Origin of the sequence: Wenyingzhuangia heitensis, assembly GCF_011762155.1 — a bacterium.
In the GTDB taxonomy this organism is placed as follows: Bacteria; Bacteroidota; Bacteroidia; order Flavobacteriales; family Flavobacteriaceae; genus Wenyingzhuangia; species Wenyingzhuangia heitensis.
On record NZ_JAASQL010000001.1, the window covers coordinates 115344 to 346029 of the forward strand.

Here is a 230686-nt window from a genome sequence, read left to right on the forward strand (position 1 = left end):
TCATATATTTTTGATAAGGTGTATACTTATCTTCATCTTCTGGATTGTCTAATTTTTGTTCTATAAATTTATAATCTGAAATACTAAAATTATTGTTTTTTTTATCAGATGTACTTACTATAGATTCTGCGTAATTAGCCAATTCGGTTCTTACGATTGAATCTCTAACCCAATACACAAATTCTTTATACTCACTGTTTGTTATTTCAGTGTCGTCCATAAAGAATTCCTTAACAGATACAGATCTTGGAGGCACTTCAAATCCTCCCCATCTATTTTCTTCTGTTTTACCCATCGTAAAAGAACCACCAGGTACCAAAACCATTCCGAATGGTTTTTCTGAAAACCATGCAGTTTCAGATTTTGAACCTACAAGCTCTCCACGATCTCCAAAACCTCCACAACCAACTAGTGTGGCTATTACTAAGGAAAAGAACAGTATTTTCTTCATATTATATTGTTATCTCTTTGTGTATAGAATTTGGTAAACTTAGAAAAAAAATCTAAACCTACAATGAAACTCTACACCATATTACACTCCTATTAAACTAAGTTAATTTTCTATTTACATTAAACCATCTTTCTGGTATATTTTGTTCTATCGCTTTTAGATAATCGTCGTAAGAACAAGGCACCAAAACGTGCCTTTTATATCTACTCATCGTAGGAACGTCAACTTGCATCCACCAACGCTGACTCTTATCACTTTGATAAAAAGTAATAACATTTCCTTCAAACGGAACCAAGTATTTTAAATAATTTTCTTTAGAACCATATGGATAATCATTCGTTCTTAGCGAAAACCCTTCTATAAAGTACCAAATCATTTGAGAAATCAACTTACTTGTTTGATTATTGACATCAAATATTTTATTGTACTCATAAATTCCAAAAGAGGTTACTTTATCACTTATTCCTGCATATCTAGACAAAGCACATATCGCATCTCCCTTTAATCCATTTGGGTTTGCATTCCCATTTGCAGGAGCTACACTAGACCTAACAACTCCCATGTCTATGGCAACAATATCGGCATCTCTCATCACAGGTTCTGCAATAGAAATATCATTTAGAGCTCCTACTCTAAACGATTCAAAATTTAAACTTTCTATCAAAGATATTTCTTCTTGAGAATTGTAGTAAGTCTGATATCCTAAATTTGCGTAATTGAACAAATTACAAGGCTCCTCTAAAATAATTTTACTTAAATAGGAATTAGAGTTTAATGTATCCTCTATATCTCCAAAATTAAACTTTGGACTAGCAACTGCTAAATTAACCGTTTGATCTAGTTGATTATACCCTCTATAATTTGCATAAATCAAATCTTGACCTCCTCCTATAATAACAGGAAGTATGTTCTGTTTTACTAAAAAAGCAACTGTTTCCTGAACCGCATAATAGGTATCTGAAACACTATTCCCTTCATTAATACTTCCTAAATCTGCTATAGAAACATTCCAATTCCCTATACAAAGTTTGTATAATTCTTTACGAATTCCATCTGCACCAATAGCTGTTTCATTATTTCCAATAGCATTTCTTCCTTCTCTAACATCAAAAACAGCCAAACCAATGTTTTCTAAATCAGGAAAACCTTGCTCTTTTGTATGTTTGTGTACTTGATGTCCAATCTGATTACTAGAACCCTGATTTTGATCAAAAACATCTTTAGATATTGGAATAAAAAACTCTTGAATCATAGCCTAATTATTTCTTTTTAGCAACCCTTTTTGTTGGTGTTTTTTTAGCGGGTGCCTTTTTAGCTCTTGTCTTTTTCTTAGGAGCATTTTTTTCAATAATATCCTTTACTTCTTCTAACGTTAAAGCAGGTGCATCTATTGTTTTGGCCAACTCAATTTTTGTTTTACCTTTTAAAATATTATGTCTTCCCCAACGAGCTTTTTCTACTCTAATTCCTTCTTCTTCCCAGTTGTGAACAACCTTGTCTATTTCTTTTTGCTTTTTAACCTCAATTAGCTCTACAATATCATCATTTGATAAATTATCAAAATCGTATTTTTTATTTACGTTGATAAACATACCATTCCATTTAATAAAAGGACCAAAACGACCTACTCCTTTTTGAACGGGTAACTCTTCATAATGAGCAATTGGAGCATCTGCTTTAATTTTAGCCTCTATCAATTCTACCGCTCTATCAAAATCTACAGACATAGGATCTTCTCCCCTATCCAAAGAAACATACATAGCCCCGTATTTTATATATGGCCCAAAACGTCCGTTAGAAACCACAGCTTCTTCTCCGTTATATTCTCCTAAATTTTTAGGTAATAAAAACAAATCTAAAACATCTTCTAAAGTAACTGTTCCCAAGTTTTGTTCTTTTAACAAGCTTGCAAACTCTTTCTCCTCATCATCGGGACCACCAATTTGAGCTAAAGGTCCAAACTTACCTAAACGAACCAAAACTGTTTTACCAGATTCTGGATGGGTTCCTAAAATACGTTCTCCGCTTTCTCTTTCTGCATTTTCTGCTACATCTTTTACATTGGTATGAAAACCTTTATAAAAGTCTTTTATCATTCCAATCCATTCTTCATTTCCTTCTGCAATTTCATCAAACTGAGCTTCTACTTTTGCTGTAAAACCATAATCTAAAATTTTATCAAAATGAGCAACTAAAAAGTCATTTACAATATTACCAATATCCGTAGGTACTAATTTTCCTTTATCAGAACCTACTTTTTCTGTTAAGGTTTTAGCTGCTACTTTGTTGTTTTGCAATACAAATTGCTCGTACTCTCTTTCTATTCCTTCAACAGTTCCTTTTTCTACATAACCTCTACGTAAAACAGTAGAAATTGTAGGTGCATATGTTGAGGGTCTACCAATTCCTAACTCTTCTAATTGTTTTACCAAAGAAGCTTCTGTAAAACGATATGGTGCTTTTGTAAAACGTTGTGTAGCGGTAATATATTCATGTTCTAAAACATCACCAACAGTTAAACGTGGTAACATTCCATCTTGTTCTTCATCTTCGTTATCGTTTCCTTCTAAGTAAACTTTTAAGAATCCTTCAAACTTGATCATTTCACCATTTGCAGTGAATATTTTAGCATTTTTATCGTTTTCAATTTTTACATTGGTACGTTCTAATTGAGCATCACTCATTTGTGAGGCCAACGTTCTTTTCCAAATCAAATCGTACAATCTATTTTGATCGTATTCTTGATTGATTTCATGGCGTGTCATATCTGTAGGACGAATCGCCTCATGCGCTTCTTGTGCTCCTTTAGATTTTGTATTGTAATTTCTTGGCTTGCTAAATTCTGCTCCATAAGATGCTGTAATTTCATCTGCTGCTGCTTTTTTAGCTTCTTCAGATAAATTCACACTATCAGTCCTCATGTAAGTAATAATTCCCGCCTCGTACAAACGTTGGGCAACTGTCATGGTTTTAGATACTGAAAAACCTAATTTCCTAGATGCTTCTTGTTGTAATGTTGAAGTTGTAAACGGTGCTGCTGGAGATTTTTTAGCAGGTTTAGTTGTTAAATCTGCAATTTTAAATTGAGCTCCAACACATTCATTTAAAAACTTTTCTGCCTGTGTTCTTTTTTCAAATGCTTTAGAAATGTTTGCTTTAAACTTCTTTCCTTCATCATTATAAAACTCTGCAACTACTTTATAACTTGCCTCGCTTACAAACTCTAAAATACTACGTTCTTTTTCTACTATTAAACGTACTGCTACAGATTGTACTCTACCGGCAGACAGTCCTGCTTTTACTTTTCTCCATAAAACAGGAGACAATTCGTATCCCACAATTCTATCTAACACTCTACGTGCTTGTTGTGCATCTACTAAATTGTAATTAATTTTTCTTGGATTGTCTACTGCTTTTAAAATAGCAGTTTTTGTAATTTCATGAAAAACAATACGTTTTGTATTTTCTTCATTTAATTTTAACTGTTCTTTTAAATGCCATGCAATTGCTTCTCCTTCACGATCCTCATCACTTGCTAACCAAACAATGTCTGCTTTTTTTGCTAAAGATTTTAATTTTCTAACAACTGCTTTTTTATCATCTGACACTAAATAAGTTGGAGAAAAATCACCTTCTACATCAATTCCCAATCCATTTGAAGGTAAATCTGCAATGTGTCCAAAACTAGACTCCACTTGAAAATCCTTTCCTAAAAACTTCTCTATTGTCTTTGCCTTTGCTGGTGACTCTACTATTACAAGATTACTTGCCATACGCTATTTTCTTCCTTTTTTAGAACTCTAATTTGCCACAAAAGTAGGGAGAAAAATTAAAACCCACGTTTATATTCTTTCTTTTACCATTTTCTTAACTATATATATTCTGACATCTTGTCACAAATCGTAATATTTTGTGTAAATTTGCATCCTTAGAAATCTACACAAAATGAGCAGAACTACAACAGAAGAAAAAATTATTGATGCCAATAAACAAGGGCATCCTCTTTCTACTGATCAAAAGGACGGGAACACCAAAAAGCTTTATATAGAAAGTTATGGTTGCCAAATGAATATGAATGATAGTGAGATTGTTGCTTCTATTTTATCGGAAACAGGTTACAATACTACTTTAAATTTAGAAGAGGCTGATTTGGTGATGGTAAACACTTGTTCTATTCGTGAAAAAGCAGAACAAACGATAAGAAAACGTTTGCAAAAATACAATGCCATCAAAAAGATTAACCCAAACATGAAAGTAGGGGTTTTGGGTTGTATGGCAGAACGTTTAAAGTCTAAATTTTTAGAAGAAGAAAAAATTGTAGACTTGGTTGTAGGACCAGATGCTTACAGAGATTTACCCAATTTATTAGAAGAGGTAAATGAGGGTAGGAATGCCGTTAATGTTATTCTATCTAAAGAAGAAACTTATGCTGATGTTTCTCCAGTTCGTTTAAATTCTAACGGAGTTTCTGCTTTTGTAACCATTACTCGTGGTTGCGACAACATGTGTACATTTTGTGTAGTTCCCTTTACAAGAGGTAGAGAACGTAGTAGAGATCCACAAAGTATTATTTCTGAAATTAAAGACTTACAAGCAAAAGGTTATAAAGAAATTACTTTATTAGGACAAAACGTAGATAGCTACTTATGGTATGGTGGTGGTCTTAAAAAAGATTTTGAGAAAGCTAGTGACATTGCGCAAGCTACTGCAGTTGGTTTTGCTGATTTGCTAAAAATGGTCGCAAGTACTTTTCCTGAAATGTGGGTACGTTTTTTCACAAACAATCCTCAGGATATGGATATTAACGTACTACATACCATGGTAAAATATTCTAATATTTGTAGATATTTACATTTACCTGTTCAATCTGGAAGCACAACCGTGTTAGAAAGAATGAACCGTCAGCACACTCGTGAGGAATACATGGAATTGATAGATACTATTAAAACCTTATTACCCGATTGTGCTATTTCTCAGGATATGATTATTGGTTTTTGTGGAGAAACAGAAGAAGAACACAAAGACACTTTATCTTTAATGGAATATGTAAATTACGATTATGGATTTATGTTTTCTTATTCTGAAAGACCTGGAACTTTAGCCGAAAAAAGATTTCCTGATGACGTGCCTGCTGATGTTAAAAAAAGACGTTTACAAGAAGTCATCGATTTGCAAAGAAAAATGAGTCTTGCCAATACTGAAGCCTATCTTGGTAAAACAGTAGTCGCATTAATAGAAGGAAATTCTAAAAAATCTGATCAACATTGGATGGCCAGAAACTCTCAAAACTACGCAATTGTTTTTCCTAAAGGAGAAAATCAAAAGCCAGGAGATTTTGTGAAAATTAAAATTACAGATTGTACCTCTGCTACTTTATTAGGAGAGTTTGTAGAACAAGCATCATAATATTTAATCACATTGCAAAAAACAACTATGGAATCTGTTCAAGTAATTAAACAACGTTTTGGAATTATAGGTAACGATCCTCAATTAAATAGATCTATCGAAAAAGCTTCGCGTGTAGCCCCTACCGACATTTCTGTATTGGTAGTTGGAGAAAGCGGTGTGGGTAAAGAAAGTATTCCTAAAATTATTCACTCTTTATCTCATAGAAAACACAACAATTACATTGCTGTAAACTGTGGAGCTATTCCTGAAGGAACTATTGATAGTGAATTATTTGGTCACGAAAAAGGAGCTTTTACAGGAGCAACCAATGCTCGTAAAGGTTATTTTGAAGTTGCTGATGGTGGAACTATTTTTTTAGATGAAGTTGGAGAATTGCCATTAACCACACAAGTTAGATTGTTACGTGTGTTAGAAAATGGAGAGTTTATCAAAGTAGGATCTTCAGAGGTTCAAAAAACAAACGTAAGAATTGTAGCCGCGACCAATGTAAAAATGATTGAGGCCATTAAAAAAGGAACTTTTAGGGAAGATTTGTACTACCGATTAAGTACCATAGAAATTGAATTACCTCCATTAAGAAACAGAAATGAAGATATTCATTTATTGTTTCGAAAATTTGCATCAGACTTTGCTCAAAAATATAAAATGCCAACAGTTCGTTTAACCGACGAAGCTGTAAATTTATTATCTAGATATCACTTTCCTGGGAATATTCGTCAACTTAGAAACATTGCCGAGCAAGTTTCTATTATAGAAGAAAGTAGAAATATAAATATAGAAACCTTAAAACACTACTTGCCAGATTTAAGCAAATCATCTTTACCTATGATTTTAGATGAACAAAAATCTTTTAGTGGAGAAGAAAAATCTGGTTTGCTAAAAATGATTTACGAATTGCGTTCTGAATTAAATGAACTTAAACAAGTAACCTTAAACATTATGCATGGCGGTAAGGAAAGAGAAAAAGAGGCATACCTAGAAAACTCAATACCCAAAGCGTTGGCTCCATCTATTAACAAAAGTCCAAGTTTACTAGCCTATCAAGAAGATGATTTAGAGGAAACAACAGAAGAAGAAGATGACGAATACTCTTATATTGAAACCATAGAAGAAGACGAAAATCTATCTTTACAAGACAAAGAAATAGAAATGATTAAAAAATCATTAGAACGCAACAGCAACAAACGTAAATTAGCAGCAAAGGAACTAGGCATCTCTGAGCGAACTTTATATCGAAAAATAAAACAGTACAATTTATAACCTATATTTATTTATCAACTTTATATTATGTTAAAAAAAACACTCTTCAAAATTACATCTCTTATTCTATTAACCACTGTTATTAGCTGTGGTATTTATAGTTTTACGGGAGGTGATACTGGAAATGCAAAAACCATTCAGATAGATTTTTTTAACAACAATGCTGAATTGATTGAGCCTAGCTTAAGTCAAGAATTTACTATTAATTTACAAGATTTTTTTATTACACAAACCAACTTAAATTTGGTTAAAAGCGGTGGAGATCTTCATTTTGAAGGAGAAATTTCTAGATATACAATTACTCCTATGTCTGCCAATGCAGATCAAGGAGCTTCTCAAAACAGATTAACAATTGAATTTAATGTTCGTTTTTACAACCGTACTGACGAAACTAAAAACTTTGAAAAAAGATTTAGTCATTTTTATGATTATGATGCCAATGAAATTTTACAAGGAACGCTTTTAGAAACCGCTTTTGAAGAAGTTTTTGAAAGAGTGAATCAAAATATTTTTAACGCTTCTGTAGCCAATTGGTAAATTATGCAAGAATTTAACCAAGCAATAAAAAATAACCAAACAGAATCTCTTAGTCTTCAAAAACTAGAGGGTATTGCTGATGAATTCCCTTATTTCCAATTCGCCAAAACCTTACTTTTAAAAAAATACCATCAACAAAAACATTACAAGTACAACAATAGTTTAAAAAACGTTGCTGCACACACAATTAATAGAGAAGTGCTCTTTGATTATATTACTCATATACATCATACAACTACAACAGTTTCTACCAAACCTATTGTAGAAAAGACTCCTTTAACTAATTTAAAAGAAAAAATCATCCCTCAGATTATTACAGAGGAAACTCCTTTTGAATTTACACATTCCGAAAAACACAGTTTTCACCAATGGTTACAGTTATCTAATACAACTCCCATTGTAAGAGAAGAACCTAAAAAAATAGAAGAAACGGTAAATCCAAAGCTGAATATCATCAACCAATTTATTCAGAACAACCCTAAAATAAGTCCCGTTAAAAAAACAATTCAAACACCAACAACCGCTTTAACACCACCCAATTCAGACATTTCTAATGAGTTAATGACCGAGACTTTAGCAAAGGTATATTTAGCTCAAAAAAAATATGATAATGCCATTCAAGCTTATAAAATTTTAAGTTTGAAATATCCAGAAAAAAGTGGTTTATTTGCAGACCAAATACAAAGAATAAAAAATTTACAAAATACATAAATCATGACATACAATATATTGTTAATCTTAATCATGGTAGTTGCGGTACTACTTATCTTAATTGTTTTAGTTCAAAACCCTAAAGGAGGGGGATTGTCTTCATCTTTAACAGGTGGTTCTGGTAGCTCAATTGGAGGTGTACAAAGCACAAATAATTTTCTAGACAAAGCTACTTGGACTTTAGCCATTTCTTTATTACTGTTAATTCTAGGATCTAGTTTAGTAATCCCTAGAGGAGAAAGTACTAAATCAGAATTACAAGAAACAATTCAACAAAGAGATGTAGTTGCTCCTGCACAAGAAGATGCAACAGACATTGAAGATATTATTAATGACAATACTACAAAAGAAGAAACTACAGAAGAGTAATATTTCTTGTTAACAAACATAAAAAATGTCATCATGTCACCACATGATGACATTTTTGTTTTATAACAATCCTGTTTTTTAATTGGCATACTTTTAGTCCCTAATAAACACAACTAATAACAATTTTAATTAAATAATTATGAGCATAAACATTAAACCATTAGCTGATAGAGTTTTGGTAGAGCCAGCTCCAGCAGAAACAACAACTGCTTCTGGATTAATTATCCCAGATTCAGCAAAAGAAAAACCATTACAAGGAAAAGTAATTGCTGTTGGTAACGGAACCAAAGACAATCCTATTACCGTAAAAGAAGGTGACACCGTTTTGTATGGTAAATATGCTGGTACTGAGTTATCTTTTGAAGGAAACGATTATTTAATCATGAGAGAAAGCGACATTTTCGCAATTATCTAATTAAAAAAACATTTTAAAATGGCAAAGGAAATCACTTTTGATATTGAAGCACGTGACGGATTAAAACGTGGAGTTGATGCATTGGCTAATGCAGTAAAAGTAACTTTAGGTCCTAAAGGACGTAATGTAGTAATAGGAAAAGCATTTGGAGGACCACATATTACTAAAGATGGTGTAACTGTTGCTAAAGAGATTGAATTATCTGATCCTTTAGAAAACATGGGAGCTCAAATGGTAAAAGAAGTAGCTTCTAAAACTAACGACTTAGCAGGAGACGGAACTACTACAGCAACTGTATTGGCACAATCTATTGTACAAGAAGGTTTAAAAAACGTAGCTGCGGGAGCAAATCCTTTAGACTTAAAAAAAGGAATAGACAAAGCAGTAGCTTCTATTGTATCTGGTTTAGCAGAGCAATCTAAAGAAGTCGGTTCTGACTCTAGTCAAATTCAACAAGTTGCAGCCATTTCTGCAAACAACGATAATTCTATTGGAGATCTAATTGCTGAAGCTTTTGGAAAAGTTGGAAAAGAAGGTGTGATTACTGTTGAAGAAGCAAAAGGAACTGAAACGTATGTTGATATTGTTGAAGGAATGCAATTTGACAGAGGTTATTTATCTCCTTATTTTGTGACCAATTCAGAAAAAATGTTAGCTGAATTAGAGAATCCTTATATTTTATTATACGATAAGAAAATTTCTAACTTAAAAGAGTTATTACCAATTTTAGAACCTATTTCTCAAAGCGGAAAACCTCTATTAATTATTGCTGAAGATGTTGATGGTGAAGCCTTAGCTACTTTAGTGATGAACAAATTACGTGGTGCTTTAAAAATTGCAGCTGTAAAAGCTCCTGGTTTTGGAGATAGACGTAAAGCCATGCTAGAAGATATTGCTATTTTAACTGGAGGAACTGTTGTTTCTGAAGAAATGGGATTGACTTTAGAAAACACAACTTTAGACTCTTTAGGTACTGCAGAAAACATTACTATAGATAAAGACAATACTACAATTGTGAATGGTGCTGGTACTTCTGAAGCTATTACTGCTAGAGTAAATCAAATTAAAGCACAAATAGAAACTACTACTTCTGATTACGATAAAGAAAAATTACAAGAACGTTTGGCTAAATTAGCTGGTGGTGTTGCTGTTCTTTATGTAGGTGCTGCTTCTGAAGTAGAAATGAAAGAGAAAAAAGACAGAGTTGATGATGCTTTACATGCAACTAGAGCTGCTGTAGAAGAAGGTATTGTTGCTGGTGGAGGTGTTGCCTTAGTTAGAGCTAAAGCTGCTTTAACTGCTTTGGAAGCTGAAAATGCTGATGAAAAAACAGGTATTGCTATTATAAACAGAGCTATTGAAGAGCCTTTAAGACAAATTGTTAGCAATGCTGGCGGTGAAGGTTCTGTAGTAGTTGCAAAAGTTATTGAAGGTAAAGACGATTATGGTTACAATGCCAAAACTGAAGAATACGTTCAAATGTTTGCTGCAGGTATTATTGACCCTACCAAAGTAACTCGTGTAGCTTTAGAAAATGCTGCTTCTGTTGCTGGTATGATTTTAACAACTGCCTGTACTTTAACAGAAATCCCTGAACAAGCGCAAGCTGTTGGAGGACATGACCACGGACACGGTATGCCTGGAATGATGTAAAAAAATTTCTTACTTAAATACAACAAAAAACCCAACTCATTGAGTTGGGTTTTTTAGTATCTCTAAAAATTATATCCTAATCTTATTTAATTTTAGAATATATCAATTCTAATTGCGGAGCTTTGGTTGTACTGTTTACATCATTTAACATGACCAATCCTTTTGCTGTGGTAGATCTTAAATCTACAAAAGTAGTCTCACCTCTGCTCTCTTTAATCCTTAACTCTGTAACTTCACCACTTGCTAATGCTTCTTTTACTAAATCCGTAATAAAGAATCGTACGTAAGGTTCCGTTTCGTTTTCAGTATCTTCAAATCTAACAATCCCATCTACAAAGCTATAAGTTGTTCCTAAATAAAAATAATCATCAATTGCTGTTGCCGTTCCTTCATCATCTATAGCATAAATAAGTAAAGAACTTAAAACCTTACTATAATCATCAGCATCTTTAAGATAAATTTTTAAAGTAGCTTGGTTAATTAACCAACTCTCTTCTTGAGAAGTCACACTGTGCTCATTTATAAGACTAGAAATATCTACTTTTGCTTGATAACCACTAGCTCCTTGCACATATACCTCATTTGCTATATTCGCACTTACATGATTGTGGTTGTATAAATTGTGTAATGCACCATTTAAACTAAAAGACAATTCTTTTTCGGCATCTTCTTGATCAGCCTCTTGATTAGTGTAGTTAATTTTTAATTTAGCAGCTGTTAAATCTACTGGAAACACTAAACCGTCTCCAGATGTTTTAGTAACCTCTAGTTTTAATCCTTTAAAAAAGGCTCTCATTTCATCGTTTGTGGCAAGTGGATTTTGATCTAACTTAGCTAAAAACTCTGTTGCAAAATCGTATGAGTCCAATGGAATTCTTAAAGTATCGGCTGCTGTATAAGTTTCAGAAAAACTATAACCAGTTAACACTCCTAATTCTGTTAGAGCTCCTAAATCCTCTTTAGTTCCTGCACTATTTTTTCCATTAGAATAATAAGTTCTAGTAGAACCATCGGCATTAAATCTTTCTAAATAAGTTTCAAAAGTTGATACTTTAAAATCAAATACCGTTGCAAAATCACCTAGAGCATTAATCAGCTCTAACTCTTCTGTAGAATCTTCTTTTAACGTAAATGACAAAGGGATTTCCAAAACAGCACTAACATCAATCGTTGTTACGTCTTCTGGAACCTCATTAGTAGTTCTTTTTACAGGGTATGAATCTGCTGTTATTTGACCTACAAAACCCGCATTTACAGCTCCAAAATTACTATTTGTATAATCACCTATTAAGTAAGTTGATAATAAACTAGAAGGAACAAAATCAACCTCAGCAGTTTCAATTTCAGGATTAATACTTATCGTATCTTTTTTAAAATTGCTATTATTAATTAATCCATCAGCAGAGCTGGTAATCTCATTACTACAACTCACAAAAAAAAACATAGTACCTAAAGCTGCTATGTTTTTTAAAGACTTTATGTTAAAAAGTGTCATATATTTTTTATTGATTTAAAACTTTTTCTGAATAAAATTCCAAATAAGCTTCAGCAAAAGTATCTTCTGTTTGGTAATCTAAAAACGGTTTTTCTAAATCGTCTAAATAATCTTCTAGATCATCATTTACAAATCTACTTGCCTTTATAACTCCGTCAGAATTATCAATTGCGCTTTTTAATATATTCGCAAATGTAGACTCCTCTAATACAGCTATCTTAGCTTCAGGAATTTCATCGTAACGAACTTTTTCGGCTAAATTTTCTGATAAAGGACCTTCAAATTCATTATCATAAACGGAAGTTATTATCTTAGTGTTTGCAAATAAAGCATCGTCTTTATAATACTCCTTTAAATACAAAGGCAATAAACATGCCATCCAACCGTGTACGTGTATAATATCTGGTGCCCAGTTTAATTTTTTTACAGTTTCTACAACTCCTTTTGCAAAAAAGATAGCACGTTCATCATTATCAACAAACATTTCATCATTTTCATCGGTAAACGTAGCTTTTCTTTTAAAATACTCTTCGTTATCTATAAAATAAACCTGCATTCTTTCCTTAGGAATAGAGGCTACCTTTATAATCAAAGGCATATCCATATCATTAATAATCAAATTCATCCCAGAAAGTCTAATCACTTCGTGCAACTGGTGTCTTCTTTCGTTTATCACTCCATACCTTGGCATAAAAATTCTTGTCTGTACTCCCTTGTGATGTGCTTTTTTTGCGGCCTCGAAAGACATTTCTGACATTTCAGTTGGTGGTGTATATGGTGTTACCTCACTAGAAACGTATAAAACTCTCTTGTTTTTCATAAATCATTCAATTATTGAATATAATTTTGCAAAAGTACGAAAAAATACCCAATATATAAGGATTTATAGTAAGTTTGCAGTTGCTTAAATGTAATTCTAAGGAATGAAAGTATTCACTGCTAGAGATTTAACTCAATCGCACATTTTAGATCTTAAGAACAAAGGTCTTACTATTGGTTTGGTTCCTACTATGGGAGCATTACACCAAGGTCATTTGGCTCTTGTAAAACAAGCTAAAGAAAATAACGATATTGTGGTGGTTAGCATTTTTGTAAACCCTACACAGTTTAACAATTCTGCAGATTTAGAAAAATACCCTAGAACACTAGAAGACGATTTAGAAAAATTAAAAAGCGTAAATTGTGATTTAGTTTTCACCCCAAATACATCAGAAATGTATTGTAATGATGAAAAAGCTGAGTTATTTAATTTTGAAGGCTTGGACAAAGAAATGGAAGGGAAGTTTAGAGACAATCATTTTAATGGAGTAGGAACTATTGTTAAAAAACTATTCAACATTACAAGCCCTAACAAAGCTTATTTTGGAGAAAAAGATTTTCAACAGTTACAGATTATTAAAAAATTGGTTGAAATAACCAAACAACCTGTTTCTATTATTGGCTGTCCTATTTATAGAGAAGACGACGGTTTGGCAATGAGTTCTAGAAACATGAGACTAAGCAAAGAACACAGACAAAGCGCTCCTTTTATATACAAAACACTTCTTCAAGTTAAGGAATTATCCAAAAAATCTAGTCCGTCAGAAATAGAAAATTTTGTGATTGATAAATTTAACAATCATCACAATTTAGTATTAGAATACTTTTCTGTGGCCAATGAGAATGATTTAAAAACTGCAAATTCTTTTCACAATCTCCACAAGCAAAGAGGCTTTATAGCTGTTTTTGCTGATGAGATTAGATTGATAGACAACATTGCACTTTAAGAATTATCTAACTAGATATAGTTTAAATTCAGATATAAATAATTAATTTTGCAACATGCAAATTGAAGTCGTAAAATCTAAAATACACAGGGTAAAGGTTACTGGAGCCGATTTAAACTATATTGGTAGTATTACTATTGATAAAGCTTTAATGGAAGCCGCTAACATGATTGAAGGTGAAAAAGTATCTATTGTAAACATTAACAATGGAGAGCGTTTAGACACTTACATTATTCCTGGTGAAAAAAACAGTGGAGAAATTACTCTAAATGGACCTGCAGCTAGAAAAGTAGCTCCGGGAGATATTATTATTATTATTTCTTACGGTTTGATGGATTTTGAAGAAGCTAAAAACTTTAGTCCTTCTATTGTTTTTCCTAACGAAGAAACAAATACACTTACCTAATATTGAAAGCTAACACAAAAAAAACATTAAAAACAGTACTCCCTCTTTTATTGGGTGCGTTTTTAATTTGGTTATCACTTTCTAAATTCACCCAAGAAGAATTAAACGAAATAAAAATCTCTTTTTACAATGCCAATTATTGGTGGGTGGGTCTTTCTATATTTTTAGGTTTTTTAAGTCATGTTTGTAGAGCACACCGCTGGAAATACATGTTAAAACCTTTAGGATATCAACCTAAATTTTACAATAATGCCATGGCTGTTTTTGTAGCCTATTTGGTCAATTTAGGAATCCCTAGAGCTGGAGAGTTTAGTAGAGCTGCTACTATTAATCAATATGAAGATGTTCCTTTTGACAAAGCTTTTGGAACCATTGTCGCAGAAAGATTAGCCGATATGGTGGTTTATTTACTCTTAATCATTCTTGCCTTTTTTGCTCAATACGAATTAATTAAAGAATTGATTATTGACAGAATTCCTCCCAACCCTATTCTAATTGGTACTATTGGCTTAGTTTTACTAGGAATCGCTTATGTTATTTTTAATGCCATCAAAAAATCTACAAAACCTTTTTTTATAAAAATAAGAGAATTTGTTACAGGTCTAATAGAAGGTATTAAAACGCTTTTTACCATGGAAAAAAAATGGGCATATATATTCTACACTTTTTTAATATGGTTTTTATACGTACTAATGCTGTATGTGGTTATTTATGCATTTCCAGAAACTAGCCATTTAGGGTTAGATGCTATTTTAATATGTTTTATCATGGGAACATTTAGTTTTGCTACTACCAATGGCGGAATTGGAGCCTATCCTTATGTAATACAACAAGCTTTATTAATATATGCAATTCCAGAAACCATTGGAGCTAGTTTTGGATGGATTGCCTGGACATCTCAAACTATATTAGTCTTGGTTTTAGGAGGTCTTTCTTTTTTATTATTACCTATTTTAAATAAGAGCAGATAAACCACACACAAGTGTTGTTAATTTGCCTACAAGAATTTACATTTATAATTCCTTGCAAATTACATTATGGCCAAAACTAAAACAGCATACTTTTGTCAAAATTGTGGAACCCAACATTCTAAATGGATGGGACAATGTGGTACCTGTAAAGAATGGAACACTATTGTAGAAGAAGTAATTGCCAAAGAAGAAAAAGCCGATTGGAAATTAGAAAACGCTCCCAAAAAAGCCAACTTACCCCTAAAGGTAAAAGATATTCAGGTTCAGAATGAAATACGTTACAACGCGGTTAGTAACGAACTAAACAACGTTTTAGGTGGCGGAATTGTACCGGGTTCTATAATCTTATTAGGTGGAGAACCAGGTATTGGTAAATCTACCTTAATGTTGCAGGTAGCATTAAGCATGAAATACAAAGTGCTGTATGTTTCTGGAGAAGAAAGTCAAACACAAATAAAATTAAGAGCAGAACGCGTACAAAATCTAAACGAAGATTGTTTGATTTTAACCGAAACCAATACTCAAAAAATATTCAAAGCCATACAAATAGAACAGCCAGAAATTTTGGTGATTGATTCTATACAAACCCTACATACAGATTATGTAGAAAGTTCTGCAGGTTCTATTTCTCAAATAAAAGAAACCACTACGGAGCTGATTAAATTTGCCAAAGAAACCAACACTCCTGTTTTGGTAATTGGTCACATTAATAAAGAAGGTAGCATTGCAGGTCCTAAAATTTTAGAACACATGGTAGATGTAGTTTTGCAATTTGAAGGAGACAGAAACCATAGCTACCGAATTTTAAGAGCTTTAAAAAACCGTTTTGGATCTACCCAAGAATTAGGGATTTTTGAAATGCGTAGCGGAGGTTTACGTGAGGTTAAAAACCCATCAGAAATATTAATTTCTAAAAAAGATGGTGATTTAAGCGGAACAGCCATTGCTGCAACTTTAGAAGGAATGCGACCTTTAATGATAGAAGTGCAAGCCTTAGTAAGCACTGCTGTTTATGGAACCCCACAACGTTCTGCCACAGGTTACAACCTAAAACGTTTAAACATGATTTTAGCCGTTTTAGAAAAAAGAGCTGGTTTTAGATTAGGAGCTAAAGATGTTTTTTTAAATATTACAGGAGGTATTGCCGTAGACGATCCTGCCATAGATTTAGCGGTTGTTGTAGCTGTATTATCTAGCAACGAAGATGAACCCATTCCGCAAAATTATTCCTTTGCTGCTGAAGTTGGTTTGGCAGGTGAAATTAGACCCGTAAATCGGGTAGAACAACGCATTAGCGAAGCAGAAAAATTAGGTTTCGAAAAAATATTTGTCTCCAAATTCTGTAAAGTCTCACAAAAAGAAAGCAATATAGAGGTTATTAAAATTTCTACAATTGAAGATTTAGTTGGTTTGTTATTTTAAGAAAAATATTCCTTATTTTTCTTAAAACTTACTTTTCTTATGAAACTCTTAAAACTACTAGCATTTACCTTAGTTTTCTTTTTAAACAATGTACAACTTAGTGCACAGTATTTAGAAGATTGCTCTTGGCACACTATAAAAACCACAGATCAACCTGTGCAAAGACACGAGGCTGCGTTTATAGAAGCCAAAGGAAAATTCTATTTATGCGGAGGACGTGGTATTAGACCCGTTTCTATTTTTAATCCCAAAAATAATGTTTGGACTCAAGGATCTAAACCACCTATAGAACTTCATCATTTTGAAGGAATATCTTACAAAAACAACATATTGGTAGTTGGAGCATTTACAGGTCGCTACCCGCACGAAACTCCTGTTCCAAACGCATATGTTTACAATACCAAAAGAGACAAATGGACTCAAGAATTTGAAATTCCAAAAGACAGAAGACGTGGTTCTGCCATGGTAAAAATACACAAGAACAAATTGTATATGATTTGTGGAATTATAGACGGTCACTGGGATGGACACGTAAATTGGTTTGATGTTTATGATTTTAAAACCAAAAAATGGACAAAATTACCCAATGCTCCTAGAGCAAGAGACCATGCTGCTTCTGTAATTATTGATAACAAACTCTATCTAATTGGAGGAAGAAGAAGTTCTGGGAAAATTAAAAAAGTGTTTCACCTTACTGTTCCAGAAGTAGATGTTTTTGATTTTAAAACAAATACATGGTCTACCCTACAACAACCTGTACCCACACAAAGAGCAGGGTGTATGGCTATAGCCTATGGTAATACAATCCTTTTTGCTGGAGGTGAAAGCATTCATCAAAAAAATGCTCATAGCGAGGTAGAATGTTACGATACCAAAACCAAAGCATGGAGCACTTTAAAACCCTTAAATAGAGGAAGACACGGGTCTCAACTCATTTTATATAAAGATAAAGTTTATACCGCATCTGGTAGTGGAAACCGTGGAGGTAGCCCCGAATTAAAATCTATTGAAGTCTTTAAAATTGAATAACTGTTAAAAATCAATCCTCAAATTGTTTTAAATCAATCTATTAAAAACAAAGCCACTGTACTTTTAGGGTATCATTAATTAAATAAATTCTATGAAAATTTTATTCACCTTTTTAGCCATTTCAATCTCGTCTTTAACCTATGCTCAGGATTGCTGTAATGTTATTGACAGTGAAAGTACCAACATAGTAACTTCTAACGGAAATTGTGTAGTTACCAAAGCAGCAAATGGAGATTGTGATCAAACTCCTCTATTAGTAGTAGCCATGGTAGAGCCAAAACTAAAGCCTTATGAGATTAACATTTTAAACAAAGCTCTTAGAGGTGTAAAATTTAAGACTAATAGTGATGAATTATTACCTAAATCTTACACAAAACTACATGACGTTTCTACTTTACTAAAAACCCATGAAGATTTTATGTTAACAATTAATGGTTATACAGACAACACAGGATCTTCTGAATACAATCATAAATTGTCACACGAAAGAGCCGAGGCTGCAAAACAACATTTGGTAAAAGTTGATGGAATTGATGCCGACAGAATTACAACCAATGGTTATGGTGAAGAAAACCCTATAGCGACCAACAATACTGAAAAAGGAAAAGCTAAAAACAGAAGAGTAGAATTTAAAGTATTTCTTAAAAAATAATACTTCTATTTTATAAATAATATTAAAAATAAGGTCAAGTTTTAAAACTTGACCTTATTTTTTTAATTTACTATCCTAAATAGATGGTTATCTTACTGATTTGTATTATTTTACACATTCTAACCTAAATTTAAATTAACATGAAAACTAAATTACTATTATTAACCGTTTTAATTTCGACAACATCCTTTGCACAATCACTATGTAGCAATGTTGTAGATAGTGCTGGAATTAGCGTAATCACACAGAACAAAGTTTCCGTAAGCACCACGTCTGCTTCGGCAACAATTTGTTTAGATCAAGATGGAGATGGTATTGTAGATGCTGAAGATAAATGCCCAACTGAAGCCGGTACCTTAAACGGATGTCCTGATACTGATAATGACGGAGTTATTGATTCTAAAGACAAATGTCCTAAAATTGCTGGTAAACTTAACGGATGCCCTGATGCTGATAAAGATGGAGTAGCAGATTCTAAAGACAAATGTCCTAAAGTGGCAGGTTCTCTAAATGGATGCCCTGATACTGACAAGGACGGAGTCATAGATTCTAAAGACAAATGTCCTAAAGTAGCTGGTTCTCTAAACGGATGTCCTGATGCTGACAAAGATGGAGTAGCAGATTCTGAAGACGAATGCCCAACAGTGGTAGGTACGAAAGCACACCACGGATGTCCTGAATTAAGTAAAGAAGCAATAGCAACTTTAGGTAAATACGCAAAAACAATTCAGTTTAATACTGGAAAATCTAGTTTTAAACCTGGAGTGAGTACTACTTTAGATAAAATTGCTGAAGTAATGAAAGAATTTGATACTGTAGAGTTTACTGTTGATGGATATACTGATTCTGTGGGAGATGAAACTAAAAATCTTGAATTATCAGAAAAAAGAGCAAAAGCTGTTTTAGACTATTTAGCTACTCATGGAATTAAAGAAAGTAGATTAATATCTAAGGGGCATGGAGAAGAAGATCCTATTGCACCTAACAATACAAGAACAGGTAGAGCTGAAAACAGACGTGTAATAATTACTGCTCAGCACTAATCAATTGCATTTTAAATACTTTATAATAGAGGCAACAAATAATTTGTTGCCTCTATTTTTTTTCTAAAAGCAGTAAACACCGCTTAACTTTTAGTCAATGCTATTTTAATCCCCATAGTCACAAACACCAAACCCGTTAGTTTTCCCAAACGCGTGTTTATTTTAGGATTCTTTTTAAATTTATCAGAAAAAAATGTTGCGAAAAAAATTAAAATCATTGCCCAGACAATTCCAAAAATAGCATAAGTAAACCCCAGTAAAAGAAATGGGACAGGGTTTTCTATTTGATCTTTTTGAACAAATTGAGGAAAAAACGCTAAAAAGAATAATGCAACTTTTGGATTTAATAAATTGGTAACAAATCCTGATAAAAAATCTTTTTTAGTCGTTGTAGGTCCTATATATTCATGAATCAAAGCAATACCCTCTTTTTTTTTCAGCTTAAAAAAACCTAAATAAATTAAATAAAAAGCTCCTAAGTATTTTACAACTGCAAAGGCAACGGCAGACTTGGCTAGTAACACAGACAAACCTAAGGCAGCCAATAACGTATGTACTAATACACCTGTATTCACTCCTAAAGCTCCATAAAACCCAGATTTTTTCCCCAAACCAATTGATTTGTTTAATACAAATATGGTGTCAATCCCTGGAGTAATTACAAACACTAAAGTTGCTATTAAAAAAGTAATAAAATTTTCAATTCCCATAATTCTATTTTTAAAGGTTATTTCTAAATTTCAGGACAAAGGAAAAGCTTTAGTACTCTTTAAAAAATACATATTTTTGATTAACTAATGTGAAAAATGCATTAAACATGACAACTCAACAAATAAAATATTTTTTAACACTTGCCAATGAATTGCACTTTTGGAAAACTTCTGAAAAAGTATCTATATCACAATCGGCTTTAAGCAGGCAAATTCAAGCACTTGAAGATGAAATCGGCATTCAGCTATTTAAGAGAAATAAAAGGAATGTAAAACTAACAGATGCTGGCAAGTTTTTAAAAGAACAATGGACAAATGTTATGAGTGAATTGGATCAAATTCACAGGCAAGCTAAAAAAATTGACGAAGGAAAAACAGGCACCATCTCCATTACCTATCCAGGTTCTATTGCCTTTAGTTTTTTACCCGATTTTTTAGAAATCATCAATACAAAACTCCCAGATCTAAAATTAGAACTAACAGAACCTATAGATGAAAATCATCAAAAGTTACTTTTAAATTACGAAACCGATATTTCTTTTAATAGAGACCCTATAAAGAATAATAGTATCCATTCCTTAAAGTTATATTCAGAACCTGTTTGTCTGGTACTTCCTGAAAGTAAAAAATTACCACATGACATTCGTGAACTGCAAAACGAAAACTTTATAATTTCTGGTTTGCATAGAACTACATCAATAGCTGCACTTTTAAGAACTATTTTTAATGAATATGATTTTGAACCCAAGAGAACAATAGAGTCAGATTTTGGAGGTATGATTTTAAATTTAGTATCTAAAGGCTTAGGGATTTCTATACTACCACTATCCTATAAATTTGCCAATACCAAAAACGTATACTTTGTTCCTTTAGAAGTAGAAACCAACCTTTATGTACATTGGAGAAAAAACGAAGAAAACAAAGTGATTCCCAAGATTATAGATTTTGCAAAAAACCTAAACAATCCTAATTTTTAATTTTATATTTCTATAACAAATATTAAAAAATCATTCAACAACCCAAAACCTACTATTTGCTGTAATCCTTTTTTTAACTGACTTGGTAAATACCCCAACTTCTTTTTAAATGCTACTGTAAAATGTTGTGGATTTTTATATCCAACCTCATAAGAAGCTTGAGAAATGGTATAATTTTCTTTCTGAATAAGCTCTTTGGCTTTTTCTATTCTTAAAGCAGTTATGTATTTAAAAACTGTACTCCCATAAATCTGCTTAAAGCACTTTTTAAACTTAGAGGTATTCATCCCTGCTATTACAGACAAATCTGGAATGGTTAACTCCTTTTTTAAATTTTGTTTGATGTGATTTTCTACCGTAGTTAAATTTACAGTATCAAATTCGCTAATTAATTCATCAACCACCTTGGTTTCCTTATTGGTTAAGGCAATTAACAACAGCTCTGTAATTTTAGCTTCCAAAAAAGCTTTTTTCATGGTTCCTTCAAACACACAATTAGAGATGTCTTTTAAAATTCCTAAAATTTGTTCGTTAATCAAATAACCTTCTTCTAAAAAAACATAAGGAAGCTGTTCTTTTTTAGCCTTTGTTAATTCTGCAGATTTCCCTGTAAAACAATAGCCCATATTATTTTGCAAAAAGGTTTCGGCAAAATAAATCTCTAGAGAATTTACACGACCTGGACTGTAAACATAGCTTGTGTTAGAACTGGGCACGTAGATTAAATTATAAGTTCCTTTTAAAAATTCTATAACATCACCTCTTTTTATATCGGTAGTACAAGTTACATTCCCCTCTAACTGAAAATGTAATTTAAACAAAGGAAAGTCTTGAGACACTTTAAAAACATAGTTTTCTTTTGTTTCTAGCTCATGAGACAACATACATAGTTTATTCAACTGAATATCTTGAAAGACTCCATAAACAGTACGATCGTCCACCATATTATTGTACTCCTCTAGCTTAAAAACCTCCATGTTTTTGTTAAAAACAATGACTCGATCCTCTTCTCCAACGACTTTACTATTTAAAACGATTCTCATTAATTCTTTTTGCGTTATAATAATTTCCATTTGCGTTATCTAGACTAGTTAAACACAAGGTACTTTTGCAAAAGTAATTTATTTTTATCAAATCTAAATAAGAAACTCCTACGGAGATGAAAAAAATCCTATTATTTATACTTTTTGTTAACTGCGTGGCTATTGCACAAAGAAACCACCATAAGCACCATGGTAAACACCAGATATTGGTAGGTACAATTGCTAACAATAACGGTGAGCCTTTAATGGGAGCTACTATTTTAGTAGACGATAACAAATATGCTACCGTAGCGAATGATAAAGGAGAATATTTTATTCACGACATATCAGAAGGAAAACACATTGTACAAGCATCTTATTTAGGTTTTTCTCCAGAAAAAAAAGAAATTTTTGTTAGCAAAGACATAAGATCTCAAAAAATAAATTGCCACTTCTCTTTAAAAGAAAGTTCAGAATCTTTGCAGAAAGTAAACTTAGTAGGTAAAACAAAAAAAACTAAAATTGAAACAGAAGGCTTTGCCGTTAACGTTATAGAAACCAAAGAAGCTAGTTTAAGAAACTTAACAACCAATGAGCTATTGGACAGATCTGTTGGAGTACGAATCAGACAAAATGGAGGACTAGGTTCTAGTGTAGAATACAACCTTAATGGTATGTCTGGAAGTGCTGTTGGAATATTTTTAGATGGTTTAGAAATTTCAACATACGGTCAATCTTTTAACTTAAACAATATACCTACTTCTATGATTGAACGCATAGAAGTGTATAAAGGCGTATTACCATCTCACCTTACAGGTGATTATGCTGGAGGAGCTATCAACGTAGTATTAAAAAAAGATGTATCTCAAAACAGTATTAACCTAGCCTCATCTTATGGATCATTTAACACATCACAATCAGATATTGGAGTAATGCTTCGCGATAAAAATACAGGACTTGCTTTTAGAGGTTCTGCTTTTTATACTTATACAGATAACAGTTATGAAACTTGGGGTGAGTCTACAACATATGTAAACTACCTAGGACAAATTATCAAACCCTATCGAGCTAAACGTTTTAACAATACATACAAAGCATTAGGAGGACGTTTTGAAGTTGGATTTACAGATAAGAAATGGGCAGATCAATTTTTTATAGGATACAATGGTTCTAGCAACTACAGAGAAATACCTCATGGTGTAACCATGGCTGTACCTTATGTGGGTAGATTTAGTGAAGCTGAAGCTCACGTATTATTGCTTAATTATAGTAAAAATGATTTTCTAACCAAAAATCTATCACTTAAAGTTAATGCTGCTAGAAGTTATCGTAGCACCTATTTACAAGATACTATTGGAATTGCCTATAATTGGGACGGTAAACCTAGAGAAATCATTCAAGAAGGAGAAAGAGTAATTCTAGAAACTCTTAATGGTGGACAGCAAGGAGAGAAAACCATTACAAATACCGACAGAAAGATCACAAACATGCGTTCTAACTTAGGTTACATGATAACGGATGGACATAGAGTTTCTTTAAATCATAAGTTCGAAGCAACAGATAGAAATAATGAAGATCTATTAAATTCAACCATTACAGAATACGCTACAACTAGTACAATCTCTCAGAATATAGTTTCTGTGAATTATGAAGCAGAAACTTTTAACAAGAAATTACTGACTAACTTGTTGGGTAAACACACCTATAATCATACAAGTAAAACAGAATACGGAATTGAAACTACAGACGGTATCAACTCAATTGAAAAAACAGATACTACTTCAAGCAACTCTAACTTTGGTTACGGTGCCACATTATCTTATAATGTTATTCCTAATTTATATGTAATAACTTCTACAGAAAAAGCATATGTATCACCTACAGATAACCAATTGTATGGAGCTCCTGAACAAAATATTTTAGAAAACACTCAATTAAAACCTGAATACAATATCAACTACAATTTAGGATTTCGTTTAAAAACATTACAATTTAACAAACATAAGATATCTGTTTATGCGAATCTTTTTTGGCGTAATGGACACGATAAAATTAAACAAGAAGCCGTTGATGCATCACTAATTGAAGAAGAGACAGAAGCCGATATAGAAGTAACTAGATACGTAAATCTTGGGGAAACACAAGCAAAAGGTTATGAAGCAGAAATTACATACATCTATAACAACAGACTAAACACCTCTTTTAATTTCTCAAAATTTAACAATGTATTTAAACAAGAGTTCGATGAAAATGGTAATCCGCACTCTTTATATAATTTTCAAGTACCCAATGAACCTTTTTTTACAATCAATGCAAACATACAGTATAGATTCAACAATCTATTCCAAAAAAAATCCATATTAAACACATATTACACCATGGGTTATGTTGGTGAGTATTACACTGTATGGGGACAACCAGATTGGTCAAAAACTCCTAGTCAATTATCACATGACATAGGATTGAGTTATCGTTTTCCTTCTAAAAAATTAGTAGCAAGCCTAGATGTTAAAAACATATTTAATGCTGAACTCTACGACAACTTCAGAATACAAAAACCTGGTAGAGGAATCTACTTCAAACTAAATTACACAATCAATAAAATTTTATAATTAAATAATTAAAATCATGAAAAAAAATCTATTTAAAATAGGATTATTAAGCATCTTTTTAGCTTTAGGGAGCTGTGATGACGATAATAGCATAACTGAAGATCCTATTGTAGACCCAATTGATGAAACACGTTACATCACCTTAACAGCATCATTCCCAGATGATGATGGAACCGGAGGTAATGGAGGGACTCGTGCATACGGTATTACTGTAGAAAATGCAGAAGATCCTAATTATGTTGTAGACCTTTTAAAATATGAAAATGGAGCATTTGTAGAAGGTATTGGTTTAAAATCTAGCCGTACTGCTCGTGTACAAGCTTCTGCAGATGGTAAATACTTATACAACATACAATATACGGGTACAGAAGGTGGTGTGTTTAACAAATACGAAGTTGGTGAAGGAGGTAACTTTGAAGAAGTTGGTTACGAACTAAACACAGCTGCAATTTTAGGTACTGCCCCTCGTTGGATGAAAGCAGCAGAAGGTACTGGTATTGGTGTTTATGCAAGCTCAAATGACGTAGACTACGAAGAAGAAAATGGAAACTATACATTCTTAAGTGCAGATAGTGAAATAAAAATAGCTGATTTAGACTTAGACCAAACAGCAATTATAAATACCGCTATATTTGATTTTCCTTGGACAGATGAAGAAAGAGCAGCTGGTTACAATGTAGGACGTGTAGATGTACCTATTTTAAACGAAGCAAAAACTAAACTTTTTATTGGGTGTAGAACTAGAAAATATGATGTTACTGCAACTCCTACTTTAGATGAGGATGGTATCCCTGTATGGCCATATGGAGAAATTGATGGTACAAAAACTTTAGTTTTAGATTATCCTTCATTAAAAAACCCTACAGTGATTACTTCTACCAATTCAACAGAAGTAAACAACTCTTACCGTACCATGACACAATATGTAGGTACAGATGGTCATGTATATCAAGCTACAGCTACATCGGGTGCTGATATTTTACGTATTAGTAGTGCTACTAACGACTATGACCAAAGCTACCACTTTGACTTAAACGATGCAATTGGTGTTACTGGAGCGCAAATTAAAGCTTGGAGATATGTTAAGGATGGAATAGGTGTTGTTTTGTATGTGTTTGATGACGAGGTATCAGATATTAGAGGTGGATACCTTGCCTTAATTGATTTAAATAACCCTTCAAATTCTGTTAAACTAGCTACAGATGTTGAGACTGATGCTGATTTAGAAGCTACATTGGGTCAATTCCAATACATTGGTTTGGTTGGGGACAATGCTTATGTTCCATTAACTCCTTCAGGTAAAGAAGGTAATATATATGTTATCAACACTTTAACTAAAGAAATTAGCAAAGGTGCTACGTTAAAAACTATTTCTGGTAGTTACTACTTAGGAGCATACTAAGTCTTAAATATTATTTCATAAAATAATTTTAAGTCCCTTTCTAAATTCAAATTTTAGAAAGGGACTTCCCAATAAAACATCCAAATGAAAAAAATAATCACGCTTTTAATGCTTGCACTTCCTTTGTTAACTTTTGCACAAAGACCGCAAAGACCACAGCAAGGGAATAGCAATATTTTTCACGATCGTTCTTTTTGGCAAACTCAGCCAGATGTAGCAACCGTAAAACAAAAAATTAAAGAAGGAAACGATGCAGTTAAGCAAAACAGAGCAGCTTTTGATGCCCTTACTTTTGCTATTATGGCCAAAGCTCCTGTAGAAACAATTGCTTACATATTATCTTTACCAGGTAACAATGTAAACAAGTCTACACACGATAACAGAAGCTATTTAATGTGGTCTGGATACGCTGGAGATATTGAGGTAATGAAATTATTACTTAGCAAAGGAGCAGATACCAAAGTAGTAGGAAGCCACGGTTTTAACTGGTTTACATTTACAGTAAATGCAGGTCACGAAAACACAGAAATTTACGACTTAATGGCTGCTAACGGAATTGATTTAAAAGAAACCAACCGAGCTGGTGCCAATGCTATTTTATTATTAGCAGCACATAGTAAAGATGGTAAAATTTTAAACTACTTTGAGCAAAAAGGATTAGACATTAAGGCTACAGACAAACAAGGAAACAATTTGTTATTTTATGCTGCACAACGTGGTAATTTAGAGTTGATGAAGAAATACATTGCTAAAGGATTTGACTACAAAAAAACAAATACTGAAGGAGAAAACATGGTGCTTTTTGCAAGTCATGGAGCAAGAGGTTACAGCAACTCTTTAGAAGTATATCAGTATTTTAATTCTTTAGGGTTAGATTTCACCTTAGTGAATAAAAAAGGACAAAACGCATTGCATTACATCGCTAGAGGTACTAAAGATGCTGCTGTGGTAACGTATTTCATCAAAAAAGGAGTTAACCCAGACCAAAAAGATGAAAACGGAAACACTCCATTTTTAAATGCAGTACAAGGAAATAATAAAGTCGTGGTACAACAATTATTACCTAATATAAAAGACATCAACCACAAAAACAAAGAAGGTTTTACAGCTATTACCCTTGCTACACAACGCGTAAACGTAGCTCTTTTTAATACTTTAAAAGAAAAAGGAGCAAATGTAAATGTTGTAGATGCTGATGGAAATAACTTATTCTATCACCTATTTAATGCTTACAACAGAAGAAGCGCTAAAGGATTTGATGCTTTTGCTACGGCTTTAGAAAGTGCAAAGGTTTCTTCTAAAAACGCTTCTAAAAACACAACATTGTTACACGTTGCTATAGAAAAAGGGGAAAGAAAACTAATTCAGAAAGCAATGGAATTAGGAATCGATATCAACCAAAAAAACAGTGATGGTTTAACACCTTTACACATTGCAGCTATGAAAGCAAAAGATGTTAAAATGTTACAAATGTTACTACACAAAGGTGCTGATAAATCTATAAAAACAGATTTTGACGAAAGTGTATACGATTTGGCAAAAGAAAACGAATTGCTGAAAAATGCTGACATTGCCTTTTTAAAATAATTTAATTTAAAATTTTATGAAACTTTTTAAATATACATTCTTAGTAATTTGCCTATCGTTAATGGCATTTACTACTTTGCAAAATGCAGAACCTACAGAAAAATATAAGTGTATGGTTCAGCTAAAAAATTATGAAGGGGAAGGTGCTTATGTGATTGTCTCTATAGTTGATAAGGATGACAACTACATTAAAACCCTACAAATTTTAGGTGATGACGAAAAATGGTACCCAGATTTACCAAAATGGTGGTCGTTTTTTGAAAAAGCAAAACAACCAGAAACAGATGCTATTACCGGAGCAACAATTGCTGGTGGAGAGCGTTCTATTTTTGTACTAAATGTTGCTAAAAGTGATGTAAACAACGGGAACAAATTAAGATTTGAAACTGCTGTAGAACACCAAGATCATCATTTAAAAGATTTAGAGGTTATATTAAACACTAAAAATCTTAAAAACAAATACGAAGGAACAGGATACATTCGTTACGTAAGAATTATCCCTAACTAATTTAGCACATGCTTCACAAAATATGGAGGTACAGTCATTTTTACTTGACTGTATCTTCTTCTTTATTTTTACTATTAGCTGCCATTACGGGGGCTATTTTGGCCTTTAAACCTATACAGAACAAACTGCAACCTTTTAAAGTTGAGCAGACAGAAAATGTAGTATTGGCAGACTTGGTAGACAGTTTAAAAACCAAATATGAAGAAGTTTTAGATCTAGAGGTAGACAAAAACTATTTTGTAAAAGCCAGTGTTTTTAGCATGGAATCGGAATTGGATGGACAGTTTTACATCAATCCTACCAATGGAGCTAAATTGGCCAACATCCCTAAACCCAATGCTTTTTTTGAGTTTATTACCGATTTTCATCGCTCTTTATTTTTAAAAACTCCAGGAAGGTTTTTTGTAGGAATCACTTCCTTTTTATTGTGTTTAATAGCCATCACAGGTTTGCTATTAGCCATTAAAAGACAAGGAGGTTTTATTCTATTTTTCTCTAAAATTATCAACGATAAATCTATACAATACAACCACGTTGCTTTGGGTAGATTGTTGTTAATTCCTATCATCATTATTGCTTTTACGGGAACCTATTTGTCTATGGACAGATTTTCTTTGTTGCCTAAAAATAATACTGAAATCGTGAATGAAAACACCTTAAAAAACCAAATTCCGTTTGCCGAGTTTCCTATTTTTAAAAACACCACACTTAAAGATGTTCAGAAATTAGAATTTCCTTTTTCTACGGATGCAGAAGATTATTTTACCTTAACATTACATGATAAAGAAGTACAAATTCATCAAAAAACAGGAGCTATTGTAAGAACTACTGTTTTTCCTTTTATACAAATTATGTCGGTTTTAAGTTTTAACCTACACACCGGAACAGGAAGTATTCTTTGGTCACTTGTTTTACTAATCAGTTCTTTGGCAATTCTATATTTTATGTACTCAGGAACCGTTATTTCAATACAAAGATTGCGTTCTAAAATAAAGAACAAATTTACTGCCAACCAAGCAAACATTGTTATTTTGATAGGTTCCGAAAATGGAAGCACCAAAAGATTGGCCAAAACGCTGTTACTGTCTTTATTAAAAGCGAATCAAAAAGTGTTTTTAGATGATTTAAACAATTATCAAAACTACCCAAACATAGAGCAGTTAATTGTATTAACTGCCACCTACGGACAAGGAGAACCGCCTAGCAATGCACATTTGTTTTTAGACAAATTGCAACAAACCCAAATAGACCATTCTCTTGATTGTCATGTAATTGGTTTTGGATCTTTTTCTTATCCTAAATTCTGTGAGTTTGCTAAAACTATTTTTAAACAAACCTCAGCACATCAACAAATAAATGTTCCTGCAGAAGCACCCTTGTTAATTCACAATCAGAATTACAAACAATTTAAAAACTGGGCTACAAACTGGTCTCAATCTTTAGGAATTCAATTGGATTTACCGACCGAATTAACAGCTAAAAAAACAAAAGAAACCACCTTTACAGTTATTGACAAAGAAGTGGTAAAAGACAACTATGATGAAACTTTTACGTTGACTTTGGCTTTGCAAAAAAGAAAGCGTTTTTTACCGGGTGATTTGCTAGGAATTATTCCTCCCAACGAATCTTCTGAAAGACTGTATTCTATTGGAAAAAATGCAAAAGGTGATCTATTGCTAAGTATTAAAAAACATACACACGGAGTTTGTTCTAACTACTTGCATCAGCTAGAAACTGGAGCAAAATTTAATGGAACCATTCAGCAAAACAAAGAATTCCATTTGCCTAAAACCAACAAAACCGTCACGTTAATTGCTAACGGAACAGGAATTGCTCCTTTTTTAGGAATGGTACATCAACCAACAAAAGCAAACCTTAGTTTGTATTGGGGAACTAGAACTCACACCTCTTTTGAATTGTATAAAACAAGTATTTTAAAGGCTCAGCAAAAAGGAACTTTACAACAATGCAATATTGCTTTTTCTAAAGAAGTTACGGAATACAATTACGTTCAAAACCTATTGGCTAGAGATGAAAACACCATTGCTAACAACTTAAAAAACGGAGGTTATTTTATGCTTTGTGGATCTTTAAACATGCGTGATGCCGTTTTTATTCAGTTAGAAAAAATTTGTATAAAACACCATTTACCATCTTTTGAAACTTATAAAAACAACGGACAAATTTTAACGGATTGTTATTAACCAACTTTAAATTCCCCTTTCTCAAGATCTCTAAAAGAGTGTTTTTGAAAGAAGGCATCCTTTTCATACAAAAATTAACGTCTATTTACATGCATCCTTAACAACCTGTTTTTCTCTTTTACTACACTAGGATGTTTTTTGTGACTCCAAATTTTATCCCTAGCTGCATTAGAACTTTCCTTTAAATAAACTATTGGCAAAGGATATTCTTTCCCAATATGTACTTCACAAAAAGTTTGTTCCATAACAGACATTTTCCAAGGTTCGTGAATGTAAGCTTCAGGAATATTTTTTAATTCTGGCACCCATTTTTTTATAAACTTTCCTGCTGGATCATGTTCCTCAGAATTTTTAATAGGATTGTAAAGTCTAACCGTATTAATACCTGTTGTACCCGCTTGCATTTGAAACTGTGGATAATGAATTCCAGGTTCGTAATCTAAAAACTGTTTGGCCAAATGGTAGACTCCCTCTCTCCAATCTTGATCTAAATTAAACACCAAAAAAGAGACAACCATGGCACGCATTCTAAAATTAATCCACCCTGTTTGTTCCACTGCTCTCATACAAGCATCAACAATAGGATACCCTGTAGTCCCTGTTCGCCATGCTTTTATATAGGTTTCATTCTTGGTGTATAACAAAGATTCATATCCTTTGTTTACACACATTGTTTCGTAGTTACAAGCTCCCTCAAACTTTTGTATAAAATGACAATGCCAATGCAACCTGGTAAGCATTGCCGAAAAAGTGTTGCTATTCTTAGTGCCATTAGGATGTGTTCCTACATATTGAAAAACTTGTTTGATACTTATATTTCCCCAAGCTAAAAACGGAGATAGTCTACTGCAAGACATTCTGCTCTCTGTAGGTTTGGAAATATGTTTTTGATAGTTAAAACCTCTTTTATTTACAAAAGATTGTAAATACCGCCAAGCATTTTCTTCTCTTGCAGGTTGGTATTGCTTTCGGTATTCTTTTAATTGATTTGCTAGTTTTATAGATAAGTTAAAATGATGATTTGGAATTGTAATTACTCCTTTTGTGTATGTATTTTCAAGAATAGGTTGATGCATTTTTTGATGCCACAACCTATTCCAGTTATCCCTATTCTTAATACCACGGATAACTCCATCCTTTTGAAATTCTTGCCACACAATTCTATTTAATTTGCAAAAATCTACAATGGCTTTGTCTCGCATCCATGTTTTTTGAATACCACTTTCTTGGTAACTAAATAGATGTTCAATTTTGTACTGTGTGTTTAAAAACTGAAATACTTCTATAGCTTCTCCATAAAAGAAATCTACTTTTCTATCAAAGAGTGCTAATCTCTTGTTAAGTGATGCTATAGAATAATACGCAAATTGCAAATGCCTAAGACTAGTATCTGGATATTGAATGAGTAAAGGTTCAAATAAAAAAACAATAATATAAGGCAATTTACTTTGTTCCGCTTTGTACAAAGATGCATGATCTTGCAAACGTAAGTCACGTTTTAACCAAACAATATTAATAGATTTCCTACTCAAATCTTATACAGTTTTTCTAATATTCCTTTTATCAACGCTTGCTAATTTTGTTTCCTGTAATAGCTCTTTGCCTTGTACATTTAAATCTTGTAATTTCAGAACTTCTCTTTTTTAAATGTTTTTGACTAACACCGCTATGCACTCTTTTTCTCCAACGCTTAAAACTGTTTTCTTTTAATGTTGATCTCATCAATTTAATCACCTCTTTTTCTTGCAATCCAAACTGAAATAAAATAGCTTCAAAAGGAGTTCTATCTTCCCAAGCCATTTCTACAATTCTATCCAAAGCTCTTTCTGTAATTTTTTGTATTTCTTTCATGACTCTATTCTTTTTTTTGCCAAACCAAATCTGCACTCAAATAAAAACTTCCTAAAGAACTAAAAGAACATTGATTGGGAGCTATCATAGATAAAAACGTGTCTCCATTGTCTCTTTCATACAAGTGATACGCTTCTCCTACAATAGGTTCAAAATTAAATTTTGCAGTAAAAATTAAATGATTGTACTCATACTCCTTCATCATTTTATCATACTCCTCTTTAATTTCTAGATACCTTGTTTTCATTTTTTGATTTACTTTATGAATACTTTTATTTTTCCAAGCAACAGTATCATTGGGCGTAATAACAGGAGCTCCCACATTGGTTGCATAAGGTTTTAAAGCAGCATCGTACGTTTGATTTTCAGTATTAAAAACAACATTGTCTGGCTTTTTTGCTTTCATATATATTAGCTAATAACTATTTATAATAAAATTAAAAAAAGAAATTCTAGATGCATTAGTATCTGACCGAATGTGCTATTTTAGAATTAATTAAGATAATTTTAAACACAAAAAAGCTCAACTTATTTCTAAGTTGAGCTTTTTTGTGTTTACTCACCTTCTTAGACTAATACGGTGCATAAATAAATGAAACAACAGTAAAATCATATAATTCTATATAAGCAACATACATATATTCATTTTTTGCGCTGTATGGCATATAAATTATATTTTCTCTTCCTGCTCCCCATGGTTGACTAGCAACCATGTTACCATTATAGCTAAAAATATTTATATGACCTGAACTTGAATTGTAATACGCCAGAGTCTCATTACTGATAGGCTCATACATTCCATTTTCTTTTAATTCCCGTATAGTTACATTTATTTTATTATTGTGATAATCTACAATAACATTCGGCATTAACCTTTTTCTAATTATTATTCTTTTCTCAAAGACTAGATTTCTAAACTTAGCTCTAATATACCCTTCGCTTCTTTCAAAAGGATTAATATTAGTAACTACTGTAATACTTCTAGAGTTTGAATTTACAATACTCAAATTACTTGAAGCCTCCCACTCTATTTCTGATGCCTCAAAACAATTTCCAAAGTTATAAGTAGCCTCCCCTATAAAATATTCTGGCCCTGTTATTTCGTAAAGTTCCTCTTCTGCTTCTAATTGATTATAAACATTATCATTTTGAGCTATATCATCAAAAGTTAATTGTTCCGTTAACCAATTTACATTTTCTTCATTTAAAGAAACATGTTGCTCATTATCACTAGGTGCATAGTAAGCATCAAAAGGTATTTTACCAGCACAAGCAAGGTCTTCTCCACTTATATCTTCATCCAAAACTTCACTCTTTTGGTATGCTAAAGCACTTTTAGAGGGAATAAAACAATGGGTCGGATCAATCACATATTTACTTAAACTATGAAATACATAGGACAACGATTTTTTCTCAAAACCAGAATTGGGCGTATTAGATTCATTTGCTAGTACTACTTGCGCATTGAAATACCCTCCTGGAGCAACATCATAACTCCCTTTTCTTGACGGTCTAGATTTATAAGTTACTCTATTAGTCCACCATTTCCACCATAAAAATTTACCTCTAATCCCTCCTTCAAATATTAACGATTCTGATATTCCTGTTTTTTCATTAGTAACATGAAAAAAATTAGCTTTCATTTTATCTGCAACAATATTTGTTAAAAAACTACCTAAAGGACCAATAAAAAAATCTAAACTCGAAAGATGTGTTAAATCATCCTCTATTCCTAGATATTTAGCTTTAGAAACTCCATTTAAGCTTCCTTTTACACTACCGTTGATTAAGGCTACCCTTCTTAAACCTTCTGCTTTTGGAAAACCTAATGCATCTAGTTCATTTTGAAACCTTGTTCTAAAACCAACGGCTCCTCTTACATAAGAACTATTGTTGGTATAATGATTTACCAATAACTGTTTTGGGAAAGGTTTGTCCAGTTGTTCCGTAATAAATTCTTTTGCAGTTTCAACCCCCAAATCGTTAGCAAAATATTGAATTCCTTTTTGTACTCCAATAGGTATATTAGCTCCTTGGTGTGGACTATCAAAACTTACCCATAGTGCTGTTTTATGATCCCATTTTTCTGTATCTCCTGTTTCTGCTAGTTTTTTCTCCATATAAGCCAACGCATAACGAGACACCAAACCTCCCATACTTGGCCCTATAATGGTAAATTTATCTTCTGGTTGCATTCTCTTTTTTAATCTTCGTAACAAAGCAATAAACGTAAAAGCATTTCTTTGCAAATAGTCGCTACCCGCGACTACCTCTACTCCATCTTCTCTTCTTTTGTACCTTGGATGATTTACCAAAATAACATCATAACCTTGTTCTCTGTATTTTTGGACCATATCAACAGTATTATCTGTCTCTGGATTATTATCTGGATCGTAGCTCATTTGTTCATACAAGCTTTTTTCCAAACCATCTCTACCATCTACTTCCACAGATATTTTCCTGGAATCAGCGGCATCATAACCATCAATAATAATCATCGGTTTGTTTAAGATCTTGTCTTTATGAATCAGATCGTAATAAATTTTGTATTCATTTTTTCCTTCGTAGGGTCTACTTTCATCATAACCTTGATACAATAAATCTCCATCCAATACATTGTCCTCTTCACCATGATTTGCCCAAATAGGAATCTCTTCGGTTTCTAAATCTAAACTACCTGCAACCGTATCTGCTCTTTCCCCTGCTGTTGATAACTTCTCTACACTAAGTACTGCATAGGTAATTTTACTGGTGTCATCAGAAAATGTAATGGTAAATTTTAAACACTCAATCCCAGATTCGGAATAAGTAGTATTAAAATACTGTGTGCTCGCAATAAAATTGTCTATTAACGTAAAATTAGCTCCATTAGTAGTTAACAAAAGCTTTTTAATTCGTTTTCCTTGTTGGTACAAACTACAAGCTTCCTCCATTTTAAAAGAAAAACTACTCCCAACTACCTTGTGTACCAAAGGGGATACAATAGTAGTTTGTTTTTTAACAAAAGGGTTGAGTCCTGCTATGTTTCTAAAAACCTCTTCGTTTTCATCAAAAGCAACTTTGGCATTGGCTTCTGTGGTTCCAAAATCTGTCCGATGAAATTCGGTATTTATAAACCCTATGGGTACTATATGTTGATCGTAATTTTTATGATACAAACCTGTTTTTAAAGTTTCTAAACCCACAAAATCGTGATGATACGAAGCTCTATACAATTCTGACCATGCTTGTTTGTAATGTCTATAAGAAGAAGTATCTATTCTAACTCCTTGATTAAACTCTTGTATATTAGCAGCAGGAAAAACTCTATCAATTAGAATATCCGTGTCTATAGCTGTTTTATCTAAATACTGGAACATTCCATCCATTTGAGCGGTGTAATCATTCTCTTCTTGAGCTTGTGTCTTATATACAAACAAGCAAACGAGGATTGTAAAAATAATGTAGGTCTTTTTCATCTTATTTTAGTTTAAAAATTGACATAAGTTTCCCTAGTAAAGCAGTATATTATACTGCTTTACCTAAAAGATTTTTTTTTAGTATGTATTAATTGTTTTTTGTTAATGAGGTTTTAATTAAAAAGTTGTTTTGTCTTTAAACTCTTTTCTCAATCGAATTACATCGATATCGAATCTTCCTTCGGTAATTTCAATTATATCATTTGAGTCATCTCTATTTACGGCTTTAAAAGAAAATGTACCAGAATAAATTCTTTTCTCAGGATCATATTTAATGATTGTTATCGAACCTGAATCTCTATATGTCAGATATATTTTATTTTTTTCTCCCATTTTTCTTATAACTGCATGATGAACCTCCAGTTCAGAAAAATCACCTCTTGGAATACACCCCTCTTCAAAAAGATAAACTCCTTTCTCATTCATATTATATATATATATATATATTTCATCACCTCCACTATCTTTATAGTTTCCTCCTATTAAAGTTAGATTACCTTTACTATCTCCCTCTAAAGAGTTATGTAATAATTCTATTCCGCTAACAGGACTAGTTCCTGGAGTCCAAGAAGCTAGATTGTCCTTCGGCACCAGTAACTCTCCATCTATATAACAACCAAAAGTGTTGGCCCCTGTGGTGGTTATGGGTGGTAATTTTTCGTTTATAATATCTTTGGTACAGGCACATGCCGCTAATAAGAATATTCCTATCAATCCGTTTAAAAATTTTCTTGTTTTCATATTATTTTGTTTTTATTAAAAAGTTGTTTTGTCTTTAAATTCTTGACTTAGTTTATCTACGTCTATATCAAATCTTCCATCATTAATTTCAATAATATCATTGGGGTCATCTCTATTTACGGCCTTAAAAGAAAAAGTTCCTGAATAAATTCTTTTCTCGAAATCGTATTTGGTAATTTTTACTGAGCCTGAATTTTCAAACGAAAAATAAACTTTACTCTTTTCATCTCTCTTTCTTATTGTAGCATGGCTAAAATTAAACTCCGAAAAATTCCCCCTTGGAATGTTACCTTTTCTTAAACTGTATACATCTTTCTTTTCCATTTTATATAGATACTATCACCTCCATCATCGCTAAAATTTCCTGCACTAATTGTTAAACTATCTTCTACTTCACCCTTTTCTAATGTATGATATATTTGAATTCCGCTAATAAGACTAGTTCCTGGAGTCCAAGAAGCTAGATTATCCTTCGGCACCAATAACTATCCATCTATATAACAACCAAAAGTATTGGCTCCTGTGGTGGTTATGAGTGGTAGTTTTTCGTCTATAGTATCTTTGGTGCAGGCACATGCTGCTAGTAAGAATACTCCTATCAATCCGTTTAAAATTTTTCTTGTTTTCATATTAAATATTTAAAATTACCAAACATTAATTGTTAGTCCAATCCCAAGAAAAGGGTTTATTCCGTTATAATTCATTTTTACTTTGACTCCAATTTCAGAAATTTTGGATATTGCCATCAAATATGACACATTAGCATTTAAACCTAAAAATATATTTTTTGTGGGTTTATAATCATAACCCGTTCTACAAAAAACAAGAACCCAACCTTGACAACCTGAACTTACTTTTCTAAATTTTTGTTTCACAGAATACAGCATCGCCCCCCTAAAGACAGCATTATTTTTTGATTCTTTCCAAAAGTTTCTATCTGTTTTACGTAACTAAGTGTTATTGGATACAAATAGTCATTAGGATGTTTATTGCTATCTAAAAAGTTCATTGATTTGTAATCTATAGGAGTATTGTGGTCTTTGTAAGTAATAAAAGAAAATCCTAAAGCAATTCCTTGATTCCCCTTTAGCCAATATAAATTTCCGTCTAAATAGAAGCTTGCTGTTTCTTTAGGTAAATACCCAACTCCTAAGTTGTTTTTAAGCTTTATCTCTTGAGAAAAAATTAATTGAGTGGAAAAAACCATAAAAAACACAATTCTTTTCATAAGTACAAAGATTTTAACTTTACTCCAAACTTATAGGTTTTGCTATGTATGAATGTCCCAATATCTCCAAACCAAAGAATTCCGGACTTATTTACCTACAAAACCTTATCACTATTAATACTCTAAAACAAAAAGCATATTATTTTAGAGTCCTATTTCTTTTAAAATATTGAAAATAAGATTTTTACATACGAGTATTATGTTTTATTTTTTTGATAGGCAACAGGAGTACACCCCACTCGCTTTTTAAAGGTTGCGTAAAAGGTAGATTTGGAATTAAACCCCGCTTCTAGACCAATAGCCAAAACAGTATAATTTTGATATAGAGGATCTAGTAGCATTTTTTTAACCTCTTGAACTCTTAAATCATTGACATAGTCTGAAAAAGATTTTTCAGCACATTTGTTAATTAGCTGAGATAAGGTAGAAGTCCCCATACTTAACTCTTTTGCTAAACTTTCTAAAGAGAGGTTTGCATCTGTAAAACTTTTTTTTTCAAGAACATATTTCTCTACCGTATAGAACTTATCTACATCCTTTTGCGCAACCCTCTGGTATTTATCCATTGATTTTGAAACCTCTATAGATCTGGAACGAATGTTTCGAATTTGTTTTCGTTCTCGCACCAATTTTATTTGACTATATCCTTCGTAGCCCAGCCAATAAATCAATACAGTGGTTACAAGTTTTAATGGATGGTACGCATGCTTAAACTCATAATTATTGAATAAAGTTATCACTAACGCAATCGCCCACAACACATAATTTATGACTCCTAATGTTAGAATTTTTTTTAACCAACCCAAATCATCATAAACCAATACCTTTTGATAAGCTTTATGTTGGCTAACAAATACGTAAAAAGCGTACACAAAACCCGTACACGAAAACATCAAACTTAACAACTCCTCATAAACAGTATATTTTTTAAAAATCCAAGCTAAGCTTTCTACTTGTTCAGACTGATATTGGTGATAAACATAGATCCGAACACCAATTACCATTAAAAACACTAAATAGATACTTTTGGAAAACCAACTCTTAGCATTCCGTATTTCTAAATAATGAGTCAAAAAATCATAAAAGTAGACTCCTATTAAAAAGTGCCACGGATAATAAAAATAATGTATAAATCCATACTCTTTTAACAATGGCTTTACACCCCAAGTCTGAATATTACTTAAAGAAATCATCAAAACAAAAAGAAGTAAATACCGCAAACTTTTCTGTTGTTTCGCGTTTGAAAATAAAATAACAACACAAAATATCAGTCCTTGAAAAGCTCCAAGAACTAAAAAAAAATTAATACCGTTTTCAATAGAAGAATTCATTCAAAGCAATTTCATCTAAAATATAAAAACTTCTTGTTAAACTGATTACCTCTAATTATTAAGTTTATAACACAAAAAAACCGTCACTAATATTAGTAACGGTTTTTTGTGTTATTCTATAATCTTTAATTACACCAAAGGAAATCTTGTCATATCTTCTGGTTGTGCTACACCAATCATTTTTAAGATGGTTGGAGCAACATCACCTAACACACCATCTTTAATTTCTTTAAGATCTTTGTCAACTAAAATCATAGGAACTGGATTGGTGGTATGTGCTGTGTTTGGAGATCCATCAGGATTCATCATTACCTCACAGTTACCGTGATCTGCTATTACTAAGGTAGAATATCCGTTTTCTAAACCAGTTTCAATTACTTCTTTAGCACAAGCATCTACAGCCTCACAAGCTTTTATGGCAGCATCCATCATTCCGGTATGCCCAACCATGTCTCCATTCGCAAAGTTTAAACACACAAAGTCTGCTTCTCCTTTCTTTAAGTCTTCACACAAAGCATCTTTTAACTCAAATGCACTCATTTCTGGTTGCAAATCGTAGGTAGCTACTTTTGGTGAATTACGTAAAATTCTAGATTCTCCCTCAAAAGGTTCTTCTTGTCCACCAGAAAAGAAGAAAGTTACGTGAGGATATTTTTCTGTTTCTGCAATACGAATTTGTTTTTTACCTGCTTTAGATAAAACTTCTCCAATGGTATTTTTAATATTATCGTTGTTGTAAATCACGTTGATTCCCTTAAACGTTTCGTCGTATAAAGTAATAGTTGTGTAATACAAGTCTAATTTTTTAGTATCGTATTCAGGAAAATCGTTTTGAGACAACATATTTGTCAACTCTCTTCCTCTATCCGTTCTATAGTTAAAGAAAAGTACTACATCTCCTTCTTCAATTTTTGCTTTAGGAATTCCATCTGCATTGGTCATAATTACTGGCTTGATAAACTCATCAGTAACATCGTTCGCATAATTTTCTTTTAACGTTGCTACCGCATCTGTAGAAGGTGTCCCTTCTGCTTTTACCACAGCATCGTACGCTAATTTTACACGTTCCCAACGGTTATCTCTATCCATTGCATAGTAACGACCTGTCATAGAAGCTAACTCTCCAGTAGTAGCTGCCATATACTCCTCAATCTCGTTGATAAAATGAGCTCCAGATTTAGGATCTGTGTCTCTACCATCGGTAAACGCATGTAAAAACAAGTTTTCTACTTCATTTTCTTTAGCAACATCTAACAACCCTTTAATATGGTCTATGTGTGCGTGAATTCCACCGTTAGAAACCAATCCCAACAAGTGAACTTTTTTATTGTTTTCTTTTGCGTATTTATAAGTATCAACTAAAACTTTTTCTTGACCTAACGTTTTGTCTCTAACCGCCATGTTAATCTTAGTTAGGTTTTGGTATACAATTCTACCAGCTCCTAAATTCATATGTCCTACTTCAGAATTCCCCATTTGTCCATCTGGCAAACCAACATACTCACCATCGGTACGTAAAGTTGCGTTTGGATATTTGTTGTATAAAGAATCGATGTATGATGTGTTTGCATTAAAAACTGCAGATACTTTTGGATCTTGAGTTACACCCCATCCATCAAGGATCATTAAGATTACTTTTTTGTTCATTTTAGTTGAATTTTAATTCTATCTACAAATATAAGTAGATGAACTTATATAACGAGGTTAAATGACTATTAAACAATGAAAACCTTTTCGGTAATCTGCCTTGATATCTAATTGGATGGTAGTCTCTAAATCCGAGTTTAACACTACATTATTTTATCGTCTTAAACCATCCTAGTCATTATCATAAAATCATTGTTTTACAGAAAAACATATCATTCTTAAATTCTTTTTTGATTTTGATTAAGATTCTCCTAAATTGATGTCCGCAAAAACACCGTTTACCATGAAAATAAAATCATACAAACAATACAAAGACGACTATAAAGAAAGTATTAAAAACCCTGAAGTTTTTTGGGCAAATATTGCCAAAGAATTTACGTGGAGAAAAAAATGGGACAAAGTTGTTGAGGCTGATTTTAGCAAACCCGACGTAAAATGGTTTATTGGAGGAAAACTAAATATTACAGAAAACTGTTTAGATCGTCATTTGGAAAAAAACGGAAACAAAACGGCTATTATTTGGGAACCTAACAATCCCAAAGAAGAATCTAGATACATTACTTACAAGCAATTGTATCACAAAGTATCTGCGTTTGCCAATGTGTTAAAAAACAAAGGAATTTCTAAAGGAGATAGAGTTTGTTTGTACATGCCTATGATCCCAGAACTAGCCATTGCCATGTTGGCTTGTGCTAGAATTGGAGCGGTACACTCTATTGTGTTTGCAGGATTTTCTGCATCTGCATTGGCTAGTAGAATTAACGATTCTGAATGCAAGTTGCTAATTACCGCTAATGAAGTGTATAGAGGAACCAAACCCATCAACCTAAAAGCGGTTTGTGATGAGGCACTAGAAAACACTCCTGGTATAGAAAGCGTAATTGTATACAGAAGAACCGTAGAACCTACCGAAATGAAAGAAGGTAGAGATACGTTTTGGTTTGATGAATTGCAACAAATAGAAGACGATTATTGTCCGGCTGTAGATATGGACAGCGAAGATATGTTGTTTATTTTATATACTTCTGGCTCTACAGGAACTCCTAAAGGAATGGTTCACACTTGCGGTGGTTATATGGTGGGAAGCACCTATACATTCCAAAATGTATTTCAAGCTAAAAAAGACGATGTGTATTGGTGTACAGCAGACATTGGTTGGATTACGGGTCATTCTTACATTATTTATGGACCTTTAGCTAGCGGAGCAACTACGGTGATGTTTGAAGGTGTTCCCTCTTACCCAGATTACGGACGTTTTTGGGAAATTGTAGACAAGTTAAAGGTAACTCACTTTTACACAGCTCCAACAGCTATTAGAGCCTTGGCCAAACAACCTTTGCATTTGATAGAAAAGCACAAGTTGAACAGTTTAAAAGTATTGGGATCTGTAGGAGAACCTATTAACGAAGAGGCTTGGCATTGGTACAATGACAATATTGGAAAAGGAACCTGTCCTATTGTAGATACTTGGTGGCAAACAGAAACGGGAGCAATTATGATATCTGCCATGGCAGGGATTACTCCTTTACGACCTACTTTTGCGACACAACCTTTGCCTGGAGTACAACCTATTCTGCTAGATGAAAACGGAAAAGAAGTTACCGATTCTCCTGCCGAAGGAAGTTTAGCTATTAAAGGAGCTTGGCCAAGTATGGCACGTACTATTTACGGAAATCATCAGCGTTATAAGGAAACCTATTTTTCTGCTTTTCCTGGATATTATTTTTCTGGTGATGGGGCATACCGAGATGCCATGGGGAATTACAGAATTACGGGACGTATGGATGATGTAATTATTGTATCTGGACATAATTTAGGAACGGCTCCAATAGAAAACGTAATTAATGAACATGAAGATATTGTGGAATGTGCCATTGTAGGATTTCCGCATGATATTAAAGGAAATGCCTTGTATGCTTATGTAACCAAATACAATGATGTTACTACAGATGAAGATGTTTTACGCAAAGAAATTAATACACTAATTACCAAAACCATTGGTGCCATTGCTAAGTTGGATAAAATTCAGTTTGTAAGCGGATTACCCAAAACACGTTCTGGAAAAATTATGAGACGTATTCTAAGAAAAATTGCTTCTAACGATGCAGAAAACTTAGGTGATATTTCAACGCTATTAAATCCTGAAGTGGTCGAAGAAATAAAAGAAAATGTGCTTTTGTAAAAAACATTACAAATACAAAAAAGCAGTAACTGATGAGTTACTGCTTTTTTTATCCTAAAATTTTAGCTCTATTTATTTCTCTTTCAACTTCCAAGTTCTTACCCAATCTACACGCATAGTGTTAATGGCATCGTCTAACAATTCTTCTTTCTGAGGCAACCCTCCTACCCAATTAGAATCTTGAGTCCATAAATCCCAAATTAAAAACTGTTCTATAGTAAAGGGTTGTTTGGTGGTTATTTTACCTGATGGTTCTCCATCTAAATAAAATTGTACGTTGTAAGCATCCTTCCACCAAGCCCCCACTACATGGTAAGCTTCGTTCCAAGCAACACCTTTTAACGTGTTTCCTTCTGATAAATTTTTATTACTAGAGTTTCCTTTTGCTCTTTCTGTAACCCCATCTTTTACAATAAAGTATTGAGAATTCATTTGCCAAGGATACTCATCCAATGCAAAACTATTTGTTGGTTCTAAAGTGGGTTTAGAATTGTTTTCTATAATATCAATTTCATCTCTGTTTTCACTATTTCCATTGTTTAGCCAAAAAGTATTAAATGCTGATATATGAGCTGTTTTTATACTACACTCCGTATACATAGGAAATTTAATAGAAGTTTTAGATCGTACTCTAGAAGTTTTAAACCACTGATCTTCACTTTTAGTATCTAACGTTGCTTTGATCCATAGTTTACCATCGGTAACTCCAGAATTACTATTTAACATATTTACAGGAGTTCCTCCATAATTCCAATTTGTTTTGGTCCACTTGTTGGTGTTCCAATAATCAAATTCATCAGACAATGCATCTACTTTTTCCCACTCCATTCCTTCTGGAGTAGTATTGTTAAAAGACACAAATGTTGGATATTTAGCATCTGCCTTGGTCACATCAATTACGTTAGTAGCTTCTTCTTTTGGCTCCTCTTCTTCTATTGATTCGTCTTCTATTACCTCTTCTGAATCTACTGGAGGTACAAAATCTACAGAATCACTTCCGCAACTACCTGCCATTATAAATAAAGAAAACAACATTACTGATGCTCTTTGTAACAATTTAATTTTAAACATAATTCTCTAGTTTTTTGTGCAAGCTAAAATTAGAGTAAAACAAGTTTACTTATAATGACATATGTTGAATTCTACACAACAGAGTCATAGTCTAGAGAATATCTAGTTCTAAAAAACAAAAAAGAGGCTACACATAGTGCAACCTCTTTTATTAAATTTTAGCTATTTACTATAGTAAATCTCTTAATCTTTGTGCAGCACCTTCTGCTGTAATATCACGTTGTGGTGTCCCAAACATTTCGTAACCAACCATAAATTTCTTAACAGTTGCGCTTCTTAACAATGGTGGATAAAAACTCATGTGCCAGTGCCAGTGAGAATTGTCTTGACCATCTGTTGGAGCTTGGTGAATACCACTAGAATATGGGAAAGATGTATTAAATAAAGCATCGTATGCTTTTGTTAACACAGAAATAGCCTCTGCATATAACGTTGCTTCTTCTTCTGTCATATCCAAAATAGAATTTAAATGTCTCTTTGGAGCAATCATTGCCTCAAATGGCCAAACTGCCCAAAAGGGAATCAACACTACAAATGCATCATTTTCATAAATAATTCTATCTCTATCTCCATTTAATTCTTGCGATAAATAATCACCTAACAAACTAGACTTTTTATCAGCAAAGTATGCTTTTTGAGTATTGTCTTTTTTAAATACTTCATTTGGTAAACTAGACTGAGACCAAATTTGTCCGTGTGGATGTGGGTTACTACATCCCATTACAGCTCCTTTGTTTTCAAAAATTTGCACATAATTAATTGCCTCTTTAGAACCAATTTCTTTGTACTCTCTTTGCCAAGTTGTTACTACTTCTGTAATTCCAGGAACATCCATATCGGCTAAACTCTTAGAGTGATCTGGACTAAAACAAATTACTTTACAAATACCCGTTTCACTTTGTGCTTGTAACAAACCATCGTTTACTTCAAAAGAAGGAGAGTCACTTTGTAAAGCGGCAAAATCATTGGTAAAAACGTATGTCCCTTTGTAGTCTGGATTTACATCTCCACTAATTCTTGTATTCGTAGCACATAAATAACAAGACTCATCGTACGAAGGTCTTTTTTCGTTGTTAACCGCTTCGTTCTGACCTTGCCAAGGACGTTTAGATCTGTGTGGAGAAACTAAAACCCATTCTCCTGTTAAAATATTAAACCTCTTGTGTGAGTAATCTTCTAAATTCTTATCCATCTTATTAAATGTTTTTCTTTGTTAAATTAAGTTTGTTCCATCAGACAACGCTACCTCGTAAGGAGAACATTCGTGTCCAAATTGCTTTGTATAAGCCGCTACTGCTGTTTCTTTAAACGCAGCAACTGCTGTCTTTTTAATTAAGTTGATGGTACAACCACCAAAACCACCACCCATCATTCTTGCACCAAGAACATCTGGATTTTCTTTTGCTAAGTCTACTAAAAAGTCTAACTCAACACAACTTACTTTGTATTGATGTTGCAATCCGTTGTGAGAACCGTAAATTAGTTTTCCTAACTCTTCTAAATTTCCTTCCTTCATGGCAACTGCTGCTGCTTGTGCTCTGTTGTTTTCTTGCACAACGTACACTACTTTCTGAAAATCTTCTGCAGACAATTGGTCTTTTACTTTTTCTAGATCTGCTTCGGTAGCATCTCTTAAGGCATCAATCCCTAACAATTCTGCTGTTTTTTCACAAACTGCACGTCTGTCATTATAAGCACTGTCGGACAATTTATGTTTTACGTTGGTGTTGAATAATAATAATTGATAATCTCCAAAATCAATAGTAAAAGGTTCTGCTTGAGCCGTTCTACAGTCTAATAATAACGCACTGTTCTCAATCCCGAACATAGATGCATATTGATCCATAATTCCACATTTTACCCCCACATAATTATGTTCTGCTGCTTGTGAAATTAAAATCATTTCATATTTAGTCAATCCTAAATCAAACAATTCGTTAATTCCAAATACAACACTGTTTTCTAAAGCTGCTGACGATGACATTCCAGCTCCATCAGGAATATTCCCTCCAAAAACAATATCAAAATTACCTACAGTTTTACCTTTCTTTTGAGTTTCTGCAACCACACCTACTACATAAGCATGCCAGCTAGATAAGTTTTCTGTATTTAGGTTATTGGTATCAAATTGATACGTTTCATCCATATCTATAGCAATCGCTGTAGATTGTCCACTTTCACTTTTTTGAATAGCAGCTACAATACCTTTATCAATTGCAGCAGGAAAAACAAAACCAGCGTTGTAATCTGTATGTTCTCCAATAATATTGATACGTCCCGGAGAATAAATAAGCACCGGTTCTGAGGTAAAGCTTTTTGCAAAACTTTCTGAAACTTTTTGAATTAATTTAGTATCCATTTTTTATGAATTTATATATTAATGATTGGCTAACTTTTATGCAAAAGTTAATTTTGGTTTATTTTTTTAGTTGATGGCAATACTCCAGTTTACACTGTGCGATGCTCCTGCTTGCAATTCTTCTAATCCTAATTTGTTGTTAAAACTATCTGATATTCCTGTTACAGGCTCTAATGCAATGGTATTTGCTCTTGGCGGTGTGTACATTTGAAAATAATTTTCTTTGGCAGAAGATTCAATAGTCATTTTGTAACTAGGTGTGTTAAAAACAACAGTTCCGCTATCTAACGCGTAACAATTGTCTAATTGCTGCTCTTTAATTTCAAACGGCATTTCTACTTTTCCCGCTACAACATCACTAGTAATCATTCTATCGTCAAAAGCAACCGTTTTAGAACTTAAAAATTCTAAACTACTTTTTGATAGATCTTTACACACAAAATATGGATGCCATCCTAAAGTAAACGGAAAGCTAGATACATCATTATTTTCTATTTCTATTTCTAACACCAAATTTGCTTCTGTTAGTGTAAACTTTAAAGCAATTGTATATAAATACGGAAATCCAACAGCCTTTTCTCTTTCTACATATTTTAAAGTAACGGTAGCTCCATTTTCAGTAACATCAGAGTTTACAACAGAAAAAGTTTTGTTATAAATTAACCCATGTAGTGCGTTATTTAAGTTTCCTTCATTACAATCTAATTGAAATTCTTGATTGTTATAAGCATACTTTCCGTCTTTAATACGGTTTGCAAACGGAAATAAAACAGACGAAGCATAGGTGTTTTTATATTCTAAAGGACTTAAATCTTCTATAATCGTTTCCGATTTTAAGACCAAGCTCTCTAAGGCACCTCCTCTATTTAAACAAATTTTAGCTTTTGCTGTAGCGCTAGCATTTGCAAGCTCTACGTAGTCTAACCCTTGAGACTGTAATTGATTAACTGTATACAATTTTTTATGTTTTATAGTGATTCTCTTATAATTAAATGATTTGGGTTTTCTATTCGCAACTGTTCTTTATTGTTTAACATTTGTGCTAAACGTTTTCCCATTTCATTAAAATCTGTAGAAATGGTTGTAATTCCTCCTTCTACAATTTCTTTTAACAAAGTGTCGTTGTACGATATAATTCCAATATTTTTAGAAACGATCAAACCTTGTTCTTTTATTTTTTTTACAATTCTTATTAAGTTTCTATCATCAGGAATTACATAGACTTCTCCTTTAGATAGAATTCTATTTTCAATAGAATCTACAACTTCATATTCAATATCAAAATCTTCACAAAAAGATCGATATCCTTTTAACATTCCTTGAGGTTGATTTTTTTTAGAAAAAAGCAATATCATTTTAGAATACTCTTTTATCTTTTCTACTCCTTTTTCTAAATTTTGATAAATATCTTTTTCAAAATTTTGATAAATTCCTGAATACATGTTTAATTCAGGATGCATTTGATCTAGAATATAAACCTTTTCTTTAGGAAGTTTTTCTATAATTTGTTCAGTGTTTTTTAAGTTGGCTGGCATTATTACATAAGAACTGTAATTTCCAATACTATCAAAAATCAACTTACTAAACACCTCATTATTAAAATGATGAAAGTAAATATCTACTTCTGTATTAACCTCTAAATATTTTAATAAAGAATTATACAAGTCTTCTTTAAAAGCATTTAATTCATCAAATAAAACAAATACTTTTTTACCAACCTCTACATGCTCACTTAAAACATAATAGCCTTTTCCCGCTATAGATTGAATAATTCCTCTAGTTTTTAATTCGTTAAGAGCAGTTAATACCGTATCTCTAGATACTTTATTTTCTTTCTGAATTTTACTAATAGACGGAAGCTTATCTCCTTTTCTAAGCACTTTACTTACAATAGCCTCTTCTACAGATGCAATAATCTGCTTGTATTTAGGCACACCTAACTTTCTTTCTACTGGAGTTAATGTCATTTAGCAAATATAAACAAAAACTAGTATGTACTAGTATGGTTTTAAAAATAAATCATAAAAAAAATTCCAACTCATGAGAGTTGGAATTTGTACCTAGGGCGGGAATCGAACCCGCACTTCCGAAGAAACTGGATTTTGAATCCAGCGCGTCTACCAATTCCGCCACCTAGGCATTTAGACTTGGAGGTTGCAAATGTAAAAAAATATCAATGTATTCACACATAGTAAACCAAAAAAATTTCTACTTTTGCAAACAAATTAATCCATTCACAACAATACAAACACAAATGTCTGTTAATCAATTAACTCCAAAAGTTTTTGCATGTTCGCAAAGTACAGAATTAGCAAAAGCAATCGCTAAACATTATGGTACTGAATTAGGTGATTTAACTGTTTCAAGGTTTAGTGACGGTGAATTTCAGCCTATTATTAATGAAACCGTTCGTGGTAGAAGAGTCTTTATCATAGGATCTACTTTTCCAAACTCAGACAATTTAATGGAGCTGTTATTAATTTTAGATGCTTGTAAAAGAGCATCCGCAAAACACGTAACCGCAGTAATTCCTTATTTTGGTTGGGCTCGTCAAGACAGAAAAGATCAACCTCGTGTAGCTATTGGAGCTAAAATGGTTGCCAACTTACTAACTGCTGCAGGTGCCACTCGTGTAATGACTATGGATTTACATGCTGGACAAATTCAAGGTTTCTTTGAAAAACCAGTAGACCACTTATATGGCTCTACAATTTTCTTACCTTATATAGAAAGCTTAAACTTAAGCAACTTAACCATTGCTTCTCCAGACATGGGAGGTTCTAAAAGAGCTTATGCTTATGCTAAGTACTTAAATAGCGATGTAGTTATTTGTTACAAACAAAGAGCAAAAGCCAACGTAATTTCTCACATGGAATTAATTGGTCAAGTAGACGGACAGCATGTTATATTAGTAGATGATATGGCAGATACTGCTGGTACACTTACCAAAGCAGCAGATTTAATGATGGAAAGAGGAGCTTTAAGCGTTAGAGCAATTGTAACACACCCAATATTATCTGGTGATGCTTACGACAAAATTGAAAACTCTAAATTAACAGAATTAATTACTTCAGACACTATTCCATTAAAACAACAGAGTTCTAAAATAAAAGTATTATCTTGCGCTCCCTTATTCGCAGAGGTAATGGATAAAGTTCAGAACTTCAAGTCAATAACGGATAAATTTATCATTTAATATATATTATGAAATCAATTACAATCAAAGGATCTCAAAGAGAAAGCGTAGGTAAGTCAGCGACTAAAGCCTTACGTAATGCTGGACAGGTACCTTGCGTTATATACGGAGGGGACAAAGTTTTACACTTTTCAGCAGAAGAAAAAGCATTTAAAAACTTAGTTTACACACCAAACGTATATACAGCTACGATTGAAGTAAATGGAGAAAAATTTGAAACTATCTTACAAGATATTCAATTCCACCCAATTCACGACCAAATTATTCACGCAGACTTTTACCAGTTACAAGCTGATAAAGAAATCTCTATGAGCGTTCCTGTAAAAGTTGTAGGAAAATCTAAAGGTGTTGCTATGGGAGGTGCTTTACGTAACAACTTACGTAAATTAAAGGTAAAAGCAATTCCTGCTAACTTACCAGACTCTGTTGAAGTAAATGTTACAGAATTACAAATTGGTAACAAATTATACGTTTCTTCTTTAAGAAACGATTCTTACCAAATTTTACATAACGACAACACTGTTGTTGCACAAGTAAGAATGTCTCGTAATGCTGCTAAAGCTGCTGCAGAAACAGAAGAATAGTATTCTTTACTACATAACATTAAAAAGAGCGTTACAATGTAACGCTCTTTTTTTATACTAAATTTTCTTAAGACATTGTATATTTGCGAAAAAGTTGCGATGACATTCTTTTCTAAATGGTTTCAACCCAAACAAATTTCTAACGAAAACCCCATGAAAAAATTCTTAATAGTAGGACTTGGTAATATAGGATCTGACTACGAAAACACCAGACACAACATTGGTTTTAAAATTTTAGAAGAACTAGCCAAACAACAACAAGTTTCTTTTAACACCGACAAACTAGGTGATGTAGCCGTTTTTAAATTTAAAGGAAGAACCTTTATCCTATTAAAACCATCAACTTACATGAATTTAAGCGGGAAATCTGTTAAATACTGGATGGACAAAGAAAAAATACCACAAGAAAACATCTTAGTTATTTCAGACGATTTAAACATTGACTTTGGAACCTTTAGACTAAAAGCCAAAGGAAGTGCAGGCGGACATAATGGACTAAAAGACATTAATGAAAAACTAGGCAACCAAAACTACGCTAGATTCCGGTTTGGAATTAGCGCAATGTTTGGAAAAGGAAAACAAGTAAATTATGTTTTAGGAGAATGGGATAAAGATGAAGAACGTTACTTTCCTGAATTGTTAGACAAAGCTGCCAAACTAATTATCTCTTTTGGAACTGCAGGTATTGGTAACACTATGAATCAATACAACGGAAAACAAGTAGACGATTTATAGCCAAGGCATTTCCCTAAAAAAAGTTTAGGGTCGGGCTTTTACTACTCGCTTTTTTAACCACCAAACTAAGTTTAGTAGTTAAAAAGAGCTCAGACACATCGTTCAATCCCTAATGCAAAAATTATTGATCACTAGCATACCATTCTGCAAAAGAGCTACTTGTTTCCTCTAGCTTTAAAGAATGTAATGCTATATTTTCAGGCAATCTGTTTTTAATTTTTTCAGCAAAATCTATCAGCATCATTTCACTAGTTGGCTGGTAATCTACCAAAATCACATCATGTCCTCTGTCTTTTAATTCTTTTGCCAACTCTATATGCGGTGTGTTTTTATTAAAAACACTTGCATGGTCAAAAACATCTTCAATTTCAGATTTTACAATATTTTTTAAATCTGTAAAATCAATCACCATTCCGTTTTTAACATGGTTATAATCATCAATAGGTGTTCCAATTACCGTTACGTATAGTTTATAACTATGCCCGTGTAAATTACTACACTTACCATCATAACCATATATAGCATGACCTGTTTCAAAACCAAACTTTTTTGTAATCCTTATTTTATTCATTCTATTTATTTTTAAACTGAGCCAATGCTTTTTTAGCTTGGTCTGATAATATTAACTTACCACTAATTGCAGCTCTTTCTTTTAACAATTCCCCCCAATCACTAGTACCTCTCCAAAATGTTTTCTTTATTGCAGCTACTGCATGCGAATTGTAGATAACCAATTGCTGTAAAAATAAATCTACTTGTTTATTTAACTCAGCCAAATCTTTATAAACCTTAGCATACAAACCTACTTGTTGAGCCCACGCTGCAGTTTTCCATTCTGTAGGGTTTAAACTTAATTCTGTAAAATTTGTCAATCCTATTTTTCTAGTTACAGCTGGTTCTATTACAAAAGGACCAATTCCTATGCTTAACTCCGACATTTTAATACTTGCTGTATCTGTTGCTAAAACATAATCACTAGCAGCTGCAATACCAACACCACCTCCTACAGTTTTACCCTGTATAGAAGTAACGATCATTTTACTGCTCTTACGCATTGCATTTATTACATTAGCAAAGCCCATAAAAAAAGCAGTTCCGCTCTCTATGCTTTTCACCTCTAACAACTCATCAAAAGAGGCTCCTGCGCAAAAAGCTTTTTCGCCTACACTTTTTATATGAATTACGCGTACATCTTCATTTTCTTCGCAAAGTAAAATAGCTTTGCTTAATTGTTTTAACTGTTCGCTAGTTAAAGAATTACTCGCTGGATTGTAAAACTCTATAGTTGCTACTTTGTCTATTAAAGTAGTTTTAACGTGTGCTAAATCTATCATATATATTTTTATTGAAGGTTTAATTTTAAAAGCTTAGCAAATTTCATACCCAAAAGTAAGGTTCTTAACAACATCCAAACAAGGAAAGCGATCCAAATTGCAAAAATTTTAAAACCTAACAAATCTAAGATAATCAAAGTAGGAACAAAACCCACAAAGGTTGCTATTAACTGAGTATTTCTTAAAGTTGCCGCTTGAGCCATTCCTTTGTAAACATCATCATAAACAAAAGCAACTGCATTTAAAGGCTGCATGACAAGTACCATCCAGAAAAAATTTTCAAATGTATTGATCACTTCTGTATTTTGTGTAAATACTCTTCCAACAAATGGATACATTATAAAAAATAAAATAGCTAAAAAAACAGAAACTACTAAAGCATACTTTGTAATTGTTCTTACCAACAAAGCCAAATCTTTATAATTATCCTCTCCTTTTAGCTTACCTGCTATAATGGCAGAAACACTTGCATATCCATCAATAAAAAAAGCAAAAAACAACCATATTTGAAATGCAATGGTAAAAGCCGCTATATAATTAGAGCCATACTTTGTAGCGTATGCATTAGACAGCACCAAACTTGTGTTTAGTGCAATGGTTCTAATCAGCATATTTAAACTAATACCTATAGTTCTTTTTAACTCTGGGTGCACCTTCCAAATTATTTTTAATCGGAATCGGGTTTTTACAAACAACAAAACCAACGCAAAAACAAACATAACCAACTGAGCTATTAAACTTGCCCAGGCAGCTCCTTCTACATGCAAAGCAGGAACTAGTCCATCTATACCATATACCAACACAAAATCTAATACAATGTTTAAAATAGCTCCTGTGGCACTAATAACCATAGGCCAAAAAGTGTTTTGCAAACCTCTAAAAATAGAAAAGACAGAAACTATAAATAATAACAACGGAAAACCCATTGCTCTTATCCGATAATAAGAAACAGTATAATTTAAAACCAATCCATCGGCATTGTAAAGTTTAAAAATTTGAATGGTTAAGAAATAGGTAATTAAATAAATAAGAAGCCCCAATATAATATTGATTCCAATCATTTGAGCAGGCAATCCTATAATTTTATCTAATTGTTTTTTACCTAAATATTCTGCCACCAAAGCAGCAATTGCAACTTTACTTTGGGTAAAAATCCATCCTAATGTTGCTATAAAAGAACCTGCAATACCAACAGCTGCTAACGCTTCGGTTGCGTTTACAGAAACGTTTCCTACAATAGCAGTATCTGTTAAAGACAGAATAGGCTCTATAACCCCAGACACAATAGCAGGAACAGCAATACTATTAATATACTTAAAAGAAAATTTATTTTTGCTCATTGATAAATTGAATGGAGTGTGCTACCACCTTTTGTAAATCTAAGGGCATCTCTTTTTCTGTGTAAGGCTGATTATTTCCTAATGCATGGTTCATGTTTTCTATCCTAATTAATGTACTACTTGGATTCCATTTTTTTACATTTTCTGATTCTACCACTTTTACCACAACATCATCTGTACCGTGGACTAATAAATGATTTGCTGTTAGTTTTTTAGCTGCTTGCTGAATATCAAATCGTTCTTTATTATTGATGAAATCTTTGTAAAAAGAAATATAATGTGGCATTTTTTGTTTGGTTCGTGCATTTTTAATAAAACCAACCCCTCTTACTTTCCACCACCAAAGCTTAAATCCTTTAGGAAAACGAGCCTCAAAATCTGACACTCCTGCCCAAGAAATTACATTTTTAATTCTAGGTTCTTCATTTGCTTTTAATGTTACAATCCCTCCACCTCTAGAATGTCCTATTAGCGTAATATTATCTACGTCTATTTCTGTATTTAACTCATCGTGATCTAATACAAAATCGATAACCGATTGTAAATCATCCATTTCTTTGCTAAACGTATTTTGTCCAAAGGCTTTTAAATCTGGAAAGTCTATAGGCTGTGTTACCGTTCCTCCGTTATGAGAAAAACTAAACTTTGTGAAAAAGAAGTTTTGTTTGGCAAATTCTGTAGCCATTAAGTTCCAAGCACCCCAATCTTTGTACCCTTTATAACCATGACAAAAAACAACAATTGCTTTTTTTTGTCCGTTTTTGGTATAATGTAAATCTGTTAAAATTGGTCTTTTATGTTTTCCTTCTACCTGAATATTTTTATGAACCATTATACTTCTTTTTTAAATTTTTTATCTAAATTTTCTAAAAAATTACGTTTGCTATCTAATATCTCATCAATTAAAGCAAACAAACTTTGTTTAAAATCTTGTAAATGTTCTTTTGAAACTTTTTCTTCTTTTTTGTATTTATTTTCAGCAAAGTTCATTGCTAAAAATCCAGATTTAAAGTTTTTAAAAGAATAAATCCCTGTTTGAAGTAGGTTTCTTTCAAGATCAAAGTTTTCTGTTTCTGTATACAACAAGACATAGGTCATTACCTGTAAAATTTTATGATATTTATAATCTGTTGTTGCCAAAGAAACATTTGATAACTTTAAGTCTTTAGCCTCTACTTTTCCTGTTTTATAATCTACAATTCTTCTAACTCCATCAACCTCATCAACTCTATCTATTTTACCTTTTAAAAGTATTTTATGTCCATTGGGAGTGACTAGAATTGCTTTGTATTCACCTTCTAAACTTTTAACCACAATCTCTTTACCCGACTCAACCTCTTGCAATTCTTTATTTAAAAAATTTAACACAAATTGATTGGCAACTTCATTGATTAATTTGTTTTTTCCGGTAGTAGTATCCCCTTCTTTAAAATATTCTTTAAACTTAGAAGACACCATTGTTTTAGCCTCCAATTTCATTTTTTTGAGATCTTCTACTATCAATATTTTATTTAAATACGGCCTGTACAAAAACTCAAGAGAATCATGAACTACTGTTCCTAAAGTATTGTGAGCTACTTCTTCTTCTACCTTATCTGTTTCTCTAATTTTTAAGACAATTTTTCTATAAAATTCTAAAGGATCGTTTACGTATTCTATAATTCTACTTGGTGAAACTCCTTTGTTAAAATAAGCTTGTAATAACTCTATTACTCTAGGTGTTTTTATAACTTCTCTCGCTTTTACTTCAGAAATATGTACAGGAGCTACAATGTTTTTATGAGTTACGTCTTCTTGCTTATCAATTAACAACTGTGTTAAAAAACGACTCATTTCACCTCCACCAAAATCGTTTGGCTTGGTGTTATACATTAAATATATGTTTTGTGCTCTTTGAATTAATCTGTAAAAATGATATGAGAAAATGGCATCTTTTGCCAAATAAGTTGGCATTTTAAAATGTTTTTTAACTTCAAAAGAAATAAATGAACGCTCAGTTTTTCCCGAAGGCAAAACACCTTCGTTTACCGATGTTAAAATTACATTCTTAAAATCTAAACAACGGGTTTCTAACACTCCCATTAACTGCATTCCTTCCAAAGCTTCACCTTTAAAATCTACAGTTTCTAAAGGCAATAATTTTTTAAAAATCTTATAAAGTACCTTAATATTATTAATGTATTTATATTGACTATTTAGGTTTACAATTTCTTGAAACACTTTTCTATACCCTTCTACATACAACAATTCAATTCCTTCTAAAAGAGTATTTAAATAATTGATAAAGTCTAGAACATTTGATAAAAAACCTAATACCGTAGAAAATTCATCAAACAAAGAAACAATTGACTTATTAAAATTATAGACTTTACATAGTTGAACTAAATTTTCTTTAGTAAGAAACACCAAATTGTTTTTGGTAATATGTTCTATGATTTGATTATTAGTGTTTTCTGTAATTTTGGCAACGTAAGGATGTCTAAAAAAAGACAAAATATCTTTGTAATAAAAAGCCTCTTTCCCTAATTTTTGTTTATTTAAATGTGCATCAAACAAAGACTGAAACAAACCTGCTAACGGAATATTACTCAATGCATACCCCATTGTAATGTTTACTTTATTTACATTGCTAGGCAATGAATTTAAGACCACTGGTAAAATAGACTCTTCTGCCAATACAAAAGCGGTTTCTTCTGGATTGATTTGATTTTCTAAAACAGAAGTTGCAGCCTTAATTCCAGTAACACTTATGGGAGTTCCTAAAATTTGAATGTTTTTTTTCTGCTTAAAATGATTGTTTACAAAGTTTTTTCTTCCTTCTTTTTGCAAACACTCCCATTCACTAAAAAACTTTCTAATAAAAAGTCCGGCCTCGTGCTTATTCTCTAAATAATACTCATCTACATCCCAATAAATATGATTGTAATCTATTGCTAAAAAACTTTTAAAAATTTCTTCTTCGGCTTTATTTAATGCATTAAACCCTATAAAATGAAAAGATTTATTTTTATGTACCTCTAAATATTCTTGATGATTTTGATACGCTTGTTTGTAAACCAAACCTTGATATCCAGCTTTTTTTTCTAATAAAGAATCACTTAATTTTTGATAATATATATATAAGTCTTGTATAAAAATCATATAATTTTTTACCGTAGTTGTTTCCTCATCATTTTGGGGAGACCAATCTTTAATATTCTGAATATCTGTTAAATAAGAAAACATTTCTTTTGCATTGACCAAATGCCTATCAATCTCATTAAAATCTTGTATTACAATGGTAGCCCATCCTATAAATCTTTCAAACGTATCTGGCTCTTGGCCTTTATATTCCTGATTATAGACGTTAAAAAATTCAAAAACTAAAGACACTTGATCCATGGTCTCTAAACCAGATATTTCTTTAATAAACTTTTCTATACTTATTATTTTAGGCAAAAAAGAGACCTGTCCTTTCAGTTCTTGCTTAAAACAGTTTTTAATATAAATACCTGCACGTTCACTAGGAACAATACAAATTGTATTTTTTAAATCTTGTTGTTTTGCTATTACAGCTTTTGCTGTTTCTGCTAAAAAAGTATCCATATATAATCAAAAAAAAGCGAGTACATAAAGGAACGGTTTTTTTAAAGAGTATAAAAAATTAGACACTAAAAAAGCCGTTCCAAATTGGAACGGCTTTTCAATATATTTAATCTTTATTATTCTGACTCAATAGCTGTTAAAACAACTCTTCTGTTTATTGCTCTACCTGCTGCAGTTTTGTTACTTGCTATTGGTTTAGTTATACCATAACCAACTGCATGTAATCTTTTACTATCAATTCCGTGAGTACCTAAGTAATCAACAACCGCTTGCGCTCTATCTTGAGATAATTTTAAGTTTTTAGCTTCGTTTCCAGAGCTATCAGAATGTCCTTCAACATCAAACTTAATATTCTTAAATTCTTTCATAACCTCTGCAATTGCATCTAAAGTAGTAGTTACACCAGCTTTAAAGTTTGCTTTACCAGAGTTAAATTGAATTGTTTTAGCGTAAGTACCTAATTGTTTTTTAGCTTCTTCTGTTAATTTTTTAATAGGACATCCGTTGTTATACTTAGGACCTTTAACGTTTGGACATTTATCAACATTATCAGCCAATCCATCGTTATCAGAATCTGGACATCCATTAAATTTACCTGCTAAGTTTGGACACTTATCTTTATCGTCAGCAAATCCATCTCCATCCGCATCAGGACATCCTCCTAATTTACCTGCTTGATTTGGACACTTATCTTTACTGTCTATAACTCCATCTCCATCCGCATCAGGACATCCGTTAGTCGCTGCAGTTCCTGCATATTCAGGACAAGCATCATCTTTATCAGCAATTCCATCACCATCCATATCAGGACACCCTTGTAATTCTTTTTTTCCTACAATATTAGGACACAAATCGTCTTTATCAACAATTCCGTCAGAGTCTGTATCTTTAGCTCCAAATTTTATAACCAAAGAAACTGAGTGTTGAAAATGGTATGCTCCAATATATTGCGCACTTCCAGCCCCATCGGCATCAAATAACGAGCTTGCTTTATAAGCTGATTCAAAGTTTAAACCTACCTTATCGTTAAACCAAGTATTAAAACCTAAACCCGGTGATAATGTGATTGCAGAATCATCTTCTACCCAAGCACCACCAACACTAAATTTTGCATAAGGATCAAACCATCCTGTTTGTCCAAACCATTCGTTTAAATCGTATCTTAAACCAAGATCTAAAGAATAATAATTTTTTTCACTTACATCTCCCGATGGAATCTCATCAATAGAGTTAATTGCTCCAGCAATATCCACCGTAAATCCTTTATTTAAGTATTTAGCTACATACAATCTACTCAATACAGGTAATGCATTTAAATCTGACAAACCTACGTAATCTTTAAGCTGATCAAATGGTTTAGAAATTCCGTATCCAGAAACATCAACCATATTAATACCCACTCCTATTGCCCATGGATTTTTTTCATCTTGAGCAAATAACTTTCCTGATAAAATAAAAATAGCAATAAAAGATACTATTGTAATTTTTTTCATAATAATTTATATTTAGTTTTATACAAATATACAAATTAACATACATCAATTCCAGAACAGCATTAATAATTCGTTAAAAAAGGTAATTTCACATATCAAACAACCTTTTAACCCGCCAAAAAACAATCTGTTAAAAAACACAAAAGATCAACTCTGTACAGAGTTGACCTTTTTAAATCTTACTTTATAAAAAATATATAACTAACTATTCATCAAATCTTAATATAAAAGAAATTGAATGTTGAAAGTGATATCCTGAAGTTACTAAAGAATCATCGTTTCCAAGAGTACTTGTTTTGTATGCAGATTCTACATTTAAACCTACATTATCATTAAACCAAGTATTAAAACCTAATGTAGGCGACAATACAAGTCCTAATGATTCTGAATCTAACCAAGCTCCACCTACAGAAAATTTAACATAAGGATCAAACCAAGCTGTATCTCCAACTAATTCATTCAAATCATAACGAGCACCAAAGTCTACAGAATAATAAGCTAAATCATCATAATCGCCAGAAGGAGTCTTACTTATTGTATTAATTGCTACGGCTCCATCTACAGTAAGCCCTTTATCTATGTACCTAGCCAAAGATATTCTTGATAAAGATGCTAAAGAATTCCAATCACCAACACCAACATAGTCAGTTACCTGATCTCCTATGTTACTTAAACTTGCTGAACTGATATCAACAACGTTAACTCCAAAACCTACTGCCCATTTGTTATCTTCATCTTGAGCATTGGCATTTACTGTAACTAAAGATAGCAACAACAAGAATAATCCTGTTATTTTTAAATTTTTCATATTTATTTGTTTTTAATTTTAACAAATATAAAAAAAAATACATATTTTAAAACACATTACGCATATTCTACACTTTTAAAACTTCCATACTATCATTACAGTAAACTAGATATTTGTTTTTAACCACATACCCAATATTCTTTAAAATGTTCCCATAGTTTTCTATTTGTAATTGATGTTGAGAATTAAAAACACCCGTTTTATAATCTATAATAGTTACCTCTTTAGCATTAAACACAACTCTATCCATTATATTCACCTCGCCGCTTTGTGTTAAAAAAGATCTTTCATTATAAACCTCCATGTTGTTTTTATAATAGATTTTTAATTCTGGATGATGAATTACATTATAAATAATTTCTTTTGCTTTTTTCTCTACTTCAGTAGACAAACCTTGCTGATGAATATAACTATAGGCTACAGGAAGATCTTCTATGGTTATAATTTTTTCAAAAGCTTGATGTATTAAGTTTCCAAACAATCTAGCCTCATCATCTATATCTTGATTTTGAACTACAACTATCTGATTTTCTTTTTTATCTGTACTCATAAAATCTTTTAGCATCCAACTTTCTTCACTTTCTTTGGGTTTTGATATTCTTGTAGCATCTCCAACCTCGTAACTAAACTCCTTTCCTTTGTCTGCCATAAACAGCATAAAGTAGTCTGAATAATTTTTAGTTGTTACAGAAGCACTTTTTTTGGTATCACACAAAATAAAAAGTTGTTCTTCTGCTCTAGTTAAAGCCACATACAATAAGTTAAAGTTATCTAACTGAATGTCTTGATTAACTTGTTGCAAAGCCATATCTCCTTGCTCTCCGTACAAAGTTAGCTTGCTAGACACAGGTATTTGAAAGCTTTCAAAATTTTGAAATAATTCTTTTCCTTGGGTATCATACCATATTTTTTCGTTCTGAATATATTCTGTATCCAAATCAAAAGGAAAAATAACTACAGGAAATTCTAAACCTTTAGATTTGTGAATCGTCATTATTTGTACAGCATTTTTACTTGGAGAAACCTCTACAGTTAATTTTTCTCTTTTTCTATTCCAATAAGCTAAAAAAGATTGTAAACCTCCAGATTCTTTTAACTGAAACTGCAATACTAAATCTAAAAAGGCTTGGCCAAAAACATCCATCACAACTTGTAACTTAAACGCTCTAACTATATACTCTAATCCATCATATAAGGATTGCGAAAAGAATTCAGAAAGTTTAAAGTCCACCCCTAAATAGGCTAATAAATGCTCCGAAGTTTCTGCTTTTATACATGTTTCATAAAATTCATGATCCGAGGTTTGTACTCCTAAATGCTCTTTAAAAAAACTTACTATTTCTATTAACTCCTCTTTATCATCTTTATTTTCTAGCCATCGCATAAAACGAATAAAAAACTGAACTAACTGATTGTTTTTCAACAACAAACTATCTGGAGAAATTACCTCTATTCCTTTAGATACCAAATAATCTGCCACTGCAATACCATTGGCTTTTTTTCTTGTTAAAACACAAATATCTCCTTTGTTAAAACCATTTTCTTCTATTTGTAAAATTTGCTGATGAATCTTTTCTGCATAAAACTCTTGAGCTTCAAACTCTTCTTCTCGTTCAAACACTTCTAATTTTACATATCCTCCTTTTTTATTGTTTACTCCTTGATTTTTTTCTTGATGATAAATATCTTGATACACGGGCTCTTTTAAATAGGAAGAAATAAAAGAAAAAAACTGATTGTTAAAGTTGATAACATTGCTATAACTGCGGTAATTGGTATTTAACGTAAGAATCTCTTTGTCTACAAAAAACTGATTCTCACTTTTGTTAGACAAGTCTACAAACTGAGATGCTTTTCCTCCTCTCCACCTATAAATAGATTGTTTGGCATCTCCAACCAACATCAATCCTCCTTTTTTTTGAGAGAGTGTGTTATGAATTAGGGGAATTAAATTTTGCCATTGTAACTCAGAAGTATCTTGCATTTCATCAATAAAAAAATATTGAAACTTTTCTCCCAAGCGTTCATAAATAAAAGGCACAGGCTCATCTTTAATTTGATTACTAATAAACCTATTAAACTCTGCATTTAATCTAAAATTGTTTTCTTCTTTTAAATTAGAAAACTCTTTATTTATATAACTCAACACTGCTAAAGGCACCAGTGTTTTTAATATTTTTTTAACTAAGAAATATTGACCAAAATGTGCTTGAATTAATTTTTGAGAAATATCAAACAAAGGATACAACTCACCTTTTATTTCATCAATTTTATCTCTATCAGCTAATTTTACAGGATCTTTTGGTTTTGCTTTGGCATAAAAGCTATCTGTATCAAAACACTTCTGAACCGTTTTAATTGCAATCTCTTCTTCTTTTACATTCCACCCTAAAACAAGCTTTTTAAAATAATTAGGAACAGCACTCGATGTAAAAGAGTTATATGTAATATCGTTTTCATCTATTAAACTTAATGCCTGAGTTCCTACTTCCTTAAAAGCTACTTCTGTGTCTTTTAAATAGTTTCGAAGATTTTTTTCTAGTTTTTTAAAGTCCGAAAGATTGGTCTTGATTAGTTTAGAAATTTCTATTTCGTTCTCTTCATTCAATAGTAATTTTGCTACCTCTATTAAGGAGTCACTAATATTCCAAGATTTGTCATCGTTTACCTGATGAATTGCATAATTCACCAAAACATCTGTCAACTCTTTATCCTCTCCTATTTTTGCAATCAACAAGTCTATTGTTTCTTCTAACAAAGGTTCTGCATCCATTTCTACTTCAAAATCTAAAGGCAAACCTAAGTCTAAAGAAAAAGTTCGAATAAGCTTGTGCGTAAAACTATCAATCGTAATAATGTTAAAACTAGCGTAATTGTGAAGTATATTTTTAAGAACTCTTTTAGATTTTTCTTGTATTTCTAAGTCCGACAATCCTGTTTCACTTTTTAAAGCCTCAACAATTTGGTTTTCTTTTGCTACCGAAGCATCTTTTAATGTAGTTAACACACGTTGTTTCATTTCTGCAGCAGCCTTATTGGTAAAGGTGATGGCTAATATTTTCTGAAATTCAAAATCGCCCGATGTAAGCACAATTTTTAAATATTCTTTAACCAATGTAAATGTTTTACCACTACCTGCCGATGCGTTGTATACCTTAAAAAAACTTTCTGAAATCATAGCATAAAAAAAGAGATTGTCTAAAATAAACAATCTCTATCAATTACAGGTCTAATACTTTTAGTCTTTTAAAACCGTATTGGCTATTTTTATTTCTTTAGCAAAAACATCAATATCTACTTTTTTCTGAACCATTTCTACAGCTTTTTTAACCACCTGCTCATGAGTTGGCAATGGAAAACCTAACCCTACTGCTAATTTTTCTAGTAATTTTACAGACAAATCATAAGATTCTTTATCTACCAACAACATATCTGTAAGCTTAAACAAACGCTCTATTCTTTCTTCGTAATTAGACGGAGGATTGATAGGGTATTGCTCAGGTTTTCTGATGATACTCCTATATGCCAAATCACTAATATTTAATTCTTCTTTAACCTTTTTTATCAATTTAATTTCGTCTCTATTTAGCTTTCCGTTAGATTTTGCAATCTTTACAATGTTTGCTAAATGACCTCTATTTTTCTTTTGTGTTCCGCTTAGGAAAATATTTAATATAGACATAATTATTGTTGTTTTATGATGTTGTTTCTTAAAAATAAGTTTTTAAACTCACTTTTACAACTCCAAAAAACATACCACCTTAAAAAAAGCACTAACCTCTAAACAAAAAGAACTTTTGTTTAATCCCCTCTAACTCTGAGTTTTTATTGTCTGATATATAAGAAACAGCCTTAGTAGTAAACTCCAATCCTTTAGCGGTTAAACTAATAATTTCGTTCTCAATTTCAATCATATTATTTTGCATTGCCAGCTTTACTACTTTTTTTGCTCTTTGCTGACTCCAATTTATGTGTTCCTGTAAATGATTGATATTTCTTTCTTTTTCCTCTTCATGATTGGCAATATGCAACATAAAAACCAACATAGCCACCTCTGTTTTTTGTTGTTTGATTTTATACCATTGAGAAAAATAACCTTTACCAGGAGCAAACAGATATACCAAAAAGAAAATAAGTCCTAAAACAGTAGCAATAGTTCCTGCAATAGAAGCATCTATAGCATGTGCCAGCCAATAACCTGTAACGGATGCAAAAACACCAACCAAAGAAGCCCCTAATAATAACTTTTTTAAATTGGTTGTTAACAAATACACACAAGCAGCAGGTACAATCATAAAAGCAACTACTAACACAGCTCCAATAGCATCAAAAGCTCCCACTGTTGTTACCGATGAAATGGTCATTAACCCATAATGAATTCCTATGGGAGTAAAACCTAAAGAGGCTGCCAAGCCAGCATCAAAAGTAGCTACTTTCAACTCTTTGTAAAACAACACTAATAAACATATAGTTACACTTAAAATAGTTCCAATCATCCAAAGTGACTTGGGTCCCATATCTGTTCCGTTATACACCCATCTATCAAAAGGAGCAAAAGCCACTTCTCCTAACAACACTGCATCTACATCTAAATGAACATCTCCCGCGTTTCTAGCAATCAAAATAACACCAACACTAAACAAAGAAGGAAACACCAAACCAATGGCCGTATCTTCTTTTACCAATCCTGTTTTCTGAATGTATTCTACCAATACAACGGTTAACACACCTGTTAAAGTTGCCATTAATATCAACATAGGCGATGCCAAATCTTGTGTCATAAAAAAGCCTATTACAATACCTGGCAAAATAGAATGACTGATAGCATCACTAATCAAAGCCATTTTTCTCAACACCAAAAACACACCTGGCAACGCACAAGCAATGGCTACCAAACTTAAAATAATCTGTATTTCTAACTGTGCACTGGTCATAGTTCTTGACTGTATAAGTTTTTAGCAACCAAAAATCCTTTTTCTGTTAAAGACCAATTGCTTTTGTTTAATAAAATTAAATCTTCGGCCTGCAGCCTTTTTAGACTTTTACGGGTATATCCTTGAAAATTATTTAACATTTGTATTTTATGAGGATGTGAAATATTTTCATGTGTTTTTACAATATCATACATAAAAGACAAGGTCTTCATTAACTTTAAATCGTTCCTGTTTTTCCACAATTTAATCTGCTTAAACAACAAACCTCTAATTGGCGAAAACACAAAAGAAAACACCACAAACAATGTTGCAATAAGGACAATTACCGGTCCTGTAGATAAATTATTAGCACTAGCACTTACTGCAGTTCCTAACACTCCAGACACTGCTCCAAACAAGCCTGCCAACAAAACCATTTTAGCCAAACTATTAGTCCATTGCCTTGCAGCTGCAGCTGGTGCCAATAACATAGCACTCATTAAAACTACACCTACAGTTTGCAATCCCATTACAATAGCAATTACAATAAAAGAAGTAATAAGTGTGTCTATAAATTTTACATTAAAGCCTAATGTTTTGGTATAATCAGCATCAAACAAAACCATTTTAAACTCTTTCCAAAAAAGGAGCACTACTAACAAAGCAATGGTAGCAATGGTAGACATTAACCAAACATCACTTGCTAAAAGTGTAGCCGCTTGTCCAAATAAATATTTTTCTAATCCCGATTGGTTTGCATTGGGCAATTTCTGAATATAGGTAAGTAACAGCATTCCAAAACCAAAAAAAGTAGACAACACAATTCCCAATGCAGTGTCCGATTTTAAATGTGTTTTAGATATAATTCCTTTGATAAAAATAGCCGCTATCAAACCACTTAACAATGCACCTAACAAAAGACCGTTGTTGTTTTTAACACCCAATACCAAAAACACAATGGCAATACCTGGTAACGATGCATGAGAAATCGCATCTCCCAACAAGCTTTGTTTTCTTAACACAGCAAAACTACCTAACATACCGCAAACAGCTCCTAAAACAGCGGTTCCAAGAGTAATAATTTGTAAGGTATAATCTACCATTAATAAATCTAGATATTCTTTTATCATAACTTTCCTTCGGTAATACTTGTCTTGTAGTTTATTCCGTAAGTTTTGGTCAAATTATCATCATTAAAAATTTGAGCTACAGGACCTGTTGCAATTTTTTTAACATTTAAAAAAGTTACCCAATCAAAGTATTCTGGTACAGTTTGCAAATCATGATGCACCACAATTACCGTTTTTCCTGCTTTTCTTAATTCTTTTAAAATCTGAATAATCGCTTTTTCTGTAGTCGCATCTACTCCCTGAAAAGGTTCATCCATAAAATAAATAGCTGCGTTTTGCACCAAGGCTCTGGCTAAGAAAATACGCTGTTGCTGCCCTCCAGACAATTGAGAAATTTGTCGGTTCTGAAAAGGCAACATTCCTACTTTTTCCAAGGCTTCTAAAGCCAATTTTTTCTCTTTTTGCCCTGGTCTCTTTATCCAACCTAAAGAACCATACGTTCCCATCATCACCACATCCAAAGCCGTGGTAGGAAAATCCCAATCTACACTTCCTTTTTGAGGAACATAAGCCACTAAATCTCGTTGTTTTTTATAAGGCTTTCCATATACAGTTACAGATCCTGCCAAAGGTTTTATAATATCTAAAATAGATTTTAACAAAGTCGATTTTCCTGCTCCGTTAGGCCCTACAATAGCCATTAAGACTCCTTCAGGAATTTGCAAATCAATATCCCACAAAACAGGTTTGTAATTATATGCTACCGTTAAATCATCTATAGCAATAGCTATTTTTGGAATTTCATCATCCATAATTATCTTTCTTTTGGGTGTTTCCTTTCAGGTCGTGCTTTCCTTACTCGCTTTTAAAAACTCTCGACTCCGCTCGAGCACCTTTAAAGAGCTCAAACAGGCCAGTCAATCACTAACACAATTTATAAAAGAATTTAATATTCATAGGGGCTTCTCAGTTCTCGACTCTACTGAAACAAATTCAGTATCAACAGCTCGAACACCATTACTAAAATTCTTAACTTCCCCTTACTTCAACGCATCCACAATTGTATTCACGTTGTATTTAAACATTCCTATATATTTTCCTGTTTCTTCTGTTGGGTTTCCTAAAGCATCAGAGAATAACTCTCCTCCTATAATAACTTTTTGTCCCTTAGAATTTACCGATGCTTGCAAAGCCTCTACCGTTCTTTTAGGTACAGAACTTTCTACAAAAATGGCTTTTACTTTATTTTTAATAATATAATCAGAAATGCGTTGTACATCTTTTACCCCTGCTTCTGTAGCTGTAGATAAACCCTGCAGTCCCACAACTTCAAAATCAAACTCTTTTCCAAAGTAAGAAAATGCATCATGTGCTGTTACTAAAATTCTTTTCTCTATTGGCAACTCTGCTATTTTAGCCTCCATTTCATCTTTCAATGCTCTTAATTGCTTTACATAAGCAGTTCCGTTTTTTGTATAGATTGCTGTATTTTCAGGATCCTTTTTTATCAATTCATTCACTAACAACTCAGTAATACTTTTCCAATTATTTATAGAAAACCAAATATGTGGATCATGAGAACTTGCAAAAGCTTCTGAATTGATAATTTGTTCATGACTTAAAAAATCTCCCAAGGCAAGAGTTTGTTTCCCCATCTGATTCATTTTCTCAAAAACATCCACCAACTTTCCTTCTAAATGAAGTCCATTATATATAATTAAATCTGCCTGACTCAATTTAGTTACATCTCCTTCAGATGCTTTGTACAAATGCGGATCTACTCCTGCTCCCATAATTCCTTTTACCTCAATAGCATCTCCTCCTAAAACCTTAACCAAGTCCGTAATCATGGTAGTCGTAGTAACCACAGTAAATTTTTCATTTTCTGTTTTTTGTGCAGGTTTACAGGCCACAAACACAATAAACAATACCAACAGTAAACTTATTTTTTTCATTTTTTTAATCGTTTTGTTTTACATACAAATTGCTAGAAATTTGCTGTGATATAGATACTTTTTGTCCGTTAATTAACAACAACATAGAATTGTCAAAACTCTCCTTATAAAGCACCTGTATTTCTGCCCCCAATTTAATATCTGCATTGTCTAAATACTTTAAAAAAGCACTAGAACTGTCTTTTACTCCAACTATTTTACTTTCTTCTTTTTCTTTTAAAGCAGATAGAACTGTAATGTTTCTTTTGATAAAATTCCCGTCCTTATCTGGAATTGGGTCTCCGTGTGGATCGTACCTAGGAAACTCTAAAAAAGCATCCAATCCATCGGTTAATTTTCTAGACTTTACATGTTCTAACTGTTCTGCAACCTCGTGCACTTCATCCCATTGAAATCCTAAGTGACGTACCAAAAAAACCTCCCACAATCTATGTTTACGGATTACATGCACCGCAATTTCTTTTCCATTAGCAGTTAAAGAAACCCCTTGATATTTTATATAATTAACCAAATCTTTATCCGCCAATTTTTTAACCATGTCAGTAACTGATGATGGCTTGGTTTCTAATTTTTCAGCTATTTTATTAGTACTTACCGCTTTGTTGCTCACAACAAATAAACTATAAATAGCTTTTAGGTAATTTTCTTCTGTTTGTGATAAATCAAATTTCATTATTACAAATATATAAATTAAAACAACACACTGTCTTAAAATTATTTTTAGACAAGTCTAAAAATTTATGTAGGTTTGTAAAAAATAATATTACAAACACTAAAAAATATACAATGAAAACTATATGCTCTATAATTCTACTATTCAGTTTCTGGATTATAAATGCACAGCAATCTTTTTTAAAGGGAAAAGTTGAATCTAATGGAACTCCTGTTCTTGCAAATATTTCTATAAAAGGAATTAACAAAACTGTGGGTACAGATTTAGACGGAAACTATTCTTTACAAACAACTTTAGGAACACATGTTATTACAATAGCTGCAATTGGATACAAAGCTCAAGAAGTAGAATTAACTTTTACAGAAAATAAAATTCAAACAAAAAACTTTAATCTAAAAGAAGATATTTTAGGATTAGAAAAAGTAGTAGTTACCGCTACTAGAGGTTATTTAAACAGAAAAAAAACTCCAGTAATTGTTACTGTTACCGATGCTAAGATTTTAGAAGCTACACAAGCAGTGAGCTTGTCAGAAGGATTGAACTTTCAACCAGGATTACGAATGGAAACCAATTGTCAAAACTGTGGAACCTCCGAAGTAAAAATGAATGGTTTGGGCGGATCTTATTCTCAAATATTAATAGACAGTCGTCCTATTTTTAGTGCTTTAAATAGTGTTTACGGATTGGATCAAATTCCTGCCAACATCATCAAACAAATTGAAGTGGTTCGTGGTGGTGGTTCTGCTTTGTACGGATCAAATGCCATTGCAGGAACTATAAATATCATCACCAAAGACCCATCAGAAAACAGCTTTACTATTGGGAGTAATTTAGCGTTGATTGATGGAACTACTCAAGACAAAACTATCACTTTTAATGGAACCATAATTAACGAAGATTTTGACACTGGAATAGCTTTGTTTGGTATGAAACGTAACCGAGGTAGTTATGATGCCGACAACGATGGATTTACCGAAATTACAGAATTAGAAAACACCTCTTTTGGATTAAAAGCGTTTACTAGACCTACGGACAGAAAGAAAATTACAGCAGAATTTAATGCAAATAACGAGTACCGTAGAGGTGGAAACAATTTAAATGTATTGCCTTTTTTAGCCGATGTTACTGAGCAAATAGAATCTACCGTTGTTTCTGGAGGATTGACTTATGAATATTTAAGCCCAACTTTAAAAGACAATTATTCTGTATACGCATCTACTTCTGTCTCTAACAACAATAATTTCTATGGCGGTTTGGCAGGCAACACTGCTACTGATGAAAACATTAAAGAAAGTATTGAAGGTTTTGGAAACTCTAAAGACATCACTTTTGTAACAGGAACTCAATACGCTCACAAATTCGACCAGTTTTTAAACAACACTGGAACTTTTACAGGTGGAGTAGAATACAAATACAATGATATTGACGACCGTAAAGAAAACCCCGATTTTGAACCTATTTTACAAACCACACATATTTTAGGAATCTACGGTCAACAAGAATGGGTCGTAAATAATAGACTTAGATTTTTAGGAGGATTGAGAGGTGATATTCACAATTTAGCAGATGAATTTGTAGTGTTAAATCCAAGGGTAAATATTCTGTACAGCATCCATAAAAACTTACGATGGAGAACTAGTTACGCCAAAGGTTTTAGAGCTCCACAAATTTACGGAGAAGATGTACATGCAGGTTTGGCTGCAGGTGAAATTAGCAGAATTAGAAATGCTGATGGATTAAAATCGGAAACATCTCATAGCTTTTTAACCTCTTTGGACTGGACAAAAGAACTAGCTCATGGTGATTTTTCTTTGGTTACCGAAATATTTCATACTCAATTAAACAATGCTTTTGCTTTGGAACAAGGAACAGAAATAGCTCCAAATTCTGGAATATTCGAATGGATTAGAAGTAACTCGTCTGGTGCAAAAGTATATGGTGTTAATATAGAAGTAAAATATGCTCCCAACATACAATGGTTATTCCAAGCAGGAGCTACCATACAACGTTCTTTATACAATGATAAGGTGGAATGGTCTGAAGACGAACTAGACCAAGCTACAAGAGAATTTAACAAAACACCCAATGTATATGCCAATTTTGTGGCTACTTATGCTCCAACCAAAACTTTTCAGAACAACTTGTCTGGAGTATTTACAGGACCTATGCATGTGCAACATTTAGCCGGATTTATACCTAATGACAAACTAGAAAAGTCTCCTTCTTTTTTTGAATTGAATTGGAAATCATCGTATCAATTTTATTTAGACAATCATAAGCATACTTATTTTGAAGTTTCTGGCGGAATTCAAAATATATTCCACGCATATCAAAGTGATTTTGACCAAGGAGCAGACAGAGATGTAACTTATATTTACGGACCACAAAGACCAAGAACCTTCTTTTTAGGATTAAAATTTGGGATTTAAAACTCATCTAAAACTAAAAAACAGCGTAATTGTTACGCTGTTTTTTAGTTTTTACTCTTAGTTTCTAGACTTTCTTTAATTACTTTTTCTAATAACTTAGGTTCACTATTTGGGCCAATGGTTAGTAGTTTAGGTCCAGTAATAGGTTCTCCATTAAAGGGCCTTATAAAAACTTCTCCGTCTGGATTTCTTTCAAAATAAGTATACTCTTTTTCTTGTCCAATTATGGTGCATCCTTTTACTCTAAGGATACTTTTAGGTAATTTTTCACAAATTGTGTAAATACAATCCTTGCTAGGTAAACCAGGCAAATCAACAGAACACGAAGACCAATGTGCTTTTAAATGTTCTAATTTTTGAGCTGTATTTTCTGAAGGTGAAAGTTCCGGAAGCAACCTCACATCAATAGCATCCATGGTGATAATATTTGCAAAAGGGTTGATTTTTTTTAGTTCATCAATAACTAAACTTTGTCTGCTTTCTGTTATTTTTTCAAGATGAGTAAGTACAATTAATGAGGATACTTGAATTTGATTTGATTCCAATTCATTATGCTCTCCTCGTTTTTGCCAGTTTTTAACATCCACTACAGAGATTTGAATAGGTGGCAAAAAACGATCATTTAATCCAACCCCTAAAAACTCCATTAAAGAACAAGCATCAGAAGTTCCGTTTGCTTCTATCAAAGTAATTCCATTAACTCGCTCAGGAATACGATTCACATAATCTCTCAATTCATTAATCCCACTGCAACAAATACAGCTCCCCGTAAGTGCTTTAATATGCTTGATATCAACTTGCTTTAAAAACTGCTGTGCATCTAAATGCGCGTTTTCGTAATCATTTAATATGATAAAAGGACTCCATCCATTTTTAGAAAAACTATTGATTAAATATTTTAACAAAGTTGTTTTTCCTGCTCCTAAAAACCCAACAATTGTAATTATAGCTTCCATATTTTTATTTTTTCTTAGGTCTAAAAGGTTTTATCACCTCTTGATTACACTTTATAAAAGGTCCTTCCATAAGATCTATACAATACGGAATTGCAGGAAAAACAGCATCTAAACATTCTCTAATTGATTTTGGTTTTCCGGGTAAATTCAGAATCAAACTACTCCCTCTAAGACCTGCTGTTTGTCTAGACAGAATAGCTGTAGGTACGTATTTTAATGATTCTGCTCTCATTAATTCTCCAAAACCAGGCATCATTCTATCGCACACAGCCTCAGTAGCTTCGGGAGTTACGTCTCTTTTAGCAGGACCTGTACCTCCTGTAGTAATTACCAAACAACAATTTTGATGGTCTACGAGATCTACAATGGTTTCTTCAATTTTATCTTGCTCATCTGGAATTACATGGTAAACTTTTTCCCAAGTAGATTCTAAATATTCTTGTAACGTATCTATAATTGCTTTTCCACTTATGTCCTCATAAACTCCTGCACTTGCTCTATCACTTACCGTAATAATTCCTATTTTGATTGCTGACATCTTTATTTTTAAAATCAAATTACCTGTGGTTGCAATAATACACAAACACACCATCAACTGCAACAAAGATGCAACTAATGATGTGTTTTAAAATTAACTAATCCTATGTCTCATTTTTTTTAATGATGATGTTCTTCCCCACCAAAAGGACTAAATTTTATTCCTACAGAAAGAATAAATCCATCTGTAGGTGCATAAATTTCATTAAAAATAGGATTGCTATGAGTCCCCGAAACTTCACTAGAAAATTTACTTTGTCTTACATCTGTAAAGTTTTCAAAATTCACATAAGGACTTCCCCAAGAAAAATGTCTTTGCAACAAGAAACCAAACAACACATAATCGGTTGTTCTAGTACCATTAGACAAGTTTTGTTTTCCTGTATAATAAGTTTCAAAACCGGCTCGCCAAGTTTCATTTTCATACATAAAAACAGAACCCGAAGAATGTTTTGGAGTTAAACTCTTTTGTGGGTTTCCTGCTAAATAATTCAACGTTGTATTGTTATACGCATAGCTTAAAAACCACTTTAAATCTTTGTACGTAAATTTTATATTACTCTCCGCTCCTCTACTTAACACAAAGCCATTTGCATTTACAAACTGAGAAACATTGTTATTGTCTGTTTCTAGAACCAAAGCATCGTCAATTCCCGTAACATAAAATAATTGGTTCCAAGAGAAACCAATGTTTGGACTTAATTTGGTTTTATAATTTAGATCCCAATTTCCTCCATAAGAAGTTTCTGCATTCACTAAATCATTATCAATTTTTAAAACATTTTTAAAATTAATAGCTGCGGCTTCTTCAGAAAACATATCAGGTAACTTGTATCCTAAACCTCCTCCTAAACGGGTACTAAATTTTCTATTTTTGTTCCACAACAAAGAAACTCTAGGCAATACAAACACTCCGTAATTATAAGAATAATCAGCTCTTAACCCTGTTTCTAAAACAAATTGTTTGCTAAAATCGTGAGTGTTATTTACAAATGTCCCTAAGGTGTTTTTATTTTGGTTTCTATCACCCGAAATACGATCTTCATCAAAAGAGTTTTGATAATAATTAGTCCCTAATACCCAATCATTATTTTGTTGATGAATTTGATAATTTACTTCTGAAAAAACATCTAATTGACTTCCCGAAAAAACAAGATCTGAAGTCGTTAAAACTCTATCATAGTAAGAAACACTTTGTTTGATTGTTAGATTTTCATCCTCATTAAATTGATGTTCAAAAACCGCCTGAGTACTTCCTCTTTTAGACTCATTTATTTCTTTATAAGTATGCATTCCATTAACTCCATTATTTATAACAGATACATCTCCTCCTTTACGCTCATCAAAAGTAGCATTTAAGCCTAGCCAAAACTGAGTAGCTTTATTAGGATAATAAAATATTTTAGGATTAAAAGAAACTGTTCTTGTTTGTGGAAGATTGCTAAAATCATCGTTGTTAGGATCGTATATATTTTGATAATTTCCAGATCCATATAATGTATATCCTATTTTACCTTGTCTATCACTATAAAAAACATTGGCGGTACTACCCCCTACATGTGTTTGTGTTAGCAAAACATCTAAGGTAGCTTCATCTCCTGGAGTTTTAGACACCATATTGACCAAACCTGCAATGGCTCCACCACCATATAAAGTAGATGAACTTCCTTTGATAATTTCAAACTGAGCCAAATCTAAAGGAGGAATTTGCATCAAACTCAATCCGCCAGAAAAACCACCATACATAGGAAAACCATCTTTTAGTAATTGTGTATAACGACCATCTAATCCCTGAATCTTAATAGAAGTGTTTCCACTGCTTAAAGAAGTTTGTTGAATTTGAATTCCGTTACTTTCTCTAAGTACCATAGATATATTAGCTCCGTTCATCATAGCTTTTTCTCCCAATTCTTCTCCTCCAACAAATTCAATTCTTGTAGGTATGTCTTGAACCGTTCTGGTACTTCTTGATGCTTTTATAATAATACTCTCTAGTTCCTCATTACCTGCTTCTAAAACAACATTTACAAACTGTTCTTTACTTGTAATTTTTACTTTTTGCTGATAGGTTTCATATCCTAGAAAAGAGACTTTTAACAAATAATCTCCAACTGGGATAGTATTTAAAACAACTTCTCCATCTACATCTGTAATGTCTACAAAATTTGTTTTTTGTAACAAAACGGTAGCTCCTAAAACAGGTTCTTTATAAACAGCATCTATTACTTTAATTTTAAGCGTACTTTTTTGTGCAAATGCATTTGCACAGAACACAATGCTAAGCATTGCAATCCATATATTTAATTTCATATTTAAATTTTAATAAGTTTACATGTGCTGAAATACATCAGCATTAAGTTTTGAATGTAAACTATACTATTGGGGGCTCCCAAATACTATTAGAATAATAGCTTTTATAAAAAGATTTATACCCAAATACACGGGTAGAAAACAGTTCAATTTCTTTTAGTTCATCAAAAAAAATGACAGAAACCAATTGTACAGATGCTCCACAGCAAAGACAAATACAAAACGCAGAACAGTCATCTTGCGCATCCGAATTGTGAGAATGTGTGTCACCAACCTGCACGTATTTTTCATCTTCAGCATGAGGCTCCTTATCAGCACAAGGATTTAATGCTAACAAACAGATAAAGACCGCTAAAACAAAGGCTATTGCTCTCATACATTTGCAAAAATACATATTCTATTTAGAATAAAATCAAGCAAGGTAAAAAAGTAGTGTTTCGTATTTTTACATTGATAAATTTGTATTTTAGCTACCAATCAAAATAATTAAACACACACAGTCGATATGGCAAAAGAGACCAACGAAAAAGATGCTAAATTAAAAGCATTACAACTTACCTTAGATAAATTAGACAAAACTTATGGTAAAGGTGCTGTAATGAAAATGGGAGATATGGCAGTTCAGGATGTAGAAGTAATTCCTTCTGGATCTTTAGGTGTTGACTTAGCTTTGGGTGTTGGCGGATACCCTAGAGGTCGTATTATTGAAATTTACGGACCTGAATCTTCGGGTAAAACTACATTAACATTACACGCTATTGCAGAAGCACAAAAAGCAGGTGGTATTGCCGCTTTTATTGATGCAGAACATGCTTTTGATCGTTTTTATGCTGAAAATTTAGGAGTTGATATTGACAACTTAATTATTTCGCAACCAGATAACGGAGAACAAGCTTTGGAAATTGCTGAAAACTTGATTCGTTCTGGTGCTATTGATATTGTTGTAATTGACTCGGTAGCTGCCTTAACTCCAAAAAGTGAAATTGAAGGAGAAATGGGAGATTCTAAAATGGGATTACATGCCCGTTTAATGTCTCAGGCTTTGCGTAAATTAACAGGAACCATTAGTAAAACAAAGTGTACTGTAATATTTATTAACCAGTTACGTGAAAAAATTGGAGTAATGTTTGGTAACCCAGAAACAACTACTGGAGGTAACGCTTTAAAATTTTACGCTTCTGTTCGTATTGATATTAGAAGAAGAACACAATTAAAAGATGGTGACCAAGTAATTGGTAACGCAACCAAAGTAAAAGTTGTAAAAAACAAAGTGGCTCCACCTTTCCAACAAGCAGAATTTGACATTATGTATGGTGAAGGTATTTCTAAAGTGGGTGAAATTTTAGATATTGGTGTAAACTACGGAATTATTAAAAAGAGTGGTTCTTGGTTTAGCTACGGAGAAACCAAATTAGGGCAAGGTAGAGATGCTGTAAAAAGCTTAATTAAAGACAATCCTGAATTGGCTGAAGAATTAGAGGCTAAAATTATTGATGCCATTAAGAATCCAGAGGGAGAAGAATAAACCTCTTTTTCTTTATAAAACGTAAAAACCCGATAGTGTTTCTATCGGGTTTTTACGTTTTATAAATTGTCAGATCAAGTGCCCTAAACTTGTTTTAGAACGTATAAAGAAAGACAATTGAAAATGTTATTCTGAATACTAAAGTCTTCCAGAATTTCACTTCTTTTATTTTTTTTAAAAAAAATTAATTCTTTTTGGTTTTGTCTTCTAACTCTAATTTTTCTGCAAAATATTCGCAAAAATCTTTCATTGTTGCTGCCATTTTCTCATCGTTTGTCGCTCGTTCAAACGTATCTGCCATTTGCACTAGTGTTTGATGAAAGAAAACTTTCATTTCGTCTACAGGCATTTTTTTTGTCCACAATGGTAAATACAAAGCCTCTTTTTCTTTAGGGTCCCAAACAGAAATTAACGTTGCCTTAGAAGCATCTTTAGTAATTCCACCATCTGTTGCTGACCAGTGAATAGTTTCTGGAATTTTATTTTCATCCAACCCTATTTCAAACTCTATTTTTGATTTATGTGCTACTGCCATCTTCTTTATTTTTAATAAGGCAAAGGTAAAGAATTTGTTTTCTACAGCATTGTTACCAGACTCATTCTTAAAACATTTTAACCAACTTAGATTTATCAACCACACGGGTAACCTCATAAAAATAATTGGATTGCCATTTTTGAGTTGCCATAGCTTGTTTACTTGTTGGCAAATCCCAAAGAGAATATACTCTAAAAGCCCTTTTTCCTTCTCTTAGCTTAGTCGATATAATTCCTCTTTTTATCAATTCTGATTTTGGGAACATAAAAAAGCCTAATTGTTCTTGATTTTCTACACTTACAAAATAAAAATCAACAGTATCTTCTTCATAAAACGGCTCTATAACTCCCCTAAGATTTCGTTTGTAAAAAGTAACAAACTGCCCAATTTTCTTAGGTGTTTTTTTAGCCGTTCTATATTTAATGATACGACTCTCTAAAGTAAACTGACTCGCCTTGTATTCTTTACTTTCTTTTTCTTCAAAAAAATTGTCAAATTTTAGACCACAAGCATCAAACACCTTTAATTTGATTTTACACAGTAGAACATCCATTATTTTTTTGGTTTAAAACCAGATTGATTTAAAATTGTTTGTGCCTCTAATTCCATTAACTCTTGTGGTGTTTTTTGATGTTTGCTCATATATGCCTTTACAATTTGCAACCCAATGTATTTTCCTATTTGACCAGGAGAATCTTTATCTATAGACATGTAGAATTTAGAAAATGGAGCCACATCAACAAACCGTTGTTTTAACTTAGCATCATTACTATACAATAATTCATTTTTAATAAAATAACTCCACACAGGAGCTTCGTTTTTGGTAGCCCACTCCATTTTTGGATTTGTGTACCCTAACAAATATTTATCCGTTGTATTTGGAACAAACAATTGAGTTAGGTATAGTTTTTTTCCTTCAAAAATAATTTGTCCTAAAAAAGTTCTATCCCTACTAAATTTATATTTGGTTTCTATTAATTTTTTAGCCACATCAATGGCAATATAATCTGGTGTAAATGTTTCTGCCAAATACTCTGGATACCCACCATAAACTTCATGCTCTTTTCCTAAATACATATCTAAAGAAATTAACAATAAGTTGTTTGCATATAAGATTCTATCTTGATACGACACTCCCGTAATGTCTGTTACCACAACAGGTATTGGAAAATTATTATCATAATATTTTATATGCTTAAATAAAGAGATCAATTCTTTTTTTTGCTTTTTAAACGTAGGATATACATGCTTTACTTGCTTGTACAAAAATTGTTGAATGGTGTCTTGTTGTCTCTCCAAAATCAAACTATCAGACATTTGAGAAGGAAACATATAAGGATACTCTTCTTTTACATTAGATAGCTCATTAATACTACTTGTAAAAAAAGCATCGTGAAACATTGCAAATTTAACAGCAACTTTTACCTTGGCTATTTCTTCCTCTTTTTTATCTATTGATGTACAAGCAACTAGAATGCTAATTATAAAAGATAAGCCAATCCACTTTTTCATGCTGATTATATTTTGAGTAAATTTGTGTAACCACAAAATTAAGAAATAAGCAACATGGAAACTCAAAAGATCGCAGAACATATTATTGGCTGGTTAAAAAACTATGCAAATAAAGCAGGAGTTAAAGGATTTGTAGTAGGAGTATCTGGAGGAATAGACTCTGCAGTAACCTCAACTTTATGTGCCAGTACAGGACTACCAACAGTTTGTGTAGAAATGCCTATCCACCAACATCCAGATCAAGTAAACAGAGCTCAAGAACATATCACCCAATTAAAAGCTCGTTTTAACAATGTAAGTGATGAACGTATTGATTTAACAGAAAGTTTTGAAACCTTTAAAAAAGCAGTTCCAACTACAAGTAACCAAGCTATTTTAAACTTAACATTAGCCAATACAAGAGCAAGATTAAGAATGACATCTTTGTACTACATCGCTGGCCTACACAGTAGTTTAGTTGCAGGTACGGGGAATAAAGTAGAAGATTTTGGTGTCGGTTTTTACACAAAATATGGTGATGGTGGTGTAGATGTGAGCCCTATTGCAGATTTGGTTAAAAGCGAAGTTTTTGCTTTAGGAAAATATTTAGAAGTCCCTAGCGCTATACAAACCGCAGCTCCTACCGATGGATTGTTTGGAGATAGCAGAACAGACGAAGATCAATTAGGTGCTAGTTATGACGAATTAGAAATAGCTATGAAAGCACAAGAAGAAGGAAAAACTATAGATGATTTTACCGGTAGAGAAAAAGAAGTTTACGCTATTTACAGCAAGCTAAACAAAGCCAACCAACACAAAATGGAACCAATTCCTGTTTGTGAAATACCTAATAAATGGAAATAATAACTTTTAAAGAAAATCAGCTCTAAAATTGTAAATAGATTTAATATCTTTATCAAATACGGTAATAATTTTTTAATTTAAAAAAAGTAGATGGCAGAAAGTTTCGAAAAAAAAGAACGAGAAAAGAAAAAAGCAAAAAAACGTAAAGAAAAAGCACTCCGTAAGGAACAGCTAAAAGAGTCTGGTGTAAAAACCGCTGAATTCATGTACATGGGACCTGATGGGACATTGACTACAGAAAAGCCAGATCCTTCAATTATTAAAGAAGAAATATCGTTAAGCGATATTCATGTAAGTACTCCTAAAAAAGGAGATTTAGAACAAGAAGATCCTGTTAAAATAGGAATTGTAAACCATTTTAACACAGATAAAGGATATGGGTTTATTGATCAAAAAGAAACAGGAGAAAGTTTTTTTGTACACATAAACAATATTGAAGGAACAATTAAAGAAGGAAACAAAGTTTCTTTTGAAACAGAAAAAGGAGACAAAGGTTTGGTTGCTGTAAAAGTTAAATTATATGTTTCTTAAAATAGCTGATTAAACAATTATAAGTCAACAAAAAACTTTTGCGATATTTCGCAAAAGTTTTTTTCTTTTTTAAAAACTTTTTAAAGTTTTAAGGGTCAAAGCAAACACATATCATATAAAAGTAAATCTTATGACCTTTTTATTCCAAAAACACACTATTGCTCTTAGCTGCATAATACTATTTATTGGTAGCTCTTTGTTTGCTCAACAAAATTTTCAAGGAAAAGCCTATTATTTTTCTAACACAAGCATGGATATGAGTAGGTTTGACAATCCTGACTTTAGTGAAGAACAAAAAAAACGAATTATGGATCGTATGAAAAGTATGTTTCAAAAGAAGTTTATTTTATCATTCAACCAAACAGAATCTTTATATAAAAAAGAAGAAAAATTAGAAGCCCCTACACAAGGTGGTGGTGGCGGAAATCGTTTTGGTGCTATGATGAGTGGTGCTACTGATGGCGATCGTTATAAAAACATTCAGACTCAAAAAATGTTAAAAGATGCTGAATTGCTAGGTAAAGCATTCTTAATTAGTGATCCTTTAGAAAAATTAGAATGGAAAATGACAGGTGAAACTAAAAACATTGGTCAATACACTTGTTTTAAAGCTACAGCCAAAAGAGTAGTTACAAATACAGGAACTCCTGGTCCACCACCTAGAGGAAATAAAAAAGAAGAAGAGTCCCAAATTAAAGAAAAAGAAATTATTGTTACCGCTTGGTACACTATGCAAATTCCTGTAAGTCACGGACCTGACGTTTACTGGGGACTTCCTGGTTTAATTTTAGAAATTAGCGCAGATAACACTACTATTTTATGTTCTAAAATTGTATTAAATCCTGTAGAGTCTATCAAAATTAAAAAACCTACAAAAGGAAAAAAGGTATCTGAGAAGGAATATGCAAAAATATCTTTAGAAAAATTCACCGAAATGAGAGAAAATTTCAGAAGAGGTAGAGGACAAAATTCTGACAGAAGAAGATAAATCCATGAAAAAATCAATTTTATTCCTAATGCTGATCGTAACAGCAATAGGGTTTTCTCAGGTAAAAGTAGAAGGTATTGTAACAGATAGTTTACAACAACCCATGGTACTGGCCAATATAGTTGCCATCAATCAAACCACCAAAATTTTGGACTCTTACAGCATGACTAATGATGAGGGATTTTATAAGCTAAACCTAAAACCCAATACTTTATACATGCTTCAAGTCAGTTATATTGGAATGAAAACAAAAGAGTTTTCACTATCAACCAAAGAAACAAACTTAAATCAAAATGTGGTTTTAGAGGCAGACAATCAATTAGACGAAGTAGAATTGGTATACGAAATGCCTGTACAAATTAAAGGAGATACTTTAATTTACAATGCTGATTCGTTTTCTAACAAAACAGACAGAAAGCTAGGTGATGTATTAAAAAAACTACCTGGTGTAGAAGTAAATGATGATGGCGAAATTGAGGTAGATGGAATTGCCGTTCGTAAAATAATGGTAGAAGGAAAAGACTTTTTTGATGGCGATTCTAAATTGGCTACACAAAACATTCCTTCGGATGCTTTAGATAAAATTGAAGTTTTAAAAAATTACGATGAAGTTAGTCAGCTTAAAAACGTTCGTAACAACGATGAGAGTATTGCTATTAACATCCGTTTAAAAGAAGGGAAAAAGAACTTTTGGTTTGGAGACGTTACAGTAGGAGCTGGTTTAGACGATCGTTTTTTAATTCGTCCAAAATTATTTTATTACAACCCAAAATACAGTGTTAATATAATCACAGACCTAAACAACATTGGAGAAGTTCCCTTTACACGTAGAGATTATTTTAAATTTACAGGAGGATTTAGAGGTTCTAACAGAAATAGCGGGACCGAATTTAGTGTAGAATCTACTGATATTGGTTTTTTAACCCTACAAAACAACAAAGCAAAATCTATTGATGCTAAGTTTGCTGCCGGAAACTTTAACTATTCGCCTAGCAAAACATGGGATTTAAGTGGGTTTGCTATTTACTCAGGAAATAAAACTGACATCTCTCAAAATAGTTCTAAAAACTATGCAGAAGGGTTTAACCAACCAGACGAAACCACACAAAGTAATACAACGCAAAAATCAGATTTAGGACTGTTCAAGATAAGCTCTAAATACATTCCAAACAGTAGTAATCATTTAGATATTGACTTATTTGCTAAAATATCTAAACAAGATGAATACAACGATTTTTATTCTTCTGTACTACAAAATATAGATGAAAATCAGGCACAAAACCCATTTACCTTAAATCAAAACTTAAACTATTACCACACCTTAAACGAGAAAAATATTTTTGCTGTAGAAGTTCAAAACTTAATTCAAGATGAAGATCCTTTTTATCAAGCCATTTTAGAAAGCAACAACGATGTCTTTAAATTCTCTGAGGTTTTAGGGTTAAATAATTCTCAAATCAACTACAACTTACAACAAAACAAACGCGTTAAAACTACTAAGCTAGATGCAAAAGCAGATTATTGGTATGTACTAAACGACAAAAGCAATATTAATGTTACTTTGGGAGGAATGACGAGTACTCAACGTTTTAACTCTGAAATTTTTCAAGTACTAGATAATGGAGACAAATATATTTTAGACAATACTCAAAACAATATTTCTGTAACCAATGATGTTACTTATCATTTAAAAGATGCATATGCCGGTTTATTATATACATTAAAAACTGGAATATTTACTTTTAGACCTGGTCTTTCTGTTCATTTGTACGATACACAAAACACACAAATAGGAATAGACACTCAAGAAACATTTGTACGTTTTTTACCTTCATTCAATACGCTGATTCAGCTAAAAAAATCAGAAACTTTAACCATTGATTACACCATGAAAAACACATTTACAGATGTAAATCAATTGGCTGAAGGATTTGTTTTTAACAATTACAACTCCTTGTTTTCTGGAAATAAAGAATTAGAAAACTCACTAACTCACAATGTTAGTTTGCGTTTTTTTAGTATGAATATGTTTAACTATACCAATATTTTTGCAAGATTAAATTATAGCAAACGTATAGATCAAATAAGAAACAACACAACCCCTTTAAACGGAAGTACCAACCAAACCTCTAGCCCATTTAACTCTAATTTTGACGATGAATCTATTAGCTTAAATGGTCGTGTAGAAAAAACACTTTGGGACATTAAAGGAAGTTTGGGAGCTAATGTATCATACAGTAAATTCAATCAATTTATTCAAGATCAAGTAAATGTAAACGAGTCTTTAACACAAACCTACAATACTAAGTTTAACACCAATTTTGACAAAGCCCCAAATTTTGAAGTTGGATACAGTGTAAAAATAAACCAATACAACCAAGGTACTGGAGACACTACTTTTTATACCCACAGTCCGTTTATTAACATGGATGCTTATTTTTGGGATGGATTTTTATTTACTACAGATTACACGTATTCTAACTACCAAAATCAGGACAGAACGTTAAACAAATACAATTTTTTAGATGCTAGCTTATCGTATCAAAAAGAAGATAGTAAATGGGAATATAAATTGTCTGCCACCAACCTGCTTAACAACAAATCTTTAAACACAGACAATATTAACAGCTCTTACACCAGTACTAGCGAATATTTTGTACAACCCAGATATGTGGTATTTAGCGTAAAATACAATTTATAACAACATAATTATACCCCTTATCCATAAGCCCTTCTTAATTTTTTAAGAGGGCTTTATTTTTTATTATTCACCAACAATAGGTATACGTTGGTAAGATTTTCTGTATTTAGAAGGAGATACCTGCATGTGTTTTTGGAACTGCCTATGAAAAAAAGTAAGATTGTTGTATCCCACTTTGTATCCAATTTCTGAAATAGACAAATCGGTATCTATTAACATTTTACAGGCAATACTAATTTTGTATTCGTTTAAAAACGTAAAAAAAGAACTATGAAACGTCTTTTTAAAAAATCTAGAAAACGTATCACTACTCATATTCATCACTTCCGAAATATCATCTACCGTAATTTTATTTAAGTAATTTTCTTTTAAATAATCATAAACCACATTAATTCTCTCGCTCTCTTTATAAGACAAACTATTGGTGAAATTAGGACCTGCCAACAGCTCAAACTGACTAGAAAGAGCTAGTTTTTGTAATACCTGCATAAAAAGAATTAAGCGTTCAAACGGAGGCAATTCAACCATTTTTAACAACATAGGTTTTATCTCACAAGCCAACTCTTTATCAAACCTAATTCCTCTCTGAGCTCTTTTTAACAAGTCTTTTATAAACTTAATTTCTTTTTTATCTAGCCAGTTTTTCAATAAGTCTTCTTGCCACTGAATCACAATACATTTTACATCTTCAGTTTGTTCTCCAATAGTTTTCCAACAATGAGGCAAATTTGCTCCCACCATTACCAAATCATCATTATCAAAAGTTTCCATACTATTCCCAACATACCTCACTCCCGTACTTTTAACAATATAAGTCAACTCATACTCTTCATGAAAATGCCAAGCTGCAGGAAACTCCTTATCTTCAAATAAAACAGCTCTAAAAGAACTTCCTTGTGAGGGAATAATGTTATGATATTTTGCTTTCATTTATTGATGTTATTCTTTTAAAAGTATATCTTTTTGTATTAAAAACTAACAAATAAAACAGTAAATAACAAAATAGTGTACAATTATAGTTGTATTGTGTCAATAGTGTTACCTAACAATAGATATTTTTGTTATAAATATAAATGATTCTATAATAAACTACTAAAATCGCAAACCATGTCTAAAGACATTACCATTAGAAATGCCAAAATATACAAGGCTATTGCTCCTTTAAAAAAACCAATATCGGATGCAACACATACCATTACAGAAATTTCTTTTCTAGTATTAAGAATACAGTTAGAAAATGGAATTATTGGTGAATCTTACTTGTTATCTTTTCAATATTCTCCCAACGCAATTGCAGGAGCATTAAAAGATGCCATTCCACATATTGTTGGACACAAAACCAACGAAATGGGAGTTGTTTATGATAAATTAGACGATTTGGCTGAGTATTTTGGAAATCAAGGAATCAATCGTTGGGCACAAGCTGCTGTTAACATTGCTATGTGGGATGCTTGGGGAAAAACCTTAAATCAACCCGTTCATAAAATTTTAGGAGTACATAAAGAAAAAGTTTCTATTTACGGAAGCGGTGGATGGATTTCTTACTCTATTGATGAACTAATTGAAGAAGTTACTGGCTATGCAGATCGTGGATTTAAAGCCGTAAAAATAAAAGTAGGTTCTCCTAAAGTAGAAACTGATTTAGAACGTTTGCGTTTGGTTAGAGATGCCGTAGGAAACAAAGTAGACATTATGATGGATGCCAATCAAGGAATGGATTTACCATCAGCAATGAAATTAGCTACTGCTGCCAAAGAATTAAACATCAACTGGTTTGAAGAACCTGTAAACCATCAAAACTTTCAAGCATTTGAACTTTTAAAAACACAAGCAGGAATCTCTTTAGCCATGGGAGAACGCGAGTTTGATACGTTACCGTTGCGTGAATTGGCAACAAGAAATGCTTTAGATATTTGGCAACCCGATATTTTAAGAATTGGTGGGGTAGAAAAATGGAGAGAAAGTGCTGCATTGGCTCAAAGCTTTAACATTCCTGTACTACCACATTATTACAAAGATTATGATGTGCCCTTATTGTGTACTATTTCTAACGGTGTGGGTGCTGAATCTTTTGATTGGGTAGATCCGTTAATAGACAATCCAATGGTGATTCAAAATGGTTTTGCCAAACCTCACGACAGACCGGGTTGGGGATTCAGTTTTATAGATGATAAATTAACCGAAATTAAATTCTAATGAGCTTAAACGTATTTTCCTTAAAAGGACAAAGAGCTTTGGTTACTGGAGGTGGAACCGGAATTGGTTTAGGAATTTCCAAAGCCATTATAGAAGCTGGTGCCAAAGTAGTGATTACAGGTCGTAGAGAAGAAGTACTAAAAGAAGCTGTAGCTCAATTGGGTGAAAATGCTACGTATCGTGTGAATGATATTACCATTAGAACCGAAATTCCTGCATTGGTAGAAAGCATTGAAACAAAAGAAGGACCTATTGATATTTTGGTAAACAATGCCGGAATACACCACAAAGCTTGGGCTCAAGACACCACCGATGATGATTTTGAACGCATTGTTCAAACCAACTTAATTAGTGTATTTTCTTTAACCAGAGAATGTGCTAAATACATGCTAAAACGTAAAAAAGGAAGCGTGATTATGATTGGTTCTATGGCAGGTTTATTTGGAATAGATAGAGTAATCGCTTATAGTGCTTCTAAAACAGCCTTAACAGGATTGGTGAATGGTTTAACGGCAGAATATGCAAAAGATAATGTACGAGTAAATGCCATTGCCCCAGGTTGGATTACCTCTAACATGTTTTTAAATGCCGTGAATAAAGATCAGGCTCGTAAACAACAAATTACCAACCGTATTGCGATGGATCATTTTGGAACTACAGAAGATATTGGGAATGCTGCTGTCTTTTTAAGTTCAGAAGGTGCAAAATACATTACAGGTGTTATTCTTCCTGTAGATGGTGGAGCCACCGTAAATTTTTAGACTCAATTAGATATTCTAAAAGGGTGTTCGAGCGGAGTCGAGAACCAACAACCTAAACGAAATCTAAGTTAACTAATTAATAATCAGATACTAGCATCTCGACTCCGCTCGATGACCAGTAGCTATCTAAGACATAACTATACAGTGTCCGAACGTCCCGAAATTTCGGGAGAGAACCAAGAGCTAATAGCTAAAAAAAAAGAAAATAATGAAACCAACATATATTCAAGGTGATGCTAGTATAAGCCCTTACTTTAACAACCAAAGCCGTTTGGCTTATGGAACTTCTGGACTAGGAGGGGTTTGGGGAGCTGTACAAGAAAGTGAATCTATAGAAGCTCTTTTATACGCTTTAGAAAACGGAGTGTCTGTTTTTGACACCGCTCCATCTTACGGAGAAGCGGAAAATTATTTAGGAAAAGCGTTAAGACAATGGAAAGGCAAAAAACCTTTTGTTAGCACTAAAATAGGAAGGTTAAAAGGTGCAGATGCCTTTGACACAAAACTAGACTATACTCCTGATGGATTAAAACGTAGCTTAGAAAACAGCCTAAATACTTTAGGGGTTTCTAAAATAGATTTGTTATTTCTACACGAACCTCAATTGGTTCCGTTAGCACAAATGGATAGCGTATTAGATACCTTAAAATCTTTTAAAGCACAAGGATTGGTAGACAGGTTAGGAGTTGGTGGTAATCCATCTGCAACATTTATGCCCTACATCACCAAAGAAAATTTTGATGTTGTTTCTGGATTTTTAAAAATGAATGCTTGTAACCTTTCTGCCTTTGATGGAGAAATTCAACAATATCAAAAAGAAAACATTGCTTATTACGCAGCCTCTGCCTTGCACTTTTCATTGTTAGGAAATCGTTTTCAAAAATATGTAGATGAAGGTGTAGACGGTGAATGGGTTACAGAACAAGATTTACAAAACGCAATTGCTGTAAATCAACTAGCCAAAGAATTAGACATGCCTTTGGCAACACTGGCTCAACGTTACTTATTTTCTATCCAAGAAGCAAACAGAATTGTTATGGGAGCAAGAACATTAGCACAAATAAAAGCCACCATTCAAGATTGGAATCAAGGAAAATTACCGCAAGATATTTTTGATAAAATTACACACATCATCACCAAAAAATAAGCTTATGAAAGTAGTTCGTTTAAAACAACCTGGGGAATGGGAAACGCTAGAAATAGCACAACCCACCACTAATTTAGCTAGTGGACAAGCCTTGTTAAAAGTAAAAAAAATTGGAGTTTGTGGTACAGACTTGCATGCTTTTAAAGGACAACAACCGTTTTTTAGTTATCCAAAAATTTTAGGTCACGAGTTGGCCGTAGAAGTTGTTGCCATTGCAAAAGATGTAACCAATGTAAAGGTTGGTGATAAATGTTCTGTAGAACCTTATTACAACAATGTGGTTGGCCAAGCTGTTAAACGAGGAAAAACCAATTGTGGAGAACATTTACAAGTGTTGGGTGTACATGTAGATGGTGGAATGCAAGAGTACTTTGTGTATCCTGCAGAATTTTTACATGCAACCAACTCGTTAACAGATGATCAATTAGCAATGATAGAACCGTTGGCTATTGGTTGTCATGCTGTAGATAGAGCTGCTATTCAAGAAGATGATATTGTGTTGGTTATTGGTGCAGGCCCTATAGGTTTGGGAACCATTCAATTTGCACAGCTAAAAGGAGCTAGAGTCATTGCCATGGATATTGATGATGCAAAATTGGAACAATGTAAAAAAATCACCAAAGTAAAAGATACAATTAACGTTTTAGGAAACGTAGAAGAAGAGTTGCAAACACTTTTAAATGGAGATTTGCCTACAGTTATTTTAGATGCTACAGGAAATTCAACCTCTATGATGAATACGTTTAAATATGCAGCAGCAGGAGGAACTATTGTATTTATTGGATTGTTTATGGGAGATGTTGTTTTTCACGATCCTTCTTTTCACAAAAAAGAATTGACCTTAAAAGCAAGTAGAGCTGCTATGGGAAGTGATTTTGGAAGAATCATCCGACTGATTGAAGCGGGTAAAATTGATGCGCATTCTTTTATTACACACAGAATTTCTTTTGATGCTGTTCCCACAGAATTTGAAAAACTTTACAAAGAAAAAAACTTAATAAAAGCAATTATAGAACTTTAACAAGCATTCCATGAAATCTAACAAAAAGAACGGTTCCCAATTTTTAGTGCCATTAATAATTGTAATGGCCTTAATGTTTTTTTGGAATTTAAGTAGAAACATAAATGATGTGTTAATTCCGCATTTAAAAAGAGCTTGTCAATTAACCGATTTTCAATCTTCTTTAGTGCAATCTTCCTTTTTTGGAGCTTACTTTTTAGTAGCCTTACCAGCAGGTTGGTACATTCAAAAAAAAGGATATCGTAACGGAATGATTACTGGTTTATTGGTTTCTGCTTTTGGAGCTTTTTTATTTTACCCTGCAGCAGAAACACGTATTTATCCTTTTTTCTTATTGGCTTTGTTTATTATGGCCGCAGGATTTGCCATTTTAGAAGTAACAGCTTCTCCTTATATTGCTAAACTAGGAAAACCAGAAGGTGCCTCTAGTAGACTAAGTATGGCAGCAGCTATCGGTTCTGTAGGTGCTACTATTGCTCCTGTTTTGGCTTCTCTTTTGTTTTTACACGAACAGGACATTCCCCAAGCTACCATAGAAAATTTTAGTCCTAGTAAGCTAGAATCTTTTTTATCTAACGAAGCAGCTTTGGTAAAACCTCCCTATATCATTTTAGGAATTATTTTAGTCGCAATTGCTTTGGTCGTAAAATTTATAAAACTCCCTAAAATTAAAGACGAGCAAAGTGGTGGGAAAAAACCCTTGTTAGATATTTTAAAATTTAAACATACACTATACGGTGTAGGAGCAGAATTTTTTTACGTAGGTGCAGAAGTCGGAATTGTAAGTTTTATTATTCGTTATGCCAAGTGGTTTCAAATACCAGAACTAACAGAACAAAAATCTGCACAATATATTACTGCGTTTATGGCATTGGTATTAACAGGTAGGTTATTGGGAGTTTATATTTTAAAAAGGTTTCAGCCTCAAAAAGTATTAGCCTTTTGTAGCATTAGTGCTTTCATCATGGTGACTATGGCCATTGTAACCAACGGCTATTTTTCATTGGCTTGTTTATCAATAGTAGGGTTATTTACCTCTATTGTATACCCTATTATCTTTAGTTTAAGTATGAAAGATTTAAAGGAATATACCAAAACAGGTTCTTCTGTGTTTTTATTGGGAATTGTAGGGGGAGCTATAGTACCTCCTTTAATGGGCTATATTTCAGACACTGTCGGAATTAAATTTTCTTTTATTATTCCACTTATTTGTTATGTATACTTATTGTTTTTTGCTGTAAAAGGACATATTGTAAAAATAAAAGCTTAGTGTTATGAAACCTTCTCTATTTCGTCGATTTACTTATTTAGTGAGTGATGCAATTTTTAGTATTAATTTTTTAGAAAAAATCAATGCTAAAGAAACAAAGCAAAAACTACACAAGGCAGGAATTATAACTTTGGAAGTGTATCAAAAAGAAGCTGTTTATTTTCTGTTAATTGACACAATATCATCTTTTAATAGTTTGACATTACAGGGTGTTTTATCGAATTTAGGAATTACTATTATCAACTTTTCTTTTGAAAAAACTCCTTTGGAACGTATTTATGAATTAGATCAAAAAGAGATCTACAAACCCAAAACAGGACAATTAAAAACAACGACAACTCCCTACAAAAGATTTGTTTGGACTTTATTATTGCAAAAAGACTCTGAACTTATTGCTGAATACAAAAAAGTACACAGCATAGGACAAGCTTGGCCAGAAATTACAACCAACATGAAATCTGTGGGTGTAAAAGACATGGAAATCTACCTAGCTGGAACACAAGCTATTTTAATTATGGATACCATTCCTGACTTTAATTTAGAAGTAGTCGGACCAAAATGGCAACAAATGCCTAGAGAAACAGAATGGCAAACCTATGTTTCTAAATTTCAGAGAACAAATCCAGAAAGCTCTATTCAAGAAAAATGGCAAGACCTAAACTTGATTGCATCTATTTTAAAATAAAAAACATCATGAAAAAAATAATTTTAATAGTAACCATTTCTTTATTAGCTACATGTCAATCTAATAAAAAAAAGGACGAAGCTACGACTACTGAAACTCCTAAAATTACCTACCAAGAAAACTGGGAGAGTTTGCAACAATATCAAATTCCACAATGGATGAAAGATTCTAAATTTGGAATTTTTATTCACTGGGGACCAAACTCTGTTGCAGAAAAATATACCGATTGGTATCCGCGTTGGATGTATTCTGACAAAGGAGTGGCCAACCCTCAAACAGGAATTGTTACAAACGGAAAACCACACCCAGCAGTAGCATATCATAAAAAGAAATTTGGAGATCAAAAAGAGTTTGGATACAAAGATTTAATTCCTATGTGGACCATGGAAAACTTTGACCCAAAAGAATGGGTAAGTTTGTTTAAAAAATCAGGAGCGCAATACATAGTGCCTGTAGCGGAACACCATGATGGTTTTGCTTTGTACAAATCTAGCATTACACCTTGGAATGCAGTAGACATGGGGCCTAAACGTGATGTTTTAAAGGATTTATCTGAAGAAATAAAAAAGCAAGGGTTGATTTTTGGTCTAAGTTCTCACTTAGCTTTTAACTACAATTTCTACAATCAGCAACCTTACTTTGACAATTCCAATCCTAAATATACTGATTTGTATGCACCTCCTCATAAAATGGGAGACTCTGTAAGTTCTGATTGGTTGGCAAAAACATGGTGGCCTAGAACTAAAGAAATTATAGATTTATACCAACCTGATATTTTATGGTTTGACTTTTATTTAGATCGTCCAGAATTTGCTCCTTATCATAAAAAATTAGCAGCTTACTACTACAACTCTGGTTTAAAAAGAAACAAAAATGTGGTCTTACAAACTAAAAATTATAAGTACGAATCTTATAAAACAGGAACACACATGTTAGATTTAGAAAGATCTAAAATGGACAATATTAAAAAAGAATATTGGCAAACAGATACATCTATAGGAAAAAACTCTTGGTATTATGCGACCAACTGGATTCCAAAATCGGCAGAAGATTTGGTGGCAGATCTAGTAGACATTGTTTCTAAAAATGGATGTTTATTATTAAATATCGGCCCTAGAAAAGACGGAATTATCCCAGAAGATCAAAAGAAAACATTGTTAGATATTGGTGCCTGGTTAGCAGTAAATGGAGAGGCTATTTATGGTTCTAAATATTACGAAATTTATGGAGAAGGACCAACCGAAACCGCAACAGGACATTTATCTGAGGATAAAAATAAAGGATTTACCCAAAATGATATTCGTTTTACAACGAATCATAAAAACTTATATGTAACGGTTTTAAAAACTCCAACCAAAGACATTCACATCAAACATTTAACAAAGGGAAAAATGGAAATTAAATCTATTGAATTGTTAGGTTCTAATGCTAAAATTGAATTCAAAAAATCTGCTACAGGAACTACTATTAAATTACCTAAGAATGTAGATTTAAATTATGCTTGGGTATTTAAAATAAAGCAATAAAATATGTTACTCAAAGAATTAAAACCTTCAATTTCACTATTGTTAAGAATGTTTTTTACGGTCTTAACAATATTGTCTTTCTATAAAGGGAACTCTCAAACATCAAACGGACAAAAACCAAATGTTATCATTATCCTTACAGATGATCAAGGTTATGGAGATTTAAGTTGTCATGGCAATCCTTATATCCAAACACCCAACATGGATCAGTTGTACTCGGAGTCTGTTAGATTTACAAACTTTCATGTAGACCCTACTTGTGCTCCTACAAGAGCTGCTTTAATGACGGGTAAATATTCTCATCATGCAGGTGTGTGGCATACAGTAGCTGGAGGAAATTACTTAAGAAGTTCAGAAAAAACAATGGGTGATGTGTTTAAAGCATCAGGATACAAAACGGCTATGTTTGGTAAATGGCATTTAGGTGCTAATTACCCATACAGACCTATGGACAGAGGTTTTGAAGAATGGCTAGGGAATGGAGATGGAGGAACTGGAACCACTGATGATTGGTTTGATAACGACCGAGTAAACGATCATTATTGGCACAATGGAGAAAGAGAAAAACACGAAGGTTATGCTCCTGATGTCTTTTTTAACAAGGCGATGGACTTTGTTAAAAAAGATCATAAGAAACCATTTTTTATGTATTTAGCTACTTATCTGCCACACGATCCACACTCTGTTCCAGATCCATCTCTAGCAGAAATTTATGGAGAAAAAGTTCCAAAAAACATTGCTTATTTCTATGCGGGTATCAATCGTATTGACCAAAATATTGGAAAGCTTAAAAAGGTTTTAGAAACCTCTGGAAAAGCAGACAATACTATTTTAATTTTCATGTCAGACAATGGAGGGATTACAGGAGTTAGACTTTACAACGCAGGTATGCGAGGTAAAAAAACACAAGCTTACGAAGGAGGACATAGGGTTCCGTTCTTTATTAAATGGCCAAAAGGACATTTAGCACACGGAAAAGAAGTAAAGGATTTAACAGCACACATTGATATTTTACCAACCTTAGTTGATTTATGTCACTTAAACCCTAGTCCTACAAAATTTGATGGTAGAAGCTTTAAACAGCAATTGTACCAGCCTAGTTTAAACTTAACTAAGCGTACTTTGTTTGTAGAAAACCAACGAACATTTACAGCTCAACAATGGGAAAGAACAGCCGGAATGACCAACAAATGGCGATTGGTACACAATACCGAATTGTACGACATTGTTAACGATCCAGGACAGAAAAACAATGTAATTAACCAACACCCTGATGTTGTAGCCAAAATTCGTAAAGAATTTAAACAGTATTGGAAATTGGTAAGCCCTAACGATCGTGAACTTCCCAAAACTATTGTTGGGCATCCAAACGACAAAGAAACTTATCTAACACCATCTGACTGGTATTTACCCAAAGTACCATGGAATCATGCTCAAGTAGCAGAAGGAAAACCTCTGTCTGGTTCGTGGGATGTTCATATTTCAGAATCCGGAACGTATCGTATTGAAGCAAGACGATGGCCTAGAGAAGCAAACACTCCTATTTGCGGAATTCCAACATTTTCCAAAACAATAGATGCTTGGAAAAAAGACGGTAAAGTAGATAGATTATTATATGGTAGAAAAATGAAAGCTCTGCCTGTAAAAACAATCACCCTTGAAGTTGGCAAATATCAAGAAAAGACGAGTATTTCTAACACAGATACCCATGTGATTTTTGATGTTAAATTGCCAAAAGGAGATACCCGTATACAAAGTCAAATGCTAGATGCTAATGGAGAAGTTATTGCAGGTACATATTATGTATACATCACCAAACAAGACTAAAAGAATCTAATTTTCACCAACTGTTCTTATCATGAAACATATATTTAAACTGTTTTTAGTATTTATTCTATCAATTAATTTAGGTACTCAAGCACAAAATTCTTTTATAAAGAAATTAAAAACAGAAAAGGTAAGCTCTACCAATACCATTACTTGGTCACAAGTTTCTCCAGGAAATGCGGGTTATGCAAACTTTATCCGCTTCCACCCTACTATTTCTGGAAAGGTTGCCATATCTCAAGATATGTGGAATCATTACCAAAGTGATAATAATGGAGCAAGATGGTACAGTACTGTAGATTATGATGGAGACGGTCGTTTTGGTCGTATGTTAGATGTAGAGTGGTGTTATACAGATGCTAAAACAGCTATTTCAATATCGACTTCAGAATTGTGGGTATCTCGTGATACTGCACGTACTTTTGAGTTGGTAAAAAACTGCCCTTGGTACAACACAGATGCAGATGGATCTGACAAAGCAAGTTGGCGAAAAAAAGTAGCCGCTGTTGCCATTGATCCAAATGATGCAAATACTTGGTTTGTAGCAGGAGGAAACAATATACGCGGACAAGATTGGATGTCTTATTTAAATAATGCTAAGGCAAAACAACCTCATGGAAAACCTTCGGAATATGAAGGAAAGCTATGGAAAACTGCCAATGCAGGAAAATCTTGGAAACTGATTACAAAGGAGTTAAATCCTAAAGCACAAATAGGAAGAATAATTGTAAACCCAAAAAACTCTAAACAAATTTTTGCCTCTTCAACACACGGTTTGTACAAGTCAGAAAACGGAGGAAAAAGCTGGAATCAAATTGGACAAAAGGATTTAGACAACAATATTATCATGGATATGGATTTTTATTTCCATCCTAAAACCAAAAAATTTATTCTTTATGTAATAGATCAGGTTCAGTACCATCCTAACGGAAAATCTACCAAATGTAGTGGAGGAGTTTTTGTAAGTAACAACGAAGGAAAATCATGGAAAATCATTAACGGAGATTTAGGCTTAGATATTAATCAACTAACGGGTGGTGTTCCTAAAAGCTACTATCAATTTCTTAGCAGATGGTTTGGTATTTCACTTGCACAGGCAAAAAAACAATACCCAGAAAAACCAAAAGAAGCCTTACAGTATTTTAATCAACTTAGTACAGACCCTAGCATACAAGGTAGAATTTATGTAGGTTTTGACGATCCACATCATAAAAAATCTATTGTTCCTGGTAGACTTTGGGTTACAGAAAACAACGGAAAACATTGGGTAAATACTGCTAGATTATTTAGCAATATCTGGAAAAATGATGCTGCATATTGGGAATCTCGCAACAATCCGTGGCAACAAAACATGAAAGCTGGACATGCACATTATCCTATCCAATGGGGAGACATTTATCCGCTTCGCGCGAGCAGAGGTTTTGATGTAGGAGCCGATGGAAGTGTCATGATGATTAACGGACACAATACCTTTTTAAGCACCAATGCAGGAAAAAGCTGGAAACAAGTAGATGAAGACTACAGCCCTTCTGGAGCTATTATAGGACATGGAAACAGCAATATGCCTGCCTTAACTATAAAGCAAGACAAACGTGAAGGAATTACCTTGTTAGGAGCAGGAGAACACCGTATGTGGATTCCTGTAAACGATAGCCCTGATGAACGTCAAGCCATAAAATTTATTAAAAGTGCTCCCGAAACTGCTTCTAATTTTGCTTTTGATCCTTACGATGCCAAAACGGTATATTTAACCTCTAACAGACAAGAACACAAACAAAACATTTTTAAGTCTGTAGATGGTGGGCAAACATGGAAAATTCATGGAGTGGCAACTCCTGCTAGCAACCAATGGTTAGATGATTTTTATACCAATGGATTGACTATAGACCCTATCAACAATCAATATATGTATCATGGAATCACCCAAATTGTAAATGCCAAAAGAGGACATGAAGGAGGCTTTTTTAGATCTGAGAATTTTGGAAAAACCTTTACACAAAGCAATAAAGGTTTGCCACAGCCTTGTAGAATTAACGAAATTGTATTTGATCCTAGAGATCCAAGTCGTGCTTCTTTATTTGTAGCGGCACAATACAGCAATGATGGTTATTTTAAACATGCTCCAAGAGCAGAAGGAGGTCTATACCACTCAACAGACAGAGGACTTTCTTGGAAAAAAATAAACACTCCTCAACAAATAAAAGGAGTTCAATTTATTAAAATAGACCATAGCAATCGTATGTATATTACTACAGGTCACAACAAAGGAGGATCAGGAGTTTGGTATACTGATAATTTTGGAAAAAACTGGGAGCAAATTTTTAAATATCCAGGAGCAGAATGTATTGATGTCTCTCCATTTGACAGAAACTTAATAGTAATTACCTGCAGATTTGGTTCTAAAAATCCTGGTGTTTTTGTGAGTAAAGACAGAGGTATAACTTGGGAAAAGAGCAACAAAGGTCTAGTTCAACCACAAGAAATAGAAGATGTAAAATTTGATATTTTAGAAGCTAATAAATTATGGATAGGTTCTTTTGGTACAGGATTTTACAAAGGAACCATTACAAATGTAACTTTACCCATAATAAATATTCATCAAAATTCTATTGAATTTAAGAATCTAAAAAGTCAAAAATTGACTGCAAAAATTGTAAATTCATACTCACAAAATCCAATCGTTTGGAAGTCTGAAAATCCAGCAATAGCCAAAGTTGATCAAAATGGAAATGTGACTCCTATTAGCAAAGGACAGACTAAAATTTGGGCTACTACAGCAGAAGGTCGTTTTTCTGACTATAGTGTAATTACCGTAGCTAAAAACATAAAATAATCACTTGATAATAAATACAATTACCATGAACAAAACAGCCTCCTTTTTACTACTCTTTTTCACGCTTATTAATGTAAGTGCACAGAAAAAACCCAACATTATTTTTATTATGTCCGACGATCATGCTGCACATGCCATAGGTGCCTATGGAGGTAGATTGTCTAGACTAGATATTACACCTAATATTGACAAGTTATCGGAGCAAGGAATTCGTTTTAACAATGCCTTTTGTAACAACGCTATCTGTACACCAAGTAGAGCTTCTATTATATCTGGACAATACCCTCAAACCAATGGGGTGTTAGATTTAGATGATAAATTAGATACCGACAAACAGTACTTGCCTATAGAATTAAAAAAATTAGGATACAGCACTGCGGTAGTAGGTAAATGGCATTTAAAAAACGAACCTGTTAATTTTGATTATTACAAAGTATTACCAAGCCAGGGAAAATACTTTAATCCTACCTTTTTAGAAAAAGGAAAAGGAAATTGGCCAAAAAATAAAGTAAAATCTACAGGACATTCTAGCGATGTTATTACGGACATTTCTCTTGATTACTTAAAAAACAGAGACAAAAAGAAACCTTTTTTCTTAATGCATCATTACAAAGCTCCTCATGACTTTTTTGAGTATGCACCAAGGTATGAAGAATTTTTAGCGGATACCGAAATCCCGGAACCTTCTAGCTTATACTATCAACCTAACTGGGGATCTGAAGGAGTAAGAGGTATTAACGATTCTTTAAAAACATATATTGGTACTTCGGTATCAGACAGGCATATGTACCGTAACTACAATTGGATGTTAAACGGAGGAAAATACAAAGGAAAAGAATCTGCACACCAAGGATACCAAACCTACATGAAACGTTATTTACGTTGTGTAAAAGGTGTAGATGACAACCTAGGACGTTTGTTTGATTATTTAAAAAAAGAAGGTCTTTGGAAAAACACCGTTATCATTTATACAGGAGACCAGGGAATGATGTTGGGAGAGCATGATTTACAAGACAAACGTTGGATGTACGAAGAGTCTATGCGCATGCCATTTATTATGCATTATCCAAAAAAAATCAAACCAAATCAAGTATCTGATTTGTTGATTAACAATACGGATTATGCCCCAACTATGATAGAGTTGGCAGGAGGAAAAACTCCTGAATACATGCAAGGAAAAAGTTTTATAAGAACTTTAAAAGGCAAAGAAGAAATAGACTGGAGGGAAACCACTTATTACCGTTATTGGATGCATATTATTCACCATTATGTACCCGCACACATGGGGGTTAGATCTAAGGATTATAAATTGATTTTTTACTACGGAAAACACTATTTGCCAACTTCAGAATTTAAAAAACACTATTGGGCAAAACAATATTATGGAGTTGATCGTGAAACACCACATACTTGGGAATTATACGATCTAAAAAATGATCCACAGGAATTAAACAACCAATACAACAATCCAAAATACAAAGACATTATTGCCAAGTTAAAAACGCAATTAAAAGAACAAAGAGAAGCTTTAAACGAAACGGACAAAAACTATCCAGAAATTAAAGCCATTGTAGACAAACATTGGAACGATTGATCGTATTAAGTTTAAAACCTAGCTAATATTAAAAAGTACGGTTCAAAAAAATGACCCGTACTTTTTTGATTCTCGATTAAATGAAAAATTAGTAAGCAAATACGTCTATGTACACTAACCTTTTCTTTTTTAGCCTTCAACCTTAAACAGTGTATTAAAATAAAAGTTCTAATACGGGATATTTTCGTAAAATTCAGTAAGCTTTTTATTAGTAAACAGAGGAATATCAGAAAAATCTATTCTTTATAAGTTGATCGTCAATCAATCAGAACAAAAAAAAACTTGCGTTATCTTTTAAAACCATACTAATTATATTCGTAGTGTCGTTCTTCAAAATCTGATTTTAGTAAAGAGATAATAAGAAAAAATAACATTTTAGATATGAATAAAAAAAGAAGTCAACTAACCGTAATTATTTTAGCCTTATTTACTATTCTACTAGCCAACGCACAAGAGTTTAGAAAAGACAAACAAGTCTATACCGTAGGAACAGAACCACATGTAACCACACATTTTGTGTATTCAGATTCCTTAGCAGCTATAAAAGGAAATTATAAAAACTCACCTTATTATAAAAGTTTAGATGGGAGTTGGAAGTTCCATTGGGTGCAAGATGCATCACAAAAACCTACCGATTTTTATAAAACAACTTTTAACGATAAAGATTGGAAAACCATTCCTGTGCCCTCTTGTTGGGAACGTCAGGGTTATGGAGATCCGTCGCATCGTGGTATAGGGAGCTTGGTAAAAGAAGGAAAAATTAAAATTCCAGATGTTCCAAAAAAGGACAATCCTGTGGGGAGTTACAGAACTACTTTTACGGTTCCTAAGAATTGGGACAACAGACAAACAATGTTGCATTTTAACGGAGTTGCGAGTGCTTTTCATGTTTGGGTTAACGGGAAACATGTTGGGTATGATGAAGATTCTATGACAAGTGCTGTGTTTAATATTTCTGATTTTTTAAAAGAAGGAGAAAATACGTTGGCTGTACAAGTGTATCGATGGTCGTCTGGTAGTTACTTAGAATCCGGAGATACTTGGACCTTTAGCGGAATTTTTAGAGATGTGTATTTACAAAGCAGAGCCAACGTACAACTTAGAGATTTCTTTTTTACATCGGACTTAGATGAGAATTACAAAGATGCTGAACTAAACGCAACTTTTAAGGTTTACAATCATACAGACTCTATCATTCAAGGACATAAAGTAAATATTGCAATTTATGATGACAACGGAATTATGGTTCCCAACACCGCATTTAGTTCTAAAAAAGTAGGATGGAAACAAGGTTCACCCGGAGCAGAAAGTGTTTTGGAGTGTAAAACAACCATTCAGAACCCTAAAAAATGGTCTGCAGAACATCCTAATTTATACACCATTGTAATGACTTTGGTAGATAAAGAAGGAAAAATCATAGAGGTTACTCAATGTCCTTTTGGTTTTAGAGAAATTGAAATGAAGAATTTACAGGTTCATATTAACGGAAAACCAATATTGTTTAAAGGAGTAAATAGAGGAGAAGCAGATCCTGAGCATGGAAAAACCTTGACGGAAGCATCTATGATTCAAGACATTTTGCTAATGAAACAACACAATATCAATTCGGTTCGTTCTAGTCATCACCCAAACGATCCTCGTTGGTATGCGTTGTGTGATCAATATGGATTGTATGTCATGGATGAAGCTTTAGAATCTCCAGATTATTCCATTCGTGGAAACTCTTTACCAGGGAGCGATATTTCTTGGTTGGCAACTTCTTTAGACAGAGCGGTGGCTATGGTAGAAAGAGCTAAAAATCATCCTTCTATTATTTTTTGGTCCTTAGGAAATGAGTCGGGTTACGGAAAAAACTTTGCGTTGATGAGTGATTATATCAGAAGATTTGATCCTTCTCGTCTAATTTCTTACGATGGTCGTGAAACTGATATGTGGGAAACCAAAGATTATTTTGACATCAACAGTTCTATGTATCCTTTTATAGAAGACGATCCTAAGCAAAAACATTGGAAATTGTTGAGCTTTTGGGCTAAACCAAAATACAACAAACCTTATATTATGATTGAGTATGCTCATGCTCAAGGAAATTCCTTAGGGAATTTTGGAGAGTATTGGAGAGTGGTAGAAAAAAATCCATCGTTTTTAGGAGGTTATATTTGGGATTGGGTAAACCAAACGTATAATGAAACTACTGCGGATGGAATACAATATCAAAGTCATAAATTAGAATACCATCCAGAAGAGGGGGTAAACATCAATTCAGATTTTTCTATAATAGACCGTCCTAATGATGGTTGTGCCAAAGGAGTGGTGTTTGCAGACAGAACTCCAAAACCTTCTTTGTTAGAGGTTAAAAAAGCACAACAATTTATAGAGATTAAAGCAGATGAAGCTCAACAAGGTGTTTTTTACGTTAAAAATAAGTACAACTTTACCAACTTAAATGAGTTTAAAGGAAGTTGGAAATTGCTAAAAAATGGAGATGTTGTTAAAAAAGGTGAAATTCCATCTTTAGAGATTGTTCCAGCAACCAAGAAACGTTTTAGTGTAAAACTTCCAACATTAGATACTTCATCAGAATATACGTTGAATTTTAGTTATCAATTAAAGAATGCAACCGTATGGGCAAAAGAGGGTTTTGAAGTAGCCAAAGAAGAAATTATACTACAAAAAAGAATGCCTGTAGTAAAAGAAGCTTCGGGAACTGTAGTTGTAAAAGAGACATCTAAAGCATTCATTGCGAGTGGTAAAAACTTTAAGGTTTCTATTGATAAAAATTTGGGAACCCTTACTTCTATCCAAATAAATAAAAAGGAATTGATAGCACAAACCGGAGAGATTAAAGGACCTAAGTTAAATATATATCGTTCTCCTATAGAAAATGACCAACATTATATAAAAGGATGGAAAGCAGCTCAACTTAAAAATTTAAAAGAGCAGGTTATCTCTGTTCGTTCTAAAAAAGTAAACAAATCTTTAATAGCTGTTACTATTGTTAAAAATTTTGCCTCAGATTCTATCAGTTTTACGCATAAATGTGTGTACGAAATTAATGGAAAAGGACAAATTACTTTAAAAAACAAATTGACACCTACTGGAGGAAAAAGCATAGAAACACTACCAAGAGTTGGTTTAAAATTAGGATTGGTTGCAGGCTTAGAAAATGTAAATTGGTACGGAAGAGGACCTCAAGAAAATTATCCTGATCGTAATGAATCTGCTTTTTTAGGAAACTATAAATCTACCGTTACTAATTTGTTTACACCTTATTTAACACCTCAAGAAAACGGTGCTCGTTCTGATATTCGCTCAGTAGCACTTTCTTTTAAAAACAGAAAAAAGGCTACTGTTCACATTACATCAGACACTCCTTTTGTTTTTTCTGCCTTGCATTACGATGCTAGTGATTTGGATAAGGCTATTCGTCCACAGTTTTTAAAAGAGCGAAAAGAAACTATTTTATGTCTAGATACTAAAATGTTAGGATTGGGAAATGCTAGCTGTGGACCTAAACCTTTAAAAGAATATTTAGTGCCTGTAAAAGAGTATGAATTTAATTTTACGCTAAGTTTTTAATCATCTGAGTCTTTCTAAAATAATTAAAAAACAAAAAAGTCCTGATAAGAAATTTATCAGGACTTTTTATTTATGGATTGTGGAGGTGCCGGGAATCGAACCCGGGTCCAAACAAGCAACTTCGTAGCTTTCTACATGCTTAGTTTTTATCAAATTTTCGTCAAGAAGCTAGTCAAAAACAACTTACCTCAAGCTTAACTTATTGAGTTTCGAAAACGCAGCTAAGTAATACGTTTCCTATCTAGACTTTTACGACATCTCTAAATTGCACGCGGTCTATCAGCGCTGGCATGAGATGCATAGCTTGCTCACCTTGTGAGCCTAGGCCTTATCTTACTATTAATTCAGATAATTAGGCAGCCATGGCGAAAGATTCTTCACCGTTTATTGTTGTGGAACCTCGATTTACGAGAATGAACTCCATCTCTCGGCATGCTTACTAGTCAATTGATCTCGCTGTCAAAACCAGTCACCCCCATAATTTCAAAGAAGTTTGCAAATGTATATATTTATACGCTCAAAACATATACCAATATACAAATAATGAACAATTTGTCAGATAAAGAATATTTAATAAAACTTGCCAATACCAAAATGCCCTTTGGAAAGTATAAAGGCTACGATTTAATTAACCTGCCAGAGCATTATATTGTTTGGTATAGAACTAAAGGATTTCCCGCAGGGACTTTAGGCAAAATGATGGCAGAGGTATATGAATTAAAATTAAATGGATTAGAAGATCTTATTAGGCAACTTAAAAAATAAGTAGAGAGTACTGAATTATTTAACAGAATAAAACAAAAAAGGACTAGAAAATTATTTTTCTAGTCCTTTTTAAATATAATCTCGATACAATTTTCCATTGTTACACTTCAGAAAATCATCATAAGGTCATCAAATGTAGTCGAAACACACAGTTCTCGACTCCGCTCGAACACCTCTATAAAGTATTGATCACTTTTCTAATAGCCGTTAAATCTGTCATTAATTTTTCTAAATATTGAATATCTAACATATTGGCTCCGTCAGATTTTGCATTTGCTGGATCAAAATGTGTTTCTATAAACAAACCATCTACTCCTGCTGCAATTCCTGCTCTTGCAATGGTTCCAATCATATCTGGTCTACCTCCTGTTACACCGCTTGTTTGGTTAGGCTGTTGTAACGAGTGCGTTACATCTAAAACCGTAGGTGCAAATTCTCTCATTTCAGGAATCCCTCTAAAATCTACAATCATATCTTGATACCCAAACATGGTTCCTCTATCAGTAATCCAAGCTTTTTCTGAACCTGCATCTTTCACTTTTTGAACCGCGTGTTGCATAGCTCCAGGACTCATAAACTGTCCCTTTTTTAAGTTGACAACTTTACCTGTTTTTGCAGCAGCCACCACTAAATCTGTTTGACGAACCAAAAAAGCCGGAATCTGTAATACATCTACATATTCTGCTGCTTTCTCAGCATCCGAAATTTCGTGAATGTCTGTAACCGTAGGTACATCAAAAGTTTCGGAAACTTTGCGTAATATTTTCAAAGCTTTTTCATCACCAATCCCTGTAAAACTATCAATTCTAGATCGATTTGCTTTTTTAAAACTCCCTTTAAAAATATAAGGAATGTTTAATTTATCGGTAATAGTTACCACTTGCTCAGCAATTCTTAATGCCATATCTTCTCCTTCTATAGCACAAGGTCCGGCTAGTAAAAAAAAGTTATCGCTGTTTGCGTGTTTAATTCTTGGGATTAGATTTAAGTCCATCTTGTTTTTTATTTCTGTGGGTTCAAAGATACATTTTTACGAAAATCAACAAGTAGTTCTCTATATAATTTTCGTCATTACATTCTGAAAATTACTCGAACTGACATTTTATTGTTATTCTAAAAAAGAAGCTCAAAAAACCGTTAATTACTTCACTTCAATTTTAATTCCTTTACTATGACTGCTAAACTCTGGTGCATACATACTCTGTATGGTGGTAATTCCGTTGCTAAACATTCCTTTATGGCTAACTCTTAAATCGTATTCAAAAACATAAATTCCTTTGTATATTTTATCAAAAAAGAAATGTGTACTAGCATCTTTGGTACTTTGGTAATATCCTAATCTGTCTTGTCTTTTATAGCCAGATAAAACATCTACAGGCTCTAAACCAGCAGCTCTCATGTCTTTCATATGTATAAATTCCATATCTCTGTCTGTAGACAATTCTATTCTTACCGTTAACAAATCACCTACTTTTAAGGTTGTATTTTTACCCAATTCCGTTAATAGCTTTCCTTTAGATGTATTGGTTTTTACAAACACTTTTTTATCAATTTTTAACGGAGTAGTTGCCGATTTAATTTTGTCTAAATCCTCAAAATACTGCCAATACAATCCTCCCCAAGCAAGACCTTTGTCCTTTTTGGTTAACGTAACTGTACCCATTTCTTTATTAATTTCTGCTGGTTTCCATTGGGTTTTAAAATAACCTGTACCTGCTTCTGGCTTTACCTCTTTTAAATTATTTGCCTTTAATTCTTTTCCTCCAATAGTTATTCCTACCGATTCATCAATAGCCAACCAATCAGAACCTTGTAATAGCAAAGCATACACAGCTTCGCTAGTTGCTTTGGTGGTTTTCCACTGTTGCGTTTGTTTGTTTTTAAGCAACCACTTTTTTAAATGATCAATAGTTTTGGTTTCTTTTCCTATTTCAGAAAAAGCTTCTATTAGCAAACTTTGAGTTTCTATAGGAGATTGATACCAATACCAACTCGCTTTATTTTCTTTCCAATACATTCCCATTTCATCGGTAGTAATGCTATTTTCTTCTAGAGAACTTAACACACTATTAGCCATTTTTAAACGGTTATTTCTGTACTGAATTAAGCCAATTAACCCTTTATTGTACAAACTTTCTTGTTTCCAATATTTTGTGGTTTGATGAAAATAATAATCCACAGCCTCTTTTAACTTTTTATTATTAATTTGCTGTATATCAAAACTATGGATGTATAAATATTGCAACTGAACACTGTACAAATGTTTTTTATTTAAATAATCTTGAGCCAACAACACTCCTTCTTTTTCAGTTTTTGCTTTTGATTTTATGTTTTCTGCATATACCAACAATTGTTTATAATCCTCTAACAATTCTGCATCTAAAAAAGCTTGAGCTTTGGTCATCATTTCCTCAATCTTTTTATTTTGCATGCTTACTCCCAAATGTTTTAAATGCGCAAATCCTTGTACAATATGTTGTGTAATATATCTGTTAGGGCGATCTGATCCGCTAAACCAAGGAAAACCTCCATTATAAAACTGCATTTCTTCTAGTTTTGCAATAGCACGCTCTAAATTGTTTTCCATTTTAGACAAATTGAACAACAAAGCAATTCTCTTTTTTTGTTCCGTTTCTGATTGTGCACTTCTTAACCAAGGAGTTTCTTGAATAATGATAGATTTTAACTCTTGATTTTTTTCCAAATTACTCACCAAAGCATCTGAATTTTCCCATTGCTCAAACACCTTTTTAATTTTAGGATTTGAATTTACAATGTGACTTGCCAATTGATTTGCATAATATCTTGCAAAAGTTTGTTCTGCACACTCATGCGGATATTCCATTAAATAAGGCAATGCTTGTATGGCATACCATGCCGGATTAGACGTTATTTCTAACGTTAATTGATGTTGTTTTAAAGTCTGCGAAATATTTCTTTTAAGTCCTTCTAACGTAAAGGTTTTAGTCTCGCCTCCGTTTACCCACAAAGGCAAGGTTTCTGTAACCAACATTCGGTTAGACAATACCGGGAGTACATTTTGCTCACCATCTGAATAATTATTACTAGCCGCTACTACTTTGTATTGTACTGCCGATACATTTTCTGGTATTTGCAATTCCCAAACTACTGATGTATTGCCTTGGCTTGCAATTGCAAAATCTTTTGTAGTTGGATTGTTTTGCAACAACGCATCTATATTTTTACCAGTAATCGCATCTGTTAACTCTAACTTTACTTTTCCTTGCTGTACCTCTTTACTTAAATTGGCAATTTTAGCACTAAACGTAATAGCATCACCTTCTCTTAAAAATCTTGGTGCGTTAGGCGTTACCATTAATTGCTTTTGTGTAACGGTGTTTAATCTTTCTACACCTGTATTTAACTCTTTGTCATGCGCTAACAATTGCAACTTCCACTTGGTTACATCTTCTGGCATGGTAAATTCAAAAGAAATTTCTCCGTTTTTATCCGTTTTAAGTTGCGGAAAAAAGAAGGCCGTTTCATTAAAATTGGTTCTTGCTTTTACCGCTCCTAATTGTGCTTCTAATTTTTTAGCTCCTGCTTTGGTGGTTACTACAATAACTCCATTAGCACCTCTTGTTCCATATATAGCTGTTGCTGCTACATCTTTTAATACATCAATAGCTTCAATTTCACTTGCTGCCAATCCAGGATCTTCTTCTGTAGGCACACCATCCACCACATACAAGGGTTTGTTACTAGCATCAAAAGAAGAAGTACCTCTAACTAAAATAGTATCTTCAACCTTCTCAAATTTTTCAGGTGATGGTGGAGACATCACCGAAACAGCCCCTGTCATCTCTTTCTTTTTTTGTGCTCCATAACCTACAACAACTACCTCTTCTAGATCTGTATTACTTTCTTGTAGATTTATAATATAATGATTGTAGTCTTTATTTATTTTTAAAGTCGCTTTTTTATACCCTAAATAATGTAGGTTCAATACATCATTATCCTTAGCTTTTAGCTTTGCTTCTCCCTCAAAATTTGTAAGGGTTGATTTAGAAATTGAAGATCCTGAAACTGTAACTCCAACTATAGGCTGATAATTAGCATCTATAATGGTTAGTTTTATTTGGTCTTTTGCCAAAGTAGCATCGTGTAATTTATTGATGTTATTCAGTTCAAAAACTTTATATCTTATAGAACTAAGGTAATTTCTATGTACATAAGTATTGTTGGTAAAACTAAATCCAAACCAATTAAACTCATCTACATATAACCTATTCCTATGATACAGCCCTCTGTGACCAGACTGACTAACAGACAAGGTATGTGTGTGAAAATTAGCATATGAATTGATAGAATTACTAGTTCTATATGTAGACAATTGTATGGGATTAAAACTCCAACTATGAGGTTTAAACTGATCCAAAGAAACATCGTACATAGAAGCCAACACCTCTGCAGTTGCATTTTCTTTTTCTGTCCCTTTTATTTTAAAACTCCATTTTTGCGTAGCTCCTGGCTGTAGTAAATCTCTAAACGTGCGTGTTTCTATATGCAAGCCTCTTGGTTTGTGAGGAACCGTTACGTTTAAAACACCACTGTCTAACACATTGTAATTTACCCTGTGCCATTTAATTGCAAAACCACCTCTGTCTTTTTCGGTTACGGGAATTTTAATCTTTTTTATTTGATTGTTTAATTCAATTTGATGAATGGCAATTGTTTTATGATCTTTTTCTACCTCCACAAAAACGGTGATGTTTTTTGCTGATGAACCTACAGAAAGTACTACTTTATCTTTAGGTTGATACACATCTTTATCTAAAGAAATTTGAAACAGTTGGTTGTCTGCTACTTTTTTAGCTTTAGGATTGTAAAAGGTAACTCTCTGTTCATCTTTTACCAATTGTCCCCATTTGTCTTTAGATTCTGCAACAACAATGTATTGTCCTAATTCCCAATTTTTTGTTTTTCCTAAACTGATTTCTGGTTCTTTTTCCGTATCAAAATCTTTAGAAAACACCAATACTCCTTTTTCCCACTTGTTAGGATCTTGATCTTCTTCTTTATAACTTTCAAAAGGAAATAATTTGGCATATTCTTCTTTAGAAAAAGTTTGAATATCTGGCTTTGACCAAGGTCTTTTTCTATATACTGTTTGTGGTGCTATTAACTTGTAAATTTTAAGGGTTCCTTGTGTGGCAACAAATTGTCCGTTTAAATTTTCGCTGTCTATTTTTATCTCATTTTCATCACAAACATCCATGTTATTTTTAACAGACAATTCTAAATTTAAGGTATGATATCCTACAGCAACTTCGGTTTCTGTACTTCTAGTTTCTCCATTAATATCCGTAACATCCGCATAAACGGTATAGTAAAACGTAGGCTGATTTTTGGGATCTAAACTCACATCAGGAAATGCTTTAAACACAATATTATAATTCCCGTTGGCATCGGTTGTGGTGGTTCCGTGCTCAATTTCTGTTGGAGCTTTTGGAGTACCCCACCAGTACCACCTAGGGAACTTGGCTTTTCTAACCACTCTATACTCCACTTTTGCATTTGTAATTTTACTGCCAGACAAAGCAGTAGCTTCTCCTTTTACCGTAATAGAATCGTTTACTTTGTAGGTTTCTTTTACAGGCTTAAAAGAGGTTTCAAACTTAGGTCTTTTGTATTCTTCTACAGAAATTTTGGTAGCTACATAACTTGTGCTCTGTCCATTTCTAAAAACTTTAAAACTGTATTGTCCATTTAATCCGCTAATAGGCAAATTAAAAGTAGAGGCTACAGAACCAAATTCATTTAAATCTAAACTTACTCTTTGTACTTCTTGATTGTTGACATCATACAAAGCAACCTCTACCGTTTCGTCTGTTAGAATTTCTGTGTTTTCTCCTTTCTTTTTTAAAACAATGGCTTTAAAATATACTTTTTGTCCCGGTCTGTAAATACTTCTATCCGTAAACACAAACGGTTTGTAGTAAATTTCTGTGCTAGGATTGTAGTTATTACGGCTGTACATATAAATATTACCAAAGTAAGCCGTATCTGTTTCTGTGGTTACTTTGGCTGTTACGTTTCTGTAATAATGATTGTTTTTAAATTCAAACATCCCGTTTTTATCAGTGGTAAAATCTTTGTTTATTTTATAATAGTTTCTACGCTTATAATCTTCATTTTCTAAATGAACTTTTGCATTGTTGTAGGCACTACCGTTTTGTCTGTTTAGCACCTGAAAAACATGATTTTCTTTTTTTAAGAACGTTATATTGGTTTTCTGAAAATAGCTATACCTATTATTTTTTTGATTTTTATTGTATTTCCCTACCAAAAGATACTGTCCTTGTGGAACGTTTGGTACTAATACTTCTGTACTGTGTTTTTGGTAATCTTTTTGATTTGATAAAACTGATGTCCACTCTTTAAAAACCGTTAAAGTGTTGATTAGAGAATCTCTTTTTCTGTATACTTTTGCATTTTTTAAGTACTCATATTCTTTTGCATTCAACTTGTAAATGGTTCCATAAAATGCATTTACATTTCTATAAGAAATTAATGCTTTTGTTTGTTGATTCACAGATACATATTCCTCTATTTTACAAGACACCTCTTTGTATTTGATAGAATTTATCAATGCTTTGTACTTGCTAGACAAAGAATGTTCTGGGTATTTTTGTAATAATTCCTCACAAATCTCTAGTGCTTTTAAAAAATCGTATTGATGTTTTTGGTTTGATGAATTATAGGTTTCTGCAAAATCATAGTACGTTTTTGCTATTTCAAAATCTATAAAAGCTCTTGCTACCGAAGATTTGTGTTTTTGTTGAATCTCTTTCAAAAAAGCCAATTTTAGCTGATCAAAATCGGCAATAGTTGTATTGTCTTTTATGTAATCAACCGCTAGTAATAAGGTTTTAAAATACTCTTGTTGATTTCTTTTTTTATGAAACTGAATCAGTTCTTGATACAGTTGTAAAGACTTATATTTAGTAGACAAACTATCTGTAGTTCTAAAAGGATAGGTTTCTATTTGCGTTAGATATTCCTTTTTATCAACCACAAAAGGTTCTTTGGGTTGGGTAATACTACTTTCATTTTCTCTGTAAAAATCTAATGCATTGTAAGCTACAAAATCAAAAAGAGTAACTGTTTCTGTTCCACTTCCATCATTCACTTTTATCAGCTCTTTGTAAGTAGAATAATTTGCTTTTTTTAAATGTTCTTTGTCTTGTAAAGATTCCTTAAAATGATGGTGTATTTGAGCATACAAGGTTTTAATATCCCACGTTCTAAAATCGTTATTTGCCTTTTTGGCCGTTTCTGTTCTGTTGTAAATTCTCCATCTATGTTGTTTAAAATAATCCCAATACATATGAGCCAACATACTATGTAAAAGTGCTTTTTCAGTTTTGTCTTTGGTTCTTTTTATTTCTGATTTAAAATTAGTCACAATGCTTAATTGAGCATTTTCTTCTAGCGTAAGCGCAAATTTACTTTGATACAGTAAACTTTTAATTTTCTGTACTTTGTTCGCTTCATTTACTGCTATCTCATAAATTTTATCTACTTTTTTCAAGGCCGATTTTGGCAATAAATTCAACTCATCTTCATAAACCTTAAGCCACAAATCATCGTATTTACCGGGTGATTTTTGGGCATATATAAAACAAGTAAATAACAACAGAACAAGCAGAAGACTCTTTTTCATAACAGCAGTTTTTTTGAACAAATTAACAATTTATAAACTCTATTAAAGTTTTATAGCAATAAGAATACCGATTTTTTATCACACAAAAAAAGCCCCTGCTACAAACAGAGGCTTTTCCTATTTTTAAATTCTAATCTAAAATTTATAACGAACACCTAAAGCCACCTCTAAAGACAAGTCGCTATCTCCGTTAATAATTCCAATTTCTGGTCTAGTATCTAAAGACAATTGTAATGGGAACTCAAAATTGTATTCAATCCCAACATTTCCTGCTGCATTTACAAAAGTTTCACTGTCTTTTTGTCCCATAAAATCAACCTGAACAGTTCCTAAAGCAGCCCCTGCTCCATAAAACCAATTAAAACCATCAGCCAAAGCACTTAAATCTTTAACCCATTGGTAAGTTCCAGATAATTTGTAGGCATCAACATAGTCTTCACTTCTCAACCCTAAATCTAACTGTAATCTTGTTGCCTCAGACAAGGCTCTTTGGTAAGAAATTTCGTACCCTAAACCATCATTGTCTCCTAAACGCAAACCAATTGCATTCTTAGACAAATCTTGTGCTTGCGATGCCAAACCCGCTAACAGCAATCCTGCTGTAAAAATTAATTTTTTCATAATACTGTTTGTTTTAAAACTCCCTGCAAACATAAACTTTTTACTAAAACTAACACAGGTTATTTTTTTTGATTTAAAATCATCTTTTAATTCATCTTAATTCCATTACTTTTACATTAAAATCACCTTATAGATGAATATACATTTTATTGCTATTGGCGGAAGTGCAATGCACAACTTAGCCATTGCATTACACAATAAAGGATATCAAGTAACTGGAAGTGATGATACTATTTTTGAACCTTCAAAGTCTAGATTAGCAAACAAAGGACTACTTCCTTTAACTTTTGGATGGTATCCCGAAAAAATAACTACAGAATTGGATGCGGTAATTTTAGGAATGCATGCCAAACCAGACAATACAGAATTGTTAAAAGCTCAAGAATTAGGTTTAAAAATATATTCTTATCCTGAGTTTTTGTACGAACAATCTAAACAAAAAACAAGAGTTGTAATAGGAGGTTCCCACGGAAAAACCACCATTACTTCTATGATTTTACACGTATTAAACTACAACAACATTAAGGTTGATTATATGGTAGGTGCCCAACTAGAAGGGTTTGATACCATGGTACATTTAACCAAAGAAAATGAATTTATAGTTTTAGAAGGTGATGAATATTTATCTAGCCCTATAGACAGACGACCAAAATTCCATTTATACAAACCTAACATTGCTTTGTTAAGCGGTATTGCATGGGATCATATTAATGTTTTTCCTACGTTTGAAAACTACCTAGAGCAGTTTTCTATTTTTACAGACTCCATAACTCCGGGTGGAATTATGGTATACAACACAGAAGATGAACATGTGAAAAATGTAGTTGAAAACTCTGAAAATACCATTAAAAAATATCCGTACACCACTCCTACTTACACTATTGATGATGGTACTACTTTATTAGACACTCCTGAAGGTGATTTGCCTTTAGAAATTTTTGGAAAACACAATTTGCAAAACCTAGCAGGTGCCAAATGGATTTGTCAGCACATGGGAGTTGGAGAAGAAGAATTTTACGAAGCTATTGAAAGTTTTAAAGGAGCCAGCAAACGTTTAGAAAAAATTGTAGAAAACAATACTTCCGTAATTTTTAAAGATTTTGCACACTCTCCTAGTAAAGTAGCAGCAACTACTACTGCAGTTAAAAATCAATACAAAAACAGAACGATTTTAGCTTGTTTAGAACTACACACCTACAGTAGTTTAAATGCTGAATTTTTAAAAGAATACCAAGGAGCTTTAGACAAAGCTGACAAGGCCGTGGTATTTTACTCCCCCAAAGCAGTAGCCATTAAACAATTAGAAGAGGTTACAGAACAGCAAATTAAAGAAGCGTTTAAAAGAGACGATTTGATTATATACACCAACCCAGAAGCGTTCAAAAAATTCTTATTCTCACAAGATTTTAACAATACCGCCACATTGTTAATGAGTTCTGGTAATTATGGAGGATTGGATTTTGAGGAAGTAAAAAATATAATTCAATAAAAAAAACGAGCTGTTTTAAATTTAAAACAGCTCGTTTTTTTTATTGTTTGATTTAAAAACTTTTTCCTACTCCAATTCCTATAGAAATATTAGAAATACCGTCAGTTGCATGATCATAGAAAAAACTTGGAGCTACATCCCAATGATGACCTAAAGCCAAATCATACTCAACTCCAATTCTTACTAAATCTTTTACTTCTCCATCTTCAAAAATAACACCAGGTCCTAGTACAAATTCTAAATGTTCTATAGGATTCCACAAAGCATCTAAAGTAATCACTACAGGATATCTTCTATCTATAACCCCGCCGTGTAACTCCTCTGAAACTTTACTAGAAACTAGTTCAATATCACTAAAGACACCTATTCCCCATTTCTCTTTAAACCAGTATTCATAATCCAACCCAAAAGAAGGAATAGACAATACATCTTTGTTTCCTTCTTCAAAGCCTAAGTTTAAATAAGAATGTCCCAACACTACACTAATTCTGTGCTTTTTTTCTCTTACCTCTTCTGTTTCCTGTGCCACTAAACTCACAGTTCCCAAAAGCAATAATGCAATTAAAATAAATTTATTTTTCATGTTTGTTTTGTTTGTCACTAGCAAAAATATTAAGACTTTTTAATCTTTTATACAACACATTGCTTATTTTACGAAAACGTATTACATACAAAAAGAGCCTAGAGTTTCTGTAAACAGAAACCCCAGGCTCAAAACAAACTAAACTACATGAAAATAGTATCTTAATTCCAACCTCCCCCTAATGCTTTGTACATATTTACATACGCATTCATTTGGTTCTTTTTGGTTTCTATCAATTCAAATTTTGATTCTAATGCATCTCTTTGTGTTAACAAAACTTCCATATAATCTGCTCTAGCAGATCTGAATAATTTATTAGAAATAACAATAGATTCTGCAAGCGCACTTACTTCTTGTTTTTTAAGTTGGAAACTCTTTTCCATATTACTCATTTTAGATAATTTATTAACCACCTCTACATAAGCATTTAAAATAGTACGCTCATAATTATACACTGCCTGTATTTGTTTTGCATTTGCATTGTAATATGTTGCTTTAATTGCTCTTTTATTAATTAGAGGAGCTGTTAAATCTCCTGCTAAAGAATACAATAACGATTTGGGTGTGTTTAACAAATACTTAGCATTAAATGCCTGATAACCGATACCTGCAGACAATCCTAGTGAAGGATAAAATCTAGCTTTAGCAACTTTAACATCTAACTTAGCTGCAGCCAATTCTAATTCCGCTTGTTTAATATCGGGCCTATTGATCAACAATTCAGCAGGAACTCCCGCATGCACAATGTCTGGTTCTAAGGCAACAAATCCTTTATGACTTCTTTCTATTTTACCAGGATATTCACCAATCAAGAAATGAATTCTATTTTCGGTTTCAACAATGTTTTGTTCAATCTCAAACTGAATACTTTTTGTACTGTACACTTGAGCCTCAAATCTACGAACTGCTAACTCTGTAACTCTAGCTGCTTGTTTTTGTAATCTTACAATTTCCAAAGCATCTGTCTGAATTTTGATATTTCGTTTTAAAATTTCTAATTGATTGTCTAAAGCCAACAATTCATAATACGAATTGGCTATTTCAGCAATTAAATTAGTCACCATAAAATTCTTACCTTCTACACTTGCCAAATATCTGCTTACAGCAGATTTTTTGGCATTGTGAAGTTTGTTCCAAATATCAATTTCCCAAGTAGCATAAGCACCTACCATAAAATCTGGCAAAAACTCTGGATTCTCTTTAGTTCCTTTAAACGGAGTCGTCGCATCATTGGCACCTTGGCTAGTATATCTTCCTACTTTTTCGCCACCAGCACCTGCTTGTAAACCTACAAAAGGTAAATACTCTCCTTTTTTTGCACTAATTTCATTTTTAGAAATTTCTATTTCTTGCTTTATAATATTCAATTCCTGATTATTTTCTAAAGCAACATCTATCAGATTAATTAAATTAGAATCGGTAAAATATTCTTTCCAATTTAAGGTAGCCACATTTACACTATCTTTTAAGTTGTTAAAACTCTCTGGAACTTTTGTATTGGCTGTTTTTTGAATGATCTCAGGAGTTTTACAAGCCCACATAGTCAGGATTACTCCTGCTATGAAAAGCCTATACAAACTCTTTGTTTTATTGATTGTTTTCATCTGTTTCTTCTTCTTTGTTAATGGAAAATGTGTCTACTGCATGTACAAAATCATCTGACAATGAAGTTTCTTCTTCATCTTTTATCAGTTTACGACCATCTGCTAGAGTACCAAATATATAATACAACCCTGGCACTATAACAACACCAAAAATGGTCCCAAACAACATTCCTCCTAATGATGAGGCTCCAATGGTAAGATTCCCTACAGCTCCTGGTCCAGAGGCTACCAACAATGGTATTAATCCAGCAATAAAAGCGAAAGAAGTCATTAAAATTGGTCTAAAACGAGCTTTAGCTCCTTCAATAGCCGCATTTAATACTGTTGCTCCTTCGTGATGTTTTTGAATTGCAAATTCTACAATTAAGACGGCATTTTTTCCGAGCAGTCCTACCAACATTACAAGTCCTACTTGCGCATAGATATCGTTAGCTACACCTGCAAATTTGATCAATAAGAATGCACCAAAAATACCAGGTGGTAAAGATAAAATCACCGCTAATGGAAGTATAAAACTCTCATATTGAGCGACCAATACTAAATACACAAATACCAATACGATGATAAAAATATAAATAGCTTCATTCCCTTGCTTTACTTCATCTTTTTGAAGTCCTGCCCAGTCAATATCATATCCTTGTGGCAACGTTTCTTTAGCTACTTCTTGAATAGCTTTAATTGCTTCTCCAGAACTGAATCCATCTGCAGGGGAACATCTAATAGAAGCTGAGTTATACATGTTGTATCTATTTACTTCATAAATTCCTTGAGTCTTTTTCATTCTCATAAAAGAAGAATAAGGAACCTCTTCTCCTCTATCATTTTTAACATAAAGTTTCATGATATCTTCAGGAAGTCTTCTGTATTTTGGATCTGCTTGCACGTATACTTTAAAGTAACGTCCATACTTAATAAACCCTTGATCATAGGTACTCCCTACCAAAATAGATAGATTTTCCATGGCTTCTCCAATAGATACTCCTTTTTGCATTGCTGCTTTGTTATCTATTTCTAATTCGTATTGCGGATAATCTGTGCTATAAAAAGTAAACAGAGATGTAATCTCTTCTCGTTTTTCAAGCTCACTCATAAACTCTTTAGTTGTTCTATCTAAACGCTTATAATCTATGGTGTTGTTTTTATCTAACAACTGCAAAGCAATTCCTCCTGCTGCTCCATATCCTGGCACTGCTGGTGGGTTAAAGAATTCGATTTTTGCTCCAGGAATATCTTTTGCTTTTTCTTCTAATTCTTCTATAATCTCTTTTGCTGTGTGTTCTCTATCTCCCCAAGATTCAAGGTTTATCAATAAAGTTCCTGAGTTAGATCCACGACCTTGAGTTAAAATTTCATATCCTGCCAATGCAGAAACAGACTTAACTCCTTCTACTTCTTTAGCCGCTTCTTGTAATTTACGACTTATAGCGTACGTTCTTTCTAATGTAGATCCTGCTGGTGTTTGTAATACAGAGTATATCATCCCTTGATCTTCATCGGGTACAAATCCTGCAGGAAGTATTTTTGAAATTCCTAAAACACTTATTGAAAAAATAATTAGAACACCAAAAGTGACTGTTTTTCTATTCACAATAAGCTTTAACAGCTTAACATAACTATTTGTAAGTCCATTAAACTTATTGTTAAATCCATCAATAAATTTATTAATAAAGTTCTTTTTCTTTTTAACACCGTGATTGTTTTTTAACAAAATTGCACATAACACAGGTGTTAATGTAAGAGCTACCGTTCCCGAAAGTACAATTGAAGATGCCATTGTAATTGAGAATTGTCTGTAAAAAACACCCGTTGGACCAGACATAAACGCTACAGGTACAAATACCGCAGTCATTAAAAGTGTAATTGCAATTACAGCTCCACTAATTTCACCCAATACGTGTTTAACAGCTACATATGCAGACATATGTGGATTTTCTTCCATTTTAGCATGGACGGCTTCAACCACAACAATGGCATCATCTACCACAATACCAATAGCCAACACCAGAGCAAATAAAGTAATTAAGTTAATTGTTAAACCAAAAGAGAGCATTACAAAAAAGGCACCTATTAAAGACACAGGTACTGCTAAAATTGGAATTAATGTTGATCTCCAATCTCCTAAGAAAATAAATACAACAAGGGCTACCAAAATAAAAGCATCTCTTAACGTATGTATTACTTCATCTATAGAAGTTTCTAAGAAGTTAGAAACGTTGTAACTAATTTCATAATCTACCCCTGGTGGAAAATCTTTTTTTAATTCCTCTAACTTTTCTTTTAATCTATCTATAACCTCTGTAGCATTACTTCCGTATGCTTGGTTTAGTGTAATTGCTGCAGATGGAAATTCATCTTTATTTGAATAAACATCATAAAACTCACTACCCAACTCTACATCAGCAACATCTCCTAAATGAAGTATTTCACCATTAGGTTTGGACCTAAGAATAATATCTTTATACTCTTGAGCCTCATTAAACCTACCTTTATAGGTTAATACATATTCTATAGATTCCGACACTTTACTATCTGCCCTACCAAGTCTTCCTGGAGAACCAATAACACTTTGTTGATCTATGGCTTCCATAATTTCTTTGGTAGAAATATTGTAAGCCCTCATTCTGTCTGGTTTTAACCAAACACGCATTGCATATTGTCTTGTACCAATAATTTTTGCTTGCCCTACTCCTGTTACCCTTTGTAACTCTGGCATTACATTTACATAAGCATAATTAAAGATATACTCCATATCAATGTTGGTAGTATCTTTCCCGTACAAGTTTACATACATTAGCATGTTAGGCATTAATTGTTTTACAATTAAACCTTCTAACTGAACTAACTTAGGCAACCTGTTCTTCATTTGAAGTACGCGATTGTTTACATTTACCAAAGCCTGATTAGGATCTGTTCCTTTATTAAAGACTACTGTAATGTTTGCTTCCCCTGAACTTGCTGCAGTAGAAAACATATATTTCATTCCAGGTACACCGTTAATAGCTTGTTCTAACGGAATAAGAACAGATTTTGTTAACACTGTTGAACTAGCTCCTGGATACGCTAAATACACAACAATCATTGGCGGAGCAATGTCTGGAAATTGTGACTTAGGTAATGTTTTTATGGCCAACATACCCATAAAGACGATTAGTAATGAAATTACTATCGCTAAGGCAGGCCTATGAATAAATTTTTTAAACATGTTCTTTTATTTTTAAGTTTTAGAACTACAATTATTCTGCATGTAAATCTAAATGGGCTATTACCTTCTTAGGATCTTTAAGCTCATATTTAATTTCTTGATTTTCTTTTACTTTTCTAATTCCTTCTAAAAGAATTTTATCACTAGTTTTTAAACCATGGGTTATTACAAACAAGTTTTTCATTTCAACTCCTGTTTCAACCATTCTTGCTTCAAGAATATTTTCATCATTTACCACATAAACATATTTCTTGTCTAAAATCTCATAGGTTGCTTTTTGTGGTATTATCACTACATTTTCTAAAGGAACATCCATTTGAATGTTACCAGTTTCCCCATGTCTTAATAGTTTATTTGGATTAGGGAACGTAGCTCTAAAAGGAATGTTTCCTGTTTCGTTATCAAAATCAGCTATAATTGTTTTTACCAGACCCTTGTCACTAAACAATTTTGTGTTAGCCATTTCTAACTCAACCTCTAACGGATTGTCTTTACTTATTTGTTTGTTTAAATTCAAATATTCAGCCTCTGGTACATTATAATAAACCCACATTTGACTATTATCTGACAAACTTGTTAATAATTGTCCTTCATCAATAAGACTACCTAACCTTACATCGTTAAATCGACCAATATATCCATCAAAAGGAGCTCTAATTTGTGTAAATTGAAAATGTACTTTTTTTAACGACAGCTCTGCATTCGCTTTTGCCAACTTAGCTTTTGCCATTGCCAACTCATTTGATGACACAACGTTTTGACTTGCTAATTTTTTAGTGTTTTTATATTCTATCTCTGCAAAATTTACTTCTGCTTCTGCTTTACTCATTTCTGCCTGGTATAGGTTTGGCATAATTTGAAACAACAGCTCTCCTTTTTTAACATGCTGTCCTTCGTCCACGTAAATGTTTTGTAAATAACCCATTTCCTGAGCTCTCAATTCTATATGTTGAATTGAATGAATTTGGCATACATACTTTTTCTTTATGATAGTATCCATTCTTACAGGAGTAGTAACGTAGTATATATCTTCTTTTTCTTTTTTCTTTTCGTGTTTACAGCTTGTGTGACATAATAAGACACACAGACCCATGATAACTATGAGTGTTTTTTTCATAATAATTCGGTTGTATTTAAATTGTATTTTGTTTGTTTTTAAAAATGTGTGTAGCATAATACACGCGTGCGTTAAGGCTAATAAAAGCCATAAGCATATAGCAGTTTAAATAGATTAAACTGAATAGAAAGAATTAAACAACGTATTGTTTAATTGTAAAAAAAATCAAATTCTAATAACACAAAAAAGAATATGTCTTTTTAAAGACACATAAGAAAAGCTCTTATATACAGAACTTTTTAAAGTAAAAAAGCCTAAGTTAGGCTCTTGTCTATAAACACTTGTAAAGTTACTAAGTGCTGGTAATATTTTATGATGTGATTCTGATTCTTCTTCTTCATCTATTTCCAACACATAATCTTCGTGATGATTATGAATATGCATTTGATGAATAAAAGAAGCTTCTTTTTGATAAGAAATATTATCTCCAGAACCTTCTTGAAGATTTTCTAACTTTTCAAAATCAAAATCATTTCCAACTAAACTAGCATAGCTATTGCTATATCCGCTTAGGAAAACAAGTATTGATAGTGATATTTTAAAAAGAAAATTCTTCATTACCGAGCGAAATTAAATAAAAAGGAGTTCTAAGACAAGGAACTTTTTAAAAAAGTAAGCAATCTGAAAATCATTAAGTTGAACACATACGAATACACAAGAGTTTTAAGGCAAAAAAACAAGCAAGTATTTTATAACAATTTTATATGAAAGAATTATTAAGTTTTTGAATACCTTAACAATTCACCTCTAAAATTAGCCTTTATTCAGTTGAAATATTATATTTGCGGACTTACATAAAATTTAGTTGAGAAAACACATATAAAAAAATGCAAAACAAGGGACTTATCAGATTATTTGCAATCCTTTTCGGATTGGTTAGTTTGTACTCTTTATCTTTTACTTTTTTCGCAAACAAAGTAGAAAAAGAGGCTAAAACTTACGCATATGCAAATGCAGAGGAAAACAGTGGTAGAGAAATTGCTAGATTAGAGAAGGCTTACTTAGATTCTGTAGCTAACATTGAAGGAGTTTTAGGATTTGGAAAATTTACCTACAACGACATTAAAGACAAAGAAATTAACTTAGGTCTAGACTTAAAAGGTGGTATTAACGCTACTTTACAAGTATCTGTAAAAGACATTTTAGTTGGATTGTCTAACGACTCTAAAAACCCAGCTTTTAACAAAGCCTTAGAGGCAGCAACTGTTGCTCAAAAAAATTCATCTCAAAGTTATTTTGAGTTGTTCTACCAAGAATTTGAAAACATAGCTGGAGACACTAAACTGAGCGATCCTTCTATTTTTGGAACTAAAAACTTAAGAGAAAAAATTAAGTTTAACACCACAAATTCAGAGGCAAAAGAAATTATTGCTAGCGAGATAGATGCATCTATTTCTACAGCTTTTCAAGTATTGCGTTCTCGTATAGATAAGTTTGGAGTTACACAACCCAACATTCAAAGAATTGGTACTTCTGGTAGAATTTTAATTGAATTGCCAGGTGCTAAAGATGTAGAACGTGTAAAAAAATTATTACAATCTACTGCAGAATTACAATTTTGGGAAGTACATACAGGACAAGAATTGGTTCAATTTTTAGTAGCTGCCAACCAACAAGTAGCAGAAACTATTGAAGCTGAAACTCCTGAAAAGAAAGAAACAAAAGAAGGAGACGATTCTATCAACGATTTATTAGGAGATGTTGAAAACGATTCTATCAACCAACCTAAAGTAGTTAGCTTGTTTAGCTTTTTACAGCCAACAGGTCAAGCATCTTCTGTAATTGGATATGCTTCTGTAAAAGATACTGCTAAAGTAAATAGTTACTTAAATAAAAAAGAAGTTAGAGCATTATTAACTGGAGAGTTTAAATACACTAAGTTTTTATGGGATGCAAAATCTAAAGATGATTTTTTATCACTATATGCAATAAAGTCTAACAGAAACGACAAAGCTCCTATTGAAGGAGATGTAATTTCTGATGCAAGTCAACAGTTTGACCAATTAGGAGCTAATCCTGAAGTAAGCATGAGCATGAACGGAAACGGAACAAAATTATGGGCAAAAATGACCTCTGAAAACGAAGGGAAATTTGTTGCTGTAGTTTTAGATGATTACGTTTATACTGCACCTAGAGTAAATGATGCTATTACAGGAGGTAGAACTTCTATTTCTGGAAACTTTACTATTGAAGAAGCAACCGATTTAGCTAACGTATTAAAAGCTGGTAAATTACCTGCTGCTGCTCACATTATTCAATCTGAAGTTGTTGGACCATCATTAGGTCAAGAAGCTATTAGCGCTTCTATGATTTCTTTTGCTATTGCAATCTTATTAGTATTAGTTTGGATGATTTTATACTACGGAAAAGCAGGTTGGTACGCAAATGTTGCTTTGTTAGTAAACATCTTATTTATTTTTGGAGTACTAACATCTTTTGGAGCCGTGTTAACATTACCAGGTATTGCAGGTATTATTTTAACCATTGGTATGTCCGTTGATGCGAACGTTATTATTTTTGAAAGAATTAAAGAAAACTTGGCAGCAGGTCAGGGAATTGGAGCAGCTATTTCTAACGGGTTTAGTATTAAAGGTGCTTTATCTGCTATTATTGATGCCAACATTACTACTTTGTTAACAGGTGGTATTTTATATATTTTTGGAACAGGACCTATTCAAGGATTTGCTTTCACATTAATCGTAGGTATTTTAACATCATTATTTACAGCAATTTTTATTACAAGAATGTTGTTAGATGGAGCTACTACCAAAGGAAAAACATTAGCATTTGCTACTGCAACTACTAAAAAATGGTTTACAAATATTAACATAGAATTTTTACAAAAACGCAAACTAGCCTACATCATTTCTGGTGTTGTAATTGTTATTGGTATTGGATCTTTATTTACCAACGGGCTAAACTACGGAGTTGATTTTGTTGGAGGTAGAACTTACACAGTCCGTTTTGACAAAGAAGTAAATCCATCAGAAGTTTCGGGATCTTTAAAAGAAATTTTTGGATCGGCCCCAGAAGTAAAAACTTACGGATCTAACAACCAGTTAAAAGTTACCACAAAGTACTTAATTGAAGAAGAAGGTGCAGAAGTTGATACTAAAGTTCAAGTTGCTTTGTTTAACGGATTAAAACAATATTTACCAGCAGGAACAACTATAGAAGACTTTAAAGGAGGTTTTGATGGACAAACAATTGGAGTATTTTCTTACGCTAAAGTAGAGCCAACAATTGCTGATGATATTAAAGAATCTGCAGGTTTAGCTGTTATTGCATCCTTAATTGGAGTGTTTTTATACATCTTGTTAAGATTTAAAAAGTGGGAATTCTCTTTAGGAGCTGTAGCCGCTGTATTTCATGATGTATTAGTTGTATTAGCAGTATTCTCATTAACTTATAAGTTAATGCCATTTGATATGGAGATTGGACAATCCTTTATTGCAGCAATCTTAACCGTAGTAGGATACTCATTAAACGATACCGTGGTAATATTTGATAGAATTCGTGAATTTACAACAGAACACCCAAAGTGGTCTTTCTTAGATGTTGTTAACAAAGGATTAAGTTCTACATTAGGACGTACCATTAACACGTCTATTACTACATTGGTTGTATTATTAGCCATTTTCTTATTTGGAGGAGACAGCATTAAAGGATTTATGTTTGCATTAATTGTGGGAGTTGTAGTTGGTACTTACTCTTCATTATTTATTGCATCACCTATTATGTACGACATGGCTAAGAAAAACGCAGATAAAAAATAAGACACCGTCTATTTACATAACAAAAACCGCTTCATAAATTGAAGCGGTTTTTTTATACATATTAAAATATGGACATTAAATTACACAACAAAACATTTGAGCCTTATATAAGCTCCAATACAATTGCAAAAGCGGTTTCTAAAGTTGCTGATGAAATAAGCAAAGATTATCAAAATGAAATTCCGCTATTTTTAGGCGTTTTAAACGGTTCATTTATGTTTTGTACCGATTTACTAAAACAATACAATCACTCTTGTGAAATTAGCTTTATCAAACTAGCATCCTACCAACAAACAAGTTCAACAGGAATCGTAAATCAATTAATTGGTTTAAATGAAGACTTAACAAATAGAACTGTAATTATTGTAGAAGATATTGTTGACACAGGAAACACCTTAGAAAAAATAGTATCTCTTTTAAAAGAACATCCCATTAAAGAATTTAAGGCAGCTAGTCTTTTTTTAAAACCCACGGTTTACAACAAATCTATTCCTATTGATTATGTGGGATTAGAAATTCCTAACGATTTTATATTGGGTTATGGATTAGATTACGATGGATTGGGAAGAAACTTAGCCGAAATTTACAAACTAAAAGAAAAATAAGATTTCTTTGTTTTAGGAATTCAACTGTTATACGTACATTTGCAATCTGTTATTAACTAATTATTATTTCCTGACTTACAGGAATTTAAACATACATAGATGAAAAACATAGTTTTATTTGGACCTCCAGGAGCAGGAAAAGGAACGCAAGCAGACGTTTTAAAAGACAAATACAATTTGGTACACATATCTACAGGAGATGTGTTTCGTTTTAACATAAAAAATGAAACTGAATTAGGTCTGTTAGCTAAATCTTATATTGACAACGGAAACTTAGTGCCAGATGAAGTAACTATTAATATGTTAGAGGCTGAGGTTGAAAAAAATTCTGAAGCAAACGGATTTATTTTTGATGGATTTCCAAGAACAGAATCTCAAGCAGAAGCTTTAGATGCCTTTTTATCTAAAAAAGGAGCTACTATTAATGCAATGATTGCTTTAGAGGTAGAAGAAGATGTTTTGGTAACTCGTTTGTTAGAAAGAGGAAAAGTATCTGGTCGTGCAGATGACCAAGACGAATCTAAAATTAGAAATCGTTTTAACGAATACAATACCAAAACAGCTATTGTTAAAGATTACTACGAAAAACAAGACAAATATTACGGAATTAACGGAGTAGGTTCTATTGATGGAATTACTGCTTTGATTTCTAAAGTGGTAGATTCTTTATAAGAAATCAACAAAACATATAAAAATAGCTATCAACTTTAGAATTAAGTGGGTAGCTATTTTCTATTTTTGCACTATTAATTAGGTTTCATCATTTTAGAAACCAAAAGCTATTAACATGACTGACGGAAATTTTATTGACTATATTAAAATATATGCAGCCTCTGGTAAAGGAGGTCAAGGTTCTATGCACTTACACAGAGAAAAGTTTGTAGAAAAAGGAGGTCCAGATGGTGGTGATGGTGGTCGTGGTGGACATGTTATTTTAAAAGGAAATAAAGAAATGTGGACCTTACACCATTTACGTTTCTTAAAACATACCAGAGCAGGACATGGTGGTTCTGGTAGCGCAAGTAGAAGTACCGGTTCTGATGGAGAAGACAAATACTTACAAGTCCCATTAGGAACCATAGTTCGTGATGCCGACACTCAAGAAATTTTATTTGAAATTACAGAACACGAACAAGAAATTCTTTTATGTGAAGGAGGTAAAGGTGGATTAGGAAACTGGCACTTTAAAAGTTCTACCAATCAAACACCAAGATATGCCCAACCAGGTATGCCTATTGTTGATGGGTGGTTTCAAATTGAATTAAAAATATTAGCAGATGTTGGTTTGGTTGGATTTCCCAATGCAGGAAAATCAACTTTACTATCTGTTGTTAGTGCAGCAAAACCAAAAATTGCAGATTATGCATTTACTACCTTAAAACCGAATGTAGGAATTGTAGGATATAGAGATTTTCAAAGCTTTGTAATGGCAGATATTCCTGGAATTATTGAAGGTGCTAACGAAGGAAAAGGTTTAGGTCATTATTTTTTACGTCATATAGAACGCAACTCTACCTTATTATTTATGATTCCTGCAGATTCCGATGACATTAGAACAGACTATAACATTCTATTAAACGAGTTAAAATTACACAACCCGGAATTATTACACAAAGATAGATTGTTAGCCATTACTAAATCTGACATGTTAGATGATGAGTTAAGACAAGAAATGGAACAAGAACTTCCTGAAGGTATTAAGACGTTATTTATATCTTCTATTGCCAACATAGGGATTACAGAGCTAAAAGACGAACTTTGGTCTATGTTAAATAAAGAAACAGTTTAAAAAAAAAACCCGATTTTAAAATCGGGATTTTTTTTATAGGTTAATACCTACAAATACCTGGTACATGGTATTAAAAGCATCAGTATCTTCATAAGCAGATATTAAACCATGGTAATACCTTACTCCAACCGTTATACCGGGGTTAATAGCAATACCTAAACCTCCGTTTATCCCCATATCAAATGTATTGGGTGATGTGGTTTCTGTAGTGCTCCCAAAAAGTAAATCTGTTTCTTCTTTTTTACTAATATTCACAGCAAACTGTGGACCAAGCTCAACATATAAAGGTTTTGCAATGTAACCTTTAAACATTAAAGGCACCTGAATATAATCCAGCTTAACCGTTTTAGCAGCATTATCTTTAAAACCTAATTGAGAATAAATAATTTCTGGTTGAAAAGACAAATGATCTGTTATTTGATGCTCTCCATACACACCAACATGAAACCCGTTTCTATGATCAACATCGTTATCTGCACTTAACGATGACAAGTTGTAACCCGCTTTAATTCCAAAAAAAGATTTTTTTCCATCTTCTTGTGCAAAAACAGTAACTCCAACAAATAAGGCAACTAATAAAACTTTAACTTTCATAATTTTAAATTTTATGGTTAGTAGTTTTTATAATCCAAAAAATATACCAAGAAAAAAATTACTTATCTATAGGAACCACAATATGCACAGTAGTTCCTTTGTTAGGTTCTGATGATATTCTTAATTCTCCCCCAAAATAATTTACACGTTCTTTCATAAAACGCAAACCATTTCCCGTTCCTTCAACTGTATTAGTAACATTTTTAGGATCAAAACCAACACCTTCATCTTCTACTTTTATTTTTAAATAAGAATCTGTATGGTCTAAAGTAATTAGAATATATTCTGATTCTGAATACTTTAAAGCGTTGTTCACAGCCTCTTGCACAACCCTATATATATTGACCTCTACGTTATTATCCAAACGTTTATCAAATTCAGATACGTTTTCGTACAATACTTTATGCCCCGTAAAGTTACCAACCATATTGGTCATTTTTCGAATGGCAGATGCCACACCGTGATCTGTTAATTCTGGTGGTGCCAAACTAAATGTAACTGCTCTAACATCTTTAATCAATTGTCCAAAAACCTCTTTTAAAGAAGTTAAACTTTCTTCGGCTTTAGTATGGTTTGTCAAATCAATTCCATCAATGTTAAAACGCAATGCCGTTAACATTTGTCCAATACCATCGTGTATATCTTTCGCAATACGTTTACGTTCATCTTCTTGAGCCGTCATAATTTGCTGAGATAAATCTTTTTGAGATTGTACCTCTGCCACAAATTTACTCCTGCTTACTCTTTGCATTTCTAAACCTGCATGTTTACGTTTGGTAATATCATGACACACAATTAATCTACGTTTAGAATTTTTTAGATTGTCCATATTAATAATCGACATTTCAATCCAAAAAATTTCTCCTTGGTGGTTGGTCAATCTCAACTCCTTATTCACCAACTCACCCGTTGCTGTAGTTAATATTTTACGGATCTTATGGTGTTGATTGTGTTTATAAGTTAAAACCTCCTCAAATTTACGGAACGTTAGATCTTCTTTATGTCCTAAATATTCTTCAAATTTTTTACTGATGTATGCAATTCTATTTTCATCGGTAATGGTAGCATATAAAACTGCATTGTTTACGGCAAAATTTAATTCTCTAAAACGGAGTAACGTATTTTCTCTAGACGACAAAGGCCTGTCTGAATTGTGTACATTATTTTTAATAGCCAACAAATCAGTAATTAAATCTAGATAACTAATATAGGTAGGTCTAATTAATTTAAATAAAATCCACCCTAAGTACCCTAAAACAAAAACAGAAATTAAAGCTAAATTAACTTTTAGACTTTTGATATCATCTTGTGTCATTAAGACTGTATTCTCTTTGGATAGTTGATTTTGTATAATGTAACTCATCACAATAACAACCACAAACAACAGGAAAAATGCTCCTGAAATTTTGGATCTTCTTTTTTGCAAAATAGATCTTTCCCTATCCGATAAATACGTATCTAATAACCCCATATTATGCTAATGCTTTTTGTACCAATGCCAATCCTGTGCTAGAAAAAGGTAGCTGCATTGCTGCCTCGTGTCCTTTTTCAGACATTTTACCCCAAGTTTTCTGAACAATGTCTATCATTTTTTCTTCGCTATGTTTGGCAGCAAAACCATCAAAGTAAAATTCTAAAAACACCAAACAAATCACATCTTCAATTGCTTGTGTTAATTCATTCTTTTTCAATTGTTTTTTTAACAACATCATGGTCACCTCTTCTATCAACTCTTGTTCATAACCTACAGAGCTTAATATTTCTTGTGCTTTTTCTGCATGTAGTTTTTTCAATTCATTTCGCCATTTTAAATAACCGACTCTATCCATAGGATAAGAATCTCTAGCTATTTCCCATCTGCAAATGTGCTGACATCTAGCTGCTATTTTTAAAGATTCTGGAGCATTTGGCATAAACTCTTCTAACCTACGAGTCATTCTAACACCATAAATATATTCCTTAGCATAACTTTCTCCTTTATAAACTTCTTTATTAGGGTCTTTTTTGTTTGCCTGATCTATCAATTCTATCGCTTTCTCGTATTTCATTATTTAGTATTTAATATCACTGTTTTACTATGCCTTATCTATTTATACAAAGTTCGTTAAAAAAGCAACAAATTTTACACAGAAAGCAAAGTAATAGCAAATATTCGAAAAAATTACGTAGATTTTTTTGTGTATTTACGTAATTTCGTTGTAGTTTTACGTAAAATTTTATTAAGTATCTGATATTATATTAATTAAATGAATCAAATTAACATTCTACTCGTTGATGACCACTTACTTGTAAGAAATGGGCTACGTTCTTTACTAGAAAGTGAGCCTAATTTTACTGTTGTTGGAGAAGGTACTAATGGACAAGAAGGGGTTGATTTAACACTGGAGTTAAATCCAGATATTTTAATTATAGACGTTAGAATGCCTATAATGAACGGAATAGAAGCTGTTGCTAAATTGACCGAAACAGGTACTGCAACTAGATCTATTATTCTGTCTATGCATGACTCTGAAGAATATATTTTAAAAGCTATTTCTGCAGGAGCTAGCGGATATTTATTAAAAGACACCAATAAAGATGAATTTGTAAAAGCCATTACAAGTGTACATAACGGTGGAAAATACTTTAGCGGAGACACTACAGATGCTATTGTAAAAAGTTTGATTAATGGAGTAGGAAGTCAACCTTCTAAACCTAGTCCAATGCAAGCAAACACTGCTGTATCTAAATTAACTAAAAAGGAGTCCGAAATTTTAGAGTTTATTTTAAACGGATTTACCAATTTAGAAATTGCAGAAAAACTAGGAAAAAGTAAACGTACTATTGAAACACATCGATTTAATTTGATGAAAAAACTAGACGTTAAAAACCTAGTAGAATTATCTAAAAAAGCTCAAGAATTAGGCTTTCTATAACTTTAATTTTATTTTAATAACTTTAGTAAGAAATTAACTTGCTATGTTAGAAAAAGTATACGCTGCTGCCTTTCTGGGAGTAGATGCTACCATTATTACTATTGAAGTAAATATAGACAAAGGAATAGGATATCATTTAGTTGGGCTGCCAGACAATGCTGTAAAAGAAAGTAACTTTAGAATTCATGCAGCTTTAAAAAACAACAATCTTCACTTTCCTGGTAAAAAAATTACGGTAAACATGGCTCCAGCAGACATGCGTAAAGAAGGAACTTCTTACGACATTTCTTTAGCCGTAGGAATACTAGCAGCCTCTAAACAAGTAGATTCGGAAAAATTAAAAGACTATATTGTAATGGGCGAACTTTCTTTAGACGGAAGTTTACAATCTATAAAAGGAGTATTACCTATTGCTATTGAAGCAAAAAAACAAGGATTTAAAGGAATTCTACTTCCTGTAGAAAATGCAAAAGAAGCTGCTTTAATTGATGACTTTGAGGTTTATGGACTACAAAACATTAAAGAAGTAACCGATTTTTTAGATGATACCACAACATTTACTCCTCTACTATTTGATACTCAAAAATACCTAAACGAGATTGAAAACAAGTTTAGTTATGATTTTATGGATGTGAAAGGACAAGAATCTGTAAAAAGAGCCTTAGAAATAGCTGCCTCTGGCGGACACAATGTGTTGTTAATTGGCCCTCCTGGATCTGGAAAAACAATGCTAGCTAAAAGATTACCAAGTATACTACCCTCTATGTCTTTACACGAAGCCATAGAAACCACTAAAATTCATTCCGTAGCAGGCAACACCAAAAACAAAGAAGGCTTAATTCTAGAACGTCCTTTTAGAGCTCCACACCACACCGTTTCTGATGTGGCTTTAGTTGGTGGTGGACAATATCCCCAACCTGGAGAAATTTCTTTAGCACACAACGGAGTCTTGTTTCTAGACGAATTACCCGAATTTAAAAGAAGCGTATTAGAAGTGATGAGACAACCGCTAGAGGATAGAGAAGTGACCATTTCTAGAGCTAAATTTACCATTACCTATCCCAGTAGTTTTATGTTAATGGCTAGTATGAATCCATCACCTAGCGGTGATTTTATAAATGATGATAGTAAAATTCAATCTTCTTCTTTAGAAGTAAAAAAGTATTTAAACAAAATATCAGGACCTTTATTAGATAGAATTGACTTACACATAGAGGTTAATCCTGTTCCTTTTGAAAAGTTAAGTAATGAAATTCCTGCCGAATCTAGTAAACTCATCAAACAAAGAGTGCAAACAGCAAGGGACATTCAAACCAAAAGATACGCAGACAAAAGAAATATTCATTACAACGCACAAATGGATGTGAAACAAATAAAAGAATACTGTAAGTTAACTACAGAGACTAAAAATTTACTAAAAAAAGCAATGGAATCTTTAAACTTATCTGCTAGAGCTTATGATAGAATTTTAAAAGTTAGTAGAACTATTGCAGACTTAGACAATTCTGAAAACATAGAATCTAGACATATTGCCGAGGCTATTCAATACCGAAGCCTAGACAGGGAGCATTGGGTTTAATCTTACTTTTTACTTCTTTTTAAATAAACATTATAAATCAATCCAAACATAATTAAGAACACCCCTAAAAGAGTCCACAAGTTGTAGGCTTCTCCAAACCAAAAAGCTCCAATTAAAATCATAAACACCACCTCTAAATACTTTAAAGGAGCTATTATATTTGTTTCGTAAGATTGAAATGCTTTTGTTAAATACAACTGTCCAAAATATCCAAAAACACCTAAACTTAACAACAACAGCCATTCTATTATATTAGGATTCTTCCAATAATTAATAGACATTATTCCTCCAAAGACAAATGCCATTACCATAAAATAATTGATAATCACTAATGGATGTTCTGAGTTTCCAATTTTACGAATCAAGACAAATATCAAACCTAAAAAAACAGCAGATAATAGTACAAAAAACAAACCTATAGAATTTACATTTACTCCAAATCCTTTAATAATTAAAACCCCTGCAAATGCAATTAAAAACAACAACCATTGTATCGGTTTTATTTTTTCTTTTAAAAAAACAGAGGCTAAAACTGCAGCAAATATTGGAGATGTATATCTTAAAGAAACAGCCGTACCTAGTGCTAAATAATTTAAAGACTGAAAGAAACAGGTTAAAGAAATTACTCCTGCTAAACCTCTAAGGAGCAACCATTTTTTATGATTTCCTAGAATTGGAATTTTATATTTAAGAAGTAACGGAAGTGTAAAAAATAATGTTCCAATAGATCTAAAAAAAACAATTTGATAAGCACTAAAATCATTTAAGTATTTAACCACTGTATTCATTAACGAAAAAGCAATTACACTAAAAATCATATATAAAATTGCTTTTGAGCTTTGCATAAAAAAAGTTTTTACTATTTAGACTGTAAGAGCTTATAAAATTAATATTTAAAAACTAAAAAAGACTTTAGATTCTCTAAAACAAAAGCAAAAGACACGCTGCATTATTTTACCTCTTGATAAATTCATTCCTTTTTCTTAATTTAGAAAGAGTTGAAAATAACCTAAAATATAAATTATGCTACCATTTAGAACAGAAATAAGAAATAGTCCTAAAAACCAAACCATTAAAGTTTACATTAACGATACTACCTGCGACAAGGAATGTAAAGATTTATTAGATAAAATTAGCGGAATCGATTTTATAGAAATTCAAGAATCCGTAAGTAGAAATAGAGTAGAAGAGAATATTACTGTATTTGTAAAAGAAAGTGCAGATGTAAACAGAGTTCAACAATTAATAGAAAATAAATTAGATCAACATTTTGCTTTTGATTAGCAAACACCTTTTAAACTAAAAATAGGTAGTACAAAAAAAGCGTTCTCTAATAGAACGCTTTTTTTACAACTGTATATATAATTTCTTATTTGTAAACTTCTTTTACAAAATCTTCATAAGAAACTTCTTTTTCTTTAAAAGAAACTTTTTCTTTAAACAAGTCTAACATTTTAGAACTGATTAACTGAGACTGTAACCTCTTAGCTTCATCTTGGTTCTGTAACACACGCATTGCAATATCTTCTAACTCTTTATCCTCAGGATTGTTTTGTCCAAACTGAGCCATTTGTTGTTTAATGAATCCAATTGCGTAGTCTTTTAATTCCTGAAAATCAACTTTTACATCATTATCAGCCATTATTTTTCCTTCAATTAATTGGTAACGTAAACCTTTTTCAGATTTTTCATACTCAGCCGCAGCTTCTTCTTCAGTTAAAGGCTTTTCTCCTGCAGTTCCTAACCATTTAATTAAAAACTCTTTTGGCAAATCAAAAGCTGTTTTTTCTATTAAGTTTTCTGTAATAGCATTTAATAAGTGCTGATCTGCTTGTTGTGCAAACTGTCCTTCTGCATCTTCTTTAATCTTAGTTCTTAATTCCTCTTCAGAAGAAACAACTCCTTCTCCAAAGATTTTATCAAAAAACTCTTGATTAATTTCTGCAGGCTCAGTAATATTAATAGCTTCAATAGTAAAAGTTAAAGGTGTTTCTAACCCTTCTACTTCATTAGCTTCCAACCCTAAAGATTGTGCTAACTTTGCGTTTTCGTTAAATAAGTTTTTAGATTTTAACTCTAAAACATCTCCTACTTTAGATCCTATGAATTTTTTAGCGTTTAGTTTTCCTTTAATATCTTCTAAAGTAACTGTTGCTTTATTTTCAATTGTTTTTTCTTCGTTTGTAAAAGTTCCTTCAATTGTAGAAACCTCTGCAACTTCTTCTTGCTCTATTTTGTTTCCTAAACGAGTTTGTAAGTTTTCTACCTCTTTGTTGATTAACTCATCATTAGCAACAATATTGTATTTTGTTACTTTTCCTGCTTTTAAATCAACTTTAATTTCTGGAGCTAAACCTAATTCAAATTCAAAAGAAAAATTCTCTGCATCCCAGTTAAAATCTCCATCAACTTTTGGTAATGGATTTCCTAAAATATCTAATTTTTCTTCAACCAAATAGTTATTTAAAGACTCTTGTAATAATTTGTTTACTTCGTCAACCATTATAGATTTTCCGTACTGCTTTTTCACTAATCCCATTGGCACTTGTCCTGGTCTAAAACCTGGAATGTTTGCCTTCTTACGGTAATCTTTTAATACAGATGCTACTTTCTCTTGATAATCTTCTGCTGTAATATCAACTTTAACTACTGCATTTAATGCATCGATATTCTCTTTAGTAATATTCATTTGACTATTTTATTTAAAATCTCTAAAAAATTGGGTGCAAAAATACGATTTTTTTGTTAAGGTACAAAAGGTATAATTAATTGTTGCTCAACCTCTTTAATTCTTTATCCTTCTTATTTTAAAAAGTGTATCAACTTATTATAAAATTCTGTTGGATTTTCGGCATGCAACCAATGTCCTGCTTTTGATATAGTTTCAATCGTCGCATTTTCAAAATGTGCGGTAATCAATCCAAAATCATCATCTAAAATATAATTAGATTTTTCTCCTTTTAAAAACAATACATCACCATCATATGTTGTAAAAGAAGGCAATGCTTCTCCAACCTCTGGATTATGATCTGTTAGACTTGTTAAATTAAAACGAAAAGCCATTTCTGTTTTTGTTTTTCTGTATACATTTTTTAACAAGAATTGACGAACTCCTTCTTCTGGAATGGTTTGCTTTAAAATGTCATCTACCTCTGTTCTTAATTTTAACTGAGAAAAATCTACACTATTTAACGCACTAATAATAGTATGATGGTGAGGTGCATAATGTTTAGGTGCAATATCTGCCACCACTAACTTTTCTACCAATTCAGGGTATTCTACAGCAAATAACATGGCTGTTTTCCCCCCCATAGAATGTCCTAAAACAATGGCCTTTTCAATATTATTTTCATCAAAATAATGTTTCAAATCTGCTACCATTAGCTCGTAATTAAATTCATCAGAATGAAAACTACGACCGTGATTACGTTGATCTACTAAATGAACTTCAAAATTTTCAGCCAACTTATTGGCTTGCGATTTCCAATTGTCTCCCATTCCAAAATAACCATGAAGAATTATTAACGGAAAACCAGATCCTACAATATTTGAATGTAATAACTCCATTATAATACGTCTTGTAATTTATATAAATACATGCTTACTACATTTTGCAATCCATAATACAATGCTTCAGAAATTAGAGCATGCCCTATTGAAACCTCATCTAGTTCTGGAATATTTTTAGCAAAAAAGTTAATATTTTTTAGACTCAAATCATGCCCTGCATTTATTCCCATTCCTAATTGCTTAGCCAATTTAGCAGCCTCAGCATATTCGGTAATAATTCCTGTATTTCCTTTTGCATATTCTACTGCATATTTCTCGGTGTACAGCTCTACTCTATTAGCTCCAGTAGTTGCAGCCGCTTCTATTAACGCAGGATTTCCTGTATCTATAAAAATAGAAGTTCTAATTCCTGCTGCTTTAAACTCTGCAATTACATCTTTTAAAAAAGATTGATGTGTAATTGTATCCCAACCTGCATCAGAAGTAATATTATCATCACCATCTGGCACCAAAGTTACTTGAGCCGGTAGTGTATCTAACACCAATTTTTTAAATTTAGGAATTGGATTTCCTTCTATGTTTAATTCCGTTGTTACCGCTTTTTTTAAATCAAAAGCATCTTGATAACGAATATGTCTTTCATCAGGTCTAGGATGAATGGTGATTCCTTGTGCTCCAAATTCTTCTATATCTTTTGCAACTTGCACTAAATTAGGTACATCGCCTCCTCTAGAATTTCTTAATGTTGCAATTTTATTAACATTTACGCTTAATACCGCCATATTCTGTATTTTTATGAGTGCAAAAATATTCAAAATAGAACGAACAATTCACAATTTTCATTAATTTGAACACTATGGAACTAACAGATTATATTTCTACAGACAAAATAACGGTAACCAATCAAAAAACAGCACAACAAACATTGGCTATTTTTAACGATATTAACTACTCTCATATACCGGTTATTAACAACAAAAAACTAATTGGTAATGTTGCTAAAGAAGATTTAATATGCATTGATGATGCTTCTCAAAAATTATCGGAATTAGAATATTTGTATGAATTTTTCTTTGCCAAAAACACAGATACTCTGTTAGAAGTGTTTTCTAATTTTGCAGTAAATAACACAAGCTTACTTCCCGTTGTTGATGATCATAACAATTATATTGGGTATTTAGATATTAATGATTTATTAGACTGTTTTGCAGATACTCCTTTTTTAAGTACCGAAGGAAATATTCTTTTATTACAAAAAAACACCAAAGAATATGCAATGTCAGAAATATGTCAAATTGTAGAATCTAACGCTAATGTGGTTTTAGGTTGTTTTTTATTTGATCAAAACGAAGAAACCACTAAAATTACGCTAAAAGTAAAATCGTTAAACATAAACGAACTAATTCAATCTTTTAGAAGATATGATTATTACATATTAAATGATTTGTCTGAAGATTCTTACCTAGAAAGTTTAAAAAAACGCTCAGAATACTTTATTAAATATTTAAACATTTAAATTCGCAACATCAAAGCTAATTGAAATGAAAAAAGTAGCCATTTTTGGACAAGTATATAAGGATTCTCACGAGAAACACCTATCTACATTAATTAATACCCTAAATAAAGCAAAAGCTTCTATTCATATTTTTAAAGATTACGCAAACTCCGTACAACAAACAGGACTCACTTTTGTTGATAATCTTGAACTTTTTGACACAACCACACAACTAGACGAGTCTTTTGATGCTTTAATTACACTAGGTGGTGATGGAACCATTTTAAGAGCCTTTAACTTAATTAACAAACTAAACATTCCTATTTTAGGAATTAACCTAGGTAGATTAGGTTTTTTGGCAACCGTTCAAAAAAGTGAAATCCCCGATGCAATTGCCTCTTTTTTAAAAAGCGAGTACACTATAGACGAACGTGTAATGCTAAAAGTAAAGAGCAACGAAAACCAAAAAGAATTTACCACACTTGGGTTTGCTTTAAATGATTTAACCATTGCAAAAAAAGACACCACCTCTATGATTGGTGTAGATGCCTATTTAAATGATGAGTACTTAACCACCTATTGGGCAGATGGATTAATTATATCCACTCCTACAGGATCCACCGGATATTCTTTAAGCTGTCAAGGTCCCGTAATTATGCCCAATACCAACAATTTTTTAATCACCCCTGTTGCTCCTCATAATTTAAACGCAAGACCTATAGTAATATCAGACAACACTATTATTAAACTAAAGGTATTGCGAAGAGAAGATCAGTTTTTAGCTTCTTTAGACTCTAGAGTAACTGCTATAGATGTTGAAACAGAACTAATTGTGAGTAAGGCCGATTTTTCTGCTAAAATTATCACATTAAAAGACCATACATTTATCAATACATTAAGAGATAAACTTTTATGGGGGCAAGACACCCGAAACAAATTTTCTAACAAACAATAAATCCCCATATTTCTTAGTTATATTAATTATATTTGCCAAGTTTTATCATGATTATGAGAAAGTTAGTTTACTTACTACTTTTATTTTTTATCCAAATAGGATTTTCTCAGGTGTACGAAGCCGGAATTACGTACAACCTAGGAAATGTTATGGGCGAAAAAAATCAAACATTTCCAATAACTACATCTAGCAAAAACTGGGGTATTGTTCTAAAAAAGAATATGAATCCTAGAATTGCTTATCGATTTGGTCTTAATTTAATGGAAAGTGGTGTTACCCAATTAGCAGAAATCTCTGCAGGTATTGACTTTAACTTTAAAGACTACAACTTAATACGAACCAATTCCACCAACAAACAAACTCCTTATCTTATATTAGAAGCTGCTTCTATTTTTTACAACACAAGAACAGAAACAAAGTTTGCAGTGGTATTACCTATGGGAATTGGATATAAATATGGAATAGGTAAAAACCTAGCAGCATCTTTAGAAGCTAAGGTTAGAGCAGCTTTTACAGACGATTTGGATAATATTGAAACAAATAAGAGCACTTTAGATGCTTATTACTATATTGGGGCCTCTATTTATTATACTTTTGGCTGGCCTAAGGGTAGTAAAAATCAAATTAGATTCTAAATGAATTTATTAGAACAAATTAAAAACAATAAAATTCCTAAGCACATCGCTATTATTATGGACGGTAATGGTAGATGGGCTAAAAAACAAGGAATGGCCAGAATTTTTGGTCACAGAAATGCCCTAACAGCAGTAAGAGAAGCCGTAATTGGTGCCTCAGAAATTGGAACAGAAGCCGTTACTCTATATGCTTTTTCTACCGAAAACTGGAATCGTCCCAAATTAGAAGTAGATGCTTTAATGACTTTATTAACAAAATCATTAAAAAAAGAAGTTCCCGATTTTCAAAAAAACGGAGTAAAGGTAAATGCTATTGGTAGACTTACGGATTTACCTAAAAAAGCTTTAGAAACCTTAAAAGAAGTAATAGACGTTACCAAAACCAATACAAAAATTACCCTAACCTTTTCTTTAAGCTACGGAAGTAGAGAAGAGATTACCTCTTGTATAAAAAAAATTGCAACAAAAGTAAAAGAAGGAGTTTTAGATATCAATGCTATTAATGATAATGTTGTTCATCAAAACCTATACACTCATAACCTACCAGATGTAGATTTAATGATTCGTACAAGTGGAGAACAAAGATTAAGCAATTACTTATTATGGCAAATGGCTTATGCCGAATTGTATTTTACAGATGTACTTTGGCCTGATTTTAGAAGAGAAGATTTGTACAAAGCTATTTACACATACCAAAACAGAGAAAGAAGGTTTGGAAAAACCAGCGAACAATTAGACGGAGAACATGAACAAACTACTTAAAAACTACCTTTTAACACTTATTTTATTTGTTACAAATCTAGTATTCTCCCAAGACGGTCAACCAGATTTATCTACCACCAAAAGATATCTTTTAGGAGGGGTTACCGTTACAGGAACTAACGAATTTTCAGAAGAATCTGTAATTTCTTATTCTGGTTTAAAAACAGGACAAGAAATTAAAATACCTGGAGACAAACTAACAAGTGCCATAAAAAAACTTCACAAATCTAATAAGTTTAGCGATGTAGAAGTATACGCAACTAAAATAGATGGGAACACCATTTACTTAGAAATTGCTATCAAAGAATTGCCTCAAATTAATAAAATCACCTTCTTAGGGGTTAGTAAATCCAAAGCAAAAACTTTTCAAAAAGACACAGAACTTGCTACAGGTAAAATGTTAACAGAAAACTTAGTTACCTCTACAGAGAATTACATTCGTCAATATTATGTAGACAAAGGTTACTTAAAAGCATCCGTAAACATTACCACAAAACCCAATGCAACCAATGCCAACCAAAGAGATGCCATTGTTAGAATAGACAAAGGTGATTTGGTAAAAATTAAAGAAATAGTAATTGTTGGAAACGAACAATTTGAAGACAAAGATGTACGTAAAGCTTTAAAAGACACCAAACGTAAATTTTGGGGGAGATTTTGGAAACGTTCTAAATATGTAGAAGATGCTTTTGAAGAAGACAAGAAAAAATTAATAGACAAATACAGGCGTAAAGGTTTTAGAGATGCTAGAATTTTATCCGATAGTATTAGTTGGAACGAAGGTAAAAACACCATCAACCTCCATATAGAGTTAGAAGAAGGGATTAAATATTTTTACAAAGACATTCTTTTCTTAGGGAACAAAACCTATCAAACAGACTTTTTACAAAGAATATTAAAAATTGAGAAAGGAGATGTTTACGACTCTAAAACTTTAGAAGAAAGAGTAAAAGGAGACGGAAGCCCCGATTCTGAAGACATTTCTACCCTGTATCAAAACAACGGTTATTTGTTTTCTCAAATTAACCTAGTGGAAACCAAGGTAGAAAATGATTCTATTACAGTAGAAATTAGAATTCACGAAGACGATCCCGCTACAATTAGTCACGTATCTGTTACAGGAAACGAAAGAACCAATGACCATGTTATTTTTAGAGAATTAAGAACTCGCCCAGGTGATTTATATAGTAAAGACAATATTATTCGTTCTATTCGTGAATTAGGTCAAATGGGATTCTTTGATGCAGAAAACATTACTCCAGATCTAAAACCTAATTACGCAGACAAAACAGTTGCTATTGAGTATAGTTTAGAAGAAAAAGGATCTAGCCAAATAGAATTACAAGGTGGTTATGGTGGTGGTTCTTTTATTGGAACTCTAGGATTGTCTTTTAACAACTTTTCTATCCGTAATATTTTTAACAAAGAAGAATATAAACCTTTACCTTTGGGTGATGGGCAACAATTATCTTTAAGACTACAAGCAAGTAGATTTAACACCTCTAATAGTATCTCTTTTACAGAACCATGGCTAGGAGGTAAAAAGCCAAGATCTTTAACATTTTCTATTTATAACCAAAAACAATATGGATACGGGAGCTCTTACTACGATGTAGATAAAAGTCAAGAATTAAATATTTTTGGTATTTCTGTAGGAATAGGAGAGCGTTTAAAGTGGCCAGATGATTATTTCACTATCTCTAATGCTATTAGTTACAGACGTTACAAAGTAGACAACTACAACTTTGGATCTATTATCGCTTTTGATGATAATCAAGGAGTGTCTCACAACTTATCTTATAACGTAACTTTACAAAGAAACTCTGCAGGTCCTAGTTTAATATTCCCAAGATACGGTTCTACATTTACAGTAGAAGGTAAATTTACACCTCCTTACTCTTTGTTTTCTAACAAAGAATATGACAGCAATAACGAAAAATTTGAATTGTTAGAATATTACAAAATTAACCTAAAGGCAAAATGGTATACCGCTTTAGTTGATAAATTTGTATTAATGACAAACGTACAATTTGGATATTTAGGAAGCTATAATAGTGAAAAAGGAGAAATTCCTTTTGAACGTTACTATGTAGGAGGAGACGGATTAAACACAAACAGTTTTGATGGTAGAGAAGTAATAGGACTAAGAGGATACGAAAACTCATCCCTTTCCGGTTTTGCTACAGGAACTAACGGAGATCTTACCTCTGGAGATAATGTATACGATAAATTCTCTATGGAAGTTCGTTACCCTATCACACTAAAACCATCAGCCTCTATTTATGCATTAGGATTTGTAGAAGCAGGTAATTCTTACAGTGATTTTAATAACTTTAACCCGTTTGACATTAAAAAATCTGCTGGTTTTGGAATTCGTATTTTTATGCCTGCATTTGGATTGCTTGGAATAGACTTTGGTCATGGATTTGACAATGTTCCTGGAGCAGTAGAAAAATCTGGATGGCAAACACATTTTATCATCGGACAACAATTCTAAAAAAAATGGCATGATTATTTCTAATTATACTAGTAAGCTCTTTAAAAAAATAATTTTATTTTCACTTTTTTGTGTACTATCTACAAATGCACAGCAATTGCAAAGAATTGGTTTTGTAGATATAGAATATGTTTTAGATAAAATTCCATCTTATGCAGATGCGCAAAAAAAACTAAACACAGAAACCTCTACATGGAAACAAAATTTAGATAAAATGTATCTAAAATTAGACACCATGAAAAAGGAATTTTTAAACGAAAAACCCTTACTTACAGAAGATTTAATTAAAGAAAGAGAAACGGAAATAACAACTTATGAAAACGAAATAACAAAAGCAGAAAACACTTACTTTGGTGTTGAAGGAAAACTTTTTGAATTAAGAAAGCAATTAGTCACTCCTTATCAAGATTTAGTTTACAATGCTGTACAGACTATTGCTAAACTTCGAAAATATGACATGATTTTTGAAAAATCTTCATCTATTGTTATGCTATATACAAATAACAATTACGATATTAGCGAACTCGTATTAAGATACATTCAAAAATCTCAAAAAGAGATAGAACAAGAAGAAGCTGCTATTAAAAGAGAAGAAGCAAAACTAGCTAGAGAAAAAAGAATACAAGAACAAAGAAAAAAACGAGAAGAAGCTCTTAAAAAGAGAGAAGAAGAACGAAAAAAACGATAAACAAATAACGAAATGAGAACAGTAAAAACTACATTATTAATTGCAATTATAGCTTTAGGATTCACTCACTTTACCCAAGCACAAAAAATTGCTCACATCAACCTAGACGAAGTTGTTGCATCTATGCCCGAAGCTAAAGCAATGCAAGCAGACATGGAAAAATTAGGTAAAACTTATGAATCTGAAATTAAAGCAGCATCTACAGCTTTAAAAGCCAAGTTTGACAGATACACTGCTGAAGAAAAGTCTAAGACTCCAGAAGAAAATCAAAAAAGAGCTGTTGAAGTTCAACAAGAGCAAGGTAAAATAGGACAGTTACAACAAGCTGCTCAACAAGAATTACAAAAAAAGCAAAACGAATTGTTAGAGCCAATTATTGAAAAAGCTCAAAATGCAATTAAAACATACGCTAAAGAAAAAGGATTCCAGTATGTTTTAGATGCTAGAACTATTATTTATGCAGAAGGAGGAGTAGATATTTCTACTGCTATTAAAACAAAATTAGGAGTTAAATAATCCCCTTTTTACATTTAAAAAAACGCTATCATAATTTTAATGATAGCGTTTTTTTTTGTTCTTTGTTTTATCGAAATTTGTATTAGACATATAAAAATGAATAATAATCCTATTGGTGTATTTGATTCTGGTGTAGGTGGCACCTCTATTTGGAAAGAAATTATCCAAAGGTTGCCTTACGAAAACACTCTTTATTTAGCAGATAGTAAAAATGCTCCCTATGGAGAAAAATCAAAACAAGAAATAATAGATATCTGTATTAAAAACACAGAGATTCTTATTGCTAAAGGTGCTAAAATTATTGTTGTTGCCTGTAACACCGCAACAACAAACGCTATTGATGTACTTAGAGCAAAATACAACATTCCTTTTATTGGTATAGAGCCTGCAATAAAACCTGCTGCTTTGGCTAGTAAAACAAAATCCATTGGAATTTTAGCCACTAAAGGAACATTAAGTAGTGATTTATTTCATAAAACCACACGTGAGTTCGCTTCAAATATTTTAGTAATAGAACAAGAAGGAACAGGTTTAGTTCCCTTAATAGAAGCAAACAAAATTGAAAGCCCTGAAACAGAAAGACTATTGCAGCAATATTTAACACCCATGGTTGAAAAAAATATTGATTGCTTGGTATTAGGCTGCTCCCACTACCCATATCTAATTCCACAAATCAAAAAAATTCTTGGAGATAAAGTAACAATTATAGATTCTGGCTTTGCCGTAGCAAAACAAACTGAAAGAGTTTTAAATGAACACAACTTATTAAACTCTTCTTTAGAACTTGCCAATCATTACCTAATGAGCAACACAAATTTAGAAACACTTAAAACAGTAACCTTTGATGTTTCTCTAAATAAAAAAATTGTGTTCACTAATCAAAAAGCAAAATAGCGCTTTAATTGGTTTAAAATAAGTTGTTTTTTACGATTACCTAAGCCTAATTTTAAAATTCTAAATCAACTTAAAATGAAGAAAATAATCAATCTGTTATTTATAATAGTAGCTTTTATCTCCTGCTCGGCAAATAACAACACTATAGAGCCTATAAAACAAGAAACAGATGAAGAAACTACCAAATCATCAACTACAACAGTAAACCCCGGTAATGTTTCTGACACCAGCTTATATAACCCTCTTCCATATAACGAAGATGGTGCAGGCTATAATGGAGAAGACTTTACAAACCTTCCCGAAGATAGAAATGTAACTTTTACAACAGGAGCTGATGAATCCGATAGATTGAGTGAATTAATTCAAGATTTATATCAAAAAGGAGGAGGTAAAATCCTTATCAAAAAAGGAGATTATTTATTTAAAGACGTTTCCCTAAAATCTAACATTCATATTACCATAGAATCAGGAACAACTATTACGATGGATCATGACAAATGGAAAAAAGGAATCAAAAATTTTTTGTTTAACATTGGAATGCTAGAAGGGGAACCTATAGTAGAAAATGTGAAAATTATAGGATTAGGTGATGTCAATACTCGTCCAAAATATATTTTAACTAGACCTAAAAATAGTTTTTACAGAGCCATTGCTTTTGGTTACGCTAAAAATGTATTAATAGAAAACTTTACTATTGAAGATCATCTAACCAAAGGTGCTGCTATAGCTTTTAACCCTGTAAAAGTGAGTGATGAAACCGCAAACATTGCAGAAAACGTAACGATAGCAAATATCCAATTAACAGGAGGTTCAATCGGTTACGGATTGGCACAGACCAACGTAGGAAAAAACATTTTGCTAAAGAATTTGTCTTGTCAAGGAGGAATGACTTGCAGAATTGAAGCTCACACAGGTAGACAATATGATATAGGGGTCTCTAATATTGTGATAAAAAACGTAGCAAGTATCAACGGAAAAGCAGCCGTTTTATTACAACCACATTCCGTATTAAATGGTAGAATTATTGTAGACGGTGCCAAATCTGAGGGAAGCACATGGACCTTGTTTTTAAGAGATGGTTTTGTAGGTAAAGATTCTAAAAGAAGGGCTAAAGGAACTTTTGCAGCAACATCATACTTTAAAAACATTAGCCTACAATCTACTGATGATACGGCTACCTTGTCCTATAAAAACTTTGTACACGTGCCTCAAGAATTGCATCATTTTTACAAAACTCCTGATTTTATCCCTATTGTTAATGATGCAAATTACAACACTACAGAAACAGGTGAACCTACCAATGAGAGTGCTGTTAGAGGAGCATCCATTGCCGTTATTTTTACAGATGCCACTTATCCTATGACCATACCCAATGAAAGGGATATTGTATTAACAGGTGAAACAGAAAATAGATCTAAAATTATAACTAAGTAATTTTTAAAAAAGCGCTAACTAAATAATTGTTAGCGCTTTTTTATTAATCTTTATACCAACCTGCATATTTAACATAAGCATCTGCAATTCTATTTACTTCTCCATTTAGCAACTCTTCACTTAAATCTTTAATTTTTTTGGCGGGAGTTCCTGCATACACACTTCCAGATTTCACAATAGTCCCTTTGGTTACTACTGCACCTGCAGCAATAATACAATTAGACTCTAAAACACAATCATCCATTACAATAGCTCCCATACCAATTAACACATTGTCATGAATAGTACAACCATGTACAATAGCATTGTGACCTACAGATACGGAGTTTCCAATTGTCGTTGGTGATTTTTTATACGTGGCATGCACCACTACTCCATCTTGAATATTTACTTTATTCCCCATTGTAATTCTATGTACATCTCCCCTAATTACTGCATTGTACCACACGCTACAATCATCTCCCATCACCACTTCACCAATAATCACACAATTCTCTGCTAGAAAACAATTTTCCCCAAACTCAGGTTTATTTCCATTTAATTCTTTGATAATCATCTTTAAATCTTTTAATCAAAAGTAAATAATTGTAATATTGTAAAAAAGAATAAAACGTGTCAATTCCAAATCATCAAACAATTATTGCTGTAGATTTTGATGGTACCATTGTAAAAGATGAGTATCCTAAAATTGGTCCTGCTCAACTTTTTGCATTTTCTACCCTAAAAAAAATGCAAGAAAAGGGATATCGTCTAATTCTTTGGACTTTAAGAGATGGTAGAAAATTAGATGAAGCCGTTGCTTATTGCAAAGAAAATGGAGTAGAATTTTACGCTGTAAATAAAAATTATCCTGAAGAAACGCTAAACAATAAAAGCATTCGAAAAATACATGCTGACTTGTTTATTGATGACAGAAACATTGGTGGATTTATAGGATGGGGAAAAATTCATCAACTCCTTTTTGATGACAATGCTATTGAAGAACCAAAGAAAAAAGGTTTTTTAGGTTTCTTTAAATAAATACTATCTTTGCACTCCATAAAAAACAGGAATATGATTGTTATTAAAAGCCGTGAAGAAATAGAACTAATGCGTGAAAGCGCATTAATTGTATCTAAAACACTAGGAATGTTAGCCAAAGAAGTAAAACCCGGAGTTACAACTTTGGAATTAGACAAAATGGCTGAAGCTTTTATTAGAGATCATGGTGCTGAACCTGGTTTTTTAGGACTGTATGACTTTCCCAATACTTTATGTATGAGTCCCAATGAACAGGTAGTACACGGAATACCAAACAACAAACCTTTGGTAAATGGTGATATTATTTCTATTGATTGTGGTGCTTTAAAAAATGGATTTTATGGTGACCACGCTTATACATTTCAAGTAGGTGAAGTAGCACCCGAAGTAAAACAACTATTAGACATTACACAGCAAAGTTTATATGTAGGGATTGAACAACTTAAAGCAGGTAACCGTGTGGGTGATGTTGGTTATGCCATTCAGAAATACACCGAAGATCATGGATATGGTGTGGTTAGAGAGTTGGTAGGACATGGTTTGGGTAGAGAAATGCATGAAGACCCACAAATGCCAAACTACGGAAGACGTGGTAGAGGTAAAAAATTTGTAGATGGAATGGTGGTTGCTATTGAACCAATGACCAACATGGGAACCAAAGATATTATTCAACTAAATGATGGTTGGACTATTTTGACCAAAGACGGAAAAGCATCTGCACATTTTGAACATGATGTTGCTATTGTAGACGGAAAACCAGAAATACTATCTACCTTTAAATATGTAAACGATGCTTTAGGAATTGTTACAAATATTGAAGACAAATATAGAGCGACTCCTTACGGTGCATAAATGGGAATCTTTAAAACCATACTAAATATAATTCCAAGACCTTGGTTAATTAAAGCAAGTTTTATTGCCAAGCCTATTTTAGCAATTTATTACAAAGGAAACACATACACAGATCCTATTGATCAAAAGTCTTATCGTAAATTTTTATCCTACGGATACAAGAACCAACGTGAAAATGTATTAGCTCCAGGGACTTTATCTTTAGAAAGACACAGATTGTTATGGCTGTACTTAAATGATCATTCTGATTTTTTTAAACAACCAAAAAAAGTTTTACACGTTGCACCAGAGCAATGTTTTTATAAAATTTTTAGAGATCAAAAAAACTTAACCTACACGACTACCGATTTGTTTTCGCCATTAGCAGATGTTAAAGCAGATATTTGTGACTTGCCATTTGCAGACAATTCTTATGATGTTATCTTTTGCAACCATGTTTTAGAACATATTGCAGATGATACCAAAGCCATGTCTGAATTGTACCGAGTTTTAAAACCTGGCGGATGGGGTATTTTTCAAGTTCCACAAGACGTAACAAGATCTAAAACTTATGAAGATTTTAGCATTACAGAACCTAAAGAAAGACAAAAACATTTTGGTCAATACGACCATGTAAGAATTTATGGGTTAGATTACTTTAAACGATTAGAAAACGTAGGCTTTAATGTAATTCAATTCAAAACAGCTCAACATTTTTCAGAAACAGACATTATAAGGTATGCGTTAATGAAAAATGAAATTCTTCCTATATGCATCAAACCTAATAACTAGTCCTTAAATTCTAAACTAGGACTGGCAAATGTTTGAACCTCGTCATTTTCTAAATAAACTAAAAAAACTTTCATTTTAGGAAAGGTAGCCGCTATAGTTTTTGCTTTTTTAACTCCCATAGACATAAAAGCCGTAGCATAAGCATCAACTTCTGCACAGCTAACAGGAGCAATTACAGAAACACTTAGCAAATCTGTTTCTGCCGGAAAACCTGTTTTAGGATTTAAAGTATGTGCTATTTTTTTTCCAGTAACCTCATCAATTCTAAATTTTCTATAATTTCCAGACGTTGCAATGGCTTCATTTTTTAAAGTTGTAACCTTTTGCAAACTTCTAGTACCATCAAAATTGGGTTCTTCTATTCCTATAGACCAGTTTTCTCCTTTTGCATTTTTACCTCTAGCTCTAATCTCACCACCTATTTCTACCAAATAATTTTTAATATTCTTACTTTCTAAAAATCTTCCTAATTCATCTACTCCATATCCTTTTGCAATGGCATTAAAATCAATATAAATTTCTGAACTCGTCTTATTTAAAATATCATCATCCAATGTAATTTTATCAAACCCCACAAACTGCATTAAACTATCTACCTGAATATTTGTAGGCTCCTTATCTATTTTAACAGGACCAAACCCCCATGCGTTTACCATTTTACCCACTGTGGGGTCAAAATACCCGTTTGTTCTCTGATGAACCTCTTTTGCCAATAAAAAAACGTTTTTAAAATGATTGTCTACCTTTGAAAACAACAATCCACCATTAATTTTAGTGATTATTGAGTTTGAATGATAGGTTGACATAGAATTGTTTATTGTTTTAAATAACGAATCTATACTTTGGCCTAAATTTTGATTGTTTTTATCTGAATATTTGATATGGAAGGTGGTTCCGAAGACATTTCCTTGAAGTTTTAAATATTCAGCCTGTTTATGTTCACAGCTAGTAATTAAACAAAATAAGAGTATTCCAAACAAATGCTTTTTAAGTAATTTAATAGAATTAGTTAGGTACATATAAAAATAGGTTTTTAATAGAAAGTTATTATATTTGTTAAAACAAAAATACAATTTATAGACCATGAAAAAAGTTTTGATATTAATCGTTTCAGTTTCTTTAGTTGCAACATCATGTGTATCTAAGAAAAAGTATACAGATTTACAAGCTGAACAAGCAGCACTACAAGACAAATTAGCTTCTTCTCAAAAAGATTTATCTGTTTCAAAGGTAGACTTAGGAAAAGCTGACAACCAGATCGCTTCTTTAGAAGATAGAATTAAATTCTTAGAAAAAGGAAACGACAAATATTTAGAAAATGTTGACAACTTGATTGCAGTATCTAGATCGGCTACTGAAAACATGAGAGAAACATTATCTCAATTACAAAAGAAAGATGACTACATCAAGTACATCAAAGAAGCTAACTCTAAAAAAGATTCTATCAATTTAGCTGTTGCTTTCAACTTAAAGAAAATTTTACCTAACGGTTTAAACGACGAGGACATTTCTGTTAACATTGAGGGAACTAAAGTATTTATCTCTATTTCAGATAAATTATTATTCAACTCTGGATCTTACAGAATTTCTAAAAGAGCAGAAGCTATCTTAAAGAAAGTTGGTACAGTTGTTAACGAATACCCTAACATGGATGTTATGGTTGAAGGACATACTGATGACAAATTAGTAAAAGAAGGTGCTGCTATTAAAGATAACTGGGACTTATCTGTACAACGTTCTGCTGCTGTAGTTCGTGAGTTACAATCTAAGTACGATGTTTTACCTTCTAGATTAATTGCTGCTGGTAGATCTCAATACTCTCCTGTTGCAGAAAACAACACATCTGCTAACAGATCTAAAAACAGAAGAACAAAAATTATCATCATGCCTAAATTAGATGAGTTCTTTGAATTATTAGATTCAGAAAAATAAGAAGTAATTTTTTACTACATACTTTAAACCCTGCTAAATATAGCAGGGTTTTTTGCGTTTATAATTTAGATAGATATAAAGAGTTGTTTCCAGTCCATACAAAACTCACTTCTTAAATATTATTAAGAATAAAACACACCTACTTTCAACAACTAACATTGTACATCTAAAAAGGAAATAACACGTACCTTTGTTAATAATTAACATATTATTTACCAGTAACTTACAAAAAAGAAACACCCTGACGTTTTGGTAACACTAGCACTACATTAACTTCATCATGTCTTATTCTTAACATAAAACAAACCCCTCCTCACAAGTGTTTATTACTATCTAGTTTTGTCAAACAAACAAAACTTAAAACACAAAATGAAAAAAATTATTCTACTTACCTTATTGCTTACTTCTATAGCATATAATGGTTTTGGACAAAACACAATTTCAGGATTGGTAAAAGACACCTTTGGGCAACCTATACCTGTAACATCAATAAAACTATTAAACGCTAACGACAAAGGTACTTTTACTAACTTTAATGGAGAATTTGAGTTAAAAACTCCTGCAGTAACTGGAGAAATTGAAATATCATCTTTAGGATACTTAACAAAAATTATTGCCTTTAATACATCTACCAACAATTTAAACATCACCTTAGAAAGTTCTACTGTAGGTTTAGACGAAGTAGTGGTCTTTGCTTCTAGAGCTATTGACAGAAAAACACCTGTTGCATACTCTACTGTAAAGCAAGAAGAAATTGAGCAAAAATTAGGAAACCAGGAATTTGTAGAAATATTAAAATCTACTCCAGGAGTATACACAACTCGTGCAGGTGGTGGTTTTGGAGATGGTGAAATTACCATGCGTGGTTTTAATTCAGAAAACGTTGCCGTTGTAATTAACGGAGTACCCGTAAATGCAGCTAAAGACGGTAGAGTCTTTTGGTCTAACTGGTCTGGTATTGGTAATGTAACAGCATCTACCCAAACACAAAGAGGTTTAGGAGCTTCTAAATTAGCAGTTCCTTCTATTGGTGGAACTATTAACATTATTACACAATCTACAGAAGCTAAACAGGGCGGTAGATTTGAATATGGTATTGGTAATGATGGTTATCAAAAATATGGTTTAAAACTATCTACAGGCTTGTTAGATAATGGTTTTGCTGTAACTGCATATGCTGATAAAATTACAGGACAAGGATATGTAGACGGAACTTCTTTTGAAGCCATGTCTTACTTTACTAGTATCTCTAAAAAATTAAACGACCAACACAAACTATCATTTTTTGTAACAGGTGCACCTCAAAACCACGGACAAAGATTTGACATGTTAACCATTCAACAATTTAGAGAAAGCGACCGAGGAAGAAAAACTAACAAAAACTGGGGATATAGAAACGGTCAAGAATATAGCTTAAGTTCTAACTTTTTTCACAAACCAATAGCATCTCTTAACCACTATTGGAAAATAGACGAAAGCAGTAAATTATCAACCTCTATATATTATAGCAAAGGTGACGGAGGTGTAAACTTTGAAGAAGGTCCAGACAGTGGAGATTTAGACAAAGCAGAATATCGTTTTGGGGATGAATATTCTCCTGTAAACTTAGATCAAGTTGTGTCACAAAACAAAACCAATGCAGAATCTACAATCTACATTCAATCTCGTACAAACGACCATACATGGGCAGGTGGTTTAACAAGCTATAATTTAGAAATTAATAAAGAATTAGACTTTACTGCTGGAGCAGATTTTAGATACACTAAAGTAAGTAGCGGTAAAGAAATGCTAGACTTATTAGGCGGTGAATATATTATTGATTTAGACGGAAACGTAAACAACCCAAACAATGTAGTAACTGTTGGAGAAAAATATGATTTTTATAGTACTGCCTTTAACACCACTTATGGTGGTTTTGCACAAGTAGAATATGACTACGATCAAATCACAGCTTTTGTAGCTGCAAATATTTCTAACACCGTGTATGCAAGAGAAGATCATTTTGCAAAATTAGACGGAGATCCAAACCAAAAAACGGACGATATTAACTTTGTAGGTTACGGAGCAAAAGGAGGAATTAACTATAGAATAGATGGATACCACAACGTATTCTTTAACACAGGATATTTTGAGAGAGCACCTTTCTTTAGTAGTGTATGGCCTACAAATGACAATGACCAAACAAACACAAATGCAGAAAATCAAAAGATTTTTAGTTTGGAATTAGGGTATGGTTTAAGAACCGACAAATTTGCTGCAAACGTAAACATTTATAGAACCGCTTGGAATGATAGAACAGAAACAAGAAGTAGGTCTTTACCTGATAACGGAGGAGTTGTCTTCGCGAATATTTTAGGTGTAAACGCATTGCACCAAGGAGTTGAATTTGATTTTGAATACAGACCCTTAGAAACCTTAACACTTAAAGGAGCTTTATCTTTAGGAGATTGGACTTGGCAAGATGATGTTACTGCAATTTTAACAGACGAATCTAACAACGTAATTGATGAAATCAACATTTTAATTAGCGACTTACCTGTAGGTAGATCTGCACAAACCTCTCTTGCACTAGGAGCAGAATATAAAATCACAAAAAACACAAGCATTTTTGCTGACTTTAACTACTACGATAGGTTTTATGCCGACTTTGATCCAAGTAACAGGAACTCTGAGGGTGTTGATCCCTGGAAAGTACCTTCTTATAGCTTAGTAGACTTATCCTTACAGCACAAATTTAAAATTGGTGTGTTAGATGCAAAATTAATGGCTAGAATGTACAACGCTTTTGATACAGAATACATTACTCGTGCAGATGATATTGATGGTACTGCAGCAAATGCAAGAGTATACTATGGAGTAGGTAGAACATTTAGTGTAAGTTCTGTAATCAACTTTTAAAGTCAATCACAATTAAAAAACTTAAAGACATGAAAAATATAAAACATATAACCCTAGCTATTTTAACAAGCGTACTATTGTTCTCTTGTGAAAATTCACTTGAAGATGTATATGACGAAATTGGAGAAGTGGGAACTCCAATTAAAACAGACATTAAATACACTTTAACAGAAGACGATTTTGAAACTTTAGATTTAAGTTCTGAAAAATTTGCTTCTTTTGAGCAAGCAGAAAACATAATCCCAACCGTTTTAAACCAAGTATTGCCTAACTCCCCAGGAGCAAAAGCAGCCTTAATGGTAGATATTTACAACGATAACAACACCATTATTAGTAACTTATTTGATGCCAAAGAAGTAACCTTAACAACCGAAGATTACCCTACGGCAAACAGTGGAGCTTTTCACCCAAGCGAAAGTGCTGCAGAGTTATTACCCGCTATTATTACAGGTAAAGTAACAGGGGCAGAAAGTGGAAATTTTTACAAAGTTACTTACTCTAACTTTACAGAAGAACCCACCAAAGCAACAGCTGGTCAAGTTGTAGCTTATGATTTTACCAACGAAACCTTTAACGGATGGACAAGCGTAGACGTAACAGGTGATCAAGCTTGGGAAGATGCTACTGGTTTTGGAAACATATCTATGAGTGGTTTTGACGGACAAGCTTATGAAAACGAAGATTGGTTGGTTTCTCCAGAAGTTAATTTAACAGGAGAAACTGAGTTAAAATTTCAAATAGACGAAAATTTAAGATATGGTTCCGATTTAAGTTTGGTAAAAGTATTAGTTTCTGAAAACTACACAGGAGACATTAACACAGCAACGTGGAATGAATTAACCATTACAAATAGAAATTTTCACTCAGACAACAACCTAACCCCAAGTGATGTGATTGATTTTTCTGCCTATGATAATAAAATCATTCATATAGCATTTAAATACAACTCTACCACTAGCGATTCTACTAGATGGTTAATTGGTAACGTATCAATCTCTAAAGGAGAAGGAGATGAGTTTACAGGAGATACAGAAACCTTAACTGCATATTATACCTATGATGGTTCTACATACAGTGTTCCTGAAATAGCTTATGAATTAACCTCTGAGGATTATGATGCAATGGGTACAGAAAGTGGAACTCCAGGACAATACAACAATTTTAGTAGTTCAATCTCGCCAGATGATTATTTACCTCTTTTCTTAGCAAACAAATATCAATTTGCTACAACAGGAACTCAAAAATTAATTTTCTACAAATATTTTAGCGGAAGCACATCCACTAGGTTTGATTTGTACAGCTATGAAAACGGAGCTTGGATTATGCCAGAAACTAGTACAGAAACTGAAATTAGATTCATTAACAAAAAAGGAACATGGGTATCAGACAACCCAATTGTATACAGCATAACAAGTGATGATTTTGTATGGATTTCTGAATCGTCTTTAAAAAGTGATGCAGACTATGCCTCTCAATTAGACAGTGCTGGTCAATACAAAAACTTTGATAGAAGACCTGGAGGAGAAGCATATTGGTCTGATGAGCAAATAGAGGTAGCTTTAAACCTATTCTTAAAAGATAAGTTTCCAGAAACTGAAGTAGGAACACAATATGCCGTATCTGCATTAACCTATGTAGGTAGTAGCGCAATAGAAGAGTTTAGATTAATTCTAGACGAAAGTGGAGATTACATATACGTAACAGAATAAGTTTCTTTAAAAAAACAAAACCTCTTTCATTCTTTATGAAAGAGGTTTTTTAATCTAAAACAAAAATGAAAACCAACTTTTTTTTATACCTAAGTGCAATTGTATTAGCGGCTTGCTCTAGGGGAGACAATACTTTTATAATAGAAGGTACCAACACCCAAACAGAAGAACCTGTAGAGATTATAGCTCCTGTTGCCAATAACGATGCTTTTTTTGCAGACAAGAATACTGCTTATAGCTTTTCTGACATTTTAAACAATGATGACAATGTAGAAGACGTAACCGTAACCCTAGAATCTACAAGTAGTAACAACGCAACAATTACTACAAACACAAACGGGACTTATACCTATACTCCTGCTACAGATTTTACAGGAACAGATACTTTTAAATACGAAGTTTGTACCAATGCTACACCACAAGAATGTAGTACTGCTACCATTACCATTACTATAGTAGAAGATGGTGTTACAGATCTTTTTGGCAACATTCCTAGTGAATTAAAAGCTTATTACAGTACGGTAACTTTTTCCACAAATTCAGAAACTTTAAAAAGTGAATTGCAGGAAGTAACAACAAACAAGCACACTAACATTATTTATTACTCAGGTAGACATACCCCATTGTTAAAAGCAGATCAAGATACTGGCAACTCTTCTAATGTCATTTTAGTTTACACAGGAGAAAGCAGAGACAAATCTTTTAGAGATGTTACAGGAAGCGGTAAACCTGAAGAATTTAACACAGAACACATTTATCCTCAGTCTTTGTATAAAGTTTCTGATTCTACAGATGATATTGTCAAAGGAGATTTACATCATTTAAGATACTGTGATGCCAATACAAACAGCAGCAGAAGTAATGACAAATTTGTAGATGGAAGTGGAAGTGCTGGCTCTATAGGAAGTGCATGGTATCCGGGAGATGAATGGAAAGGAGATGTTGCCCGAATGATTTTATACATCCATTTACGATATGATAAAAGCATTAGCAAAGTTGGTGATTTAGATACTTTTTTAGAATGGAATGAAGAAGACCCTATCTCAGATTTTGAAATTCAAAGAAATGACATAATTGCAGATGAGCAAGGGAACAGAAATCCTTTTATAGACAATCCTTATTTAGTAACACTAATTTGGGGAGGTACACCTGCAGAAAACAAATGGGAATAATCAACTAAAACTATATACAAACAACTAAACATCAATCATCAAAAAAATTACTTTAATGATCGCTTTTCTTGTGAGCGGACTTACATTTGCGCAAGAGGTTTTATTAAACGGGGGATTTGAAAACTGGGATGATGCCAACTCTCCCACTAATTTTACTAAAAAGGAAAATATAGAAAAAGAAAGCACAGAGGTACATTCTGGTGCTTTTGCAGCCAAACACACAGGAGGTACAAAAGACTTAGGACAAACTGTTGCTGTAACAGCAGGAAACAGTTACACAATTTCTTTATGGTACAAAACAGGAACAACCGCAGAAGGTGATACAACTAACTCAAGAATTTGGGCTTATTGGAAAAATGACGATGGAACTATTGATGATAATGGAGAAGAATTAAGAGGACCTAGTAACTCATATTTTACTGACAATACTAGTACATGGACTCAGTACACAACCACATTAACTGCTCCTGAAACTGCAACTAACTTTTATTTTGAAGTAAGAACCTACAAAAATGCTGTTACTTATTGGGATGATTTTTCTGTTATAGACAATGGCCCTAGCTTATCAATTAAAACAAACGTAATTCCTGGCTTAACCGTTACAGCTAACAATGGTACTGTAAACACTAACAAAGGAAGTATTGTTGCTATTTACAACATAGTAGGTGTACAAGTAGCTAACCAAAACTTAGCTAAAGGTGTGTACATTATTACCGTAAAAGAAAACAACAAAGTAGCCGTTAAAAAAGTATTAATACAGTAAATCACAACATCTTTAACACATACTTTTAATATTCTAAAAGAGCCAGAGAAGATTTTCTTTGGCTCTTTTTCTATTTTATGAGTTGTCTTGTTAGATTCTCTAATTTTACCTTTAAATCCCTTAAAAAACATTCTTCAGTTGTTCACAATTATAAATTATGTCTAAAAACACAACTTCACATCACCTTTAGCATACTTCTTTTGTCCAAAATCAAAAAATACACTTGTGTACAAAATAGGAACCATAAAAAAATCCAATTCTAAATAGAATTGGATTTTTAAAATTGGTAGTTGCCATCATTTTTTCTAAAACGGAACACACAGCAATCCTTAAATTAGTTTTTTATTATTTCTATAAAAAAACCTTGATTAAATGTTCTTTAAAAAAGAAATTAACCAAGCAGATTCCTTTTTAAAAACCTCATCTAACACCATAGCCAAACGAACCCCTCCTTTTTGTAGTTGTTGTTTTACAATAGGGAAGTTATGATACATATATACATAACTTTCATTTTTGTCCTCCTCAGTAGATTCGTACACTTTTAAAGCTATTGCTCTTGTTTCGTGAGCCCAGTCTGTTAAAGTTCCTTTGGTAATTTTTTGATTTTCTTTTGCGGGTACAATGTCTAAGTTAGAGGCTAATTCAGAATAGCTCATTTTATAAGATTCAATCATATCTGTATCCCACAACCTATGTAAATTGGTATGGTTTCCAAACCATTTTAATTTGATGTCATTTCCTCCTTTATCATGCTTGTTTCCTGCATGTAAGGGCATGTGTAAATCTCCCACAAAATGCACCAACATTTTTAAGTAAAACGCTTTGTCTTTTGTACTGGTATTTTTATCTCTTATTTTTAAAATACACGTTTTTATTCCCTGTAAAATATCTCCTTTTGGATTTACAGGTTCTTCTTTGTATTTTTTATCTCCGTTAAAACTTACATAATGCCATGGAGCAAAAGAATTGTATTCAGGATTGCTTCTAATTTCATCGGCATAAATAGACACCATTGCCAAAGACTCTCCTTGTAAAAGTTTGTTTACTTGTTTTTCTGTGTTCTTAGAAATATGTTTTGCAGCAATTTCTCCTACGGTTCTGTGTCCTGTTTTCCCCCAATCGTTATTCGCAAAAAGACTTATAGAAGTGCATAAAATTAAGATGTATTTTATCATGATTTGTTTTTTAAAAAAGTGAACAACAATAGTACTAAAATGTAAGTATCTACCCACTATATTGTGTATTAACTAAAAACTATGTAGCTGATAAATTAACACTCCTAAATTGTTAGCTAATTATTAAGAAACTTTTGTTTCATTAAAAAACCTCAATTCTAGATGATAGAATTGAGGTTTAATTTACTTTAAAAATTTCTTTGTATACTTCTTACTTTCCAAACAATCCGTTTAGTAGCTTTTTACCTGCTTCTTTTACCTTGTCTGTAGAAGAAGCTTCTGTTTTGGTACTATCTGTACTTTCTTCTTTTTTAATCCCTAACAAGTCGTTTAATTTCTTTTTGGCCTCTGAGGTTACTTTTTCTTTCGCCTTTTCTTTTTGGTTGTCTATCGCTTTTTGAGCCAAACTAGCCACAGCATCTTTCATCCCTGGCAATACAGATGGATTGGTTACTGTACCTCCTACTTTTACATCTAACGGAACCGTTAAGTTTTCTTGATCTGATCCGCTTAATTTGCTTACAATACTTGCAGCTTCTTTTCCTAAATACTTAGCAGGTAAATCAAACTTTAAATCATAATTCATAGTGTTGTCAAATCCATGAGTACCTCCTACTGTAACAGGAATTCCTTTAAATTTTAGAGTAAATGGAGCTACGTTTACTTTACTATTTTCAAACGTTACTTTTGTTTTTAAATCTTCTAAATCTGTTTTATCAAAATCTAGAAAACTCATCTTACTTTCTGCTAAACTTAAAAATTTGTTTTTGCTTGCATCTACTTTATCCACTTGTAAATTGGCAAAAGCATCACCTGTCAGTTTAGATAAATCGGGCATAAAATCGGTTCCTAAATCACCTTTAATATCTAAATCTGTATCAAAACGACCACTAAAAGCCCCTATAATAGGTGCTATTTTTTGCAACATTCCCATTCCGTTAAAAGCACTTGCAATATCTACTTGTTTTAAATTCATCACAAAATCATACGCTGTAATAGCAGGCTTGGTATCTACAAAACCATTGATAGCAATGGCTCCCTGAAACACATTAGCTCCAGCATTGTTAAATGTCATTTTTTGATCTTTAATAACTGCTGTTCCCGCAAAGTTGGTTAATACAATATCATCGTACATTATTTTTTTAGCATTTACCGTTGCAGTAACATCTATATTTTCTGGAATTTTAAATTGCTCACTTTTTATAGTATCCGTAGTTGTTACCACCGCAGTAGTATCCGCTTCATAAAAGTCGCTTACCTTAAATACTGTAGAAGTTGCGGCTACCTTTCCTTTTAAAGTTGCATTAGAAAATGCATATCCATAAATATTGTCTATGTTCCCCTTTAACTGCACGTCAGACTCTCCTGTAGTGATTGCGGTTTCTTGTAAGGTTACATTTTTAGTATTGAATACTAATCCCGCTTTTTTTATAAAAATAGGTTTTGGAGTAAATTCTGATCCTACAGTAACCCCTTGTAAACTAATATCTCCTTTACTAGCTATTTTATTATATTGTTCTTTTTCAATCGCATTCATATCAAAAGCTGTAGAAATATTGGCTTTTACAATCCCTTTTAAATCGTAATCTAATGGCGGAATTGGATAGGCATTTTTTAGATTTCCTAAATTTACTTGTCCTTTTACTGTTGCTTTAACGGTTGGGTTAGAAATAGGTTGGGTTACTAAAGCATTGGCTGCAAACACATCTTTTGCTATTTTAAATCCAAAGTTTTTTATTTCTACCACAACATCATCCATTACACCTGTTGTGTTGGTGATGTGTGCATCAATATTAATGTTTTCTATACCATTCGGTAAGTCTGGATATTTTACCGTTGCATTGTCTGTTTTTAACACAATGTCTAAAGTAGGAATGGTAGTTTCAGAATATTGTCCTTTTACATTTCCACTAAAATCTAAAGCTCCTTTGGTTTGCACATCTTTAAAATCTGCTGTATAAGCATTGGGCACTAAAGACAATAAACTCTTAAATGCCGATTTTTCTGATTTAAATGTAAAATCTAGATCATAAGCTTCTTCTAACATGGTAAAAGCACCATCAAACACCAAGTTTAAATCGTTTATTTGGGCTATATTATCTTTAAATGTCAACTTTAAATCGTTGGCATAATCTACTCCAACAATAGCATCATAATTTAATTTTAAGTCTTTTAAATACGCTACATCATCCATCATAAATGTAATGGCTTCTGCTGTGGTATGAGTATCTAAATCTACTTTGTTTTGTGACAAATCTCCACTACCATTGTGATTAAAATTCACCACTTTGGCACTCATGTTTGCTACAATATCTACATAGGTTATATTGATGTTCTCAAAGCTATATTCTTGAATGGCTAAAGAAAACGGAGCAGACTCTTCTGTAGTTACTTCCTTTTCTTCTGTGGATGGCAAAGCAATATCATAATTTGCAATGCTGTCTTTGTTTACTTTTACGTTTACAAAAACATCAGATAATTTTATGCTGTTTACTTTTGGAGTATCTCCCATTAAACTGGTTAAACTAACATCTACGTACGTATGGCCAATAGCTGCCAAAGTATCTCCGGTAAAAGGAGCTTTGTTTACGACCGATAAGTTTTGTAAGTCTACAGATACATCTGGAAAACTTCTGAACAAAGAAATGGACAAATCCTGAAAATCAACCTCAGCATTTACACTGTTATTAATTTGTGCTTTGGCTATTTTGGTGATTTTTCCTTTAAATGCAAAAGGAATAATGAACAGCAATAAGATCACCACTCCTACAAAAATGGCCAATCCTTTTAATATTTTTTTAATCATGATTTTAGTTTTAACACTATAAAGATACTACAGTGGTGAATGTAGAACAAATAATACTGATTGAGCATTGTCAATTTAACAATTGTTTGACATCAAAAAATCCCTACTACAACTGCAATAGGGATTCTTTATATTATTTTATAAATACGTTTTAAACCAACTCTACAAACAAACCTTCTTCGGTTTTGTTTACAGCAGCCAAGTCTTTACCTGTAAGTCCTTTAATGGTTTTATCCCATTTTTTGTTTGATAAACCTATATAATCTATTAATAAACATCTGACATACATAATTATATTGTGATAGAATCTACTGTTTAATCAGCAAATTCCTACTTCATGTTTTCTTTATTATCTGAATACAATTAAATTATCTCGTATTTTATTTCATCTATTTTTTGAACTACATCTGCAAAACGCAATGGCTTTGATTTATGTTTAATATATACATCTTTAATATCTTTTATAAGTTTATAAATATAGAATTTATCAAAACTCTCTTCTCTCACCCTTAATTCAAAATTTTCAACCTTCTTTAAAATATCAAGACAATCCTCAGCTTTATTTTTTTGGCATATTTTTATTAAAATACTACTTCCTATTCTTGATGGATTCTCATCCTCTCTGATTTTAAATCCTAACAAATCTAACCTCATTATTTCTATTGCATCATCGACTGATTCTAAACTATTATAACCTACCCAATCATCACTAGCGAAACTATAATGAAACTCCTTTTTAAAATAAGAAAAATTATTCCTCATAAAATCTAACAATAATTTAGTTGATTTACCATATTTTGACAAAAACAAATACTTTATTATTCTAAGTTCCTTTTCAACTACCTTATTGATTGAGTTAAACTCTAATAATTTATCAATTACGAAATCAGTTTCTCTAAATACAATCAATATTTTTAAGGCTTCCCAAGAAATTCCATCATTATTTATTTCGTTAGGATTTAAGTTAATTAACGACTTCAGTAGATTAACGTCTTTGTTTTTTTGAACATATAAACTCAATAAGTTAGATCTATATGATAAATAGTCATTTTTCTCATCTAAAATAAACTCTCTAATATATTTGTAAGACTTTACGAAATCGTAATCTAAAGCTATTTTAGCCTGTTTATAAAAAACATATTTATTTATGCATTGATGACTCATGTTTTGTTCAATCCTTTCTAAGACCTTATCTATTCCTACGGTTTTAATTATATAATCATGACCAACATCTTGTTCATTATGTTTTAATTTACCATCCATGTTAAGTAAATCTAACAAATAACTCTCTGGATAATCAAATTCATATTTATTTTTAAAAAACCATAAAAATTTACATCTCTCCTCATTAGAGACACAATTACATAATTTATTAAATACAGCTTTTGATAAATTATTTAAGCACCAATTTTCAATATAGTCTTTATGTTTTTGTTGAATTTCAAATTTTAAATTTTCTGAATAAATATGCCCATAAATTTTTCTAATTAAATTTAAGTCTGAATTAATAAATTCCTTTACATCATCATAAGAAACTCCTCCTACATATGCATTAATCGCACTATATAAAATTTGAAAAAAAGAATTCGGAAATCTTTTTCTTAAATCAACATCTTCCCTAAAGTCTTTTTTATCATCCTTTAAATCTATTCTCGTAATAACATCTTTACTTGTAAAAAGCATATAATCCGAAAACTTATCAAGAATGAGTTTTTTATCAAAAAGTAAGTCAAAATCTAATCTTGGGTTAGTTTCATGAAATGTTCTCCATTTTAAATTTATTTCATCACTTAACAATTCTCCATCAAAATTAATATCAGTTGCAGAAATAACTTTTTCCTGAAACAGCTTTGCAAGCTCATAATCATGACAACTTAAATTATTTCTAAAATAAATTATTTCTGCAACTGATACATATCCTGATTTATAATGGTCAACTATCATACAAGATTCATTGTCGGTAAACAAACGAACTAGAACTCTTCTCTTATCTTCAAACTTTATTTGCTCACTACCTAATAACTCATAAAAACACCTTGTTTTAGTGTTGGTTTCAATAAAAAAATCAACTATCATATCTTCACAATGGTAAAAGCTTCCTACTTTGGATAATCCAGTTTTAACTTTATTGATAATAAAACTATATACTTCATCATTTCCACTTTGGAATAGCTTAACGAGCTTCGTTATTATACTTTTTATCTCTTCATCTTTCAAACTTAGACTATAAATATTTCGGCTATCCATTAATATCTCTAACGTAAATGATAAACTTATTAAGTCCTCAAAACCCAGTAAAATATCTTTTAAGTTTTCTTGCTCTGAAAAATTAGCATAATTATCACTTTTAGTATAATTTCTTTTATTATCGTCAAGTATTTTAGGAGTTATCTCTTTTAGATAATTTAAATATTTTTCAACTCTTACATCATTAAGAATTTTTATCATACTGGATGTAATAAAGTGATAATCAAAACAACCTAAAGCCTTAATGATTTCATCTACACATCCATCATCTTCAATATGATAATTTAATTTTCTTATAGCATCAAGTAAATCACCTTTAAATCTAAAATCTACTTTATCAATTGATGCAGACAACAATTTTAAAGCTGTATTTTTAAACTCTTTTTTTCTAGAAGATAATTCCATCTTTGAAAGTAAACTCAAAGCAGATGACCTAGTTCTTTCATTAATACTAAAGTCCAAAATTTCAGCCAATAAGAAATCTATATTCTCTATACTATTTCCAAATTTAGCTATTTCTAAATAATCAAAATCTGTAATAAACAAAGTCTGTTTTTTACAAACTTCAGTATAGTATTTTTGAAATAATTCTATTCTCAGGTTCCAGTTAACCCTATCAGAATCTAATTTAAAAAGAACTTCTATTTGGTTAATTTCAAACCAGTTTACTATTTCTTTATAAGACTCACTTTCTTCATTCAAAATATTCAATAAATATGAAACTGAATTTACCCAAGAAGGGTGAATTTTTTTATCATCTCCATTTATGGATATAAATTCAATAATCTTTTCAAAAGTTAATTTTGACAAAGCATCTGCAACAAAATACTCCTGCAAGTTTCTGTGTTCAAATTTCCATGAATTTTCTCCTAAAACCTTCTCTACAAAACAACAATTAGTAAATAACTTTTTATTCTGTTCAAGTAGAACTGATAAATACATATCCTCAATAATATTTATTTGCATAGCCTCCATTGACAAAGCAACTTTCTTACAAATATTTAAAACCAACGATTTATCATAATCTTTGTTGTTATATTTTTTTATCCTATCATCCTCCAGTCTTTTAGAAACATAAGCTTCAATTAACCCACATTTATTTAAAATTACATTTCCATTATTAAAATTTTCTCCAAATAAATCTAAATAATAAGGGTTCTTTAAAAACTCCATTTGATTTCTATCAAGAATAACTCTATCAACATCACATCTCTTTATTGAATACTTTTTTTCCAAGTAACTATAAACCTCATGAAAATATAATTCTTCTAACACAACGCATTCCATTTCCGAAATTTCTTTAATAGTGTTTTCGTACAAAGATGACCTACAGCTTAAGATAAAATTAATTGTTGAATTTGAATCTGCTATGAATTTACTCAGTTTAGATTTAAAGTTCTGAACATCTGAAACCTCATCTAATCCATCATAAATAACTAGTAAATTAGGAATATGTCTCCATTCTTTTGGTAAAAAATCTTCTATGTTATTATTTATTACAAAAGTGTTTAAAGACCTAAAAAAAGGAACAAATTCTCTATTCTTATCTTCCCATAAATTAATTGCCAAATTTTTAAGCTCACTTGACTTACCGAGACCTGGATTTCCAATTAAAACATAGCCTTTATGACCTCTTCTAAACTCTGAAACTAACTTCTCTTTTAAATCAAATGTATCTGTATTAAATAAACCTTCATTATTATTTACTTCAGAAACCCTCCTTTTAGTATACATTCCATTTTTAGTAATATTAGTAATGTATTCTATCCTATCATCCTCATCTAAAACAATCTTTTTTAAAGGTTTTGTAGAAAAAACAAATCTTTTAAAGTCCCTTAATTTCTCCTTTCTATCAATCTTAAAATCAACTTCTCTACCATAAATCAACTTATATAAAGACTCATTTAGAGCAATTAATTCCTCAACTTTATTGTCTGGTGTTAAAAATTCAATAGGTACATTGAATTGGTCATAAAAATCTGACAACCTTGTATCATTGTATGGATTGTTAAAAGGTTTTTTAGGAGATATAAAAATTAATATACTAGGTTTATATGAAGATATAATTTGAGGTATTTTAACAACCGCTTCTGAATAAGATAGCTTAGATGAATAATCTTTACATTCTAGATAAATTTTATGCCTATTATACTTATCATCGATTGTAATAATCTCATTATCCATTCCATCTTGCGTACCACTATTTTGAATCCTACCTTTATGAATAGTATATCCACACTCTGAAAGTAAGTTCTCAAAAAAAAACTGAACTTGCTTTTCTAATTCTTTCCCATCACTTCTTTTTCCCATAGAACAACTTATTTCCTACACAATTTATACAAAAAAAGGAAACCCAAACGGATTTCCTTTCTTAAAATATATTTTCTGTTTTTATTAAACCAATTCCACAAACAAACCTTCTTCAGTTTTGTTTACAGCAGCCAAGTCTTTACCTGTAAGTCCTTTAATGGTTTTATCCCATTTTTTATTAGACAAACCAGATTGTGTTTTTAAATCACTCAAAGCAATTTTTTCTGCTTTTTCTAACAAAGCAAACAATGCTTTTTCATCTTCATTTAACTCTACAGCTGGAGCTTTTTTCTCTGGTCTCATTTGAGGAAAGAACAATACTTCTTGAATAGATTGGTTGTTGGTTAAATACATAATCAAACGGTCCATTCCAATTCCTAATCCAGAGGTTGGAGGCATTCCGTATTCTAAGGCTCTTAAGAAATCTTCATCTATAAAGTTAGAAGCCTCATCATCTCCTCTTTCTGCTAATTTTAATTGCGCTTCAAAACGTTCTCTTTGATCAATAGGATCGTTTAATTCAGAATACGCATTTGCAACTTCCTTTCCACAAATCATCAACTCAAAACGTTCTGTTAATTCAGGATTATCTCTATGCTCTTTACACAATGGAGACATTTCTTTAGGATAATCTGTAATAAAAGTTGGCTGTATGTAGTTTCCTTCACATTTTTCACCAAACATTTCATCAATCAACTTTCCTTTCCCCATGGTACTGTCTACTTCAATACCCATTTCTATAGCCCCAGCTCTTAATTCATCTTCGTTTTTACCTGTAATATCAAAACCTGTAAAATGTTTGATAGAATCTGCCATGGTTACTCTTGCAAATGGTGCTTTAAAGCTTACCTCGTGCTCACCAAAAACAACATCTGTAGTTCCGTTAACCGCCATAGCACAGTGCTCTAACAAGTTTTCGGTAAACTCCATCATCCAATTGTAATCTTTGTACGCTACGTAAATTTCCATAGCCGTAAATTCTGGATTGTGCGTTCTGTCCATTCCCTCATTACGGAAGTTTTTAGAAAACTCGTACACACCATCAAAACCACCAACAATTAAACGTTTTAGGTACAATTCATTCGCAATACGCATGTACAACGGAATGTCTAAAGAATTGTGGTGTGTAATAAATGGTCTTGCAGATGCTCCACCAGCAATAGGTTGTAATACTGGAGTTTCTACTTCAAAATATCCTGCATCGTTAAAAAAGTTACGCATAGCGTTAAACAATTTTGTACGCTTAACAAATACTTCTTTTACATGTGGATTTACCACTAAATCTGCATAACGCTGACGGTATCTTAGTTCAGGGTCGTTAAACTCATCATAAGTTTTTCCTTCGGCATCTGTTTTAGGTAACGGTAAAGGTTTTAATGCTTTACTTAGTAATTTAAAATTACGAACCATTACAGAAATTTCTCCTACTTGAGTTTTAAACAACTCTCCTTCTACCCCAATAAAATCTCCTAAATCTAGTAACTTCTTAAAAACGTCATTGTACAAAGTCTTATCTTCACCTGTACAAATTTCATCACGATTAAAGTAAATCTGAATTCTTCCTTCTGCATCCTGTAATTCAGCAAAAGAAGCTTTTCCCTGAATTTTCTTTCGCATTAAACGTCCAGCAATTACTACTTTTTTTCCTTCTTCATAACTTTCCTTAATCTGTTTAGAGTAGTTATCTACAGGAAATAAATCTGCAGGGTAAGGGTTGATTCCTAAAGCTCTTAACTTGTCAAGCTTTTCTCTTCTTACAATTTCTTGTTCTGATAATTGCATGCTGGTACTTTTTAAATGTATAATGCGTTAATTCTGAGTTCGCAAAGATAATAAGAACTTAAGAATTCATAAGCTAGAAACCAAAAGTTATTTTTAACCGTATTATACAGGCTTATTAGAGAGGTTACTTCTTGGTCACAAGTAACCGAATGTTACAATATTTCTGGTAATTTGATTTTCTATTAAAGGTAATTGTAAATGATATGGACAATTGTTAGGGCTTTGTTGTAAACCATACTTAATGTTAAAAGTGCGCATAATACTTTTGTAATGTACGAGATTAAAACACTACAGAAGTACCTATTTAAACATAAAAACCTACTGGTTGCTTTTTTAAAAAAATAATGTTACATTAGGTATTCAACACTAAACCAAAAAACATGGCTATAAAAAACTTTAAATCACCAGACCTGAAAACAACGGCTATAGCCGAAAAAATATTAGTTTCTGATTATATGGTACATAGAGATAGATTGATTACTTTTTCTCCTAAAATTAGTATAGGTGAAGCTATGCAGACACTAGTTACTAACAATATTGCTGGTGCTTGTGTTATTGATGAAAATGATCAATTAATAGGTATGATATCCGAAGGAGATTGTATGAAAAAAATAGCCAATAGCAGGTACTATAACATTCCGTTACACGATCAAACAGTTGAAGAGTACATGGCAACTATTGTAGAATCTATTAAAGGGGATACTAATATTTTTGATGCTGCTCATATGTTTTGTACTTCAAGAAGAAACCGTTTTCCTGTAGTTGACAATGGTAAAGTTATTGGACAAATAAGTAGAAAAGATATTTTAAAAGCGGCTTTAGAAATTAAGTAAGTTTACTAACTAAGCCTGTAAATGCAAAGACACATTATAGTTATAATGTGTCTTTTGTATTAAAATGGATATCCTATGGCAAAGTTTAAGATCGTATTACTTAATTTAATATTGTTAAAAGAAGTAGACGTAGGCTGCTTTACTGGTGTTGCAAAATCAAACCTAATTACAAAACTCTGAATATCTACCCTTAATCCTGCTCCCGCACTTATTGCTAATTCATTTATAAAATTAGATGTAAATTGTCCCCCATCTAGAGCACTATTACTGTTATACAACCAAACATTTCCTGCATCGGCAAACAAAGCTCCTTTTAACAAAGAATAAACAGGAAACCTGTATTCTAAATTGGCTTCTAAACGAATGTCTCCAGAACTATCAAAATAAGTACTGCTTGTAGAACTACCATTGTAGGTTCCTGGTCCAATAGATCTTGAAGCAAAACCTCTAACACTATAGGGACCTCCAGAAAAAAATTGTTTTGTAAATGGCAAAACTTCAGAATTTCCATAAGGAACTCCCAAACCACCATACAATCTACTAATTAATGTTTGTTCTTTTCCTAAATCTAGATAGTATCTAAAATCTGCATCTACTTTTGCATATTGTGCATATTCCAACCCTAAAAACGTTTCTTTTCCTCCACCTGAACCCGAACTTACTAAGTTTAACGCGTTTCCTGCAACATCTAAATTAGCGGCAAAAAATACTTGATTTTTTTTACCACTTCTACCCAACTCATTATAAGTAAAATTATACGTTAGCCCTGCTATAAATTGCTGATCAAAACTATTTTGTAAAAAAGGATTATTCTCTAAAATGGCATCAAAATCAGAAGTAGTGTTAAATAGTTTTACATAATTAATATTAATGGGATTAATTTGGTGACTTAAATATTTATTAGCATCCCACTGATAACCATAGCTTGTTGTAAAAGATGTTAAACCATACAAATTAGATCTACTTAAATATTCCGAATCAAAAGATATTTTAGTTCTGGGTACCCCATATTTAAAACGACCGTCTAAATTGCCCGGAAAAATTAATCTAGGAAATGTTAAACTTGCCCCTAGTCCTAATTTTATTCCGTTTAAGTTTTCGGTATTGTTACCTATTTGTGTTTCATAGGCAAAACTTCCTGTAATATTTAACAATTCTCCTCCGTTATATAAATTTCTATTTCTATAGTTTAAAGACAATTCTGGCCCTGCAAAACTGTTAGATTTGGTAACAGCCTGCAACTCCAACCCTAAAGATCTTTTGTTTAATGGGGATAAATAAATAGCTGCATTTAACAATCCTAAACTATCATTTTCTTGATTTTTAATTTCGTCAAACTGAATATTTACATATTTATACGTTCCTATAGAAGATAATCTTTTACTAGTTATTTTAGACTTTATAGGATGGTATAAATCACCTTTACCAAACAATAAATAGTTGTGCAATCTCTTAGGTTTAAAAAATAGCGTGTCTTGTAAAAAAACAACTCCTTTATAGTTTATACTATCTAAAACACTGTTTTTTTGAGACAAATTATAGCTAGGATATACCTTTACTTCTTTAATTTTATAGGGAATTAAAGCCTTTTCAGGAATTTCTTTTTTAACTCTTAAATACAAATCAAAACGTTTGTTGTTGTATTGGTTGGTATCTGCTTCAAAAATGACAAAATCCTGATTGAAATTGTAATATCCTTTTGCTTTTAATTCTTCATCAATTTTTATTCTTTCTTGTTTAAAAGATTCCAAGTTATACCGGGTTCCTTTTTTTAACAAACTACTTGCTAAAATCTCTTTAATTTCTTTATAAACAGGCAAAGTATCGTTTTCTAATTGATAGCTTTCTAACACATAAGGTGTTGTTAACTCTATTGTATATTTAATACTTTTACTATATATTTTTTCTTTGACAGATGCGGTTACTTTACTATTAAAAAAACCTCTATTGTCTAATCTATTTTTAATTAGATCTATTACCTTATTTTGAGATACATTGGAATAATAGACAGGTTTTTCTCCTATTTTTTTATTAATGTATTTTGTGATAAAATTTTTGCTTCCTTCTTTTGTTTTATAATGATAATACAAGCCTACTCGTCTTCCTAAAATTTTACTATTTGGTTCTGGTCTTAACAACTCTTGCAGCTCATCTTCTAAACCCGATAACTTTTTTACATTGTTCTCGTTTTTCATTTTTAGGCTTGCTCCGCTGTATAATTTTTCTCCTTTGGGAATAAAACGCGTTACACTACAAGAGGTTATAATAAGCATTATTACAACCAACCAGCTTGCTTTATATTTTTTTAAACTCTCCATTAATCCGTAGGTTTTTTAGTCCTTTCTTTAAGCCAAAGCTCTCGAAACTTATTAAACTCTCTGTTAAACAAAAAAGCAATTCCGGTTACAATTACCTGTCCATCAATTACGCTTTGGTACTCGTTTTTACGAAACCCTTTTAATCTAAATCTTCTATTTTCGGTTAATGCATATTCAATATTTACATTTCCTATAATAGGAGTTTTTTCGTTTTGACTGTTGGATGAGTTTTCTAATTCAAACCCGCTACCTACCTGTACTGTTAATCTATCGTTAAACAGTTTTTTTTGAGCACTTACATTTAACTGTGTATTGTTTTCTTCTCCTTTTTCGGTATAATCCGTATAACTATCTAACTCAAAACCTAACTCTACACCTGTTTTTCCCACTAATTTGTTTGAATAATTATTTAGCTGATTGGACAATGCTTTGTTTACATTATCACGGGCAATGGATAGAGATCCTCCGCTACTACCATCGCTAATATTAGATGGAAAAAATTGATTTAACACTAATAAAGAAAATACTTGTTTGTTTAAATCTTCTTCTCTGTTATTTAATTGCTGAACCTGTGTATATACTTGTCCACCTAACTCTCCTCTAGAATCTTCCGGAATATCTAATTCAAAACTAATTTCTGGTTTTAGCAATTCGCCATTCAAATTTAAATACACCCAAAAAGGAACTTTTTTTCTGTATGTATTTAATGTTTCTGCATCCATTCCAGAGGTTAAAGAAGACATTAAACCACTTGCAGATGTTTTTACTTTGTATATGGCTTTTAAATCCATTTTGGCCTCTAGTGGATCTCCTTGCCAAAGGATACTACTTCCTTTGGCTATTTCAAATTTTCGGGTTACTAAATTGTATAAACTAGCTTCATAATGCCCACTGTTTACTTGATATTTTCCTGATAGAGTTGTTCTTCCGTTGGGAGTTAATCCAAAATTTAAATCTGCCGTTCCCGAAACTTGTAAATTATCTCCTGTTTTTTTGTCTATAATAACATTTAAAATTGCAGATTTATCAACCTTCAAAATAGTTTTAATATCCAGTCCTGTAACAACATTGGTAGTTACAGTGTTTTCGCTAGCCGTTAAAATATCATTCGTTACTTTTTTATTCACAAAAATAACCACACCCTCCCTTTCTACAGCTTCTATTTCCGATTCTGGAACTACATAGGTAAAGTCAGAATTTTTATCAATTTTTAAAGTTCCTGTAACTTTGGGTATGTTTAAATCTCCTCCTATTTTTACATCAGCATCTATAAATAATTTACCAAAATACAGGTCATTATCGTCTATGGTAGAATTTAAAACTTGTAAGTTTTTTGTGTTTAACGATAGATTAAACTTGGGGTTGGAAAAATCATTAGTTTCAATTTCTCCATCCAACATAAAAGTATTTTTATCATTATCTAAAATGGTAAACTTATTTAACAAAACACTAGAATTATTTATTTTAATAGACTCTTCGGGAAAAGTAAAATTGGTGTTAAAACTATTTACTTTTAGTTTTGCTTTGTTAAAATTTAAATCCCCGTTATAGATAGGGTTTTCAAACAAACCTTTCATATTAAAATTGGCAGATATACTACCCGATGTTTTGGAAATATACTCTTTTCCAAAAGCTTCTATTTTAGACAAGTTCAAGTTTTTTAACGCTATTTTTAAATCTAAAGGAGATGTTTTTTCTAAGGCATTGTAACTTCCTTTTACCAATAAATTAATATTATCTTGTTCTTGTAAAGACAAATCTACTTGGTAGTTTTTAGCACTTGTAGTCTCTGCATTTATCTGTAACACACCCAAAAGACTCTCTAACACTTTTAGATTTTCTATTTTTAATTTAGAAGCTAAACTTTGCGCTTTGTTTACCTGGTTAATTTCTACGGTTCCACCTACAATACCACTTGCTAAATTTTGTTCTGGATTTAAAAAAGAAACTAAATTTAGCAATTCAAAATTATTAAAATTTACAGCTAAATTATTATCGTTATTTTGATTGACATCAGCCTTAAAACTAATTGTTTGATTGTTCCTAAACAATTCAAAATCTGTAGCAATAATGTTTCCGTTTATCAAAACCTTATTACTTTCTGGTATTTGCCAACTCTTTCTGTTTAAAATAAGATTTTGTGGATTAATATGAAAATTCACCAAAGAATCTGTGGCTTTAATTTGTGAATTAATGTTGATAATTTTTTCAGTTTCATCAGAAGTAGAAAAATCTAATAGCACAACTCCATCTATCACTTTTCCTTGTACATTTATGTTCTGAATGTTTACAGGATCATATTTTACATTGTCTACTTTTAAATTTAAATCAAAATTTTTATCAGAACTATTTAAAGCGAATTGTGCTTTGTTAATACTGCTTCCGGCATATTCTATAAACGGAATGTTAAACGTTGTGTTTAATTTTTGATTTTTTTCATTAAAAAGAAGATCAAACGTAATGGGTTCAAATTCTTTTAATCCTTTTAAAAATACTTGATCTAAAAGTGGGTCTTGACTTATAGACACTTCTGCTTTTAAACGTGTATTCCCTAAAATAGTATCCGTTTTTTTATTGGTAAAATAAGTATTCACATGTTTGCGAATAGCCGTGGTAATCTGTTGTGGATTGGCATTAGAATCTAATTTTAGATTTAACAAATTACTAGCTATATTAACATAAGTAGAATCTTGATTTATTTGGGTATTGATGTTAAAATTTCCTACAGGAAAAGATTCTTGATTATACACCAACAAACCATTTTCTGTTTCTGCTTTTATATTAAATCCTAAAGGATTTTTTTTATAATCTACAGAAAGTGACAATCTTGCTTTTATATTTTCTTGAGTAATTTTTAATGCTTGTAAGTTTACTCCATTTACTTTTATAAAAGACTGTATTCTAGACGTTAGTGAATCTATATTGATATTTGTCTTGGTACTAAAATCTAAATTATCGTCTTTAAAATTGGTATTTACAACTCCTTTTCCTTGTTTTATATTGGCTTTAATTTCTAAAGGATTGTAGTTGTATTCGTTAAAAACTAAACTGTTAAACTTGGTAGATAATTCTGCATTTAAATCTTGAAGCTCTAACCAATCTGCAGTTACCTTTGTTTCAAAATCTAACACCCCTATTTTATTGTTTTTAATTATTTTTCCTAAATTAAAATAAGTTACTTTTAAAGTTCCATCTGCTGTTATTTTTTCCTTGTTTGTAAGACTTCCATCTAAAGTAATTTTTCCTTTATCTAGGTTTAATATTGTATTGGTTTCCACCTCTAACAAACTCCCTTTTATTGTTGATTTTAAACTGATTGAACTTGAAATATTAACTCCTAATTTATTTTCATCAACAAAATTTAAAACAGCTTTTTTATCCGTTTTAAAACGGATATCAGGAAGGTTGAAATTCAGCTTATCATCAGACAAAAAGTTGTTTATTTTACCAGACAATGTAAGTTTGGTTTTTTCTCCCCAATTTAAATTTAAACTAGGAATACTAAGATTTTCTAAATCTCCTTTTACTTCAACATTACCAACAATATTATGCTTAGATAGCTTTTTTACATATTCATTTTTTTGCAAACTGTGATTAAAATAATAAGCATCTTTAGTATTTAAACTTAGTTCTTTTATAGCAATATTAAACTGTGTTTTTTTAGGTTGATTGATAAAATTATTAATAGAATTATAACGTACTACTCCTTGACTCTTTAAAGAACTATTTGTAGTTTTTAATTTAAAATTTAAAAGGTCTATTTGTTTATTATTCAGTTCTGCATTTAAAGCCAATTCCTTTATACTAAAACCACTTTTTTCTTTAAAAGATATTTCTTTAAGATCTAAAGCTAACTCATCTTTCACCAAACTAAAATCATCTAACAAAATGTTAAATTGATCAATTTTAAAATTTTGTGGATTAAATATATTTGCTTTGGTTACAGTATTTCCCGTTTGTAATGCAATGGAGTTGTTTTTAAACATTAACGCATCAATATTTACATTCCATTTAGGCCATTCAAAATTATTTGATTTTATTGGCTGCTTCTTTTTTCCATTTATTAAATTTTCGTCGTTTATAAAAGATAAATCTGCAATGGTATTTTGCAAACCAATACTATAAATAGCAATTTTCTGATTTTTTAAATCAACCAAAGCATCCTTAATTGTAAACAAGTTAAGATTTATATTGGCTTTATTATTTGCTACTTTATCTTGATAATTAATCCTTATGTCACTTAAATTTAATTCATCAATTTCTACTATAGGCAAAGGGCTTTCTTCTTTACTTTCTTCTGATGCAGGAAATGGTTTGTTTTGAATGTAACTAAAGTCAGCATTAGTGAATGCTATTTTTTTTACAGGAAAATTAAATGTATTTATATTAAACTTTCTTCCAAAACTGAATGCCAAATCACCTAATTTTAAATGAGTATTTATTCCTAAAACCTCATCGTTAAAAAGCAAATTAAAATCAGAAAAATGAATAGTTCCTATTTTTATTTCTAAAGGATTCGTTTCTGATTCTGTTGTGGTTTCTACTGGTGCATTAGGGTCTACAAAAGCATTAATAATATAATCAAAATTGTATTGATTGTTTTTTTCCAATTTAAAAACAGTAGCTTTTAAGCCTGTCCATTCTACTGCTTTTACATTAATGGTGTTTTGAGTAAGAATAGGCAACACAGCTACAGAAACTTCTAGTTCTTTACTATACAACAACGTATCTTTTTGCTGATCTTCTACATACAGTTCTTTAACCACTAAGTTTCCCGAAAAACTTAGATATAATTTTTGAATACTAAATTTAGTATCAATCTTTTTAGCAACAAACTCAGTTACTTTATTTTTGATTAAGTTTTGTCCCCAAGAACTTCGGACACACAAAATCAAGGTTACAAATAAAATAAAAAGTCCAAAAAACAACCATTTTATAAAATGAAATGCCTTTTCTAAATAGGAGGTATTGGGTTTAGACATATTTGTTTACTGCTTGATTGGTTCTTTTTTAACCTCATTTAACAACAAATATAATGCCTACCAACTAGAATATAACATTATTTTAAAAGACTAATTTTTAGTTTAAAACTCCTGTTTTTTATTTTTTTGCACAAAAAACTATTTTTTGTGATATATATTGCTATATTTACAAAATATCCACGCTAATAATGTAGATAAACTAAACTAACTGAAGCTATATATTTAAAAGGTCTGTATAAATTTTTATACAGACCTTTTTTTAATTGTAAGAAAATAAACCGTCCCTTAAAAGTTTACAATATACAATGTGTTTCCATCAATATTTTCTGCTGTTTCAGTTTTAGAAATATATTTCTGAATAGTTGCACTATTATCACCTGTCCAAACAGCAAAATCATCATCGTTAATAACTCCAATAGTATTTGAGTTTATCAACCAAATCCCTTCTAACTTATCATGAGGATAATCTCCTAACTCTGCTATTAAATCTACCGCTAACATTTTTGTTACAGGAACAATTCCTGCAGTTGTTAACTCATCCCAAGTACATTGCTCAATTGTTTTTCCATTAATTAATTTACCATTAGTAGTATCTGCAACATCAGAAACATCTGTAGCATTAGAAATATCTATTTTATAAATATGTTTTTGAACTTCACTCTTATCAGTATCTTTTGTAAACGCTCCATCTCTTTCTACAAGTAAAAATTCTGTATTGCTTAAAGCAACAATTTCTGAATTTGAATTTTTAGCCTTTTCTTGCTTGTATAAATATTGCTTAGTTGCTCCAGTTGCAATATTAAATGTTACAATTCTGGTAATTGTAAAATCTGCAACATCCGCCTTTGAAGGGTTGTATAAAGTAGATTGCATAATTCCTACCAATGTAGTTTCATCTGGAGTAACAGCCAAACCTTCCATACCTCTGTTTGCCCACCTTGTGGCAAAAACCGCTGGTAGTTTTCTATCTCCTGATTCTCCTGTAATTCCTTTAGGACTTAATCTTTCTAACTGTTTACCTGTAGTATCAAAATGAGCAATGTGTGGTCCATACTCATCAGAAACCCAAAAAGTTTCATCTTTCAATGCAACCAACCCTTCACTGTCTAAACCATATTTATCAAAGTCTAAAACAGTTGTTTGATCTTCGTTATAAGGAACTTCTCCTGTTGCTCCATAACCTTCTGGGTTTGGTCTCCCGCTAATATTTGCTCCTGCAGGATTTTTAAATAAAATCTCATTAATCATTTCAACTGTTCCGTTTTCTAACAATTTAAAATGACCAATTCTAGGCGTATAGTCTGGTGTAGGAAAAATTTTATTGCTTCCAAATTTAATATTGGCTCCTCTATCTGTTAGAGCGTAAAACTCACCTTCATTTATAGGATGTGCTGTAGCTGCAGAACCAAACCCTCCATTTCTTACCTCTACATTATCTTCTGTTATTTTTAAAACAGTATGTGGCAATCTAACTCCGGTAATTGACACTTCTGGCAATTTCCATTCTTTTTTAACCTCTTTTACATCGTCTTTACAAGAAATAACCGATGTTGTAACAACTGCCAATAGCAATATTTTAATTGTAGTAATTTTCATTTTTTATGTTTAAGTTTAAAAAAACGAAAGTAAAGAAAGCAGGTTAAGAGAATAAAAGTTGTGTATTAACTCACAATTATTAAAACACACAAAACACTAAATTTCTTAATAAAAAAGAAACCCCATTTTTGAAACATATCAAAAATGGGGGTTATATAGATTGTAACTTGTTGTGCTTAACTCACAAACTCACCATTCGCTACGTTATCTTCAGAAGGAGCTAAAAATGATAGTTTTCCATCTTTGGTATCTGTCATTAAAATCATTCCTTCACTTTCTACTCCTCTTAATTTACGTGGAGCTAAGTTTACCAAAACCGATACTTTTTGACCTATAATATCTTCTGGCTTATAACTCTCTGCAATTCCAGAAACAATGGTTCTAACATCAATACCTGTATCAACCTTTAAAACTAATAATTTTTTAGCTTTTGGCATTTTTTCAGCTTCTATAATAGTCCCAGTTCTAATGTCTAATTTTGTAAATTCCTCAAAACCGATGGTTTCTTTTTGAGGCTCAACTACTTTAGCTTCGGCAGCATTTGCCAATTTAGTTGCTTCTAATTTATCTATTTGAGCTTGAATTTCTACATCTTCTATTTTAGCAAACAACAATTCTGCTTCTCCAATAACATGACCTGTAGGAATTAATTCGTCCTTATTTTCTACATCATCCCAAATTAAATCTGACATCTCACTTGAAGCCCCTAATTTTAAAATCTCTTTTAATTTTGTAGCACTAAATGGTAAAAATGGTTCTGATAAAATTGACAACGCAGCAGAAATTTGCAAAGCAACATACATAATAGTCTTCGTACGCTCTTCATCTGTTTTTATTAATTTCCAAGGCTCTTCATCTGCTAAGTATTTATTACCCAAACGAGCTAAATTCATCATTTCTGCCATCGCTTCTCTAAAACGGTAACGCTCCATAGATTTAGAAATAATGTTTGGAAACTCCTTAACCTGAGCTAACACATCCTCGTCAACCTCAGAAAAAGCTCCTGTAACTGGAACTTCTCCGTTATAGTATTTGTTTGTTAACACCACTACTCTATTGATAAAGTTTCCAAAAATAGCTACTAACTCGTTATTGTTTCTTGCCTGAAAATCTTTCCAAGTAAAATCATTGTCCTTGGTTTCTGGTGCATTTGCCGTTAAAGCATAACGCAACACATCTTGCTTACCCGGAAAATCTTCTAAATATTCGTGTAACCAAACTGCCCAATTTTTAGAAGTAGATAACTTGTTTCCTTCTAAATTTAAAAACTCATTCGCTGGCACATTGTCTGGCATAATATAATCACCATGTGCTTTTAACATAGCAGGAAAAATAATACAGTGAAATACAATATTATCTTTTCCTATAAAATGCACCAACTTGGTATCTTTATCTTTCCAATAAGGTTCCCAATCTTTTCCATTTGCTTCTGCCCATTCTTTAGTTGATGAAATATATCCAATAGGAGCATCAAACCAAACATACAATACTTTTCCTTCAGCTCCTTTTAAAGGAACGGGAATTCCCCAATCCAAATCACGAGTTACTGCTCTTGGTCTTAATCCGTCATCAATCCAAGATTTTACCTGACCGTAAACATTGGGTTTCCAATCGTCTTTATGCCCTTCTAAAATCCATTCTTTTAAAAATGCTTCGTGCCTATCTAAAGGCAAAAACCAGTGTTTGGTTTCTTTTACAGTAGGTACGTTTCCTGTAATTGCAGATTTGGGGTTGATTAAATCTGTAGCATTGTGAGATGTTCCACATTTTTCACATTGATCTCCATAAGAATTCTCATCACCACATTTAGGACAAGTTCCTACCACAAATCTATCTGCCAAAAATTGATTGGCTTCTTCATCATACAACTGATGTTCTACCTTTTCTATAAATTCACCTTTTTCGTACAAATTTATAAAAAACTCAGAAGCAGTTTTGTGATGAATAGGTGCTGATGTTCTTGAATAATTATCAAAAGAAATTCCAAAATCAACAAAAGATTGTTTGATGATTCCGTGGTATTTATCAACCACATCTTGTGGAGTCACTCCTTCTTTTTTAGCTTTAATAGTAATTGGCACTCCATGCTCATCAGATCCTCCTACAAAAGCCACATCTTTCCCTTTGTTACGTAAGTAACGTGCATAAATATCAGCGGGTACGTAAACCCCTGCTAAATGTCCAATATGGATAGGTCCATTGGTGTAGGGCAAAGCTGCAGTTAGGGTATATCTTTTAGGATTGTTCATCTTATTACATAATTTTAGACGGCAAAAATACAATTCTGTAACCAAACATTATAATATTGATTTGTAGAATATCATCAACCTTATATGCTCTAAATATTAAATCCTTATTTTTGAATACCAAATCAACATTATGAAATCCTTTTTTAGGCTCATTTTTTTCTTTTTGATGACCACTATGAACAGTCAAAACATCACTTTTACACAACCTGATTTTTTACAAACTGGAGATACTATTTTAATTGTTGCTCCTGCAGGAATTATAAAACAACCTCAGGCAATTATAACTGCAAAAGAAACTTTTGAAAGCTGGGGATATACCGTAATTATAGATGATACTGTTTTTAATGAACATTATCATTTTGCAGGGACAGATACTCAACGCTTAAAAAGTATGCAATGGGCATTAAATCATAAAACAGCCAAGGCTATTTGGTGTGCTCGTGGCGGCTATGGATCGGTAAGAATTATTGATGATTTAGATTTCTATCAATTTGCCAAACACCCAAAATGGATTATTGGCTATTCTGACATTACAGTATTTCACAATAAATTGCACAATTTAGGTTTTCAGAGTTTACATGCTCCCATGCCTATTAACTTTAAAGAACCCTGGCCGGCAATTCAACAAAGCATAGAACAGTTACATAATTTTTTACAAGGAAAAATTACTACCTACACAGTTCCGTCTAACAAATACAACAAAAAAGGAACCTGTTCTGGAGTTTTAATTGGTGGAAACTTAACTATTTTAGAAAACATGATTGGTACCAATACTTGTTATTCGGCAAAAAATAAAATCCTTTTTATTGAGGAAATTGGGGAATACAAATATCATATAGATAGATTGCTAAGAGCATTAGATAGAAAAGGATATTTTAAAGAATGTTCTGGTTTAATATTAGGTGATTTTACCGATACCAAGCAAAATTATCCTGAATTTGGACAAACCATAGAAGAGCTTGTTTTAACCATTGTAAGCAAGTACAATATTCCCGTTTTATTTGATTTTCCGGCAGGTCATGAAGACAGAAACATGAGTTTAATTTTTGGACACTCCATAGAGTTAAATGTTGGTAAAACGGTTTCTAAAGTTAAATTTACTAAGTAAAAATTACGACTACCATTAAACAGCAGTCGTAATTTTTAACAAATACTATATAAACAAAATAGGTTCATCCTCTTCACTTGTTTCTTCATCAAACAAATAAGGCCTTGGATACAGCTTTCTGTTAATTAGGCTAATGTTATCTATAAAATCATTTTTAAATATTTCGTTAATTCTTTTTAGGTTACTTTTCATGGTATTTAAATTTTAATCAATAAAAAAGACACTTTTAAATTAAGTGCCTTTATAAATATTGATTTGGTGAGTACTTAGTACATTCAATCTGTTTTATAAAGGACTTTGTTTGTTAGCCAGACCTGCATAGATTTGGCACAATTTGTAACATTAATCTGCTTTAATGTTGAATAGGAAATGTGATAATTTGTGTTCATATAATTGTTATTTAGAATTTGTTGTAAACGAAAAAAAGCATCCAATTGGATGCTTTTTTATATATTTTTAGTTTTATCTTTTTTTAAAAAACAGAAATACACAATAACATCCTAGCTGTATGGTTCTTGACCATCATAGCTTGATTATACGATTTTGCACACGTAATAGACTGGGTGTTATGTAAATTGTTGTATTTCATTTCTAATGCAAAACTCAGAATTTTTTAACTGATAACCAAATATTTGATAAAAATATTAAATCAAAAACTTATCTTAGAAACTTAAATGGCACAGCACAACGATTTAGGGAACTTAGGTGAGCAATTGGCAAAAGATTTTTTGCTAAAAAATAGCTATACTATTTTAGAAACCAATTGGAGATACTTAAAGGCTGAAGTAGATATTATTGCAAAAAAAGAAAACACACTTGCCATTGTAGAAGTAAAAACAAGAACTACTGACTTTTTTGGAAGCCCAGAGGAGTTTATCACAAAGGGAAAGATAAAGTTATTAATTATGGCTGCAAATGCATACGTAGAGCAAAAAAATTTAGATACAGAGGTTCGTTTTGATGTAATTGCTATTGTAAAAAACAATAAAAAAACAGAACTAAACCATATTGAAGAAGCTTTTTTATCTTTTGAATAAAGTATTAAATTTAAATTTTAGCCTCCGTTTTTTGCTTATGGTGTTCTAAAAAAATATATTTAGAAAAAATATGCTCTATGAAATTTAAAAACTTTTACCTGCTAGTTTTAATTAGCACTTCTACTCTTTTTGCACAACTTAAAACACCTACTAAAGAAGATTTAGCCAAAGACATTGTAATTACTTATGACATTAAATACGAACGTGAATTAACAGACTTAGAAAGAAAATCTTCTAATTTTTTAAATGAAATTAATGTCATTTTTAAAAATGATAAATTGGTAGAACGTACACTGTACAGAAACACCTCTAGCACAGACCATTTTAGATTGTACGATTACAAACAAAATAAATCTTATTACTGCCATCAAGAAAGTAAACCCAAAAAAGCTATTTCTTATACTTTAAGGGAGCCATACAACGAAGCCGCTTTACAAAAAGGAGATACTAAAACCATTTTAGGAATCAATTGTAACAAATATGTTACAATTAAAAAGGGAAAGTTTTATGAAATTTATGCTACAGATTTATTCCCTATAAATTATCACAAGAATTATAAAATTAAAGGGTTTGTAATGCAATATCCTGGTTATAGCAGCAAACTAGGACACTATACAGCTACTGCCAAAAAAATTAATTACTACACCATGCCTGCATCTCTTTATTCTTTAGAGAGCTACAAGATTGAAACTTATGCAGAGTATAAAGCAAACCGTAAAAAAACAAATGACCAGAAAACATTTGTAGAAAAATCTAACATTGGAAAAAAAAGTCCAGAGTTTAAAGTAAACACACTTAAAGGAAGAACACACGCTAGTAAAAAATTATTAAAAAACGTAGTGGTTCTAAACTTCTGGTTTACAACATGTCCTCCGTGTAAATCAGAAATTCCAAAATTAAACCAACTTCAAGAAAAATATAAATCTAATAAAAAAGTAAAATTTATAGCAATTGCGTTAGACAATAAGGAACGAATCCAAAAATTTATAGCAAAAAACCCTTTGTATTACGATTTGGTAGAACAAGGTAGATGGCTAGCCAAAGAATTTGGAGTTACACGCTACCCTACTAATATTATTATAGATAAAAAAGGTAAAATTCAATTCTTTGAAACCGGTTACAAACACAATATTAATGAAATTATGAGTGAAAAAATAGAGGAATTATTAGACTAAATTATTGAAATATTTCTTGTAATTTTTCTAAACTACTTGGTTTTGCAATAATCCTCTTATTAGCATTTAACACAAAATAAGAGGGTGTTGCATTTACACTATAATTTTTAGCATCTATACTACTCCACTTACCTAGGGAAATTACATTTTTCCAAGTTGGATACTCTTTTATTTTAGATGCCCATTTTGTTTTATCTTCTTTTTTTTCTAATCCTACAGAAACAACTGTTACTTCTGTATGTTCTTTTAAAAGTGCTTTTACTTTTGGTATTTCTGCCGTACAGTGTGAACAACTGCTGCTCCAAAAAACAATTAAATAATTTTTTGAACCCGACAGACTATATAAATTTTCTGTAGTAGAAATTTTAATATTTGGAGCTACAACTCTCAATAAAGTCTTAGACAATTGTTCGGTTTCTTTTAACAGCTTATCATTTTGAATTGCTAGTGGTAAATTTTTATAAACAGCCACCGTTTCTTTTAAGACTACACTGTTTTCTTTAGCAATTAATTTCTGAATTAAATCGGCCAAGATCCCTTCTTTTAATTCAGTATTTTCTAATAAAGAATCTACTTTTTTAATAGCGCTTATAAACAATCTATTCTCGGTCTCTTTACTTTCTGATTGATGTAAATAAAACACATAATCTGTCACTCTTTTTTTTAAGAAATCAGAATCTTGCAAACCTTGATCTTTAAAGTCTATATAATCAAAAAAATGTTTCTGAATAGAGCTAATGTAATTTCCTGGTAACGTATAAGGTATAGGAGCATTGTATCGTTTAGATGCTTTTATCAAACTTAAACAATAATCATTTTTAGCCAAGTCTTTATAATAATTTTGAGCCCCATCAATTTTAGATTTTATTTCTTTATAAAAAGCAACATCGGCACTAGGTTTTCTAAAAAAAGCCATTTGTACAGAATCTAATTTAGACTGTAATTGCAACATACTATAGTTGTATGAAGCTATTAATTGATTTTCTCTAGAAGACAAATAAGCAACAGAAGGCTGCCCCACTTTACTATTTATTTTAAATTTTACATTTTCTTTATTATATATAAAATCTACAAAACCAGACGTTACATTTTGATACAAAGCTTTATAATAACCACTAGGCAAATTGTCCATGGCAAATGTAAACGTGTTTTTATCTACCTCTGTAAATTTTACATATTCTGGAGTACCATTTTTAAATTGATAAAGCGCTACACTTTTAATTTTTGAAATTGAATCTGTAAACATTCCCGTTACTGTATTTTGAGCAGCAACAAATTGGGTAATTATTAAAAACAAAAAACGGATATACTTCATAACTTTATATTAAACAAAAAATGTTCCAAAATTACTCATCAAAATAACGAACAATCGCTTCTTTCATTAACAATGTTTGTTCTCCTGGTTTTAAATTTGGCAAAGCTTCTAAAGCCTTATAATGTGGCCAGCTGTCTTCATCAAAAAACTCAAACTCATAATACCCATAAGGCTCTAACAATCTGCAAATAGCAATGTGCATTAAGTTTAATTTTTCATCTTTTTTAAAAACCTTATATCCCTGTCCTAACTCTTGTACACCAATTAAGTACAAAATAGAATCTACATCTAATGTATCACCATCGGCAAACTTGTCCGACAAGTCTTTTACCACTTCTTTCCATCGCAACTTTAATTGCTCATCATTAACCATCGTTCCTTTTTTTAACAAATATAAGAAGTCCTAAAGGGTAAAACGATAAAACTGTATCTTTGAATCAAATTTATTTATGGAGATTTTAGATATTGTTATTGGGGTAATTCTTTTATACGGATTGGTAAAAGGAATAATGAAAGGTTTATTGACTGAAGTAGCTTCTTTAGTTGCTTTAATTGCTGGAATTTATGGATCTATGCATTTTTCTTTTTATGCAAAAGATCTGTTAATTAAATATGTAGATTTAGAACCCAAATACATTGCCTTAACTGCTTTTGCTATTACTTTTTTAGTGATTGTTATTAGCATATCTTTAGCAGGAAAACTACTAACAAAATTAGCATCATTAATTGCCTTAGGATGGATTAACAAAATACTAGGAGCCATTTTTGGAGTTATAAAAGTAGGCTTAATTTTAAGTGTAATTCTTGGATGGTTAGAAAGAATAAACGGAGTCATCCCTTTTTTAGAGAAAGAACAAATAGAAAAATCAATTCTATTTACTCCTGTTAAAAATTTAGCTCCAGCTATATTTCCTACTTTGTTAGATAAATTAGAAAACAACACAGAAAAAGACAATGGAACAAAAAGTATTTAGTGTTTTAGGTTGCGGATGGTTAGGATTACCTATAGCAACTGCTTTTGTAAATAATGATTTTATTGTAAAAGGAAGTACCACCACTATTTCTAAACACGAAACATTGTTAGAATTGGGAATACACCCCTACACAATTACTATTGACGAAGAAATTGAGGGAAATATTCAGCATTTTTTACAAAGTGATATTTTATTTATCAACGTTCCTTTTAGAAAACAAAAGCCGTTTATAAACGCTTATAAAACACTAGTAAAAGCAATAGAAAAATCGACTATAAAACACGTTGTTTTCATTAGCTCTACCTCTGTATATGATGACATTAACGCAGAAATTACAGACACCGATAACTTTAAAATAAACAGTGCAAAAAAAGAGTTGTTTGATTTTGAAAATTTATTCAAAAACAACACTCATTTTAACACCACCATTATTCGCTTTGCAGGATTGATTGGAGGAACTAGAAATCCTGGGAGCTTTTTTAAAGAAGACAAAACGGTACAAAATGCATTGTCTCCCATAAATCTTATTCATTTAGAGGACTGCATTGGTATTGTACAAGCTATTATAGCTCAAAAAAAGTGGAATATTACCTACAACGCTGCTGCCACCACACACCCAACAAAGGCAGAGTATTACACAAAAGCCACGGAGCAAATGGGTAAAAAACCTGCCTCTTTTATTAAGGAATTAAATAATTTTAAAGTAATTTCTAATCAAAAAATACAAACCGATTTGAATTATCAGTTTGTATATCCTGATTTATTAGAATCTTTACACATCTTTAAAAACTAAGCAACACAAACATTTCTTTTTAAAAGCACATATTCACCATTCTTTTTAAAATCTCTAATAGAAGAGCCTGTGTATTTTTTAAAGGTTTTAGACAAATGACTTGCATCAGTAAAAGCCAACTCGTCCGCAATTTCTGTAATGGTGTAATCTGAATTTAACAACCTTATTTCTACCAGTTTTATTTTAGCTTTGATGATATATTCTCGCAAAGACATTTTTACTTGTTTTCTAAAAAACTCGCTAACATATGTAGGCGACATCATAAAAACATCTGCCAAGTTCTCTACTTTTAACAATTCTGTTTTGTCAATATTTTCATTAATATACCCAAGCATTTTGGTAATTCTATCATCATAATTATTTTTAGTTCCCTCAAAATAATTACTCTTTTTTATATTCCTAATCAAGAGCTCTAAAATACTCGTCATTAAACTTTTAATCAACATTACAGATTCTTCTCCAAAACTTCTAGACTCTTCTAAAATCATAGAAACCAATCTGGTTAAATGTTTTCTATCTATTTCATTTTTCACAATATCTCCCGGCAATTGATTGTAATTGGATAAAATAAACGAAGCTTCTTTAAACCATTCATTTCTATCAATAGAAGTTCTGTTTGCGTTTTTAAAGAATGAATCTGTGAATTTTAAAAACACAAATTTCGTAGGCTTTTCTATAATAAAAGAGTGACATTTTAAAGGAGGTAATAAAAAGATACTTCCTTTATGATAAGGATACTCATTGTAATTTATGCATTGTGTTCCCTCTCCTTCTTTGATTAAAACCAATTCAAAAAAATTATTTTTAACGGCACGTTGTTTCCACTCCGACAACTTCAACTCTTGTATTTCAAAAGGTTTATACGCCTCTAAAACTTCCATAATAATGATATTTTAAGACAAACCTATAAAAAACAAACGAACAAAAACCTAAAACAACTATAAAAACCTTTTATTATACACTAATACCCTTTTTTAATACTTATTTAGTATTTGTTTATCCTATTACCTTTGTTCAAACAAAAAAACAAAACTATTATGAAAACAAATAACAAAGCACTTGCACAAGCTCGTGCACTCACTCTTCCAACTCGCCAAGCTTCACTAAACCGTGATCCTTCTGTGTCACAATTTTGGAATAGTAACCGAGAGTTACTTGAAAATGCATGGAGCGAATGGGAAATTGAAAACAAAGACAGTTTATTAATTCCTGATGAAACGCTACTTGATCCAAAATTAAGAAAAGCAATTAACGATGCCTGGGAAAATCCAGATAAAGAAAATGCTGTTGCTGATTTATGGGAAGAAATAATCCCTGGTGTTTATTCTGCACAATTTTTTGACCTTGACCGTTTGGCTGAATTTCGTAATTATTTAGAAGATGTCGTAAATTCACAAATTCCTAAACGTGCACCCTATGGGATTCAATTAAACCGTTACGGAATTATGCTTGATCCTCGCTCAGAAGGTCATCTTGCTGCTCCTAATTTTCAAGCGTTTTACAACGAAATCATGGATCGTTATATGAGACCTATTGCTCGTTTGTTATTGGGTACTTATGGGTACGACAATCAAACATTTGGTTTTTCTATTCAATACAACCCAGATAAAGACAAAGACTTGCATGCGCACACCGATGCTTCTGCAGCTACTTTAAATATAAACATCAACCTACCTGATGAAGAATTTACAGGTTCTCAAGTTGATTTTCATGACAAATCTACGGGAAAAGTTGTTCAAACTACTTTTGAGCCAGGAAAAGCAATAATTCACACAGGAAACGTACCCCACGCTACACACCCAATTATTAGCGGACAGCGTAGTAATTTGGTAGTATGGTTATACGGAGACCGTATGCAAGTTCCAAGAGGTGGTACTAGCAGTTATGGTAATACAGGTAACTCAACACCTACAAACACCACAACAAAAAATGCCACACCTCGTGAGCGTTGGAGTGTACCCAACAGTCCAAAAGACACCATTGCACCGTTTTAAAAAGTTTATTTCGCTTGATTAATTTTATAACCAAAGCAGATGTAAACCCTAGAGAAACAAAAACATAAGAGATAACAACCTTAAAAGCGTTACCTCTTTTTACTCAAACTAAAAAAATCATGAAAAAAAATATTTTAATTACAGGAAGCACAGACGGTATAGGAAAACTAACCGCTATTAAACTAGCCAAAGAAGGACATACGGTTTTTGTACACGGTAGAAATACCGAAAAATTAAATACGGTTGTTACAGAAATAAAAGAACTTAGTCAAAACGGAAAGATTAAAGGTTTTGTGGCAGATTTTTCTGACTTGTCTGCTGTAAAAAGTATGGCAGAACAAATCCTTAAAGAAGTATCAGGACTGGATGTTTTAATTAACAATGCCGGTATTTTCACCAGTTCTGTTTCTAAAACTAAAGAGGGAATAGACATTAGACTTGTGGTAAATTATTTAGCTCCCTATTTATTAACAACTGAAATACTTCCTGTTTTTAATACAGAATCACGTATTGTAAATTTAAGTTCTGCTGCACAAGCTCCGGTTTCTATAAACGCATTAAACGGTAAAGCTCCGTTGTCTGTAAATGAGGCCTATGCACAAAGTAAACTAGCATTAACTATGTGGAGTTTTAATTTGGCAGATCATTTAACAAACACAACTGTAATTGCTGTAAACCCAGGCTCTTTGTTAAACACAAAAATGGCAAAAGAAGCCTATGGGCAACACTGGTCTCCTGCAGAAAAAGGGAGTTCTATTTTATATGATTTGGCTATTTCTAATGAATACAAAGGAATCACTAAAAAATATTTTGACAACGATAAAGGAGAAGTAAAAGGTGTTTTTTCTAACGCACACTCCGATGCTTATAATAATACTAAAATTACAGAACTATTGAGCTTTACAAAACAAGCCATAAGCATCAACTCCTAAAAAACATATGTTACTCTTGTACATTTAAAGGGATTAGTTGCAAAAATAGGTCTTGTAGTGTTTAATAACAATAAAACACGTATTATTTCATATACAAACCTTTAAAAAAACCTTTAAAAATACACAAATCACCTTTTTAAATACTTTAAAAAAGGTGATTATGGTTTTACATTTGTGTTAAAATAAATAAAATCAACTTAAAAAAAATATAAAATGAACTTACAAGAAACACTAAACTGGAGATACACAACAAAGGAATATGACACTACCAAAAAAATATCTGATGCAGATATGGTTGAAGTCAAAAATTTATTAAGAATGAGCCCTTCTAGTGTAAACCTACAACCTTGGCATTTTATAGTTGCAGAAACTACAGAAGGAAAAGCACGTATGGCAAAAGGAACACAGGGTTTCTTTAGTTTTAACGAACCTAAAATAACCAATGCTTCGGCTGTAGTATTGTTTTGTTCAAAAATTGATGCGGATGATGAGTACTATAGCCATATTGCTGATGCTGAAGATAAAGACGGAAGATTTCCTAATGAAGATATAAAAAATGGATTTTTAGGTGCCGTAAAAGCATTTGCTGGTATTCATAAATACGATTTAAAGGATTTACAACACTGGATGGAAAAACAAGTATATCTTAACGTTGGAAGCTTTTTATTAGGGGTGGCTAGTTTAGGTATTGATGCAACTCCTATGGAAGGAATTGATGTAAAAGCATTAGATGAAGAATTTGGATTAAGAGAAAAAGGATATACTGCATTGGTAGCAGTTTCTTTAGGATATAGAGCTGCATCTGATTTTAATTCTACTGAAAAAACACCAAAATCTAGATTGCCAGAAAGCGAAATTTTTACTGTAATATAATTTTATAAAAATTTAAGTTTAAAATGAAAGCAATAGGATATAAAGAGAATTTACCAATAGATAACATAAATTCTCTACAAGACGTAACGTTAGAAACTCCAATAGCTACCGGAAAAGATATTTTGGTAGAAATTAAAGCCATTTCTGTAAACCCTGCAGACTATAAAGTACGTGTAGGAATGCCTGTTAAGGGTGATGATTGGAAAATAATTGGTTGGGATGCTACTGGAACTGTAACAGCAATTGGTGACGATGTTACCCTTTTTAAAGTAGGTGATGAAGTTTGGTATGCTGGAGATTTTACTCGCCAAGGAAGTTATGCACAATATCAAATAGTTGACGAGCGAATTGTGGGTAAAAAACCAACAAGTTTATCATATGCAGAAGCTGCAGCATTACCATTAACCTCTCTTACAGCCTATGAAATGTTGTTTGACAGATTACAGGTCTCTAAAAATGATGCTAACAAATCTATTTTAGTAATTGGTGCTGCCGGTGGTGTGGGTTCTATTTTGGTACAATTGGCAAAAAAGCTAACAAAACTAAACATTATAGGTACCGCCTCTAGAGAGGAAACAACTGATTGGTTAAAAGAGTTAGGAGCTGATTCTGTAATCAACCACAGAAACAAATTGAGCGAAGAGTTTGAAAAATACAACTTACCTGCTCCAGAATATGTTGTGAGTTTAAATGCTACAGAACATCATGTAGATGAAATAGCGAAATTAATTAAACCACAAGGTAAATTTGGCTTTATTGACGATCCAAAATCGTTAAACGTAATGCCTTTTAAAGGAAAAGCGGTTTCTACACATATTGAGTTAATGTTTACACGCTCTATGTTTCAAACAGAAGATATGATAGAACAACATAACATTTTAAATAAAGTATCTGAACTAATAGACAACGGAACGATTAGATCCACTTTAGGAGAAAACTTTGGAACTATAACTGCTGAAAATCTTAGAAAAGCACACGCATTTTTAGAAACAGGAAAAGCCAAAGGAAAAATAGTTTTAGAAGGATTTTAAGCCTTGCATCTACAAATATCACTTAGAGTGAATTTTGAAGTACTAAAAATTTATATCGAGAAGCTTTTAAATCATATAAAGTTCTCGATACAAAATTCTGAAAATAGAATTTCACTCGAACTGACAAACTAACTAACAATATATATATAAGAATGTCATTTCGAGTGTTTTTATGGAAATAAAAATGTATCGAGAACTTAGGTACACGGTTTCGTTTCAATACTAACAACAGTAGAATTAGTTTCACTGGAACTGATGTATTCAATAAAATATAGAAATGAAAAACACACTAGCAGCAGTAGCTGTAACCGCTTTATTTGCCAGTTACACAGCAAATGCACAAGTAAACACCGTAGATTCTATAGCTACATCAAAAGTACAACACTTTAATTTTGATGATATGGAATCTGAAACTATCGGGAAAGGAATAAAACGCAAGTGGTTTCATGGTCAAAAAGGGCAAATGACCATTTTTAATTTAGAGAAAGATGCACATATTCCTTGGCACAAACATCCAAACGAACAGATTACCTACATCATGTCTGGTAAAGTAAAAATCAAAACTATTATTGATGGTAAAGAAACATTTGTAGAAGTTGGAGCAGGTGAAGTGATTGTATTTCCAGAAAATATACCACACGAATTTTGGGCTTTAGAAAAAACGGTAGATTTAGATGTGCACGTTCCAATTCGTCAGGATTGGTTAAGCAAAGAATTACCCGAATATTTAAAAGAAAGTAAATAAAAACATTTATAATATGAAAAAAAAGATACTCATTGCCTTGGCAATAACAGCTGGACTTTATGCACAAGCACAAACTCCAAAAACAGATTCAACAACTTCTAAAAATGAAGTTGTAACCGCTGATAATATAGAATGGGGTTGGTTAAATCCGCTACGTGGAAATAAAAGTCCAGCAGCAGGAAAGCTTTGGGGAGATCGTACAAAAAATGAACCTGCAGGGTTTATAGTAAAATTCAACAAAGGATTTTCTTCTCCTCCACACATTCATAATATAACCTATCGTGGTGTAGTAATTCAAGGATTGTTGCATAACGATGATGAAAATGCTAAAAAACAATGGTTGCCAGCAGGGTCTTTTTGGCAACAACCAGCAGGAGAAGCACATATAACAGCTGCAGATGGTAAAGAAAATTTAGCTTTTTTAGATATTCAAGAAGGGCCTTATTTGGTAAAACCCACTTCAGAAGCTTTTGACAATGGTGAACGTCCTATAAACGTAGATAAAACAAACATGGTTTGGTTAAATGCTAAGGATATTGAATGGGTTGCAAATAAAAGTAATGTAGAAACTGCTTTTTTATGGGGAAGTCATGAAAAAAATCAGCTTCGTGCAACACTTTTAAGATTGCCCGCTGGTTTTAAAGGAAACATTAAAAACTTAAGTCCAAACTTTAGAGCGGTTGTTATTTCTGGTCATTTAACACATCAATTTTCTAAAAAAGGTGAAAAGAACGAATTAGAACCTGCATCTTATTTTGGAGCTGAAAAAAATTCAAAATCAAGAATCTCTACAAATAAAGAAACCGTTATATATATAAGAAGTAACGGAACGTTTAAAATTAAAGGAAATCACTAAGCTATTTAGTCAATACATCTTTTAAGATAGTCGCTAAATCTGGGTATGTAAAAGTAAAACCTATTGATTTAATTTTAGAATTGTTTACAGCGCTACCTTCTAATAAAATAGAAGCCATTTTTCCAAACAATAGTTTTAACACAAAACTAGGGACGTTAGGCATAAATAGAGGCTTTTTTAAAACAGAAGCTATTAATTTGGTAACCGTACTATTGGTATTATTATCAGCGACAGCATTGTATGCTCCTTCCATTTTTAAATTCTGAATGGCTTGAATGTACATAGCAACTAAATCTTTAATGTGTATAAAAGACATAACTTGATTTCCCAATCCTAATGGAGAACCTATTCCTAAACGAATAGGTTTTTCTATTTTTTGCAAAGCAGAATCTTCTTTTGCAAAAACAATTCCCGTTCGCAAACAAACCGTTCTAATTCCCAAATCCTGAAATTGATTCGCAGCTCCCTCCCATTGTTCACAAACATTTGCTAAAAAATCAGTTCCAAAAGAATCCGATTCTTTAAAAATTTGATCAGTAGTTTTTACCCCATAACAATCTGCTCCAGAAGCGGAAATAAAGGTAGAAACGTTGTGTTTGTTATTTTGTAACGTATCAAAAAGTAAACTTGCTGATTTTACTCGGCTATCAATAATTATTTGTTTTTGTTTTTTTGTCCATCTACCATCTGCAATATTGGCTCCCGCAAGGTGTATGATAAAATTTGCACTACAAACAACTTCTGTGTCTATAGTCTTTTTATCAATATCCCAAACCGCGTAAGAAAGACCTTTTGTTGTTGATGTTTTATTTCTTCGGGTCAACACAACAACCTGATACCCTAAAGCCAATAATTCCCTTTGTAAATATTGACCTACCAAACCCGTTCCTCCCGTAATAACAACTTTCATCTATACATTTGTTTATATGCCTAAAAATAAGAAAATTACAATTTTATTTAGCAAAATAACATAGGTTATTCCTATTTAAAATAATTATATTTGATTTTTTAAAAAACTAAACATAAAACTATGGATTTTAACAACATCATGGAAACAGTATCAGAAAAAGGTTCTGAATACATTACATTATACGGATTAAAGCTTGTTTCTGCTATTGCCGTTTGGATTATTGGAGGATTTATTATTGGAGCTATCATAAAAGGTTTTAGTAAAATGCTTGAAAAGAGCAAAACTGATCCATCTTTAAGACCTTTCTTACAAAGCTTGGTAGGTTCTTTATTAAAAGTAGTTTTAGTAATTACTGTATTATCTACTTTAGGAATTGAAATGACTTCTTTTATTGCTATTTTAGGAGCTGCTGGTTTGGCTGTAGGTATGGCTTTATCTGGTACTTTACAAAATTTTGCTGGTGGAGTTATGATTTTAATCTTTAAGCCTTTTAAAGTAGGTGATGTTATTGAAGCACAAGGACACACTGGTGGTGTTAAAGAAATTCAAATTTTTAATACTATTTTAAAAACTCCAGATAACAAAACGATTATTATTCCTAACGGAGGGTTATCTAACTCATCTATGGTTAACTATTCTACAGAACCTAAGCGTAGAGTAGACTTTACTTTTGGAATTGGATACGGAGATAGTATTGAGCAAGGTAAAGAAGTTTTAATGGCTATTTTAAAGGCTGATTCTAGAATTATTAACGATCCTGCTGAACCTTTTGTAGAGGTTGTTGCATTGGCAGATAGTTCTGTAAATTTTGCAGTTAGAGCTTGGGTAAATTCTGCAGATTACTGGGGAGTTTATTTTGATACAAACGCAAAAGTATATAACGAATTTAACAAAGTTGGATTGAATATTCCTTTTCCACAGATGGATGTTCATGTTCACAAAGCGAGTTAATTTAAACTTTATAGCATAACAAACCCCGATTCTATTTATTTAGAATCGGGGTTTTGTTTTGTACCTATTTTAGCTGTATATAAAATTGATTTTACCTAATTAATCAATTTTTACATGTCCCCAATTTTCACCTGTTTTAATTCTGTGAATTTGCATGTCTGACACTCCAAACTGCTTTGCAATCATTTTTAATCTTGTGCTACTTTTGGTACTTGCTAATTTTCGTTTGATGATTTTCACCTTCCCTTCATCTAACTTATAGTTTACTTTTTTATTCTTTACAGCTTCTATAAACACAGGGTTTTTAAACTGATGTAATTCTTTTTCTCTTTTAGTAGCCCATTTTAAATTAGACACATGATTGTTTAGTTTATCATAATCTAAATGAATAACATATTTATCTTCTTCTTCTTTTTCTAAAAAATGTTCAGCTACTATTTTGTGCACAAAGCGACTTGTTTTTTTTCTATTAACCAATTGTCTTACTGGAACTGCAGGATACCCATTAATTAAGTTTTTGGTATGTAGTTTTTCTTCTTCTTCTTTGCAGTTTAAAACTCTTCCAAAATTAGAAATTTTCCATTTTTCTAATGGATCTATTTTACTATCAAACTTAATTTCTTTCCATTCTTCATTTCTAAATCCGTGTATCATAAATTAAAATTTAAACGTATTAGTTTATCTCATAGATATTCTATCTACAAATTTATTAAATCCTAATCATAGCATTGATTATAAGGGTATTTTGTCTAAAAAATTACTTTGGGGTAAGTAACATTAAGTGTTTCAAATATACTAAATAGTTTTTAAAAAGCCTTAATGCTTTCTTTAGGAATCCAGCCTACCTGACCATCTGCAATTTTAACTTTATGCCAATTTCCTACTTTATCTAAAACCTTTAGTTTGGTTCCTTGGTGCAAGGAAAAAATTTCTAAAGCACTATTTCTGGGTGCATTTTTAACAGAAACTTCATCGGAAAACACAATGGCATATACCGTATTCTTAGTTTTTATATATTGTTGAGATGCTACACCTAACCCTATAAAACAGGTAATACTTATAATAACTCCTAACGTAAAAAACATCTTTTTTACTCCTGGTTGAGTACTAAAGAAAAAGAACATCCAAACCAAACCTGCTAGCAAAGAAGAAGCTACCGCGATTTTAGCCCATGTGTTGTATGATAATAATGCTAATACATTATCGTTAAATTTATCTAAGGTAGATTTTGGGATTGTTTTTATACTATCTATAATACTACGGTTAGCATATGCTAAGTTTGTTTTGGCATCTTGGTTAGATGGATTTAAAACCAATGCTTTTTCAAAACTATAAATAGCTTCTGCCATTTTATTGGTTTTGTAGTATGCATTACCCAAGTTAAAATACACTTCTGAAGACTCTAAACCTTGCTCTAAAATGGCTTTATACGATTTAATGGCCTTTGTGTAATCTTCTGCCCGATAGTAGTTGTTTGCCTCTTTAAATACGTTTTGTGATTCTTGAGCACTCACAAAACTAATGAACATTGCAAAAATTCCAATTATAAAATTTTTCATCTCTTAGGTTTTATAAGTTTTTATCAATTAAAGTGATTGCTTGTTTTGCTTTTTCAAAATCTTCTTTCATTTTAGTATCAGAAGACGGTGCATATCTTGCAAACTCACAAGCAGCAAACACATTGGTAAATTGATGAATGATTTCATCTGAAACTCCTTTTTCTTTTAATATTTCTGCAATTTTATCTTTGCTAATATCTGTAGTCTCTACTCTTAGTTTTGCCTTTAAATAGTTGTGTAATGCTTTTTCTAAAGAGCTGTAAAAAGTTTCTTTACTACCCAACTCTTTTTTAGCACTTGCTAAATACTTTTTGGTTAATTTATCTGCTTGTTTTAGTTTATTTCTGCTAATATCTTTACTTAACTCTCTTTGTTTTTTAGAAGCAAAAACTCCTAAAGGCAAAATAATTAATGGCAATAACAGTAAAATATAAAACAGTTTGGATACATAAAAATCTTCTTTATTTATGGTTTCTAGTACCGTATTAGTTTGTATATATCTAAAATTCTGATCGCTTTTACCAATCACTTGTTTTATAGCTCCATTTGTATAATCTGTAGAGGGTGCCGTAATTAGCTCTTTTCCCTCCGTAACATCTAATACAATTTCATTAGAAGTTATGGTGTGGTATTTTTCTTCTTTAGGATTAAAATATGAAAATGAAGTAGCCGGAATTATAAATTTTCCTTTGTATTGCGGAACTATTGTATAAGCATTCTCTATACTTCCTTTTAAACCAATTGTCGTAACCTCAACATTTTCTTTTCGTTCTGGATCGTAAACTTCTAATTCTTTAGGTGTTTTTATGGATGGTATTTCAAACAACTTTACGTTTCCGTTACCTGATACTTTTACTTTTACTTGTGCAGATTCATTGGCTTTAAAAACAGCTCTACTCGTATTTACAGCATAATTATAATCACCAACAGCACCAGAAAAGTCTAAAGGCTTACCCTCTAAAGGCAATGCTTTTACTTGTATGTTTCTTTGTGCAGATGTTAGTTTTTGATTGACGTTACGGGTAATCATATTTCCAAAAAAGTCTCCTCTTCCTGTAGGAACTCCAATCGTTAAATCTGCAGCCATAGAGTTTACAGATAAAGAACCTGATCTTTGCGGAATTAATAATACTTTATGTAACGTAGCATATTGCCACGGCTCTCCTTTGTAGGTTCCGTCTTTAAATTGTGGTTTATCATTTTCTAAAGTCTGACTCCAAAATCCTTCGTAATTTGGTGGTGTATCTACATTAAACCCATTAATCGCCATTTGATTTACATACAATCTATATTCTACATAAACAGGTTCTCCAACATATGGATTTTCGTTAGAAATGGTGGTGACCATTTTTACGTTCTGACTTGCAATATAATTAGGGTCATTAGGATCTTTTGGCAAATCTATAGCATCTACTACCTGAATGGTAATTGTATTAGATCTTATTTTTTTTCCTTTGTACTCTATACTAGCAGCAGGCAACGTAAACGTTCCTTTTCTTTTAGGCTCTAACATATAGGTAAAGGTTTTGGTAAAATTACTTTGTGCCTTACCGTTTATAAAAGTATAAGAATTACTAACCGACTGACTAGGTCCTTGTACAACTTTAAAATCTTTAAAATTTGGCAATTGAAAATCATCTGCTTCTTGATTATTGATAGTATACTCTAACCTAAATCGTTGATTTTCTCCTAATGTTTTTTTACTAACCCTTGCCGTTAAATTTACCTGTGCTATTAAATTAACACTGATGAAAAACAAAAACAAGTTTAGTGTTTTGAATAAAAATGTATTACCAGTCTTTTTCATTTTTGTTCGTTTTTGCTTTTACTTTTTGAGCATTTACTTTTTTCTGTGTTTTTTGCTCTTCATTACTCATAGACTCTAACAACTGCTCCATTTGTTGCGGGGATAATTTAGACTCTTTTGGCTGACCAGGTTGTTGTTCATCTTTCTTATCATCTCCTTTATCTCCATCCTTTTTATCAGAATTTTGATCTTTTTTGTCTTCATTTTCTTTATCATCCTTCTTGTCTCCGTCTTTGTTGTCTTTTTTGTCTTTTTTGTCACTATCTTTATCTCCTTTGTCGTCCTTATTATCTTTATCGTCTCCCTTATCGTTTTTATCTTTGTTCTTATCTTTATTTTTATCGTCTTTGTTGTCCTTGTTATCTTTATTGTCTTTGTTCTGCTTGTCTTGATCTTCTTTTTGCTTTTTAGCAGCAATAAATTTTTGACGTAAAATATCGTCTTTAGGATTTTTTAACAACGCTTGTTTGTACGATTCTAGAGCCTTTTCTAACTCTTTTTGTTTTTTAAAAGAATCTCCTATCAACTCATTCGTTTTGGCTTTATCACCTTTATTTTTGGCCAGTTTATTTGCCAATTGGTATTGCTCTATTGCTTCTTTGTACTTTTTTTGATTAAAGTAAGAATTTCCTAAATTATAAGCTCCTTTATAATAGGTACCATCTTCTGCCAAACTTTTTTGATAAGCAATAGCAGCATCTGCATAATTCTTCTTCTCGTACGCGTTGTTTCCGCTTCGTAATTGTTTTTTTGCTTCGTATAATTTTTCTTTTGGCAAATCTTGACCGAAAGTTATACACGTAACTAAAACTATAAATAAGGATAGTATTTGTTTCATTCTACTTTTCATTTTCATTAAACAAATTCACACTTTTCACCCATTTTGTTTTCTTTTCAAAAACAAACAAATCTAACAATAACCACAAAACCCCTAGTCCAATAAACCATTGGAATTGACTTTTATAATCTGAAAATTGTTTGGTTTCAAATTCTGTTTTTTTAGCTTTAGACAACACATCTATAATTTTATTTACCGACATAGCTGTTCTGTTTCCATCTACATAAAAACCACTAGCACTTTCCGCTATTTCTTGTAAAACCTGAGCATGCCTTTGGGTAATTACAACTTCTCCATTTTTATCTTTTTTTAAGCCTTTTTTATAACCGTTAATCATGTCTGGAATTACACCTCCTTTTTCGGTTCCAACTCCAATGGTAATAACTTTTATTCCTTCGTCAGCTAATTCTTTTGCTTTTTCAATGGTGTTTTCTTCATGATCTTCTCCGTCAGACAAAATCACTAAATATTTATTGGTTTGTTCTTGATTATTGTAGTAATTTTTAGCAGAACTTAATGCTTCATTAATAGCTGTTCCTTGACTAGAAACCATATCTGGTGTTGCATTTTTTAAAAACAACTTAGCTGCTGCATGATCTGTAGTAATAGGCAATAAAGGATAAGAATTACCTGCATAAATAATAATTCCAATTCTATCGCTCCCTAGTTGATCAATGGTTTTTAGAATAATTTGTTTTGCTTTTTCCAATCGGTTGGGTGCAATGTCTTCTGACAGCATACTTTTAGAAACATCTAAAGCAAACACAATATCTACCCCTTCTCTTTTAACAGTTTCTAGCTTTGTTCCTATTTTTGGGTTGACCAACGCAATTACCAAACTTGCAATTGCCAAAGCTAAAAACACATACTTTATTGTGGCTTTGTATACCGAGAAATCTGGAGCTAATTTTTGTAATAACCCAGCATTTGCAAAAGCTTTTTGTGTGCGTTTTTGCCACCAAAATTTGTATAGCAAAACCACCAATAAAAATGGAAGTAATGCAAGGGCATAAAAATATATAGGTTCTTCTAATCTTTGCATAACTATATAAAACTTTTAAATAAAGTGTTTTTTAACAAATACTCTAAGGCCAATAAAGCCAATGCTGCTAAAACTAAATTTCTATACAGCTCTTGGTAATTGTAATATTTAAACTCTTCTATTTCTGTTTTTTCTAACTTATCAATTTCATCATAAATAGTTTTTAACTTGGTGTTAGAGGTTGCTCTAAAATATTTACCACCTGTTTCTTCTGCTATGTATGTTAATAATTTTTCATCTATTTCTACTTGCATTGGTTTGTATAACAATCTACCCTGATAGTCTTTAGCATAAGGCATTTCTGCCATTCCGTTAGTACCAATACCAATTGTATATACTTTAACACCAACTCCTTTTGCCAATTCTGTAGCGAGCTTAGGGTCTACAGATCCTGCTGTGTTTACACCATCTGTTAACAAAATAATTACTTTACTTTTGGCTTTGCTATCTTTTAATCTGTTTACAGCAGCACCCAAACCCATACCTATAGCGGTACCATCTTCTATACCTCCATACTCTATACTTGCAATGGTTCTTTTTACAATTGATTTATCGCTTGTAATGGGAGTTTTGGTATAACTTTCTCCCGCATACAATACCACACCAATTCTATCGTTAGGACGTTTGTCTACAAATTTTTCTGCAACATCTTTTAATGCTTCTAATCTATTTGGCTTTAAATCTTTTGCCAACATAGATCCAGAAACATCGGTTGCCATTACAATATCTATTCCCTTATTTTTTTTGTTTTTGGTTGTAACTGCAACATTTCTAGGTCTTGCCAATGCCACTATTAACAAAGTAAGTGCTAACAATCTAAATGCCCACAAACCACGGTACAAATATGTATAAAGCCCTGATTTTTGAATGGATTTAACAGAGGAAACAGATAATTTTGCTTGATTTCTATTTCTGCTGACATATAACCATGCCGCTAACAAGGGTATAATGATTAATCCCCATAAAAACAATGGGTTTGTAAATTCAAAATTACTGTACTTCATTTTCTTTTACCGTCTTTTTAGAGGTTACAATTTTATGAATGGTTTCTATCACCGCTTCAGCATCGTATTTATGCCCTTTGATATCTCTTTCTAGTGGTTTTTGTTTGGCAAATTTTACAAAATCTGCTTGTGACAAAAGACCTTCTAGTTTTTCTAAAATATCTTTATCTAATCCTAATTTTTGTTGTTTGTTTTCTCCTTTTAATAAATCCATCAATTCTTCTGTGGTAGTTTCTAAGGCCTGAACAAACAATTCATCTCCAATATATTTTCTTACAATATCTGTTAACTCAGAGTAGTATTCTTTTATCTGATTATTTTGCCACAATTCTTTTTCTTCTAATTGTTTTAATTCTTTGGTTGCAGCTATATATGGTGGGATTTTAGGAATAACAACCTCTTCTTTTTCTTCTTTTTTACGGAATAAAAAGTACAAGGCAACTATAAACAAAGCAATTCCCAAAAGAATGTATACGTAATTTTGATAGCGATACCAAACTTCTCCAAACGTATAACTTTCTGTTTCTTGCCCTTTGGTTTTGTAATAAGGAGCCAATTTAGTAGTATCTACAGCCACGGTGGCTACATTTATCAATAAAGAATCTGTAAAATAGGCTTTGGCATCTAAAAAAACTTGTTGTTTTTTAATATAAAAAGAACCACTATCAAAACCTGTAATTAAGTACTTTTTTAAAATTTTATTGTTTACTGTATCCGCTGGTAAATCCTCGGCTACCTCTAAACCTTCCAATTCTAATTTGGTAAACGTTACTTGTTTTCCTTTTGGAACTTGAATACTATACGTTAATTGTTCTCCTATTTTAATATGGGTAGTATCTACTTTTATAGTGATAGATGGTTCTGTTTGAGCCATAATAACTACACTAAATATGCAACAAATACTAGTAATGAAATACTTCATATTATCCTCGTTGTTTAAAGTATGTCAATAATTTTTTTGCGTAATTCTCTTCCGTTCTACAACTTAAGACTCCTGCACCACTCTTTTTAAAAGCAGTTTCAAAATTTTCTTTCCAGGTGTAGAACTGTTTTTCGTAATGGGTACGAACCTTTTTAGATGATGTATTTACCAAAACAGTTTCTCCGCTTTCGGAATCTAACATAGGAACCAATCCTAATTTTGGCAATGTTTCATCAAATTGATCATAAACTCTTACTCCGGTAACATCGTGTTTATTTCCTAAAATTTTTAAGGTATGTTCATAACCATCATCCATAAAATCGGACAAAACAAAAACAATGGCTTTTTTTCTCATGACGTTAGACATGTATTTTAAAGCTTCGTTAATGTTTGTTTTTTGACTTTTAGGTTCAAATTCAATCATCTCTCTAATGATTCGTAGTACGTGACTTTTTCCTTTTTTGGGCGGAATGTACAATTCTATAGCGTCAGAAAACAATAACAAACCTACTTTATCATTATTTTGAATAGCCGAAAAAGCTAGTGTTGCTGCAATTTCGGTAAGTGTTGCTCTTTTAAATTGTTCTTGAGTCCCAAAATTTCCAGAACCACTAATATCCACCATCAACATCATGGTTAGTTCTCGTTCTTCTTCAAAAACTTTTACATAAGGCTCATTGTAACGAGCGGTTACATTCCAATCTATGCTACGGATATCATCACCAAACTGATATTGCTTTACCTCGCTAAAAGTCATACCACGTCCTTTAAAAGAACTGTGATATTCTCCTGAAAAAATATGATCAGACAAACGACGTGTCTTGATTTCTATTTTTCTTACTTTTTTTAAGATTTCTTTGGTATCCATGTTTTTTTAGTAATGAGTATTAAGTACAAAGTATTAAGTCAAATATGAGTAGTATAAATATTAAGTACTTTTTAATCTATGTACTTAATACTATATACTCTGTACTAAACTAAGGTACTTCTACTACGTTTACTATTTGGTTAACAATATCTTCTGCAGTTACATTTTCTGCTTCAGCTTCATACGTAATTCCTATACGATGACGTAAAATATCTAACACAACAGCTCTTACATCTTCTGGAATTACATACCCTCTACGTTTGATAAAAGCGTGACATTTAGCGGCTTTGGCTAATGAAATACTACCACGAGGAGAGGCTCCAAAAGAAATTAATGGTTTTAAGTTTGCCAATCCATATTTTTCTGGATAACGAGTTGCAAAGATTAAGTCAAGAATATATTTCTCGATTTTTTCATCCATGTAAACCTCTTGAACAACTTTACGAGCATTTATAATTTGCTCTAAAGAAACCACAGGATTTACTTTTTCATAAGCTCCAGATAAGTTTGCTCTCATAATTAATTGCTCCTCTTCTAACTTAGGATAATCAATTACTACTTTTAACATAAAACGGTCTACTTGTGCTTCTGGCAGCGTATAAGTTCCTTCTTGATCTACTGGGTTTTGAGTTGCCATTACCAAGAAAGGTTCGTCTAATTTAAAGGTTTCATCACCAATGGTTATTTGACGTTCTTGCATGGCTTCTAACAATGCTGATTGCACTTTTGCAGGAGCACGGTTAATTTCATCTGCCAATACAAAATTTGCGAAAATTGGACCTTTCTTAATAGAAAAATCATTTTCTTTCATGTTATAAATCATCGTTCCTACAACATCGGCAGGCAATAAATCTGGAGTAAACTGAATACGACTAAAAGCTCCATCCACCGCCTTTGCAAGTGTATTAATAGCTAATGTTTTTGCCAATCCTGGAACTCCTTCTAATAAAATATGTCCGTTTCCTAACAATCCAATCAACAACCGGTCAATCATGTGTTTTTGACCTACAATAACTTTGTTCATTTCTAGGGATAACAAATCCACAAATGCACTTTCTCTTTCGATTTTTTCGCTGATAGCTCTTACGTCTACTTCCATTATTTATAAGGTTTTATTCTTAATACAGTTGTTTGCAATCAATTTGTGTACCAAAATACAATATTGATTGCAATTATGTAAATTTGACAGAATTTTTAAAAACAAAAAAAGTCAAGAAATAATCTTGACTTTTTTGATATCACAATAATAAGAAATTATTTTACATAGTTAATTACGGTTTGTTTATTTCCAATTATTAATCTAAAATTTCCAGGTTCTGTAACTCTTTGTAATTGCTGATTTACAAAAGACATATCTTTGGCATTTAATTGAAATGTAACCGTTTTGGTTTCTCCTGCTTTTAGTGCTATTTTTTTATACTTTCTAAGTCTTTTTACACTAGGAGCAATGCTAGCATATTCATCTTTAGAATATAATTCTATCGCTTTTTTTCCATCTCTTTTTCCTGAATTTGTTACAGATATAGAAATTTTTATAGTTTCATTTCCTTGAATTTCTTTAGATGATACTTGAATTTCTCCAAAACTAAACGTTGTATAACTTAGACCAAAACCAAATTCCCATTGAGGGTAAAAAACAGCAGGTTTATTTCCTTTTAAATCTTTATGAGTTTCCGAAAATTTATGATCGTAAGTTAAAAGATCTCCTGTAGCTCTAGGGTAGGTGTAGGGTAATATTCCGTTAGGGTTGTAATCTCCAAACAACACATCAGCTATCGCATTGGCTCCCTGACTTCCTGGCCAATAAGCTTGTAAAACACCTGCAATATTATCTACAAAAGAACTTACAATTCTTGGTCTTCCTTCTGTCATTACTAAAATTACAGGTTTTCCCGTTTCTATAGCTGCTTTGGCCAATTCTATTTGATTGGCATCTAAGGTCAAATCATCTATACTTCCTGGAGATTCTGCATATGCGTTTTCTCCCAAACACAACACAATATAATCTGCATTTTTAGCATTTTTATTTATTAAATCTGTCTTAAAATTCTTTGGATTTTTAAAATCTGAAAAAGAACCATCAATTACGTTTTTAGTTCCTATTTTTTCTTGAATTGCCTGTACAATGGTTACTTCTTGTTCAGGATATAAATCTTCTCGTTGTCCTTGCCAAGTATAAGACCAACAACCATTTAAGCATGCATGAGAATTTGCCCCAGGCCCCATTACCAATACTTTTTTATTTTTTGATAAAGGCAAAATATGATCTGTGTTTTTTAACAACGTAACAGATTCTCTAGCCGCCTCTAAGGCTGCATTTTTATACGATTCTTGTCCAAATAAATCAATAGCTTCTTTTTCTGGATAAGGATTGTCAAACAAACCTAGGTCAAACTTTAATTTTAAAATTCTACCTACAGCCTCATCAATTCTTTGCATAGAAACTTCTCCGGCATTTACCAATTCTATCAACAAATGATAAAAAGAGTAGTTTGAAGGAACCATAGACATATCTATTCCGGCATTTACAGCTATTTTAACAGCTTCTTTTGGGGTTTTGGCAATCTTGTGTTTGGTGTGTAATCTAATTATGTCTTCCCAGTCTGAAACAGCGACTCCTTTAAATTTAAACTGATCTCTTAATACTGTTTTTAATAAATATTCGTTTGCATGACCTGGCACACCGTTTAGGGTTCCCGAATTGATCATAATAGTTGCAGCACCTGCATTTACAGCCGCTTTAAATTGAGGTAAGTAATATTCCCACAATTCAATATCTGATAAATAAGCAGGAGTTCTATCTTTTCCAGATTTTGGGGCAGAATATCCAACAAAATGCTTCATGCAAGAAGCTACGCTATTCACAGATTTTAAATCATCTCCCTCGTAACCTTTAATGGTTTCTATTCCCATATTTGTAACCAAAGTAACATCTTCTCCAAACGTTTCTGGAAAACGAGACCACAATTGCTGACGACCCACATCTAAAACAGGATCAAAATTCCAACGGATTCCAGAAGCTCTAACTTCTTTAGCGGTAATTTGTGCAGCTTGTTTTACCAAGGCATCATTTCTAGTAGCTGCCATTCCTATATTATGAGGAAATAGGGTTGCATTTAAAGTATAACCTGCTCCGTGAATAGCATCTATTCCATACAAAACAGGAATATTATGTGGTGTCTTTTTTGTAGCATTTTGTAATTGGGTAATTACATTTCTCCAAGCACCTGCTTCTAAAGCATGGTTCACAGAATTTAACACAGAACCAATATTGTATTTTACAATACTATTTTCAAGATTTTTTTTAGGAATTACCGTATGTTCTGTAATTTCTTTTGTTCTAAAAACTTTGTTTAACGTTAACTGAGTCATTTGACCCACTTTTTCTTCTAAAGACATTAATTTTAAAAGACTGTCTACCTTAATATCTGTTTTACTTTTGATGGGTTTTTTAGTATCCGAACAAGATGTTACCGTTAAACAAAATAGAAAAATGAAAAAAAGACTCTGAAAAAAAAACTTCATACTTAAAATATTTGAAGTCTAAAAATACTGTAAATAACAACAGTATAAATTTTTAAAAGAATATGAGTTAGGTATTTAACCTTATGTTGCTTAAATACTATTTTTATCTTTACTTTTTATTTTTTTTCAATAGAAATAGCACTAATTTGATATTCACAATCTTTAATTAAAGTTTCATCAGCAGGTTCTATCCTTATCTGAATAGAGTTTAAGCCTAATTGTAAATAATCATGATAATTTGAAGCATGATTTTGGTTTCTTAAAGCAAAAGACAAAATGTTTTTTTTACCTCCTTTATCCTTTGTTACATTTACAAATTTGACAATGTCATTATCCCTATTGTTGTTAAATGTAAAAGTCAACTTAATAGATTTATTCCCTATTTTACAGTGTTTTATACATAATTGGTAATCGTTTACTACATCTGCCACTTTAAAGTAAATGTTTAGATTTAATACTTTGTTTGTTTCTGAAAACTTTGCCACTAATGAAGTTTCTACCACACTAAAAAGAGCAGGAGTTGGATATTTTCCTCCGTTATAAGTAGTATTATCTTCCATTAATAAAGTATTACAAGAAGAAGCTATTTTAAACGGTGCACTAATAGGAAGTGTTGTAAATTTATTAGAGATAAAATTAACGATCGGGCTAGATGAAACTATAACATCTAATGCCATTATTGGTAAATTAATTGTAGTAGTTAAATCTATATTGTCTTTTTTTTGCAATAAAATAGGTTGTTTTTCAGCGTAAATATTTATTTCCTTATTTTCAATAAAATGTGATGCTTTGCTATAAAAAATATTATGCATAATTTCTATTTCGTCTGATGCCGAGTTTTTAAGTGAAATTAACCATGTACCCATCCTAACAAAATTAGATCCAAACAATAAAGACTGAGAAGGAGGCACTAGGTTACCTACATCAAAAAGATGAGTATTAGTATCTGTTGGGGCAATTAACTTGTGTTTTTTCTTATTATTTAGAGTGGTGTTTTTTGTTTTTGATTTAATTACACCCCACGGATGTTCTTCTGCAAAAACACGATTAGTCTCTTCATTTAATGAATCTGCAACTCCATGTGCTTCTAAATCTATAACACTCATTAAATTAGAGTTTAATACATTCTGATTTTTATAAATAGAAAACCCTGTCTCAGAAATACCATCATCGATGAATTCTACTGAACCAGATTGCTTTACTTTTGTCTTTACTTTTTTAGAAGTGTAATCTAAAAATTGCGATCTACTAACTACGTTATCTCTATTATTAATATCAATAAATGTTTTAACTAGAGTGGGGTAGTTCTTATAAGAGTTTTTTTGGTTACTTGAAGTAATACTTAAGTTATTTGTAATAACTATTCTTTGTGTAGAGTGTAATACAAACTGTCTATTTGAAAATTTATTTACAGAATTAAATTCTTTAGCTTGTATATTGTCATATTTGCTTACTCTATAATCTACAACTAAATAGCCTAATATGTTTGTTTTATTATCTGGGTCTGGTAGCTTATAATAAACAGAAAACGAATTTGGATCACTTTTTTTAAACATACTGAAAAGACTTAAACGATTAAATTAACAACTTGAAAAGGCCGTATTTTACTATGATGTTTATTTGTACTATTATTTTTCATATTAAACACCCGTTTAACAAACCTCTTATGAATTAGTAAACTAATACCTTACTTAAAATTTATATTAAGTATTAAAACAAAAGTAGTCTCTTCAAAAAAAAAGCAATAGACCATTCAGACAAATCAATAGCCTAATCAGACACCTTGATGATATTTTAAACAATAAAATCACTCTAGCTTAAAATTATCTATAAAACTAACTTTTATAAAAAAATCCCATTTAGTTGTCACTAAATGGGATTCTTATAATTTGTATTAGTTCTTCTCTATTGTTTTATAAACCTTTTTAAAATAGTTCCTTTATTCGTTTCTATTTTAATTAGATAAACTCCGTTTTCTAATGTTGTTATATTAACTTGATTGTTATTAACAACTGTTGAATACAATCTTCCTAAATTAGTTATTACTGTTATTCTGTTTACCGTTACAGTAGTGTTACCTATAATCTCAATTTGGTTACTTGTAATTTTAACACTAATTTCTTTATTAATTGTATTGTTATCAGTATTCAAAGTATCCTCCTCAGTAGTTTTAAAATCTTTCCAAACTTCAGCTAATTGATACGTGTCTTTAGCAGATGTACTAGGTGTTTTTAAGGTTATGTTATTTAATGTAAGTCCCTCAAAAACATTTTTACCGCTAATATCTACAGGGTTTGGGTTTTCAACAATAATTGTTTCTAATTTGTTACAATTTGCAAAAGCCCCTTCTCCAATACTTATTACTGCTTCTGGAATTGTAATACTAACCAAACCACTAGAAGAAAAAGCGTAGTCACCAATACTTGTTAAAGAATTACTAGTTTCTGTAGTAGTTTTGTTTACCCTACTGTATTGATTCGTAATTTTAGATGATGAAGTCTCTTTGTTTTGTTCACCAAAAGTAACAACTTCTAAACTAGTAGTGTCTGCAAAAGCACTTTCTCCAATACTAGTTACTGTATCTGGAATAAGCACTGTTTTTAAATTGGTCGCATTTTTAAAAGCTGATGCCCCTATTGTTTTTAAATTAGTAGCTCCTGATAAATCTATACTTGTAATATCGGTATTATCTTTAAAAGCATCGTTTGCAATAGCAGTTACCTTATAAACATTACCATTAAAAGTAACTGTAGCAGGAACTGTAACAGAACCTGTATGGAGACTATTAAAACCTAACTCTACATTATTAGTAGTTTCATCTGTAATATTAAAATCAAGATTGTTTGCTGTAAATGACACACAAATTCTAAAATCTTGCCAAACACTTGCTACCTCATAAAGTTCTTTTGATGCAATATTAGGTACTTTTAATGTTATATTCTCTAATGTAAGACTATTAAAAACATTAGAATTAAGACCTGCAATTGGTGTTGTGTTTTTTACAATAACATTTTTTAAACTACTACAACCAGAAAAAGTATAGGATCCAATACTAGTAACTGCACTACCAATGGTAACACTCACTAAACTACTACAGTTATTAAAATTAGAGGATTTAAGATCTGTTAATGAATTTCCTATAACAGCTGTGGTTAAACTAGTACAACTAGAAAAAACACCATTCCCTATACTTGTTACTGAGTCTGGAAGAATAATACTTGTTAAACTACTAGAACCTCCAAAGGCAAAATCATCTAAATTGGTTACTGAATTTGGAAGCGTTACCGTTAATAAGTTGGTACAACCTGAAAAGGACTCTTGACCTATTGTTTCTAAATAAGTTGCTCCTGATAAATCAACACTTATAATATTGCTGTTTTGTCTAAAGGCTTTGTCTGCAATACTAGTTACTTTATAAGTCGTTTTACCATCAGTAACCGTACTAGGAATGGTAACTGTTGTTCCTGCATATTCAATATTATCTCCTAATTCTACCGTTTTATTCGCTAAATCTGTAACCTTATAAGTAATACTCTCAAACATAAATATGGGTGCTACTATAGGATTAAAATCTTTCCAAACAGCTGCAGTTGAATAAGCAGATATTGCAGAGCCACTAGAAACATTTAACGTAATGTTACTTAAAGTTAATCCTTCAAAAACAGTAGCATTGATACTTACGGGTATTGGATTTTTTGCTGTTACGCTTGTAAAACCTGTACAGTTTTTAAAGGCAGCATCTCCTATAGTATTTAAGGTATTTGGAAGCGTTAATTCTCCAGTTAATTTACTACAATTTAAAAAAGCAGAGGCTTCAATAGTTGTTACTAAACTAGGAAAACTTAACGCTCCTGTTAATTCTGTACAACCTGAAAAAGCAGCCGCTCCAATCGTTTTTAAACTTGCTGCTGCTGATACATCAAGAACTGTAATCGTGGTATTGTTTTTAAAAGCATTTTTAGAAATACCTACAACATTGTAAGTAACACCTCCTTCGTTACCTCCTCCAACATCACCAAGACCTCCGTCATCGTAACCTCCGTCTCCAAAGCCACCATCACCTCCAAAGCCACCATCATCAATACCATCTCCACCACCTTGGTTGGTCGTTGTGTTAGGGTCGGTTACCGAATCTGGAATGCTAACCATTGAGTCTGCAAAAGAAGTATTATCTCCTACTTCTACGGTATGATTGATAGGATCCACAATTGTATAAATAAGACCTCCAACGGTAAATTCTGGTACTGAAATAGTCTTAAAATCTTGCCAAACTAAAGCTAACTCATATGCTGTTTTAGCCGTTGCATTAGGAACATTTAAATCAACAGTACTTAGTGTAAGTCCTTCAAAAACATTTGATTCTATAGACACTGGCACTGGGTTTCTTACGGCAACACTAGTAATAGCAACACAGCCTGAAAAAGCACGCTCTCCAATACTTGTAACCAAACTAGGAATACTTAAAACCCCAGATAATTGTGTACATCCTGAAAATGCAGCTTCTCCAATTGTTTCTAATCCAACAGCTTCTGAGATGTCAAGATAGGCAATATTAGTATTGTCTTTAAAAGCATTCTTTGTGATGGCTGTTACTTTGTACGAAATGTCTGTACTTGGGTCTGTTACTTTTTCTGGAATTTTAACTGTTATTTGAGTATAATTAGTATTATCTGCTACTGCTACCGTATTATTAGCAGAATCTACAATACTATAAACAAGACCGTCAACAGTAAATTTTGTGTTTAAATTATCATCTTCTTCAATACTTTTAAAATCTTGCCATACTGATGCTGCCTCATACAATGCTTTGGCTCCTCCTGGAACTTTTAAAGCTATATTCGCTAAAGTAACATTGCTAAAAACAGCAGTATTAATAATTACTGGTGTTGGATTTTTTACCTTTAAACTAGTTAAACCTGTACAAAGCGTGAAAGCATTTGTTCCAATAGCAGCCACCATACCCGGAATGGTAAGAGAGGTTAAACTATTACAATTGTAAAAAGTATAAGATCCAATACTCTTTATTGCTTCTGGAATATTAATACTTGTTAGAGCACTACATTCCGAAAAAGCAGCTTCTCCAATAGTAGTTAAAGACTCTGGTAACGTTAAATCACCTGACAATCCTGATTTATAAAAAGTTCCTGTTCCTATAGCTGTTATTGAACTACCTAGTGTTAGACTGGTTAAATTACTAGTTTCCACAAAGGCATAATCTCCTATACTTGTTACTGCATCTGGAATATTTAAAGTTGTTAAACTTGAACAACCATAAAAAGCATTACTACCAATAGTTGTTACCGTATCTGGAATATTAATACTTGTTAAACCTGAACACCCATAAAAAACATACGGCTGAACACTTGTAATAGCTTGTGGAATGTTAATAGCTGTTAAACCACTACATTCTGAAAAAGCAGCATCTCCAATACTAGTTATAGACTCTGGTAATGTTAAACTACCTGACAGTCCTGATTTATAAAAAGCTCCTTTTCCTATAGTAGCTATAGAAGTACCTAATGTTAGATTGGTTAAATTACTAGTCTCAACAAAAGCATAGTCTCCAATATTTATTACTGCATTTGGAATGGCTAAAGTTGTTAAACCTGAACAACCATAAAAAGCATAATTTTCTATATTTGTTAAAGATTCTGAAAGAACAAGACTTGTTAATCCATTGCACTCTGAAAAAGCAGCTTCTCCTATTTTTACTATAGAATTTGGAAGAATTAAATCTCCGCTTAATCCTGATGTATAAAAAGCTCCCAAACCAATGGTTTTTATAGAGTCACCTATTGTTAAATTAGTTAAATCTTTGTTTCCTACAAAAGCATAATCTGCAATACCTGTTACAGTATATTCAATACTACTATCAGTATCTGTAACAGAGTTAGGAATGTTTGCAGCTCCAGTATAAGATCTATTATTTCCTACTATTGCTGTTTTATTTGTTTTACTTGTTACAATATAATTGATGTTATCAACCGTAAATAACGTACTTAAACTTTCGTCTTCTATTATACTTTTAAAATCTTTCCAAACAGCTGCTACCTGGTACAAAGCTTTAGTTGTATAAGGTATTTTTAACTCTATTTCAGCTATATCAACATTATTAAACACAGCAGGGTTAATACTTGTTGGTGTAAACATTTTTACACTTACACTTGTTAATCCTGTACAAGAATCAAAAGAAAAATCTTTAAGACTTGTTAGAGATTCTGGAAGCACAATATTTGTTAATCCCGTACAACCACTAAAAGTGTAAGTTTCAATACTGGTTAAAGATTCAGAAAGCTCTATACTTGTTAAACCAACACATTCTGCAAATGCATACTCTCCAATACTAGTTACAGACTTTGGAATAATAATATCTCCTGTTAACCCTGATTCTTTAAATGCATTTTTTTCAATACTTGTTATAGCATCTCCTATCGTTATACTTGTTAAACTACTAGCTTCTGAAAATGCATTTTTTCCTATACTAGTTACTGAATATTCTATAAAAGTATCTGAATTTGTAATTTTATTAGGAATTATTGCTACCCCTACAAAACCTGTATTAATTCCTACTTTAACTTTTTTATTAGCTGAATCAGTAATAATATATTTAATTCCATCCACTGTAAATTGTGGACTTAAACTTTCATCTTCTGTAATCGTTTTAAAATCTTGCCATACAGCTGCTGCCTCATACAATGCTTTGGTTCCAATAGGAACATTTAAATCTATAGCACCAATAGTAACATTATTAAAAACACTACTGTTGATACTAATAGGAGTTGACATTTTTACCCCTATACTAGATAAATCAACACATCCTGAAAACGCATTATTTCCTATACTTGTTATTGTTTCTGGAAAAACTATATTTGTTAAACCTATACATCCTGAAAATGCAGAGTCTCCTATACTAGTTACAGAAACAGGCAATGTTATTCCTGTTAAATTAGTATCATCTAAAAAAGCAGAATTTCCTATACTATTTACAGTGTACTCAATAGTAGAATTTTCATCTATAACAGTACTAGGAATTACAGCCGCTCCCACATAAGCAGTGTTTTTTGCCACAGCTACTATCTTGTCAACTGTGTTAATTACAATATAATTGATTCCATTAACTGCAAATTGTGTACTTAAACTTTCGTCTTCTGTAATCGTTTTAAAATCTTGCCAAACTGGTGTCGCTTTATGTAAGTCTTTAGAATTAACAAGTACTTTTAAATCTACATTTTCTATAGCAACATTTTCAAAAACATTCGCATTGATAGTTATAGGTTTCAGTATTTTAGAACTTACTGTAGTTAATCCTGTACAATTAGAAAAAGCATTTTCTCCTATTGTTTTTATGGAGTTTGGAATGGTTAAAGTGGTTACCGTTGTATTCCCTAAAAATGCTCCTGTTCCAATACTAGTTACTGTATATTCAATATTAGAATTTGCATCTGTAACTGTATTAGGAATGGTTAAACTTACACCACTATAAGCAGTATTAATATGTACTTCTACTGTTTTTTTAGCAGAGTTTGTAACTACATAATTAACACCATTATCCGTAAAAAACGTACTTACGTTTTCACTATCTACTCCGTTTTTAAAATCTTGCCAAACTGCTGCTCCAGCATATACTGACTCAGTTCCAACGGGTACACTTAAATTTATATTATTAAGTATTGCATTTGCAAAAACAGTATTACTAATATTTAATGGAGTTCTAAGCTTTACCGTTACTTTGGTTAAGCTTGAAGAATAATCTCCCGTAAAATAATCTCCTTTATTCACCATCTCAAAAGCATAGTTTCCAATACTTGTAACAGCATCTGGAATAATTAAGCTTACTAAGTTATTACTCCCTTTAAATGCAGAACCCCCAATACTTGTTAATGAATTCCCTAAGGTTAAACTTGTTAAGTTTAAAGGTTTACTGTCATTAAATAAACTAGATGAATTAGTTGTTGAAAATGCAGAGTCACCTATGCTTATTACAGAGTCTGGAATTACTAAACTTGTTAAATTAATACAACCTTTAAATGCATTAGCACCAATACTTGTTAATGAACTCCCTAAGGTTAAACTTGTTAAATTTAAAGGTTTATTGTTATTGGAATAACTAGAAGAATTAGTTGTTGAAAATGCTGAATCTCCTATGCTTATTACAGAATCTGGAATGGTTAAACTTGTTAAATTGGTACAACCTTTAAATGCGGAAGCTCCAATACTTGTTAATGAATTCCCTAAAGTTAAACTTGTTAAAGTTAAAGACTTATTACTAGACAAACCGTAATCATTAATTGTTGAAAATGCAGAAGCCCCAATGCTTATTACCGAATTTGGAATGGTTAAACTTGTTAAATTAGTACAACCTCTAAAAGCATTGTCTCCAATACTCGTTATTGAATTCCCTAAAATTAATGTGGTTAATTTTAAACTAGATTCTTCACCAATAAAAATATGATCCTTAACGGCTTCAAAAGCAGAAGCTCCAATACTAATTACGGAATTTGGAATGGTTAAACTTGTTAAATTAGTACAACCCTTAAACGCAGCAGCCCCAATATTTATTACTGAGTTTCCTAATGTTAAACTGGTTAAGTTATTATACCTAAAATGTAGGGAATTAGAAGTTTCAAAAGCAGAAGCCCCTATGTCTGTAACAGAATCTGGAATGGTTATGCTTTCTAAACGATGACAATTTTTAAACGCAGAAATACCAATCGTTTTTAAGGAACTACCTAATGTTAATGATCTTATAGAGGAAGAGTTATCTATCGAAGATATTAAAGAACTTCTGATTCCTCCTCCTCCTCCTTCAAAAGCAAAGTCTCCAATACTTATTACAGAATTTGGAATGGTTAAACTTGTTAAAGCTGATTGCTTATAAAAAGCATATTCTTTAATTGTTGTTACCGTATTAGGAATCGTTAAACTTGTCATATCTCCACAATCCTTAAATGCACCTACTCCAATACTAGTTACTGTATAAGTAGTTCCTCCATTAGCAACAGTACTCGGTATATTTACACTATATCCTCTAAAAAAACTTCCAAATCGATCAAGATTATTAACATATTTATAGTAAGAAGTATTGTCTCCAACCTCTACGGTTTTGTTAGCTTCATTGGTAATGTTATAATTAATACCGTCTGCCGTAAATGTTTGTGCCTGTAAGCTTATGATGCTAAACAATAGCAATAGTTTAAAAAGTAATTTTTGTTTCATTTTTTTAGTTTTTAGCTCCCCTTTATACATATAAATAATACTAGTTTTATACAAATATTTTTATCTATATGATTGTTTATTAAACCAATACCTACTATTAAGATTAGTATTAAGTTCTAAAACAAAAGTAGTCGCTTCAAAAAAAAAGTAGTAACCCATTCGGACAAATCAATAGCCCAATCAGACATTATAATAAAAATTAAAAAAAAAATTACTCTTAGTTAAAATAGAACTAGAAAATAAAAGGGCATTCTTAGTGTAAAAGAATAAAATTCCATCTTTTATTACTCTAAATTGTACGCTAAATATTAGTGTTTCAGTATCTAAATCTAGATTAGATTTATTGTTTTTAAAAAGTAGTCTTCTATTTGTATTCTTTAATATCAAACACACCATTTTCTAATACTCCGTAAGTAAAATAGCTAATCCAGTCTCCTGTGTTGATATATTGGGAATTGTGTGGTAAATCAAAAATCATGGGTAAATGACGATGACCAAACACAAAATAATCGTAGTGTTTTTCTTTTAAAACTTCTTTGCAATAAAGTATTAAATGCTCTTTGTATTCTCCTAAAAAGTGAACATCTTCTGCTCCAGAAATGGTTTTGTTTTCTACCGATAAATATTTTGCCAATCCCATTCCTAAATCTGGATGTAACCATTTAAACAACCAGTTAGACAAAGGGTTTACAAAAATTTTTTTTAGAAATTTGTAACCCTTATCACCCGGTCCTAAACCATCTCCATGACCAATTAAAAAAGTTTTATTGTGTAACGTAAATTCTGTAGGTTCTCTATAAACAGGAATGTTTAATTCTTTTTCAAAATAGTCGATCATCCATAAATCATGGTTTCCTACAAAAAAATAAATAGGAATTCCGGCATCTCTAATTTCTGCTATTTTTCCTAAAACACGTACAAATCCTTTAGGAACAACATGTTTGTATTCAAACCAAAAATCAAATAAATCGCCTAATAAAAATATTGCTTCTGCATCTTTTTTTATGGTATCTAACCACTTTACAAACACTTTTTCGCGTTGTAAACTTTTTTCTGCATTGGGAGCTCCAAAATGTTGATCGGAAGCAAAATATATTTTTTTAGCCTTCAATACTTAATCGTTTTGATGTAATATTTTTACTTTTTCTATATAAGAATCTCTTAGTTGTATCAACTTAAAATAAACTTCATCGCTAGTTAATGTAGTAGCAAAGTTTTCTTTTAAAAGTTCTTTTACTATTTCTTGATTTGAAAATTTATAAGGAGCTATGTAGTTTTTAAATTCTTTTAAAATGCTAGCTGTTATTTTAAATTCTTCTATAAAATTAGCATCTGTGTATTTTAATAATTCTTTTCTGTTTTTATCTACGTAATTGTACACAAAATTATTGATTAAATTTAACTCGTAATAATTACTAGAATTGGTTGTGTCTAAAGGAATAAATACATCGGGAGTAATACCACCACCACCATATACAATCTTTCCTTTTGGAGTGGTATATTTTAAAGAATCTATTACTTTAATACTATCTCTAAAAAATAATTCTCCACTTTTATATCTGCTTGCTACTTCATCATCGTAATTGTTATTTCCGTATGGTTTTTGAATAGATCTACCAGTAGGAGTGTAATATCTGGCAATGGTTAAACGCATGGCAGAACCATCATTAAAATCTATTTCTTGTTGTACCAATCCTTTTCCAAAAGTTCTACGACCAATAATGGTACCTCTGTCATTGTCTTGTAAAGCTCCCGAAACAATTTCGCTTGCCGATGCTGAATTTTCATCAACCAACACATAAATATGTCCTTTTTCAAAAGAACCTTTACTTGTTGCTACCGAATTTTTTTGACGTCCTTTTTTATTTTTTGTGTATACTATTAACTTACCATCTGCTAAAAATTCATCTGCCATTTGGTCTGCAATGTGCATATATCCTCCAGGATTTCCTCTAAGATCTAACACCAAATCTTGAATTCCATTATTTTGTAAACTGTCTAAAGCCGTTTTAAATTCATCATATGTAGTCATGGCAAATCTGTCTACTTTTATATACCCTAAATTTTGGGTTAATTTAAAAGCAACTGGTACACTTTTTATAGCAACTTTACCTCTGGTTATGTTAAAATCTATCAAACTTGATTCACCAGGTCTGTATACTTTTACCAATACCTGACTGTCTTCTATTCCTTTTAATTTACTAACAATGTCGTTAGAATTTAGTCCTTTTCCGTAAATGGTATCTTTATCTGCTGTTAACAATCTATCTCCAGCTCTTAATCCTGCATTTTTACTAGGTCCATCTGGCAATACTTTTACCACTACAACCGTATCTTTTTTAACTACAAATTGCACTCCAATTCCTACAAAGTTACCCTCCATAGTTTCTCTAGCATATTGCTGTGCATCTTTAGATAAATAACTAGAGTGGGGGTCTAATTTGTCTAATAAATCTGTAATTAATTCTTCTGTAATTTTATCAGCATCTACATCATCTACATATTCACTTTCTATGTATTTAAGCACTGAACTTAATTTACCTCCTTCTGTTGTATAACTTGGGTTGTATATTTTTCCAACATTTCTAATGTTAAAAAAGCTTCCTAAAATAATACCAAAAGCGATAGACAATCCTATAAAAATAGGAAGGTTGTTATTTTCTTTCATCAATTTCTATTTTCAATAATTCTACACCAGCTTTTCTTAAAAAATCTACCCCTGTAGTATCTTTATATTCATTTGCATACACTACTCTTTTAATTCCCGATTGGTGAATTAATTTGCTACAATCTTTACAAGGTGATAGTGTAATGTATAAGGTAGCTCCGTTGGTAGATTGTGTAGAAGCTGCTACTTTTAAAATAGCGTTAGCCTCGGCATGTAAAACCATCCACTTAGTGTCAAAATGTTCGTCTTCACAACAGTTATCAAACCCAGAAGGAGTCCCGTTATAACCATCAGAAATAATCATTCTATCTTTTACAATTAAAGCTCCAACTTGTTTTCTTTTGCAATGTGACAATTTTGCCCACTCAAAAGCCATTCTTAAATAGGCAGTATCGTATTTTAATTGTTTTTCATCCAGCATTAAACTCATTTCAATTCTTTTCTTTTTTGTTTAAACCATTCAACAAAAATAGTATCTTATTGTTACTTCTTACTAAAATATAGATATAAATAGATAATATTGCATTTATAATAAATAAATAAATAAAATGAACTACTTTTTAGCCATACTTACCACTGTTTTTATATTAACATCTTGTAAAAATGATAAAAAAAACAAAACAACAACTGTTAAAACTGAAACAACTAAAGAGCAAAACACATCTATTAAAAATGTAGACACTTCTAAAATGGTTTTATTTAAAGGAGGATCTATAACCATTGGTGCTAATGATAGAACTGAACTAGAAGCTCCTGCTTTTGAAACTAATGTGCAACCTTTTTATTTAGATATTAATTTGGTGAGCGTAGCTGATTTTAGAAAATTTGTTGAAGCAACAAATTACACTACCGAAGCAGAAAATTTTGGAGATTCTGGAGTTTTTGATTTTGAAAATATTGGATGGAATTTAGTAAAAGAAGTTACTTGGGAATATCCTTTTGGAGTACATGGAGAAAAAGCTAAAAACAACCATCCTGTAACTCATGTAAGTTGGAATGATGCTGTTGCTTTTGCCAATTGGGCTGGTAAAAGATTACCAACAGAGCTAGAGTGGGAGTTTGCAGCAAAAAACGGAAAAAATTTAAAATATCCTTGGGGAAATTCCGTTACAAAAGAGAATAAAATTATGGCCAATACTTGGGATGGAAAAACCATACAAGATCAAACGGTAAAAGATGGTTATCTATTTACTTCACCCGTAGCTAGTTTTCCTAAAAGTAATAGTGGTATACATGATATGGTTGGAAATGTATGGCAATGGACCAGTACTATTTTTGCTCCTTATGATAAAAATATACCTTTTCAGAAAAACACAAATGTTGTTGTTACCAGAGGAGGGTCTTTTATGTATGATCAAGCTTTGGAGTTAAGTTTTACCACCACGTTTAGAGCCCAAAACACTAAAGAATCTTCTTTGTTTAATACCGGATTCAGATGTGCAAAATCTGCTAATTAAATAAAATACTTTTTAGTATTTTATTATTATATTTGACTATCTTTTAAATCCATCTCTTTTGAAAAACATTTATATACTACTATTCACAACTTTGTTATTTATTTCGTGTAAAAACACTAAAGATGAAGGCTATAAAAAAGTAGATCCTATGTCTATTTTTACCAATACAGATAGCATTCCAAATAAACATTATGTAGGTAGTCAAAAATGTAAAGAATGTCATGCAGATCAATTTCAACAATGGGAAGGATCTCATCATGATAAATCTATGCAAAAAGCAGCTAGAGAAAATATTTTAGCCCCGTTTAAAGGAGAAGTTTTTAAAAGTCAAGGAGTAACTTCTACCTTTTTTCAAAAAGAGGGAAAATTCTACGCAAATACAGAAGGTAGAGATGGAAAAAATCATGATTATGAAATTATTTACACGTTTGGATTAACACCTTTACAACAATACATAGTTTTGTTTCCCGATGGACATTACCAATGTTTAAGAACTGCCTATGATACCGAAAAAGAAAAATGGTTTGACTTGTATCCAGATTTTAAAGTAGTACATAGTGAATGGTTGCATTGGAGTAGAGGAGGATTAAATTGGAATACCATGTGTTCTGATTGTCACAGTACCAACGTAAAAAAGAATTACAACGAAAAAGACCATAGTTACGATACCAATTATGCTATTATAAATGTAAGTTGTGAAGCTTGCCACGGACCGGGAAAAGACCATGTTTCTAATGCCGTAATTAAAGGAAATAATTACAAAAATGATGGAACCATGCAAATGACCAATTTGGGTTCTAAAGAATTGGTAGATGCTTGTGCTCGCTGTCATGCTCGTAGAGAAAACATTAGTTTATTTCACACTCCACAAGGTACTTTTTTAGATCATTATTTTCCACAATTAATACGTGAAAATTTATACCACGCAGATGGTCAAATTTTAGATGAAGATTATGTGTATGGTTCTTTTGTACAAAGTAAAATGTACCATGAAGGAGTAAGTTGTAAAGACTGCCACAATGTACACTCTACCCAACGAAAATTTAATGACAATAGATTGTGTTTACAATGTCATGAAGGACCTAAATACGATACTGAAACGCATCACAAACACCCAATGGGAACTGAAAGTGCTTTATGTATTAATTGTCATATGCCAGGGAAACATTATATGGGAAATGATTTTAGAAGAGATCATAGTTTTAGAATTCCTAGACCCGATTTAAGTTTAAAATACAACAATCCAAATGTGTGTTCTGGTTGTCATAAAGACAAAGACGATCAATGGGCATATGATAATTTTGTAAAATTGTATGGAGAGCCTAAAAAAGATCATTTTTCTGATAAATTAGCTCCAGGAATTACAAGAGCAGTAGGTGGTAAGGATAGTTTAATCGCTTTAGTAAAAGACACAACTTATCCTGATATTGCTAGAGCATCGGCAGTATCTAACCTAAATAATTATGTTTCTGAAATAAATATTAATGAAGTTCTTAACTTTTTAAAAGACAAATCGCCGTTAGTAAAAGGAGCTACAGCAGATTTGCTATTTGAATTAAAAGCAGGTACTGATAATTACAAAGTTTTATTGCCTTTATTAAAAGACAAAAAACGAGCTGTTAGAGTAAAAGCCTTTTTTGCATTAAGTGCAGTGCCTAGCTCTAAAATACCAGAAGAATACAAACCTTTTTATGACAAAGTAAGAATTGAATTTGCACAAAATTTAAAAGTAGGAGGAGAGTTTTCTGGTGGTAAAATGAAACGTGCACAATACTACATGGGAGTTGGTAAAATTAGTAGTGCTATTAAAACCTTAGAAGAAGCTTTGGTATTAGATCCAATAAACAATATAGTACGTACTACATTGGCTAATTTATATTATCAGAATAAACAGTATACAGATGCAGAAAATGCCTATAAAACCATTTTAAAACAAGAACCAGGTTTTGGATTGACCAACTTTGATTATGGTTTGTTATTAAATGAAATAGGAAAACCTAAAGAAGCTATTTTACAATTAAAAAAAGCATTAGAGTTTATGCCAGAGAATGATAGAATTGTCTATAATTTAGCTTTGTTATATTTCCAAAATAAACAAACAATTAATGCTGTGAGTGTTTTAAAAGTGCAATTAAAAAGAAACCCAACTAATACCGATTTAATGTATTTGTTAGCATATATCTACAATCAAAACAAACAAGTGGGATTGGCAAAAAAACAGGTTGAAAAATTATTACAATTAGATCCAAACAATCAACAATATTTGCAATTTTATCAAGCATTAAATTAATAGTATAAAACATTCATTCATAAAAAAAGCCACCAAAATTTGGAGGCTTTTTTTTATATTATAATTAATTTTTACAATTCTGCATTGGTTCTTACTCTACGTTTTGTTACACTAAATCGTCTAATAATAACTCTAGATCCTTTGTTGTAATTTGCGTAATTGTAAATCCAAGTAATTAGAATTACCAATCTATTTTTAAAACCTACTAAAGAAATTAAGTGAACTGCCATCCAAATAAGCCAAGCAAAAAATCCACCAAATTTTAGTTTGTTAATATCTGCAACGGCTTTGTTTCTACCAATAGTAGCCATAGAACCTTTGTCTTTGTAAACAAATGGTTTTAGATTGTGATTTCCTTTTAAAATTTTAGGAAAGTTTTTAGCCAAATTATGAGCTTGTTGTATAGCCGGTTGTGCTACTTGCGGATGTCCTCTTGGATAATCTTCAGAAATCATAAGCGCTACATCACCTAAAGCAAAAACATCTTTAAAACCTTTTATTTGATTAAATTCATTTACAAAATATCTTTTACTTCTAGGTTCAGAACATTCTTCATCAAAACCATTAATTCTGTTGGCAATAACTCCAGCAGACCAAATTAAAGTTCTGCTGGCAAATTCTTTACCGTCTTTAGTTTTTGCCAATTTACCATCGTATTCTGTAACTATGGTATTGGTATAAATTTGTACCCCTAATTCTTTTAAAAATTGAGTCGATTTTTTAGAAGCATTTTCACTCATAGGAGGTAAGACTCTACCAGCTCCTTCTAACAAATTAATTTGCATTAAACTAGTGTCTAAATCCGGATAATCCAATGGCAACACACTTTGTTTAAATTCTGCAATAGCACCAGCTAATTCAACCCCCGTAGGACCAGCACCTACAATTACAAAATTTAATAAAAACTTTTGAACCTCTACATCCGTTTCTACAGTTGCACGTTCAAAATTTTGTAAAATTAAACTACGTAAATTTAATGCCTGAGGAATGGTTTTCATAGGCATTGCGTGTTTTTTAATTTCTTTGTTTCCAAAGTAATTAGTCTTGGTTCCTGTATTGATGATTAAATAATCATAAGACAAGTCTCCAATGTCTGATTTTACAATTTTATTTTGAGTATCAATCTCTTTAACATCGGCCATTCTAAAATAAAAATTCTGTTGCTTTTTGATAAACATTCTTAACGGATACGCAATAGAATCTGACTCTATACCACTGGTAGATATTTGATACAATAAAGGTTGAAAAGCATGATAATTGTGTTTGTTAACCATTACCAATTGTATAGGCAACTTACGCAATTTTTTTACCAAATTAAGTCCTGCAAAACCACCACCAATAACTACTACTCTAGGTAAATCTACTTTAGGTATATTCATGTTTTAAAAAATTTATAGGGATATAAATAAAAAAACTGTATTGAAATTTCAATACAGTTTATAGTTAATTTATTTTTTATTTATGAGCAAGAAATTTTATCTACTCTATTTTGGTGACGACCTCCTTCAAAATCGGTAGCTAAAAAAGTTTCTACCATTTCTATAGCTTGTTCTATAGCTGTAAAACGAGCAGGAATACATAAAATATTAGCATTGTTATGTTGTCTTACTAAAGAAACTATTTCTTTTGTCCAACATAACCCAGCTCTTACATTTTGATATTTATTTGCAGTCATAGCAACACCATTTGCGCTACCACAAATTAAAATTCCAAAATCTACAGCTTTTGTATCTACTGCGTTTGCAACTTTATGAGCATGGTCTGGATAATCTACACTATCAAAAGTATCAGTTCCATAATTTACTACTTCAATACCTTTTTCTTCTAATAATTTTACGATAGCTAATTTATAAGCTGGTCCAGCGTGATCGTTTCCGATTGCTATTTTCATAACTGTTGTTTTATAATTTAAAACAAATTTACAAAAACAACCCTTATAAGGACTAACTTTAAATATACAAATAGCTATCTACAATTGTTTATATCCATACTTGATAAAATGCTAACAACTATACAATGTATTTTTAAATGAATTTTAAGGTAAATAATATCTTTGTATTTAGTTAAAATACTGACTGTAAACAATTCATAAAAAGATAGATTATTTTACAAAAACCAACTAACTATAAATCAATACATTACACTTTTATCATTTACTAAATATTTAATAATCAGTAAGTTTTATTATATAATTCACATTATAAACAGTTATTAACATACTAAATAATAAGTATTCGTAAAAACCTTTAAAATCAGCTAATTACAAAAACTAGTAAATTGTTGATAAACTGTGGTTAAATAAACGAAACTAAATTTTGTAATATGACATTAAAAAACAATACGTGACAGACCTAATACAAAGCAAATTTATTTAACACAAAGTTATAAACGGTTATTAACAATTTATCCACGGTTTATTAATAATCAACACTTAAAATTTTATACCTAAAAAAAGATAAAAGCAGGTTGTTAACAACTGTGAATAACTAACATTAATATGTTTATTTTAAACAAATTAAGAATCTAATAAGATGTTAATAAAGTAAATTTAATGTTAAATCAAAATTAAATTAAGTGGAGTTATTGTATAAATCAACACCTAATAATACCCTATCATTTGTTTTATAAATTTTAAAAAAGAAAAAATTAGATATTATATAGGTGTTGATAAGGTTTAAAATAAATTTTTAATCTATTTAAATTTCAGTTAACATAGGTTATAATGTACCTTTGCAAAAAATAAAACAAAAATAAAACAAAAATAAAACAAGAATGAAACAAAAACTACTCTTTGTATTAATGTTAATTACACAATCTTTTTTTGCACAATGGAATCAAGTAGGATCCGATATAGATAGTGATAAACAAGATAATTTTTTTGGAAAATCTATAGCTATAAATAATTTAGGAGATATTGTTGCTGTAGGTGCTACAGATGATGATGAATCATCTACTATTTTTAATAATGGTGTGGTAACTGTATATAAAAAAAATGAAGCCAATGAATGGATTCAATATGGAAATAAAATAATTGGAGAATCAGCTAATGATGAATCTAGTTATTCTTTAAGTATAAACGGAGCAGGAACTATTGTAGCTGTAGGAAGTATAAAGAATAATGATGCTGGTATTAATTCAGGTCATGTTAGAGTTTATGAATACAATGCTGGAACTTGGACTCAAATAGGTGCTGATTTAGATGGTTTATCTGGAGATTTTTCTGGAACTTCTGTTAGTTTAAATCAATCAGGAACTATTTTAGCTGTAGGAGCTCCTAAAAATTCTACAAATGCATTAGAATCTGGAGCTGTAAGAATTTATGAATATTCTTCAGGTAATTGGACTTTAAGTTCTGTTTTTTACGGACAAACAGCTGAAGATAACTTAGGATTTTCTGTTAGTTTAAATGGACAAGGAACTAAGTTGGTAGTAGGTGCTCCAGGTAATTCTACAAACGGAAATTTTGCAGGTTTGGTAAGAATTTATGAATATTCTTCTGGATCTTGGGCTTTACATTCAGATTTATACAATCAAACAGCTGAAGATTATTTTGGAGTTTCTGTTGATATGAATGAACTGGGAAATATAATTGTTATTGGAGCTAGCAAAAGTGATGGAGAAGCAGGTGTAGATACTGGACATACAAGTGTTTATCAATACAACTCAGGAGCATGGTCTAAAATAGGAAATAATATTCAAGGAGAAGGATCTCAAGATGAATCTGGTAGTGTAGTTAGTATAAATAGCAATGGTTCTATTATTGCTATTGGAGCCAAAAGAAATGGAGAGTCTGCTAGTAAGCATGGACATGTTAGAGTTTATAAAAATGAAAGCGGTACTTGGTTACAACAAGGGAATGATATTGATGGAGAAGCAAATTTTGATGAATCTGGAATTTCTATAGATCTAAATAATGAGGGATCGATAGTTGCTATTGGAGCTTCTTTAAATGATGGAGTAGGACCTAATAGTGGTCATGCAAGAATTTTTAAATATGAAGAAGTTCTGTTAACAAATTCAACTTCTGTTATAAATGGTTTAACTATTACGTTTGTAAATAATTCTTTTAAAAGTAATTTACCGAATATTAAACTTTTAATTAAAAATATTTTAGGCCAAGAATTACCAAATCATTCAATTCAATCTGGAGTTTATTTTGTACAAGCTCAAAACTCTACAGGTGCTATTCAATTGTTTAAATTGCTAGTTAAATAAATTATTTTAAATAAAAAATGTATATAAAAAAAACACAACCAAAATGGTTGTGTTTTTTGTTTTATAAAAGCTTCTTTATAAAAAATTAATTTTAGATAAACATTCGGTACTTCTATTTGCAGTACCTTTATCAACGATAAAATAAAGAGAGAAATATGCCAAGAGGTAAAAAGACAGGTATTTTTAAGAAAAAAGGAGGAGTTATTAAAGATCTTACTCGTAAGGTGTTTAAAGTATTAAACGAGAATAGTGGAAATCCTTTAAACTATAAACAAATTGCCGCTAAGTTACAATTAGAAGATCACGGTAGTAAACAACAACTATTGTTAAAATTGGAAGAGTTAAAAGCTCAAAAAAAAATAAAAGAAGAGGATAGAGGCAAGTTTGTGTTAGATGCTGAAAAAAATTATCACATAGGAACTTTAGACGTAACCAGTACTGGTAATGCTTACTTTATTTGTGATGATTTTGAAACTGATGCTTTCATCAATAAAAATAGCGTAAACGGAGGTTTAAACGGAGATACCGTTAAAGCTTATGTTTATAAACGCAAACAACGCAACAAATTAGAAGGTGAAGTTGTAGAAGTTTTAGAACGCAAAAAAACAGACTTTGTAGGAACCCTACAATTAAGTGCTCGTTTTGGTTTTGTGGTTGCTGATGATAGATCTATGAACAACGACATTTTTATTCCTAAAGATAAAATAGGGGAAGCTGTTGATGGAGACAAAGTAGTGGCAAGTATTACAGATTGGCCATCAGACTCTAAAAATCCTTACGGAACCATAACTAGAGTTTTAGGTAAAGCAGGTGAACACAATACAGAAATTCATGCCATTCTTGCAGATTATAATTTGCCTTATGAATTTCCTGAAGAGGTTGAAGCTGCAGCAGAACAATTAGATGTTACTATTACCGAAGAAGAAATAGCCAAACGTAGAGACATGAGAGATGTGTTAACATTTACCATAGATCCACGTGATGCTAAAGATTTTGATGATGCATTGTCTTTTCAAAAATTAGAAAATGGAAATTACGAAATAGGAATTCACATTGCAGATGTTTCTCATTATGTAGCCGAAGGTTCTATTTTAGACGATGAAGCTTATACCCGTGCAACTTCTGTTTATTTGGTAGATAGAGTAGTACCTATGTTGCCAGAAATGTTATCTAACGGAGTATGTTCTTTACGACCTGAAGAAGAAAAATTAACTTTTTCTGCTATTTTTGAATTGAATGATAAAGCAGAAATTAAAAAAGAATGGTACGGTAGAACGGTTACTTATTCTGACAAACGTTTTGCTTATGAAGAAGCTCAAGTTATAATAGAAAATGGAACTTTAGAAGAAGGTGAAATTCATACCATTCCTGCAGAAATATCTATTACTGATGAAGCTTATGATGTAGCTCCAGAAATTGCTGATGCAATTTTAAAAATGGATACTTTGGCTAAAATTATGCGTGGCAAACGTATGAAATCTGGTGCTTTGGCTTTTGATAAAGTTGAAACCAAATTTAATTTAGACGAGAATGCCAATCCAATAGGAGTGTTTTTTAAAGAATCTAGAGATGCTAATAAATTGATTGAAGAATTTATGTTATTAGCCAATAGAAAAGTGGCAGAATTTGTTGGAAAAACCAAATCTGGTCAACCTAAAAAAACATTTATATACAGAACTCACGATGAACCTAATACGGATAAGTTAGAAGCTTTAGGAAACTTGGTTCAAAAATTTGGATACGGAATAGATACTAGATCTAGAATGTCTACATCATCATCTTTAAATAAATTATTAAGTGATGTGCATGGAAAAGCAGAATCTAACATGATTGAGACCTTAACCATTCGTTCTATGAGTAAGGCAGAATATACGACTGAAAATATTGGGCATTACGGTTTGGCTTTTGATTATTACAGTCATTTTACATCGCCAATTCGTAGATATCCAGATGTAATGGCTCACAGGTTGTTACAACATTATTTAGACAAAGGTAAATCTGTATCTGCAGAAGAATACGAAGAAAAATGTGCACATTCATCAGAAATGGAAATGTTAGCCTCTAAAGCAGAAAGAGATTCTATTAAATACATGCAAATTAAATACATGCAAAACTTTACAGGAAAAGCTTTTAAAGGAGTAATTTCTGGAGTTACAGAGTGGGGTATTTATGTAGAAGTGATGGAAAACAAATGTGAAGGAATGGTAAGAACTAGAGATATTACTAGTGATCATTTTGTTTTTGATCAAGAAGAATATGCTTTGATAGGTAGAAAACACGGAGACGTTTATCGTTTGGGTGATGAAGTTTGGATTAAAGTTAAAAATGCCGATTTAGAACGTAAGCATTTAGATTTTTATTTGATAGAAGAGTAGTTAGGTATTAATTTTGATACTTCTTTTTGAATTGAATTTTATAAAAAATGAAAAAAATATTTTTAGCAATTCTATTGATTAGTCAATTTACTTTTGCTCAAGATTTGGTTAAAAATTTAAAACCTTTTAAAGCTATTACCATAAATAGTGCTATGGAGGTAGAGTTAATTTTAGCCAATGGTTTTAAAATTGAAGTTTTTGGAAACGATGTAGATAAATTATCTATTAGTGATAAAAACAAAGAATTAAAATTATCTACTTCTTTAAAAAAGAAATTTAAAAGCGATTTAAAAGTAAAAATATATTACAACAACGGTTTAAGGCATATAAAATTAGCCAATCAAGTTGTATTTACTTCTAAAGAACCTATAATTGAGAAATTTTTAGAAATAGAAGCAATTAACAATGTTAAAGCCGATTTAACGGTTCAAACTGATGATTTTATAGCTAACCTAGACTTAGGAAGTAATTTGCTTTTAAAAGGCTTTACAGAAAGCCAAAAAATTAAGGCTAAAAGTAAAAGTTTGTACGATGCTTTTAATTTTAAAAGTAAAAAAGCATTTGTAGAAGTTAAAGCTGCTCAAGCTGGAATTTATGTATCAGAATTTTTAGATGCAACAGCAAAATACAAAGGAGATGTAACGTATATGGGAACTCCTTTTTCTGTAAATGAAAAAACTTTTTTAGGAAATGTAATTCATAAAAAAGAAGAGTAATCTTCTGCATATTATTTATTATTAAAAAATGTATATTTGTAATTCTTAAAATACACAAGAAATGAACACTTTAAATATATCTTTAGGATTTGTAGGACCAGGACAATGGGTAATTATAGCAGTTATTGTATTGTTGTTATTTGGAGGTCGTAAAATTCCTGAATTAATGAGAGGCCTTGGAGGAGGAATCAAAGAGTTTAAAAAAGCAACTCAAGATGAAGAAGAAGATAATAAGAAAATAGATGACGATAAAAAATAATTTATTTCTTATTTTTAACAATATACCTATTCTGTAAAGAGTAGGTTTTTTTTTTACTTTATGAATATTATTCCTCTTATTAAAAAATCTATTTTAGATTTACGTGGCTATTTTGGTTTACTCTTATTAGCCTCTTTGCCTTTAAGTTTTTTACCTCTATTAATTCAACAAAATAAAATTTTAGGAATGTTATTGTTGTTAATTTTTTCTGGACCTTTAAAAGCAGGTTTGTCAAAAATTTCTTTAGCAATAGTTAAAAAACAAACGTTACAATTTTCTTTTTTGTTAGAAGGTTTTACTTATTTTAAAAATTCTTTAGGAGTATTTTTACTTTCATTAGTTTTTATCATAGGAGGATTGTTTCTATTAATTATTCCAGGAATAATTATAGGAATATGGTTATCTCAATCTTATTTTATATTGTCAGAAAACCCAACAATGGAACCTATGGAAGTATTTAAAAAAAGCAAAGAATTGATAAAAGGAAATGAAATTCAGTTCTTTTTAATTATGTTATTTTTCACTTCAATATCTTTATTATTAATTTTAAGTAAATTAACGTTAGTTAGTTTGTTAATTGTTCCTTTACAATATGTAACCTTATCTAATTTTTATCAATTTTTAAAACATAAATAAGAAAAATTATTATAGCTTTAGTGCACCCCGTTTGTACTACTATGCTTAAAAAAATATACCCCCTAGTTTTTTTTATTTCTCTTTATTCCTATGCTCAAACATCTGTAAATTTTACAGATAATTTTTCTGGAATAGAAAGTGTATTATATAATCCTGCTAATATTGCCGATTCATTTTATAAAGTTGATATAAATATTTTATCATCAAGTACCACAACAGGTAATACCTATTCTACCGTTAAGCCTTTAACTATTCTAAAAGACAATAAATTTGGTTTAAATGATTTAGATGTATTTAAAAAAATATCTTCTCTAGATGCTACGATAGATACTATTTTTAAAATTTCCAAATTAAAAGATCTTGATAGTTATGTTTCTAAAAAAGAATTTTCTGAAGATTCTAATTTTTATGGAAATTCTACTATACTAGGACCTTCTTTTTTATGGACTGTTAACAATTACAATACAGTTGGTTTTACTACTGCAATTCGTTTTAACGGTTATGCTTATAACTTTAATAGTGAATTGTATAATCAGTTCACAGAAAAAACATATTTAAACAATCCAAAAAAATTGTTAGATAACAATTTTGGAAACTTAACCGGATATGGTCAAGCGTTTGCTTGGTATGAAGTTGGTTTTACTTACGCAGGTGTTCCTATCCATACTCCAACAGAATTTTTTAAAGTAGGGGTTAGCCTTAAATTTTTAAGGGGAATTAAAACGTATTCTTTTTTATTAAATGATTTTACGTCTAATTTTTCTTTAAATGAAGATGTTCCCGAAGACAGTGTTTTAGATTTTAATGGATCTGTTTCCGTTAGTTCATCTGATACAGGTGCTAATTACGGTCAAGGTTTAGATATTGGTATTGTGTATGAAAAACGAAATAAAACTTTACCTATAAATAATATAGATAAACACGGTAATATTTATTACAGCAAAGCACCTTATTCTTTTAAAATTTCAGCTTCTATTACTGATATTGGATTTATAAGTTTTAACAATATCAAAACTCAAACAAATAATGTTGATTTAAATTTAGCCAATAGTAATTTTGCTATCTCTGATTATTTATCAATAGGTTCTAATAAAAACCAAAAAGAAACCTATTTATTACCTACTACAGGTCATCTTAATTTTGATTATAATTTAAATAATCATTGGTATTTAAACACTAATTTAGATGTATATCTTTTTTCTAAAGATAGAATAAATGCCATGAAAACAGTTTCTAATATTAGTTTTACTCCACGTTATGAATCTCAACACATTTCAGCTTTTTTACCATTAAGTATAAATAATTTTGGAATTTACAAAGCTGGGTTTGGAATTAAAACTGGTTTATTTTATGCTGGAAGTTCATCTGTATTAACTAATTTAACAAACCTATCTAAAGAAGGTGATTTTTTTATAGGTTTAAAAATACCTATATACAATTCTAAAGTTGTTAGTGAGTATAAAAAGGGAATTAGAAAATATTCTCTATTAAAAATAATAGAAAATATAGATGAAGAAGAAAACACAGATTCTGAACTATAATCTGTGTTTTCTTTTTTATTTTTATGAATTACTTTTCATTTTATCTGCAGCAACCAAACTTGTTACCATGTCGTTTAGCATACTACTTGCAGCATTAGGATTGTTTGGTAGCAATATTAAATTACTCTTGCTATCAGATCCTATAGATTGTAACGTATCGTAATGTTGTGTAATTACAATTAAAGCAGAAGCTTCTTGACTATTAATACCTGCTTTGTTTAATACATCTACAGATTCTTCTAAACCACGAGCAATTTCTCTACGTTGATCTGCAATTCCTTGTCCTTGTAAACGTTTACTTTCTGCTTCTCCACGTGCTCTTTCTACAATTGCAATACGTTGTGCATCTCCTTCAAATTGAGCTGCAATTTTTTCTCTTTCTGCTGCATTAATTCTGTTCATGGCTGCTTTTACTTGTGCATCTGGATCTATGTCAGTAACTAATGCTTTTACAATGTCGTATCCGTAGTTTAACATCGCTTCTTTTAATTCTCTTTGTATTGCTAAGGCAATATCATCTTTTTTCTCAAAAACATCATCTAGCTTCATCTTAGGAACTTCTGCACGTACTACATCAAAAATATATGCTGTAATTTGATCATGAGGATTTTGTAATTTATAAAAAGCATCTTCTACCTTTTCTCTTAAAATTTGAAATTGCACAGATATTTTCATTTGTACAAACACATCATCTTTTGTTTTGGTTTCTACCAATACATCTAATTGCTGAATTTTTAAACTTACTCTTCCTGCAATTTTATCAATAAAAGGAATTTTAAAATTAAGTCCGGCTTGTCTTGTTCCTACAAATTTTCCAAATCTTTCTACAATTGCTGTTGTTTGTTGTTGTACGGTAAAAATACCTAGTACTAGTGTTACTACTATAAATGCAATAATAAAATAGGATGCTGTCATAATGAATGTTTTTGTTTTAAAGATACTATTTTTTAACACAAAAAGTCCTGAGTTTTAACTCAGGACTTTCTAAATTTTAATATTTTAAGAAAATAATTATCCTAATTTTTGAATAGCATTTTCTATTCTTTTTATAGCATTTTCTTTTCCAATCATTTCTATAATTTCAAATAAATCTGGACCTTTCATTGCACCTACTATACTTAAACGTAAAGGCTGTAAAACTTTTCCAAAACCTAATTCATTTGCTGTAATATATTCTTTTACTTTTCCTTCAATGTTTTTACTATTAAATTCTGTTACGTTTTTAATAGTTTCTAATACTGCTGTCATAATAGCAGAAGTATCTTCTTTCCATTGTTTTCTGGCTGTTTTTTCATCATAACTTGTAGGGTTTACAAAATAATAATCAGACAATTCCCATAGATCTTTCGTAAAAGTTGCTCTTTCTCTTACAGATGTTATTACTTTATAAATGTAATCATCATCATAATCAGATATTAAATCTTTGTTTAATATTTTAAATTCAATTACAATTTTTGATACATCTGTAGACATCATGTATTGTTGATTGAACCATTTTGTTTTATCAATACTAAATTTTGCTCCAGATTTTGATACACGTTCTATGCTAAATTCTTTACACAATTCTTCTAAAGAAAAAAGTTCTTGCTCCGTTCCAGGATTCCACCCTAACAAAGCCAACATATTTATAAAAGCATCATTAAAATAACCTTCTTCTTTATAACCAGTAGAAACTTCGTTTGTCTCTTTATTTATATAATCTAAAGGAAAAACAGGAAATCCTAATTTATCACCATCACGTTTGCTTAATTTTCCTTTACCAACAGGTTTTAAAATTAAGGGTAAGTGAGCAAATTTTGGAGCAATCCATCCAAAGGCTTCATATAATAAACTATGTAATGGTAAAGATGGTAACCATTCTTCACCACGAATTACATGGCTAATTTCCATTAAATGATCGTCTACAATATTTGCCAAATGGTAGGTAGGCATTCCGTCAGATTTAAATAAAATTTTATCATCTAATGTATTTGTATCAATGGTTATTTCACCACGAATCATATCATCTAAAATTAGTTTTTGATCTTTTGGTGTTTTAAAACGGATGACATATTTTTCACCAGCAGTCAATTTGTTTTCAACTTCTTCTTTAGATAAGTTGATAGAATTATTTAATGTTTCACGTGAAACATTGTTGTATACAAATACGGTTTTATTAGCTTCAGCTTGATTGCGTATATCAGTCAATTCTTCAGCAGTATCAAAAGCATAATAAGCTTGGTTACTTGCAACCAAAGCATCCGCATATTTTTTATAAATATCTTTCCTTTCGGATTGACGATAAGGACCAAATTTTTCATTCTTACCAGGACCTTCATCAAAAGGAATTCCACACCATTCTAAAGATTCAGTAATATAGTTTTCTGCATTTGCAACGTATCTAGTTTGATCGGTATCTTCTATTCTTAATACAAACGTTCCGTTGTGTTTTTTAGCAAATAAGTAGTTAAACAATGCTG

The 230686-nt window shown here is 31.9% G+C and carries 184 protein-coding genes, 1 tRNA gene and 1 other RNA gene (2 of these 186 only partly in view); 88 read left to right on the forward strand and 98 right to left on the reverse strand.

What is annotated here, in order from left to right; translation table 11 throughout:
• The 3 genes from porK to topA all read right to left on the reverse strand — a co-directional run.
• Positions 1 to 451, reverse strand: partial view of a T9SS ring complex lipoprotein PorK/GldK gene (gene porK, locus FHR24_RS00535; RefSeq protein ID WP_167182315.1) — the 5' end (the start) only. Its footprint begins 938 nt before the window's first position; 451 of the gene's 1389 nt are visible here — the first part of the coding sequence; it begins with the start codon at positions 449 to 451; the stop codon falls past the left edge of the window.
• 97 nt (positions 452 to 548) lie between these two features.
• A complete protein-coding gene (locus FHR24_RS00540) occupies positions 549 to 1703 on the reverse strand; it encodes a formimidoylglutamase (protein ID WP_167182318.1) in 1155 nt (384 codons plus the stop codon).
• 7 nt (positions 1704 to 1710) lie between these two features.
• A complete protein-coding gene (gene topA, locus FHR24_RS00545) occupies positions 1711 to 4224 on the reverse strand; it encodes a type I DNA topoisomerase (protein WP_167182321.1) in 2514 nt (837 codons plus the stop codon).
• A gap of 172 nt (positions 4225 to 4396) precedes the next feature.
• On the opposite strand from topA, the gene miaB reads away from it, so the two are divergent.
• The 7 genes from miaB (at position 4397) to groL (ending at position 10805) form a co-directional block, all read left to right on the forward strand.
• A complete protein-coding gene (gene miaB / locus FHR24_RS00550; RefSeq protein ID WP_167182324.1) occupies positions 4397 to 5857 on the forward strand; it encodes a tRNA (N6-isopentenyl adenosine(37)-C2)-methylthiotransferase MiaB in 1461 nt (486 codons plus the stop codon).
• A gap of 27 nt (positions 5858 to 5884) precedes the next feature.
• Positions 5885 to 7120 (forward strand): sigma-54 interaction domain-containing protein, encoded by a 1236-nt coding sequence (locus FHR24_RS00555; RefSeq protein WP_167182327.1) that lies wholly within the window; start codon positions 5885 to 5887, stop codon positions 7118 to 7120.
• Between the two features lie 27 nt (positions 7121 to 7147).
• On the forward strand, positions 7148 to 7657 hold the full coding sequence (locus FHR24_RS00560) for an LptE family protein (protein ID WP_167182330.1): 510 nt from the start codon (positions 7148 to 7150) through the stop codon (positions 7655 to 7657).
• 3 nt (positions 7658 to 7660) lie between these two features.
• Positions 7661 to 8368 carry a hypothetical protein gene (locus FHR24_RS00565; protein WP_167182333.1) on the forward strand — a complete coding sequence of 236 codons (708 nt, stop codon included), beginning with the start codon at positions 7661 to 7663 and terminating at the stop codon, positions 8366 to 8368.
• A 3-nt stretch (positions 8369 to 8371) separates the two neighbouring features.
• Positions 8372 to 8737: a preprotein translocase subunit SecG gene (gene secG / locus FHR24_RS00570; RefSeq protein WP_208412267.1), complete on the forward strand. Its 366-nt coding sequence runs from the start codon at positions 8372 to 8374 to the stop codon at positions 8735 to 8737.
• Positions 8738 to 8876: 139 nt separating this feature from the next.
• Positions 8877 to 9152, forward strand: a complete 276-nt coding sequence (locus FHR24_RS00575; RefSeq protein ID WP_167182336.1) for a co-chaperone GroES — start codon at positions 8877 to 8879, stop codon at positions 9150 to 9152.
• A gap of 18 nt (positions 9153 to 9170) precedes the next feature.
• On the forward strand, positions 9171 to 10805 hold the full coding sequence (gene groL, locus FHR24_RS00580; RefSeq protein WP_167182339.1) for a chaperonin GroEL: 1635 nt from the start codon (positions 9171 to 9173) through the stop codon (positions 10803 to 10805).
• Between the two features lie 82 nt (positions 10806 to 10887).
• Here groL and FHR24_RS00585 read toward each other — a convergent pair whose 3' ends face one another.
• Positions 10888 to 12300 (reverse strand): DUF4270 family protein, encoded by a 1413-nt coding sequence (locus tag FHR24_RS00585; protein ID WP_167182342.1) that lies wholly within the window; start codon positions 12298 to 12300, stop codon positions 10888 to 10890.
• A gap of 7 nt (positions 12301 to 12307) precedes the next feature.
• On the reverse strand, positions 12308 to 13120 hold the full coding sequence (locus FHR24_RS00590; protein WP_167182345.1) for a glycogen/starch synthase: 813 nt from the start codon (positions 13118 to 13120) through the stop codon (positions 12308 to 12310).
• A gap of 103 nt (positions 13121 to 13223) precedes the next feature.
• On the opposite strand from FHR24_RS00590, the gene panC reads away from it, so the two are divergent.
• The 7 genes from panC (at position 13224) to FHR24_RS00625 (ending at position 19589) form a co-directional block, all read left to right on the forward strand.
• The gene (panC, locus tag FHR24_RS00595) at positions 13224 to 14066 is read left to right on the forward strand and encodes a pantoate--beta-alanine ligase (protein WP_167182348.1); all 843 of its coding nucleotides are present in this window, start codon (positions 13224 to 13226) and stop codon (positions 14064 to 14066) included.
• Between the two features lie 55 nt (positions 14067 to 14121).
• On the forward strand, positions 14122 to 14472 hold the full coding sequence (gene panD, locus FHR24_RS00600; protein WP_167182351.1) for an aspartate 1-decarboxylase: 351 nt from the start codon (positions 14122 to 14124) through the stop codon (positions 14470 to 14472).
• A 2-nt stretch (positions 14473 to 14474) separates the two neighbouring features.
• Positions 14475 to 15443 carry a lysylphosphatidylglycerol synthase transmembrane domain-containing protein gene (locus FHR24_RS00605; RefSeq protein ID WP_167182354.1) on the forward strand — a complete coding sequence of 323 codons (969 nt, stop codon included), beginning with the start codon at positions 14475 to 14477 and terminating at the stop codon, positions 15441 to 15443.
• Between the two features lie 66 nt (positions 15444 to 15509).
• Entirely contained in the window at positions 15510 to 16865 is a 1356-nt protein-coding gene (gene radA, locus FHR24_RS00610) for a DNA repair protein RadA (protein WP_167182358.1), read from the forward strand.
• 39 nt (positions 16866 to 16904) lie between these two features.
• Entirely contained in the window at positions 16905 to 17894 is a 990-nt protein-coding gene (locus tag FHR24_RS00615; RefSeq protein ID WP_167182361.1) for a Kelch repeat-containing protein, read from the forward strand.
• Between the two features lie 91 nt (positions 17895 to 17985).
• A complete protein-coding gene (locus tag FHR24_RS00620) occupies positions 17986 to 18546 on the forward strand; it encodes an OmpA family protein (protein ID WP_167182364.1) in 561 nt (186 codons plus the stop codon).
• Positions 18547 to 18686: 140 nt separating this feature from the next.
• A complete protein-coding gene (locus FHR24_RS00625; protein WP_167182367.1) occupies positions 18687 to 19589 on the forward strand; it encodes an OmpA family protein in 903 nt (300 codons plus the stop codon).
• Positions 19590 to 19672: 83 nt separating this feature from the next.
• Here the strand turns inward: FHR24_RS00625 and FHR24_RS00630 are convergent, their stop codons facing one another.
• Positions 19673 to 20299: a LysE family translocator gene (locus FHR24_RS00630; RefSeq protein WP_167182370.1), complete on the reverse strand. Its 627-nt coding sequence runs from the start codon at positions 20297 to 20299 to the stop codon at positions 19673 to 19675.
• Positions 20300 to 20406: 107 nt separating this feature from the next.
• On the opposite strand from FHR24_RS00630, the gene FHR24_RS00635 reads away from it, so the two are divergent.
• The gene (locus tag FHR24_RS00635; protein WP_167182372.1) at positions 20407 to 21276 is read left to right on the forward strand and encodes a LysR substrate-binding domain-containing protein; all 870 of its coding nucleotides are present in this window, start codon (positions 20407 to 20409) and stop codon (positions 21274 to 21276) included.
• Between the two features lie 2 nt (positions 21277 to 21278).
• On the opposite strand, the gene FHR24_RS00640 is transcribed toward FHR24_RS00635, so the two are convergent.
• On the reverse strand, positions 21279 to 22349 hold the full coding sequence (locus FHR24_RS00640; protein WP_167182375.1) for a helix-turn-helix domain-containing protein: 1071 nt from the start codon (positions 22347 to 22349) through the stop codon (positions 21279 to 21281).
• Positions 22350 to 22435: 86 nt separating this feature from the next.
• Here FHR24_RS00640 and FHR24_RS00645 point away from each other — a divergent pair, with 86 nt between their 5' ends.
• The 5 genes from FHR24_RS00645 (at position 22436) to FHR24_RS00665 (ending at position 30611) form a co-directional block, all read left to right on the forward strand.
• A complete protein-coding gene (locus tag FHR24_RS00645) occupies positions 22436 to 24910 on the forward strand; it encodes a TonB-dependent receptor (protein WP_167182378.1) in 2475 nt (824 codons plus the stop codon).
• Between the two features lie 16 nt (positions 24911 to 24926).
• Positions 24927 to 26312 carry a hypothetical protein gene (locus tag FHR24_RS00650; protein WP_208412268.1) on the forward strand — a complete coding sequence of 462 codons (1386 nt, stop codon included), beginning with the start codon at positions 24927 to 24929 and terminating at the stop codon, positions 26310 to 26312.
• An 84-nt stretch (positions 26313 to 26396) separates the two neighbouring features.
• Positions 26397 to 27899 (forward strand): ankyrin repeat domain-containing protein, encoded by a 1503-nt coding sequence (locus tag FHR24_RS00655; protein WP_167182381.1) that lies wholly within the window; start codon positions 26397 to 26399, stop codon positions 27897 to 27899.
• 16 nt (positions 27900 to 27915) lie between these two features.
• Positions 27916 to 28407, forward strand: a complete 492-nt coding sequence (locus FHR24_RS00660; protein ID WP_167182384.1) for a DUF2271 domain-containing protein — start codon at positions 27916 to 27918, stop codon at positions 28405 to 28407.
• An 8-nt stretch (positions 28408 to 28415) separates the two neighbouring features.
• On the forward strand, positions 28416 to 30611 hold the full coding sequence (locus tag FHR24_RS00665) for a PepSY domain-containing protein (protein ID WP_167182387.1): 2196 nt from the start codon (positions 28416 to 28418) through the stop codon (positions 30609 to 30611).
• Positions 30612 to 30685: 74 nt separating this feature from the next.
• On the opposite strand, the gene FHR24_RS00670 is transcribed toward FHR24_RS00665, so the two are convergent.
• The 11 genes from FHR24_RS00670 to gpmI all read right to left on the reverse strand — a co-directional run bounded on the left by FHR24_RS00670 (position 30686) and on the right by gpmI (position 40867).
• A complete protein-coding gene (locus FHR24_RS00670; RefSeq protein WP_167182390.1) occupies positions 30686 to 32143 on the reverse strand; it encodes a cryptochrome/deoxyribodipyrimidine photo-lyase family protein in 1458 nt (485 codons plus the stop codon).
• A gap of 31 nt (positions 32144 to 32174) precedes the next feature.
• Positions 32175 to 32462: a TIGR03643 family protein gene (locus FHR24_RS00675; RefSeq protein WP_167182393.1), complete on the reverse strand. Its 288-nt coding sequence runs from the start codon at positions 32460 to 32462 to the stop codon at positions 32175 to 32177.
• 4 nt (positions 32463 to 32466) lie between these two features.
• Positions 32467 to 32868: a DUF2452 domain-containing protein gene (locus FHR24_RS00680; RefSeq protein ID WP_167182396.1), complete on the reverse strand. Its 402-nt coding sequence runs from the start codon at positions 32866 to 32868 to the stop codon at positions 32467 to 32469.
• 166 nt (positions 32869 to 33034) lie between these two features.
• Entirely contained in the window at positions 33035 to 35920 is a 2886-nt protein-coding gene (locus tag FHR24_RS00685; protein ID WP_167182399.1) for an esterase/lipase family protein, read from the reverse strand.
• Between the two features lie 117 nt (positions 35921 to 36037).
• A complete protein-coding gene (locus tag FHR24_RS00690) occupies positions 36038 to 36661 on the reverse strand; it encodes a hypothetical protein (RefSeq protein ID WP_167182402.1) in 624 nt (207 codons plus the stop codon).
• A gap of 15 nt (positions 36662 to 36676) precedes the next feature.
• On the reverse strand, positions 36677 to 36985 hold the full coding sequence (locus FHR24_RS00695; RefSeq protein WP_167182404.1) for a hypothetical protein: 309 nt from the start codon (positions 36983 to 36985) through the stop codon (positions 36677 to 36679).
• A complete protein-coding gene (locus tag FHR24_RS00700; RefSeq protein WP_167182407.1) occupies positions 36958 to 37140 on the reverse strand; it encodes a hypothetical protein in 183 nt (60 codons plus the stop codon). The genes FHR24_RS00695 and FHR24_RS00700 overlap by 28 nt, the downstream gene beginning before the upstream one ends.
• A 6-nt stretch (positions 37141 to 37146) precedes the next feature.
• Positions 37147 to 37290 carry a hypothetical protein gene (locus tag FHR24_RS00705; RefSeq protein WP_167182410.1) on the reverse strand — a complete coding sequence of 48 codons (144 nt, stop codon included), beginning with the start codon at positions 37288 to 37290 and terminating at the stop codon, positions 37147 to 37149.
• A gap of 242 nt (positions 37291 to 37532) precedes the next feature.
• The gene (locus FHR24_RS00710; protein ID WP_167182413.1) at positions 37533 to 37889 is read right to left on the reverse strand and encodes a hypothetical protein; all 357 of its coding nucleotides are present in this window, start codon (positions 37887 to 37889) and stop codon (positions 37533 to 37535) included.
• Positions 37890 to 38086: 197 nt separating this feature from the next.
• A complete protein-coding gene (locus FHR24_RS00715; RefSeq protein ID WP_167182416.1) occupies positions 38087 to 39109 on the reverse strand; it encodes a helix-turn-helix domain-containing protein in 1023 nt (340 codons plus the stop codon).
• A 240-nt stretch (positions 39110 to 39349) separates the two neighbouring features.
• Positions 39350 to 40867 carry a 2,3-bisphosphoglycerate-independent phosphoglycerate mutase gene (gene gpmI, locus FHR24_RS00720; RefSeq protein WP_167182419.1) on the reverse strand — a complete coding sequence of 506 codons (1518 nt, stop codon included), beginning with the start codon at positions 40865 to 40867 and terminating at the stop codon, positions 39350 to 39352.
• A 283-nt stretch (positions 40868 to 41150) separates the two neighbouring features.
• On the opposite strand from gpmI, the gene acs reads away from it, so the two are divergent.
• Complete coding sequence (acs, locus tag FHR24_RS00725) at positions 41151 to 43049, forward strand: acetate--CoA ligase (RefSeq protein ID WP_167182423.1); 1899 nt, start codon at positions 41151 to 41153, stop codon at positions 43047 to 43049.
• A gap of 72 nt (positions 43050 to 43121) precedes the next feature.
• On the opposite strand, the gene FHR24_RS00730 is transcribed toward acs, so the two are convergent.
• From FHR24_RS00730 to FHR24_RS00755, 6 genes are all read right to left on the reverse strand, one after another.
• Positions 43122 to 44120 (reverse strand): LamG domain-containing protein, encoded by a 999-nt coding sequence (locus tag FHR24_RS00730; protein ID WP_167182426.1) that lies wholly within the window; start codon positions 44118 to 44120, stop codon positions 43122 to 43124.
• Between the two features lie 169 nt (positions 44121 to 44289).
• A complete protein-coding gene (locus tag FHR24_RS00735) occupies positions 44290 to 45312 on the reverse strand; it encodes a UDP-glucose--hexose-1-phosphate uridylyltransferase (protein ID WP_167182429.1) in 1023 nt (340 codons plus the stop codon).
• Between the two features lie 21 nt (positions 45313 to 45333).
• A complete protein-coding gene (galK, locus tag FHR24_RS00740; RefSeq protein ID WP_167182432.1) occupies positions 45334 to 46479 on the reverse strand; it encodes a galactokinase in 1146 nt (381 codons plus the stop codon).
• 66 nt (positions 46480 to 46545) lie between these two features.
• Positions 46546 to 47436 (reverse strand): aldose 1-epimerase, encoded by an 891-nt coding sequence (locus FHR24_RS00745; RefSeq protein ID WP_167182435.1) that lies wholly within the window; start codon positions 47434 to 47436, stop codon positions 46546 to 46548.
• A gap of 11 nt (positions 47437 to 47447) precedes the next feature.
• On the reverse strand, positions 47448 to 48446 hold the full coding sequence (locus FHR24_RS00750; RefSeq protein ID WP_167182438.1) for a GntR family transcriptional regulator: 999 nt from the start codon (positions 48444 to 48446) through the stop codon (positions 47448 to 47450).
• Between the two features lie 90 nt (positions 48447 to 48536).
• Positions 48537 to 48618: transfer RNA gene (locus FHR24_RS00755), tRNA-Leu, on the reverse strand.
• A gap of 115 nt (positions 48619 to 48733) precedes the next feature.
• Between FHR24_RS00755 and FHR24_RS00760 the strand changes: the two genes are divergently transcribed.
• From FHR24_RS00760 to pth, 3 genes are all read left to right on the forward strand, one after another.
• On the forward strand, positions 48734 to 49675 hold the full coding sequence (locus tag FHR24_RS00760) for a ribose-phosphate pyrophosphokinase (RefSeq protein WP_167182442.1): 942 nt from the start codon (positions 48734 to 48736) through the stop codon (positions 49673 to 49675).
• 8 nt (positions 49676 to 49683) lie between these two features.
• Complete coding sequence (locus FHR24_RS00765) at positions 49684 to 50259, forward strand: 50S ribosomal protein L25/general stress protein Ctc (RefSeq protein ID WP_167182445.1); 576 nt, start codon at positions 49684 to 49686, stop codon at positions 50257 to 50259.
• Between the two features lie 99 nt (positions 50260 to 50358).
• Complete coding sequence (gene pth, locus FHR24_RS00770; protein WP_243846479.1) at positions 50359 to 50994, forward strand: aminoacyl-tRNA hydrolase; 636 nt, start codon at positions 50359 to 50361, stop codon at positions 50992 to 50994.
• A gap of 121 nt (positions 50995 to 51115) precedes the next feature.
• Here the strand turns inward: pth and FHR24_RS00775 are convergent, their stop codons facing one another.
• The 14 genes from FHR24_RS00775 to FHR24_RS00840 all read right to left on the reverse strand — a co-directional run bounded on the left by FHR24_RS00775 (position 51116) and on the right by FHR24_RS00840 (position 68165).
• On the reverse strand, positions 51116 to 51565 hold the full coding sequence (locus FHR24_RS00775) for a 6-pyruvoyl trahydropterin synthase family protein (RefSeq protein ID WP_167182448.1): 450 nt from the start codon (positions 51563 to 51565) through the stop codon (positions 51116 to 51118).
• Position 51566: 1 nt separating this feature from the next.
• Positions 51567 to 52328, reverse strand: a complete 762-nt coding sequence (locus tag FHR24_RS00780) for an enoyl-CoA hydratase/isomerase family protein (protein WP_167182451.1) — start codon at positions 52326 to 52328, stop codon at positions 51567 to 51569.
• Between the two features lie 8 nt (positions 52329 to 52336).
• Positions 52337 to 53668 carry an MATE family efflux transporter gene (locus tag FHR24_RS00785; protein WP_167182454.1) on the reverse strand — a complete coding sequence of 444 codons (1332 nt, stop codon included), beginning with the start codon at positions 53666 to 53668 and terminating at the stop codon, positions 52337 to 52339.
• Positions 53655 to 54500: an alpha/beta hydrolase family protein gene (locus FHR24_RS00790; RefSeq protein WP_167182457.1), complete on the reverse strand. Its 846-nt coding sequence runs from the start codon at positions 54498 to 54500 to the stop codon at positions 53655 to 53657. The genes FHR24_RS00785 and FHR24_RS00790 overlap by 14 nt, the downstream gene beginning before the upstream one ends.
• Positions 54500 to 57253: a PD-(D/E)XK nuclease family protein gene (locus FHR24_RS00795; protein ID WP_167182460.1), complete on the reverse strand. Its 2754-nt coding sequence runs from the start codon at positions 57251 to 57253 to the stop codon at positions 54500 to 54502. The genes FHR24_RS00790 and FHR24_RS00795 overlap by 1 nt, the downstream gene beginning before the upstream one ends.
• Before the next feature lie 116 nt (positions 57254 to 57369).
• Positions 57370 to 58746, reverse strand: coding sequence for an OmpA family protein (locus FHR24_RS00800; protein ID WP_167182463.1), 1377 nt, complete (start codon positions 58744 to 58746; stop codon positions 57370 to 57372).
• Between the two features lie 205 nt (positions 58747 to 58951).
• Positions 58952 to 59554: a hypothetical protein gene (locus tag FHR24_RS00805; RefSeq protein ID WP_167182466.1), complete on the reverse strand. Its 603-nt coding sequence runs from the start codon at positions 59552 to 59554 to the stop codon at positions 58952 to 58954.
• Between the two features lie 67 nt (positions 59555 to 59621).
• A complete protein-coding gene (locus FHR24_RS00810) occupies positions 59622 to 62732 on the reverse strand; it encodes a UvrD-helicase domain-containing protein (protein ID WP_167182469.1) in 3111 nt (1036 codons plus the stop codon).
• A 60-nt stretch (positions 62733 to 62792) separates the two neighbouring features.
• Positions 62793 to 63236: a TerB family tellurite resistance protein gene (locus FHR24_RS00815; protein ID WP_167182472.1), complete on the reverse strand. Its 444-nt coding sequence runs from the start codon at positions 63234 to 63236 to the stop codon at positions 62793 to 62795.
• A gap of 91 nt (positions 63237 to 63327) precedes the next feature.
• Positions 63328 to 64488 (reverse strand): metal ABC transporter permease, encoded by a 1161-nt coding sequence (locus FHR24_RS00820; RefSeq protein ID WP_167182475.1) that lies wholly within the window; start codon positions 64486 to 64488, stop codon positions 63328 to 63330.
• Entirely contained in the window at positions 64485 to 65597 is a 1113-nt protein-coding gene (locus FHR24_RS00825) for a metal ABC transporter permease (protein ID WP_243846480.1), read from the reverse strand. The genes FHR24_RS00820 and FHR24_RS00825 overlap by 4 nt, the downstream gene beginning before the upstream one ends.
• Positions 65594 to 66349, reverse strand: a complete 756-nt coding sequence (locus FHR24_RS00830; RefSeq protein WP_167182478.1) for a metal ABC transporter ATP-binding protein — start codon at positions 66347 to 66349, stop codon at positions 65594 to 65596. The genes FHR24_RS00825 and FHR24_RS00830 overlap by 4 nt, the downstream gene beginning before the upstream one ends.
• A gap of 228 nt (positions 66350 to 66577) precedes the next feature.
• On the reverse strand, positions 66578 to 67492 hold the full coding sequence (locus FHR24_RS00835) for a metal ABC transporter solute-binding protein, Zn/Mn family (protein WP_167182481.1): 915 nt from the start codon (positions 67490 to 67492) through the stop codon (positions 66578 to 66580).
• A 4-nt stretch (positions 67493 to 67496) separates the two neighbouring features.
• Entirely contained in the window at positions 67497 to 68165 is a 669-nt protein-coding gene (locus FHR24_RS00840) for a metal-dependent transcriptional regulator (protein WP_167182484.1), read from the reverse strand.
• A 113-nt stretch (positions 68166 to 68278) separates the two neighbouring features.
• Here FHR24_RS00840 and FHR24_RS00845 point away from each other — a divergent pair, with 113 nt between their 5' ends.
• A complete protein-coding gene (locus tag FHR24_RS00845) occupies positions 68279 to 70594 on the forward strand; it encodes a TonB-dependent receptor (protein ID WP_167182487.1) in 2316 nt (771 codons plus the stop codon).
• 44 nt (positions 70595 to 70638) lie between these two features.
• Here the strand turns inward: FHR24_RS00845 and FHR24_RS00850 are convergent, their stop codons facing one another.
• From FHR24_RS00850 to FHR24_RS00865, 4 genes are all read right to left on the reverse strand, one after another.
• Positions 70639 to 71550, reverse strand: a complete 912-nt coding sequence (locus tag FHR24_RS00850) for a GTP-binding protein (RefSeq protein ID WP_167182490.1) — start codon at positions 71548 to 71550, stop codon at positions 70639 to 70641.
• Positions 71551 to 71554: 4 nt separating this feature from the next.
• Entirely contained in the window at positions 71555 to 72088 is a 534-nt protein-coding gene (gene mog / locus FHR24_RS00855; protein WP_167182493.1) for a molybdopterin adenylyltransferase, read from the reverse strand.
• Between the two features lie 119 nt (positions 72089 to 72207).
• Entirely contained in the window at positions 72208 to 74397 is a 2190-nt protein-coding gene (locus tag FHR24_RS00860; RefSeq protein ID WP_167182496.1) for a TonB-dependent receptor, read from the reverse strand.
• Positions 74398 to 74458: 61 nt separating this feature from the next.
• The gene (locus tag FHR24_RS00865) at positions 74459 to 74773 is read right to left on the reverse strand and encodes a DUF6660 family protein (protein ID WP_167182499.1); all 315 of its coding nucleotides are present in this window, start codon (positions 74771 to 74773) and stop codon (positions 74459 to 74461) included.
• A gap of 129 nt (positions 74774 to 74902) precedes the next feature.
• On the opposite strand from FHR24_RS00865, the gene recA reads away from it, so the two are divergent.
• Positions 74903 to 75922, forward strand: a complete 1020-nt coding sequence (recA, locus tag FHR24_RS00870) for a recombinase RecA (protein WP_167182502.1) — start codon at positions 74903 to 74905, stop codon at positions 75920 to 75922.
• Positions 75923 to 76106: 184 nt separating this feature from the next.
• On the opposite strand, the gene gldC is transcribed toward recA, so the two are convergent.
• From gldC to gldB, 3 genes are all read right to left on the reverse strand, one after another.
• Entirely contained in the window at positions 76107 to 76457 is a 351-nt protein-coding gene (gene gldC, locus FHR24_RS00875; protein ID WP_167182505.1) for a gliding motility protein GldC, read from the reverse strand.
• Between the two features lie 67 nt (positions 76458 to 76524).
• Positions 76525 to 77010, reverse strand: coding sequence for a MepB family protein (locus FHR24_RS00880; protein WP_167182508.1), 486 nt, complete (start codon positions 77008 to 77010; stop codon positions 76525 to 76527).
• Positions 77010 to 77969 (reverse strand): gliding motility lipoprotein GldB, encoded by a 960-nt coding sequence (gldB, locus tag FHR24_RS00885; protein WP_167182511.1) that lies wholly within the window; start codon positions 77967 to 77969, stop codon positions 77010 to 77012. Before gldB ends, FHR24_RS00880 begins: the two co-directional genes overlap by 1 nt.
• A gap of 54 nt (positions 77970 to 78023) precedes the next feature.
• Between gldB and nadE the strand changes: the two genes are divergently transcribed.
• From nadE to FHR24_RS00905, 4 genes are all read left to right on the forward strand, one after another.
• On the forward strand, positions 78024 to 78812 hold the full coding sequence (nadE, locus tag FHR24_RS00890) for an NAD(+) synthase (RefSeq protein ID WP_167182514.1): 789 nt from the start codon (positions 78024 to 78026) through the stop codon (positions 78810 to 78812).
• A 90-nt stretch (positions 78813 to 78902) separates the two neighbouring features.
• Positions 78903 to 79343, forward strand: a complete 441-nt coding sequence (locus tag FHR24_RS00895) for a cold-shock protein (protein ID WP_167182517.1) — start codon at positions 78903 to 78905, stop codon at positions 79341 to 79343.
• Positions 79344 to 79473: 130 nt separating this feature from the next.
• Positions 79474 to 80331 (forward strand): GLPGLI family protein, encoded by an 858-nt coding sequence (locus FHR24_RS00900; protein ID WP_167182519.1) that lies wholly within the window; start codon positions 79474 to 79476, stop codon positions 80329 to 80331.
• Positions 80332 to 80335: 4 nt separating this feature from the next.
• Positions 80336 to 83032 carry a TonB-dependent receptor gene (locus tag FHR24_RS00905; protein WP_167182522.1) on the forward strand — a complete coding sequence of 899 codons (2697 nt, stop codon included), beginning with the start codon at positions 80336 to 80338 and terminating at the stop codon, positions 83030 to 83032.
• Between the two features lie 63 nt (positions 83033 to 83095).
• Here FHR24_RS00905 and FHR24_RS00910 read toward each other — a convergent pair whose 3' ends face one another.
• On the reverse strand, positions 83096 to 83962 hold the full coding sequence (locus FHR24_RS00910) for an AraC family transcriptional regulator (RefSeq protein ID WP_167182525.1): 867 nt from the start codon (positions 83960 to 83962) through the stop codon (positions 83096 to 83098).
• A 177-nt stretch (positions 83963 to 84139) separates the two neighbouring features.
• On the opposite strand from FHR24_RS00910, the gene FHR24_RS00915 reads away from it, so the two are divergent.
• The 11 genes from FHR24_RS00915 (at position 84140) to FHR24_RS00965 (ending at position 101468) form a co-directional block, all read left to right on the forward strand.
• On the forward strand, positions 84140 to 85228 hold the full coding sequence (locus FHR24_RS00915; RefSeq protein ID WP_167182528.1) for a mandelate racemase/muconate lactonizing enzyme family protein: 1089 nt from the start codon (positions 84140 to 84142) through the stop codon (positions 85226 to 85228).
• Positions 85228 to 85989, forward strand: coding sequence for an SDR family NAD(P)-dependent oxidoreductase (locus FHR24_RS00920; RefSeq protein WP_167182531.1), 762 nt, complete (start codon positions 85228 to 85230; stop codon positions 85987 to 85989). The genes FHR24_RS00915 and FHR24_RS00920 overlap by 1 nt, the downstream gene beginning before the upstream one ends.
• A 208-nt stretch (positions 85990 to 86197) precedes the next feature.
• On the forward strand, positions 86198 to 87136 hold the full coding sequence (locus tag FHR24_RS00925) for an aldo/keto reductase (protein WP_208412269.1): 939 nt from the start codon (positions 86198 to 86200) through the stop codon (positions 87134 to 87136).
• Positions 87137 to 87140: 4 nt separating this feature from the next.
• Positions 87141 to 88157, forward strand: a complete 1017-nt coding sequence (locus FHR24_RS00930) for a zinc-binding alcohol dehydrogenase family protein (protein WP_167182534.1) — start codon at positions 87141 to 87143, stop codon at positions 88155 to 88157.
• Positions 88158 to 88167: 10 nt separating this feature from the next.
• Positions 88168 to 89427 carry an L-fucose:H+ symporter permease gene (gene fucP / locus FHR24_RS00935; protein ID WP_167182537.1) on the forward strand — a complete coding sequence of 420 codons (1260 nt, stop codon included), beginning with the start codon at positions 88168 to 88170 and terminating at the stop codon, positions 89425 to 89427.
• Positions 89428 to 89431: 4 nt separating this feature from the next.
• Positions 89432 to 90112: an L-rhamnose mutarotase gene (locus tag FHR24_RS00940; protein ID WP_167182540.1), complete on the forward strand. Its 681-nt coding sequence runs from the start codon at positions 89432 to 89434 to the stop codon at positions 90110 to 90112.
• 8 nt (positions 90113 to 90120) lie between these two features.
• Positions 90121 to 91638 carry an alpha-L-fucosidase gene (locus FHR24_RS00945; RefSeq protein ID WP_167182543.1) on the forward strand — a complete coding sequence of 506 codons (1518 nt, stop codon included), beginning with the start codon at positions 90121 to 90123 and terminating at the stop codon, positions 91636 to 91638.
• Positions 91639 to 91641: 3 nt separating this feature from the next.
• On the forward strand, positions 91642 to 93465 hold the full coding sequence (locus FHR24_RS00950; protein ID WP_243846481.1) for an arylsulfatase: 1824 nt from the start codon (positions 91642 to 91644) through the stop codon (positions 93463 to 93465).
• A gap of 31 nt (positions 93466 to 93496) precedes the next feature.
• Positions 93497 to 96298, forward strand: a complete 2802-nt coding sequence (locus tag FHR24_RS00955; RefSeq protein WP_167182546.1) for a VPS10 domain-containing protein — start codon at positions 93497 to 93499, stop codon at positions 96296 to 96298.
• A 25-nt stretch (positions 96299 to 96323) separates the two neighbouring features.
• Positions 96324 to 97892, forward strand: coding sequence for a sulfatase family protein (locus tag FHR24_RS00960; protein WP_167182549.1), 1569 nt, complete (start codon positions 96324 to 96326; stop codon positions 97890 to 97892).
• Positions 97893 to 98273: 381 nt separating this feature from the next.
• The gene (locus FHR24_RS00965) at positions 98274 to 101468 is read left to right on the forward strand and encodes a glycoside hydrolase family 2 TIM barrel-domain containing protein (RefSeq protein WP_167182552.1); all 3195 of its coding nucleotides are present in this window, start codon (positions 98274 to 98276) and stop codon (positions 101466 to 101468) included.
• A gap of 77 nt (positions 101469 to 101545) precedes the next feature.
• Here FHR24_RS00965 and ssrA read toward each other — a convergent pair.
• Positions 101546 to 101945: a transfer-messenger RNA gene (ssrA, locus tag FHR24_RS00970) on the reverse strand.
• A gap of 66 nt (positions 101946 to 102011) precedes the next feature.
• On the opposite strand from ssrA, the gene FHR24_RS00975 reads away from it, so the two are divergent.
• Positions 102012 to 102233, forward strand: coding sequence for a DUF3820 family protein (locus tag FHR24_RS00975; RefSeq protein WP_167182555.1), 222 nt, complete (start codon positions 102012 to 102014; stop codon positions 102231 to 102233).
• 175 nt (positions 102234 to 102408) lie between these two features.
• Here FHR24_RS00975 and kdsA read toward each other — a convergent pair whose 3' ends face one another.
• The 3 genes from kdsA to FHR24_RS00990 all read right to left on the reverse strand — a co-directional run bounded on the left by kdsA (position 102409) and on the right by FHR24_RS00990 (position 110541).
• Positions 102409 to 103227, reverse strand: coding sequence for a 3-deoxy-8-phosphooctulonate synthase (kdsA, locus tag FHR24_RS00980; RefSeq protein ID WP_167182558.1), 819 nt, complete (start codon positions 103225 to 103227; stop codon positions 102409 to 102411).
• Between the two features lie 147 nt (positions 103228 to 103374).
• Positions 103375 to 109920, reverse strand: coding sequence for an alpha-2-macroglobulin family protein (locus FHR24_RS00985; RefSeq protein ID WP_167182561.1), 6546 nt, complete (start codon positions 109918 to 109920; stop codon positions 103375 to 103377).
• A 135-nt stretch (positions 109921 to 110055) separates the two neighbouring features.
• A complete protein-coding gene (locus tag FHR24_RS00990; RefSeq protein WP_167182564.1) occupies positions 110056 to 110541 on the reverse strand; it encodes a hypothetical protein in 486 nt (161 codons plus the stop codon).
• 133 nt (positions 110542 to 110674) lie between these two features.
• On the opposite strand from FHR24_RS00990, the gene FHR24_RS00995 reads away from it, so the two are divergent.
• Positions 110675 to 112030, forward strand: a complete 1356-nt coding sequence (locus FHR24_RS00995; RefSeq protein ID WP_167182567.1) for a UDP-N-acetylmuramate--L-alanine ligase — start codon at positions 110675 to 110677, stop codon at positions 112028 to 112030.
• A gap of 52 nt (positions 112031 to 112082) precedes the next feature.
• On the opposite strand, the gene FHR24_RS01000 is transcribed toward FHR24_RS00995, so the two are convergent.
• The 5 genes from FHR24_RS01000 to FHR24_RS01020 all read right to left on the reverse strand — a co-directional run bounded on the left by FHR24_RS01000 (position 112083) and on the right by FHR24_RS01020 (position 119094).
• A complete protein-coding gene (locus FHR24_RS01000) occupies positions 112083 to 112613 on the reverse strand; it encodes a hypothetical protein (protein ID WP_167182570.1) in 531 nt (176 codons plus the stop codon).
• A gap of 161 nt (positions 112614 to 112774) precedes the next feature.
• Positions 112775 to 114217, reverse strand: coding sequence for a TolC family protein (locus FHR24_RS01005; protein ID WP_167182573.1), 1443 nt, complete (start codon positions 114215 to 114217; stop codon positions 112775 to 112777).
• Entirely contained in the window at positions 114201 to 117419 is a 3219-nt protein-coding gene (locus FHR24_RS01010; RefSeq protein WP_167182576.1) for an efflux RND transporter permease subunit, read from the reverse strand. Before FHR24_RS01010 ends, FHR24_RS01005 begins: the two co-directional genes overlap by 17 nt.
• A gap of 31 nt (positions 117420 to 117450) precedes the next feature.
• The gene (locus FHR24_RS01015) at positions 117451 to 118536 is read right to left on the reverse strand and encodes an efflux RND transporter periplasmic adaptor subunit (protein ID WP_167182579.1); all 1086 of its coding nucleotides are present in this window, start codon (positions 118534 to 118536) and stop codon (positions 117451 to 117453) included.
• 165 nt (positions 118537 to 118701) lie between these two features.
• Positions 118702 to 119094 (reverse strand): hypothetical protein, encoded by a 393-nt coding sequence (locus FHR24_RS01020; RefSeq protein WP_167182581.1) that lies wholly within the window; start codon positions 119092 to 119094, stop codon positions 118702 to 118704.
• A gap of 269 nt (positions 119095 to 119363) precedes the next feature.
• On the opposite strand from FHR24_RS01020, the gene secDF reads away from it, so the two are divergent.
• The 4 genes from secDF (at position 119364) to obgE (ending at position 124706) form a co-directional block, all read left to right on the forward strand.
• Positions 119364 to 122312: a protein translocase subunit SecDF gene (secDF, locus tag FHR24_RS01025; protein ID WP_167182583.1), complete on the forward strand. Its 2949-nt coding sequence runs from the start codon at positions 119364 to 119366 to the stop codon at positions 122310 to 122312.
• A 68-nt stretch (positions 122313 to 122380) separates the two neighbouring features.
• Positions 122381 to 122917 carry a hypoxanthine phosphoribosyltransferase gene (gene hpt / locus FHR24_RS01030; protein ID WP_167182586.1) on the forward strand — a complete coding sequence of 179 codons (537 nt, stop codon included), beginning with the start codon at positions 122381 to 122383 and terminating at the stop codon, positions 122915 to 122917.
• 99 nt (positions 122918 to 123016) lie between these two features.
• On the forward strand, positions 123017 to 123589 hold the full coding sequence (locus tag FHR24_RS01035) for an adenylate kinase (RefSeq protein WP_167182588.1): 573 nt from the start codon (positions 123017 to 123019) through the stop codon (positions 123587 to 123589).
• Positions 123590 to 123704: 115 nt separating this feature from the next.
• Entirely contained in the window at positions 123705 to 124706 is a 1002-nt protein-coding gene (gene obgE, locus FHR24_RS01040) for a GTPase ObgE (protein ID WP_167182590.1), read from the forward strand.
• Between the two features lie 33 nt (positions 124707 to 124739).
• Here obgE and FHR24_RS01045 read toward each other — a convergent pair whose 3' ends face one another.
• The 3 genes from FHR24_RS01045 to FHR24_RS01055 are packed head-to-tail and all read right to left on the reverse strand — an operon-like array spanning position 124740 to position 127348.
• Positions 124740 to 125300, reverse strand: a complete 561-nt coding sequence (locus tag FHR24_RS01045) for a porin family protein (RefSeq protein ID WP_167182592.1) — start codon at positions 125298 to 125300, stop codon at positions 124740 to 124742.
• 58 nt (positions 125301 to 125358) lie between these two features.
• Positions 125359 to 126771, reverse strand: a complete 1413-nt coding sequence (locus FHR24_RS01050) for a PAS domain-containing sensor histidine kinase (protein WP_167182595.1) — start codon at positions 126769 to 126771, stop codon at positions 125359 to 125361.
• Position 126772: 1 nt separating this feature from the next.
• Entirely contained in the window at positions 126773 to 127348 is a 576-nt protein-coding gene (locus FHR24_RS01055) for a DUF4202 domain-containing protein (protein ID WP_167182598.1), read from the reverse strand.
• A 198-nt stretch (positions 127349 to 127546) separates the two neighbouring features.
• Here FHR24_RS01055 and FHR24_RS01060 point away from each other — a divergent pair, with 198 nt between their 5' ends.
• Both FHR24_RS01060 and FHR24_RS01065 read left to right on the forward strand, forming a co-directional pair.
• Entirely contained in the window at positions 127547 to 128215 is a 669-nt protein-coding gene (locus FHR24_RS01060) for a response regulator transcription factor (protein ID WP_167182601.1), read from the forward strand.
• A 43-nt stretch (positions 128216 to 128258) separates the two neighbouring features.
• The gene (locus tag FHR24_RS01065) at positions 128259 to 129794 is read left to right on the forward strand and encodes a YifB family Mg chelatase-like AAA ATPase (protein ID WP_167182604.1); all 1536 of its coding nucleotides are present in this window, start codon (positions 128259 to 128261) and stop codon (positions 129792 to 129794) included.
• Positions 129795 to 129796: 2 nt separating this feature from the next.
• Here FHR24_RS01065 and FHR24_RS01070 read toward each other — a convergent pair whose 3' ends face one another.
• On the reverse strand, positions 129797 to 130639 hold the full coding sequence (locus FHR24_RS01070) for a DMT family transporter (protein ID WP_243846482.1): 843 nt from the start codon (positions 130637 to 130639) through the stop codon (positions 129797 to 129799).
• A 178-nt stretch (positions 130640 to 130817) separates the two neighbouring features.
• Here FHR24_RS01070 and FHR24_RS01075 point away from each other — a divergent pair, with 178 nt between their 5' ends.
• Positions 130818 to 131078 (forward strand): hypothetical protein, encoded by a 261-nt coding sequence (locus FHR24_RS01075; RefSeq protein ID WP_167182607.1) that lies wholly within the window; start codon positions 130818 to 130820, stop codon positions 131076 to 131078.
• 85 nt (positions 131079 to 131163) lie between these two features.
• On the opposite strand, the gene tig is transcribed toward FHR24_RS01075, so the two are convergent.
• From tig to FHR24_RS01090, 3 genes are all read right to left on the reverse strand, one after another.
• Entirely contained in the window at positions 131164 to 132483 is a 1320-nt protein-coding gene (gene tig / locus FHR24_RS01080; RefSeq protein ID WP_167182610.1) for a trigger factor, read from the reverse strand.
• Between the two features lie 113 nt (positions 132484 to 132596).
• On the reverse strand, positions 132597 to 133361 hold the full coding sequence (locus FHR24_RS01085) for an alpha/beta fold hydrolase (protein WP_167182612.1): 765 nt from the start codon (positions 133359 to 133361) through the stop codon (positions 132597 to 132599).
• Positions 133361 to 134086: a pyridoxine 5'-phosphate synthase gene (locus tag FHR24_RS01090; protein WP_167182615.1), complete on the reverse strand. Its 726-nt coding sequence runs from the start codon at positions 134084 to 134086 to the stop codon at positions 133361 to 133363. The genes FHR24_RS01085 and FHR24_RS01090 overlap by 1 nt, the downstream gene beginning before the upstream one ends.
• A gap of 74 nt (positions 134087 to 134160) precedes the next feature.
• Here FHR24_RS01090 and FHR24_RS01095 point away from each other — a divergent pair, with 74 nt between their 5' ends.
• The 9 genes from FHR24_RS01095 to FHR24_RS01135 all read left to right on the forward strand — a co-directional run bounded on the left by FHR24_RS01095 (position 134161) and on the right by FHR24_RS01135 (position 143180).
• A complete protein-coding gene (locus FHR24_RS01095) occupies positions 134161 to 134820 on the forward strand; it encodes a CBS domain-containing protein (RefSeq protein ID WP_167182618.1) in 660 nt (219 codons plus the stop codon).
• Between the two features lie 25 nt (positions 134821 to 134845).
• Entirely contained in the window at positions 134846 to 135754 is a 909-nt protein-coding gene (locus FHR24_RS01100) for an NAD kinase (protein WP_167182621.1), read from the forward strand.
• Positions 135755 to 135807: 53 nt separating this feature from the next.
• Entirely contained in the window at positions 135808 to 136389 is a 582-nt protein-coding gene (locus tag FHR24_RS01105) for a DUF6089 family protein (RefSeq protein ID WP_167182624.1), read from the forward strand.
• Positions 136390 to 137151 carry an isoprenyl transferase gene (locus FHR24_RS01110; RefSeq protein ID WP_167182627.1) on the forward strand — a complete coding sequence of 254 codons (762 nt, stop codon included), beginning with the start codon at positions 136390 to 136392 and terminating at the stop codon, positions 137149 to 137151.
• Positions 137135 to 139648, forward strand: a complete 2514-nt coding sequence (gene bamA, locus FHR24_RS01115) for an outer membrane protein assembly factor BamA (RefSeq protein WP_167182630.1) — start codon at positions 137135 to 137137, stop codon at positions 139646 to 139648. The genes FHR24_RS01110 and bamA overlap by 17 nt, the downstream gene beginning before the upstream one ends.
• A 10-nt stretch (positions 139649 to 139658) precedes the next feature.
• The gene (locus FHR24_RS01120; RefSeq protein WP_167182633.1) at positions 139659 to 140336 is read left to right on the forward strand and encodes an OmpH family outer membrane protein; all 678 of its coding nucleotides are present in this window, start codon (positions 139659 to 139661) and stop codon (positions 140334 to 140336) included.
• A 12-nt stretch (positions 140337 to 140348) separates the two neighbouring features.
• Positions 140349 to 140852 carry an OmpH family outer membrane protein gene (locus FHR24_RS01125; RefSeq protein WP_167182636.1) on the forward strand — a complete coding sequence of 168 codons (504 nt, stop codon included), beginning with the start codon at positions 140349 to 140351 and terminating at the stop codon, positions 140850 to 140852.
• Between the two features lie 96 nt (positions 140853 to 140948).
• Positions 140949 to 141746, forward strand: a complete 798-nt coding sequence (gene murI, locus FHR24_RS01130; protein ID WP_167182639.1) for a glutamate racemase — start codon at positions 140949 to 140951, stop codon at positions 141744 to 141746.
• Between the two features lie 75 nt (positions 141747 to 141821).
• Complete coding sequence (locus tag FHR24_RS01135; RefSeq protein ID WP_167182642.1) at positions 141822 to 143180, forward strand: glycoside hydrolase family protein; 1359 nt, start codon at positions 141822 to 141824, stop codon at positions 143178 to 143180.
• Positions 143181 to 143223: 43 nt separating this feature from the next.
• Here FHR24_RS01135 and FHR24_RS01140 read toward each other — a convergent pair whose 3' ends face one another.
• On the reverse strand, positions 143224 to 143736 hold the full coding sequence (locus FHR24_RS01140; protein ID WP_167182645.1) for a gamma carbonic anhydrase family protein: 513 nt from the start codon (positions 143734 to 143736) through the stop codon (positions 143224 to 143226).
• 56 nt (positions 143737 to 143792) lie between these two features.
• On the opposite strand from FHR24_RS01140, the gene FHR24_RS01145 reads away from it, so the two are divergent.
• From FHR24_RS01145 to FHR24_RS01155, 3 genes are read left to right on the forward strand one after another with little or no spacing between them, the layout of a single operon-like run.
• Entirely contained in the window at positions 143793 to 144200 is a 408-nt protein-coding gene (locus tag FHR24_RS01145) for a BT0820 family HAD-type phosphatase (RefSeq protein WP_167182648.1), read from the forward strand.
• 33 nt (positions 144201 to 144233) lie between these two features.
• The gene (gene map / locus FHR24_RS01150) at positions 144234 to 145052 is read left to right on the forward strand and encodes a type I methionyl aminopeptidase (protein ID WP_167182650.1); all 819 of its coding nucleotides are present in this window, start codon (positions 144234 to 144236) and stop codon (positions 145050 to 145052) included.
• Positions 145053 to 145823: a class I SAM-dependent methyltransferase gene (locus FHR24_RS01155; protein WP_167182653.1), complete on the forward strand. Its 771-nt coding sequence runs from the start codon at positions 145053 to 145055 to the stop codon at positions 145821 to 145823.
• On the opposite strand, the gene FHR24_RS01160 is transcribed toward FHR24_RS01155, so the two are convergent.
• Positions 145820 to 146842 (reverse strand): FAD:protein FMN transferase, encoded by a 1023-nt coding sequence (locus FHR24_RS01160; protein ID WP_167182656.1) that lies wholly within the window; start codon positions 146840 to 146842, stop codon positions 145820 to 145822. The genes FHR24_RS01155 and FHR24_RS01160 overlap by 4 nt on opposite strands.
• Before the next feature lie 64 nt (positions 146843 to 146906).
• On the opposite strand from FHR24_RS01160, the gene FHR24_RS01165 reads away from it, so the two are divergent.
• The 5 genes from FHR24_RS01165 to FHR24_RS01185 all read left to right on the forward strand — a co-directional run bounded on the left by FHR24_RS01165 (position 146907) and on the right by FHR24_RS01185 (position 154297).
• Positions 146907 to 147755 (forward strand): OmpA family protein, encoded by an 849-nt coding sequence (locus FHR24_RS01165; RefSeq protein ID WP_167182659.1) that lies wholly within the window; start codon positions 146907 to 146909, stop codon positions 147753 to 147755.
• Between the two features lie 369 nt (positions 147756 to 148124).
• Entirely contained in the window at positions 148125 to 150653 is a 2529-nt protein-coding gene (locus FHR24_RS01170) for a TonB-dependent receptor (RefSeq protein WP_167182662.1), read from the forward strand.
• A gap of 29 nt (positions 150654 to 150682) precedes the next feature.
• A complete protein-coding gene (locus FHR24_RS01175; protein ID WP_167182665.1) occupies positions 150683 to 152362 on the forward strand; it encodes a choice-of-anchor J domain-containing protein in 1680 nt (559 codons plus the stop codon).
• A 65-nt stretch (positions 152363 to 152427) separates the two neighbouring features.
• A complete protein-coding gene (locus FHR24_RS01180) occupies positions 152428 to 153534 on the forward strand; it encodes an endonuclease I family protein (RefSeq protein WP_167182668.1) in 1107 nt (368 codons plus the stop codon).
• 55 nt (positions 153535 to 153589) lie between these two features.
• Complete coding sequence (locus FHR24_RS01185; RefSeq protein ID WP_167182671.1) at positions 153590 to 154297, forward strand: T9SS type A sorting domain-containing protein; 708 nt, start codon at positions 153590 to 153592, stop codon at positions 154295 to 154297.
• A gap of 368 nt (positions 154298 to 154665) precedes the next feature.
• Here the strand turns inward: FHR24_RS01185 and FHR24_RS01190 are convergent, their stop codons facing one another.
• From FHR24_RS01190 to lysS, 5 genes are all read right to left on the reverse strand, one after another.
• Entirely contained in the window at positions 154666 to 155472 is an 807-nt protein-coding gene (locus FHR24_RS01190) for a S1/P1 nuclease (protein WP_167182673.1), read from the reverse strand.
• 211 nt (positions 155473 to 155683) lie between these two features.
• Positions 155684 to 158278, reverse strand: a complete 2595-nt coding sequence (locus FHR24_RS01195) for an AsmA-like C-terminal region-containing protein (RefSeq protein WP_167182676.1) — start codon at positions 158276 to 158278, stop codon at positions 155684 to 155686.
• 151 nt (positions 158279 to 158429) lie between these two features.
• Positions 158430 to 158567: a hypothetical protein gene (locus tag FHR24_RS01200; RefSeq protein ID WP_167181985.1), complete on the reverse strand. Its 138-nt coding sequence runs from the start codon at positions 158565 to 158567 to the stop codon at positions 158430 to 158432.
• Between the two features lie 74 nt (positions 158568 to 158641).
• Entirely contained in the window at positions 158642 to 162835 is a 4194-nt protein-coding gene (locus FHR24_RS01205) for an NACHT domain-containing protein (protein ID WP_167182678.1), read from the reverse strand.
• 84 nt (positions 162836 to 162919) lie between these two features.
• Positions 162920 to 164617, reverse strand: coding sequence for a lysine--tRNA ligase (gene lysS / locus FHR24_RS01210; RefSeq protein ID WP_167182681.1), 1698 nt, complete (start codon positions 164615 to 164617; stop codon positions 162920 to 162922).
• Positions 164618 to 164997: 380 nt separating this feature from the next.
• Here lysS and FHR24_RS01215 point away from each other — a divergent pair, with 380 nt between their 5' ends.
• A complete protein-coding gene (locus tag FHR24_RS01215; RefSeq protein ID WP_167182684.1) occupies positions 164998 to 165450 on the forward strand; it encodes a CBS domain-containing protein in 453 nt (150 codons plus the stop codon).
• Between the two features lie 59 nt (positions 165451 to 165509).
• Here FHR24_RS01215 and tamL read toward each other — a convergent pair whose 3' ends face one another.
• From tamL to FHR24_RS01240, 5 genes are all read right to left on the reverse strand, one after another.
• Entirely contained in the window at positions 165510 to 167768 is a 2259-nt protein-coding gene (gene tamL / locus FHR24_RS01220) for a translocation and assembly module lipoprotein TamL (RefSeq protein ID WP_167182687.1), read from the reverse strand.
• On the reverse strand, positions 167768 to 172750 hold the full coding sequence (locus tag FHR24_RS01225) for a translocation/assembly module TamB domain-containing protein (protein WP_167182690.1): 4983 nt from the start codon (positions 172748 to 172750) through the stop codon (positions 167768 to 167770). The genes tamL and FHR24_RS01225 overlap by 1 nt, the downstream gene beginning before the upstream one ends.
• 285 nt (positions 172751 to 173035) lie before the next feature.
• A complete protein-coding gene (locus FHR24_RS01230) occupies positions 173036 to 174346 on the reverse strand; it encodes an esterase-like activity of phytase family protein (RefSeq protein ID WP_167182693.1) in 1311 nt (436 codons plus the stop codon).
• Between the two features lie 176 nt (positions 174347 to 174522).
• Positions 174523 to 176595 carry a methionine--tRNA ligase gene (gene metG / locus FHR24_RS01235; protein ID WP_167182696.1) on the reverse strand — a complete coding sequence of 691 codons (2073 nt, stop codon included), beginning with the start codon at positions 176593 to 176595 and terminating at the stop codon, positions 174523 to 174525.
• Between the two features lie 4 nt (positions 176596 to 176599).
• Positions 176600 to 176782, reverse strand: coding sequence for a hypothetical protein (locus FHR24_RS01240; protein WP_167181987.1), 183 nt, complete (start codon positions 176780 to 176782; stop codon positions 176600 to 176602).
• On the opposite strand from FHR24_RS01240, the gene FHR24_RS01245 reads away from it, so the two are divergent.
• Positions 176771 to 177703 carry a S66 peptidase family protein gene (locus FHR24_RS01245; protein ID WP_243846483.1) on the forward strand — a complete coding sequence of 311 codons (933 nt, stop codon included), beginning with the start codon at positions 176771 to 176773 and terminating at the stop codon, positions 177701 to 177703. The two genes, FHR24_RS01240 and FHR24_RS01245, sit on opposite strands and share 12 nt — an antisense overlap.
• A 45-nt stretch (positions 177704 to 177748) precedes the next feature.
• On the opposite strand, the gene FHR24_RS01250 is transcribed toward FHR24_RS01245, so the two are convergent.
• A complete protein-coding gene (locus FHR24_RS01250; protein WP_167182702.1) occupies positions 177749 to 177895 on the reverse strand; it encodes a hypothetical protein in 147 nt (48 codons plus the stop codon).
• Between the two features lie 482 nt (positions 177896 to 178377).
• Here FHR24_RS01250 and FHR24_RS01255 point away from each other — a divergent pair, with 482 nt between their 5' ends.
• Both FHR24_RS01255 and FHR24_RS01260 read left to right on the forward strand, forming a co-directional pair.
• Positions 178378 to 178740, forward strand: coding sequence for a YraN family protein (locus tag FHR24_RS01255; RefSeq protein WP_167182705.1), 363 nt, complete (start codon positions 178378 to 178380; stop codon positions 178738 to 178740).
• A gap of 77 nt (positions 178741 to 178817) precedes the next feature.
• On the forward strand, positions 178818 to 179915 hold the full coding sequence (locus FHR24_RS01260; protein ID WP_167182708.1) for a TlpA family protein disulfide reductase: 1098 nt from the start codon (positions 178818 to 178820) through the stop codon (positions 179913 to 179915).
• A 1-nt stretch (position 179916) separates the two neighbouring features.
• Here the strand turns inward: FHR24_RS01260 and FHR24_RS01265 are convergent, their stop codons facing one another.
• Together FHR24_RS01265 and FHR24_RS01270 are read right to left on the reverse strand one after the other, a co-directional pair.
• Entirely contained in the window at positions 179917 to 181230 is a 1314-nt protein-coding gene (locus tag FHR24_RS01265) for a TlpA family protein disulfide reductase (protein WP_167182711.1), read from the reverse strand.
• Between the two features lie 31 nt (positions 181231 to 181261).
• Complete coding sequence (locus tag FHR24_RS01270; RefSeq protein WP_167182714.1) at positions 181262 to 181603, reverse strand: hypothetical protein; 342 nt, start codon at positions 181601 to 181603, stop codon at positions 181262 to 181264.
• Positions 181604 to 181679: 76 nt separating this feature from the next.
• On the opposite strand from FHR24_RS01270, the gene FHR24_RS01275 reads away from it, so the two are divergent.
• Positions 181680 to 182204, forward strand: a complete 525-nt coding sequence (locus tag FHR24_RS01275) for a CvpA family protein (protein WP_167182717.1) — start codon at positions 181680 to 181682, stop codon at positions 182202 to 182204.
• A complete protein-coding gene (locus FHR24_RS01280; protein ID WP_167182719.1) occupies positions 182185 to 182997 on the forward strand; it encodes a Rossmann-fold NAD(P)-binding domain-containing protein in 813 nt (270 codons plus the stop codon). The genes FHR24_RS01275 and FHR24_RS01280 overlap by 20 nt, the downstream gene beginning before the upstream one ends.
• Here FHR24_RS01280 and FHR24_RS01285 read toward each other — a convergent pair.
• Positions 182994 to 183878: an AraC family transcriptional regulator gene (locus tag FHR24_RS01285; RefSeq protein ID WP_167182722.1), complete on the reverse strand. Its 885-nt coding sequence runs from the start codon at positions 183876 to 183878 to the stop codon at positions 182994 to 182996. The genes FHR24_RS01280 and FHR24_RS01285 overlap by 4 nt on opposite strands.
• Positions 183879 to 184034: 156 nt before the next feature.
• Between FHR24_RS01285 and FHR24_RS01290 the strand changes: the two genes are divergently transcribed.
• From FHR24_RS01290 to FHR24_RS01315, 6 genes are all read left to right on the forward strand, one after another.
• Positions 184035 to 184991 (forward strand): 2OG-Fe(II) oxygenase, encoded by a 957-nt coding sequence (locus FHR24_RS01290; protein ID WP_167182724.1) that lies wholly within the window; start codon positions 184035 to 184037, stop codon positions 184989 to 184991.
• A 119-nt stretch (positions 184992 to 185110) separates the two neighbouring features.
• Positions 185111 to 185923 carry an SDR family NAD(P)-dependent oxidoreductase gene (locus FHR24_RS01295; RefSeq protein ID WP_167182727.1) on the forward strand — a complete coding sequence of 271 codons (813 nt, stop codon included), beginning with the start codon at positions 185111 to 185113 and terminating at the stop codon, positions 185921 to 185923.
• Between the two features lie 213 nt (positions 185924 to 186136).
• Positions 186137 to 186796 (forward strand): oxygen-insensitive NAD(P)H nitroreductase, encoded by a 660-nt coding sequence (nfsB, locus tag FHR24_RS01300; RefSeq protein ID WP_167182730.1) that lies wholly within the window; start codon positions 186137 to 186139, stop codon positions 186794 to 186796.
• Between the two features lie 23 nt (positions 186797 to 186819).
• Positions 186820 to 187827 (forward strand): zinc-binding alcohol dehydrogenase family protein, encoded by a 1008-nt coding sequence (locus FHR24_RS01305; protein WP_167182733.1) that lies wholly within the window; start codon positions 186820 to 186822, stop codon positions 187825 to 187827.
• Between the two features lie 277 nt (positions 187828 to 188104).
• The gene (locus FHR24_RS01310) at positions 188105 to 188572 is read left to right on the forward strand and encodes a cupin domain-containing protein (protein ID WP_167182736.1); all 468 of its coding nucleotides are present in this window, start codon (positions 188105 to 188107) and stop codon (positions 188570 to 188572) included.
• 13 nt (positions 188573 to 188585) lie between these two features.
• Entirely contained in the window at positions 188586 to 189428 is an 843-nt protein-coding gene (locus FHR24_RS01315; protein WP_167182739.1) for a DUF4437 domain-containing protein, read from the forward strand.
• 1 nt (position 189429) lies between these two features.
• Here FHR24_RS01315 and FHR24_RS01320 read toward each other — a convergent pair whose 3' ends face one another.
• Positions 189430 to 190338 carry a TIGR01777 family oxidoreductase gene (locus FHR24_RS01320; protein WP_167182742.1) on the reverse strand — a complete coding sequence of 303 codons (909 nt, stop codon included), beginning with the start codon at positions 190336 to 190338 and terminating at the stop codon, positions 189430 to 189432.
• A gap of 120 nt (positions 190339 to 190458) precedes the next feature.
• Here FHR24_RS01320 and FHR24_RS01325 point away from each other — a divergent pair, with 120 nt between their 5' ends.
• Entirely contained in the window at positions 190459 to 191289 is an 831-nt protein-coding gene (locus tag FHR24_RS01325; RefSeq protein ID WP_167182745.1) for a mechanosensitive ion channel family protein, read from the forward strand.
• A gap of 99 nt (positions 191290 to 191388) precedes the next feature.
• Here the strand turns inward: FHR24_RS01325 and FHR24_RS01330 are convergent, their stop codons facing one another.
• The 15 genes from FHR24_RS01330 to FHR24_RS01400 all read right to left on the reverse strand — a co-directional run bounded on the left by FHR24_RS01330 (position 191389) and on the right by FHR24_RS01400 (position 215159).
• Positions 191389 to 191943 carry an HNH endonuclease gene (locus tag FHR24_RS01330; RefSeq protein ID WP_167182748.1) on the reverse strand — a complete coding sequence of 185 codons (555 nt, stop codon included), beginning with the start codon at positions 191941 to 191943 and terminating at the stop codon, positions 191389 to 191391.
• A gap of 152 nt (positions 191944 to 192095) precedes the next feature.
• Positions 192096 to 192848 carry a tetratricopeptide repeat protein gene (locus tag FHR24_RS01335; RefSeq protein WP_167182751.1) on the reverse strand — a complete coding sequence of 251 codons (753 nt, stop codon included), beginning with the start codon at positions 192846 to 192848 and terminating at the stop codon, positions 192096 to 192098.
• 10 nt (positions 192849 to 192858) lie between these two features.
• Entirely contained in the window at positions 192859 to 194655 is a 1797-nt protein-coding gene (locus FHR24_RS01340; protein WP_167182753.1) for a BatD family protein, read from the reverse strand.
• Positions 194639 to 195493, reverse strand: coding sequence for a tetratricopeptide repeat protein (locus FHR24_RS01345; protein ID WP_167182755.1), 855 nt, complete (start codon positions 195491 to 195493; stop codon positions 194639 to 194641). The genes FHR24_RS01340 and FHR24_RS01345 overlap by 17 nt, the downstream gene beginning before the upstream one ends.
• Position 195494: 1 nt before the next feature.
• Positions 195495 to 196535, reverse strand: coding sequence for a VWA domain-containing protein (locus FHR24_RS01350; protein WP_167182756.1), 1041 nt, complete (start codon positions 196533 to 196535; stop codon positions 195495 to 195497).
• A gap of 2 nt (positions 196536 to 196537) precedes the next feature.
• Entirely contained in the window at positions 196538 to 197539 is a 1002-nt protein-coding gene (locus FHR24_RS01355; RefSeq protein ID WP_167182758.1) for a vWA domain-containing protein, read from the reverse strand.
• Positions 197526 to 198461: a hypothetical protein gene (locus tag FHR24_RS01360; RefSeq protein ID WP_167182760.1), complete on the reverse strand. Its 936-nt coding sequence runs from the start codon at positions 198459 to 198461 to the stop codon at positions 197526 to 197528. Before FHR24_RS01360 ends, FHR24_RS01355 begins: the two co-directional genes overlap by 14 nt.
• Position 198462: 1 nt before the next feature.
• A complete protein-coding gene (locus FHR24_RS01365) occupies positions 198463 to 199329 on the reverse strand; it encodes a DUF58 domain-containing protein (RefSeq protein ID WP_167182762.1) in 867 nt (288 codons plus the stop codon).
• A 109-nt stretch (positions 199330 to 199438) separates the two neighbouring features.
• Positions 199439 to 200428: an AAA family ATPase gene (locus tag FHR24_RS01370; RefSeq protein ID WP_167182764.1), complete on the reverse strand. Its 990-nt coding sequence runs from the start codon at positions 200426 to 200428 to the stop codon at positions 199439 to 199441.
• A 155-nt stretch (positions 200429 to 200583) separates the two neighbouring features.
• Positions 200584 to 202854: a glycoside hydrolase family 3 N-terminal domain-containing protein gene (locus FHR24_RS01375; protein ID WP_167182766.1), complete on the reverse strand. Its 2271-nt coding sequence runs from the start codon at positions 202852 to 202854 to the stop codon at positions 200584 to 200586.
• A 116-nt stretch (positions 202855 to 202970) separates the two neighbouring features.
• On the reverse strand, positions 202971 to 204410 hold the full coding sequence (locus tag FHR24_RS01380; protein WP_167182768.1) for a hypothetical protein: 1440 nt from the start codon (positions 204408 to 204410) through the stop codon (positions 202971 to 202973).
• 349 nt (positions 204411 to 204759) lie between these two features.
• Entirely contained in the window at positions 204760 to 212070 is a 7311-nt protein-coding gene (locus FHR24_RS01385) for a leucine-rich repeat protein (RefSeq protein WP_167182771.1), read from the reverse strand.
• 364 nt (positions 212071 to 212434) lie between these two features.
• Positions 212435 to 213181, reverse strand: coding sequence for a UDP-2,3-diacylglucosamine diphosphatase (locus FHR24_RS01390; protein ID WP_167182774.1), 747 nt, complete (start codon positions 213179 to 213181; stop codon positions 212435 to 212437).
• A gap of 3 nt (positions 213182 to 213184) precedes the next feature.
• Entirely contained in the window at positions 213185 to 214738 is a 1554-nt protein-coding gene (locus FHR24_RS01395) for a S41 family peptidase (protein ID WP_167182777.1), read from the reverse strand.
• Positions 214725 to 215159 carry a deoxycytidylate deaminase gene (locus FHR24_RS01400; protein ID WP_167186849.1) on the reverse strand — a complete coding sequence of 145 codons (435 nt, stop codon included), beginning with the start codon at positions 215157 to 215159 and terminating at the stop codon, positions 214725 to 214727. Before FHR24_RS01400 ends, FHR24_RS01395 begins: the two co-directional genes overlap by 14 nt.
• A 127-nt stretch (positions 215160 to 215286) precedes the next feature.
• Between FHR24_RS01400 and FHR24_RS01405 the strand changes: the two genes are divergently transcribed.
• Entirely contained in the window at positions 215287 to 216195 is a 909-nt protein-coding gene (locus FHR24_RS01405; RefSeq protein WP_167182780.1) for a formylglycine-generating enzyme family protein, read from the forward strand.
• 58 nt (positions 216196 to 216253) lie between these two features.
• Positions 216254 to 218485: a tetratricopeptide repeat protein gene (locus tag FHR24_RS01410; RefSeq protein WP_167182783.1), complete on the forward strand. Its 2232-nt coding sequence runs from the start codon at positions 216254 to 216256 to the stop codon at positions 218483 to 218485.
• Positions 218486 to 218556: 71 nt separating this feature from the next.
• Here the strand turns inward: FHR24_RS01410 and FHR24_RS01415 are convergent, their stop codons facing one another.
• The gene (locus FHR24_RS01415) at positions 218557 to 219864 is read right to left on the reverse strand and encodes an NAD(P)/FAD-dependent oxidoreductase (protein WP_167182787.1); all 1308 of its coding nucleotides are present in this window, start codon (positions 219862 to 219864) and stop codon (positions 218557 to 218559) included.
• An 80-nt stretch (positions 219865 to 219944) separates the two neighbouring features.
• A complete protein-coding gene (gene rpiB / locus FHR24_RS01420; RefSeq protein WP_167182790.1) occupies positions 219945 to 220376 on the reverse strand; it encodes a ribose 5-phosphate isomerase B in 432 nt (143 codons plus the stop codon).
• 881 nt (positions 220377 to 221257) lie between these two features.
• On the opposite strand from rpiB, the gene FHR24_RS01425 reads away from it, so the two are divergent.
• The 6 genes from FHR24_RS01425 to FHR24_RS01450 all read left to right on the forward strand — a co-directional run bounded on the left by FHR24_RS01425 (position 221258) and on the right by FHR24_RS01450 (position 228227).
• Positions 221258 to 222700 carry an FG-GAP repeat protein gene (locus FHR24_RS01425; protein WP_167182793.1) on the forward strand — a complete coding sequence of 481 codons (1443 nt, stop codon included), beginning with the start codon at positions 221258 to 221260 and terminating at the stop codon, positions 222698 to 222700.
• A 155-nt stretch (positions 222701 to 222855) separates the two neighbouring features.
• On the forward strand, positions 222856 to 225075 hold the full coding sequence (gene rnr / locus FHR24_RS01430) for a ribonuclease R (RefSeq protein WP_167182795.1): 2220 nt from the start codon (positions 222856 to 222858) through the stop codon (positions 225073 to 225075).
• 47 nt (positions 225076 to 225122) lie between these two features.
• Positions 225123 to 225791: a GIN domain-containing protein gene (locus FHR24_RS01435; RefSeq protein ID WP_167182799.1), complete on the forward strand. Its 669-nt coding sequence runs from the start codon at positions 225123 to 225125 to the stop codon at positions 225789 to 225791.
• Between the two features lie 61 nt (positions 225792 to 225852).
• Positions 225853 to 226050: a Sec-independent protein translocase subunit TatA/TatB gene (locus tag FHR24_RS01440; RefSeq protein WP_167182803.1), complete on the forward strand. Its 198-nt coding sequence runs from the start codon at positions 225853 to 225855 to the stop codon at positions 226048 to 226050.
• Between the two features lie 60 nt (positions 226051 to 226110).
• Positions 226111 to 226686, forward strand: a complete 576-nt coding sequence (locus FHR24_RS01445; RefSeq protein WP_167182805.1) for a DUF975 family protein — start codon at positions 226111 to 226113, stop codon at positions 226684 to 226686.
• Between the two features lie 41 nt (positions 226687 to 226727).
• Positions 226728 to 228227, forward strand: a complete 1500-nt coding sequence (locus tag FHR24_RS01450; protein WP_167182807.1) for a DUF5723 family protein — start codon at positions 226728 to 226730, stop codon at positions 228225 to 228227.
• A 21-nt stretch (positions 228228 to 228248) separates the two neighbouring features.
• Here the strand turns inward: FHR24_RS01450 and FHR24_RS01455 are convergent, their stop codons facing one another.
• A complete protein-coding gene (locus FHR24_RS01455) occupies positions 228249 to 229142 on the reverse strand; it encodes an SPFH domain-containing protein (RefSeq protein WP_167182812.1) in 894 nt (297 codons plus the stop codon).
• Between the two features lie 96 nt (positions 229143 to 229238).
• A protein-coding gene (gltX, locus tag FHR24_RS01460) for a glutamate--tRNA ligase (RefSeq protein ID WP_167182816.1) crosses the window boundary here: on the reverse strand, positions 229239 to 230686 show its 3' portion. Its footprint extends 67 nt past the window's final position; 1448 of the gene's 1515 nt are visible here — the last part of the coding sequence; the start codon falls outside the window, past its right edge; its stop codon occupies positions 229239 to 229241.

Coding starts and splice junctions, on each gene's coding strand:
- FHR24_RS01405 (WP_167182780.1), top strand. CDS start 215,287: ATGAACTACTTTTTAGCCATACTTACCACTGTTTTTATATTAACATCT.
- metG (WP_167182696.1), bottom strand. CDS start 176,595: ATGAACAATCCTAAAAGATATACCCTAACTGCAGCTTTGCCCTACACC.
- FHR24_RS00895 (WP_167182517.1), top strand. CDS start 78,903: ATGGCAGAAAGTTTCGAAAAAAAAGAACGAGAAAAGAAAAAAGCAAAA.
- murI (WP_167182639.1), top strand. CDS start 140,949: ATGAATAATAATCCTATTGGTGTATTTGATTCTGGTGTAGGTGGCACC.
- FHR24_RS00915 (WP_167182528.1), top strand. CDS start 84,140: ATGTCTAAAGACATTACCATTAGAAATGCCAAAATATACAAGGCTATT.
- FHR24_RS00985 (WP_167182561.1), bottom strand. CDS start 109,920: ATGAAAAAGAGTCTTCTGCTTGTTCTGTTGTTATTTACTTGTTTTATA.
- FHR24_RS00940 (WP_167182540.1), top strand. CDS start 89,432: ATGAAACCTTCTCTATTTCGTCGATTTACTTATTTAGTGAGTGATGCA.
- FHR24_RS00625 (WP_167182367.1), top strand. CDS start 18,687: ATGAAAACTAAATTACTATTATTAACCGTTTTAATTTCGACAACATCC.
- FHR24_RS01350 (WP_167182756.1), bottom strand. CDS start 196,535: ATGCAAAGATTAGAAGAACCTATATATTTTTATGCCCTTGCATTACTT.
- FHR24_RS00590 (WP_167182345.1), bottom strand. CDS start 13,120: ATGAAAAACAAGAGAGTTTTATACGTTTCTAGTGAGGTAACACCATAT.
- FHR24_RS01270 (WP_167182714.1), bottom strand. CDS start 181,603: ATGGTTAATGATGAGCAATTAAAGTTGCGATGGAAAGAAGTGGTAAAA.
- FHR24_RS00850 (WP_167182490.1), bottom strand. CDS start 71,550: ATGGAAGCTATAATTACAATTGTTGGGTTTTTAGGAGCAGGAAAAACA.
- bamA (WP_167182630.1), top strand. CDS start 137,135: ATGAACAAACTACTTAAAAACTACCTTTTAACACTTATTTTATTTGTT.
- FHR24_RS00990 (WP_167182564.1), bottom strand. CDS start 110,541: ATGAAAAAATTAATTTTTACAGCAGGATTGCTGTTAGCGGGTTTGGCA.
- FHR24_RS01005 (WP_167182573.1), bottom strand. CDS start 114,217: ATGAAAACAATCAATAAAACAAAGAGTTTGTATAGGCTTTTCATAGCA.
- FHR24_RS00660 (WP_167182384.1), top strand. CDS start 27,916: ATGAAACTTTTTAAATATACATTCTTAGTAATTTGCCTATCGTTAATG.
- panC (WP_167182348.1), top strand. CDS start 13,224: ATGAAAGTATTCACTGCTAGAGATTTAACTCAATCGCACATTTTAGAT.
- FHR24_RS01200 (WP_167181985.1), bottom strand. CDS start 158,567: ATGTATGTCAGATGTTTATTAATAGATTATATAGGTTTATCAAACAAA.
- FHR24_RS00750 (WP_167182438.1), bottom strand. CDS start 48,446: ATGACATTAACTCCAGTAGAAAGAAAGTTAGGTGTGCCTAAATACAAG.
- FHR24_RS01230 (WP_167182693.1), bottom strand. CDS start 174,346: ATGAAAATTACTACAATTAAAATATTGCTATTGGCAGTTGTTACAACA.
- FHR24_RS00925 (WP_208412269.1), top strand. CDS start 86,198: ATGAAACCAACATATATTCAAGGTGATGCTAGTATAAGCCCTTACTTT.
- FHR24_RS01175 (WP_167182665.1), top strand. CDS start 150,683: ATGAAAAATATAAAACATATAACCCTAGCTATTTTAACAAGCGTACTA.
- FHR24_RS01295 (WP_167182727.1), top strand. CDS start 185,111: ATGAAAAAAAATATTTTAATTACAGGAAGCACAGACGGTATAGGAAAA.
- FHR24_RS01345 (WP_167182755.1), bottom strand. CDS start 195,493: ATGAAACAAATACTATCCTTATTTATAGTTTTAGTTACGTGTATAACT.
- FHR24_RS01000 (WP_167182570.1), bottom strand. CDS start 112,613: ATGAAAAATAAATTTATTTTAATTGCATTATTGCTTTTGGGAACTGTG.
- FHR24_RS00655 (WP_167182381.1), top strand. CDS start 26,397: ATGAAAAAAATAATCACGCTTTTAATGCTTGCACTTCCTTTGTTAACT.
- FHR24_RS00955 (WP_167182546.1), top strand. CDS start 93,497: ATGAAACATATATTTAAACTGTTTTTAGTATTTATTCTATCAATTAAT.
- FHR24_RS01165 (WP_167182659.1), top strand. CDS start 146,907: ATGAAAAAAGTTTTGATATTAATCGTTTCAGTTTCTTTAGTTGCAACA.
- galK (WP_167182432.1), bottom strand. CDS start 46,479: ATGGATACTAAATTAATTCAAAAAGTTTCAGAAAGTTTTGCAAAAAGC.
- FHR24_RS01370 (WP_167182764.1), bottom strand. CDS start 200,428: ATGGAAGTAGACGTAAGAGCTATCAGCGAAAAAATCGAAAGAGAAAGT.
- FHR24_RS00815 (WP_167182472.1), bottom strand. CDS start 63,236: ATGTCTATATTAAATATTTTCCTAAGCGGAACACAAAAGAAAAATAGA.
- FHR24_RS01425 (WP_167182793.1), top strand. CDS start 221,258: ATGAAACAAAAACTACTCTTTGTATTAATGTTAATTACACAATCTTTT.
- FHR24_RS01250 (WP_167182702.1), bottom strand. CDS start 177,895: ATGAAAAGTAACCTAAAAAGAATTAACGAAATATTTAAAAATGATTTT.
- FHR24_RS01185 (WP_167182671.1), top strand. CDS start 153,590: ATGATCGCTTTTCTTGTGAGCGGACTTACATTTGCGCAAGAGGTTTTA.
- FHR24_RS00820 (WP_167182475.1), bottom strand. CDS start 64,488: ATGACCAGTGCACAGTTAGAAATACAGATTATTTTAAGTTTGGTAGCC.
- FHR24_RS00995 (WP_167182567.1), top strand. CDS start 110,675: ATGAATATACATTTTATTGCTATTGGCGGAAGTGCAATGCACAACTTA.
- FHR24_RS01035 (WP_167182588.1), top strand. CDS start 123,017: ATGAAAAACATAGTTTTATTTGGACCTCCAGGAGCAGGAAAAGGAACG.
- FHR24_RS00780 (WP_167182451.1), bottom strand. CDS start 52,328: ATGATAGATTTAGCACACGTTAAAACTACTTTAATAGACAAAGTAGCA.
- obgE (WP_167182590.1), top strand. CDS start 123,705: ATGACTGACGGAAATTTTATTGACTATATTAAAATATATGCAGCCTCT.
- FHR24_RS00685 (WP_167182399.1), bottom strand. CDS start 35,920: ATGAAAAAGACCTACATTATTTTTACAATCCTCGTTTGCTTGTTTGTA.
- FHR24_RS01060 (WP_167182601.1), top strand. CDS start 127,547: ATGAATCAAATTAACATTCTACTCGTTGATGACCACTTACTTGTAAGA.
- FHR24_RS01065 (WP_167182604.1), top strand. CDS start 128,259: ATGTTAGAAAAAGTATACGCTGCTGCCTTTCTGGGAGTAGATGCTACC.
- FHR24_RS01170 (WP_167182662.1), top strand. CDS start 148,125: ATGAAAAAAATTATTCTACTTACCTTATTGCTTACTTCTATAGCATAT.
- panD (WP_167182351.1), top strand. CDS start 14,122: ATGCAAATTGAAGTCGTAAAATCTAAAATACACAGGGTAAAGGTTACT.
- FHR24_RS00585 (WP_167182342.1), bottom strand. CDS start 12,300: ATGACACTTTTTAACATAAAGTCTTTAAAAAACATAGCAGCTTTAGGT.
- recA (WP_167182502.1), top strand. CDS start 74,903: ATGGCAAAAGAGACCAACGAAAAAGATGCTAAATTAAAAGCATTACAA.
- FHR24_RS00650 (WP_208412268.1), top strand. CDS start 24,927: ATGAAAAAAAATCTATTTAAAATAGGATTATTAAGCATCTTTTTAGCT.
- FHR24_RS00680 (WP_167182396.1), bottom strand. CDS start 32,868: ATGAAAGCAAAAAAGCCAGACAATGTTGTTTTTAATACTGAAAATCAA.
- FHR24_RS01095 (WP_167182618.1), top strand. CDS start 134,161: ATGGAACTAACAGATTATATTTCTACAGACAAAATAACGGTAACCAAT.
- lysS (WP_167182681.1), bottom strand. CDS start 164,617: ATGCAATTATCAGAACAAGAAATTGTAAGAAGAGAAAAGCTTGACAAG.
- FHR24_RS00830 (WP_167182478.1), bottom strand. CDS start 66,349: ATGGATGATGAAATTCCAAAAATAGCTATTGCTATAGATGATTTAACG.
- topA (WP_167182321.1), bottom strand. CDS start 4,224: ATGGCAAGTAATCTTGTAATAGTAGAGTCACCAGCAAAGGCAAAGACA.
- FHR24_RS01325 (WP_167182745.1), top strand. CDS start 190,459: ATGGATTTTAACAACATCATGGAAACAGTATCAGAAAAAGGTTCTGAA.
- FHR24_RS01310 (WP_167182736.1), top strand. CDS start 188,105: ATGAAAAACACACTAGCAGCAGTAGCTGTAACCGCTTTATTTGCCAGT.
- FHR24_RS01050 (WP_167182595.1), bottom strand. CDS start 126,771: ATGGGGTTATTAGATACGTATTTATCGGATAGGGAAAGATCTATTTTG.
- FHR24_RS00620 (WP_167182364.1), top strand. CDS start 17,986: ATGAAAATTTTATTCACCTTTTTAGCCATTTCAATCTCGTCTTTAACC.
- FHR24_RS00840 (WP_167182484.1), bottom strand. CDS start 68,165: ATGAAATTTGATTTATCACAAACAGAAGAAAATTACCTAAAAGCTATT.
- acs (WP_167182423.1), top strand. CDS start 41,151: ATGAAAATAAAATCATACAAACAATACAAAGACGACTATAAAGAAAGT.
- FHR24_RS01450 (WP_167182807.1), top strand. CDS start 226,728: ATGCTTAAAAAAATATACCCCCTAGTTTTTTTTATTTCTCTTTATTCC.
- FHR24_RS01355 (WP_167182758.1), bottom strand. CDS start 197,539: ATGAAGTACAGTAATTTTGAATTTACAAACCCATTGTTTTTATGGGGA.
- tig (WP_167182610.1), bottom strand. CDS start 132,483: ATGAATATTACTAAAGAGAATATCGATGCATTAAATGCAGTAGTTAAA.
- FHR24_RS00810 (WP_167182469.1), bottom strand. CDS start 62,732: ATGATTTCAGAAAGTTTTTTTAAGGTATACAACGCATCGGCAGGTAGT.
- tamL (WP_167182687.1), bottom strand. CDS start 167,768: ATGGAGAGTTTAAAAAAATATAAAGCAAGCTGGTTGGTTGTAATAATG.
- FHR24_RS00965 (WP_167182552.1), top strand. CDS start 98,274: ATGAATAAAAAAAGAAGTCAACTAACCGTAATTATTTTAGCCTTATTT.
- nfsB (WP_167182730.1), top strand. CDS start 186,137: ATGAACTTACAAGAAACACTAAACTGGAGATACACAACAAAGGAATAT.
- FHR24_RS01455 (WP_167182812.1), bottom strand. CDS start 229,142: ATGACAGCATCCTATTTTATTATTGCATTTATAGTAGTAACACTAGTA.
- FHR24_RS00710 (WP_167182413.1), bottom strand. CDS start 37,889: ATGAAAAGAATTGTGTTTTTTATGGTTTTTTCCACTCAATTAATTTTT.
- FHR24_RS00865 (WP_167182499.1), bottom strand. CDS start 74,773: ATGAGAGCAATAGCCTTTGTTTTAGCGGTCTTTATCTGTTTGTTAGCA.
- FHR24_RS01125 (WP_167182636.1), top strand. CDS start 140,349: ATGAGAACAGTAAAAACTACATTATTAATTGCAATTATAGCTTTAGGA.
- FHR24_RS01140 (WP_167182645.1), bottom strand. CDS start 143,736: ATGATTATCAAAGAATTAAATGGAAATAAACCTGAGTTTGGGGAAAAT.
- FHR24_RS01070 (WP_243846482.1), bottom strand. CDS start 130,639: ATGCAAAGCTCAAAAGCAATTTTATATATGATTTTTAGTGTAATTGCT.
- FHR24_RS00705 (WP_167182410.1), bottom strand. CDS start 37,290: ATGAAAACAAGAAAAATTTTAAACGGATTGATAGGAGTATTCTTACTA.
- groL (WP_167182339.1), top strand. CDS start 9,171: ATGGCAAAGGAAATCACTTTTGATATTGAAGCACGTGACGGATTAAAA.
- FHR24_RS01255 (WP_167182705.1), top strand. CDS start 178,378: ATGGCACAGCACAACGATTTAGGGAACTTAGGTGAGCAATTGGCAAAA.
- FHR24_RS00775 (WP_167182448.1), bottom strand. CDS start 51,565: ATGAATAAAATAAGGATTACAAAAAAGTTTGGTTTTGAAACAGGTCAT.
- FHR24_RS01440 (WP_167182803.1), top strand. CDS start 225,853: ATGAACACTTTAAATATATCTTTAGGATTTGTAGGACCAGGACAATGG.
- FHR24_RS01265 (WP_167182711.1), bottom strand. CDS start 181,230: ATGAAGTATATCCGTTTTTTGTTTTTAATAATTACCCAATTTGTTGCT.
- nadE (WP_167182514.1), top strand. CDS start 78,024: ATGGAAACTCAAAAGATCGCAGAACATATTATTGGCTGGTTAAAAAAC.
- rpiB (WP_167182790.1), bottom strand. CDS start 220,376: ATGAAAATAGCAATCGGAAACGATCACGCTGGACCAGCTTATAAATTA.
- FHR24_RS01105 (WP_167182624.1), top strand. CDS start 135,808: ATGAGAAAGTTAGTTTACTTACTACTTTTATTTTTTATCCAAATAGGA.
- miaB (WP_167182324.1), top strand. CDS start 4,397: ATGAGCAGAACTACAACAGAAGAAAAAATTATTGATGCCAATAAACAA.
- gpmI (WP_167182419.1), bottom strand. CDS start 40,867: ATGAACAAAAAAGTAATCTTAATGATCCTTGATGGATGGGGTGTAACT.
- FHR24_RS00630 (WP_167182370.1), bottom strand. CDS start 20,299: ATGGGAATTGAAAATTTTATTACTTTTTTAATAGCAACTTTAGTGTTT.
- FHR24_RS00900 (WP_167182519.1), top strand. CDS start 79,474: ATGACCTTTTTATTCCAAAAACACACTATTGCTCTTAGCTGCATAATA.
- FHR24_RS01330 (WP_167182748.1), bottom strand. CDS start 191,943: ATGATACACGGATTTAGAAATGAAGAATGGAAAGAAATTAAGTTTGAT.
- FHR24_RS01260 (WP_167182708.1), top strand. CDS start 178,818: ATGAAATTTAAAAACTTTTACCTGCTAGTTTTAATTAGCACTTCTACT.
- FHR24_RS01365 (WP_167182762.1), bottom strand. CDS start 199,329: ATGGATACCAAAGAAATCTTAAAAAAAGTAAGAAAAATAGAAATCAAG.
- FHR24_RS01275 (WP_167182717.1), top strand. CDS start 181,680: ATGGAGATTTTAGATATTGTTATTGGGGTAATTCTTTTATACGGATTG.
- FHR24_RS01315 (WP_167182739.1), top strand. CDS start 188,586: ATGAAAAAAAAGATACTCATTGCCTTGGCAATAACAGCTGGACTTTAT.
- FHR24_RS00905 (WP_167182522.1), top strand. CDS start 80,336: ATGAAAAAATCAATTTTATTCCTAATGCTGATCGTAACAGCAATAGGG.
- FHR24_RS01280 (WP_167182719.1), top strand. CDS start 182,185: ATGGAACAAAAAGTATTTAGTGTTTTAGGTTGCGGATGGTTAGGATTA.
- FHR24_RS00555 (WP_167182327.1), top strand. CDS start 5,885: ATGGAATCTGTTCAAGTAATTAAACAACGTTTTGGAATTATAGGTAAC.
- FHR24_RS01340 (WP_167182753.1), bottom strand. CDS start 194,655: ATGAAAAAGACTGGTAATACATTTTTATTCAAAACACTAAACTTGTTT.
- FHR24_RS00665 (WP_167182387.1), top strand. CDS start 28,416: ATGCTTCACAAAATATGGAGGTACAGTCATTTTTACTTGACTGTATCT.
- FHR24_RS00765 (WP_167182445.1), top strand. CDS start 49,684: ATGAAATCAATTACAATCAAAGGATCTCAAAGAGAAAGCGTAGGTAAG.
- FHR24_RS00735 (WP_167182429.1), bottom strand. CDS start 45,312: ATGGATAAGAATTTAGAAGATTACTCACACAAGAGGTTTAATATTTTA.
- FHR24_RS01160 (WP_167182656.1), bottom strand. CDS start 146,842: ATGTACCTAACTAATTCTATTAAATTACTTAAAAAGCATTTGTTTGGA.
- FHR24_RS01055 (WP_167182598.1), bottom strand. CDS start 127,348: ATGAAATACGAGAAAGCGATAGAATTGATAGATCAGGCAAACAAAAAA.
- FHR24_RS01205 (WP_167182678.1), bottom strand. CDS start 162,835: ATGGGAAAAAGAAGTGATGGGAAAGAATTAGAAAAGCAAGTTCAGTTT.
- FHR24_RS01225 (WP_167182690.1), bottom strand. CDS start 172,750: ATGTCTAAACCCAATACCTCCTATTTAGAAAAGGCATTTCATTTTATA.
- FHR24_RS00945 (WP_167182543.1), top strand. CDS start 90,121: ATGAAAAAAATAATTTTAATAGTAACCATTTCTTTATTAGCTACATGT.
- FHR24_RS00640 (WP_167182375.1), bottom strand. CDS start 22,349: ATGGAAATTATTATAACGCAAAAAGAATTAATGAGAATCGTTTTAAAT.
- FHR24_RS01360 (WP_167182760.1), bottom strand. CDS start 198,461: ATGAAGTATTTCATTACTAGTATTTGTTGCATATTTAGTGTAGTTATT.
- FHR24_RS00960 (WP_167182549.1), top strand. CDS start 96,324: ATGAACAAAACAGCCTCCTTTTTACTACTCTTTTTCACGCTTATTAAT.
- FHR24_RS00930 (WP_167182534.1), top strand. CDS start 87,141: ATGAAAGTAGTTCGTTTAAAACAACCTGGGGAATGGGAAACGCTAGAA.
- FHR24_RS00800 (WP_167182463.1), bottom strand. CDS start 58,746: ATGAAAAAAATTACAATAGTATCTTTTATTGCTATTTTTATTTTATCA.
- FHR24_RS01375 (WP_167182766.1), bottom strand. CDS start 202,854: ATGAAGTTTTTTTTTCAGAGTCTTTTTTTCATTTTTCTATTTTGTTTA.
- gldB (WP_167182511.1), bottom strand. CDS start 77,969: ATGAAAAAGTGGATTGGCTTATCTTTTATAATTAGCATTCTAGTTGCT.
- FHR24_RS01090 (WP_167182615.1), bottom strand. CDS start 134,086: ATGGCGGTATTAAGCGTAAATGTTAATAAAATTGCAACATTAAGAAAT.
- FHR24_RS00790 (WP_167182457.1), bottom strand. CDS start 54,500: ATGGTTCATAAAAATATTCAGGTAGAAGGAAAACATAAAAGACCAATT.
- FHR24_RS00575 (WP_167182336.1), top strand. CDS start 8,877: ATGAGCATAAACATTAAACCATTAGCTGATAGAGTTTTGGTAGAGCCA.
- FHR24_RS00730 (WP_167182426.1), bottom strand. CDS start 44,120: ATGTTTAAAATTAAATTGTTACAAAGAGCATCAGTAATGTTGTTTTCT.
- FHR24_RS00845 (WP_167182487.1), top strand. CDS start 68,279: ATGAAAACTATATGCTCTATAATTCTACTATTCAGTTTCTGGATTATA.
- FHR24_RS00635 (WP_167182372.1), top strand. CDS start 20,407: ATGACAACTCAACAAATAAAATATTTTTTAACACTTGCCAATGAATTG.
- FHR24_RS01245 (WP_243846483.1), top strand. CDS start 176,771: ATGAACAGTCAAAACATCACTTTTACACAACCTGATTTTTTACAAACT.
- FHR24_RS00950 (WP_243846481.1), top strand. CDS start 91,642: ATGTTACTCAAAGAATTAAAACCTTCAATTTCACTATTGTTAAGAATG.
- FHR24_RS01100 (WP_167182621.1), top strand. CDS start 134,846: ATGAAAAAAGTAGCCATTTTTGGACAAGTATATAAGGATTCTCACGAG.
- FHR24_RS01075 (WP_167182607.1), top strand. CDS start 130,818: ATGCTACCATTTAGAACAGAAATAAGAAATAGTCCTAAAAACCAAACC.
- secG (WP_208412267.1), top strand. CDS start 8,372: ATGACATACAATATATTGTTAATCTTAATCATGGTAGTTGCGGTACTA.
- FHR24_RS01010 (WP_167182576.1), bottom strand. CDS start 117,419: ATGTTTAAAAAATTTATTCATAGGCCTGCCTTAGCGATAGTAATTTCA.
- FHR24_RS00760 (WP_167182442.1), top strand. CDS start 48,734: ATGTCTGTTAATCAATTAACTCCAAAAGTTTTTGCATGTTCGCAAAGT.
- radA (WP_167182358.1), top strand. CDS start 15,510: ATGGCCAAAACTAAAACAGCATACTTTTGTCAAAATTGTGGAACCCAA.
- FHR24_RS00615 (WP_167182361.1), top strand. CDS start 16,905: ATGAAACTCTTAAAACTACTAGCATTTACCTTAGTTTTCTTTTTAAAC.
- FHR24_RS00975 (WP_167182555.1), top strand. CDS start 102,012: ATGAACAATTTGTCAGATAAAGAATATTTAATAAAACTTGCCAATACC.
- FHR24_RS00860 (WP_167182496.1), bottom strand. CDS start 74,397: ATGAAATTAAATATATGGATTGCAATGCTTAGCATTGTGTTCTGTGCA.
- FHR24_RS00560 (WP_167182330.1), top strand. CDS start 7,148: ATGTTAAAAAAAACACTCTTCAAAATTACATCTCTTATTCTATTAACC.
- FHR24_RS00695 (WP_167182404.1), bottom strand. CDS start 36,985: ATGGAAAAGAAAGATGTATACAGTTTAAGAAAAGGTAACATTCCAAGG.
- FHR24_RS01320 (WP_167182742.1), bottom strand. CDS start 190,338: ATGAAAGTTGTTATTACGGGAGGAACGGGTTTGGTAGGTCAATATTTA.
- FHR24_RS00795 (WP_167182460.1), bottom strand. CDS start 57,253: ATGGATACTTTTTTAGCAGAAACAGCAAAAGCTGTAATAGCAAAACAA.
- FHR24_RS01445 (WP_167182805.1), top strand. CDS start 226,111: ATGAATATTATTCCTCTTATTAAAAAATCTATTTTAGATTTACGTGGC.
- FHR24_RS00565 (WP_167182333.1), top strand. CDS start 7,661: ATGCAAGAATTTAACCAAGCAATAAAAAATAACCAAACAGAATCTCTT.
- FHR24_RS00835 (WP_167182481.1), bottom strand. CDS start 67,492: ATGAAAAAAATAAGTTTACTGTTGGTATTGTTTATTGTGTTTGTGGCC.
- mog (WP_167182493.1), bottom strand. CDS start 72,088: ATGTCAGCAATCAAAATAGGAATTATTACGGTAAGTGATAGAGCAAGT.
- FHR24_RS01085 (WP_167182612.1), bottom strand. CDS start 133,361: ATGGAGTTATTACATTCAAATATTGTAGGATCTGGTTTTCCGTTAATA.
- FHR24_RS00675 (WP_167182393.1), bottom strand. CDS start 32,462: ATGAAAGAAATACAAAAAATTACAGAAAGAGCTTTGGATAGAATTGTA.
- FHR24_RS01195 (WP_167182676.1), bottom strand. CDS start 158,278: ATGATTAAAAAAATATTAAAAGGATTGGCCATTTTTGTAGGAGTGGTG.
- FHR24_RS00880 (WP_167182508.1), bottom strand. CDS start 77,010: ATGGATGTTCTACTGTGTAAAATCAAATTAAAGGTGTTTGATGCTTGT.
- gldC (WP_167182505.1), bottom strand. CDS start 76,457: ATGGCAGTAGCACATAAATCAAAAATAGAGTTTGAAATAGGGTTGGAT.
- FHR24_RS01045 (WP_167182592.1), bottom strand. CDS start 125,300: ATGAAAGTTAAAGTTTTATTAGTTGCCTTATTTGTTGGAGTTACTGTT.
- pth (WP_243846479.1), top strand. CDS start 50,359: ATGACATTCTTTTCTAAATGGTTTCAACCCAAACAAATTTCTAACGAA.
- FHR24_RS01015 (WP_167182579.1), bottom strand. CDS start 118,536: ATGAAAAAAACACTCATAGTTATCATGGGTCTGTGTGTCTTATTATGT.
- FHR24_RS00805 (WP_167182466.1), bottom strand. CDS start 59,554: ATGAAAAATTTAAAAATAACAGGATTATTCTTGTTGTTGCTATCTTTA.
- FHR24_RS01395 (WP_167182777.1), bottom strand. CDS start 214,738: ATGAAAGAAAATAACAACCTTCCTATTTTTATAGGATTGTCTATCGCT.
- FHR24_RS00920 (WP_167182531.1), top strand. CDS start 85,228: ATGAGCTTAAACGTATTTTCCTTAAAAGGACAAAGAGCTTTGGTTACT.
- FHR24_RS00690 (WP_167182402.1), bottom strand. CDS start 36,661: ATGAAAACAAGAAAATTTTTAAACGGATTGATAGGAATATTCTTATTA.
- FHR24_RS01110 (WP_167182627.1), top strand. CDS start 136,390: ATGAATTTATTAGAACAAATTAAAAACAATAAAATTCCTAAGCACATC.
- FHR24_RS01435 (WP_167182799.1), top strand. CDS start 225,123: ATGAAAAAAATATTTTTAGCAATTCTATTGATTAGTCAATTTACTTTT.
- FHR24_RS01180 (WP_167182668.1), top strand. CDS start 152,428: ATGAAAACCAACTTTTTTTTATACCTAAGTGCAATTGTATTAGCGGCT.
- hpt (WP_167182586.1), top strand. CDS start 122,381: ATGGACATTAAATTACACAACAAAACATTTGAGCCTTATATAAGCTCC.
- FHR24_RS01215 (WP_167182684.1), top strand. CDS start 164,998: ATGGCTATAAAAAACTTTAAATCACCAGACCTGAAAACAACGGCTATA.
- FHR24_RS00785 (WP_167182454.1), bottom strand. CDS start 53,668: ATGAGCAAAAATAAATTTTCTTTTAAGTATATTAATAGTATTGCTGTT.
- FHR24_RS01335 (WP_167182751.1), bottom strand. CDS start 192,848: ATGAAAAATTTTATAATTGGAATTTTTGCAATGTTCATTAGTTTTGTG.
- FHR24_RS01190 (WP_167182673.1), bottom strand. CDS start 155,472: ATGATAAAATACATCTTAATTTTATGCACTTCTATAAGTCTTTTTGCG.
- secDF (WP_167182583.1), top strand. CDS start 119,364: ATGCAAAACAAGGGACTTATCAGATTATTTGCAATCCTTTTCGGATTG.
- FHR24_RS01380 (WP_167182768.1), bottom strand. CDS start 204,410: ATGTTTAAAAAAAGTGATCCAAATTCGTTTTCTGTTTATTATAAGCTA.
- FHR24_RS01155 (WP_167182653.1), top strand. CDS start 145,053: ATGGGAATCTTTAAAACCATACTAAATATAATTCCAAGACCTTGGTTA.
- map (WP_167182650.1), top strand. CDS start 144,234: ATGATTGTTATTAAAAGCCGTGAAGAAATAGAACTAATGCGTGAAAGC.
- fucP (WP_167182537.1), top strand. CDS start 88,168: ATGAAATCTAACAAAAAGAACGGTTCCCAATTTTTAGTGCCATTAATA.
- FHR24_RS00645 (WP_167182378.1), top strand. CDS start 22,436: ATGAAAAAAATCCTATTATTTATACTTTTTGTTAACTGCGTGGCTATT.
- FHR24_RS01415 (WP_167182787.1), bottom strand. CDS start 219,864: ATGAATATACCTAAAGTAGATTTACCTAGAGTAGTAGTTATTGGTGGT.
- FHR24_RS01385 (WP_167182771.1), bottom strand. CDS start 212,070: ATGAAACAAAAATTACTTTTTAAACTATTGCTATTGTTTAGCATCATA.
- FHR24_RS01290 (WP_167182724.1), top strand. CDS start 184,035: ATGAAAACAAATAACAAAGCACTTGCACAAGCTCGTGCACTCACTCTT.
- FHR24_RS01135 (WP_167182642.1), top strand. CDS start 141,822: ATGAAGAAAATAATCAATCTGTTATTTATAATAGTAGCTTTTATCTCC.
- FHR24_RS00540 (WP_167182318.1), bottom strand. CDS start 1,703: ATGATTCAAGAGTTTTTTATTCCAATATCTAAAGATGTTTTTGATCAA.
- FHR24_RS00910 (WP_167182525.1), bottom strand. CDS start 83,962: ATGAAAGCAAAATATCATAACATTATTCCCTCACAAGGAAGTTCTTTT.
- kdsA (WP_167182558.1), bottom strand. CDS start 103,227: ATGGACTTAAATCTAATCCCAAGAATTAAACACGCAAACAGCGATAAC.
- FHR24_RS01285 (WP_167182722.1), bottom strand. CDS start 183,878: ATGGAAGTTTTAGAGGCGTATAAACCTTTTGAAATACAAGAGTTGAAG.
- FHR24_RS01400 (WP_167186849.1), bottom strand. CDS start 215,159: ATGCTGGATGAAAAACAATTAAAATACGATACTGCCTATTTAAGAATG.
- FHR24_RS01305 (WP_167182733.1), top strand. CDS start 186,820: ATGAAAGCAATAGGATATAAAGAGAATTTACCAATAGATAACATAAAT.
- FHR24_RS01020 (WP_167182581.1), bottom strand. CDS start 119,094: ATGAAGAATTTTCTTTTTAAAATATCACTATCAATACTTGTTTTCCTA.
- FHR24_RS01120 (WP_167182633.1), top strand. CDS start 139,659: ATGATTATTTCTAATTATACTAGTAAGCTCTTTAAAAAAATAATTTTA.
- rnr (WP_167182795.1), top strand. CDS start 222,856: ATGCCAAGAGGTAAAAAGACAGGTATTTTTAAGAAAAAAGGAGGAGTT.
- FHR24_RS00825 (WP_243846480.1), bottom strand. CDS start 65,597: ATGATAAAAGAATATCTAGATTTATTAATGGTAGATTATACCTTACAA.